Source organism: Brevibacillus choshinensis, from assembly GCF_001420695.1.
Lineage (GTDB): Bacteria > Bacillota > Bacilli > Brevibacillales > Brevibacillaceae > Brevibacillus > Brevibacillus choshinensis.
Genome location: NZ_LJJB01000015.1, coordinates 1 through 220,000, shown reverse-complemented (window position 1 = coordinate 220,000; position 220,000 = coordinate 1). Strand labels below are relative to the sequence as shown.

The 220,000-nt window shown below is 49.7% G+C and carries 217 protein-coding genes, 1 rRNA gene, 1 pseudogene and 4 riboswitches (1 of these 223 cut by a window edge); of the genes and pseudogenes, 163 read left to right on the top strand and 56 right to left on the bottom strand.

What is annotated here, in order from left to right:
* The 10 genes from AN963_RS29450 to AN963_RS29405 form a co-directional block, all read left to right on the top strand.
* Positions 1-218: ribosomal RNA gene (locus AN963_RS29450) — 23S ribosomal RNA — on the top strand; it begins 2,710 nt to the left of the window's first position.
* 380 nt (positions 219-598) lie between these two features.
* Entirely contained in the window at positions 599-2,023 is a 1,425-nt protein-coding gene (locus tag AN963_RS29445) for an efflux RND transporter periplasmic adaptor subunit (protein ID WP_055748114.1), read from the top strand.
* 9 nt (positions 2,024-2,032) lie between these two features.
* Positions 2,033-5,179, top strand: a complete 3,147-nt coding sequence (locus AN963_RS29440) for an efflux RND transporter permease subunit (RefSeq protein WP_055748113.1) — start codon at positions 2,033-2,035, stop codon at positions 5,177-5,179.
* Between the two features lie 81 nt (positions 5,180-5,260).
* Entirely contained in the window at positions 5,261-5,935 is a 675-nt protein-coding gene (locus AN963_RS29435) for a response regulator transcription factor (RefSeq protein WP_055748112.1), read from the top strand.
* A complete protein-coding gene (locus tag AN963_RS29430; RefSeq protein WP_055748111.1) occupies positions 5,935-7,227 on the top strand; it encodes a sensor histidine kinase in 1,293 nt (430 codons plus the stop codon). The genes AN963_RS29435 and AN963_RS29430 overlap by 1 nt, the downstream gene beginning before the upstream one ends.
* A 158-nt stretch (positions 7,228-7,385) precedes the next feature.
* Complete coding sequence (locus AN963_RS29425; protein WP_055748110.1) at positions 7,386-7,673, top strand: HesB/YadR/YfhF family protein; 288 nt, start codon at positions 7,386-7,388, stop codon at positions 7,671-7,673.
* Between the two features lie 122 nt (positions 7,674-7,795).
* On the top strand, positions 7,796-8,608 hold the full coding sequence (locus AN963_RS29420) for a TrmB family transcriptional regulator (protein ID WP_055748109.1): 813 nt from the start codon (positions 7,796-7,798) through the stop codon (positions 8,606-8,608).
* Between the two features lie 14 nt (positions 8,609-8,622).
* Positions 8,623-9,357, top strand: a complete 735-nt coding sequence (locus AN963_RS29415) for an AzlC family ABC transporter permease (RefSeq protein ID WP_055748108.1) — start codon at positions 8,623-8,625, stop codon at positions 9,355-9,357.
* Positions 9,348-9,677, top strand: coding sequence for an AzlD domain-containing protein (locus tag AN963_RS29410; protein WP_055748107.1), 330 nt, complete (start codon positions 9,348-9,350; stop codon positions 9,675-9,677). The genes AN963_RS29415 and AN963_RS29410 overlap by 10 nt, the downstream gene beginning before the upstream one ends.
* 124 nt (positions 9,678-9,801) lie before the next feature.
* Complete coding sequence (locus AN963_RS29405) at positions 9,802-10,710, top strand: hypothetical protein (RefSeq protein ID WP_055748106.1); 909 nt, start codon at positions 9,802-9,804, stop codon at positions 10,708-10,710.
* A gap of 905 nt (positions 10,711-11,615) precedes the next feature.
* Here the strand turns inward: AN963_RS29405 and AN963_RS29400 are convergent.
* The 5 genes from AN963_RS29400 to AN963_RS29380 all read right to left on the bottom strand — a co-directional run bounded on the left by AN963_RS29400 (position 11,616) and on the right by AN963_RS29380 (position 18,724).
* Positions 11,616-12,452, bottom strand: coding sequence for a transporter substrate-binding domain-containing protein (locus AN963_RS29400; protein ID WP_055748105.1), 837 nt, complete (start codon positions 12,450-12,452; stop codon positions 11,616-11,618).
* A gap of 267 nt (positions 12,453-12,719) precedes the next feature.
* A complete protein-coding gene (gene menC, locus AN963_RS29395) occupies positions 12,720-13,868 on the bottom strand; it encodes an o-succinylbenzoate synthase (RefSeq protein ID WP_055748104.1) in 1,149 nt (382 codons plus the stop codon).
* Positions 13,869-13,870: 2 nt separating this feature from the next.
* On the bottom strand, positions 13,871-15,022 hold the full coding sequence (locus tag AN963_RS29390) for a M20 peptidase aminoacylase family protein (RefSeq protein ID WP_055748103.1): 1,152 nt from the start codon (positions 15,020-15,022) through the stop codon (positions 13,871-13,873).
* Between the two features lie 52 nt (positions 15,023-15,074).
* Entirely contained in the window at positions 15,075-16,508 is a 1,434-nt protein-coding gene (locus AN963_RS29385) for a YfcC family protein (RefSeq protein ID WP_055748102.1), read from the bottom strand.
* A gap of 188 nt (positions 16,509-16,696) precedes the next feature.
* Positions 16,697-18,724, bottom strand: coding sequence for a sigma-54 interaction domain-containing protein (locus AN963_RS29380; protein WP_055748101.1), 2,028 nt, complete (start codon positions 18,722-18,724; stop codon positions 16,697-16,699).
* Between the two features lie 143 nt (positions 18,725-18,867).
* Here AN963_RS29380 and AN963_RS29375 point away from each other — a divergent pair, with 143 nt between their 5' ends.
* Both AN963_RS29375 and AN963_RS29370 read left to right on the top strand, forming a co-directional pair.
* A complete protein-coding gene (locus AN963_RS29375; RefSeq protein WP_055748100.1) occupies positions 18,868-19,539 on the top strand; it encodes a LytTR family DNA-binding domain-containing protein in 672 nt (223 codons plus the stop codon).
* A gap of 149 nt (positions 19,540-19,688) precedes the next feature.
* Positions 19,689-21,203, top strand: coding sequence for an acetyl-CoA hydrolase/transferase family protein (locus tag AN963_RS29370; protein WP_055748099.1), 1,515 nt, complete (start codon positions 19,689-19,691; stop codon positions 21,201-21,203).
* Between the two features lie 49 nt (positions 21,204-21,252).
* On the opposite strand, the gene AN963_RS29365 is transcribed toward AN963_RS29370, so the two are convergent.
* Positions 21,253-22,038 carry a gamma-glutamyl-gamma-aminobutyrate hydrolase family protein gene (locus AN963_RS29365; RefSeq protein ID WP_055748098.1) on the bottom strand — a complete coding sequence of 262 codons (786 nt, stop codon included), beginning with the start codon at positions 22,036-22,038 and terminating at the stop codon, positions 21,253-21,255.
* Positions 22,039-22,150: 112 nt separating this feature from the next.
* The gene (locus tag AN963_RS29360; RefSeq protein WP_236708144.1) at positions 22,151-23,626 is read right to left on the bottom strand and encodes an alanine/glycine:cation symporter family protein; all 1,476 of its coding nucleotides are present in this window, start codon (positions 23,624-23,626) and stop codon (positions 22,151-22,153) included.
* A gap of 140 nt (positions 23,627-23,766) precedes the next feature.
* On the opposite strand from AN963_RS29360, the gene AN963_RS29355 reads away from it, so the two are divergent.
* The 5 genes from AN963_RS29355 (at position 23,767) to AN963_RS29335 (ending at position 27,749) form a co-directional block, all read left to right on the top strand.
* Positions 23,767-24,540: a transporter substrate-binding domain-containing protein gene (locus AN963_RS29355; RefSeq protein WP_055748097.1), complete on the top strand. Its 774-nt coding sequence runs from the start codon at positions 23,767-23,769 to the stop codon at positions 24,538-24,540.
* Positions 24,541-24,602: 62 nt separating this feature from the next.
* Positions 24,603-25,259 (top strand): amino acid ABC transporter permease, encoded by a 657-nt coding sequence (locus AN963_RS29350; RefSeq protein ID WP_055748096.1) that lies wholly within the window; start codon positions 24,603-24,605, stop codon positions 25,257-25,259.
* Complete coding sequence (locus tag AN963_RS29345; RefSeq protein ID WP_055748095.1) at positions 25,256-25,978, top strand: amino acid ABC transporter ATP-binding protein; 723 nt, start codon at positions 25,256-25,258, stop codon at positions 25,976-25,978. The genes AN963_RS29350 and AN963_RS29345 overlap by 4 nt, the downstream gene beginning before the upstream one ends.
* Positions 25,979-26,079: 101 nt before the next feature.
* On the top strand, positions 26,080-26,754 hold the full coding sequence (locus AN963_RS29340; protein WP_055748094.1) for a response regulator transcription factor: 675 nt from the start codon (positions 26,080-26,082) through the stop codon (positions 26,752-26,754).
* Positions 26,754-27,749, top strand: a complete 996-nt coding sequence (locus tag AN963_RS29335; protein ID WP_055748093.1) for a HAMP domain-containing sensor histidine kinase — start codon at positions 26,754-26,756, stop codon at positions 27,747-27,749. Before AN963_RS29340 ends, AN963_RS29335 begins: the two co-directional genes overlap by 1 nt.
* Before the next feature lie 172 nt (positions 27,750-27,921).
* On the opposite strand, the gene AN963_RS29330 is transcribed toward AN963_RS29335, so the two are convergent.
* The 7 genes from AN963_RS29330 to AN963_RS31305 all read right to left on the bottom strand — a co-directional run bounded on the left by AN963_RS29330 (position 27,922) and on the right by AN963_RS31305 (position 33,453).
* Positions 27,922-28,950, bottom strand: a complete 1,029-nt coding sequence (locus AN963_RS29330) for a cytochrome d ubiquinol oxidase subunit II (protein WP_055748092.1) — start codon at positions 28,948-28,950, stop codon at positions 27,922-27,924.
* Positions 28,951-28,975: 25 nt separating this feature from the next.
* Complete coding sequence (locus AN963_RS29325) at positions 28,976-30,307, bottom strand: cytochrome ubiquinol oxidase subunit I (RefSeq protein ID WP_055748195.1); 1,332 nt, start codon at positions 30,305-30,307, stop codon at positions 28,976-28,978.
* A 175-nt stretch (positions 30,308-30,482) separates the two neighbouring features.
* Entirely contained in the window at positions 30,483-31,259 is a 777-nt protein-coding gene (locus AN963_RS29320; RefSeq protein ID WP_055748091.1) for a pirin family protein, read from the bottom strand.
* Positions 31,260-31,320: 61 nt separating this feature from the next.
* A complete protein-coding gene (locus tag AN963_RS29315; RefSeq protein WP_055748090.1) occupies positions 31,321-31,707 on the bottom strand; it encodes a DoxX family protein in 387 nt (128 codons plus the stop codon).
* Positions 31,708-31,811: 104 nt separating this feature from the next.
* On the bottom strand, positions 31,812-32,438 hold the full coding sequence (locus tag AN963_RS29310) for an FMN-dependent NADH-azoreductase (protein WP_055748089.1): 627 nt from the start codon (positions 32,436-32,438) through the stop codon (positions 31,812-31,814).
* 271 nt (positions 32,439-32,709) lie between these two features.
* Positions 32,710-33,156, bottom strand: coding sequence for a MarR family winged helix-turn-helix transcriptional regulator (locus tag AN963_RS29305; RefSeq protein ID WP_055748088.1), 447 nt, complete (start codon positions 33,154-33,156; stop codon positions 32,710-32,712).
* Between the two features lie 135 nt (positions 33,157-33,291).
* Positions 33,292-33,453: a hypothetical protein gene (locus AN963_RS31305; protein WP_161827316.1), complete on the bottom strand. Its 162-nt coding sequence runs from the start codon at positions 33,451-33,453 to the stop codon at positions 33,292-33,294.
* 128 nt (positions 33,454-33,581) lie between these two features.
* Here AN963_RS31305 and AN963_RS29300 point away from each other — a divergent pair, with 128 nt between their 5' ends.
* The 14 genes and pseudogenes from AN963_RS29300 to AN963_RS29240 all read left to right on the top strand — a co-directional run bounded on the left by AN963_RS29300 (position 33,582) and on the right by AN963_RS29240 (position 48,643).
* Positions 33,582-34,535 carry a DMT family transporter gene (locus tag AN963_RS29300; protein ID WP_055748087.1) on the top strand — a complete coding sequence of 318 codons (954 nt, stop codon included), beginning with the start codon at positions 33,582-33,584 and terminating at the stop codon, positions 34,533-34,535.
* A gap of 91 nt (positions 34,536-34,626) precedes the next feature.
* A complete protein-coding gene (locus AN963_RS31300; protein WP_161827315.1) occupies positions 34,627-34,773 on the top strand; it encodes a hypothetical protein in 147 nt (48 codons plus the stop codon).
* A gap of 195 nt (positions 34,774-34,968) precedes the next feature.
* Positions 34,969-35,726: pseudogene (locus tag AN963_RS29295) on the top strand (SDR family NAD(P)-dependent oxidoreductase).
* A gap of 144 nt (positions 35,727-35,870) precedes the next feature.
* Entirely contained in the window at positions 35,871-36,971 is a 1,101-nt protein-coding gene (locus tag AN963_RS29290; RefSeq protein ID WP_055748086.1) for a carbohydrate kinase, read from the top strand.
* 3 nt (positions 36,972-36,974) lie between these two features.
* The gene (locus AN963_RS29285; RefSeq protein ID WP_055748085.1) at positions 36,975-37,901 is read left to right on the top strand and encodes a pseudouridine-5'-phosphate glycosidase; all 927 of its coding nucleotides are present in this window, start codon (positions 36,975-36,977) and stop codon (positions 37,899-37,901) included.
* A 175-nt stretch (positions 37,902-38,076) separates the two neighbouring features.
* Positions 38,077-40,494 (top strand): heavy metal translocating P-type ATPase, encoded by a 2,418-nt coding sequence (locus tag AN963_RS29280; protein WP_055748084.1) that lies wholly within the window; start codon positions 38,077-38,079, stop codon positions 40,492-40,494.
* Between the two features lie 81 nt (positions 40,495-40,575).
* Positions 40,576-40,776, top strand: coding sequence for a copper ion binding protein (locus tag AN963_RS29275; RefSeq protein ID WP_055748083.1), 201 nt, complete (start codon positions 40,576-40,578; stop codon positions 40,774-40,776).
* 371 nt (positions 40,777-41,147) lie between these two features.
* Positions 41,148-41,828, top strand: coding sequence for a GntR family transcriptional regulator (locus AN963_RS29270; RefSeq protein ID WP_236708143.1), 681 nt, complete (start codon positions 41,148-41,150; stop codon positions 41,826-41,828).
* 190 nt (positions 41,829-42,018) lie between these two features.
* On the top strand, positions 42,019-43,053 hold the full coding sequence (locus AN963_RS29265; protein WP_055748082.1) for a tripartite tricarboxylate transporter substrate binding protein: 1,035 nt from the start codon (positions 42,019-42,021) through the stop codon (positions 43,051-43,053).
* A 129-nt stretch (positions 43,054-43,182) separates the two neighbouring features.
* A complete protein-coding gene (locus tag AN963_RS29260; RefSeq protein WP_055748081.1) occupies positions 43,183-43,635 on the top strand; it encodes a tripartite tricarboxylate transporter TctB family protein in 453 nt (150 codons plus the stop codon).
* A gap of 12 nt (positions 43,636-43,647) precedes the next feature.
* Complete coding sequence (locus tag AN963_RS29255) at positions 43,648-45,153, top strand: tripartite tricarboxylate transporter permease (protein WP_055748080.1); 1,506 nt, start codon at positions 43,648-43,650, stop codon at positions 45,151-45,153.
* 123 nt (positions 45,154-45,276) lie between these two features.
* Positions 45,277-46,317: a uroporphyrinogen decarboxylase family protein gene (locus AN963_RS29250; protein ID WP_055748079.1), complete on the top strand. Its 1,041-nt coding sequence runs from the start codon at positions 45,277-45,279 to the stop codon at positions 46,315-46,317.
* A gap of 54 nt (positions 46,318-46,371) precedes the next feature.
* A complete protein-coding gene (locus AN963_RS29245) occupies positions 46,372-47,412 on the top strand; it encodes an NAD/NADP-dependent octopine/nopaline dehydrogenase family protein (protein ID WP_055748078.1) in 1,041 nt (346 codons plus the stop codon).
* Between the two features lie 31 nt (positions 47,413-47,443).
* The gene (locus AN963_RS29240; protein ID WP_055748193.1) at positions 47,444-48,643 is read left to right on the top strand and encodes a trans-sulfuration enzyme family protein; all 1,200 of its coding nucleotides are present in this window, start codon (positions 47,444-47,446) and stop codon (positions 48,641-48,643) included.
* 96 nt (positions 48,644-48,739) lie between these two features.
* On the opposite strand, the gene AN963_RS29235 is transcribed toward AN963_RS29240, so the two are convergent.
* The gene (locus tag AN963_RS29235) at positions 48,740-49,108 is read right to left on the bottom strand and encodes a DUF2294 domain-containing protein (RefSeq protein WP_055748077.1); all 369 of its coding nucleotides are present in this window, start codon (positions 49,106-49,108) and stop codon (positions 48,740-48,742) included.
* 262 nt (positions 49,109-49,370) lie between these two features.
* A riboswitch (cyclic di-AMP (ydaO/yuaA leader) is annotated at positions 49,371-49,516 on the top strand.
* 14 nt (positions 49,517-49,530) lie between these two features.
* Here AN963_RS29235 and AN963_RS29230 point away from each other — a divergent pair.
* The 13 genes from AN963_RS29230 (at position 49,531) to AN963_RS29170 (ending at position 65,749) form a co-directional block, all read left to right on the top strand.
* Positions 49,531-49,791, top strand: coding sequence for a hypothetical protein (locus tag AN963_RS29230; RefSeq protein ID WP_055748076.1), 261 nt, complete (start codon positions 49,531-49,533; stop codon positions 49,789-49,791).
* A 471-nt stretch (positions 49,792-50,262) separates the two neighbouring features.
* Positions 50,263-50,340, top strand: a complete 78-nt coding sequence (gene kdpF / locus AN963_RS32625) for a K(+)-transporting ATPase subunit F (RefSeq protein WP_152985753.1) — start codon at positions 50,263-50,265, stop codon at positions 50,338-50,340.
* A 43-nt stretch (positions 50,341-50,383) separates the two neighbouring features.
* Positions 50,384-52,057, top strand: a complete 1,674-nt coding sequence (kdpA, locus tag AN963_RS29225; protein WP_055748075.1) for a potassium-transporting ATPase subunit KdpA — start codon at positions 50,384-50,386, stop codon at positions 52,055-52,057.
* A 42-nt stretch (positions 52,058-52,099) separates the two neighbouring features.
* Positions 52,100-54,139, top strand: coding sequence for a potassium-transporting ATPase subunit KdpB (kdpB, locus tag AN963_RS29220; protein ID WP_055748074.1), 2,040 nt, complete (start codon positions 52,100-52,102; stop codon positions 54,137-54,139).
* 36 nt (positions 54,140-54,175) lie between these two features.
* The gene (gene kdpC, locus AN963_RS29215; RefSeq protein ID WP_055748073.1) at positions 54,176-54,736 is read left to right on the top strand and encodes a potassium-transporting ATPase subunit KdpC; all 561 of its coding nucleotides are present in this window, start codon (positions 54,176-54,178) and stop codon (positions 54,734-54,736) included.
* Between the two features lie 21 nt (positions 54,737-54,757).
* Positions 54,758-57,085 (top strand): universal stress protein, encoded by a 2,328-nt coding sequence (locus tag AN963_RS29210; RefSeq protein WP_055748072.1) that lies wholly within the window; start codon positions 54,758-54,760, stop codon positions 57,083-57,085.
* A 12-nt stretch (positions 57,086-57,097) separates the two neighbouring features.
* Entirely contained in the window at positions 57,098-57,853 is a 756-nt protein-coding gene (locus AN963_RS29205) for a hypothetical protein (RefSeq protein WP_055748071.1), read from the top strand.
* A gap of 38 nt (positions 57,854-57,891) precedes the next feature.
* Positions 57,892-58,782 (top strand): arginase family protein, encoded by an 891-nt coding sequence (locus tag AN963_RS29200; RefSeq protein ID WP_236708142.1) that lies wholly within the window; start codon positions 57,892-57,894, stop codon positions 58,780-58,782.
* A gap of 33 nt (positions 58,783-58,815) precedes the next feature.
* Positions 58,816-59,781: a sporulation protein gene (locus AN963_RS29195; protein WP_055748069.1), complete on the top strand. Its 966-nt coding sequence runs from the start codon at positions 58,816-58,818 to the stop codon at positions 59,779-59,781.
* Positions 59,782-60,338: 557 nt separating this feature from the next.
* Positions 60,339-61,016 carry a sporulation membrane protein YtaF gene (gene ytaF, locus AN963_RS29185; RefSeq protein ID WP_055748067.1) on the top strand — a complete coding sequence of 226 codons (678 nt, stop codon included), beginning with the start codon at positions 60,339-60,341 and terminating at the stop codon, positions 61,014-61,016.
* Between the two features lie 104 nt (positions 61,017-61,120).
* Positions 61,121-63,931, top strand: a complete 2,811-nt coding sequence (locus AN963_RS29180) for a calcium-translocating P-type ATPase, SERCA-type (protein WP_055748066.1) — start codon at positions 61,121-61,123, stop codon at positions 63,929-63,931.
* Positions 63,932-63,973: 42 nt separating this feature from the next.
* The gene (yunB, locus tag AN963_RS29175) at positions 63,974-64,678 is read left to right on the top strand and encodes a sporulation protein YunB (protein ID WP_055748065.1); all 705 of its coding nucleotides are present in this window, start codon (positions 63,974-63,976) and stop codon (positions 64,676-64,678) included.
* 87 nt (positions 64,679-64,765) lie between these two features.
* Complete coding sequence (locus AN963_RS29170) at positions 64,766-65,749, top strand: copper amine oxidase N-terminal domain-containing protein (RefSeq protein ID WP_055748064.1); 984 nt, start codon at positions 64,766-64,768, stop codon at positions 65,747-65,749.
* Positions 65,750-65,753: 4 nt separating this feature from the next.
* On the opposite strand, the gene AN963_RS29165 is transcribed toward AN963_RS29170, so the two are convergent.
* Together AN963_RS29165 and AN963_RS29160 are read right to left on the bottom strand one after the other, a co-directional pair.
* Complete coding sequence (locus AN963_RS29165) at positions 65,754-66,932, bottom strand: MFS transporter (RefSeq protein ID WP_055748063.1); 1,179 nt, start codon at positions 66,930-66,932, stop codon at positions 65,754-65,756.
* A gap of 79 nt (positions 66,933-67,011) precedes the next feature.
* Entirely contained in the window at positions 67,012-67,533 is a 522-nt protein-coding gene (locus tag AN963_RS29160) for a GNAT family N-acetyltransferase (RefSeq protein WP_055748062.1), read from the bottom strand.
* Between the two features lie 183 nt (positions 67,534-67,716).
* Between AN963_RS29160 and AN963_RS29155 the strand changes: the two genes are divergently transcribed.
* The 8 genes from AN963_RS29155 (at position 67,717) to AN963_RS29120 (ending at position 74,337) form a co-directional block, all read left to right on the top strand.
* A complete protein-coding gene (locus tag AN963_RS29155; protein ID WP_055748061.1) occupies positions 67,717-68,808 on the top strand; it encodes a sensor histidine kinase in 1,092 nt (363 codons plus the stop codon).
* The gene (locus AN963_RS29150; protein WP_055748060.1) at positions 68,783-69,439 is read left to right on the top strand and encodes a response regulator; all 657 of its coding nucleotides are present in this window, start codon (positions 68,783-68,785) and stop codon (positions 69,437-69,439) included. Before AN963_RS29155 ends, AN963_RS29150 begins: the two co-directional genes overlap by 26 nt.
* A gap of 132 nt (positions 69,440-69,571) precedes the next feature.
* Complete coding sequence (locus AN963_RS29145; RefSeq protein ID WP_055748059.1) at positions 69,572-70,207, top strand: hypothetical protein; 636 nt, start codon at positions 69,572-69,574, stop codon at positions 70,205-70,207.
* Between the two features lie 34 nt (positions 70,208-70,241).
* Positions 70,242-71,225 carry an FAD:protein FMN transferase gene (locus AN963_RS29140; RefSeq protein ID WP_055748058.1) on the top strand — a complete coding sequence of 328 codons (984 nt, stop codon included), beginning with the start codon at positions 70,242-70,244 and terminating at the stop codon, positions 71,223-71,225.
* A gap of 20 nt (positions 71,226-71,245) precedes the next feature.
* A complete protein-coding gene (locus AN963_RS29135; RefSeq protein WP_236708141.1) occupies positions 71,246-71,812 on the top strand; it encodes a ferric reductase in 567 nt (188 codons plus the stop codon).
* Positions 71,787-72,482 (top strand): response regulator transcription factor, encoded by a 696-nt coding sequence (locus AN963_RS29130; protein ID WP_055748057.1) that lies wholly within the window; start codon positions 71,787-71,789, stop codon positions 72,480-72,482. The genes AN963_RS29135 and AN963_RS29130 overlap by 26 nt, the downstream gene beginning before the upstream one ends.
* The gene (locus AN963_RS29125; RefSeq protein WP_055748056.1) at positions 72,475-73,800 is read left to right on the top strand and encodes a sensor histidine kinase; all 1,326 of its coding nucleotides are present in this window, start codon (positions 72,475-72,477) and stop codon (positions 73,798-73,800) included. Before AN963_RS29130 ends, AN963_RS29125 begins: the two co-directional genes overlap by 8 nt.
* A gap of 279 nt (positions 73,801-74,079) precedes the next feature.
* Positions 74,080-74,337, top strand: a complete 258-nt coding sequence (locus AN963_RS29120) for a hypothetical protein (RefSeq protein WP_055748055.1) — start codon at positions 74,080-74,082, stop codon at positions 74,335-74,337.
* A gap of 49 nt (positions 74,338-74,386) precedes the next feature.
* On the opposite strand, the gene AN963_RS29115 is transcribed toward AN963_RS29120, so the two are convergent.
* From AN963_RS29115 to AN963_RS32200, 3 genes are all read right to left on the bottom strand, one after another.
* Positions 74,387-74,872 (bottom strand): hypothetical protein, encoded by a 486-nt coding sequence (locus AN963_RS29115; protein WP_055748054.1) that lies wholly within the window; start codon positions 74,870-74,872, stop codon positions 74,387-74,389.
* Between the two features lie 225 nt (positions 74,873-75,097).
* Positions 75,098-75,367 carry a LytTR family DNA-binding domain-containing protein gene (locus AN963_RS32205; protein ID WP_236708140.1) on the bottom strand — a complete coding sequence of 90 codons (270 nt, stop codon included), beginning with the start codon at positions 75,365-75,367 and terminating at the stop codon, positions 75,098-75,100.
* Positions 75,364-75,783: a LytR/AlgR family response regulator transcription factor gene (locus AN963_RS32200; RefSeq protein ID WP_236708139.1), complete on the bottom strand. Its 420-nt coding sequence runs from the start codon at positions 75,781-75,783 to the stop codon at positions 75,364-75,366. The genes AN963_RS32205 and AN963_RS32200 overlap by 4 nt, the downstream gene beginning before the upstream one ends.
* A 284-nt stretch (positions 75,784-76,067) precedes the next feature.
* Here AN963_RS32200 and AN963_RS29105 point away from each other — a divergent pair, with 284 nt between their 5' ends.
* Genes AN963_RS29105 through AN963_RS29095 form a run of 3 tightly spaced genes read left to right on the top strand, consistent with a single transcriptional unit; the run spans position 76,068 to position 78,416 of the window.
* Entirely contained in the window at positions 76,068-76,235 is a 168-nt protein-coding gene (locus tag AN963_RS29105) for a cytochrome c oxidase subunit 2A (RefSeq protein ID WP_055748053.1), read from the top strand.
* A 24-nt stretch (positions 76,236-76,259) separates the two neighbouring features.
* The gene (locus tag AN963_RS29100; RefSeq protein WP_055748052.1) at positions 76,260-76,727 is read left to right on the top strand and encodes a cytochrome c oxidase subunit II; all 468 of its coding nucleotides are present in this window, start codon (positions 76,260-76,262) and stop codon (positions 76,725-76,727) included.
* Positions 76,728-76,742: 15 nt separating this feature from the next.
* A complete protein-coding gene (locus AN963_RS29095) occupies positions 76,743-78,416 on the top strand; it encodes a b(o/a)3-type cytochrome-c oxidase subunit 1 (protein WP_055748051.1) in 1,674 nt (557 codons plus the stop codon).
* 245 nt (positions 78,417-78,661) lie between these two features.
* On the opposite strand, the gene AN963_RS29090 is transcribed toward AN963_RS29095, so the two are convergent.
* Positions 78,662-79,417 carry an SDR family NAD(P)-dependent oxidoreductase gene (locus AN963_RS29090; protein WP_055748050.1) on the bottom strand — a complete coding sequence of 252 codons (756 nt, stop codon included), beginning with the start codon at positions 79,415-79,417 and terminating at the stop codon, positions 78,662-78,664.
* Between the two features lie 155 nt (positions 79,418-79,572).
* Here AN963_RS29090 and AN963_RS29085 point away from each other — a divergent pair, with 155 nt between their 5' ends.
* The 3 genes from AN963_RS29085 to AN963_RS29075 all read left to right on the top strand — a co-directional run bounded on the left by AN963_RS29085 (position 79,573) and on the right by AN963_RS29075 (position 82,359).
* The gene (locus tag AN963_RS29085) at positions 79,573-80,205 is read left to right on the top strand and encodes a nitroreductase family protein (RefSeq protein WP_055748049.1); all 633 of its coding nucleotides are present in this window, start codon (positions 79,573-79,575) and stop codon (positions 80,203-80,205) included.
* Between the two features lie 224 nt (positions 80,206-80,429).
* Positions 80,430-81,011, top strand: a complete 582-nt coding sequence (locus tag AN963_RS29080; RefSeq protein ID WP_055748048.1) for a TetR/AcrR family transcriptional regulator — start codon at positions 80,430-80,432, stop codon at positions 81,009-81,011.
* Positions 81,012-81,153: 142 nt separating this feature from the next.
* Positions 81,154-82,359 carry an MFS transporter gene (locus AN963_RS29075; protein WP_055748047.1) on the top strand — a complete coding sequence of 402 codons (1,206 nt, stop codon included), beginning with the start codon at positions 81,154-81,156 and terminating at the stop codon, positions 82,357-82,359.
* A gap of 119 nt (positions 82,360-82,478) precedes the next feature.
* Here the strand turns inward: AN963_RS29075 and AN963_RS29070 are convergent, their stop codons facing one another.
* The 3 genes from AN963_RS29070 to AN963_RS29060 are packed head-to-tail and all read right to left on the bottom strand — an operon-like array spanning position 82,479 to position 85,994.
* Positions 82,479-83,891, bottom strand: coding sequence for a sensor histidine kinase (locus AN963_RS29070; RefSeq protein WP_055748191.1), 1,413 nt, complete (start codon positions 83,889-83,891; stop codon positions 82,479-82,481).
* Positions 83,878-84,585: a response regulator transcription factor gene (locus AN963_RS29065; RefSeq protein ID WP_055748046.1), complete on the bottom strand. Its 708-nt coding sequence runs from the start codon at positions 84,583-84,585 to the stop codon at positions 83,878-83,880. The genes AN963_RS29070 and AN963_RS29065 overlap by 14 nt, the downstream gene beginning before the upstream one ends.
* A 44-nt stretch (positions 84,586-84,629) precedes the next feature.
* Positions 84,630-85,994: a hypothetical protein gene (locus AN963_RS29060; protein WP_055748045.1), complete on the bottom strand. Its 1,365-nt coding sequence runs from the start codon at positions 85,992-85,994 to the stop codon at positions 84,630-84,632.
* Between the two features lie 219 nt (positions 85,995-86,213).
* On the opposite strand from AN963_RS29060, the gene AN963_RS29055 reads away from it, so the two are divergent.
* From AN963_RS29055 to rpmG, 3 genes are all read left to right on the top strand, one after another.
* Positions 86,214-87,164 carry a hypothetical protein gene (locus tag AN963_RS29055; RefSeq protein ID WP_055748044.1) on the top strand — a complete coding sequence of 317 codons (951 nt, stop codon included), beginning with the start codon at positions 86,214-86,216 and terminating at the stop codon, positions 87,162-87,164.
* A 537-nt stretch (positions 87,165-87,701) separates the two neighbouring features.
* Positions 87,702-88,913 (top strand): GTP-binding protein, encoded by a 1,212-nt coding sequence (locus AN963_RS29050; RefSeq protein ID WP_055748043.1) that lies wholly within the window; start codon positions 87,702-87,704, stop codon positions 88,911-88,913.
* Between the two features lie 16 nt (positions 88,914-88,929).
* A complete protein-coding gene (rpmG, locus tag AN963_RS29045) occupies positions 88,930-89,079 on the top strand; it encodes a 50S ribosomal protein L33 (protein ID WP_055748042.1) in 150 nt (49 codons plus the stop codon).
* An 87-nt stretch (positions 89,080-89,166) separates the two neighbouring features.
* Here the strand turns inward: rpmG and AN963_RS29040 are convergent, their stop codons facing one another.
* Complete coding sequence (locus tag AN963_RS29040; RefSeq protein ID WP_055748041.1) at positions 89,167-90,303, bottom strand: glycerate kinase; 1,137 nt, start codon at positions 90,301-90,303, stop codon at positions 89,167-89,169.
* Between the two features lie 159 nt (positions 90,304-90,462).
* The gene (locus AN963_RS29035) at positions 90,463-91,629 is read right to left on the bottom strand and encodes a cation:proton antiporter (protein WP_055748040.1); all 1,167 of its coding nucleotides are present in this window, start codon (positions 91,627-91,629) and stop codon (positions 90,463-90,465) included.
* Positions 91,630-91,870: 241 nt separating this feature from the next.
* On the opposite strand from AN963_RS29035, the gene AN963_RS29030 reads away from it, so the two are divergent.
* Entirely contained in the window at positions 91,871-92,218 is a 348-nt protein-coding gene (locus tag AN963_RS29030; RefSeq protein WP_055748190.1) for a cupin domain-containing protein, read from the top strand.
* Between the two features lie 64 nt (positions 92,219-92,282).
* Here the strand turns inward: AN963_RS29030 and AN963_RS32330 are convergent, their stop codons facing one another.
* The 3 genes from AN963_RS32330 to AN963_RS29020 all read right to left on the bottom strand — a co-directional run bounded on the left by AN963_RS32330 (position 92,283) and on the right by AN963_RS29020 (position 93,275).
* Entirely contained in the window at positions 92,283-92,417 is a 135-nt protein-coding gene (locus AN963_RS32330) for a hypothetical protein (RefSeq protein ID WP_269084421.1), read from the bottom strand.
* 35 nt (positions 92,418-92,452) lie between these two features.
* Complete coding sequence (locus AN963_RS29025) at positions 92,453-92,734, bottom strand: hypothetical protein (RefSeq protein ID WP_055748039.1); 282 nt, start codon at positions 92,732-92,734, stop codon at positions 92,453-92,455.
* A 127-nt stretch (positions 92,735-92,861) separates the two neighbouring features.
* Positions 92,862-93,275, bottom strand: coding sequence for an Lrp/AsnC family transcriptional regulator (locus AN963_RS29020; protein ID WP_055748038.1), 414 nt, complete (start codon positions 93,273-93,275; stop codon positions 92,862-92,864).
* A 117-nt stretch (positions 93,276-93,392) separates the two neighbouring features.
* On the opposite strand from AN963_RS29020, the gene AN963_RS29015 reads away from it, so the two are divergent.
* The 6 genes from AN963_RS29015 to AN963_RS28990 all read left to right on the top strand — a co-directional run bounded on the left by AN963_RS29015 (position 93,393) and on the right by AN963_RS28990 (position 98,730).
* A complete protein-coding gene (locus AN963_RS29015) occupies positions 93,393-94,160 on the top strand; it encodes an MBL fold metallo-hydrolase (RefSeq protein ID WP_055748037.1) in 768 nt (255 codons plus the stop codon).
* 140 nt (positions 94,161-94,300) lie between these two features.
* Positions 94,301-94,894: a winged helix-turn-helix domain-containing protein gene (locus tag AN963_RS29010; protein WP_055748036.1), complete on the top strand. Its 594-nt coding sequence runs from the start codon at positions 94,301-94,303 to the stop codon at positions 94,892-94,894.
* The gene (locus tag AN963_RS29005; RefSeq protein ID WP_055748035.1) at positions 94,891-95,154 is read left to right on the top strand and encodes a hypothetical protein; all 264 of its coding nucleotides are present in this window, start codon (positions 94,891-94,893) and stop codon (positions 95,152-95,154) included. Before AN963_RS29010 ends, AN963_RS29005 begins: the two co-directional genes overlap by 4 nt.
* Before the next feature lie 36 nt (positions 95,155-95,190).
* On the top strand, positions 95,191-95,772 hold the full coding sequence (gene clpP / locus AN963_RS29000) for an ATP-dependent Clp endopeptidase proteolytic subunit ClpP (protein WP_055748034.1): 582 nt from the start codon (positions 95,191-95,193) through the stop codon (positions 95,770-95,772).
* Positions 95,773-95,789: 17 nt separating this feature from the next.
* Entirely contained in the window at positions 95,790-96,806 is a 1,017-nt protein-coding gene (locus tag AN963_RS28995) for an NAD-dependent epimerase/dehydratase family protein (protein WP_055748033.1), read from the top strand.
* Between the two features lie 235 nt (positions 96,807-97,041).
* Entirely contained in the window at positions 97,042-98,730 is a 1,689-nt protein-coding gene (locus AN963_RS28990) for a methyl-accepting chemotaxis protein (RefSeq protein WP_055748032.1), read from the top strand.
* A gap of 715 nt (positions 98,731-99,445) precedes the next feature.
* Here AN963_RS28990 and AN963_RS28985 read toward each other — a convergent pair.
* Positions 99,446-100,690, bottom strand: a complete 1,245-nt coding sequence (locus tag AN963_RS28985) for an MFS transporter (RefSeq protein WP_055748031.1) — start codon at positions 100,688-100,690, stop codon at positions 99,446-99,448.
* 115 nt (positions 100,691-100,805) lie between these two features.
* Between AN963_RS28985 and AN963_RS28980 the strand changes: the two genes are divergently transcribed.
* The 4 genes from AN963_RS28980 (at position 100,806) to AN963_RS28965 (ending at position 104,582) form a co-directional block, all read left to right on the top strand.
* A complete protein-coding gene (locus AN963_RS28980) occupies positions 100,806-102,620 on the top strand; it encodes an SgrR family transcriptional regulator (RefSeq protein WP_055748030.1) in 1,815 nt (604 codons plus the stop codon).
* Positions 102,621-102,763: 143 nt separating this feature from the next.
* Positions 102,764-103,120: a cupin gene (locus tag AN963_RS28975; protein ID WP_055748029.1), complete on the top strand. Its 357-nt coding sequence runs from the start codon at positions 102,764-102,766 to the stop codon at positions 103,118-103,120.
* Between the two features lie 88 nt (positions 103,121-103,208).
* Positions 103,209-103,673 (top strand): metal-dependent hydrolase, encoded by a 465-nt coding sequence (locus AN963_RS28970; protein ID WP_055748028.1) that lies wholly within the window; start codon positions 103,209-103,211, stop codon positions 103,671-103,673.
* 24 nt (positions 103,674-103,697) lie between these two features.
* Positions 103,698-104,582, top strand: a complete 885-nt coding sequence (locus AN963_RS28965) for a proline iminopeptidase-family hydrolase (RefSeq protein ID WP_055748027.1) — start codon at positions 103,698-103,700, stop codon at positions 104,580-104,582.
* A gap of 52 nt (positions 104,583-104,634) precedes the next feature.
* Here the strand turns inward: AN963_RS28965 and AN963_RS28960 are convergent, their stop codons facing one another.
* Positions 104,635-106,287, bottom strand: a complete 1,653-nt coding sequence (locus AN963_RS28960; RefSeq protein ID WP_055748026.1) for a DUF6583 family protein — start codon at positions 106,285-106,287, stop codon at positions 104,635-104,637.
* Positions 106,288-106,432: 145 nt separating this feature from the next.
* Between AN963_RS28960 and AN963_RS28955 the strand changes: the two genes are divergently transcribed.
* Entirely contained in the window at positions 106,433-107,350 is a 918-nt protein-coding gene (locus tag AN963_RS28955) for a LysR family transcriptional regulator (RefSeq protein WP_055748025.1), read from the top strand.
* Here AN963_RS28955 and AN963_RS28950 read toward each other — a convergent pair.
* Complete coding sequence (locus tag AN963_RS28950) at positions 107,262-108,200, bottom strand: DMT family transporter (RefSeq protein ID WP_055748024.1); 939 nt, start codon at positions 108,198-108,200, stop codon at positions 107,262-107,264. The genes AN963_RS28955 and AN963_RS28950 overlap by 89 nt on opposite strands.
* A gap of 104 nt (positions 108,201-108,304) precedes the next feature.
* Between AN963_RS28950 and AN963_RS28945 the strand changes: the two genes are divergently transcribed.
* Positions 108,305-109,219 carry a LysR family transcriptional regulator gene (locus AN963_RS28945; protein ID WP_055748023.1) on the top strand — a complete coding sequence of 305 codons (915 nt, stop codon included), beginning with the start codon at positions 108,305-108,307 and terminating at the stop codon, positions 109,217-109,219.
* Positions 109,220-109,340: 121 nt separating this feature from the next.
* A complete protein-coding gene (locus AN963_RS28940; protein WP_055748022.1) occupies positions 109,341-110,444 on the top strand; it encodes a citrate synthase/methylcitrate synthase in 1,104 nt (367 codons plus the stop codon).
* 95 nt (positions 110,445-110,539) lie between these two features.
* Here AN963_RS28940 and AN963_RS28935 read toward each other — a convergent pair whose 3' ends face one another.
* Positions 110,540-111,193 carry an MBL fold metallo-hydrolase gene (locus tag AN963_RS28935; RefSeq protein ID WP_055748021.1) on the bottom strand — a complete coding sequence of 218 codons (654 nt, stop codon included), beginning with the start codon at positions 111,191-111,193 and terminating at the stop codon, positions 110,540-110,542.
* A gap of 200 nt (positions 111,194-111,393) precedes the next feature.
* Between AN963_RS28935 and AN963_RS28930 the strand changes: the two genes are divergently transcribed.
* Positions 111,394-112,422, top strand: coding sequence for an NADH:flavin oxidoreductase/NADH oxidase (locus tag AN963_RS28930; RefSeq protein ID WP_055748020.1), 1,029 nt, complete (start codon positions 111,394-111,396; stop codon positions 112,420-112,422).
* Positions 112,423-112,683: 261 nt separating this feature from the next.
* Here AN963_RS28930 and AN963_RS28925 read toward each other — a convergent pair whose 3' ends face one another.
* The 9 genes from AN963_RS28925 to AN963_RS28885 form a co-directional block, all read right to left on the bottom strand.
* Positions 112,684-113,499, bottom strand: a complete 816-nt coding sequence (locus AN963_RS28925) for an ABC transporter permease (RefSeq protein WP_055748019.1) — start codon at positions 113,497-113,499, stop codon at positions 112,684-112,686.
* A complete protein-coding gene (locus AN963_RS28920; RefSeq protein WP_055748018.1) occupies positions 113,496-114,482 on the bottom strand; it encodes an ABC transporter ATP-binding protein in 987 nt (328 codons plus the stop codon). Before AN963_RS28920 ends, AN963_RS28925 begins: the two co-directional genes overlap by 4 nt.
* A 15-nt stretch (positions 114,483-114,497) precedes the next feature.
* A complete protein-coding gene (locus AN963_RS28915; RefSeq protein WP_055748017.1) occupies positions 114,498-115,307 on the bottom strand; it encodes an ABC transporter permease in 810 nt (269 codons plus the stop codon).
* 1 nt (position 115,308) lies between these two features.
* A complete protein-coding gene (locus tag AN963_RS28910) occupies positions 115,309-116,397 on the bottom strand; it encodes an ArsR/SmtB family transcription factor (protein ID WP_055748016.1) in 1,089 nt (362 codons plus the stop codon).
* Between the two features lie 148 nt (positions 116,398-116,545).
* Positions 116,546-117,868 carry a DUF4129 domain-containing protein gene (locus AN963_RS28905; RefSeq protein ID WP_055748015.1) on the bottom strand — a complete coding sequence of 441 codons (1,323 nt, stop codon included), beginning with the start codon at positions 117,866-117,868 and terminating at the stop codon, positions 116,546-116,548.
* Positions 117,865-119,055, bottom strand: coding sequence for a DUF58 domain-containing protein (locus tag AN963_RS28900; protein ID WP_055748014.1), 1,191 nt, complete (start codon positions 119,053-119,055; stop codon positions 117,865-117,867). The genes AN963_RS28905 and AN963_RS28900 overlap by 4 nt, the downstream gene beginning before the upstream one ends.
* A gap of 2 nt (positions 119,056-119,057) precedes the next feature.
* Positions 119,058-119,996, bottom strand: coding sequence for an AAA family ATPase (locus AN963_RS28895; protein ID WP_055748013.1), 939 nt, complete (start codon positions 119,994-119,996; stop codon positions 119,058-119,060).
* Between the two features lie 66 nt (positions 119,997-120,062).
* Positions 120,063-121,271, bottom strand: a complete 1,209-nt coding sequence (locus AN963_RS28890) for an MFS transporter (protein ID WP_152985749.1) — start codon at positions 121,269-121,271, stop codon at positions 120,063-120,065.
* Positions 121,258-122,316: an ArsR/SmtB family transcription factor gene (locus tag AN963_RS28885; RefSeq protein ID WP_055748012.1), complete on the bottom strand. Its 1,059-nt coding sequence runs from the start codon at positions 122,314-122,316 to the stop codon at positions 121,258-121,260. The genes AN963_RS28890 and AN963_RS28885 overlap by 14 nt, the downstream gene beginning before the upstream one ends.
* 259 nt (positions 122,317-122,575) lie before the next feature.
* On the opposite strand from AN963_RS28885, the gene AN963_RS28880 reads away from it, so the two are divergent.
* From AN963_RS28880 to AN963_RS28820, 13 genes are all read left to right on the top strand, one after another.
* Positions 122,576-124,129 (top strand): sensor histidine kinase, encoded by a 1,554-nt coding sequence (locus tag AN963_RS28880; RefSeq protein ID WP_055748011.1) that lies wholly within the window; start codon positions 122,576-122,578, stop codon positions 124,127-124,129.
* Positions 124,122-124,745, top strand: a complete 624-nt coding sequence (locus AN963_RS28875; RefSeq protein WP_055748010.1) for a response regulator transcription factor — start codon at positions 124,122-124,124, stop codon at positions 124,743-124,745. The genes AN963_RS28880 and AN963_RS28875 overlap by 8 nt, the downstream gene beginning before the upstream one ends.
* A 41-nt stretch (positions 124,746-124,786) precedes the next feature.
* Entirely contained in the window at positions 124,787-125,941 is a 1,155-nt protein-coding gene (locus tag AN963_RS28870) for an HD-GYP domain-containing protein (RefSeq protein ID WP_055748009.1), read from the top strand.
* Positions 125,942-126,036: 95 nt separating this feature from the next.
* Positions 126,037-126,246, top strand: a complete 210-nt coding sequence (locus tag AN963_RS28865; protein WP_055748008.1) for a hypothetical protein — start codon at positions 126,037-126,039, stop codon at positions 126,244-126,246.
* A gap of 166 nt (positions 126,247-126,412) precedes the next feature.
* Positions 126,413-126,970 carry a signal peptidase I gene (locus tag AN963_RS28860; RefSeq protein WP_161827314.1) on the top strand — a complete coding sequence of 186 codons (558 nt, stop codon included), beginning with the start codon at positions 126,413-126,415 and terminating at the stop codon, positions 126,968-126,970.
* Entirely contained in the window at positions 126,967-128,286 is a 1,320-nt protein-coding gene (locus AN963_RS28855) for a SipW-dependent-type signal peptide-containing protein (RefSeq protein WP_055748006.1), read from the top strand. Before AN963_RS28860 ends, AN963_RS28855 begins: the two co-directional genes overlap by 4 nt.
* Positions 128,276-128,947, top strand: a complete 672-nt coding sequence (locus AN963_RS28850) for a hypothetical protein (protein WP_055748005.1) — start codon at positions 128,276-128,278, stop codon at positions 128,945-128,947. The genes AN963_RS28855 and AN963_RS28850 overlap by 11 nt, the downstream gene beginning before the upstream one ends.
* An 11-nt stretch (positions 128,948-128,958) precedes the next feature.
* A complete protein-coding gene (locus AN963_RS28845; RefSeq protein WP_055748004.1) occupies positions 128,959-129,765 on the top strand; it encodes a hypothetical protein in 807 nt (268 codons plus the stop codon).
* Positions 129,766-130,055: 290 nt separating this feature from the next.
* Positions 130,056-130,592: a signal peptidase I gene (locus tag AN963_RS28840; protein WP_236708148.1), complete on the top strand. Its 537-nt coding sequence runs from the start codon at positions 130,056-130,058 to the stop codon at positions 130,590-130,592.
* 7 nt (positions 130,593-130,599) lie between these two features.
* On the top strand, positions 130,600-131,139 hold the full coding sequence (gene sipW / locus AN963_RS28835; protein WP_055748002.1) for a signal peptidase I SipW: 540 nt from the start codon (positions 130,600-130,602) through the stop codon (positions 131,137-131,139).
* Positions 131,140-131,245: 106 nt separating this feature from the next.
* Complete coding sequence (locus AN963_RS28830) at positions 131,246-131,977, top strand: TasA family protein (RefSeq protein ID WP_055748001.1); 732 nt, start codon at positions 131,246-131,248, stop codon at positions 131,975-131,977.
* Positions 131,978-132,083: 106 nt separating this feature from the next.
* A complete protein-coding gene (locus AN963_RS28825) occupies positions 132,084-132,821 on the top strand; it encodes a TasA family protein (RefSeq protein WP_055748000.1) in 738 nt (245 codons plus the stop codon).
* 228 nt (positions 132,822-133,049) lie between these two features.
* Positions 133,050-133,207: riboswitch (cyclic di-AMP (ydaO/yuaA leader) on the top strand.
* Positions 133,208-133,209: 2 nt separating this feature from the next.
* Positions 133,210-133,794, top strand: coding sequence for a 3D domain-containing protein (locus AN963_RS28820; protein ID WP_055747999.1), 585 nt, complete (start codon positions 133,210-133,212; stop codon positions 133,792-133,794).
* Between the two features lie 91 nt (positions 133,795-133,885).
* Here AN963_RS28820 and AN963_RS28815 read toward each other — a convergent pair whose 3' ends face one another.
* Positions 133,886-135,187 carry a homocysteine synthase gene (locus tag AN963_RS28815; protein WP_055747998.1) on the bottom strand — a complete coding sequence of 434 codons (1,302 nt, stop codon included), beginning with the start codon at positions 135,185-135,187 and terminating at the stop codon, positions 133,886-133,888.
* A gap of 91 nt (positions 135,188-135,278) precedes the next feature.
* Positions 135,279-135,386: riboswitch (SAM riboswitch) on the bottom strand.
* Positions 135,387-135,469: 83 nt separating this feature from the next.
* On the opposite strand from AN963_RS28815, the gene AN963_RS28810 reads away from it, so the two are divergent.
* From AN963_RS28810 to AN963_RS28800, 3 genes are all read left to right on the top strand, one after another.
* Entirely contained in the window at positions 135,470-135,721 is a 252-nt protein-coding gene (locus AN963_RS28810) for a hypothetical protein (protein ID WP_055747997.1), read from the top strand.
* A gap of 487 nt (positions 135,722-136,208) precedes the next feature.
* Positions 136,209-136,520, top strand: coding sequence for a rhodanese-like domain-containing protein (locus AN963_RS28805; RefSeq protein WP_055747996.1), 312 nt, complete (start codon positions 136,209-136,211; stop codon positions 136,518-136,520).
* A 26-nt stretch (positions 136,521-136,546) separates the two neighbouring features.
* Positions 136,547-137,173 (top strand): SCO family protein, encoded by a 627-nt coding sequence (locus tag AN963_RS28800; RefSeq protein WP_055747995.1) that lies wholly within the window; start codon positions 136,547-136,549, stop codon positions 137,171-137,173.
* Position 137,174: 1 nt separating this feature from the next.
* On the opposite strand, the gene AN963_RS28795 is transcribed toward AN963_RS28800, so the two are convergent.
* Positions 137,175-137,495 (bottom strand): DUF3889 domain-containing protein, encoded by a 321-nt coding sequence (locus AN963_RS28795; RefSeq protein WP_055747994.1) that lies wholly within the window; start codon positions 137,493-137,495, stop codon positions 137,175-137,177.
* A gap of 260 nt (positions 137,496-137,755) precedes the next feature.
* On the opposite strand from AN963_RS28795, the gene rnjA reads away from it, so the two are divergent.
* The 3 genes from rnjA to AN963_RS28780 all read left to right on the top strand — a co-directional run bounded on the left by rnjA (position 137,756) and on the right by AN963_RS28780 (position 140,901).
* Positions 137,756-139,426, top strand: a complete 1,671-nt coding sequence (gene rnjA, locus AN963_RS28790) for a ribonuclease J1 (RefSeq protein ID WP_055748189.1) — start codon at positions 137,756-137,758, stop codon at positions 139,424-139,426.
* Between the two features lie 89 nt (positions 139,427-139,515).
* Positions 139,516-139,947 (top strand): BrxA/BrxB family bacilliredoxin, encoded by a 432-nt coding sequence (locus AN963_RS28785; RefSeq protein ID WP_055747993.1) that lies wholly within the window; start codon positions 139,516-139,518, stop codon positions 139,945-139,947.
* A gap of 69 nt (positions 139,948-140,016) precedes the next feature.
* The gene (locus AN963_RS28780; RefSeq protein WP_055747992.1) at positions 140,017-140,901 is read left to right on the top strand and encodes an aldo/keto reductase; all 885 of its coding nucleotides are present in this window, start codon (positions 140,017-140,019) and stop codon (positions 140,899-140,901) included.
* Positions 140,902-141,046: 145 nt separating this feature from the next.
* Here AN963_RS28780 and AN963_RS28775 read toward each other — a convergent pair whose 3' ends face one another.
* Complete coding sequence (locus AN963_RS28775) at positions 141,047-142,279, bottom strand: MFS transporter (RefSeq protein ID WP_055747991.1); 1,233 nt, start codon at positions 142,277-142,279, stop codon at positions 141,047-141,049.
* A gap of 193 nt (positions 142,280-142,472) precedes the next feature.
* On the opposite strand from AN963_RS28775, the gene AN963_RS28770 reads away from it, so the two are divergent.
* The 7 genes from AN963_RS28770 to AN963_RS28745 all read left to right on the top strand — a co-directional run bounded on the left by AN963_RS28770 (position 142,473) and on the right by AN963_RS28745 (position 149,471).
* A complete protein-coding gene (locus tag AN963_RS28770; protein ID WP_055747990.1) occupies positions 142,473-143,468 on the top strand; it encodes an LCP family protein in 996 nt (331 codons plus the stop codon).
* Between the two features lie 92 nt (positions 143,469-143,560).
* On the top strand, positions 143,561-143,653 hold the full coding sequence (locus tag AN963_RS32195; protein ID WP_236708138.1) for a Ger(x)C family spore germination C-terminal domain-containing protein: 93 nt from the start codon (positions 143,561-143,563) through the stop codon (positions 143,651-143,653).
* Between the two features lie 139 nt (positions 143,654-143,792).
* Positions 143,793-143,912: riboswitch (SAM riboswitch) on the top strand.
* A 198-nt stretch (positions 143,913-144,110) separates the two neighbouring features.
* Positions 144,111-145,124, top strand: a complete 1,014-nt coding sequence (locus AN963_RS28765) for a methionine ABC transporter ATP-binding protein (protein ID WP_055747989.1) — start codon at positions 144,111-144,113, stop codon at positions 145,122-145,124.
* On the top strand, positions 145,125-145,790 hold the full coding sequence (locus tag AN963_RS28760; RefSeq protein ID WP_055747988.1) for a methionine ABC transporter permease: 666 nt from the start codon (positions 145,125-145,127) through the stop codon (positions 145,788-145,790).
* A 55-nt stretch (positions 145,791-145,845) separates the two neighbouring features.
* Positions 145,846-146,691 carry a MetQ/NlpA family ABC transporter substrate-binding protein gene (locus AN963_RS28755; protein WP_055747987.1) on the top strand — a complete coding sequence of 282 codons (846 nt, stop codon included), beginning with the start codon at positions 145,846-145,848 and terminating at the stop codon, positions 146,689-146,691.
* A gap of 190 nt (positions 146,692-146,881) precedes the next feature.
* A complete protein-coding gene (locus AN963_RS28750; RefSeq protein ID WP_055747986.1) occupies positions 146,882-148,531 on the top strand; it encodes a peptide ABC transporter substrate-binding protein in 1,650 nt (549 codons plus the stop codon).
* Positions 148,532-148,673: 142 nt separating this feature from the next.
* On the top strand, positions 148,674-149,471 hold the full coding sequence (locus AN963_RS28745; protein WP_055747985.1) for a helix-turn-helix transcriptional regulator: 798 nt from the start codon (positions 148,674-148,676) through the stop codon (positions 149,469-149,471).
* Between the two features lie 74 nt (positions 149,472-149,545).
* Here AN963_RS28745 and AN963_RS28740 read toward each other — a convergent pair whose 3' ends face one another.
* Positions 149,546-149,791, bottom strand: coding sequence for a hypothetical protein (locus AN963_RS28740; RefSeq protein ID WP_055747984.1), 246 nt, complete (start codon positions 149,789-149,791; stop codon positions 149,546-149,548).
* Positions 149,788-150,798 carry a nucleotide-binding protein gene (locus AN963_RS28735; protein WP_055747983.1) on the bottom strand — a complete coding sequence of 337 codons (1,011 nt, stop codon included), beginning with the start codon at positions 150,796-150,798 and terminating at the stop codon, positions 149,788-149,790. The genes AN963_RS28740 and AN963_RS28735 overlap by 4 nt, the downstream gene beginning before the upstream one ends.
* A gap of 354 nt (positions 150,799-151,152) precedes the next feature.
* Here AN963_RS28735 and AN963_RS28730 point away from each other — a divergent pair, with 354 nt between their 5' ends.
* The 6 genes from AN963_RS28730 to AN963_RS28700 all read left to right on the top strand — a co-directional run bounded on the left by AN963_RS28730 (position 151,153) and on the right by AN963_RS28700 (position 159,007).
* Positions 151,153-152,781, top strand: coding sequence for a peptide ABC transporter substrate-binding protein (locus AN963_RS28730; RefSeq protein ID WP_055747982.1), 1,629 nt, complete (start codon positions 151,153-151,155; stop codon positions 152,779-152,781).
* Between the two features lie 123 nt (positions 152,782-152,904).
* Positions 152,905-154,524, top strand: coding sequence for a peptide ABC transporter substrate-binding protein (locus AN963_RS28725; RefSeq protein WP_055747981.1), 1,620 nt, complete (start codon positions 152,905-152,907; stop codon positions 154,522-154,524).
* 387 nt (positions 154,525-154,911) lie between these two features.
* Positions 154,912-156,561 (top strand): peptide ABC transporter substrate-binding protein, encoded by a 1,650-nt coding sequence (locus AN963_RS28715; RefSeq protein WP_055747979.1) that lies wholly within the window; start codon positions 154,912-154,914, stop codon positions 156,559-156,561.
* Between the two features lie 142 nt (positions 156,562-156,703).
* Positions 156,704-156,961 carry a hypothetical protein gene (locus AN963_RS28710; protein WP_055747978.1) on the top strand — a complete coding sequence of 86 codons (258 nt, stop codon included), beginning with the start codon at positions 156,704-156,706 and terminating at the stop codon, positions 156,959-156,961.
* A gap of 95 nt (positions 156,962-157,056) precedes the next feature.
* Positions 157,057-157,479: a hypothetical protein gene (locus AN963_RS28705; protein WP_055747977.1), complete on the top strand. Its 423-nt coding sequence runs from the start codon at positions 157,057-157,059 to the stop codon at positions 157,477-157,479.
* A gap of 157 nt (positions 157,480-157,636) precedes the next feature.
* Positions 157,637-159,007: a M28 family peptidase gene (locus AN963_RS28700; RefSeq protein ID WP_055747976.1), complete on the top strand. Its 1,371-nt coding sequence runs from the start codon at positions 157,637-157,639 to the stop codon at positions 159,005-159,007.
* A 43-nt stretch (positions 159,008-159,050) separates the two neighbouring features.
* Here the strand turns inward: AN963_RS28700 and AN963_RS31295 are convergent, their stop codons facing one another.
* Positions 159,051-159,284 (bottom strand): hypothetical protein, encoded by a 234-nt coding sequence (locus AN963_RS31295; RefSeq protein WP_161827313.1) that lies wholly within the window; start codon positions 159,282-159,284, stop codon positions 159,051-159,053.
* A gap of 97 nt (positions 159,285-159,381) precedes the next feature.
* The gene (locus tag AN963_RS28690) at positions 159,382-160,719 is read right to left on the bottom strand and encodes an amidohydrolase (RefSeq protein WP_055747974.1); all 1,338 of its coding nucleotides are present in this window, start codon (positions 160,717-160,719) and stop codon (positions 159,382-159,384) included.
* Positions 160,720-161,067: 348 nt separating this feature from the next.
* Here AN963_RS28690 and AN963_RS28685 point away from each other — a divergent pair, with 348 nt between their 5' ends.
* Together AN963_RS28685 and AN963_RS28680 are read left to right on the top strand one after the other, a co-directional pair.
* Positions 161,068-162,765, top strand: coding sequence for an N-acetylmuramoyl-L-alanine amidase (locus AN963_RS28685; protein ID WP_055747973.1), 1,698 nt, complete (start codon positions 161,068-161,070; stop codon positions 162,763-162,765).
* A gap of 12 nt (positions 162,766-162,777) precedes the next feature.
* Complete coding sequence (locus AN963_RS28680; protein WP_055747972.1) at positions 162,778-163,326, top strand: GerMN domain-containing protein; 549 nt, start codon at positions 162,778-162,780, stop codon at positions 163,324-163,326.
* Positions 163,327-163,385: 59 nt separating this feature from the next.
* Here AN963_RS28680 and AN963_RS28675 read toward each other — a convergent pair whose 3' ends face one another.
* A complete protein-coding gene (locus AN963_RS28675; RefSeq protein ID WP_055747971.1) occupies positions 163,386-163,583 on the bottom strand; it encodes a DUF378 domain-containing protein in 198 nt (65 codons plus the stop codon).
* A 186-nt stretch (positions 163,584-163,769) separates the two neighbouring features.
* On the opposite strand from AN963_RS28675, the gene AN963_RS28670 reads away from it, so the two are divergent.
* From AN963_RS28670 to pstB (AN963_RS28655), 4 genes are all read left to right on the top strand, one after another.
* Positions 163,770-164,717 carry a phosphate ABC transporter substrate-binding protein PstS family protein gene (locus AN963_RS28670; protein ID WP_055747970.1) on the top strand — a complete coding sequence of 316 codons (948 nt, stop codon included), beginning with the start codon at positions 163,770-163,772 and terminating at the stop codon, positions 164,715-164,717.
* A gap of 266 nt (positions 164,718-164,983) precedes the next feature.
* On the top strand, positions 164,984-165,874 hold the full coding sequence (gene pstC, locus AN963_RS28665) for a phosphate ABC transporter permease subunit PstC (protein ID WP_055748188.1): 891 nt from the start codon (positions 164,984-164,986) through the stop codon (positions 165,872-165,874).
* Position 165,875: 1 nt separating this feature from the next.
* Positions 165,876-166,766 carry a phosphate ABC transporter permease PstA gene (gene pstA / locus AN963_RS28660; RefSeq protein WP_055747969.1) on the top strand — a complete coding sequence of 297 codons (891 nt, stop codon included), beginning with the start codon at positions 165,876-165,878 and terminating at the stop codon, positions 166,764-166,766.
* A gap of 13 nt (positions 166,767-166,779) precedes the next feature.
* Positions 166,780-167,553, top strand: a complete 774-nt coding sequence (gene pstB, locus AN963_RS28655) for a phosphate ABC transporter ATP-binding protein PstB (RefSeq protein WP_055747968.1) — start codon at positions 166,780-166,782, stop codon at positions 167,551-167,553.
* A gap of 76 nt (positions 167,554-167,629) precedes the next feature.
* Here pstB (AN963_RS28655) and AN963_RS28650 read toward each other — a convergent pair whose 3' ends face one another.
* Positions 167,630-169,654, bottom strand: coding sequence for a methyl-accepting chemotaxis protein (locus AN963_RS28650; protein ID WP_055747967.1), 2,025 nt, complete (start codon positions 169,652-169,654; stop codon positions 167,630-167,632).
* A gap of 209 nt (positions 169,655-169,863) precedes the next feature.
* On the opposite strand from AN963_RS28650, the gene pstB (AN963_RS28645) reads away from it, so the two are divergent.
* From pstB (AN963_RS28645) to AN963_RS28620, 6 genes are all read left to right on the top strand, one after another.
* Positions 169,864-170,616: a phosphate ABC transporter ATP-binding protein PstB gene (gene pstB, locus AN963_RS28645; protein WP_055747966.1), complete on the top strand. Its 753-nt coding sequence runs from the start codon at positions 169,864-169,866 to the stop codon at positions 170,614-170,616.
* Positions 170,617-170,732: 116 nt separating this feature from the next.
* Positions 170,733-172,025, top strand: a complete 1,293-nt coding sequence (locus AN963_RS28640) for an arsenic transporter (protein WP_055747965.1) — start codon at positions 170,733-170,735, stop codon at positions 172,023-172,025.
* A 177-nt stretch (positions 172,026-172,202) separates the two neighbouring features.
* Positions 172,203-172,595, top strand: coding sequence for a hypothetical protein (locus AN963_RS28635; RefSeq protein WP_055747964.1), 393 nt, complete (start codon positions 172,203-172,205; stop codon positions 172,593-172,595).
* Positions 172,596-172,602: 7 nt separating this feature from the next.
* A complete protein-coding gene (locus tag AN963_RS28630; protein WP_055747963.1) occupies positions 172,603-173,202 on the top strand; it encodes a gluconate 2-dehydrogenase subunit 3 family protein in 600 nt (199 codons plus the stop codon).
* Between the two features lie 52 nt (positions 173,203-173,254).
* Positions 173,255-174,829, top strand: a complete 1,575-nt coding sequence (locus AN963_RS28625) for a GMC family oxidoreductase (protein WP_201783804.1) — start codon at positions 173,255-173,257, stop codon at positions 174,827-174,829.
* Positions 174,830-174,924: 95 nt separating this feature from the next.
* The gene (locus AN963_RS28620) at positions 174,925-175,260 is read left to right on the top strand and encodes an ArsR/SmtB family transcription factor (RefSeq protein WP_055747962.1); all 336 of its coding nucleotides are present in this window, start codon (positions 174,925-174,927) and stop codon (positions 175,258-175,260) included.
* 22 nt (positions 175,261-175,282) lie between these two features.
* On the opposite strand, the gene AN963_RS28615 is transcribed toward AN963_RS28620, so the two are convergent.
* Positions 175,283-175,534 (bottom strand): glutaredoxin family protein, encoded by a 252-nt coding sequence (locus AN963_RS28615; protein ID WP_055747961.1) that lies wholly within the window; start codon positions 175,532-175,534, stop codon positions 175,283-175,285.
* Between the two features lie 230 nt (positions 175,535-175,764).
* Here AN963_RS28615 and AN963_RS28610 point away from each other — a divergent pair, with 230 nt between their 5' ends.
* The 24 genes from AN963_RS28610 to AN963_RS28490 all read left to right on the top strand — a co-directional run bounded on the left by AN963_RS28610 (position 175,765) and on the right by AN963_RS28490 (position 198,591).
* Positions 175,765-175,956 carry a gamma-type small acid-soluble spore protein gene (locus AN963_RS28610; RefSeq protein WP_055747960.1) on the top strand — a complete coding sequence of 64 codons (192 nt, stop codon included), beginning with the start codon at positions 175,765-175,767 and terminating at the stop codon, positions 175,954-175,956.
* Between the two features lie 118 nt (positions 175,957-176,074).
* A complete protein-coding gene (gene acpS / locus AN963_RS28605) occupies positions 176,075-176,461 on the top strand; it encodes a holo-ACP synthase (RefSeq protein ID WP_055747959.1) in 387 nt (128 codons plus the stop codon).
* Between the two features lie 246 nt (positions 176,462-176,707).
* On the top strand, positions 176,708-177,745 hold the full coding sequence (locus AN963_RS28600; RefSeq protein ID WP_055747958.1) for an outer membrane lipoprotein-sorting protein: 1,038 nt from the start codon (positions 176,708-176,710) through the stop codon (positions 177,743-177,745).
* A 173-nt stretch (positions 177,746-177,918) separates the two neighbouring features.
* On the top strand, positions 177,919-179,322 hold the full coding sequence (locus AN963_RS28595; protein WP_055747957.1) for a coiled-coil domain-containing protein: 1,404 nt from the start codon (positions 177,919-177,921) through the stop codon (positions 179,320-179,322).
* Between the two features lie 266 nt (positions 179,323-179,588).
* On the top strand, positions 179,589-180,959 hold the full coding sequence (locus AN963_RS28585; RefSeq protein ID WP_055747955.1) for a sigma-54 interaction domain-containing protein: 1,371 nt from the start codon (positions 179,589-179,591) through the stop codon (positions 180,957-180,959).
* 293 nt (positions 180,960-181,252) lie between these two features.
* A complete protein-coding gene (locus tag AN963_RS28580) occupies positions 181,253-182,377 on the top strand; it encodes an ABC transporter substrate-binding protein (RefSeq protein ID WP_055747954.1) in 1,125 nt (374 codons plus the stop codon).
* 134 nt (positions 182,378-182,511) lie between these two features.
* Positions 182,512-183,213, top strand: coding sequence for an ABC transporter ATP-binding protein (locus tag AN963_RS28575; protein ID WP_083497120.1), 702 nt, complete (start codon positions 182,512-182,514; stop codon positions 183,211-183,213).
* A gap of 11 nt (positions 183,214-183,224) precedes the next feature.
* On the top strand, positions 183,225-183,935 hold the full coding sequence (locus AN963_RS28570) for an ABC transporter ATP-binding protein (RefSeq protein ID WP_055747952.1): 711 nt from the start codon (positions 183,225-183,227) through the stop codon (positions 183,933-183,935).
* A 16-nt stretch (positions 183,936-183,951) separates the two neighbouring features.
* Positions 183,952-184,842, top strand: a complete 891-nt coding sequence (locus AN963_RS28565) for a branched-chain amino acid ABC transporter permease (protein WP_055747951.1) — start codon at positions 183,952-183,954, stop codon at positions 184,840-184,842.
* Positions 184,830-185,789: a branched-chain amino acid ABC transporter permease gene (locus AN963_RS28560; RefSeq protein WP_083497119.1), complete on the top strand. Its 960-nt coding sequence runs from the start codon at positions 184,830-184,832 to the stop codon at positions 185,787-185,789. The genes AN963_RS28565 and AN963_RS28560 overlap by 13 nt, the downstream gene beginning before the upstream one ends.
* Before the next feature lies 1 nt (position 185,790).
* The gene (locus AN963_RS28555; protein WP_055747950.1) at positions 185,791-186,693 is read left to right on the top strand and encodes an acetamidase/formamidase family protein; all 903 of its coding nucleotides are present in this window, start codon (positions 185,791-185,793) and stop codon (positions 186,691-186,693) included.
* A gap of 13 nt (positions 186,694-186,706) precedes the next feature.
* The gene (locus AN963_RS28550; RefSeq protein ID WP_055747949.1) at positions 186,707-187,570 is read left to right on the top strand and encodes an aminotransferase class IV; all 864 of its coding nucleotides are present in this window, start codon (positions 186,707-186,709) and stop codon (positions 187,568-187,570) included.
* Positions 187,571-187,705: 135 nt separating this feature from the next.
* Positions 187,706-188,500 (top strand): nitrilase-related carbon-nitrogen hydrolase, encoded by a 795-nt coding sequence (locus tag AN963_RS28545; protein ID WP_055747948.1) that lies wholly within the window; start codon positions 187,706-187,708, stop codon positions 188,498-188,500.
* 122 nt (positions 188,501-188,622) lie between these two features.
* Positions 188,623-190,401, top strand: coding sequence for an adenine deaminase (ade, locus tag AN963_RS28540; RefSeq protein WP_055747947.1), 1,779 nt, complete (start codon positions 188,623-188,625; stop codon positions 190,399-190,401).
* Between the two features lie 64 nt (positions 190,402-190,465).
* Positions 190,466-190,906: a hypothetical protein gene (locus AN963_RS28535; protein WP_055747946.1), complete on the top strand. Its 441-nt coding sequence runs from the start codon at positions 190,466-190,468 to the stop codon at positions 190,904-190,906.
* A gap of 2 nt (positions 190,907-190,908) precedes the next feature.
* Positions 190,909-192,114, top strand: a complete 1,206-nt coding sequence (gene alr, locus AN963_RS28530) for an alanine racemase (RefSeq protein ID WP_055747945.1) — start codon at positions 190,909-190,911, stop codon at positions 192,112-192,114.
* A 276-nt stretch (positions 192,115-192,390) separates the two neighbouring features.
* On the top strand, positions 192,391-192,690 hold the full coding sequence (locus tag AN963_RS28525; protein ID WP_025845698.1) for a CopG family ribbon-helix-helix protein: 300 nt from the start codon (positions 192,391-192,393) through the stop codon (positions 192,688-192,690).
* 3 nt (positions 192,691-192,693) lie between these two features.
* The gene (locus AN963_RS28520) at positions 192,694-193,044 is read left to right on the top strand and encodes a type II toxin-antitoxin system PemK/MazF family toxin (RefSeq protein ID WP_005830205.1); all 351 of its coding nucleotides are present in this window, start codon (positions 192,694-192,696) and stop codon (positions 193,042-193,044) included.
* Between the two features lie 301 nt (positions 193,045-193,345).
* Positions 193,346-193,675 (top strand): anti-sigma regulatory factor, encoded by a 330-nt coding sequence (locus AN963_RS28515; RefSeq protein WP_407922573.1) that lies wholly within the window; start codon positions 193,346-193,348, stop codon positions 193,673-193,675.
* Positions 193,676-193,695: 20 nt separating this feature from the next.
* Entirely contained in the window at positions 193,696-194,697 is a 1,002-nt protein-coding gene (locus tag AN963_RS28510; protein WP_055747943.1) for a PP2C family protein-serine/threonine phosphatase, read from the top strand.
* A 23-nt stretch (positions 194,698-194,720) separates the two neighbouring features.
* Positions 194,721-195,047 carry an anti-sigma factor antagonist gene (locus AN963_RS28505; protein ID WP_055747942.1) on the top strand — a complete coding sequence of 109 codons (327 nt, stop codon included), beginning with the start codon at positions 194,721-194,723 and terminating at the stop codon, positions 195,045-195,047.
* The gene (gene rsbW / locus AN963_RS28500) at positions 195,047-195,541 is read left to right on the top strand and encodes an anti-sigma B factor RsbW (RefSeq protein ID WP_055747941.1); all 495 of its coding nucleotides are present in this window, start codon (positions 195,047-195,049) and stop codon (positions 195,539-195,541) included. Before AN963_RS28505 ends, rsbW begins: the two co-directional genes overlap by 1 nt.
* Positions 195,510-196,298, top strand: coding sequence for an RNA polymerase sigma factor SigB (gene sigB, locus AN963_RS28495; RefSeq protein ID WP_055747940.1), 789 nt, complete (start codon positions 195,510-195,512; stop codon positions 196,296-196,298). Before rsbW ends, sigB begins: the two co-directional genes overlap by 32 nt.
* A 130-nt stretch (positions 196,299-196,428) precedes the next feature.
* Complete coding sequence (locus tag AN963_RS28490) at positions 196,429-198,591, top strand: Tex family protein (RefSeq protein ID WP_055747939.1); 2,163 nt, start codon at positions 196,429-196,431, stop codon at positions 198,589-198,591.
* A 25-nt stretch (positions 198,592-198,616) separates the two neighbouring features.
* Here the strand turns inward: AN963_RS28490 and cmpA are convergent, their stop codons facing one another.
* Positions 198,617-198,739: a cortex morphogenetic protein CmpA gene (gene cmpA, locus AN963_RS31050; protein ID WP_152985748.1), complete on the bottom strand. Its 123-nt coding sequence runs from the start codon at positions 198,737-198,739 to the stop codon at positions 198,617-198,619.
* Positions 198,740-198,819: 80 nt separating this feature from the next.
* Positions 198,820-199,155 (bottom strand): hypothetical protein, encoded by a 336-nt coding sequence (locus AN963_RS28485; RefSeq protein ID WP_055747938.1) that lies wholly within the window; start codon positions 199,153-199,155, stop codon positions 198,820-198,822.
* A 109-nt stretch (positions 199,156-199,264) separates the two neighbouring features.
* Here AN963_RS28485 and AN963_RS28480 point away from each other — a divergent pair, with 109 nt between their 5' ends.
* The 7 genes from AN963_RS28480 (at position 199,265) to AN963_RS28450 (ending at position 206,042) form a co-directional block, all read left to right on the top strand.
* Entirely contained in the window at positions 199,265-199,738 is a 474-nt protein-coding gene (locus AN963_RS28480) for a SprT family protein (protein WP_055747937.1), read from the top strand.
* An 85-nt stretch (positions 199,739-199,823) separates the two neighbouring features.
* Entirely contained in the window at positions 199,824-200,843 is a 1,020-nt protein-coding gene (gene thiL / locus AN963_RS28475; RefSeq protein WP_055747936.1) for a thiamine-phosphate kinase, read from the top strand.
* Positions 200,844-200,858: 15 nt separating this feature from the next.
* On the top strand, positions 200,859-201,329 hold the full coding sequence (tsaE, locus tag AN963_RS28470) for a tRNA (adenosine(37)-N6)-threonylcarbamoyltransferase complex ATPase subunit type 1 TsaE (RefSeq protein WP_055747935.1): 471 nt from the start codon (positions 200,859-200,861) through the stop codon (positions 201,327-201,329).
* Positions 201,310-202,032 carry a tRNA (adenosine(37)-N6)-threonylcarbamoyltransferase complex dimerization subunit type 1 TsaB gene (gene tsaB / locus AN963_RS28465; protein WP_055747934.1) on the top strand — a complete coding sequence of 241 codons (723 nt, stop codon included), beginning with the start codon at positions 201,310-201,312 and terminating at the stop codon, positions 202,030-202,032. Before tsaE ends, tsaB begins: the two co-directional genes overlap by 20 nt.
* A 5-nt stretch (positions 202,033-202,037) precedes the next feature.
* Positions 202,038-202,493: a ribosomal protein S18-alanine N-acetyltransferase gene (rimI, locus tag AN963_RS28460; protein WP_055747933.1), complete on the top strand. Its 456-nt coding sequence runs from the start codon at positions 202,038-202,040 to the stop codon at positions 202,491-202,493.
* The gene (tsaD, locus tag AN963_RS28455; RefSeq protein ID WP_055747932.1) at positions 202,493-203,575 is read left to right on the top strand and encodes a tRNA (adenosine(37)-N6)-threonylcarbamoyltransferase complex transferase subunit TsaD; all 1,083 of its coding nucleotides are present in this window, start codon (positions 202,493-202,495) and stop codon (positions 203,573-203,575) included. Before rimI ends, tsaD begins: the two co-directional genes overlap by 1 nt.
* A 250-nt stretch (positions 203,576-203,825) precedes the next feature.
* A complete protein-coding gene (locus AN963_RS28450) occupies positions 203,826-206,042 on the top strand; it encodes a hypothetical protein (protein WP_055747931.1) in 2,217 nt (738 codons plus the stop codon).
* 25 nt (positions 206,043-206,067) lie between these two features.
* Here the strand turns inward: AN963_RS28450 and AN963_RS28445 are convergent, their stop codons facing one another.
* The gene (locus AN963_RS28445) at positions 206,068-207,996 is read right to left on the bottom strand and encodes an ABC-F family ATP-binding cassette domain-containing protein (RefSeq protein ID WP_055747930.1); all 1,929 of its coding nucleotides are present in this window, start codon (positions 207,994-207,996) and stop codon (positions 206,068-206,070) included.
* Between the two features lie 105 nt (positions 207,997-208,101).
* Between AN963_RS28445 and AN963_RS28440 the strand changes: the two genes are divergently transcribed.
* From AN963_RS28440 to AN963_RS28415, 6 genes are all read left to right on the top strand, one after another.
* Positions 208,102-208,680: a 5-formyltetrahydrofolate cyclo-ligase gene (locus AN963_RS28440; protein ID WP_055748186.1), complete on the top strand. Its 579-nt coding sequence runs from the start codon at positions 208,102-208,104 to the stop codon at positions 208,678-208,680.
* Positions 208,681-208,778: 98 nt separating this feature from the next.
* Positions 208,779-209,294: a MogA/MoaB family molybdenum cofactor biosynthesis protein gene (locus tag AN963_RS28435; protein ID WP_055747929.1), complete on the top strand. Its 516-nt coding sequence runs from the start codon at positions 208,779-208,781 to the stop codon at positions 209,292-209,294.
* Positions 209,288-210,289, top strand: a complete 1,002-nt coding sequence (locus tag AN963_RS28430) for a molybdopterin-binding protein (RefSeq protein WP_055747928.1) — start codon at positions 209,288-209,290, stop codon at positions 210,287-210,289. The genes AN963_RS28435 and AN963_RS28430 overlap by 7 nt, the downstream gene beginning before the upstream one ends.
* Before the next feature lie 42 nt (positions 210,290-210,331).
* The gene (tatA, locus tag AN963_RS28425) at positions 210,332-210,691 is read left to right on the top strand and encodes a twin-arginine translocase TatA/TatE family subunit (RefSeq protein WP_055747927.1); all 360 of its coding nucleotides are present in this window, start codon (positions 210,332-210,334) and stop codon (positions 210,689-210,691) included.
* Between the two features lie 18 nt (positions 210,692-210,709).
* The gene (gene tatC / locus AN963_RS28420; protein ID WP_055747926.1) at positions 210,710-211,483 is read left to right on the top strand and encodes a twin-arginine translocase subunit TatC; all 774 of its coding nucleotides are present in this window, start codon (positions 210,710-210,712) and stop codon (positions 211,481-211,483) included.
* A 103-nt stretch (positions 211,484-211,586) separates the two neighbouring features.
* Positions 211,587-212,006, top strand: a complete 420-nt coding sequence (locus AN963_RS28415; RefSeq protein ID WP_055747925.1) for a hypothetical protein — start codon at positions 211,587-211,589, stop codon at positions 212,004-212,006.
* Between the two features lie 26 nt (positions 212,007-212,032).
* Here AN963_RS28415 and AN963_RS28410 read toward each other — a convergent pair whose 3' ends face one another.
* Complete coding sequence (locus AN963_RS28410) at positions 212,033-213,355, bottom strand: CAP domain-containing protein (protein ID WP_055747924.1); 1,323 nt, start codon at positions 213,353-213,355, stop codon at positions 212,033-212,035.
* Positions 213,356-213,618: 263 nt separating this feature from the next.
* On the opposite strand from AN963_RS28410, the gene groES reads away from it, so the two are divergent.
* From groES to AN963_RS28380, 6 genes are all read left to right on the top strand, one after another.
* The gene (gene groES, locus AN963_RS28405) at positions 213,619-213,903 is read left to right on the top strand and encodes a co-chaperone GroES (protein ID WP_055747923.1); all 285 of its coding nucleotides are present in this window, start codon (positions 213,619-213,621) and stop codon (positions 213,901-213,903) included.
* A gap of 49 nt (positions 213,904-213,952) precedes the next feature.
* Complete coding sequence (gene groL, locus AN963_RS28400) at positions 213,953-215,584, top strand: chaperonin GroEL (RefSeq protein WP_055747922.1); 1,632 nt, start codon at positions 213,953-213,955, stop codon at positions 215,582-215,584.
* Positions 215,585-215,784: 200 nt separating this feature from the next.
* Entirely contained in the window at positions 215,785-217,095 is a 1,311-nt protein-coding gene (locus AN963_RS28395; protein ID WP_055747921.1) for an ABC transporter substrate-binding protein, read from the top strand.
* Positions 217,096-217,179: 84 nt separating this feature from the next.
* The gene (locus AN963_RS28390; protein ID WP_083497118.1) at positions 217,180-218,139 is read left to right on the top strand and encodes a carbohydrate ABC transporter permease; all 960 of its coding nucleotides are present in this window, start codon (positions 217,180-217,182) and stop codon (positions 218,137-218,139) included.
* Between the two features lie 16 nt (positions 218,140-218,155).
* Positions 218,156-218,977, top strand: coding sequence for a carbohydrate ABC transporter permease (locus AN963_RS28385; RefSeq protein ID WP_236708137.1), 822 nt, complete (start codon positions 218,156-218,158; stop codon positions 218,975-218,977).
* Complete coding sequence (locus AN963_RS28380) at positions 218,974-219,747, top strand: HAD family hydrolase (RefSeq protein ID WP_055747920.1); 774 nt, start codon at positions 218,974-218,976, stop codon at positions 219,745-219,747. The genes AN963_RS28385 and AN963_RS28380 overlap by 4 nt, the downstream gene beginning before the upstream one ends.
* The last annotated feature ends 253 nt before the right edge of the window (positions 219,748-220,000 follow it).

The window sequence follows — 220,000 nt, the reverse complement described above, 5'->3', positions numbered from 1 at the left end:
GCTGGTGCACCAGTTGTCACGCCAGTGGCACAGCTGGGTAGCTATGTGCGGACGGGATAAGCGCTGAAAGCATCTAAGCGTGAAGCCCCCTCCAAGATGAGACTTCCCACAGCACAAGCTGGTAAGACCCCTCATAGACGATGAGGTTGATAGGTTCGGTGTGGAAGCGTGGCAACACGTGGAGCTGACGAATACTAATCGGTCGAGGACTTATCCACACTCTTAGCAAACATGCAGATCCAGTTTTGAAGGCGCGAAAATGGAAAAGCTGTATTCTCGATTACTTGAAAAAGTAATGGAGAATACAGCTTTTTTTGTTTTACCATCGGAAAATATAAAAATTCCAAGGATGATAGTATAAGCGCAACATAGCGAGACTTCGAACGAAGAAAGAAAGCGAGACTTGTGCCCTTTGGGTACTAAGCCTTCGCCTGCCCAAAGGCTTGGCAAAGCCAAGTTTTCTAATATCCGGGGGGAAAACGGTATCTTTTGTTTTTTCAAATCTTATTCAAAAAAATCCATGCTCTAATGAAATTATCTATACATATGCCTGTCTTTTGGCCCAAGCCAGATGGCGGACGAAACGGAGGAGAGCAAGGTGAATCGAACGATTCGTAACATCACCATGGGCCTATTGGTTCTGGCTGTGGTGAGTGGGTGCTCAAGTAATCCTGAAAATTCGAACAGGAGAAATAGCCAGGCTGCCAGAGCTGTACCTGTTGAAGTGAAAAAAGCAGTGCAAGAGGAATTTGCGGTACAAATGTCGCTCTCGGGACGACTGGAAGCGATCCAACAGGTGGAGGTACCTTCGAAGGCAACTGGACGCGTGCAGCAGCTGCTCGTAAAAGTAGGTGACCAAGTAAAGAGTGGACAACCTCTGGTAGTCTTGGACGGCGAAGAGCTGCGAATCCAAATGCAAAAGGCCCAAGCCTCCATGATGTCAGCCAAGGCAAGATATACGGAAGCGACCGAGGGAACAGAGGCAGAGGTACTGGCTCAGACTGCCAACTCCTTAGCTGATCTCCAAAATAAGGCGAACGCAGCAAAAGTAGATTTAGATCGTGCGCAAAAATTATTTAATGAAGGAGCTATTTCTACAGCAGAAGTGGAGAAAGCTCGCTTGGCTTTGGCTTCTGCTCAGACGAACTTGGAGAACCAAAAGCAAAAGGCACAACAAGAGAAAAAGGGGCCGACACAGGCGTCCCTGGATTCAGCTACCGCGACTTTGAAGCAGTCTGAAGCAGATTATGCGCTGTCTCAATTGAACGTATCAAACCTGACGATCAAGTCCCCTATTGATGGTGTCATCGGCGCACTCACAGCCACCGTAGGGGAAAATGTATCAAACAACGCAGTCATCGCTCAAGTCATTAACATTTCTACGATGAAAGTAACAGCCAAGGCGAGTGAAGGTCAGGTCGGCCAATTTGAGCCGGGACAAAGCGTCTCGGTAAAGATTCCATCGGCGAATATGACTGTGAATGGAAAAATTACGTCCGTGAGTCCGATGGCAGATACAAGCAAATCGTATCCTATCGAAATCGAGGTTGCGAATACGGATCTGCGCGTAAAAGCAGGTATGGTTGCCTCTGTAGAAGTCAAAGGAAATCCGCATAAAGTGATCATCGTGCCACGCGAAGCTGTCATCACGAAGGCGCAGAGCTCGTACGTTTTCGTAGTCGAAGGTGATAAGGCAAAGCAAGTGACTGTCACTACGGGTGAATCTGATGGAACGAAGATCGAGATTCTAACCGGATTGCAAGGTGGGGAGTCTGTCGTTGTGCAAGGGCAAAATACGTTGACTGCCAATGCCACGGTAGCCGTAATTGATCCGAATCAGGCAAAAAATGCAGCGGGCAAAAAGTCTGGAAATCACGGACAAGGCAATGGCGCCGGTTGGCAAGGCGGCCAGGGTGGCCAAGGTAGTAAAGGCGGACAAGCCACCCCAGGTGGCCAATCCAATCCAGCAGGACAACCAAACAGTACAGGGAACCCCGAGCCTTCGGCAGCCCCAAAAGGATAGGTGAGCCCCATGCATATATCGGAACGCGCCATTCGTCGTCCCGTCACAGTAATGATGGGAGTCCTCATCGTGATTATTTTGGGAATCATGTCATTGAGCCGGATTCCTATCGACCTGTATCCAAAGATTGAAATACCGACCATTGCGGTCATTACCAGCTATTCGGGGGTAGGTCCCGAAGAGATGGAGAATCTCGTCACGAAGCCGGTGGAGCAAGCCGTCTCCTCAGTAGCTGGTATCAAGTCAGTGACGTCCACGTCCAGGGAAGGCTCCTCGATGGTCATTGTTGAGTTTTCCTACGGTACCGACCTAGATAAGGCGGTTACGGAGGTTACCCAAAAGGTCGAGCGTGCGAAGCGCTCCCTTCCGGATGATGTAGATTCCCCAACCGTTGCTCGTATGGACCCGAATAGCACAGCGGTGCTGACGTTGGCTGTTTCGGCAGACATGGGAGCCGACCAATTGAAAAGCTTTGTACAAGACCAGATGGCACCATCGCTCGAACGGATCAATGGTGTCGCATCTGTATCCGTTTCCGGTGGTTTGGACAGGGAAATCAAGATCGTGGTCGACCAGAGCAAGCTAGAACAGTACGGTATTTCGCTCTCGGATATCAGTCAGCAGTTGAAGAGTCAGAACCTCGACTCGTCCGGGGGAAATATCACGGAAGGCGGCGTATCTTACACCGTCCGTTCCTTGGGAAAATTCAAGTCGGTGGATGACATTCGCAAGGTTTCTATTCCTATGAAGGACGGAAGCCGGATTTTCCTCGAAGATTTGGCACTCATCCAGGATGGCTTTAAAGAAGTATCGATTGAGAACACCATGAACAACCAGACAACTGTCACGATGTCGATCATGAAGCAGTCCGGTACCAACACGGTTGCTGTCGTCGATGATCTGTATGCGGAGCTGGACAGACAAAGGGCAAGTATGCCGCAGTCGATGTCCGTCATGGCACTCTCCGATCAGTCCTCGTTCATTCGAGCGTCGATCGATACACTCGTGCATGACACCCTCATTGGTGGGGCGCTCGCGATTCTGATCATTCTGCTCTTCCTGAAGAGCGCGAGCAACACGGTCATTATCGCGACGGCGATACCGATCTCTGTCATTTCCACGTTTACGCTCATGTTCTTCGCCGACATGTCGATTAACATCATGAGCTTGGGTGGACTGACGCTGGGGATCGGGATGATCGTCGATGACGCGATTGTCGTATTGGAGAATATCCACCGTCATCGCGAGACAGGTTTGTCCATTAAAGAGTCGGCAGTCAAAGGGACAAAGGAAGTGGCGATGCCGGTTATTGCCGCTACCTTGACGACAGTCGCTGTTTTCTTCCCGATTGTATTCGTGGAAGGTGTCACGGCTCAGCTGTTCAGGGACTTGGGCGTCACGGTATCCTTCTCCCTGCTCGCATCGCTGATCGTTTCGTTGACGGTTACACCGATGCTGACTTCCAAATGGACGATGTCACACAAAAAAGCAGCGTTGAAAGCCGCCGAGCACGCAGAGAAGCGAAATGACTCGCGAGGTTTGGCTTTTTACAGACGCATTCTCAACTGGTCCCTGCATCACCGCAAATCGGTCCTGGCGATTGGACTAGCCTCGCTGGTAGCAGGTGTAGGTCTGATTCCGTTTATTGGTTCTGAGTTTATGCCGACATCCGACCAGGGCCAAATCAACGTTTCCATTTCCATGCCGAACGGGACCGAGCTGGAAAAAACGAAAGAAGCAGTCACGCAGGCAGAGGCCATTTTGGCTACGATTCCAGAAGTGAAGACCATCTTTACAGCGTTGGGTTCCACCAATGCGACGCGCGGCAACTCTGCCTCCACTTCAGCCGGATCGTTCTTGTTGATTCTTTCTGACAAGTCAGAGCGCCATCGTACAACGGCAGAAGTTACTGACGAGATCAGGCAAAAGCTGAACCGCTTCCCGGGAGCAAGGCTTCGGGTAAGTGAAGCCGGTGGCGCGACATTGCCAGGTATGGGTGGTGGCGGCGGACAATTCGGTGGATCTGCACCGATTTCCTACGCGATTCGCGGAAATGATGAAGATACATTGAAGGAAGTAGCGGAAAGCCTGACAGCAGCAATTGGCGAGGTTCAAGGTGTCCGTGAAGCGGACAACAACCTCGAGGAGTCCCGCCCGGAAATTCAGGTCAAACTGGATCGTGTACGTGCGGCTGATTTGGGCGTAACACAAAGCCTCATTTCCAGCACGATTCAGACGGCATTGAAGGATCAAGTAGCGACCAAATACGAAACAGCAGGGACGGAAGTGGACGTTACGCTCAGCCTTAGTGATGGGCAAGTGAGCAGCATGCAGGAAATCGGGAATCTGTTGTTGACGACACCAAAAGGTGAGCTGATTCAGATCAAGGATGTAGCCGATGTCGTGATGGCAAATGGCCCACAAGCGATCCAACGCTACAATCAGACTCGAGTAGTCAACGTCACGGCATCGACGGCTCCTGGTCAAGACCTGGGTACCGTCACAACCGCGATTGATCAAGTCCTGGCGACCTATCCGATACCGCCGGGGTATACCATTGAAAAGCAAGGGCAAAATCAGCAAATGGATGAATCGACCAAGAGTATGCTGATTGCCTTTGGACTGGCGATTGTACTCGTCTACATCATCCTGGCAGCACAATTTGAGTCGATGGTGTATCCGCTCTCGATCATGCTGTCCGTTCCTTTGTCCATCTTTGGGGCGACATTTAGCCTCTGGGTAACGGGAAGGCCAGTCAGTGTTCCTGCCTTTATTGGACTCATCCTGTTGGCTGGACTGGTTGTGCGTAATGCGATCGTACTGATCGACTTTACCAATATTTTGCGAAGAGAAGGTATGGATCGTACGGAGGCTCTGCTCACCGCAGGTCCAGTACGTCTACGTCCGATTTTAATGACGACATTTTGTACCGTATTGGCGTTGCTGCCATTAGCCTTGGGCTTGGGTGAAGGTGCAGAAAGCCAAGCACCTATGGCGACTGTGGTTATTGGTGGATTGCTCTTTTCGACCATGCTGACGCTCGTTGTGATTCCAGTCGTTTATGCTATGCTGGATGATATCACGATCCGATTGAAAAAAGTGGTACGCATCACATTGCCATTTCGTAAGCCAAAAACGGTAGGCATCGAAAAATAAAAACCTCTATCGAGGCTTATTCATTTTTACACGATAAAGAAGCTTTTCCTAGCGGCTTTTTCAGATGAAAGAGGGATACGTATGCTGATTCTTGCAGTGGAGGATGAACAAGCTCTGCTTCAGACGATCGCTGGAGTCTTGACGGATGAAGGCTATCAAGTGGACATTGCTGAGCGTGGAGACGACGGACTTTTGCTGGCGCAACGGGGAATCTACGACTTACTGGTGCTCGATATCATGATGCCAGGCATGGATGGACTGACACTGGTCAAAACACTTCGCGCCAAAGGAATTACGACGCCCGTGTTGTTTTTGACGGCAAAGGACAGTGTGAAGTCACGCGTGGAAGGCTTGGATGCCGGTGCGGACGACTACTTGGTCAAACCATTTGCTGCAGAAGAGCTGACAGCCCGAGCACGAGCCCTATTACGCCGTAACGGAAAGACAGGAACAGAGGGGGAGATGTCATACGGCCCTCTCTCTCTGAAAGTAAATGAATACGACGGCTTCATCGACGACGAACCTATGAAGCTGACCACAAAGGAATACGAGCTGCTCAAATACTTTCTGCAAAACCGAGAACAGATCCTGACCCGCCAACAAATTTTTGATCGGGTGTGGGGGATCGATTCAGACGCCAATTACGGGGTAGTCGATCTGTACGTTCACTATTTGAGGAAGAAACTGGGTCCCTATGAGAGCTTTATCCGCACGATCCGCAACGTGGGCTACATTTTGAAAAGGGAAGAGCGATAATGTTTCAAAAAACCCGGATTCGCCTGGTGACCTTGAACGTCATCGTCGTATTCTTACTGCTGAACGGTCTGGGTAGCGCGGTTTACTTTACCATGAAGTATCGACTGTATTCCCAAGTGGACCGTGAGCTGACAAAAGTAGCGCAGCGATTGACGATTGATCCTCTGCCACGTCTTCAGCGGATCAATGAGGACCCTTTTCCATACAACCGCAGTGAGCGCAAGAAATTTAACGAACTGGACCGCAGATATGCCCTGATCGCCTGGGATGGACTCGGGCAAGTCATTGGTACGGTATTTGGAGACCGACTGGAGCCGGAGGATTTGTCCAAGTTCCGGCATATCAACAAGCCGGATGGGATCGATACCATGTCGATTGACGGTCAAGTCTATCGGGTGCAGACCGTCACTATGCCGAAAAAGGTGGTCATCGGTGATCATATCCAGATCGCCATGCAATATCAAGTCGTATACAATTTGGCGCCTGAGCAGAACATGCTGAGCAGCTTACTGTATGTTGTAGCGATTGGGGATGCCGTCAGTATCGTCATTGCGGTGGTGGCAGGCCTCTTTCTCGCCAGAAGGGCACTCGTCCCGATCCAGGTCTCCTGGGAAAAACAGCAGCAATTCATTGCGGATGCGTCCCATGAGCTGCGTACGCCTCTGACAGCTATTCTAGTGAATCTCGAGCGCTTGTTTCGCTATCCCGATCATACGATTGAACGGGAGAGCGAAAAAATCATGATCGGGATGCAGGAGGCGCGCCGTCTGAGCAAGCTGGTGTCCGATTTGCTGACACTGGCACGCAGCGATTCGAATGAACTCCAAATCATGAATCAAAGGCTTCGGCTAGACGAGCTGGTACTCAAATGCACCCAGGTGTTTTCACAGATGGCAATCGTCAAGGAAGTCAGCCTGGAGACAAACATTGAGCAGCCGCTGGAAATCATCGGTGATGAAGAACGTCTACACCAGCTGTTGGTCATCCTGCTGGACAATGCGTTGAAATACACAAATGAAGGCGGCAAGATCTTTGTATCATGCAAGCGCGAGGGACAACGAGTGGCGGTCATGATCAGGGACACCGGGATCGGCATTCCCAAAGAGGACATTCCCTTTTTGTTCGATCGCTTCTTCCGCGTAGACAAGATGAGGTCAAGGCAAACAGAAGGGACAGGCTTGGGATTGTCCATCGCCAAATGGATCGTGGATGCACATCATGGCAAGATCCAGGTGAGCAGTGAAGAAGGAGTGGGGACGAGTTTTTTACTCAACCTGCCATTAAAGCAATAGAGCAGCAAAACAAAGAGCCGATTTCCATGAAGAGGAGATCGGTTTTTTTGTGGGTATATTAGTATACTTTTTTACTGTACATATTTAGAAAGTAAGGTAAACTACAGAAGAGAGGAATACTATCTAAGAGAGCTTTCTAATGAAGGAGTGTGGAATAGATGAATCTGACAGTGACTTCTGCTGCAGTCGATTGGTTTCGTCAAGAGTGGGGCTGCGTTCCGGGAGACAGTATTCGTTTCTTTGTCCGCTATGGCGGAGTGAGCACCGTGCAGGACTCCTTTTCCATGGGAATTGCCAAGGAACAGCCAAATGAAATAGGGATCTCTACCGTGGTGGATGGCATCACTTTTTATATGGAGAAGGATGAGCTGTGGTACATGAACGGACAAGGATTGACCGTTGATTACTTGGCAGCGACGGACGAGGTCGATTTTAAACTGACCTAAATAGATATGGATAAACGGGTAGAAGACAGAGGGCGTGATCCTCTGTCTTTTTCTATTCAGATTGACATCTTCAAAGGGTAGATATTATAGTGAGTATAATACTAACTACTAAAGGGGCGGCTATGGAAGAAATCTATAGAGAGCTGCAGAAGCTGGGTTTTTCTCAATACGAGTGCAAAGCATATATAGGACTTCTAAAGAATCATCCGATCACGGGTTATGAAATCAGCAAGAGATCGGGAGTGCCGCGTTCGATGATTTATGAGGTAGTCGGGAAGCTAGTCGATAAGGGGGCCGTTTATACGGTACCGTCCGAACCTGTGACATATGCGCCGTTGCCGGCCAAAGAGCTAATTTCCCGGCAACGCAAGCAGTTTGAACAATCGTTTGATTATCTGGAGCAAGAGCTCTCAGCGCTAGAAAGTGAGCGCGAAGTCGATGTCATCCGACGAATTGACGGGGATGAGCTCGTGATTGCTGAAATGGTGGAGATGATCGGGAAAGCAAGATCAGAGCTCTGGTTGTCCATCTGGGAACCCCAGGTACCTTTTATTCAAAATGGAATCGATGCTCGCATCAAAGAAGGGATCGATGTTTTTTCTGTCCTTTTCGGCGAGGAAAAAACACAAATAGGAATCACCTTTCATCACGATTACATGTCTCCGGAAGTAGCTCAGGAGCGCATGGGCGGCCGACTGACGATTGTGGCTCGTGATCAGGAAGAAGTGCTGATCGCAAACTTTGGTCCTGGCACGAGTACGTGGGCTGTGAAAACACAGGATCCTGCTCTGGTATTGGTGGCGATTGAATATATCAGGCACGACATTATGTTTGCGGAAGTGACCAAAGAGCTAGGCCCTGAGAAAGTGGAAGCCCTTTGGAGAAATAAAGCGGATCTTTTTCATGTGGTAACGGGCAAACGATTCAAGGGATAGGAGGAAGAGATAAAGTGAGGGAGCAAGACATACGTCTGAAGGCAGATGCGGCAATCGAGAGAGAAGATACCTTTCTCCAGGGAGTAAAGGACTGCATTCCGACATTATTGGGGTATTTGAGCATTGGATTGGCTGCAGGGGTCGTGGAAAAGACAGCGGGCCTCAGCGTGGCTGAAATCGCGCTGATGTCGATTTGTTTATATGCGGGCTCTGCCCAATTCATTGCGGCTGGCATGATGGCTGCAAATGGATCGGCATCTGCGATCATCATCACGATTTTCTTCGTCAACCTGAGACATATCCTGCTCAGTGCGGCTTTATCGCCTTACTTTCGGCATCTGACGCCTGTACGAAACATGCTGATCGGATCGTTACTGACAGATGAGACATTCGGTGTCGCCATCAACGAAGCGGCGAAGCGCAAGCGCATTAGTGAAAGATGGATGCACGGTTTGAATATTACGGCTTACCTCAATTGGATTCTCGCGAACATTGCTGGGGCGTATTTTGGACAGTGGATTGTGGATCCGGAGAAGTTCGGTCTGGACTTTGCGTTGCCTGCCATGTTTATTGGGTTGCTGGTACTCTCCATGGTTAGCCGAAAGAAATGGCGGCTGGATGTGGTAGTAGGGATCAGCGCAGTCGTGATTGCTGTAGGAGCCTCACTCGTCCTTGGCGGAAATGTCGGGGTCATCGCGGCGACTGTGATTGCCTCAACGATAGGGATGGTGATAGAAAAATGGAAGTAAGATGGGACGTCATGTTGATTATACTAGGTACAGCTGTCGTGACATTCCTCCCAAGAGTGCTGCCCCTGATGCTGCTTAGCCGAATGGCCCTACCAGAATGGGGAGTACGCTGGTTGAGTCATGTCCCGATCTCCGTAATGGCTGCGTTGGTCGGGCAGGAGCTGTTTTTGCACGAAGGAAAATGGGCTCCCTTGGCAACGAACGTAGAATTGTTGGCTGCCATCCCGACATTCCTGGTAGCAATCAAGACGCGCAGCTTATTGGGGACGGTAGTGGCTGGCATGGTCACGATCATGCTATTGCGTTATTGGGTTGCGTAGCAGTCCTATTGTGTAAGCTCCGAAATAAACGGAGCTTTTTTATTTTTCTTATTTTTATACTTAACAAATAAAAATGTTTGTTATATTATGGATGCATAGCACATGGAAAAAGGAGGAATGGCAAATGCATCGGTTGGTGGATTCTTATTTGGAGCTTGGGGTAGTGGGGATGGCACGTGCGGCATCATCGGGATGGTTCGGAGGGCATTACGGAGCGGCGTTGTTGGCTGGCTATTACATGACGCGCGAGCATGATTTGCCTGAACATGTGATCGATGGGATCGAACGGACTTGTGAGTCGTACCGCGAGCTAAAGCCAGATTGGTTCTTGCCTTTGGAGGATAATGAGGAGGCAGATCCTGCGCTTTTGCAAAAGGTTTTGGCGGGCTTGGAGGAAAACGTGAAGCAGCTGCGCACTTCGGGTCATGGACTGGCGCTTGGTGTACTCGCTTTGAAAGCGCTGCGCGAGCGTCCTGATCTGATCCGTCCGACAGTGGTAGAAGGGCTGGTCACTCTATTGAAAAAGACAACAGAAGACAGGAAGGATCGATATTGGGGGATTGCTGATTACTTTGAAGTGACGGCAGCAGATATCCGTGACATACCAGCGTACCATACGACGTTGGAAATGGCGGAAAGGACGTTTGGCGAATTGCCCCCGGTCGTTCAAGGGCGTGTCATCGAGGGGGTCATCTACCATTTTTCCGGAGAGGTCGACCACAGTATTACGCATGCGCAGGCTTTAACCGATCTGGAGCGTTTCGGGTACGGGGAGTTGACAGCCAAAGGCATGGTCAATCATCGCGTACAGCTCTACCTTGATCGCCAAATGCCCGACTTTGTTTTAGCGGATGAAGTAAAGGAGCCGGCGTTTGATCGCATTACATCTCCTGACTATTGGGCTAAGACGTACAAAGACCCTCATGCACTCAAAGTGCCTTACGCAGCGCTGGATTTGCTGAAGCGCCTTCCAAAAGAGGAGCGGGAAAAAGCGGAGCGGGACGTATGTAAGCTTTTGACGCTCATGGATTAAGTCAGGAAGAAACTATGCCACGTACAGCAATCAAAGCGGTCTGTATGATGACATCCTGGAGTATTTGAAAAACAGTTGATTTGTGACTGGTCACTCGTAGACAGAAACACTCGTCTGTCCAAATTAAATCGTGAAAAATCCCCCTATGGGAAAAGGGGGATTTCCTATGTTTTACTATCAGAAAGTATAAGTTTTGGGCAAGGTTAAGCTCCTATTTCTTTTTTTTCGATCAAAAGGACTTTCTAAAAGTTATGGTGGTACCAACATAGCGGAGGTTAGGAGAAGCAGGTTTCCGATCTGCGCTCCAGCCTACACCCTGCAAAGGAGATTAGACTGTCCGCTCCACAACGATTCACGGGGAAGCGGTAAAGGAGAAGCCGCTCCGAAGCGAACACAGAGGTACCGCTTCTGGTTCCCGTGAATTCGTTGTTCCGCTAAGTAGGGTTCCGGAGTCGCTCCGCCTGGAAACCTGCTTCTCCTGCGAGCTGTTGTGGTTTCTGCCACCAGGTATTAAGAGGTTCTAGGGGAAAAAAGCTTAGTTTCCCAATCGTCGCGCTTCGAAGGACATGGGTAAATCAAGAGAAGAACGAGTCGTCAAATATGTCTGTTCGACGTGTCACGGGTCGATTGAATACGCAGAACGAAGCTTTCGTTCTTCTTAGGCATTGTCCCATGTAGGGTTTTTCTCAAAAAACTTCTTGGAAAGCTACCAAGAAAAGGTAAGTAGGAAAGCCAAAGCTGGCCGAGGAAAAAGGAGTGGGTGTATTTCCCTCGTTTTACTTAACTGAATCAGAAAGTATAAAATTTCTTGGACAATCCGCCTGATTCAGCATGAATAACTTTCCGCTTAGCGCGGTCGTCCCCCTATGAACAAGCCACGATAGAGGTTTTTTTACTTTTCCTTGTTAATCCATCCACTTATTCGTTATTTTCTCCAAATCCCCTTTGAGGGTCATTTCTTCCATCCACACATTGACCCAATTGCCGAAGACAAAGTCCCCGCGAGGCATTAAAAATCCCATTTGGCTCTTTGTAAACGTCTGGTCGGTCAGCGGGGCGTAGAGCCGTTGGTCCTCTTTCGCATACGATTTCGCTTCGATACTGTCGGTGATCATTACATCAACTTCTCCAGAGGCCACTTTTCCGGGAATCTCCAGATTCTTCTCGAATACGATAATCTGCGCGTTTTTCAAGTTTGCTCTGACAAATTTTTCGTTTGTACCTCCTGGATTGACTCCAATTTTCACGTTTGGCTGGTCGATATCTGCCAAGCTTTTATATTTGTCCTTGTCAGCCATTCGAATCAGTGGAGATTTTCCAAAATTGATATACGGATGGGAGAGCTGAGCTTTTTTTGCGCGCTCAAGGGTACGAGTGATGCCTCCCATGGCAATGTCATACTTGTCGGCCAGCAGATCATCCATCAGTGTTGGCCATGTCGTCTTGACAAAGACCACTTTGACACCCAGATCGTCCGCCAGTTTTTTCGCCAAATCGATATCGTGTCCTTCATACTCGCCTGTTGTCGGATTTAAGTATGAAAAAGGTTTGTAATCTCCCGTCGTCCCTACACGGATGTAGCCATTTTTCATAATCGCATCGAGTCGGGATTCAACTTGCCCATACACTTCCGGACCTTTCTTTGGTTCCGCAGACATGGCAGCAGTGCCGGAAACGAGCAAGCCGACAAGCAGGATGAAAGACAGCACAAAGGTTAACCAATTATTATCAGTTCGTTTCATGATACCAACCCCTTAATATTTCCTTATTTTTTTAACATTCAGATAAATTCTCTTCTTTTTCTGTAATTCCTTCACAAGAAAACCCGGAGCATAGCTCCGGGCCAGGCCGCCTCGTTCACAATGACTAACAAGTATCGATAGCTTAACATTCCAAACATAAAGGCAGCCATTAACAACCGGCTGCCTTTTCTACGGGTTCGATAGCTTAGCAAATACATCAGATGCTGCGCCTGCAGACCGCTATGGATCTCCCTTTTCCTATACACCTTACCAGTTCGGAATGACAGTCGTCGTCGACTCGCGGTTGGCAAAATAGCTTTTATGTTCCACGAGGGCATCGCGGACAACATCTTCATTGATGACCATCCCGATACCTGGAGCGGTCGGCACGTCCAGGACACCCGGTGCAGCGAAGTCGATCATCGGGCTGACTACATCCGCCGCAAAGTAACGGTGAGAAGGAGAGGTGTCGCCAGGTATGGTGAAGTTGGAAAGTGATGCGATCGCGATGTTGTGAGCGCGTCCGATTCCTACCTCCTGCATGCCTCCACACCAGACAGGGACGTTGTGCGACTGGCACAGGTCGTGAACCTTTTTCGCCTCGGTCAGACCGCCTACGCGCCCAATTTTGATATTGATGATCCGGCAGCTTCCCAGCTCGATGGCTTTGCGCGCATCCTCGACGGTGTGAATGCTTTCGTCGAGGCAGATCGGCGTTTTCAGTTCTCGCTGCAAGGTCGCATGGTCGATAATATCGTCGTGGGCCAGAGGCTGTTCGATCATAATGAGACCAAATTCATCGAGCTCTTTGAGCAAGTCGATGTCTTTTAGCGTGTACGCGGAGTTGGCATCTGCCATAAGCGGAACATCTGGACCGAACTTTTGGCGGATCGCACGCATCGGCTCCACATCAGCGCCGGGCTTGATTTTGACTTTGATTTTCTTGTAGCCATCGCGGATAAAGCCGTCTACTCGTTCCAAAAGCTTTTCAATGGTCGGCTCGATACCGATACTGACGCCGACATCGATCGTCGTGCGTGTGCCACCCAATGCCTGAGAGAGGGAGATGCCGTTCATCTTCGCATACAGATCCCAGATGGCACCTTCCAGCGCTGATTTAGCCATATTGTTGCGGCGCATCCATGAAAAAAGGTGAGACACATCGTCGGGATGTTCGATCTCGCGAGTGAAAAGCTGCGGGATCAAATATTTCTCCAGCATGTACCAGACCGTATCGACGTCCTCCTCGTTGTAGACAGGGACATCCATCGCGACGCTTTCTCCAAAGCCAACGTACGGGCCGCTGTACGCACGGACGAGTACGCATTCTTTGTGCGTCTCGAGCCCCATGCTCGTTACAAACGGGGCAGTTAACGGGATTTTGATACGTTGCAGGTCAACGCGTTCGATTTTCATGATTATCTCTCCTCAACATTAGGATAGCGTTCAAAGGTAGCCATTACAGTCCGTGTCAAAATCTCGATTCCATCGAGTAAGGCTTCCCGATCAAAGGTCATATGCGGGTGATGCAAGCCGGGAGTGAGACCGCAGCCAAGTCCGAGCATGGTGGCACGTAAATGCGGACGTTCCTTGGTGTAATAATGAAAGTCCTCAGCGCCAGGAGTGGAAATCGGAGCTTCCAGTTTATCTGGACCCAGCGTCTGCATGATTGCATTTGCCATGATCTGTCGGGCTTCTTCGTTTACTTCAGCCGCATACACGCGCTCCGTGATGTCGTAATGCACAGGTACTTCGTACAACTGGGCGATATGCTGCAGGATGTGTTCTACCTTGTTGAACAGAGCATCGATGGCTTCGTTCGTCTGGGCCCGCAAATCCAGATGGAAGTGGGCAGACCCCGGAATGATGTTGGTGCTCTTCCCGCCAGCAGATAACTGCGTCATTTTCACGGAATACGGGATGAGTGGGTCCAGATGGATGCCTTTGAGCTGTTCTACAATCGCGGCGGCCACCTCAATAGCATTGACCCCAAGATGGGGACGCGCTCCGTGCGCATCACTGCTCTGGATGTGACCGGAGATTGTTCCTGCCGCACCGTGCAGAATGGCAGAAGCAGCCGTTCCATTCGGTATCTCCTGGATCGGGCGCAAATGAACGCCGTACAAATAATCAATCTCGTCCACCACTTGTTTGTTTACGAGGGTGAGTGCGCCATTTCCGGTCTCTTCGGCTGGTTGAAAGATGAGACGTAATCGACCAGGAAGCTGGATGTTCTGTGCTTGCAGAACCATGAGAACACCCATCGCCATGGTCATATGAGCATCGTGACCGCAGGAGTGATTGGCGCGAAAGACACCGTCTACTTCTTGCCACAAGGCGTCCATATCGGCGCGCACTCCTACGGTAATAGAGTCGGGAGTAGCATGGCCATAGTCTCCCACGACCCCGGTCACATCCTCAAAGGTGGTGACTTGGCAGCCGTGCTTGCGCAAAAAATCAGCGACAAACGAGGTAGTCTGATCCTCCTGCCAACTCACTTCCGGATGCTGATGCAAGTGATCGAATAGAGAAAAGATGGCAGTCCGTAATTGTTCGATAGTAGTACGCATGGTTCCTCCCTATGATATTGGACCAACTGGAAAGCTGGAATACATGATGGATTTAGGTAATGCCCAGGAATACGGCAGTGATCAGCGCGATGCAGGCAATCAGCGCCCAACCCAACAGTAGCTTCCAGATGAATTTGACCCATTTTTCATAAGGGATACCGGCTACCGCCAAATAACCCATCAAAGCAGAAGAAGTCGGGATGATCGAGTTGGTAACTGAATCGCCGTATTGGAAAGCGAGAACGGCTACTTGACGCTGGATGCCCAGCAGGTCTGCAATCGGAACCATGATCGGCATCGTGGTCGCAGCTTGTCCGCTACCAGAAGAAATGAATAGGTTGAGAACTGCCTGGATCAGGAACATAGCAATGACGTTAATCGCGTCAGGCAAATGACCGATGGCGGAGGTCAGACCGTAAATCATTGTATCGATGGTTTTACCGTCTTCGAGTACGACCGTAATAGCACGGGCAAAGCCGACGATCAAAGCACCAAAGGTAACCGCCTTGGCGCCTGCCACAAACGAATCAAACAAATTGTTGACGGAGAGCCCACCAACGAGACCAGCGACCAGACCCATGATCAGGAACGAAGCGGTGAGCTCAGTCAGGAACCATTCGTATTTAAAGACACCGTATACGTTGCAGGCAAGACCAATGACCATGACCAGAAACACCAGCTTGTGGCGGGTATTCAGCTCTGGAATATCCATTTCTACCTTTTCTGAAACCGCTTGCTTTTCTAAATCGTAAATGACACTCTTGGTCGGGTCAGCCTTTACCTTGTAGGCATAGCGCATGACATACCAGATGGCAAAGCCAAGAACGATGACGTAGATAACGGCGCGGAACGCCAGTCCGGAAAAGAGTGGGAGCTGCGCGAGTGATTGGGCGACCCCTACTGTAAATGGATTGAGCATGCCGCCCATGAAGCCGCTGGCAGCACCCATGGTGATCATCGCGGTACCGGTGACAGCGTCAAAGCCCATAGCCCGAGCAAGCGCGATGCCGATTGGAACGAAAATAATACTTTCTTCTGCCATCCCCATGGTGAATCCACCGATGGAAAAGAGGAACATGGAGGCAGGGATTAGCAGCTTTTCTCGACCTTCTAGATGGCGTACTCCTTTGTGTATCCCTGATTCGATGGCACCCGTAGAACGAATGATGCCAAAGACTCCACTGACGATAAAAATGTAAAAAATAATTTGGGCGCCTTTTTGCATCCCGTCAGGAATTGCTTTGAACATGTCAAAGAATCCGACAGGGCTGCTTTCGACTGCATGGTAGCTGTCATTCACGACAATGGTTTTGCCGGAGGTAGCGTCCTTGATGCGCTCAAATTCCCCTGTAGGTAGCACATAGGATGCCAAGGCTGCCAATACGATCATGATAAAAAGAATGGCGTAGGTATGAGGCACGGAAAAACGTTTTTTGGCTGGCGTTTTGTCAGACGCGGAAGCCGGAGAATGATGTTGTGTAGCCATGAGGTCACCTCGCTTGTAATTGTTACAACTCAGTGAATAAGCAAGGGGCGTGCCAAGATTCGACATAGTTCGAAAAAAGGCGATATCTCCGGTTTTGCGTCGTGATCAATCAAGATCGCTCGAGCTCTTTAGGAATATTTATTAGGATTAATCACACCTAATAACGCCTAATAAAATACGTAAGAGGCTTAAATCCGTGCGAGGCTTCGCAGCATGTCGATGCCATCTAGTGTAATGGTCGTGCCTTGCCGTGTCGTTCCCGATCGTACCAGACCTCTCTCTTCCAGTTGCTTGAGCTTGTTGCGCAAAGCGCTTTCTGTCCATCCGTTGGAACGAAGGGCGGGAGAATGAGCGAGCTGGTAGCGCCCAACCGGTTTGTTGGTGACATAGTATTGGTACAAGCACAATAACAAATCCACGTCTCTCTCGTCGGTTGCACGGAAAGCGGAAGACGCAGCGATCGATTTTTCCGTGAAGCGATCCGTTAAACGCTTTGGCAGATCGTTGATGGTGATCACCGACTTTTCACAAACGGCAGTCGCATAATCCACGACATTTTTCAATTCGCGGATATTCCCGCGCCAGTCATGGCTGAGTAACAGCTCCATGACGTCAGGAGACCATGTTTTACGAATGCCTTGGCCGTTCAGATGGTCCTCGATCAGCAGGGGAATATCACTGATCCTCTCACGCAGCGATGGAATCTCGATAGGCAGAACAGCCAGACGGTAAAACAAGTCTTCACGAAATTGTCCTTGCACCACGGCTGCCTCTAGGTCACGGTTTGTTGCGGCAATCACGCGGCTATCCACGGAAAGAACGCCTGTACCACCGACGCGAATCACTTGTTTTTCCTGCAGAACGCGCAGCAGCTTTACTTGAATGGCTGAAGAAATGTCTCCGATCTCGTCGAGAAAGATCGTCCCTCCATCCGCTTGCTCAAACAGACCCGGCTTGCCCCCTTTGCGCGCACCCGTAAAAGCTCCGTCCTCGTAGCCGAAGAGCTCACTTTCGAGCAAGTTTTCCGGTAAGGATGCGCAGTTGATCGCGACAAAAGGACCGTTCTTACGTAAGGAATGCTGGTGAATGGCATGAGCGAATAGCTCTTTTCCGGTCCCGTTTTCCCCGAGCAAAAGGATGGTCTGATTGTTTTTCGCCATCTTTTTACTGACTTCCATCGCCTTTTGGATGGGCTCGCTCTTTCCTTTGATATCCGCGAAAGTGTAAGTAGCGGTATGACCTCGTTGTATGAGCTGTGTCCGCAGACGCTGGATCTCGGTCACATCTTTTAGCGTGCAGACAAAACCGAGACGCTCATGGCGACGGCGGATGCTTTGACTGCTGACGATAAACTGCTTATGTGCGAGAGTGACCAACGTATCTTCCTGACCCTCCTGCTCAAAAAACGGCTCGAGGAAGCTGTGCTCTGCAAGTACGGCATACGGCTGTCCGACGACATCAGGCTCATGAGGGCAGAACATTTCCACGGCCACGTCGTTGATAAATGTGATCTGGCCTTGCTGATTGCAGGCGATTACAGGATCGCGGACGGCCTGAAAGGTGGACTGGAGCTGACTGTTCAGCTTTTGCACCTCTGCATACGAGGTACCTAACAGCTTGGAGAGCTCGGACATTTCGGCAATAAAAGCGGAAAGGTACTCACGCTCCCATTCGACCGGGACTCCTACCTTGCGCCCAATATCAATCAGATCATGAATGTGGATCTTGCGGAATCCTAGGTCAATCAGCTCCAGATGGGGAGGAGGAGGGACATCCGGGATGCTCATGATGACGGCATATTGAATGGTCGGGTCGTCAAACGAGCAGCCCGGATGAAAAGGAATGTAGTTGAGATGATCCACGTTTGCTTCCATCAAGTTTTGAATGACCTCTTGAGCCGTGACAGGCGAATTGTTCATGACGGGAACCGTCGTGCCTGGCGGAATTTGCATCAGAGCTTTGAGTTTTCGCAGCTCAAAGAAACGGTTCAGGACCGTAATGGGAACTTCATCCGCCACCGCCTGCCGAGCGATCGTGTATAGCTCGGGTGACTTGGTCGTAAGAAAAACATGGGAAGCCTGTCGCAGATCTGGGATGTACTGTTGACTGGCATAGCCGACAACGCGACAGTATGGCTCAAAGTACGCTTTTAGTTCTTTTAGCAAAAAATCAAGGGTATCCGTGCCTTTGGCAATCAAAACAATGGTGTGATCCATGCTGCACCACCTTTTATAAAGCAATTGCTTCCATGATAGCATAATGGGTCAATCCAGATGGAAAGACAAGGTTCGCTCGAAGGCACGAAAAATGTGGTTTAATATAAGGAAAGACTAAGTCAGGATGGGCAGGGGGAATCATAATGGATAACACGTTGGTGCCAGAAGTGCTGCAAATGATCGGTGAAGTCGTGCCAGATGGTGTGTCCATCGCAATATCTGATGGTTCGCAGTACCTGTACTATCAGCCTAGCGCTATCATTGATCTGAAAATCACGCCAGGCGATGCGGTACCGATTGGATCTGCTACCTATCAAGCGCTGCAAGAAATGGGAAAAGTAGGCCACTATGTGGAAAGTCGCGTATTTGGCGTGCCTTACTACGGACTGTCACTTCCGTTGGTCAGTCATGGACAAGTCATGGGGTGTATAACGGCCATTTATGCTCCGCAAGCTTTGCCAATGGCTGCTCCGGAGCCTCGCGTATCCTTTTTGATCGGAAAAGATGAAAATGGCTGGTTGCCGTTATCTCTGAACGACATTGTGTACATCAGCTCCAATGAAGGAAAGACCTTTTTGCATACAGCCAGTGCCTCTTATGCCAATAAGTTTTCCATGTCCGAGCTCGAAGGGATGCTACCACAAAGACAGTTTGTCCGTTGTCATCGTTCTTACTTTGTGAACGTGGAATCGATTGGATTCATTCATCCGCACTTTCACTCTACTTTTTTGCTGGAAATGAAGGACAAGCAAAAAACACGGGTACCGGTAAGTCAAACGTACTCCAGTTCGTTTCGGCAATTGCTGGGTTTTTGACGCTGTATAATTGAGAATCGTTCGCGGCTTAATTTTCTGGCTTTCCCTCCGGTTATTCTGCTTTGCGTGAAATCGAGTGCCCGCTCAGATGTCCTATGCTAGTGTAGATACAACTAAAGGAACCATCAACATTTCGGGGGGTCACTATCATGTGGGAGCGCTTACGCGATAAACGAATGGCTGAAAAAGTCGTGACAGCTGAGGAAGCTGCCAGCTGGATCGAGAATGGCATGACGATCGGGCTAAGTGGCTTTACGAGAGCGGGAGATTCCAAAGTCGTGCCAGTAACCTTGGCAGAACGGGCGAAAAATGAAAACAAACCTTTCGGGGTCAACGTATATACGGGTGCTTCTATGGGAGCAGATGTGGATTCGGTAATGGCGGAAGCTGGGATTGTTCTCAAGCGTCTACCATTCCAAGCCGATTCGACCATGCGCAAAAAAATCAATGACGGCAGCATTATGTTTGTTGACCAGCATTTGTCTCATACAGCTGAGCTGATTCGTGGCGGTGCTCTGGCCCCGATTGATTATGCGATTGTGGAAGCGGTTGCAATCACAGAGGATGGGATGCTTATCCCATCTACATCCGTGGGCAACTCCAATATTTTCGTGGAGCAAGCGAAGCACGTCATCATCGAGCTGAATCTGGCACAGACTGCCGAGCTCGAAGGCATTCATGATATTTACACGCCAGCCAAACAAGGGGAACGGGAACCGATTCCACTCGTCTCGGTCGATCAACGGATTGGAACATTGGGTATTCCTGTGGACCCTGAAAAGGTGAGAGGAATTGTCGTAACCAATATTTCCGATTCACCTTCCTCCATCGTCCAACCAGATGAGGAAACGGCTCAAATCGCAGCGCACCTGATCGAGTTTTTGCGTCAGGAAGTCAAGGTAGGGCGTTTGCCACAAAGCCTCGCACCGTTACAATCCGGAATCGGGTCTGTAGCGAATGCGGTGTTCAACGGCTTTTTGGACTCGGAGTTTACCGATCTGACCGTATATTCGGAAGTGCTTCAGGATGCGGTGTTTGACTTGCTGGATGCAGGGAAAATCGCTTTTGCCTCTGGCTGTTCCATCACGCTGACGGATGAGAAGATGAAACATGTGGCGGAAAACTTTTCGAAATATCGTGACAAGCTGATGCTTCGTCCTCAGGAGATCACCAACCATCCGGAAATCATCCGTCGCCTGGGTCTGATCTCCATCAATACCGCGATCGAAGCAGACATATACGGAAACGTAAACTCCACCAACGTATCCGGTACGAAAATGATGAACGGTATTGGTGGATCTGGCGATTTTGCCCGCAATGCGCGTCTGGGTATTTTCGTTACCAAGTCCATCGCGAAGGGCGGCAGCGTCTCCAGCATTGTTCCGTTCGCTTCCCATGTGGATCATACCGAGCATGATGTGGACATCATCGTCACCGAGCAAGGACTGGCAGACCTGCGTGGCCTGGCCCCTCGCGAACGTGCGCTGAAAATCATCGATAATTGTGCGCATCCAATGTACCGTGATCAACTGCGTGCCTACTACGAGGAAGCACTCACACGTGGGGGTCATACACCACATGTGTTGGAAAAAGCATTCTCTTGGCATGTACGTTTTGCGCAAGAAGGAACGATGCTGGAAAAGGAACCGGCTCTGACTCGTTAATTGTCAAAAAAAGCGATGCCCTATATTTAGGGGCATCGCTTTTTTTATGTTAGCTATTCACATAGTCACAGAGCTGTTGTGATTGGGTTTTTCGATTATTTATAAAATCTACAAACATTTCAAAGAGCTTCAGTTGTTCCTGATCAATTTGAAACATCATTTCAGGATGCCATTGTACGGCGAGAAGAAAAGGGTACGAAGGGTGCACGATCGCCTCGATGATTCCATCCTCTGCCACTGCCGCTACTTCCAGACCGTCTCCAAGCTTGTCTATCACCTGATGATGGAAACTGTTCACAGCCAACTCTTCTTTGCCGAAGCATGTATAGAGAGCTTGATCTTTTAGGAGCTTTACGTTGTGGGCTGTACTCCATTTGGGTGCCATATACCCTGCATGGTTGATCTCAGTAGGATGGTAACGCTCGAGATCTTGTATCAGGGTTCCGCCGAAATAGACATTGATCAGCTGCAAGCCTCGACAAATCCCAAAGATGGGCATGTTTTTTCGAACGGCTTTATCGAGCAGCTTCATCTCGAAATTGTCCCTGACCGGATCCATATGTCCCAGCCCTTTTTTGTACGGTTGTCCATAGTATCTCGGGCTCACATCACTGCCCCCGATGAGCATGAGGCCATCGAGCCTGTCCAAGACCGAATCGATATAACCTTCATCATCGATAAGCGGGATGGGCATAGGGATACCACCAGCTTGTTGGATGCTGAGAGGATCGTCAATCGCTGAGGTGAAGTGGTCCTGGGCAACGGCAAACCTGTGCTTGTTTTCCTCAAAGGCACTGACAAAGTAAGTGGTGCAACCGATAAGAGGTTTTATCACATTCCATTTCTCCTTCATAGGTTTCTCATGTGAACGATTTTAGGAGACAAATACCGAAGAAAAATCAAAAGATTGTGTGATCGAGTAAGAATTTGATTTGATAGAGGTTTTCTTAACGTTCACCCAATTCCCTTTCCTGCAACTCAACCTTTTTGTCTTCGTAGAACAGAAGCATTTCCTCGTCAATTTTACCGATTTTCAAATACCTCGCTTTATAATCCAGCACGAGCTTTTTGAACTGATGGCTCAAAATCAACAGGAGAAACATGTTGATAAAAGTGGGAACGGCCGTCATGATCCCTGTCATCAGCCACACGTCCTTGTCAGGAAAATGAAACGTGACGACATAGACGACGAAAAGAAATTCAGGAAAAGCACAAAATACTTTGACGTACCTCAGCACGTGCCTTTTTAGCTTCGGATTCTTTTGGCACAAATGCTTCACCATAATCTCCCTGTTCGCGTACCAGCCGCTTGCCGTGGTGAGAGCGAACAAGAAGAGAATAATCGTAACCAAGTACTTTCCTGTTGTCCCCAACGTCAGTTCAAAGGAATGTAGAGCAAGGTCGATGCCCGTACGCCCGGAAACCCAATCGCCTGACAAAATGACCACAAAAGCTGTAATCCCGCAAATCACAACGCTGGTCAAGAACACCTCGAATCCGCCCCATAGTCCTTGCTTTACCGGGTGGTCGACATCTGCCGTTGAATGAATCACGGGTGTGGTTCCCCAGCCAAATTCGCTGGTGTAAACAGCCTGCGATACGCCCATCGTGATGACCTGAGACAAGGTCGCTCCGGCAAAGCCACCGAGGGCTGCCGATCCTAAAAAGGCATGCTGCATGATTAATTCGAGGGCAGGAATGACCTTTTCCAGATTCATCACGATAATCAAGCAACCCAAAAATAGATAAGACAGAATCATGAGGGGAATAACGATTTTAAATACCTTTCTCAAAAATGGAAGTCCACGCATGATGATCCCGTAGACCATCACCGCAAATAGCAGTGACACCCAAATGATATTCAGATTGAAAGTAGAGCTGATCGCAGTGGATGCTACGTAATTTTGAATGGAGATGAAAACGGGTGCGAGCATTCCCGCTACAAACAATACAACGAGAATCTTCCAGCTGCGCACATTCATCTCTTCGCCAATGCCTTTTTCGATGTACACTGTCGGTCCGCCAATTCTATTTCCTTCCTCATCTCTCGTTCGGTAATAGACGGACAACGTTACCTCAGCCATTTTGATAATCATGCCGACAAAGGCAGCGACCCACATCCAGAACACGGCACCCGGACCGCCGATGGATATGGCTGTGGCGACACCGCCAATACACCCCACTCCAACCAAACAGCCGATGGCAATATTTCCAGCGTGAAAGGAAGATAATGCTCCGTCTGTGCGGATGCCTTCTGATTTGCTGCGTATGGAAACCAGAACTTGTTGAAAGAACTGTCTCAGATGGTGCAGCTGAAAAAATCTGTTTTCCATCGTAAAGTAAAATCCCGCAAATAGAATGGCAAAAGGCATGGGAACATCCCACAAAACTTTTACGACGGAATTGACTATTTTCTCTAGCAAGGGAGCCCAACCTTTCCTTGAAATGTGAAGCAGTCGACAAGGTTCACGAATTTTCACATATTTCCTCGAAATTTATTTTACATTATTTTTTTACGATATAGGCAGATAGATAATACATTTTTCATCGAGGAGGGTTTATCATGATTCGTCGGAAATTTTGGTTGTCGCTGGTGGCGGCATGTTTGACTACGATTGGCCTGGCTGGATGTGGATCACAGGAGACGGGTGGAAGCACAAGCAGCTCTCTCATTTTTGCTGTCGCTCCAGATGGAGGCGCTTTCAGTTCCAGAGACAGCGCTGGAAAACTCACGGGATTTGATATCGAGCTCGTCGAAACGCTTGCAGCTAAGGAAAACCTCAAGGTTGAGTGGAAAGAAATGAAATTTAACGGAATCATTCCTGCCCTCCAGGCAAAGCAGGTGGATGGTGCGGCTGCTTCGATCACGATTCGGGATGATCGCAAGCAAGTAACCAATTTTACAGATCCGTATTTCGATTCCGGCCTGGTCATGGTCGTAAAAAAGGATAGCCCAATCAGTTCAGTGAATGACCTGAAGGACAAGACGATCGTAGCCAAGCAAGGCACATCCGGTCTGGAAAAGGCGAATGAGCTGGCCAAGGAACACGGTGCAAAAGTGAAGATTCTGGAGGATGAAGCGACGCTTTATATGGATGTAGAAGCGGGCGGTTCCGATGTGTTGATCAACGACTTTCCATTTGTCGCCTCTAAGATCAAATCAGGAACGGCAGCGAACCTAAAGATCATCGGTGACAAATTGACGGGTGAAGAATACGGCATCGCAATTACCAAAGGAAAAGAAGACGTATTGGAAAAATTCAACAAGCATCTGAAAGAAATGAAAGAGAACGGTGAGTACCAAAAACTATACGACAAATACTTCGGCTCGAACTAATGGGTGCGGTTTCGCACCTGTTCCTCCATATACCCTAATTTCTTCAGGAAAGGAAGCGAAGAATGGAAACTGTAAGCCTGATTGCAGATGCGGCTCCACTCCTCATGAAGGGGCTTGAAAACACCGTAAAGGTGGCGTTTTTATCTCTGTTATTTGCGACCATTCTTGGGTTGTCTTTTGGCCTGCTGCGCGTATCGAAACGACCGTTTCTACAGATGATTGCGAAGGTATACGTCAGCATCATTCGCGGGACTCCTCTCTACGTGCAGGTCATTTTCTTTTACTTCGGCTTGTTTCCACTTGTTTTCGGACGTGCCACCGATGCAGTATCTGCCGGAATCTTTGTCCTCAGCCTCAATGCGGGAGCGTATCTCGTAGAAATATTCCGGGCGGGCATCGAATCGATTGACAAAGGTCAGATGGAAGCGGGCAGGGCCATCGGCTTTTCCCATGGACAAACCATGACGTATATTATCATGCCGCAAGCGATCAAGCGGATGATTCCTGCGATCGTCAATCAGTTTATTATCAGCATCAAGGATACTTCCCTGCTAGCAACGATCGGGATTGCAGAGCTGACATTTTCGGCACAGACGATCTACGCAGTCAATTTTAAGGCATTCGAATTCTTGGGCGCAGTCGGCATCATGTATTGGATACTCATTAATGTGCTCACCTGGTTCTCGCATTGGCTAGAGAGGAGGCTGGCGACAGGATGATTCAAGTCCGGCAATTGACAAAATCATTCGGTAATCTGCACGTGCTGAAAAAAATCGATGCCCAGATCAAGCGACAAGAGGTTGTGTGCATCATCGGTCCCTCAGGCTCTGGCAAGTCTACTTTTCTCCGGTGCTTGAACCTGCTGGAAGAACCATCCTCAGGCGAGGTCTTGATCGGCGGAGCTAACATCATGGACAGGCAAACCAACATCAATGCCATCCGTCAAAAGGTGGGAATGGTTTTTCAGCAGTTTAACCTCTTTCCTCACAAAACGTCGTTGGAAAATATCACGATGGGTTTGATCAAGCTCAAAAAGTGCAGCAAGGCAGAAGCGGAAGAAAAGGGAAGGAAGCTGCTTGAAAAGGTAGGCTTGTCCGAAAAAGCGGATGTATACCCCAGAAATCTTTCCGGCGGTCAGCAGCAAAGGGTGGCGATCGCTAGGGCATTAGCGATGGAGCCGGAGATCATGCTTTTCGATGAACCCACATCTGCTCTTGACCCGGAGATGGTGGGGGAGGTTTTACAGGTAATGAAAAACCTGGCTCAGGACGGAATGACGATGATTATCGTCACGCATGAGATGGGCTTTGCCAGGGAAGCTGCCGATCGGATCTTGTTCATGGACCAGGGGACGATTCTGGAGGAAGGTACACCGGAAGAATTGTTCAACCACTCCAAACAAGAAAGAACGCGGGAGTTTTTAAGGAAAATCTTATAGATCCCGCTACTCATTTAGGCCTCTGGATTCAACTGAATTCAGGGGTTTGCGCTATTTATGTATAATGAGGGAGGGGGCACATAAATAAAGGGGGGACGAGCATGTCACATACGGTATTTTTGGTGGAAGACAATCAGGATTTAAACTCCATCTTGCAAAAATATCTGGAAAACGCGGGTTTTACCGTGGAAGCGTTTCTTGACGGACTGACCGCTCAGCAAAAGATCCATGCGAATCCAGATTTATGGATCCTGGACATCATGCTTCCGGATACAACCGGATATACCTTGTTCAAGGAGATAAAAGACGTGAGTCCACAGACTCCTGTAATCTTCATTTCCGCGAAGAATCAGGATATTGACCGGGTTGTCGGTCTTGAGCTTGGCTGTGACGACTACATTTCCAAACCATTTCTCCCCAGGGAATTGATTATAAAAACGCAAAAACTGCTCGGACATAAAAATGGTCCCGCGCCTACCTATATTTCCAGCGTCAAAGTCAACGGGTATGTCATCAATCGGGAAAATCACACCATTCATCATGAGGGTGTCAGCCTGTCTTTGACTAGCAAGGAATTCGAACTGCTGCTTTTTTTTATCGATCATCCCAATCGCGTATTCACCCGAGAACAAATTTTGGACCGATTGTGGGAAGAAAATTATTTTGGGTCTGATCGAGTTGTCGACGACACGATTCGCCGCATCCGCAAAAAAATGCCCCATCTGCCCATCGAGACGATATACGGTTACGGATACAGGTACAGGCTGGTGAAGTAATGAGAGACAAGCCGTTTGGACTGCAGATCTGGGTCATCATGACTGCCTTTCTAATTTTTATTACCGGAATCATAACAGTGGTGCTCGTTTCGTATGTGTCGGTGGACGTACTGATCAACCTCATAAGATTGCTCGTCATCCTCTCGATCGTGAATATCTGTATTGCCAAGTTTATCTCCACCAAGATTACCGAACCTTTGCGTTATTTGGAGAAGAAGGTTCGGAAAATCGCAAGCAAGGAGTGGGAGGACCCGATTTTCCTGGATCGTGGCGATGAATTCGGAAAATTGGCGTCTTCCATCAATATGATGCAGGAATCCTTGAAAAAAATGGAGATGGAAGAGGAGGTATTTTTACAGAGTGTTTCCCATGATCTGAAAACACCAATCATGGTCATTCACAGCTACTCTCAGGCACTGGCGGATAAAGTGTACTTAAACGATTCCTTTGAGGAAACGGTTGCCGTTATCATAAAGGAAGCAAAAAGCCTCGAGAAAAAAGTGGAGAAGCTGTTGTACTTGAATAGTCTTGATTACATTCTGGAAAGAACCAGCGAGTTTAAACAAATGAACATCAAGACGGTTCTGGAAAACCTCGTCGAAAGATTTTCCATGGTCCACGGCCGGGTGACGATTCAGCCCGACTTGGTAGACCTGTATGTGTGGGGAAACGAAGAAGAGCTTACCGTTGCTTTGGAAAATATTTTGGAAAACAACATGCGTTATGCCGCTACGACGATTTGGATCACAGCAAGCGTGGTTTGGGAGCATGCAAAGGAGCGCGTGGAGATTTTGCTGGAAAACGATGGCCCTCCCATTGAAGCGGGGAGTTTTGATCAGCTGTTCAATCATTTCTACAAAGGGAAGAACGGAAAGTTTGGACTTGGCTTGTTTATCACGAAGAAAATTATTCAATTTCACGAGGGAGAAGTGAATGCCGAAAATAAGGGATCGCGTGTGGCATTCAAAATCTCTCTTCCCCAGGCTGCGAAATAAGGACTTCCAGGAGCCTCACCCGTTTTGTACCGCTTTTGCAGATGTCGTGCTTTTTTCTTGAGCGAATGACAGCCAAGCAAATCCAAGCCCAATGAGCACCAGAGCGCCCCCGGCCCAGCCAAGATGCAGGATGCCGTTCTTTGAGCGGCGAATTGTTTGCGCAACGGAATGGTTATTTTTCCCGGACGTATTGCTCGTCTTTCATAAAGAGCCTCCAGAAGTAGATGAATCCGGGGATCAAGATAGCAAAGCCGACCAGATAGCAAATAAACAGGGCGTGGAACGTATCAGGATGGGTAAAGCTCGACTCAATCGTCACGTGCGGGTAGACAATATACGGGAGACGGGCTGCACCATAGGCATAGCTGGCCAGCAAGTACTGGATCGTGATTGCAACGACGGCGACACGCGGTAGATGTAAGATCAGACGCCGATGTGGGGGTAGCAGCAGAGCGATATAGCCGACAAAGAAAAAGAACACGGATGCGATGAGCCACGGCAAATAGGCGAGAATGCGGTCGTACAGCCACGCCGCTTCTATGTTCATCGTTACCACCGTCAACACGGCCATGAGCAGTGTGATTGGCCCCAACAAGGTCGCATCTCTCCGATAGACGGAAAATGCCTGTTGCGCGCCCGCTACGTAGGAGTAGTCGGCAAGCAGGAGAGAAGAGAGAAACAGCGTGCTGCTCACAGCAAGACCGATGTACGCGTAGACGTGTGGACTGGTAAAAAAGAGAGGCCAGTCCAAGTGCTCGACGCCGTTGGTGACTTGAATAAAACCACCCTGGGTCACAGGCAGTACGCTAATTAGTAATGCGGGTACCAAGATTCCAGTTATGCCTGAGACGATACTGAGCGTTTTATCGTACTTGTGAATCAGGTGCGAGAAAACCATGAACGCACTGCGGATCAGCATCAGCAATAGGACAAGACTGCCGGGGATCAGCAACACCGACCCGAGCGTATAGGTGGCTCCGGGAAAAAAGGTGACCAGTGCGACGACGATCAGCACGATGAAGACGTTGACGACTTCCCAGGAAGGGGACAGGTAGCGGTTGGCGATGGATGTGGCTTTGGTCTTTTCGCGATTCAGATAGATCATGGACCAAAAGCCCGCCCCAAAGTCAAAGGATGCGGCAACCGAATAGATCACGACGAAAATCCACAGCAGGGTAATAGCAATGATAGTATCGGTCATATCGCAAGCCTCCGTGGTCAGATGATTACTCAGCCGTACGCTCTCTTTGCTGCTCGTGAGGATCTAGCTCGAGAGGATGGCGTCCGAAATAGCTGCGAAAGACAAGCAGCGTGACAATCGCCAGAAACAGATAGACCGCCAGGAAGATCCAGAAAAACGTCGAGACTCCAGCGGCCTTAGTAGCGGCATCGGCTGTTTTCATGACGCGGTAGATAACCCACGGCTGACGACCGGTGCAAGCAAATATCCAGCCAAACTCAATCCCCATCAGGGCGAGCGGAGCACTCGCCACAAATACCCAGAGCACCCAGCGAGGGAACTGGGAGCGTCGCAGCAGCTTTTTCCAGGCAAAGCCGAGAAAGCCGACGACAATCAACAGACTCCCGATTCCGACCATTCCGTTGAAAAGCGTATGGATGTAGAGAGGAGGCCAAAGCTCTTCGGGATAGTCGTCCAAGCCCACAACGACCTCATCAAACCGATTCGCAGCCAAAAAGCTTAATGCCCAAGGAATCTCGATTCCGTATTTGACTTCCTTTGTCTCGCGATCGGTAAATCCGCCTACCGTTAACGGGGCATAGGCCTGTGTCTCGAACAAGCCTTCTGCTGCGGCTAGCTTCTCAGGTTGGTACTCGTGCAAAAGCTGTGCGGATTCGTGCCCGTTCAGCGCTGTCAGCAACGAGAACGAACCACCGATGATTAATCCGAGCAACAGAGCCTTTTGATGGTACTGATAGACACGGCCCCCTTTTTCTGAGCGCAGCATCTTCCATGCGGCTACACCTGCAATAGCAAATGCCCCGGTCATATAAGCCGAGACAGTGACATGACCAGCGGTGACGAAGAAGCTCGGATTGAAGAAGGCTGCCCATGGATCGACATCCACGATTTCTCCATTGGTGATGCGAAAGCCGGCGGGTGTTCCTTCAAACGCGTGGACATTGGTAATCAAAATGGCAGAGGCAGTAGCTCCCACCAGCACCATGAAAACACTAAGAAGCCGCATAGCTGGGGAGAGGCGATGGGCTGCGTAGACGTAAATAGACATGAACAAGGCTTCGAGGAAAAAGGCAAAGATCTCAATTTGAAAGGGCAGTGAGATGACTTTCCCCACGACTTCCATAAACCCGGGCCATAGAAGGGAGAGCTGTACGCCAGAGATGGTACCCGAGGGAATGGCGACACCGAGGAGGATCGCCTGGGCTTTGGTCCAGCGCTTGGCCATGATCTCGTAGTCCCGGTCTTTGGTTCGCCAAAAGAGTAATTCTACGAGCAGGATCATCAGCGGAAGTCCCACGCCGAGAGTAGCAAAAATAATATGAAAAGCCATGGTTGTCCCAAAGGCGGCTCTGGTCATGACGATGTCTTCCACGGGGCAGCTTCCTTTCTAGTTCACTCCTGATTTGTTAGGGATTCCCTGATAATGTCCCTAGAGGGTGGAGTGATTATGCAAACAAAAAAGGATACCTTGCGAGTAGAATGACTACTCTGGGTATCCCTTCCGTTACACTATGCATTGCAATGAAGATAGATCATGATTTCCGGTACAGCGGATAATCTACGTCTTTTGGTACCTGAATGAGTACGATACGGAGTGGTGCAGCCTCGGTGGCTTGATAGATGGTATTCCCTTCGACTTCAGCGGATGCGACGACGAAATCTCCTGTTTTCATGGATTGTGCTTCCGTCAGATGGTCTGGATTACTTCCGACAAGTCCATTGCCTTCCACGACAACCACTGCATGAGCGTATCCGGCTGGAAGGCTCACCGAGTAAGAATGTCCTGCAGGGATCGTGATGTCGTTCATAAGTGAGTCTGTAACGAGCTGGATCAGCGTATCCGGTCCGATAATGCGTTTGACTTGCACACCTTCTACGACTTCAGCAGGAAATTCTTCATGATCGTACTGATTGTAGGTCGGAGGTCGTTTGACGGCAGTAGCCAGATGCGGCTCAAACCAGATTTGGAACAACTCAGAATCCTGGCTCAGTTCTTCTGCGTGATGGGCACCCGACCCGGTCTGCATAATTTGGACACCACCTGTTGTCACTCTTTGAACATTGCCCAATGTGTCGCGGTGGCCGACTGTACCGTCAAGAACGTAGGACAAGATTTCAAAGCCGGAATGCGGATGCAGAGGAATCTCAAACGTTTTCAATGATTTTGCCCAAGCCCAGTAAAAGAGGGGACCTACTCGAGTGACGACAGACCCTTCACGTGGGAAGCCAATCGGTTTGTTTTCTACAATTTCACCGTCGCCAAAATGTCCTTTTGCTTGTTCGTCTCGTGTGTAGATGCGAATGTCCATGTGTAATGCCTCCTTTAGTCAAGTAATTGGCGCCAAAGTGACCGAGCTTGCTGTCACAGCATTAAAACAAAACGTATGCGCCTGGTCCGATCAGGGCAACCCCGATTGCTACTGCGATCAAAGTCAGGTTGTATTCATAGCCGTTCTGTGTAGCCCAATATCCATTTTGACCGTGAACTTTTACAATCGCAATCAGCATGGTAAAAGCAATCAAAAGAGCACCAACCCAAGTTCCGACACCAGCGGCAAACAACAGTCCGCCTACAAGCTCACCCAAACCAGCGAGAAGGGCCATCATGACACCCGGTTTGACTCCGATCGAATCGAGCCAACCGCCCGTTCCTTTCAGACCATAGCCACCAAACCAACCAAACAGCTTTTGAGTACCGTGTGCGGCAAACGACAAACCGATGACCAAACGAATAATGAGCAAACCAAGATCCAACATTTTTTATCACTCCTAAATTAGTTTAAATTATAGTATTTTAAATTTGAGATATTGTGACTAGAGAAAGCCTCCAATCGAGGCTTTCTTTACAAGACTGGCAATCCTTAGAATGTTTCTGCCAGTTTCGCTGCTTTTGTTACGCCTTCTTCAACAATTGATTCTGCTTTGTCAGCGAATTGATTGTGACCTTCCACAATAACTTCCGTGATGTTGGAGATTCCCCAGAAGCCGAGCAGTGTGCGAACATATTTGTTAGCCATTTCTACAGCTGCCATAGGGCCTTCGGAGTAAACGCCACCGCGAGCGCTCAGCAGTGCTACTTTTTTGTCACCCATCAGACCTACAGGGCCTTCAGCAGTGTATTTGAACGTTGTACCTGCTTGAGACAGGTAATCCATGTAAGTGTGCAGAACAGCTGGTACTGTGAAGTTCCACATTGGGAAAGCGATAACCACTTTTTCTGCTTCAGCGAATTGGTTCAGGTATTTCTTTACCAGGTCAGCGCCTTTTTGCTCTTCTGCGCCGAGCTCCATACCGCGTCCTGCTTTAAACATAGCAGTCAGCAGATCGTTTCCGTAGTAAGGGAGGTTTTCTGCGAACAGGTCCAGCTCCACTACTTCATCGTTTTGATGAGTTTCTTTATAAGTTTGAGCAAAAGCTTCGTAAAGCTTTACGCTCACTGCTTGATCTACTGGTCGATCGTTAGCTTTAATTAAGAGTACTTTACTCATGGGATATTTATTCCCCTTTCGTTTAGTTAGTCACTTACTTTTGTTTGTAAATCTTGATTTTAAGATTATTATGCATTGAAGGTTTTGTCAAGGGCTTTTTGAACGTATAAGAATTTATAAGCGAGCACGCTTATGAATTCTGGAACGCATGACGAAGCACCTCAGCGTTTGCTTCTGGCATTACTTCGGTAAAACTTTCCGCTTGAACGCGGTCGCTCATCCATGAGCATGCTTCGATAGAGGTTTACTTAAGCCAGTCGCACTGCTCAAGCTAGAAGCTTTCTTGAGCAGCACGACCCAGTTTTTTAAGCAATTGAGTAGCTTGCCGTTGTTCTTCTGGTGTGAGGCCACTGACTGCTTTTTCAATTGCTTCCTTGTGCGAAGGAAAGATGTCAGCCAAAAATTGATTGCCCTTTTCAGTAAGCTCCGCATAAATCACCCGGCGATCCTCTAAACAAGGCTTGCGAATCAGCAGTTGCTTCTTCTCTAGTTTGTCCACCACATAGGTGATGTTTCCGCTTGAGATCAGGATCTTTTCACCAATCTGCTGCAACGGTTGAGGGCCTTTATGATAAAGAACCTCCAGTACACCAAACTCGGTAGGATTGAGGCCGTGTTGGCGAATATCACGATTCGTATGGGCCATGACCCAGTTGTACGATCTCGACAGTACGACCATCAGATCGAGGGAATCATCTCGAACCAGTTTGTCCGACATCAAGCCCGCTCCTTTCTGAATATATTTATCATGAATTTGCGATATCTTTAATTTGAGATAATGATACATGATCAATCGTTAGCTTGTCAAACAAAACCCTGACCTAGGAAGCGTCAGGGTTTTGTGTCAGGTTTATCAGTATTCGATCTTTGTTACTTCTTCCAATGGAGAGAGGGGATCTTCTTCTGCTTCTTGGAGTTCATGCTGCAGCAACCGTTCGTGTCCATCATCTGAAAGGTTAAAATAAAAGTATTCCGGTGGTTCTTTTTGCTTTTGCTGCGGACGCTTATCTGCCATGATATTCCTCCTTTTTTCTTTATTGTTCTCAAATCGGATCTGTTCATCCACGCATGCGATTTTGGATGTATACTACAGAAAAAGAACGGCGAAATTTGACTGCCATAGAGAGTAGAGGAGAAACAAGTATGGAAGTATCATCGCGTGCACGTGGGTTTGCAATGGTTCTCGTCGCATCCTTATTGTGGGGAGTGTCAGGGACTGTTGCCCAGTCCTTATTGCAGCATCATTCATTTACGACAGAGTGGCTAGTGGCAGCGCGCTTGCTACTGTCAGGTACGTTGCTCTTACTGCTGTCGTTATTCGGGAACGATCGTCAGAATGTTTGGCGTATTATGAGCTCGGGTGCGGATGTAGGCAGACTTTTTCTATTTGGGATCTTAGGACTGTTAGGGGTACAGTATACGTATTTTGCTTCTATTGAAATGGGTAACGCAGCCACGGCGACCTTGCTGCAGTATTTGGGTCCCGTTTTTCTAACCGTGTATGTCGTTGTACGTCATCGACAGCTTCCCAGTTCAGCTCAAATGATTGCACTCGTGCTGGCTTTGATCGGGACCTTTTTGTTGATTACCAATGGCAGGCCGGACAAGCTCTCCATTTCTGCAGGGGCAGTGGTGTGGGGTCTCGCATCCGCGTTGGCACTAGCTTTTTATACGCTTTATCCTAAAAGCCTGTTGCAGAGGTGGGGATCGACAATCGTCTTGGGGTGGGCGATGCTGATCGGAGGTATCGGCTTGTGCATCCTGACGCGTCCCTGGCAGGCAATCGCCATTGATTGGGAGATCACATCGGTATTGGGAGTTGCGTTTCTCGTCCTGTTTGGCACCCTAATTGCTTTTTATTTGTACGTGGATAGTCTGCGCTTTATCAAACCTGCGGAAACGAGTCTCCTGGCGAGTGCCGAGCCACTGTCAGCCGTTGTGGCTACCGTCATCTGGTTGCATGTTCCGTTTGGATGGTTTGAATGGCTTGGGGCTTTTTGTATTATCGGGACCGTGTTTGCTTTGGCGCAAAAGGAGGAAACCAAAAAGAAGCAAGCGACGGTGGAATCCGCAATCGAACAACGAGTATCATCGTGAACGAACAGCTTGATCTTTTCGTGAGAATGAATTATTGTTAAGGGTGTTAAGTAATTTGTCTTATTTGGAAGGAAGAAAGGAGGTAAAAGCGATGATGTACACTGTTTTCGCAATGGTAGAGGCATTGGTAAAAGCACCCAGACTGCTTGGAGATTTGCATGTAACGGGATCAGTCTGCCCATTTTTTGGCATGCAAATTTCATATCGAAAACAGGTACCGGAAGCTTTTGCCTTATGATGTAGCTAGCGCTCTGTTTGCAAGCTGACTTCTTGTCGATTGCGAATGTAGATAACGACAGCATAAATGATGACGCCGGTATTCTTTCGGCGTCTTTTTTGCGTTCTCGAAAGGAGGTGAGGCAGGCAAAATCGGCAGGCTTTGAATGAACCAAACACAAAACGAAACCAAATAACGAAAGGGAGAGTAAATCGAATGTCTCACGAAAAACAAGTAGCGGTAGTAACAGGAGCAGCAAGCGGAATTGGCCGAGCAACCAGCATCAAGTTTGCGGAAAATGGATACCGGGTCGTTCTCGTAGACTTTAATGAAGAATTGGGCAATGAAACGTTGACATGATCCGAAGCAATGGGGGAGAAGGCATTTTTGTAAAAGCGGATGTCTCCAAGCCGGAGGATGTAGAAAACTATGTAAAACAGACAATGGAAATGTACGGACAAATGGACGTCTTGTTCAACAACGCAGGGGTTATTCAAAAGTTCGCTCCGTTTACGGAAGTGGAAATCGAGGAGTACGAACGTATCATGTCCATTAATGTGAAGAGCATATTCCTAGGTATGAAAAATGTCCTTCCCATCATGGAGCAGCAAGGAAAGGGCGCGATTATCAATACAGCGTCTTCCGCAGGGATTCGCCCCGAGCACAGCATCGCCGTATACTCTGCCAGCAAGCATGCGGTCATTGGTTTGACGAAAGGGGCATCGATTGAATACGCGAAAAAGGGAGTCCGGATCAATGCGGTTTGCCCTGGCGGAATTGAAACCGCCATTTTCAAAAGCGTGGCTGACACTTTCGCGAATGGGGGATATGTACCCGAAGAGCTCTCTCCCATGCGGATGGGGCGTCATGGTCAACCGAATGAGATCGCTGAGGTGGTTCTGTTCCTGGCATCTGACAAAGCGAGCTTCATGACGGGTTCTGTCGTTGCCGTGGACGGTAGTTTGACTGTGTAAAAGGGAAAGATCATTGGAGGCTGTCGATCGAGATAATCGACAGCCTCTTTTCTTTGCAAATAGTTTGCGAAACTTTTGTTTATGTGATAGACTTTTGTTTGTGGACGAAGCTGTGAATGCTACTTTGACGAAAGGAGGATGACCGTGGACAAAGAAATGCAGATTTTGCAGCATATCCGGCACAATCCTTTTATCAGTCAGCAGGAATTGGCAGACTTGATGGGAATCTCCCGTTCCGCTGTTGCGGGCTACATCGCCCAGTTGACCAAGCGCGGAGAGATAAAAGGACGTGCGTATGTCTTGCGCGACGAGGGTTCGATTGCCTGCATTGGTGGAGCGAATCTGGACCGCAAAGCGCGTGGGAAACAGCAAGTACGACTGCATTCCTCCAATCCCGTCACGATTATGGAATCATGTGGAGGGGTAGCGCGCAATATTGCCGAGAACTTGGGCAGACTGGGCTGCAAAACTTCCCTGTTCACCAGCATCGGTGAGGATAAGGAAGGGGAATGGATCCTGCAAGAGACCCGAAAGCACGGTGTCGATATCAGCCAGGTTTGGCGATTGCCGACTCAGCGGACAGGCACGTATACGGCTCTTCTGGATATTGATGGAGAAATGGTTGTCTCACTGGCCAATATGGATATATACGATGCGCTGACACCGGAGATGTATGCGGACAAGTGGTCGCACATTGCCGCTGCTCAAGCGATTTTCCTCGATACAAACGTACCGGCCGATTGCTTGGCGTACATCATCGAGCGCTGCCGGGAAGAGAACATCCCACTCTTCGTGGACCCGGTCTCTTCTGCAAAGGCGAAAAAGTTGCCACAGCGATTGGACGGAGTAGAAGCCATTTTGCCCAATCGGGAAGAGGCTGAGCTGTTGGCGGAAATGAGTATCGGTTCGATCGAAGAATGCGCCGAGGCTTGCCGCAAAATCAGGGAGCGTGGCGTCAAGCATGTCATCGTGACCATGGGTGAGCAAGGCGTTTATTATCAGTCAGAGGATGTGTCCAAGCACTTCACACCGTATCCTACTGACGTCGTGGATGTGACAGGTGCTGGAGATGCCTTTGCTTCGGGATTACTGTACGGGTTCGTCAATGGCGAATCATTTGAACGAGCTTGCCAATTGGGATTGGCTGCGTCAGCACTGACCTTGAAAACAGAGCAGTCCGTATCCCCGTTGTTAAAACCGGAACAACTCGAACTGACTGTAGACCAATACGAAGAGGAGCGATAAATCATGAAACAATACCTGACCTTTACAGAAGAAGTACGTCACGCCCTAGACAACAATCTGCCAGTAGTGGCTCTGGAAACCACCATTATTTCGCACGGTATGCCATATCCACAAAACATCGAGATGGCAAAAGAAGTCGAGCAGATCATCCGCGACAACGGAGCCGTACCAGCGACGATCGGGATCATGAACGGAAAAATCAAGATCGGCCTCAATGAGAGTGAGCTGGAAGAGTTCGCGACCAACAAGTCCGTAGAAAAAGTAAGTCGCCGTGACTTCCCATACATCCTCGCGAGTGGAAAAATCGGTGCCACTACGGTAGCAGCTACGATGATCGCAGCAGAGCTGGCTGGCATTCACATGTTTGCTACAGGCGGCATCGGCGGTGTGCATCGCGATGGAGAAATCACGTGGGACGTTTCCGCTGACTTGACAGAGCTGGCTCAAACAAACGTGGCAGTCGTTTGCGCAGGTGCCAAATCGATCCTGGATATCGGCCGCACGCTCGAATACCTGGAAACGCAAGGCGTACCAGTCGTTGGCTACCGTACCTCCGAGTTCCCTTCTTTCTTTGCACGTGAGAGCGGCTTTGGCGTAGACTTCCGTCTGGATACCCCAGAAGAAGTGGGAACGTTGATGGATACTAAATGGAAGCTGGGCCTCAAAGGCGGTATGATTATCGCAAACCCGGTACCGGAAGCAGATGCTCTGGATCATCAGAAGATCGAAGGTGTCATCTTGCAAGCGCTGAAAGAAGCGAAAGACAACAACATCGCCGGTAAAAAAGTAACGCCGTTCTTGCTCGATAAAGTGAAACAGCTGACAGAAGGCAAGAGCTTGCAAACAAATATCGCACTGGTGAGACATAATGCAGAGGTAGCAGCGAAAATCGCGGTTGCGTACCAGGCAGCTGTCAACCAAGGCAAGTAAATCGAGTAATGGAAGAGAAGCTCCTGAGAAGTCAGGGGCTTTTCTTTTTTTCGAAAACCTCTTGATATACCATGAGGGGGTATTGTATAGTAAGGGTGTAAATAACAAGACAGCATTGGGGGAACAATACTCTGAAATATACCCCTAAAGGGTATCTGTAACGGGGGAGTTAACCATGAGTGCCAAATCAGCAGAAGCGACGATTCCGATCACCGGGATGACATGCGCGGCGTGTGCTCTGCGCATCGAAAAGGGCCTGAAAAAGCTGGATGGCGTGGAAACAGCCAATGTGAACCTCGCGTTGGAAAAATCGACAGTCGTCTACGATCCAGCGATCACGGATCTGGACCATATCCGCGGGAAAATTGAGGCGCTCGGCTACGGCGTCGTGTCAGATAAAATCGAATTGAACATAACCGGAATGACGTGCGCAGCGTGTGCGACCCGAATCGAAAAAGGATTGAACAAACTACCTGGCGTCTTAAAGGCGAATGTCAATCTGGCCTTGGAAACTGCTGTGGTCGAGTACGACTCGGGGCAGGTCGGCGTAGCGGATCTGATTCGTCAGGTCGATAAGCTGGGCTATGGCGCAGAACGCAAGGAAGATGGGAATGCGCAGGAGCAGGTAGACCGCAGACAGATGGAAATCAGACGGCAGACGGTAAAGTTCTGGGTGTCCTTGCTCTTCTCGCTCCCGCTTTTGTGGGCGATGGTGAGTCACTTCTCTTTCACCTCGTTTATTTGGTTGCCTGATGCCTTGATGAATCCATGGGTCCAGCTGGCCTTGGCTACACCCGTACAGTTCATCATTGGCGCACAGTTTTACGTCGGAGCTTACAAAGCGCTGCGAAACAAGAGCGCGAATATGGATGTGCTGGTCGCCCTCGGGACTTCGGCCGCCTATTTCTACAGTCTGTATGTGGCGGTTTCCTCCATCGGTACCCATGCGCACATGCTTGAGCTATACTTCGAGACCAGCGCGGTATTGATCACGTTGATCTTGCTGGGCAAACTGTTCGAGGCAAAAGCAAAAGGCCGATCCTCTGAAGCGATCCGCAAGCTGATGGGACTGCAAGCCAAGACAGCCGTCGTCGTCCGGGATGGTGTGGAGATGACTATTCAAGTAGAAGACGTGCGAATGGGAGATATCGTCCATGTGAAACCAGGGGAGAAGGTACCCGTCGATGGACTGGTGCTGGAAGGTCAGTCCGCTGTAGATGAAGCGATGCTGACGGGTGAGAGCATTCCTGTAGACAAAGCGGCTGGCGACTCGGTCATTGGTGCCACGTTGAACAAAAACGGCTTCCTGAAAATCCGGGCGACCAAGGTAGGCAAGGAAACAGCGCTGGCGCAAATCATCAAGGTCGTGGAGGAAGCCCAAGGCACGAAAGCACCCATTCAGCGACTGGCTGACAGCATTTCTGGGGTGTTTGTCCCCATCGTCGTAGGGATTGCCGTTTTGACCTTTGTCGTTTGGTATTTCTGGGTCATCCCCGGCAATTTTGCTGAGGCGTTGGAAAAAGCCATTGCCGTGCTCGTGATCGCTTGCCCTTGCGCACTCGGTTTGGCCACACCGACGTCCATCATGGCTGGCTCTGGCCGCGCTGCAGAGCTAGGCATTCTATTCAAAGGCGGCGAGCATTTGGAGACGGCTCATCGTCTGGACACGATCATTCTCGATAAAACAGGAACCGTAACCAAAGGTGAGCCAGAGCTGACGGATGTCATCGCTTTTGAGATCGATGAAAAACAACTGCTGGCGCTGGTGGGCGCAGCTGAGAAAAATTCGGAGCATCCACTGGCACAGGCGATTGTGAAGGGGATCAGCGAGAGAAGAATTGCTCTTTCGGATACCACCTCTTTTGAGGCCATTCCTGGTTATGGGATACGGGCTGTCGTGGAGGGGCAGGAAGTCCTCGTGGGGACTCGTCGTCTTTTGGAGCGCGATCATATTTCGTTTGAACACGCAGCTGAGACGATGCTTACCCTCGAGAAGTCGGGGAAAACAGCGATGCTGGCTGTGGTTAATGGGAAACTGGCTGGGCTGATTGCCGTAGCGGATACCATCAAACCTACTTCGAAAATAGCGGTAGAACGACTGAAAGCGATGGGGCTGACCGTCATCATGATGACCGGTGACAACCGCCAAACGGCCGAAGCGATTGCTCGTGAGGCAGGAATCGGTCACGTCATCGCAGAAGTTTTGCCCGAGGGCAAGGCTGCCGAAGTGAAAAAGCTGCAAGAACAGGGAAAAAAAGTTGCCATGGTCGGTGACGGAATCAACGATGCACCCGCGCTTGCTACCGCCGATATCGGAATGGCGATAGGCACGGGTACAGATGTGGCGATGGAAGCAGCGGATATCACCTTAATGCGCGGAGAGCTCACGAGTGTAGCGGATGCTATCGAGATGAGCAAGCGAACGATTCGCAACATCAAGCAAAACCTGTTCTGGGCTTTTGCTTACAACACGGTGGGTATTCCTTTTGCAGCACTGGGTTTTCTCGCTCCGTGGCTCGCGGGAGCAGCAATGGCCTTCAGTTCCGTGTCGGTCGTGCTCAATGCTCTGCGATTGCAGCGGGTGAAGCTGTAACGGCTGTCATCGAACGAAAAAACAGGCAAGTAGCGGCTTGTTCCGCATAACCATATTGGATAAACCAAAGGAGAGATTATGATGCAAACCATTACCCTGAATGTAGAAGGAATGTCCTGCAATCACTGCGTGAATACCATTGAAAAAACGTTGAGCGGCCTGGGCGCGACAGGTAAAGTAAATCTGGCAGCGAAAACAGTCGAGGTCTCCTATGATGAGAGCGGCTTGTCTGTGGCAGCGATCAAGGAAGCGATTGAAGACCAAGGCTACGACGTCGTGTAAGGACGATAAATTGGGCTTAGCAGCATGACTGCGTGATTGTGAATGTGAGGAAGAACTATTTCACGAGACTCGCACAGACAGCACCAGCCGAAACGGATCATCGTTAGCTGGTGCTGTTTTCATTTTCATAGATCAATCCATTTTATTTTATAAAACTCAGAGGAATAATCGCTTGACAGGAAGAAAGCGTTTGCGTATATTAATTATAAATTTCAAAAAAGTGTATACAATTATACAATGATTCCGTCGGGCTTTCGTTTTTTATATAATTGTATACAATTATACAACAATACAACGATACAAACATTTTGTTTTCTATCACCTTATCGTATACTAGAGTGAAACGATCATAAAGAAGGAGGGGGCATGAGGTGGCAACTCAAACGAAACGGAAGAGAATTGTTTCCAAGGATTATGCCTTCATGGAGATCAAGCAGAGAATCATAAGCGGTGAATTAGCCCCGGGACAACCGTTGGTCGAAGAAAACCTGACAAACGAATTGGAAATCAGCCGCACACCTTTACGAGAAGCATTGCAGCGTTTGGAGATGGAAGAGCTGGTAGTCAGGCAGCCAAATGGGCGCTTGCGAGTTGCATCCATCTCAAAAAAGGAAGTCGAAGAAATCTTTGTGGCCCGAAGTATCCTAGAGGGTATCATTGCAGGTCAGGTTGCAAAGATAGCGTCAGAACAGGATATACAGAACCTGACGGATATTCTCCGAATGATAAAAGCAGGCTATGAAAATAGCGATTATGAGGAAATTATTTACTACGGGTCTGAATTCCATTCTTGCCTCTATGAAATCAGTGGGAACAAGACAATTGTAAAAATACTTAGTATGCTAAATGATCACATTCAGCGGTATCGTCAATTGTTTCAACGCGGTGGTCAAGAAAGAACGGCACAAGCAGTCATCGAGCATACGGAAATTCTAGAAAAGATCATAGCCAAAGATTCCGTGGCTGCAGAAATGGCTATGCGAAATCACATTCAATGCAGTCTCGAAACCTTGCTTGCTAACATAGATAACCTGCAGAATGACGAACAGTAACTATCATTTTTGTGGGGATGAAGTCTATCTCCACTATATTTAAATGATTATATCCTATTTAACATATAGGGATAATTATATATAAAAATGTCGAATACAGGGGGTAGTAACGAGAGGATAAGAAAAAAAGAGCCGTTAAAATGTATCGCGCGTTCGACCCAAAACACATCTGAAGGAGGCTGTATGTAGAATGAACAAAAAACGCTTTTTCGCAGTGAATTCAGCTCTTGTCCTTTCGTTACTGATGCTTGCCGGCTGTGGTTCCGAGCCAAAGCAAGCACAGCAAACTGCACCAACTAAAGCGGCGGCAACAGCTGGTGCATCAGCAAAGCCTGCCGACTATCCTACCCGCCCAATTGAAACAATCGTAGCGTTTAACCCAGGTGGTGGGACGGATACGGCTGCTCGTACGGTTCTCAAATACGCGGAGAAATATGCCGGGACAAGCTTTCCGGTCGTAAACAAGCCAGGAGCAGGCGGTGCAATTGGTTTTACCGCGATTGCCAAATCTCCAACTGACGGCTACACGATTGGCATGATTAATCCTCCTTCATTCCTCGTTTATCCTATCAAGATGGGCGATCAAGTCAAATACAAGTTAGATGACTTTGTGCCGATTGCAAACCTGGTAAGCGATCCGGGAGCATTTTTAGTGAGAGCTGACAGTCCGTTCCAAACGTTGGAGCAAGTAATTGAGGAACTGAAGAAAAATCCAGGAAAGCTAAAAATCGCTTTTAGTGGCCCAGGTTCCACTGAGGCACTCGCTCTGCGGCAATTGGAAGAGATGAAAGGTGCAAAGTTCAGTAAGGTGCCTTTTGAAGGAACGGCTCCAGGCATGACAGCTCTGCTGGGCGGTCATGTCGATATCCAGATCGCTAACGCATCCGAAGTGTACTCGCAATACAAGGAAAAATCGATCCGCGTTATTGCGGTTGGTGCTGATTCCAAAATCAAAATGATGCCAGAAGTTCCTACATATAAGGAGTCTGGTTTTGATGCAACCCAAATCGCAATGCGTGGCCTAGCCGGTCCGAAGGGTATGGATCCGAAACAGGTTGAATATTTAGCGGATGTACTGAAGAAAACTTTGGAGGATCCAGAATTTAAGCAGAAGGCTGAGGAATTGGCGCTGCCATTAGACTTCATGGGACCGAAAGAATATTCAGAATCATTGAAAAAGACAGAAGAAGAAATGAAGAAAGAATTTGAAAAGAGTCCTTGGTAAGTTAGCCGGGTATAACATTCCTGGTAATTTAACAGAAAATAGGGCAGGGGCAAGAGGAGGATTGATCTCGAGAGTAGCTCCTGCCCCCAAAAAAACAGACTTTTCCTTGTGAAAGGGGTGAACAGTAGCATGAGAAAATTGAATGCGAACGCATGGGCAGGAGTTTTTCTACTGCTCGTGGCGATTGTGTTTCTGATAAAGTCCTTTAGTTATGCTTATTCGAGTGAGGTAGGACCGGGACCGGGCTTCTTTCCTATATGGCTATCTGGAGCATTACTGGTTCTTGCTGTTATTTATATCATATCTTCCATGCGTTCAGAATCTTCCGATAAGGTAACGTTTCCTTCCGGAAAAAGCTTAAAAAGTGTTTTGTTTCTGCTCTGTAGCATGATTTTGTTTGTAGCGCTGCTTCCTTACCTAGGCTTTATCGCGTGCAGTACACTCTTTTTATTCGCGCTGCTGTACAAGGCTTACAAATGGTACATCAATCTCCTCACGTCTGCTGGCGTATCTGTCCTCCTGTACGTAGTGTTTGCAATCGTACTGGAAGTTCAACTCCCAGTAAGTGCGCTGGGTTGGTAGGAGGAGGGTCATATGGATTTGTTTGGTTCGCTTATGGGCGGGTTTGAGACCGCATTTACCCTGTCGAATCTGCTTTATTGTTTGATTGGTGTCTCCATCGGGATGTTTGTAGGGGTTTTGCCAGGATTGGGGCCAGTTGCTGGTACAGCCATTCTGATTCCGATTACCTTTGGGATGGAGCCGGTAACTGCGATCATCATGCTTTCGGGTATTTTCTATGGTGCCATGTACGGTGGTACGATTACATCCGTTCTGATTAATACACCGGGAGAATCGGCATCCGTTATCACCTGTATTGACGGTTATCAAATGGCCAAGCAAGGACGAGCGGGTGCTGCATTGGGTGTTGCTGCGATCGGGTCCTTCATTGGAGGGGTTGTCGCCATTCTTTCTCTGGCGTTGGTAGGCCCGATGCTGGCAAAATATGCCCTAAAGTTCGGGCCGCCGGAATTCTTTTCTCTTATGCTGTTCGGTTTACTACTGCTGGTTGCGCTGATGGGTAAGTCGGTCGTTAAAGGCCTGATATCCGCCGTAGTCGGTTTGCTTTTATCGCTAGTGGGGATGGATCCTGGTTCGGGGGCAGAACGTTTTCTGTTTGGCCAGATCGAGCTGATTGAAGGGATTGAATTCGTTGTATTGGCAATGGGGTTGTTCGGGATTTCTGAAATCCTTTTGAATGCTGGTGACGACATGAAGTTGGACAAGCCAGCCAAAATTAACGGACTGTTCCCGGCTCGGCACGAATGGAAACCAACCCTTAAATCGATTGGTCGGGGAACCGTGATCGGGATGTTGGTTGGTCTGATTCCGGGAGCGAGCGCATCGATTTCCTCCTTGATGTCGTACTCCATGGAGAAAAAGCTGGCGAAAGACCCTGATCGCTTTGGCAAAGGTGCCATCGAGGGCGTAGCAGGTCCGGAAACAGCAAATAACGCATACAGTGGTGCGGCATTGATTCCTTTGTTTACGCTGGGGATTCCCAGTTCACCGACCGTCGCGGTTATTTTGGGTGCATTTATCATGCATGGCTTGACGCCAGGTCCTACCTTGTTCCAGACAAACCCGGATTTTGTCTGGGCTGTCATTGCTAGCATGTTTATTGGCAACGCCATTTTGCTGTTCATGAATTTGCCGATGGCAGGGCTTTGGGCTAAGGTTGCTCTCGTTCCTTACAAGTTGTTGTTTCCGTTAATTCTGATTGTTTCGCTGGTCGGGGTATACAGTGTTAACCGCAGTCTCTGGGATGTCGGCCTGATGATCTTCTTCGGTGTCGTCGGCTATTTTATGAAGAAATTCGAATTTCCCAGCGCCGCGCTGATCCTCTCCTTTATCCTTGGTTCCCAGATTGAGTTCTCGTTGATTCAATCTCTCGCTTCTTCTGATAATGGCCTGATGATTTTCTTTGAGCGTCCGATTTCGGGAACCTTGATGGGTATGTGTGGTTTGGTTCTAGTACTAAGCATCGTCAGTGCGGTGAAAAAGAAGCGATCTGTTCTCGCAGAAGATGCAGAGATGTAAGACAATATCAGGGCATTCCAAAGTCTGGCGTGCCCTCAGATTTTTTATCCTATATGAATAGTAAGGCTGGCTGAGTCAGGTTTACTAAATATCCATGTATACATAACATAACGAGGGATGTACATGACGCTAACAGCGACAGAGCGAATTCGGATGGTATTGCGGGGAGAGCAGGCAGACCGAATCCCCTTTAGTTTTTGGACACATTTGCCCCATGTAGATCTAGATCCGCTAAAGCTGGCGGAGGAAACCTATGAATTTTATCGTAGATTTCGATTGGACTTCATCAAAAATATGCCGAACGGGATGTTTTTTGTGGAGGATTATGGATGTCAGTGTGATTTCAGTGAGATTCCAAACGGAGGTGTCGCTAAAATCACGAAGTTCGCGGTGGAAAAGCCAGAGGATTGGTTGGTATTGACAGAACCTGATGTCAAGAAAGGTGCCCTTGGCAGAGAATTGCTTTCCATAGCACATCTGCTGGGGAAAACAAAAGAAGAGGTTCCAGTGCTTCTCACCATTTTTTCACCATTAACCATTGCCCACAAGCTGTGCGGGTCACTCATGCTGGAGCATTTACGAAATCACCCGGATAAGTTGAAAGCAGGGCTGGATCGGATTGCGAGGACAACTGCGGCTTTTGCTCAGGAGGCGTTACGAAAGGGCTGTGCAGGTGTATTTTTTGCCAACCAGATGGCGACAAGTGAGATGGTGACGGAAGCGGAATATAAGGAATTTGGGGTTCCGTATGATTTGCAAGTACTCGAGGCCATCCAACCCTATTCCTGGTTTAATGTGGTCCATATTCATGGAACGAACATCTATCATCATTTGATGGTTGATTATCCAGTACAGGCGATAAACTGGCATATCTGGGAAACCGAGCCGAAGCTTCAGGATTTTGTGCAAGCTGCCCCTGACAAAATCATCGTCGGTGGAATACAAAGATCGAATATCACAAATGGTTCGATAGATGAGATTATCAAGGAGATTCAAGAGGTATCCAGGGTGACAGTCGGGAACCGGATTATTCTCACGCCAGGGTGTGTGATTCGATATCCCGTGGAGGAGACAGTATTACAGCAGGTGAGTAATGAAATTATTCAGCATTCAAAAGTAGTTTTCCGACAATCAAATACAAATAGCCAAATGACGCAGCAATAAATGTATACAATTATACAATTATAACTGTATTTGTTCTGTGGAGGTTGATTTTTTATGAAGTTTGCTGTCATCGGCGGTGGGAATACGGGGCAGACGTTTGCCGCGTTTCTCACTTTGCAGGGACAAGAGGTCACGTTGTTTGACCGTAACGAATTAAAGGTAAAAAATCTTGAGGCAAGTGGAATTCGTCTGCAAAACAGGCTAGTGGGGCATGTACATGTGCCGGTGACCACAAGCATCGAGGAGGCCATCCGTGGTGCGTCTGTCATTCTTGTGACTACCACAGCTGGTGGACATAAAGAGGTATGTCAAAGAATGAAGTGTCATTTACAGGATGGCCAAACGATTATTATTATGCCGGGATATTGGGGTGCTCTTGAATTTTCCTCTATTCTCGGAGATGTATGGACGCAGAAACGAATTGTTCTTGCGGAGACCGACACAATGATGCTGGTTTGTCGCTCCCTTGAGTCAGGCGTTATTGACGTGAAGGCGATCAAAAGCAAGATCACAGTAGGGGCGATTCCGGCTGATCAGGCTACCGGTGTTGTACAGCAGTTGAAACACTTGTTTCCGCAATGGGAAGCGGTCTCTTCGGTATTGGAAACATCGCTCAACAATACAAATGTGACGGTTCATCCACCCGTTATGCTATTTAACGCGGGTCGGGTCGATGCCGTGGAGCCCTTCAAGTTTTATTATCAGGGTGCTACAAAGCGGACAACCGATTATATTGAGCAGATCGATCAGGAGAGATTGCGAATAGCGGTGAAACTGGGTGTGGGAGCGGTTAGTCTATTAACGCTGTTAAATACCTTCTATCAAAGAGATTTTGATGATTTATACGATGCGTTACGTACGATTTTCTCTACCTCCATAGCGCCACTTACCTTTTCTCATCGGTATATAACCGAGGATATCCCCTATGGCTTGGTGCCCATTTCAGAGTTAGGCCGAAAGTTAGGCGTAAAAACACCCTACACAGATAGATTGATTGAGATTGCTTCGTTGTATTTAAGCAAGGACTTTCGAGCGGAGGGCGTGCGACTTGACCTGGATTTATTAGAGAGGAACCAACAAAGTGGGGCTCAATAAACAATCCAAAAAGGAAGGGAGTAAAAGAAATATGAGTAACCCAGCATGGGGCATGAACACACGAATGATTCATTCAGCCTTGAATCTTGATTCTCAATCGGGGGCAATTTCGCAATCCGTCATTCCGGCAGTAGCTTATGCTTTCCCGGATGTGGAAACAGCGGCTGCGGTGGTTTCCGGTGAAAAGCCTGGCATTTATTACGGACGATACGGAAATCCGACAGTACGCATACTGGAACAAAAAATCGCAGAAATGGAGGGAGGAGAAGATAGTGTGGGGCTAAGCAGCGGTATGGCGGCGATCTCCTCTGCTCTGCTGGCTGTCCTGCAGCAAGGGGACCATGTTGTGGTGACGAAGGACGTTTATGGTGGAACCTACAGCTTTTTAACCTCGCTCGCGCCTCGTTTCGGGATCTCGTTTGATTTCGTGGATTGCACCAATCTTCATGCAATCAAAGCAGCGATCCAACCAAACACGAAAGCGATTTATATCGAGACTCCGTCTAATCCGCGTCTGACCGTACTGGACATCCAAGCGATCTCGAAGATTTCGCAGGCGTATTCCATTCCGCTGATCGTGGATAACACGTTTATGTCACCGTGTCTCCAAAATCCGTTGCTGCTTGGCGCCGATCTGGTAGTCCACAGTGCAACCAAGTACCTGAACGGCCATGGCGATGTGTTGGCTGGGTTTGTTGTAGGCAACAAAACGTATACTCAGTTTATCCGCAAGAAAATCGCAGGCGATCTGGGGCAGAATCTGAATGCTTGGGAAGCCTACCTGATCCTGCGCGGCTTGAAGACGATGGGTTTGCGCGTTCAGCAGCATTGCAACAGTGCACAACTTGTGGCTGAATATCTGGAAAGCCATCCAGCAATTGAAAACGTGTTTTACCCTGGACTTCAATCACATCCACAGCATCTGCTTGCAAAGGAACAGATGAGAGGCATGGGAGGAATTGTATCCTTTGAAGTAGCTGGTGGAATCGAGGAGGGCAAGCGATTTATTAATAAGTTGAAACTGGCTATGATTTCATTTAGCCTAGGAGATCCAGAAACACTGGTCCAGCACCCTGCTACCATGACGCACGCAGCCATTCTACCGGAGGAGCGATTAAAATTCGGCATCACGGACGGATTGATCCGCCTTTCCGTCGGTTTGGAGGACCCGCAAGATATTATCGCAGATCTTAAGCAAGCATTGCTTGTGGAAGCACGTATTCATGTTTGATTAAGAAAGCAGAGCACTTACCAGCAGAATAGCTACAATTAGTAGCTCTGCTGGTTTTGTTAGTTGGCAAGAGTTTTTATGGAATGTTCTTATCTCTTAGGACATCATTTTTTCGAGGTCCTTGTCCAATACGTACACCTCGATACGTTCGCCCATCTTGGTACTAATATCACTGTGGCTGGAAAGTACCTTGCAACCGGTATGCTTCTCCACGATCGCTTCCGATTCCTCACTGTACATCTCACGCAAGACCTCGCGCATTTCCTTTACGATGCGGCGTCCCTTGTCATGACTGGACAAATGTCGTTCCTCTACAGTCAGTACACCCTTGAAGCGGCAGATCACCATGTCTCCTACGATGTACGTCTTTGCCTCCTGAGGACCTCGTCCGATCAAGTCGCGCTGGAATTTTATAAAAGCTTCGCTGATCTCGGCTTCCAGCTTTTTTTTGTTCGAGATGGCCAAACGCCATACCTCCCATAATTTATCATTGTGCCTTATATTACTCAGGGGTCCGAGGGCTGTCAACCTGAACCTCTGACCAAGGGTAGAGCACTGCAAATTGGATGAAAACGCAAGAGAAACCATGAAATATCATGATCGGATGAGATCGGAAGGGATTAATCCGTTTACATCGATAAAGAATCCACAAATCGTGCAAAACAGCCAGAAACAGGACATTAACAACCGGTTATGCCGGACGTATAATGAGACTCGTAACCAACAATTGCAAATCTGGCCAAATCCCGAGGCACTCGGGAACGGAGGACCCAATCAGTAGGGGTTAATCCCACGAATTGTCGTGGGAGGGATGAGAAACTCTTTCGCCATCCTACCCGTCAGCTAACTTCGTCGGCTAAAGCGAGGGAGGTCTAAGGACCGCCTATGTGAACGTGCCAGAAAGGATAAGCGTGATGCTTATGAATTCTGGAGCGCCAGAAAAACTTCCGCCTAAAGAAGTTTTTCTCAGGAGGCCTTTTTTGTTGCCCGTCATTTGGCAAGAAAAGGTCACGTTCAAAACATTCTGCAGGTCTTTTTGTTTTGCTCTTAGAAAACTTGGCTTTGCCAAGACTTTCAGCGAAGCCTTAGTTGCACTTTATACTATCAACCTTAGAGTTTTTATTGTCTCAGATAGTGCAAAAAAATAAGCTGTTTTCGGAAGAAGGAAACGGGAGACAAGACGCAAAGATGGCAAACCACTGTCAGCTGGGCGTTCGGTAGACCAATGAGTACTTTTTCTCCGATGAAAAATCGTTATGGCTAAGGGTTGCAGACGACTGCGTTCGTTTGTTCAGCTTGCCCATTCTATGGCGATCTACGGGGAAATGGTGAGCATTGGTCTATTTTTTATCCCATGGGCAGGCTTTTTCCCGAGAGAGGGCCTGTACAGGATAAGCGAAAGAGGCGACCTGGTCTGACTGTTTCATAAGAAAGTGCACGGTGGTGCGGAGGTGGACAAAAGAAGGACGTAGCGCGTAGGGATCGGGAGAAAAGACAGGAGAAGGAGGGAAAGACATGGACGCAGTTTCCATACTGCTCTTGGCGCTTTCATTTGGTGCATTTTTCGCTTTTATCAAATTTTGTGACGCCGTGGTGAGAGAACAGGGAGGGAAAGAAAAATGATCTTGTTACTGATCATCATGGCAGCACTCGCACTGTATTTGTGTCATGCCTTGATCTATCCGGAAAAATATTGAGTTCGACCGTTTGATTTCATACAGGGAGTTAGGAGGAACTGTCGTGGACTTTCTACAAATATCGTTGGTCTTGGTCGTACTGCTCGTGCTGGCCATACCGATGGGACGATATCTGGCTAGCGCATTTTCGCTCGAGAAAACCGGATTGGATCGCTTTTTTGGCGGGTTTGAACAACTGATTTACAAGGTGTCTGGCATTCGCGTAGCTGACATGAGCTGGAAGCAGTACGCAGTAGCTGTCTTGGTGAGCAACATCGTGATGGTAGCGATCTCGTATTTGTTGCTTCGCCTGCAAGGGGTACTGCCTGCAAATCCAAGTGGGATCGCAGCGATGGACCCACTGCTGTCGTTCAACACAGCTGTCAGTTTTTTGACCAATACCAACCTGCAGCACTACAGCGGTGAGAGTGGATTGTCTTATCTCTCGCAAATGATGGTCATTATCTTTCTGATGTTTACTACACCGGCGACAGGCATCGCCGTCGTCATGGCATTCATGCGCGGGCTAACAGGAAAGCGCAGTATCGGGAACTACTACGTGGACTTGATTCGTGCCCACACCCGGGTATTGATTCCCCTGGCGATCGTAGTCACGCTGCTGCTCGTAGCCCAAGGGGTTCCACAAACAATGGAACCGACTGTGACAGCAACAACCATTACTGGGGCGGAGCAGAAAATCGCACGGGGGCCCGTAGCTTCACTCGTTTCGATCAAGCATTTGGGTACGAACGGTGGGGGATTCTTCGGGGTCAACTCTTCGCATCCTTTTGAAAACCCGACGCCTTTCTCCAACGTATTGGAAATTATTTCGATGTTTCTGATTCCGGCTTCGCTACCGATTACCTTTGGATTCATGGCGAAAAGCCGCAAGCAAGGCTGGATTATTTTCGGAGCGATGGGCGTCATGTTTCTGTGCTTCCTGCTCCTCGCCTATTTCAATGAAGGGAACGGCAACCCGGCATTGGAGCGTGCGGGATTGGCCCAGACCATGGGTAGCATGGAAGGGAAAGAGGTACGCTTCGGGATCGCGCAGAGCGCCTTGTTTACGGCGGTTACGACAGCAGCGACGACAGGTACGGTTAACAACATGCACGATACATTGACACCTCTCGGAGGACTCGTGCCACTGGGTGAAATGATGCTCAATTGCGTTTTTGGCGGAGACGGTGTAGGTACGGTCAACATTTTGATGTACGCGATTTTGGCCGTGTTTATCGCGGGACTGATGGTAGGGCGTACACCGGAGTTTTTAGGCCGCAAGATTGAGGGCAAAGAAATGAAGCTGATCGCGATTGCGATTCTCGTGCACCCGTTGATCATTTTGGCGCCTACAGCTATCGCATTGGCGACGGATATGGGTACAGCCGGGATCTCAAACCCAGGCTTCCATGGAATTTCGCAAGTCTTGTATGAATTTACTTCATCGGCAGCCAACAACGGCTCTGGATTTGAAGGACTCGGAGACAACACGCCGTTCTGGAACATTTCAACCGGTCTGGTCATGCTGTTTGGCCGTTACGTGTCTATCATTGCCATGCTAGCAGTTGCCGGTTCGCTGATCGTCAAAACACCGGTACCTGAGACCATGGGTACATTGCGCACCGATAACAAGGTATTTCTGGTGATTTTGCTGGCAACTGTGATTATCGTGGGTGCGCTGACTTTCTTGCCCGTGCTAGTTCTGGGGCCGATTGCCGAGTGGCTGACCCTGCGATAGACAGACGGATCGAAAATAATAGAGGCAAAGGAGATTTTTACGATGAGCAGAACGCGCACGGTTGCGCTTCCCAAAGACTTGTACCGGAGGGCGTTTGTCGAGTCTTTCAAAAAACTGGACCCGCGCGTCATGATGAAAAATCCGGTGATGTTCGTAGTGGAGGTAGGCTTTGTCATCACCTTGCTCCTCACATTCATCCCCAATTTGTTTGGGGGAGCATCAGAACCGGCCTATAACGCTGTAGTCAGCATCATCCTCTTCGTGACGATTCTGTTTGCCAACTTCGCTGAGGCGTTGGCAGAAGGTCGCGGGAAAGCTCAGGCGGAGAGCTTGAAAAAAACCAAGCAGGATACCAAAGCGCGACGACTCGCCAAAGACGGCTCTACACAAATCGTCAGTTCCACCGAGCTGAGAAAAGGCGATGTCGTCATCGTAGAAACCGGTGAGCTGATCCCGAGCGATGGTGAGATCATTGAAGGGGTAGCATCTGTAGATGAATCAGCGATTACGGGTGAATCGGCTCCTGTTATCAAAGAGGCTGGCGGTGATTTCAGCTCCGTTACGGGAGGCACTCGGGTCGTCAGTGACCAGATTCGGGTACGAGTCACGACTGATCCAGGTGAATCCTTCCTCGATCGCATGATATCGCTGGTAGAAGGGGCGAAACGTCAAAAGACTCCGAATGAGATTGCGCTCAACACCTTGTTGGTCAGTTTGACCTTGATATTCCTGATCGTCTGCACGACGCTGTTGCCGATTGCCGGCTATGTGAACGCAGCGATCCCGGTTGCGACGCTGATTGCCTTGCTCGTCTGCCTGATTCCGACCACGATTGGCGGGTTATTATCTGCTATCGGGATCGCTGGGATGGACCGGGTCACGCAATTCAACGTGATCGCCATGTCGGGGAAAGCGGTAGAAGCATCCGGTGACATCAACACGATCATTTTGGATAAGACGGGAACGATCACGCACGGAAACCGGATGGCATCGGAGTTTGTGACAGTAGGGAGGGCCAAACCGGACGTACTGAATAAAGTAGCAGCACAAAGCTCCATTTTTGATGAGACGCCTGAAGGGCGGTCTGTAATTGAGCTGGCGAAAAAACAGGGGCTGGCTGGCACGGAGCTCGAGCTCCCCGGCTCGGAAGGCATCGAGTTCCGCGCTGAGACTCGCATGAGCGGTACGAATTTGGCGGAGGGTACTCTCATACGCAAAGGGGCAGTGGATGCGATCAAAAAATACATCAGCGAGCAGGGCGGCAGCATTCCCGCTGATTTGGATACAAAAGCGAACGCCATCGCGATAGCAGGAGGAACGCCACTGGCAGTAGCGGAAGGCAAGACCATCCTGGGATTGATTTATTTGAAAGATACGGTGAAATCGGGGATGCGCGAACGTTTTGAAGAATTGCGCCGCATGGGGATTCGCACGGTGATGTGTACAGGCGATAACCCGTTGACGGCAGCGACGATTGCAAAAGAAGCCGGCGTAGACGACTTCGTGGCAGAAGCAAAGCCCGAAGACAAAATCGCGTTGATCCGTAAAGAACAAGCAGCAGGCAAGCTGGTCGCGATGACCGGTGACGGGACGAACGACGCACCTGCGCTCGCTCAGGCAGATGTAGGCTTGGCGATGAACACAGGGACAGTAGCGGCGAAAGAAGCTGCGAACATGGTCGATCTGGACTCCGACCCGACCAAAATTATCGAGGTAGTGGCGATCGGCAAGCAGCTACTCATGACGCGTGGTGCGCTGACGACCTTTAGTATCGCAAACGACGTGGCGAAATACTTCGCGATCATCCCGGCGATGTTCATGCTGGCGATCCCGCAAATGAGCGCACTGAACATCATGAATCTGGCGACACCGCAAAGTGCAATTTTGTCCGCGTTGATCTTTAATGCGATCATTATCCCGATCCTGATTCCGCTGGCGATGAAAGGTGTCAAATACACACCCATGAGTGCAACCAAACTGCTGAGCCGCAATCTCGTTATCTACGGACTGGGTGGTATTCTCGTACCGTTTGTCGGTATCAAGCTGATTGACTTGATTCTGGTCACACTCGGCTTGGTGTAACCATCATTTACGCAAAGAAAGCAAAGGTGAATTTATATGTGGCTTACCAATCTGCGTCTCAGTTTCGTTCTGTTGTTGATTTGCGGTCTGGCTTACCCGTTGGCGATGACGGGAATCGCGCAAGTCGTCATGCCTGCCCAGGCGAGCGGCAGTCTGATCGTCGATGAATCGGGCAAGGTCATCGGCTCTGAACTGATTGGCCAAAATTTCACGGAGCCGAAGTACTTTTCCGGTCGTGTTTCTTCTATAGAAAATAACGCAGCTGGTTCGGGTTCCAACAACTATGCACCGTCCAATCCTGCGCTCATCGAACGCACGCAAAAGGATTTGGCCGCCTTTTTGGAAGCGAACCCGGGTGTCAAACAGAAGGATATTCCAGCCGATCTGTTGACCAACTCCGGTTCGGGTCTCGACCCTCACATTTCCCCACAGGCAGCGAATGTACAGGTAGAGCGAATTGCCAAGGCTCGTAATCTGGATCCCGCCAAGCTGCGGGTCCTGATCGAGGAACAAACGGAAGGCAGAAGCCTCGGTGTATTCGGAGAACCACGGGTAAATGTATTGAAGCTGAATCTGGCACTGGATCACCTGAAATAGAGGGAAAAGGAGAGCGGGAGCATGGGAGAGCAGTTTCGGAGAAAGTCCCCTGAAGAAATCTTGCAGTCCATTTCCAAAATGCATCGAGGGCGGTTAAAAATCATCCTCGGGGCAGTGAGCGGTTCGGGAAAAACCTATCATTTGCTGATGGAAGGACAGAGCTTGAAGAAAAAGGGGATCGATGTGGTGGTCGGCATCCTCGGGGTCGCCACTCGTCCGAAGCTGGCCGAGCAGCTCGAGGGTCTGGAGAAAATTCCGGCGATTTGCTGGAACGCGCAGGGAGAAGAGAGATATGACCTGAACGTAGCAGCCATCGTAGATCGCGATCCGGAGGTCGTACTCGTCGATGGGCTGGCTCATCGGAATCGCACGGAGGCTCCTCGGCTTACTCGCTTGGATGACGTGCTTTACCTTCTGGGTCACAATATTAGCGTCATTGCCACCGTCAATATATACGAGCTGGCTGGAATGAAGGAGCTCGCGGAGCGATTGACCAAGGCAGAAGTCCGGATTGAACAGTGTGTGCCAGAAGATACGCTCGCCTTGGCGGACGAGGTGAAGCTCTTGGACGTGACTCCCGAATCCATGCTAAAGCGGCTTGCGGAAGGCAACATCGAGGTGTCTCAAACACCAAACCCTTTGTTCCGACGTGACAATCTGCAGGTACTGCGAGAGCTGACCCTGCGTTTTGTCGCCAATGGTGTCAACGAGGATCTGGAGGACTACCGGGAAAAACACGGCATGGTCGGAGCGTCGGGCGCGACGGAACGTGTGCTGGTGTCCGCGCAGTATCACTGGAACGGGTCGATTCTGGTCAGGAGAGGCCAGCAGGTAGCCAAGCGGCTCGGCGGAGAGCTCTTGGTCGTCTGTTTCCGGTCCCCGGTGAAAAAGCTGACAAAGGAAGAAGCGACCTTTCGACGATCGATCGGCAAGCTGGTCGACAAGGTAGGAGGAGTTTTTGAAGAACGTCCGTTGCATCGGGATACGGACGTGGCAAACGAGCTGGTCGTTTATGCCATGGACAACAACGTGACTCGGATCGTCATGGGGCAGTCCAAGCGAACGCGCTGGGAAGAAATTTGGTATGGCTCAGTCGTCCACAAGATCCTGCGAAAGACGAGGAACATAGATATTTTGATCGTGGCGGACCGATCCGAGCGGGATGGTGAGCGAGTGTTGCCGACGAAAAGAAGCGCCCCGCAGACAAATCCGTATCGCCGCTTGTCCGAGGAAGAGGTACAGCAGGAGATCGGGAAAATACGGCGCGGCACGCTCAAGGTATACGTGGGAGCGGCTCCTGGCGTCGGCAAGACCTACACGATGCTCCGCGAAGGAAACGAGCTGGCGAAAAAGGGGATTGACGTTGTCGTAGGTCTGCTGGAGACGCATGGCCGCAAAGAAACGATCGAACAGGTAGGCCATCTCCCGGTTATCCCAAGAAAACGCATTCCGTACAAAAACGTGATCCTCGAGGAGATGGATACGGACGAAATCATTCGCCGTAATCCAGAAGTGGTTCTGGTCGATGAGCTGGCTCATACCAATGTGCCAGGTAGTGTATACGAAAAGCGCTATCTGGATGTGGAAAAAATTTTAGCGGCGGGAATTTCCGTGATTTCCACGATGAATATTCAACACTTGGAGAGCCTCAACGACAGCGTCGAACAGATCACAGGCATTCGCGTGCGGGAAACGGTCCCAGATCATATCCTCCATCAGGCGGACGAGGTCGAGCTGATCGATATTTCCCCAAAAGCACTTCGGCAGCGGATGCGTGAGGGAAACATTTACGCCATGGAAAAGGTGGAGCAATCGCTGAACCACTTTTTTAAAACCGGGAATCTGATCGCCCTGCGTGAGCTTGCTTTGCGGGAAGTGGCGGACGACGTAGATGAACGCCTGGAGGCTTGGGAGCGACGGACGCTGCGGGGGCCGTGGCGGCAGCAGGAAGTGATCTTTGTCTGTGTCAATTTGCGTGCAGATAGTGAAAGACTGATACGCCGTGGCTTTCGCATCGCCTACCGGCTAAAGGCACGCTGGCATGTCGCTTACGTGCAAGACCACCTGCCTTTGACTGCCGAGGAACAGCAACAGCTGGAAAAGCTGAAAAAGCTGACGGAACGGCTCGGAGGCGTCTTTGAACAAGGGAAGGCAGCGAGCGGGCGCAGGGTATTTACCGAACTGGTTCATCTGATGAACGAGAGACAAACAACCCAAGCCGTGATTGGGCAATCGGCGAGAACGAGATGGAAGGAAATTCGGGAAGGATCCGTGATATTACGGCTGCTGCGGGAAGTTCGACACATGGATGTGCTGGTCGTGGCTGATCATACACCCGACACAATATAAGGGAGGATAACGATGGGTGGAGTGAAGGAAGAGCGATGGGAGCAAAGCATGGCGGACGCCTATAGACAGCTGGAGTCTCTTGTAGCCAAACGTGAGAGTCAGGGAGAAGAACAAGGTGAGCCATGTACGGAAAAGCAGTTGTTTGCCTTGTTGACGCAAGTCTATTTGAATGAGGAAGAAGTGCGTGTGAGGCAAAAGCTGAAACGAAAATCCTCGCAGCGCATCTCTCGTGTCATGCATGAAAAAGTGGGGAATTTCCTCGCGCAGAGGCTGACAGACTATGAGTTTTTGGCCATGGAAGGGTTACTTTTTGCCAAAAAGGATGGGAAAGTCGTAGCGGTGCTCAAATGCATTCCCGATCTGGGTAGCTACGATACTCACTCCTGGAATGCGACGATTGCTCGCTTTGCCAAGCAGTATCAAAAGCGGTATCAATTGGCGACAGAGCAGCTGCTGTTTGTCATCTGCTCGCTCTCCAAGAGTCTCGATGCCGCCCATGCCAAGGCACTGACAGGGATTGAGGTGTGGAGCGGTACGGCGTTAACTGCCCCAGCTTATCGGGAAGCGCTGCAGGCATATGTATGCAAATGTGTGGAGACGATGGAGGCCCTCCCGGCACCTGCTCAGCAAATCTATTTTTTGAGTGCGGATATCCACCCGAATGCATTAGCTTGCCAACTGATTCAAGGGGAAGCGACATCTTTGCCCGATCGCTGGTTGCGTCCATCTGTGAGTGAGTTGATCCAATATCTGGATTCTAGGCTGTGATATACTGAGGACAGATTTACAGGTGGATTCAGGAGGGATTGGCGATAAAAGTTAATGTGGTTGGCATACCTCATTTTGCAGGGGCGTACGTCTCTGGGACGGAGCTCGCTCCCGATGCTTTACGAAAGGCTGGCTTGATCGGATATTTGCAACAGATGGGGTTGGATGTGCGCGACGTAGGAAATCTGACGCTTCCGGATGAGATGCCAAGGCACAATGTTCCGCCAGTTCGCAATTGGCCCGCGCCTCGGATGCTGTGGGACTTGCTGCGGGAAGAAGCGCGCAACTGGCTGGGCGGCGAACATTTCTCGCTTATGCTCGGGGGAGATTGCAGCCTGATCGTAGGGACTGCGGCAGCACATCAGGCGTTGTACGGAGAACAGGCGTATTTGTTGGTGATAGATGGTCACTTTGATGCCATGCAGCCAATCGCGACTCGCTGCGTAGGGGCAGCGGGAATGGGACTCTGGTTTTTGCTACAGGACAATGGAATGTGGGCAGAAGATACAGGGTGGACAGCCGAGCGGATCAACGTACTGGGGTGTCAGCAGCAACCGGGTGAGAATTATGGAGTAGACGTGATTACGCTGGCTCAGCTACAGACAGGTGAGCTGGAGCAATGGGTCCAGTCAGTTTTGGAGAAAATTCCGGCAGATGCGAAACTGCTCATCCATTTTGACGTAGATGTTATGGATGAAGAAGCGATGGCTGCCGCGTACTCCCCAAGCAAAACGGGCTTGTCTCTGACAGAGGCTGAGCGTTTACTAGCTGCAGTCCTGCGAGATCACCGGGTCATGGGCATGGAAGTGACGGAGTTTTCCGCTTTGCGAGATACAACGGGAGAATGTGCCGGACGTTTGGTTCGATTGCTCGGAAATGCATTGGCTACTCGCGCAACGGATGCTTCTTCTGATACACTAGCCATATAAGTAATCACTTATGAGTGGAGGAGGAGAGGCTTTATGCTAAAAAAGCTGATGGCCAAATTAGGTGTGGGCGCAGCCAAGGTTGACCTGCAATTGGATCGTTCCGGGTACCGCCTCGGCGAAACGATGACAGGTGTCGTCCGTATCGAGGGCGGCAATGTCGAACAACGGATTTCCGATTTGAGTGCTATTTTCATGATGAAGGCGTACGTGAAGGGACAAGAAGTCACGAAGCCGGTGCAGCTGTTCCCGGTAAGAAGCAACTTCACGGTGCAGCCAAAGCCATCTGTGTTGGAAATTCCTTTTGCTTTTGAATTGCCAGAAGGTTTGGCCATGTCCACACCGTCTATTCAATATTACCTGCATACCAAGCTAGATGTAGAGATGGCTCTGGACCCGACGGATATGGACTATATTCAGGTGCTTCCACCTGTAGCGGTAGAACGTGTCATACATGCCTTGGATCGTCTAGATCTGAGACAAAAATCGGATTCCGGCAAACTGACGCCGTACGGTCAGGAGTTTTCCTTTTTCCCAGCTACGAATCTGGGGATTCCGCTGAAGGAGCTAGAGGTCATCTTCTTCGCAGCGCCAGGCGAGCTCAAGCTGCTGGTTGAGCTGGATCTGGCTACGGGTTTCCTGAGACGCGAGGTGGAGTATAAAGCAGAGATCGTGATTCCACAGGAACTGCTGGAAGCAGGGCAGGAGGAAGAGCTCTCTCGCTTTCTGTTGGAGACGATCCGCGAATACGCAAACAACCCGAGCTCTATCCCGTACGTATCGATGGCCGCATATCGTCAAGGACAGTACGGTACTCATTCGCACCGCGGGGGCGGAATGGGCGGCATGATTGGCGGTATGGCAGCAGGATTCCTAGGCGGAATGCTGCTGAACGAAATAATGTTCGGCGATGAGGAAGTCGCTTCGGACGAAATGGGCGGAGACGAAGGCGAAGACGGCGGTATGGACTTTGACTTCGGTGGATTTGACGAAGAGCTGTAAGCAATGAGCGAAAAGGATGCCATCGCTTGCCGGAAACGGCGGGAGGTGGCTTTTTTGTGTTTTGTTAGGTCTATTTCCACAAAGGAAATCATTAGGTTCTATCAGTCATTATATTTTGTTTAGGTGGCCCCCAGAAATTCCTTTCAAAAAACGCCGCCAAGGAAAACGGAGAAAAAAGCGAAGGTCTTTGGGACACAGCCGAGGCGCAATGGAAAAAACGGGACACGCATTTAGCGTCCAACTTGAGAAACCTCCCCCGACACGGCTCCTTTTGGACGCGGTTCCGTTTTTGGAAAGGAGCTGTGCAGGAATGACCTCTGCGCAAGTGGCCCTATGAACCTGTAGCCTTTTTTCTCTGTTTTCCGCTCCTTTTGGACGCGGTTCCGTTTTTGGAAAGGAGCCGTGCAGGAATGATCTCTGCGCTAGTGGCCCTATGAACCTGTAGCCTTTTTTCTCCGTTTTCTGCTCTCCGTTTTCCGCCTGCCACATTTCTGACATGCACATGGGAAGAGCTCCGCGCGTATACCTAGTAGGCAACGAGAAAGAGGTGACCACATATGAGCGGATGGCTCTCGCTCCTGCTCGTTTCCCTGGCCATCAGTATGGACAGTGTCAGCGTAGGATTGACGTATGGGCTGCGTAACATGAGAATGCCATTCTTGTCGCTTGTCGTCGTGTCTGGATGTTCGTTTGTCGTCGTATATGGTGTCATGATGATTGGTTCGTCTCTGACCTATTGGCTAACGCCGGAAATCGGGAAGCAGATCGGGGCAGCAGTCCTAATCCTGATGGGACTATTCACGCTGTGGCGGCTCGTTTCGCCGCGCGCAGCCGCCGAAGAAGAGCAGAGCCCCCGAGAAATCGTGCTGGTTGAGAAGCAGGGAGAGCCAGAGTTGACTGTGCTCTCGCAATTTCGCATGTTTGGATTGATGATTCAGATTCTTCGCGATCCCGCTCGGGCAGATACGGACCGTTCGGGGCATATCATGGGCTGGGAAGCCGTTATGCTCGGATTGGCCCTGTCACTCGATGCGTTTGGTGCTGGGATCAGTCTTACATTTCTCGGCTATTCACCACTGGTAGTCGCTCTCTGCATCGCCGTAATGAGCGCTTTGCTGTTGGCGATCGGGCTGTCACTGGGGCGACGTGCAGGTCAGAGTAAGTGGATTGCCAAGCTGACCTGGCTGCCGCCTATCTTGTTGATTTGCATCGGAGTCGCGAAAAGCTTTAAATAACCGAAATCCATCCGCCCGTCCGAGGTAAAGGGACGGGTTGTTTTATTTTGTGGCTCGTCTGCATACATATCAGAATGAGTGAGAAGTGGATGGAGGAGATGTAGGTGGATACACAGCCAATTCGAAAATGGTACACGCTGGCAGCGACCGACGTGACCGAAGCCCTTCATAGCGATGCGGCGCAGGGATTGACTCAGCAGGAGGCGGAGCGGCGACTGGCAAAACAAGGTGCCAACCAGTTGGCTGAAAACAAACGGAAGCCTCTCTTTACGGTCTTTCTCGATCAATTCAAGGATTTTATGGTACTCATCCTGTTCATTGCTACCTTGATTTCCTACTTCCTCGGAGAGTACCTGGATGCCATCACGATTATCGCGATCATCATCATTAACGGGATTCTCGGGTTCATTCAGGAGGCCAAGGCAGAGCGATCCTTGCAAGCACTAAAGGAGCTGGCATCCCCGATGGCGCGGGTCATGAGGGATGGGAAACTTTCGATGATGCCTGCCTCCCGATTGGTACCGGGAGATTTGGTATGGCTGGAAGCGGGAGATCGGGTCCCAGCAGATATGCGCCTGGTTTCTGCCAATCGCCTGGAAGTCGAAGAATCGGCACTGACGGGAGAATCGCTGCCCGTTAGTAAATCGATCAAAAGGCTAGAGGTAGCCTCCGTCGCACAAGTACCGCTGGGAGACCAGAAAAACCTCGCCTTTATGGGAACCATGGTCACCGGAGGAACGGGGAACGGCATCGTGGTCGCCACCGGGATGGGGACAGAGATCGGCAAGATTGCGCATCTGATGAACACCGCCGAAGAAGTCGAGACCCCTTTACAAGTGCGTCTGGAGCAGATGGGCAAAATTCTCGTTGTCGTCGCCGTTCTTCTCACCATCGTGGTGATCGCCGCAGGGGTATGGCATGGACATGAGCTGTTTACGATGTTCCTCGCAGGGGTCAGCTTGGCCGTAGCAGCGATTCCTGAAGGTTTGCCGGCAATCGTCACCGTAGCGCTTGCCCTCGGTGTACAGCGGATGATTCGGCGCAATGCGATCGTGCGCAAGCTGCCTTCAGTAGAGACGCTCGGCTGCGCCTCAGTCATTTGTTCGGACAAAACTGGGACGCTCACCCAGAACAAAATGACCGTCACGCAGGTATGGCATAGTAATACGCTCTATGATGTGAGCGGCAGCGGGTACGCACCTGAGGGGGCGTTTCTCCTCCAAGGAAAAATGGTATCTCCGGGGCGGGATGGCGCTCTCAATCAAATATTGCGTATCGCGGAGCGCTGCAATAACGCTCGCTTGACCTGCGAGGAGCAGAGCACGCGCAATCTGTTGGGGATGGGCAAAACGAGTCGCTACTGGCATGTCGTGGGAGACCCAACAGAAGGAGCGCTCAAGGTACTGGCGGCAAAAGGACAAAATGGCACTGTCGATCGGGGGAAATTGGGTCATCAGTCCGTCCGGGTCGAGGAGCTTCCGTTTGATTCCGACCGAAAAATGATGTCCGTCGTGGAAAAAGGCTCAGACGGTGTACATTCTCTCTTGACCAAAGGAGCAGTTGAAGCGGTATTGGCGCGTTCTACTCACATTCTCTGGAAAGGGGAGCTGCAGCCGCTCTCTGCTACGATTCGTCATCAGGTGCTGGAGCAAACCGAAGCCATGGCAGGCAAAGCACTGCGTGTCTTGGCCTTTGCTTACAAGACTCTGCAAGGCTATCGCCCTGGTCAACCGATCGGCTCCGTCGAAAACAATCTTGTCTTTGTCGGAGTGGCAGGCATGATCGACCCGCCTCGGGAAGAAGTGCGCCCAGCGATCAACTTGTGCCACCAGGCAGGAATCAAGACCGTCATGATTACAGGTGACCACAAGGTGACGGCCGAAGCGATTGCCCGACAAATTGGTCTGGTGCGCGGGTATGGCGAAGTATTGGAAGGGCGCGACCTGGATAACTTGTCCGATACCCAACTGGGAGAGTACGTAGAGAGGGTATCGGTCTACGCTCGTGTCTCTCCTGAACACAAGCTGCGCATTGTACGTGCCTTGCAGAGCAAAGGGCATGTCGTAGCGATGACGGGGGATGGAGTGAACGACGCTCCGGCTATCAAAACGTCGGATATCGGAATTGCCATGGGCATCACAGGTACCGACGTGACCAAGGAAGCTGCTGATCTGGTGCTTCGTGATGACAATTTCGCTACGATCGTCTCTGCCGTGGAGGAAGGGCGGAATATCTACGACAACATCCGCAAATTCATCCGCTATCTGTTGGCTTCCAACGTAGGGGAAATTCTCGTCATGTTTTTTGCGATGCTGCTTGGCTTGCCACTGCCTATGGTTCCGATCCAGATCCTGTGGGTCAACCTGGTGACAGACGGATTGCCCGCCATGGCATTAGGGGTGGATCAGGCGGAAGCGGACACGATGTATCAGCATCCTCGAAACAAGGCGGAAAATATATTCAGCAGGGGACTGGGCTGGAAAATCATCAGCCGCGGTTTTCTGATCGGGGCGATGACACTCCTCGCTTTCTGGCTGACGTTGCACGAAAATCCAAACGACCTGGTGCACGCGCAGACCGTCGCCTTCGTCACCTTGGTCATGGCACAGCTGATTCACGTCTTTGATTGCCGCAGTCAGTACAGTGTCTTTCACCGCAATGTCTTTGAAAACAAATACCTGGTCTGGGCTGTGATTTCGTCACTTGTACTCGTTCTCGGTGTCGTCTACATCGATGCCCTGCAGCCGATCTTCAAGACGACCGACCTGTCCTTCCGCGATTGGGCGTTGATTCTAGTGACTTCCGGAGTACCTACATTTGTAGCAGGAATCGGCGGGGTATTGACCAGCGGCCGTCCAAAGGCAAACAAGCAAAAGCAAAAGCGCCCGTCCATGCGTACCGTGCGTCCTGACTAACACTGCGGTGTCACGCCGCGGGGCAAGAGAGAGGGATGGATCGTGCGTCGGAGAATAGGTGGATGGCAAAGACGGGGCAGGAGAGCCTTGGCGATAACCTTGTTCATGATCATCGGGTTGTTTGCTCTGTTCCTCATCGCGGAAAAACGAATTGAACCAACGCTGATGTTGATTGCTCAGGCAAAAGTGGATCAAATAGCGAAGCTAGCCATTACGGATGCCGTCACCAAGCGTCTTAGCCAGCAGGGGGTTGATTTCAATGAAGTCGTCCTCATGGAAAAGGATCAGGAAGGCAGCATCAAGGCGGTTAACTTTAATTTTCGTGAGTACTCCCGGATCGTTGGAGAGACAACGGCGCGGATTCAAAATCGCCTGAAGGAATTTGAGCAAGAAAACGTCAAAACGACTGTTCCGCTCGGGCTGGCAACGAAAAACGTCTTTTTGGAGCACTTGGGGCCTGACATTCCGATTTCTTTTGTTCCCATCGGCGCCGTCAAAACGAGGCTAGAAACAGGGCTGAAGCAAGCGGGAATCAACATGGTGCTGGTCACCGTCTACATTTACGTCGAAGTAGACTTACGGGTGATTATCCCGTTTGCCACCCAACAGCAGACGGTCACGACACAGATTCCGATCACGGAAGCCCTAATTGTCGGCAAGGTTCCGACCTATCTTTACAACAACCCGTCAGGCAAGCCGGACGTACCGATGCCACGCAGCGGTCAGATCATCAATCAGCAGCCCTGAAAAATTTATTTGAAACGTTTGTTGAATGCTGTCGTCCAAGTTATAGAGACACTACACAATAGAAATAACATTGGAGGCTGAAACAGCATGAAAACAATACGTACAGGCATGATGACTTTGGCGGCACTGGCCGTTTTGGGAACAAACGTGGTATCGGCGACCTCCGAACCAGTAAAAGAACTTTCCGTAAACGTAAACGGACAGCATATCGAGCAACAGGCGATTTTCGATAAAGGTCAACAAACCGTTTTGGTTCCACTCCGTGACGTTGCTGAATCCCTCGGTTTCCAAGTGAAGTGGAACGCTGAGCTGAAAGCAGCAGAAGTAAACAAAGGAGCTATCTTCAGCTACGCGAAAGTCGGAGAAGATCGCTACCCATTTGCGAAAATGTACAAAACCTTGGGCGCAGAACCAAGACTGCTGAATGGTAACACCTACGTGCCAGTGGCATTCGTAGACGAAATCCTGCAAGCAGAAGTAAACGTCACAGACGATGCCGTAACAGTCGTAGACGAAGAGTCTGATGCAGCTCCTGTACGTACCGGCACCATCACCACCATCCATAAAAGCGAGGATGGCAAAGTATCCTTCCAGTTGAACGGGTACGAGACTGGAATCATTCTGCACGTAAATGAAGATACCAAAATCACGACAGCAGACGGAAAAGAGCTGAAGCCACAAGACCTGAAGCTGGGTATGGAAGTCGAAGCGACACACCAAAAAATGATGGCGATGAGCATGCCGCCACAATCCGGTGCGGTCAGCATCGTAGTGAAAAGCAGCCTGGAAACACCTGAGGTAGTAGGTACAGCAGGTAACGTGGTAAGCATCGAGAAAGACCAGGAAGGCACCTGCAAAATGCTGGTAGAAGGACAGGGACTGACTGAGAATGCACCTGAAAAAGTAGCGCTGATCATCAACAAAGATACCAAAATCGTGAGCGCGAAAGATAACAAAACACTTACGCCAGAGGATCTGAAAGCAGACATGAAAGTATTTGCTTACTACGGTCCAAAATTGACTCGCAGCCTGCCACCAATCGGTGTAGCTGAGAAAATCGTAGTAGAATAATGGATTAGAAGCGGAACGGCAGAGGCTGTTCCGCTTCTTTTTGTCTGGGAGCAGGGCGCAGGCTACACAGACCTGCGACGAGCGCAACGGCGGCGCACAGACAAGCGAGCACCGTAAAGCCCCAGGCCTGATACACAGGTCCGCCCACATAAGAACCGATCGTCATTCCGATGTACATGCCCGTGATGTTCCACGCCATGATTCTTCCGAGGGAATCGGGATATTCTCGTGCAAGTCGAGATTGATAAGAAGGGACAAAGGCATAGCCTACAAACGCCCATATAAACAAAACCCCAAATAGCCAGATCCCCTGCTGATAAAATAACCCTACACAACCAAGACAAGCGACCAAGGCTAGCAGACTGGTAGAAGAAATGGTTTTCGCCCCCCATTTATCTGCCAATCCTCCACCGTTCAAGCTGCCGAGCATGGCTCCGACCCCATACGCAATCAGGGAAGCTGCGACCTGAGAGGGGAGAAAGCCGATATCTTCTGCCAGAGCGGTCCCCAGATAGGTGTACACCCCGTACATGGCAGCGGCCCAATACACCGTGACGAGAACGGAGCGAAACATCAATGCGACAGACGGAGCTGGTCCATGCGTCGACGGACGTGACTGGCTTCCCTTTGGCCAAATGGCGAGGTTGATCCATGACAACAAAAAGCTGAGTGCGGCGATGAGCCAAAACGTAAAGCGCCATCCGTACTGGTCAGCGATCAAGGTGCCGAGCGGAGTGCCTGCCCACAATCCGGTCAAATTCCCCGACACGACGACGGACAACCAGGCTGCTCTGCGACGAGCGGGAGCAAGATCACTGACAAAGGCGTAAACGCATGGTGCAATGGCGGCGAGCGCAAGTCCAGCCACTGCTCGACTAGCCAGGAGTGCGCCAAAGGATGAGGAAAAGCCGGTCCACAGATTAGCGAGACAAAATAGGGTCAGACCACCCCACAAAATGAGACGGCGTCGATCTGAGAAACGGTCGAACAAAGCCCCCATCACCGGTGAACCACAAGCGTACATGATGGCCATGGCAGTCACGAGCCAACCAGCTACGGCAGGCGTCAGCGAAAACTCCGCTGCGATGGATGGCAGCAAGGGGGAGACGACAAAGACATCTGTTCCTACGATGAACAATGTAAAAGCACCTGTGATCAACCAAACGGCAGCGTTCCCCGTCACGTCGATTCCTCCAGTCTGATCCGTACAAAATAGTTGCTCCTATCAGATATATGGAGAGAACGGGAGGGGGTGCCTACACCTACGGGCGGGGATGAATCGGATAAGCCATGCAAATAACGCGCCCCAGCGTCTCAGTGACACGTTCTTCATAGGTGGCAAAACCATAGGCCTCGTAAAAAGGCACGACAGCCTGATTCTTCTCCAACACGGCGAGATGAAGAGAGTTGTAGCCGTTTTCCCGATACCAATCGATCAGACCATCAAGAAATTCCTTGGCATAACCATTTCCCTGTGCCCGACTGTCGATCATAATCAGACCGAGCCATGGGTGTCCGTCACGCGGGTTGTTCAAAATAAACTGGGCGATGCCAATTAGGGAATGACTGGATGACTCGCGCAAGCAATAGCTGTACGAGTCGGCAAATGCCATGTTATCCGCATGGTCTTGCTCGACAATTTCTACGGTGACAAAGCGTTGTCCGTACGAGTATTCCATGAAATCAGGGTTGGAGTTGTACACGTGGAGAAGCTCGGCAAAATCAGACTCGAGAACAGGTGAGTAGACGAGACGACTGCTTGAGGCAGGAAACGGTGTTGGCATAAATAGGACTCCTTTCGAACAGAGAATAATATTAGCCATTCATCTAATTAGATAATATACGAATTAGAAAACGTGTCAATAGTCTCCCTCATCACTACCGAGGTTCAGGGAATTCCCCGATACACTTTCTTGCCCGCAAACTCTACAATAGCGATAAGAAGATTGTCTTACGAGGAGGAGCGCATGAGTACGTGGAGAGAAGAGCTGGCGACGTCCAGTGAAATGATTTCGCTGATGCAGTCGATCTTTGCCAACGTCAGTGATGCCATCCTGGTGGTAGACCGCGACGGGTTGATCGTAAAGGTCAATGCCGCACTGGAGCAAATGACGGGCTGGACCGAGAAAGAAATGGTCGGGATCAAACATATTTGTGAGCTATGTCTGGGGATGGCGACTTGTATGGAGGAGACGACCTGTGCTGATTGCTTTTTCAAGCAGGTGCAGATGCCGTCCTTCGAGATGCGTCTTAGAACCAAGGACGGTAGGGAACATCCAGTAGCAGCGAGTTCAACGAGACTACCGGATGATTCCAGCGGAGAGCTGGTGATGGTCATCCGTGACATGTCTGCCCAGCAGCGGGCTGAAAAGGAGCGCTACCAGCACAAGCTGACCAACTACGTGATTCAAGCGCAGGAAGAAGAGCGCAAGCGGATTGCACGTGAGCTGCATGATGGAGTCGGTCAGGCACTGTACAGCATTCTAGTCGGGCTCAATGTGGTGGGGCAGAGTCAATTAAGCGACCCGATCCGCCAGCATGTAACCGATCTGTTGCAGATGACGGCAAAGGCCATGGAAGAGGTAAAGCGCATGGCTCTGGAGCTGCGGCCATCGGCATTGGATGATCTGGGGCTCTTGCCTGCTCTGCGTTCTTTGATGAAGCGGGTGGAAAAAAGCTTTGATATTCAAGTCGAGCTGCACGTGCAGGGAGAGCGGCGTCGGTATTCAGCAGCGATGGAGACGGCTCTCTACCGCATCGTTCAGGAGGCGATGACCAATACGGCCAAGTACGCTCAGGCCAGTCAGTTGGGTATCGTGTTCGAAGCCAGGGAAAAAGAAGTGGTGGTGACGATCGTGGATGACGGCGTCGGCTTTGATGTAGAAAAGACCTTGCATAAGGGCAAGGGTCTGGGTGTGTTTGGAATGAAGGAACGGGCGCAGCTCTTGGGAGGTACGGTAGACATCCGCTCCGCTCCTGACGAAGGTACGACCGTCATCGTCCGCATCCCGGTTCCAAAGGAGGAGACAGAGAATGGCCATTCGCGTGCTGATCGCTGACGACCACGCCATTGTACGCTCAGGGCTGGGAATGCTGATCAATGCCCAGGAGGATATGGAAGTCGTCGGATATGCTGCTGACGGAAAAGAAGCGTGTGAAAAAGCATGGGACATCCATCCTGATGTCGTTCTGATGGATTTGAGCATGCCTCCGGGTGAAAATGGTTTGACGGCTACAGCCAGGCTCAAGGAAACGGCTCCAGATATTCAGGTGCTCGTTTTGACCATGCACGATGACGAGGAGTATTTGTTTCGCGTATTACAGGCTGGTGCGGCGGGGTATATCCTCAAAAGTGCCCCAGATCTGGACCTCATCGCAGCGATCCGCTCCGTGCACAAAGGAATGGCGTACCTGTATCCGTCCGCGACCAAATCGTTGATCGAGGAATTTCTGCAGATGGTAAAGAACGGCGAAGAGCAAGCGAAATACGAGATTCTCACCGAGCGGGAAAAGGAAGTGCTCGTACTGATCGCCAAAGGCTTTAGCAACAAGGAAATCGCGGAACAACTGACCGTCTCCGTCAAAACGGTAGAATCGCACAAGGCGCACATCATGGAAAAGCTACACCTGCGTACGCGACCCGATCTGGTGCGGTATGCGATTAAAAAGGGTTGGCTGGATTTTGAATAGGAAGTGAGCAGATGAAGGACAAGGCCCAGGAAAATCTTCCTGGGCTTTTTCGTGTGCGAATTTCAGGATTTTTTCAGGATACGGTCGTTATGATGAGGGGGAAGAAGCGGAGGGAAGGACGGTAGCAAGAACATGGCGAAGCAGTCGAAATGGCTCAAATGGAAAATAGGAGGCGGCCTGATCGTCTCGTTGGCAGTCGTATTTCAAGTGGCAAAAGCAGACCCAGCGTTCGGAAAAGCAGTTCAAGCCGCCCAGGATAACGATGATTCATTTGATCCCGAGGAGGATGCGCTAGCAGATCAGGATCAGTCACAAGCAGAGGAAAAGCCTGCGGAAGAATGGGAACACAAAGTGTCGCAAGCCTCAGTCGAAACGGTACTTTCGCCAGCCGCAACTACACCGGTAAAAAATGCGGTCACCCCAAAAAAACAGCCCGTCAAGCATTCCGTACCGAAAGCTGTGGCGAGTTCCAAACCATCGAAAAGTGAGGGGAAGCAAGTCGTCTCTCCGAAAGCAGAGACTGCCCCAGCTCCGGTACAAAAACAGCCGGCATCCGTAAAATCACCAGCCGTAGAGCAGCCAACGGAGGTGCCACCAGCGGCACCACCAGCTGATATTCCGGTCGCGCCTCCAGCTGAAAGCACTACCGTGGCACCTGCTGACAGCAACAGTGGAGCAGCGGTGCAAGCAGAAGACAGTACTGCCACGCAAGCGGAAACAAAACCGAGCAAAAAGAAAAAATCTCATTCCAAGAGCCATCACTCGTAGCCGTTAATCGAAGGACGGAGCAGGAGGAAATCGGATGCAACAGGATCTGCATGTCCATCGCTGTCGTGCCATGAACACCGAGATGGAAACCATCTTGCTAAGTCAGTCCGAGCAGATGAGTCGAGCTCTAGAACAAATCGTGAACAAGTGGTTCTACGCTGTCGAGCACCGTTTTAGCCGCTTTTTGCCTGAGAGTGAGCTGTCCTATCTCAATAGCCATAGTGGTAGACTCACACTCGTCTCAGGGGCAATGGCAGAGGTGCTGGCGTTGGCAGAAGCCTATCGCATACAGACACAAGGCATCTTTACTCCCTTTGTCTACGATGCGCTCCATGCTGCTGGATACGACCAATCCTTTGAAAAGCTGGATAGGGAGAAGGCAACTACCTCGGATGAGTTTTCTTTCAGCCTAGCATCCATGACGCTCCACTCGGCTATGAAAGCAGTGCAGCTGCGAACAGGCTCCCATCTCGATCTAGGGGGAATCGCCAAGGGTTGGTCAGCTGAGAAATTGGCTGGACGGCTGCAGCGCAAGCACGGAGTCAAGCGAGGGTTGGTCAACGCAGGGGGAGATGTTCAGGTCTGGGGAGGCAGCAGTGCCGATGAGCCATGGTATATAGGCATCTCCAGCCCGTGGAATCGGGACGAGGAGCTGGCGATCGCCACGTTGAGGGAAGGGTCAGTGGCGACTTCCAGCGTATGGGGCCGCAGATGGAAGGATAGTCAGCACAAAGAACAGCATCATCTCATAGATCCTCGCACGATGAAGCCAGGGAACAGTGATGTCGCCCAGTGCAGCATCGTAGGAGACAGTGTAATCGCATGCGAAATCTGGGCGAAGGTCGTCTGCATTTTGGGGCTGAAAAGCGGAGAGGCCTTGCTGCGAAAACATTGCCCGCGCTTGGAAGCTTTGATAGTTTCCGATATGGGAGACATTCATTTATTCGCCCATCCTCACCATGAAAAGGAAAGATGGGAGATCAATCGAATCGATTTTTTTCACGATATCACGATGTAGAAGAAAGGAAAGCGTATGCTATGACAGAATGGGTGTTACACTTCCCTACTTGGGAGCTGATTCGATTCTTCGGACTGCTGTCCTATTTCATGCTCTTTACAGGAGTTGGCCTGGGTATATGCTACAGTATGCCGGGTTGGGCTCCGAAAACAAAGGGAAGACTTTACAAAATACATTCGGCAGCCTCTGTTTCTGGGATGTTCCTAGGGGTTTTTCATGCTATGCTGCTCGTGATTGACACGTATATGCCTTTTTCTTGGGGCGAATTGTTATTTCCGTTTACGGCTTCTCATTCTCCGCTCCTGAATGGATTGGGTACGATCACCGCTTACGGCATGGTTGCCATTATTTTGACTACCGATCTGCGAAACAAATTGAACAAGAAAGTATGGAGAGCCGTCCATCTCTGCTCTTACCCCACTTTTGTGATGGCTCTCATTCACGGGATGGGCGTAGGTACTGACACCAGGGAGGGGTGGATCATTCTCTTCTATGTTTTCACTTTTACCGCGGTGACGATTCTCTTGATCGCCAGAGCCTTTTTAGGAGGGAAACGCAATCTTGCACATTCTACTGGTAGAAGATGACCCCAAGCTGGGGCCGTTGATTCAATACAAATTAAATCAGGGGTATCATACGGTGGAATGGGTAGCAGACCCAGAGCTTGTGATGGATTATTTGCAACAAGCCCACTATGATCTGTACATTCTGGATTGGATGATGCCAAAGAAAAGCGGATTGATGCTTTGTGAGGAAATACGGGCAAGCAACGATCAGACCCCCATCCTGATGCTGACCGCCCGAGATGCCATCGATGATCGGGTGACTGGACTGACCAGAGGGGCAGATGATTACTTAATCAAACCGTTTGCTTTTGAAGAGCTGTTCGCCAGAATTCACGCATTGACCAGGCGAATTCCTGTTGCCATCAATCAGGAAAAGACCTGCGAATATGCGGGAATTACGCTTGATCGGCAGACTCATGAGGTATATCGAGAAGGGCAACTACTCACGTTGACCAAAAAAGAGTTTCAGTTGCTGGAGTTTTTTCTACGTAATGCGGAGAAGGTACTCACACGCGAGCAAATTCTCAACTATGTATGGGGTCTGGATGCGACGATCACGCCGAATGCAGTGGATGCGGCGATCAAGCTGTTGCGTAAAAAAGTGGATGACGGTTTTCCTAACAAGCTGATTCACAACGTCAGGGGCATCGGCTACCGTCTCTTTTTGTCAGAGGAGAATGAAAGTGTTTGAGAAAACGAGGAAGAAACTGACCCTCATGTACAGCGGGATGTTGGCGTTGATTCTAGTGGTAGTGTTTGTCGGCTTTTATTGGACGCTCGCTGCTGTCATCGGTCGAAATGAGCAGATGCAGTTGGAATCGATTGCGGAAAAAGCCATACACGAGTGGAAGGAATCCCAGGAAAGGAAGCTGTCCGGACGATCTGGAGAGGCAGACCCTAATTTCGTGGGAAGAATGGATCTCGATTTTTTGCAGCAAAACCAGATTTTCATGCTGGTGTCAAACGAGCAGATGCTGGTAAAGATGAGTCCCGAGCATGACGGTAAGTTCGCGTCTTCTTTTCAACAGGCGATCAGGGAACATGCACCGGAAGAGGGTAGAACGACTCGTATTTTTTTGCATGCCGAGGGGGAAAAGAAAATATTTGCTGTCTACCGTCCTGTCGTCGCAGGGGAGGATGTTCAAATATACCTGGCGGAAGATGTGTCCCGGATGGAGCAGCTGTTGCAGCAAATGAAGTGGACCTTGACGGTAATTGCTATCCTTTTGCTAGGATTGGCCGCCCTGATCGGATATTGGTTTTCAGGACGTGCGATGGTACCCATTGATCGGTCCTATAAAAGGCAAAAGGATTTTACTACGGATGCTTCTCACGAATTGCGTACGCCTTTGAGCGTCATTTTGTCTTCGGCAGAAATCCTGCAGGAAAAGAAGGAATCCCTGCCTGCCTTTCACCAAACAGTACTGCAAAGCATGGTGGACGAGATTCACCGGATGAGCAGGCTGATCGATGATCTACTTACATTGGCGAGAAGTGATGTGGAAACAAACCAAAAGTTGTCTTTCCAGCCGATTGATCTTCGCAGTCTGATCGCTGAAGTAGCCGATCGGATGCAAATCAAGGCTGTCGATAAAGAGGTAACGGTGGTCAACCAAGTCGAGCTTGATTCGGTCCATTTGTTGGGACACAGCGATTCGATTCGACAGCTGTTCTATATTTTGCTCGATAACGCGGTGAAGTACAGTGAACAGGGAGGGAAAGTGGAAATAGACGCGGTCAAGGAAGGGACAAACAAGGTCGCGTATTCTGTCCGTGACTACGGAAACGGAATCCCTGAAGAAGATTTGCCCTATGTTTTCGAGCGGTTTTATCGTGCGGACAAGGCACGATCTCGTGATGTAGAAGGAACGGGCCTGGGTCTTGCCATCGCGGCTCAAATTGTCAAAATGCACAAAGGGCAAATCAGCGTAAAAAGCTCCAAGGAACAAGGAACACAATTCACTGTTGTATTTCCCGTGATTCAGCCACGAGGTGATATTCGACCATGACAAATAGAGATAAGCAACAATGGGATCACAAACAAGACGGAGAGGATTTGGGTATACAGTGCCCTCGTGCTTGCTGTTGTTATAGTAGCGTGGGGAAGCTGGCAGCTGTACCAGTACCCATCTTCCAACTTTCATACGAGGGATTTCAAATCTACTTTTAAAAATGAAGGCTCTCTGGCGAGACTAGCGCTATTTATTGTTCTTGCACATTACGCCATCCTTTTTCTTTTCCAGAAGGGGATGGTTGATCGATGGAATGGTGTGAAAAGGTGGATGATTGTGGCTTCGCGTCTGGCACGAAGATGGCATACTCCTGCTGCTGTAGTGGCGCTTGCTCTCATTGTCCTTCATGTCTTTGGAGCGTTCTTATACGGGATCGAGCTGGATTTTTCAAACGTGAGTGGTCTGCTGGCTCTCTGTGTCTTGCTCCCCGTGCCGATCTCTGGATTGCTGCGGTATCGGAAGCTGGACAAGAAGTGGCATTTGCGCACAGGGTTAGCTTTTGCGGTTCTTTTCCTGCTGCATGCTTTTTTATAAACAGGAGCAAGGAAAGGCCTGGGACAGAGATCCCAGGTCAGGCATTGCATCAAGCTGTCTTGAGAGTTTGATTGCATCGAAAGAACTTTTTGAATAAAAACCGAACGAGAGGGCCCATGACAACTAATTGCAGAGGAAATGCAAACACAATATTTTTGATGAAGATGTAAAAGTAACTTTTTACATAGGATTCGGTGGTTACGCCTAGATAGACGTATGATGTTATCAGACTATAAAGCGACATAAGGAACACCATTCCTAGCACCATGCAAGTTGACATAGCGATGATGACGAGAGGCATCTTGGACTTATCGAACGGTAGCATAGAGACGATTTTCTTTGCGATCGGACCCACAATAAATGATTCAACTATGACGGCAACCAGGAATGTGATGAAAAACTGAATGATTCCTGCCTTGAGAGTGATGACGCTAAACAAATCATTGATGAACAAGTTATAAAAAGTCATAACGATAACCATCCCAAAGCACATCATGAAACCAAAATAGATACCTTCTTTTTTCGTGGTAGGCAATTCGCTTCATTCCTTTTGTTTGATGTCTTGTTAGTATAGATAAACGAAAATTTCTTCATAAGTGAACAATTTGTGAACAATCTTACCTGGGACTGAAGTATCCGGGTGTTTCCCCCTCGCTTCATTGATCGCCAAGGGGTGGCACATCGCGACACATGTCTGACAAAAAACGGAGCGCAAGAGGCATGCAAGCCGATCTTACGCTCCGTTTGTCATTCTTTGAAATTACAGGTTCATCATGCAGCGAAACGCTTTTATTTTCCCTCTGCTTACGGGAATATCTGTCTGGTTGTCGTCGTTCATCTTGATCAAGTACGTGTTGTTAAACCAAGGGATGATTTCTTTGATCTGTCTCACGTTCAAAATATAGTTTCGATGGCTTCTAAAGAAATAACCCGATCGGTTCAAAATCGCTTCCAGCTCATTCAGGGACAAGTCGCACTTTTCGATACTCTCTTTTGTAGCAATATATAAATCTCTCTCCCGCAGGCTCACATTGATCGGAATAATCTTGTTGTTTTTGCGGATACAGATGCTCGTCTAGCATCGGGACAGTCGCTGCACGGTCCGGGACAGTCGCTGCACGATGATTCTAGGATATGTTTGGTCAGATAACCAACAGCAGGAGTCGAAAAAGCTTCCAGAGCGTGTTCATGAAAAGCAGTCGAAAAAATGATCAGTGGAGGCTTGGACAGCTGGTTTAATTTCTTAGCAAATTCAAGGCCGCTCATCCCGAGCATGTGAATATCGAGAAAAAGCAAATCAGGCTCAGAATCGATGATGTGGGGCAGTGCTTCCATCGGATTGTAATGGATCGAAATCACTTCGATATCAATATATTTTTTCAGCAAGTATTCCAATTCGGAACAAATGGCCGGCTCGTCATCAATAATGATGGTTTTCAAGAACACGTGGATTCACATCCTTTCAAGAATCGGATAACGGGGCTGCTAAAGATACGATCGTTCCGGCACCAAGCTTGCTTTGGATCTGCAGGCCGTACTCTTTTCCATAGATGGATTGCAGCCGCTGATGGACTTGCTGTGTCGAACCTGTGACAGAAACTGGATAAGATCAGGGTGTTTTCTCCTGATTTTAGGGGATTTCCCCGAATTACTTCGACCTGTACCACGGGATAGAATGAAGGCGTGAAAGAACGACGCCATGAAAGGCACAAAGAAAGGAGGAGAGCGCGATGGAGACGCAGACAAACAGCGCGAAAAAGAACCAGGGGCAAAAGCAAACCAACCCACAGACCGAATCAGAAAATCTCCAGGGAACGTTTGCTGCTGTGCTGATCGTCGGAGGGATCATTCTCCTCAGTTGGTTTGGTGTATTTGGCCTTTTCCTGGAACGTGCATAAGAGGGAAAGCGAAGGAGGGTACGTATGCATTTGCATAGGTTTGAGAAAATTTGGTTGATGCTTGGCGCTGGCGGGTTGGCCTTGTTTATCCTGCTGCTGTGTGTCAATGCGTTTGCGATGGGGATGGCACCTCCCAGCAATATGGAAATGATTGATCCAGCCAAGGTCTTGGAGACGCCGCCTTTTGATAAACCAGGCTTGAAACAGGTAGGGGATCAGGAATACGACGCCTACATGACGGCCTTTGCATTTGGCTTCTCACCGACCAAGATGGAAGTGCCGGTCGGTTCCACGGTGAATTTTCACGTCACGAGTCCGGATGTCATCCACGGCTTCCAGATTCCCGGTACAAACGTCAATTTTATGGTGTTGCCCGGACATATAAACTCCGCCACGTATACGTTTGACCAACCTGGCGAGTATTTGATTATTTGTAATGAATACTGCGGCGCTGGTCATCAGGTGATGGCGACCACGATTATCGTGAAATAGAGTGAGGTGATTCATATGGTAATCGCACGAAAGGTTGATACAGATCGGCTACCTGCTGCTGTCACGCGTCCGGCTGCCCTCCTCGGGTTGTCCTTCATTTGGGTGGCGTACATCGCATTTGGATTGGCGGCATTGGCAGGAATGTTACAAGGTATGGTGCGTGGCGGAATCATAGAGCTACCCAGTTGGACGAATTACTATCAGATTTTGACTGCCCACGGTGTGCTGATGGCACTTATTTTTACCACGTTTTTCATCGTTGGCTTTCTCCTGACTGGTGTAGCGCGCACGACAGGGGGATCACTGCATAGCACTGCTCTCGGATGGGGGTGGGCTGGCTGGATCCTGATGGTCGTGGGTACCTTGATGGCAATCGTCACTATTTTGATGAATGAAGCTTCGGTGCTATACACGTTTTATGCTCCGTTGAAGGCATCCCCATACTTTTATATCGGGGCTGCGCTCCTCGTAGTCGGCAGCTGGTTCGCAGGCTTTGCGGTCTTTGCCAGCTATCATAAATGGAAAAAGGAGAACAAAGGCAAAGTATCGCCGCTTTTTGTTTTCATGTCGGTCACGACGTTTGTGATGTGGATCATTGCGACACTCCCAGTGGCAGTCGAGGTCATTTTTCAGCTGATTCCTTGGTCACTCGGAATATCGCCGACGATCAACATCATGCTGAGCCGTACCTTGTTCTGGTTCTTTGGGCATCCACTAGTCTACTTCTGGCTGATGCCAGCTTACATCGCCTGGTATGTATGTGTACCGCGGATTATCGGCGGGCATGTTTTCAGTGACTCGCTCAGCCGCCTCGCGTTTATTTGCCTGCTGTTGTTCTCGATTCCAGTAGGTTTTCACCATCAGCTGATGGAGCCAGGGATCTCGGCGGGCTGGAAAATGATTCACGTGACACTGACGCTCATCGTCGTCATTCCGTCGCTCATGACAGCCTTCTCTATGTTTGCGATCTTCGAAACCACAGGACGCAAAAAGGGAGGTATCGGTCTCTTCGGCTGGCTGAAAAAAATGCCATGGACGGACGTGCGCTTTTTCGCTCCGTTTGTCGGGATGCTCTTCTTCATCCCTGGGGGAGCTGGCGGTATTATCAATGCAAGTAACCAGATCAATGCGGTCATTCACAATACGATTTGGGTCACGGGTCACTTCCACATTACAGTGGGGGCGGCAGTTGCACTTACGTTCTTTGGAGTCAGCTTCTGGCTGATCCCGGTATTGACCGGACGCACTCTCACTCGTACAGCTAATCGGATGGGGATGGTGCAGACAGTATTTTGGGCAGTAGGGATGTTCCTGATGTCGTTTGCGATGCACACGATGGGCTTGCAGGGAGCACCTCGTCGGACCGATTTCACGACCTATATGGATCATCCGACAGCATTGGGCTGGATGGATTACCAACGGATGATGGCGTTTGGTGGCGGTCTGTTGTTCGTATCGGCCGTCCTGCTGATCCTCATTCTTTTGTACTTAACCTTCTACGCGCCAAAGGGGTACATGGAGTATCCGATTGGGGAGACAGAGAAGGAGCAGCATGTTCCACGCTTTCTGGAACGCTGGCCTGTGTGGATAGGGCTCGTCGCTTTTCTGATCGTAATGGCGTATGGCTATCCGATCATGGAGCAGATCCAGCATCAGGCGCCTGGTTCACCGCCGTTTAAAACCTGGTGATCATGGAAGTTTACAGAAAAACCACCCGTCATATCATTCGACGAGTGGTTTTTTCGTGTATGGTGCCTGGCCATTTGTTTTTCGTTAATAGAGGGCAGCAAATTCTGTTATGGCAAGAATCAGATACCCGATGGCAAGTAGCCATAGCGCGAGCAGTCTGAGGTCTTCCTCTTCAAATGGCATAGAACTCCTCCTTTGTCTCTAGGTACTACCAAGGTATTCAAAAGGAGGGGCATTGGTTTAGCTTATGGCTCGTAAATCATCTTTCGCGTCATTCCGCCATCGATGACCAGCTCAGTACCGGTAATAAAATCATTGTCCTTTTGGGTCAAAAACAGGCAGGCGCGGGCAATATCATCCGGCACTCCGACGCGTCCGGCTGGGTGCTGCGCATGGTCTTCAGGGCGAAGGGCCGAATAGTCTCCATTTTCGATCCATCCCGGTGAAATGGCATTGACGCGGATGCCGTCCGTGCCCAATGAAACCGCCAAAGCGTGAGTCAAGGCCAGAATTACCCCTTTGGAAGCGGCATATGCTTCGGAATTTGGTTCCGACATGTGCGCGCGGGACGAGGACAGGTTGACGATGGAGCCGCCACCGTGTTTGCGCATGACCTTGGCTGCCTCACGTGAACCGAGAAAGACGCTGCGCAGATTGGTGTTGAGGATGTGATCCCACGCTTCCACTGTCAGGTCATAAGGAGACTCCCACGTGGAAAGGCCGGCGTTGTTAATCAATACATCCAAACGACCCCAACGCTCATCGACCATCTGCATCAGCTGCACGATATGATCGGGTTGACTGACGTCGACTTGCTGGAAAGTAGCGGTTCCTGTGGTGATCTCTGATGCGTTGATCGAGTGGGCGGCAGACTCACCCGCCTCGCGGTTTTGCTCAGCAATGACCACATAAGCACCCTGTGTAGCGTACAGCGTCGCCACGGCACGACCAATTCCATTTCCAGCACCAGTGACGATGACAATGTTATCCTTGAATTTCATGAAGATCTCCTCCAAACAATAAAAAGTGAAACGACAATGGTGTCTTGTGAAAAAACTGTAAAAATGTAAAAAACATAGTTGCAAATTGTATCTAACTATAATAAAGTGAGTATCATATTTCTGAGATTTTACTGAAAATGAAGGAGGTCTTCTTTATGCAAACGGAAATGAAATTAACAGCCGAACAGGCGATGGAAGCAAGACATAGTGTACGTAAATACGATCCGAGCGCGGTAATTCCTCAAGGTGAGCTGAACGAAATTTTGCGTCTGGCAGCTAGCGCGCCATCCTCATGGAATCTGCAGCACTGGCGTTTTCTGGTGGTAACTGATCCGGCTATCAAGCAAAAGCTCCTGCCGATCGCTTACAATCAACAACAAGTCGTTGACGCTTACGCTACTATCATCATACTGGGAGATCTGGAAGCAGACAAGGCGGCGACTGTTGTGTACGACCATGCTCTTGCTAAAGGAATCGTGTCGCAGCAAGTACGTGACACGATGATTGCTCAAGTCGAGGGTGCTTACAAAAACAATCCAGAAATTGCGCGTGACGAGGCAATCCGCAATTCTTCCTATGCTGCAATGCAGCTAATGCTCGCTGCAAAAGCAAAAGGGTATGACACATGCCCAATGGGAGGCTACGACAGAAATAAGCTGATCGAAGCCCTGAACATCCCATCCCGATACATTCCGACTCTGATGCTCACACTGGGCAAAGCGAGCGTGCAAGCACATCCAACCGATCGCTTGGGTCTGGATCAACTGGTTATTGAGAATAGCTTCTAAACACAACATGGGAAAAGGGAACGCTACGGTAGCGTTCCCTTTTTTTACGTATAAGAATTTATTAGCGCTAACGCTTATGAATTCTGGAGCGCCGAGGATGTTTTAACAAAGTTAACTGGAAAGAATGATATTTGACTGATCGTTACAAAATATCTATAATGGAACTCATTCCCATCGATAAAAGGATTTAACGAACATCCGAGTCCATGAAAGGAGCTGACGATATGAGCGCCAGACCTCGAGAATTTAAAGATACAACTGTGATTGACGCTGCCATGGAAGTGTTTTGGGAGCATGGCTTCGAGGGTAGTTCCACAGAAAAATTATGCGAGCGGACGGGTCTTGGCCGGGGAAGCTTATACAACGCGTTCGGCAGCAAGCACGCGCTTTACGAGAAGGCATTGGAACGATATCAAGAGCTGGGCATCGAAATACAGGTAGAAGTATTGGAACAGCCGGGACCTGTAAAAGACAGACTGCGTGCTCTGATGGAGTGGGGGATCGATCAGGATTTTCACGGAGAAGAGCGACGGGGGTGTCTCGCAATCAATGCTGCGATTGAGCGAGGCGCAAAGGATTCGGCGGTTGCACGTTTGGTTGGTGGTCATGTTGGGCGCCTCGAACAGGCGTTGTGCCACGTCATCGCGATAGGTCAACGATCAGGGGAAATTACCTCCAAACGCCCTGCACTCGAGCTGGCTCGGTCATTTCTGAGCAGCTTTTACGGTCTGCGTGTACTGGGCAAGGTCGTAGAGGACCGCAGTGTACTGGAGGATGTAGTGGAAGGGACGTTAGCAGCCTTATAACAAATGCGTTTGTCGTAGCAACGTGTGCCTTTTCAGTGCTGGCAGTTTGTTTGCAAGTTGCACCCATGGGCAATTTGCGCCTAATTTTGTACTGGTTGTTACAAAACAAAAAAAGAACATGAGGGATAGGAGAGAAGGAATCTTGCCATTTGCAATCTATGCGTTGGGTCTCATGATCTTTTCCATGACTACCTCTGAGTTTATGGTGGCTGGAATGATGGCTTCACTTTCAGCTGAGTTTGGGGTATCCGTCGCTGCCATTGGCTACCTCATTTCTTCCTACGCGGCGGGGATGATTGTTGGCGGTCCGCTGCTGACGGTTGGATTATTGAAGGTGCCGCGAAAACAGGCTTTTCTGGCGCTTGCCGTCGTCTTTCTTGCTGGGCAGACTTTGGGAGCGTTAGCCACCAGCTATGAAATGATGATGGTTGCACGGGTGATCACAGGCATCTCCTCAGCCGCGACCTTTGGTGTTTCCTTAGCAATCGGCTTTACTCTTGTTCGTCCTGAGGCTCTGGGGCGGGCTGCTTCCGTCGTCCTCGGTGGGTTAATGGTCGCTACCGCAATCGGATTGCCCGCGGCAATGGTGTTTGACCAGTACTTCGGATGGCGCGCCAGTTTCTGGGCGGTCGTTGTATTGGTTCTTCTATCGGGAGTATTAGGACAGTTTGCTATTCCGTCATCACCCAAACCGGAGTCCGTCAGTATCCGTGGAGAACTGGCAGCTTTCCGTAATGGGAACCTCTGGGCGGCCTACGCCACGAGCATGTTGATTATTGGAGCTACCTTTGCAGCATTCAGTTACTTTTCTCCGATCCTGACTGACCTCACTGGCTTTGGCACGTCGATGGTTCCCCTGCTTTTGGGGATTTACGGCGTGGCGACGGTTATCGGAAATATCGTTACGGGTAGGCTCGCCGATCAGTACATGATGCCAATTCTGGCCATCGGGCTTGTCACACTTACTGGAGCATTGGTTTTCTTCGGTCTGTTTGCCCACAGTACGATTGTCGCTATGATCGCCGTCATTGTGGTCGGTCTGGCAGGAGTCCCCATGAATCCTGCGATGACGACCCGGATCACACGAGTTGCCAATACCGGATCGCTGGTAACGACTGTGCACGGCTCTGTGATCAGTCTCGGCGTGGTGGTAGGTTCATCAATGGGAGGACTCACCATCGACGCTGGATACGGCCTCGTGTCACCTCTATGGGTGGGTGCGCTCTTGGCGACTCTAGGTCTGCTATCTTTATTTCCTTTTTCTCAGGGAATGGGGAAAGGGCAGCGTGCTAAAGGGGAGCATGCTGGAATCTGCGAAAATAAAGTGGTAGATTGTGCAGAACAATAAGGGAGTAGGTTGACACAACGGCCACAGGCTTCGAGGCGCGCGCCGGGTATCGTGCGCCGCATCCAGGGAAAGGTTTGATTGCCGCAAAAAGAAAGGGTAGGAGAGTCTACAAGCTCTTCCTACCCTTTTTCTATCGATGTGATGGCTTCGGCTACAGGCAAATCGACGGTGATGGTCGTGCCTTGTCCGAGGATACTGTTTATAAACAAACATCCTCCGTGGAACTCTACGATTTCTTTGCAGATCGCCAGCCCCAGGCCGCTGCCGGATTGCTTGGACCGTCCTTTGTAAAACTTCCCGGTGACATGTGGCAAGTCTCCTGCGTCGATGCCTTCCCCCGTATCGGTCACGGAAATGATCAGCCTGCCGCCAGATTCAGCAGCTGCCACGCTGATCGAACCTCCACGCGGCGTAAATTTGAAGGCGTTGTCCAACAGATTCACGAAAACCTGCTTGAGGCGGTTAAAATCGCCCATGACCGCTAGGGGAGCAGAAGGAATCTCCAACTGGAGATCCACCTTTTTGTCTTGAGAGCGAATGGCAAATTGCAGATGCAGGTCGTCCAGCACCTCACGCAAATCCATACGCTCCAAGGACAGCTTCATCTCCCCGGACTGAAACTTGGAAAAGTCGAGCAGCTCCTCCACCAAGCCGATCAGCCGGTCTGTCTCCTTGGAGATGACCTCCAGCCCGAGCATCGTCTCCTCCGGCTCATCGAGTCCTCCCGAGATGAGCGTCTCTCCCCAGCCTTTGATCGAGGTCAGCGGTGTACGCAGCTCGTGCGAAACAGAGGAAATAAAATCGTTCTTCAGCTTCTCATTTTTCCCGATTTCAGCAGCCATGTAGTTAAACGCCTCGGCCAATGTCCCCACTTCATCGTCATAGCGCTTGACGGCGCGAGCGGAAAAGTTGCCGGTGGCCATTTGGGTAGCGGCTTTGGTCAGGTCTTCGATCGGATCCACGATGCGCTTGGCGATGATTAGACTGAGCGCAAAGGCAAAAATCACGACGCCAGCCCCAACGCCAGCCCCGTACAAGGCAATCTGATTGACGGCGTGGTAGAGCGGCTCGGCTGAGATCGTATAGCGCAGGACCCCCGCATATTCGAAATCAAAGGTAAGTGGAGTAGAAACTGCGATGACTCGCTCGCGTGTCATCGGGCTTTTCCCCACATGGATTCCCGTCAATCCCTTCAAAGCGTCTGACACATCAGGCGTATTGATCACTTCCCCGGTCTGAAAACCGTACGAGTTCAGAATGACTTTGCCACTGGTATCCAAAACCTCAATTTTGGCGTACTCCTCGCTTGAGGCATTTTCCAAAATGTAGCGTGCCTTGTCCTTGAGGCGATAGCCAGTCGCGTATTTGTTAATAAAGTTGGTATATGTCGTGGAACGAGTCACTAGCGCTTCGGTCGCTGTACCGAAGTAGTAGGTGTGCACCGCCCAGTAAAACAACCCTTCCAGCACGAGGACGATCAAGAGCAGGATCAGGCCGAAATAGACAATCAGCCGGGTCCTAATTCCCTTCATCAGTAACGTCCTTTCGCCATAAATACCCATAGCCCCAGACCGTCTCCAGGAAGGCGGGGTGGGCAGGATCGTGTTCGATCTTTTGACGGATGCGACGGATGTTAACGTCAACAATTTTTAGGTCGCCTACAAAAAATTGCCCCCAGACGGCAGTCAAAATTTCGTCGCGACTGATGGCTTTGTTCGCATTCTCCGCCAACAGCTTGATGATCGCGAACTCTTTGGGGGTCAGGACGATTTCCTGATCTTTTTTGATCAGCTTCCGTTCGTCCAGCAAGAGGGTAAACGGATGAATGTCGATCTCGTTTTTCTCAACCGGTGAATCGAGTGGGGTGAGGCGTCGGTGCAGCGCTTTTACACGGGCCAACAGCTCTGCCGGACTAAACGGCTTCCCCACGTAGTCGTCGGCCCCGAACTCCAGTCCCATCACCTTGTCCAGCTCCTGGCTTTTGGCCGTGAGCATGATAATCCCGAGGCGGGGGTACTTTTTTCGCAGAAGCCCGCACACCTCGAAGCCGTCGATGCCGGGCAGCATGACATCCAGAATCGCGATCTCGATATCTTGTTGACTGTCCGCCAGCTCCAGCGCTTCTTCTCCAGTCGTTGCTTCCACGACCTCGCAGCCTTCCCGTTTCAGGTTGATGCGGACAAAATCACGGATCGATTTTTCGTCTTCCAGTAGCAGTACTTTCATCATGAGGGCTCCTTTCCTGTTTTGTTTCAGGGAATGTCTTGTGATTAAAAGGGTGAACGCATCTGACGGTACAGCTGACGAATCTCGTCTGGTGTCAAGAGCATCGTTTTGTATTCCTGCAAAGCGGATGGATTCAGCTCAGGTGACCCTTGCGGCTGAATCGCTACGTTCACCTGCTTGCCTTCTTCTTTCAATAAGACGTACGGGACACGCTTTTGCTTGAGATCATTTTCAAATTGGCTCCAGGACTTTTGCGGAACGATCTGTATCGTGAGCAGCTCCGCTTTTTTCTTGGTCTTCTCATCGAAATAGAGGAAGCGAATCGGAGGAATTTCCGGCTCCTGACCCATTTCGATCGTATACTTTCCGTCCCATTTTTGCGGAATATGAAAATCGATTCCGTACGAGTAGTTTTGATAATGGTCTTCCACGTGAGTCAATCCGGTCGCCCCGTCCCAGCGGAAGTAGGAAGAAATCCATGGGATGGCAGCCATAGGCAAATCGTCGGTCCCAAGCGGTTGGGTGCTGACACCGATCTCGATGATGCCATCGTCGTTGATATCCTCACTGTAGAGCGGATAAGGCTTGAAGGTCAGGTCCATTTGACCATCGATTCTGGCCAGAGGATTGCGCAGCTGACCATTTTCCCACACTAATAAATCGGTGGAGGCCGAGTGTGCCCCGAGGCCAGCCTCTATGAACAGTCCATTCTGATGGGTGGAAGCTTTTCCGATGATCGCTTGTTCATAACCGTTTACCGAGCCATCTAGATCGAGTTCTGTTAGCTTGACCAGTTTTTCTTGGGTCGCTCCATAAATTTGTGCCTTGGAGGTTAAGTTATTGTGATCGTGTAAGACCAAGGCCAATTCGGGAAGATTGTCGCCATTCAAATCGCCCACTGCCACGACGGAATACGTCTGCTTCAACAGCTCTTGCAAGCTTCCTTGTGAAAGCGAGTAAACGGAAAGCTCCTTGTTCAGATCGTTGCCTCCACCAAAACCAATCAGCATTTCAGGTATATGATCGCCCGTCATATCCGAGAATCGGACGTAGTCCAGTTCACTGCCGATGCCTGTAAAAGACGCGAGCTTGGCCCAGCTTCCCTGTTTTTGCGAGAGGATCAGCACGCCGATCTCGTAATCCGTTTTTTCGGTTTTGTAGAAAGCCGTGACTTCTGGGGAACCATCGCCGTTCAGATCCTGTAGGGAAACAGCACTTGACTCGTCAGGATGTAGGGGAACGGTCAATTGGGACCCTGGTGGCAAAAATTGCATGACAGCCTGATTAATCGATTGCTGGTCGCTATCTGCGGAAGGTGCGCGCATTAATTCGTTGGGCGTATCTGTAAGTCCGCATCCACTGATCAGCGTCATGCAGATTGCGGCAGAGTATAGCCAAGCCTTTTTCATGAGGAAGATTCCTTTCTGCTTCTAGGTCGATTGACTCTATTTTAGCCTGTCAGACACGTGAAGTTGTTGCAAACCGGTAAAAAAACAGAAAAGGGGCAGGGAAATATTACTTGCAACATTTGTCGCAGTTCTTTCGTTATAAATACGACAGGGAAGGGTATACATGGGTGTAATCATTTGGAAATAGAGAAGAACCCCATCAAAAAGGAGGACGATAGTATGAAAGCATGGCATAAATCTTTGGTGGCTGTCGCTTGCAGCGGCGCGATTCTATTAGGCGCAGGTCTAGGAGCCGATCCGGTTCAAGCGAAAGCACTCAACACACAATCATTTGCTTCCGTTGTCCTATTGCAACCTCAGAATAACATTCCGTTTACGATTCAATTTGTAGATGGCTTCAAAGTGAATGTCACAAACGGCGTGACAAAAGCAGTTAGTACCTTTGATGTGTCTGCCAATAAAGCGACCTATGTACGACAAGGAGTTTACCAAGGAAACGGCAAACTGGCAAAGAATATGAGTGGCTTTTCGCAAAAGCTGGTGCAGCTGATCCCGTATTATGATGCCAATGGCAACCTGCGTTGGAAAGGCATGCAAATGATCTGGGGTGTAAACGGAGAAGATCGTATCGCCGTCGCAACCAGTGTGTGGAACATCGTCAACCAAAAGCCGCAGCTGCTCAGCGTCTCGGTACAAAAAGGCGATTGGGACAACATGCCGTCTACTGAGGTAGATGTCAACAGCGGGTTCAGCATGGGGAAAGACATTACATACGTGCTGGATACCAAGTATGCAGATGTGACGGGTGACGGCGTAGAGGACCACATCTTTTTGGTCGGAGACAAAATGGGTAGTGCGATGAATCTGCGAGCAGACAATCTGCGTGTCGTCGTACGAGAAGGAAAGTCCAATCAACAAACCTTCATTTCCGTAGGACAAAGAGACAGTGGACACATGCCAAAACTCGCGATCACTCATGGGAATCCAGATGGAATCAAAGACATTTTGGTAACGATGCCGAATGCTACGGGCGATACCTACAGCCTTTTGACCTGGAAGGACAATCGACCTGAGGCTATCGTCGATCAGGCGCTATTGAACGTACGAAGCGTTTACCAGTCAGTCATTGGGACCTATGGGGAAGCTGTATCGATGAACAAGCTGAAATAAATATGGGAAAAATGCTCGAAAAGTAGCGGTTGTGGGGAGAAGCCTGTTTCCACTCTGCGCTCCGGGCTACGTCCTGCTAGGGAGTGAAGACTGTCCGCTCCGCCTGGAAACATGCTTCTCCTGCAAGCTGATCCTTACTCATCGAGCTTTTCTAAAACCCTTTCGATGCACTCTTAGGTTTCTCTGAAACTCCTTTTTCACAATGTGAAGAAGGAGTTTTTTTCGTTTAGGGTTCAATATTCCAAGATGCTTTCAAAGAAGCTCTTAACTAATAGCTGTCCAGGAAAAAGGAGAAAAGAGCGAAGGTATTAGGGGAACAGCCGTGCAGAGATGACCCCAAGCAAGTGACCCTACTAACCTGGAGCGTTTTCTCCTTTTTCCGCTCCTCCACTACAGCCTCTCACGAACCGAGATTTTCTTATCGCTATTAAATCGTAACAATTACGTTTTATCTTGACAAAGGCACCTTGTGGTGTGTAGGATAGATTTTAAATCGTAATAATTACGTTTTATTAACCTTCAAGGAGCGATTTCTGAATGGAAGATAACCGGATACCCGTGACGGTGTTGAGTGGCTATTTGGGAGCAGGCAAGACGACCTTGCTCAATCATGTGTTGAACAATCGGGACGGACTGCGTGTAGCCGTCATCGTTAATGACTTGAGTGAAGTAAATGTGGACGGTGCACTCGTATCTCAAGGTGGGGGAATTTCTCGCGTGGAGGAAAAGGTCGTAGAGATGTCCAATGGCTGCATCTGCTGCACCTTACGGGAGGATTTGCTCACAGAAGTAGAGCGTCTAGCTTTGGAAGGTCGCTATGACTACATATTGATCGAATCGACGGGCATCGGTGAGCCAGTTCCTGTCGCGCAGACCTTTACGTACATGGACGAAGAAAACGGGATTAATCTCTCTGCGCACTGCCGTCTGGACACGATGGTAACAGTCGTGGATGCGTACCGGTTTTGGCACGATTTTTCCTCGGGGGAGAGCCTGTTGGACCGGGAGCAGGCAGTTGGTGCTGATGATACCCGCGAGGTTGTCGATCTGCTGATCAGCCAAATCGAGTTTTGCGATGTCCTCATCCTGAACAAATGTGACATGGTTGACCCGGACGATCTGATGCAGCTGGAGGGAGTCCTGCGCAAGCTGCAGCCAAATGCGCGGCTGATCCGTTCCAAGCGAGGTCAGGTAGATCCTCACGAGATTTTGAATACAGGCTTGTTTGACTTTGAACGGGCCAGTCAATCTGCAGGCTGGATTGCCGAGCTGGAAAAGGAAGAACACACCCCAGAGACGGACGAATACGGGATCTCGTCCTTTGTCTATCGGGCCAGACGCCCGTTGCATCCCGAAAGATTTGGAAAATGGCTGAGCCAATGGCCAGAGGAAGTGGTGCGTGCAAAAGGGTTCTTTTGGCTCGCGACCCGCAATGATATAGCGATGACGCTGAGTCAGGCAGGACCTTCGATTGAAGTAGGGATGGCCGGGTTCTGGACGGCAGCATTGCCTGAGGAAGAGCGAAGCATTTTGTTGGCAGAAGATCCGGAGTGGGCGAATACGTGGGATCCTGTGCACGGCGACCGGATCACCGAGCTGGTGTTTATCGGCATCGACTTGGAACGCGAGCGGATCGAGAGCGAATTAAATACTTGTCTGCTGACGGATGAAGAGTACAGCTCAGACTGGACGAAGCTGCCAGACCCGTTGCCGACAGCAGATACCGTCGTCGAGACGATGATTTCTTAATCAGGAGGAGAAAGACATGCGTGTAAACATTACCTTGCAATGCACGGAGTCGGGAGATCGCAACTACATCACGACGAAAAACAAACGCAACCATCCCGAACGACTGGAGCTGAAAAAGTACTCCCCGCGCTTGAAGCGTTACACTCTGCACCGTGAAACGAAATAAGTAGTGCCGAAAAGCAAAGAGCTCTCCACCCCGTCAGTTTGTGGCGGGGGAGGAGAGCTTTGTTCTGCATCGAGATGTGCGGCTCATTTACAGCCGATGAGAAGCAAAGATACGCACAACCTGTTCGGCGGATTGTTCCAGTAGCTTGGCCGTCTGCAGCATAGACTGTTCAAGCGACATGGGTTTATTGGTAATACTCAGTATGGCAGTGACGCCCTCTGGGTAAAGCGAGTCGATCCCTTCTCCGACTGAACCAGCCAGTACGATGACAGGAATGCCGTATTGTCTGGCCAGCTGTGCGACGCCACAAGGGGTTTTTCCTTGGGCGGTCTGAAAATCTACCTGGCCCTCACCGGTCAATACGAGGTCTGCCCCTGCCATAGCTTCTGCCAGTTTGGTAGTCTCCCTCACGATCTTGATACCAGATTGCAAGTGGCCGTGCAAAAAGGCGAGCAGAGCGCCAGCTACACCACCTGCGGCTCCTGTTCCAGGCAAATCGTGAATGGCAATGCCTTCTGTAGAGTGGATCAGATCGGCAAAGTGACGTAGATTGTCATCGAGTCGAGAAATCATGTCAGTGGTTGCCCCTTTTTGCGGACCAAAAACATAGGAGGCACCATTCGGACCGACGAACGGATTGGTGACATCACAGGCAATAATGAATTGGCAATCTTCAAGTCTGGCGTCTGCATGACTACGGTCAATTCGTCTCAGCTTTGATAGCTCACCACCTCCATAAGAAAGCGGCTGGTCATCTTGATCGAGCAATTGAAAGCCGAGTGCCTGCAGCATGCCGGCGCCACCGTCATTGGTAGCGCTGCCTCCGATACCGAGAATGAAGCGACGACAGCCAAGATCGAGCCCGGCGAGGATCAATTGTCCGAATCCGTAGGTAGTGGTGAAGAGGGGATTTCTCTCCTCTGCTTCAATCAGATAGAGACCAGATGCGGCTGCCATCTCAATGACACACGTCACCCCATCGCCGAGAATGCCAAATTCAGCGGTAATGTCTCGACCTAACGGATTTTTGACGGTTGCCTGCAACAGTTTGCCATCCGTTGCGTCCACCAGACATTGCAAGGTTCCTTCACCACCGTCCGCCATCGGCTTGATGACGATCTCGCTATTTGGCAGTGCTTTGAGAACACCAGCACGGATGGCCACTGCTACTTGCTTGGCGGTGAGGCTACCTTTGAAGGAATCAGGGGCAATGACGATTTTCATGACGCTGTACCTCCTCGAATTGCTGATGTCGCCATGATGCTAAAAATATCCATTTATATTATACCGAAATGCTAAAGGGGGACGCAGGAATTCTGGATAGGAAGGAGGGAGTGATTTTCTATTAAAAAAGCCCTCCAGCAGAGGGCTTACGTGATTGGGTTACGCATTTTTCTTCAGCGCTACGGACTCTCCTTTATTCCCTTTATCGGAGAAGAATACTTTCATCATCGGTGGTGTCACGATGGTGGTTACCAGTACGACCACGATCAATATGGCAAACATGTCTTCTGTGAGAAGTTGGCTCTCCTGACCGATAGCGGCGATAATCAAGGCGACTTCACCACGCGAGACCATCGCAGAGCCGATCGCCATGGAATTTCTCCACGGAAAGCCGGTCATTTTTGCACCGAGTGCTCCTCCCAGTAGCTTGGATACGATCGCCAGAACGCTCAGCAGGACGATAATCCACAGGTTTTCCAATATTCCGGCAAACTGGGCAGTTACCCCAACAGAAGTGAAGAAGACCGGGACGAATATCGAATAGCTGATGGTTTCCACTTTGTGCGTGATTTCTTCTCTGTAGTTGGTCAGGCTGATGGCGACACCGGCAAAGTACGCACCGATGATGGCGGCCACACCAGTATATTCGGCAAAGTACGCAAACAGAAAGCAGATGATCAAACCCGCGGATATTACAGATTCAGTCACTTGGAGAGGGGCAAATTTTTTCAATACCCACGGTACCACTTTCCAGGAGACCAGAATGATGATGGCAAAGAACGCAACTTTTTTCAGGATCACCATGCCGAGATTCACATCGCCGCCAGCAAAGCTCATCAGGAAGGCCAAGGCGATAATGACCAGGACGTCGTCGATGACGGCAGCACCCATGATAGTCGCGCCTTCTTTCGACTTTAGTTTGCCCAATTCCTTTAGCGTTTGTACAGAGATACTTACGCTTGTGGCTGAGAGCAGAAGGCCGAGGAAGACAGACTCAATGGAGGAGAGTCCCAAGACGAGTCCAGCCGCATATCCCAATGCCAATGGCGCGATAATCCCCATCACCCCGACAGAAGTAGAGGCTTTGCCAGTTCGTTTGAATTCATCAATATCGGTTTCCAGACCGGCAATAAACATCAGGAGAATAACACCAATTTGACTGATTTCCTGAAGGATTTCTGTGTTTGTAACGATACCGAGCACACTTGGTCCAAGTACAATCCCGACCAACAGCTTTCCGAGTACAGAAGGCTGCCCAAGTCGCACACTGATGTCTCCCGCTATCTTGGATGCGATCAGGATCGCGGCTAATTGGAAAATGAGCATGAACGTTCCCCCTTTAGGTGTAATAAAAATGCAAAAGGAGCCTGTAATCACAGGCCCCTTTTTGTCAGTCGATCGAAAAAAAGACAAAAAGAACCCTATGATGACAGGCTCCTCCATTGATGCAATCGTTATTCATTTCTTGTATAAGTTACATTTTAGCATGGGGTATGGTAAAAGTAAATCCATAGAGCGTAAACGCCAATTGGTAAAAGTATCAATTGAAACAGAATGGGTGAGGGAAATGACTTCAAAAGTTAGCAAGGAAAATGCTGAGCACTATGTGTGGGGAGAGGTTTGCGATGGCTGGCACTTGGTCAAAGGCCAGGAGCTGAGCGTCATTCATGAGCGGATGCCGGGAAATACAGCAGAGGTACGACATTACCACGAGCGATCGCGCCAATTTTTCTTTGTGTTATCTGGGCAGGCTGTTCTGGAGGTAGAGGGTGTCCGTCACACCATCGGGAGTCAGGAAGGTGTAGAAGTCCCTTCAGGGGCTGCGCACCAGATGAAGAATGAGGGCGAGGATGCGATGGAATTTCTAGTCATTTCCCAGCCGACGACCCGTGGGGACCGCATCAACGAGGAGTAGACGGCAGAGGAAGCGGCACAAAAAAAGCCTGATCGTCGAAAGAGACGGTCAGGCTTTTGCTCTTTTATTTCCAGTTTACGAAATCGGACATTTGCACAAACGCGTCTGCCAGAGCGTGAAGGCTCTCTGCCGTTTGGAAGGCAAAGATGGGCAGACTAACAGCAAACAATAAAGCTTCTCCGATGTATTTGGCGATCATAAGATCTACCTCCTTTTGGTTTTTCCAAAGTGGATTTATCCAAAAATCAGGTTATCGTATGTATCTGATTCGCCATCTGCATGCCGCATGCGCCGGAACAATCGGGTGCGCAACGGTTGCCTTGCCGCCATCGGATAAGTCTCAACCATACGAGGATTAATGCTGGGTTGATAAGCATCACTCAGGTGCCATTGAATAGCCAGATTTCGTGGGGAAACACTTCGTCTCAAATAGAAAATCGAAGTAAAGCATCCCACAAACAGGGCGAGCAAGGCGAAGAAATCCTCCAATGAAAGCAGGAACAAAAAGTCTTCCATGGCGATTCTCCTCCTTTCTTGTGGCAACGCAAGAACCTGCGTTCTTGGTACCCATCATTCTACTCCTGTTCACATAATCAGGCAACCCTAAATGCTGCGGAAATTGCTTGCAGTCGGAATCGTTACCTTATTTGATCTTGCCGATGGAGAGACTAATGCGGTAATTTCCAAAAGGAAGCAGCTCATCCAACAACGCATTGAGAGCAGTCTGATCTGTGACGCTCACGATGAGAGAATAGCAGCCTTCTCCTGTGGTCCGATGTGCCTCAATGACCTCAGGGTGGTTCGAAATAAAGCGAATGAATGCCTGGTGATCGTTTGATTTCATGAACATCGAGATGATCGCAGTCAGCACAGGTCCGACCTTGGAGGTATCGATGATGGTCGTATAGCCTTGAATGATGCCTTGTTCTTCCATCCGTCTGATTCGGTTCCCTACGGCTTGGCCGCTCAGGTGAACTTGTTCCCCGATGTCCTTCCACTGCAGACGGCTATTTTCACGCAGCAGAGCGAGGATGTGCAGATCCGTTTGATCGAGCATGACGATCTCCTTTCACGGTGAAAGTGAACCTACGCCGCTTCTTTCGCGGCAACTGCCAAGTCCGGCGTACAATAGGGCTAGTGATACTTATTATAACGGGCAAAGGGGAGATCGAACATGCACATTCAGCTCGTGCGACATGCAACGTTGCGAGTAGGATACAACGGACACATCCTATTGGTGGATCCGATGCTGAGTCAAGCAGGAGAGATGCCTGCAACCGTCAACACGCCAAATCAAAGGCCAAATCCTGGCGTGGAGCTGCCGATGTCTGTAGAGGAAGTATTGGATGGTGTGAACGCTATCCTGATTACCCACACGCACATGGATCATTTGGACGAAGCAGCAGTCAGACAACTCCCCAAACATGTGCCGCTTTTCTGTCAGCCGCCGGATCGAGAGAAGCTGAAGAACCACGGCTTTGAACAAGTCATCGTGGTTGAGGATGATTACGAATGGGAAGGCATCCACTTTGATCGGACCGGGGGACGCCATGGAACGGGAGAAATTGGAGAGAAGATGGGACCGGTCTCGGGGTTTGTGCTAAAAGCAAGGGATGGTAATGAGCCGACACTGTACCTGACGGGTGATACCATCTGGTGTGAAGAAGTGGAGCATGCCCTGAAATCCCATCAACCTGACGTGGTGGTCCCATTTGCTGGAGCCGCGCAGTTCTTGGTGGGAGATCCTATTACGATGACGAAAGAAGACATCGTCCAGTTAGCACAAGCCGCTGGAAACAGTCAAATTTTCGTCGCGCATATGGAAGTGTGGAATCATTGCTTGCTCAGCCGCAGTGAGCTGGTCGAGTACGTAAGGGCAAACGATTTGTCTGATCGGATACAAATACCACAAAATGGCGAAAAAATCGAATATCAGCGATAAATTCCCATCCCAAGCTGTTATCGCACCAAAAAGCTCCGCTGGACAAGCGGGGCATTTTTAGGTACGTCCAGCATTTGACAAACGAAAAGCTACGTAATAAACTATTTTTACGTAAATGATTAATGTCATGAGGTGTTTTTGTGGCGCATGAACAGCTGGAAACCTATGTAGTCGAAGCTCCTGAGCAGGCGATGGCATTGCTCAACCCACTACGGGCAGAAATATTGAGCCGATTGGCAGAGCCAGCCTCAGCAGCAGAAGTGGCGCGTGGAATCAACGAAATTCCCCAACGCGTGAACTACCATTTGAAGGCGCTTGAAAAGGTGGGCTTGGTACGCAAGGTCGGAAGTCGTCAGGTGCGCAATCTGGTCGAGGTGCTCTATTTGGCTATCGCACGGACATATGTTTTATCCGATGCGTTGAACTTTGCAAACGAGACGGTTCAGCAGATGAAGGATCAAGGGGCGCTGTCGCATCTAGTCAATACAGCTGAACGGATCAAACGTGATGCACTTGCGCTGATGGAGCGCTCCGATCGGGAGGAAGAAATCCCGAGCGCCACGTTGGATACCAGTATTCGACTGGCAAGCGCCGAGCAACGGGGTGCGTTTGTGGAGGAGTATGTGCAGTTGGTCAACCAGCTGGTGAAAAAGTATCAATCCCCAGTAGATGGTCAGGAAACGTATCAAGTCATTCTCGCTGTGTACCCCAAAGAAGGAGGAGAAGAGGCATGAGAACAGAGTCCACCTCACCAGCTAAATCCAGACCGGTAGTCGTGTGGGAGAGTCGCCCCGAGCGACAGGGAGGAAACGTCATACCGCTGCCTTCCCGATCAGGGAATCAAAGAGTCGTGGAGCAAGAGGCATCCGTCAAGACGTGGACAGTCGGACCTGCTGAAAGCCCAGCTGTCATTACAGAAGTTTCGTCCGGATTTCATCGAAAAAGTATACCGGCTTCGACGCCACAAACGACTCGCATGAGCTTGGCGGCGTAAACCAACTTACCTTCACTTTTAAAGGAGGCGTTAGGCATGAATCTCATTCCTGTAGTTGTGGAGCAAACCAGTTACGGCGAGCGTTCGTATGATATCTACTCTCGTTTGCTAAAGGATCGTATCATTTTTCTGGGTAGCGCCATCGATGATCAAGTCGCCAATGCTGTTGTGGCTCAGCTGCTGTTCCTCGCGGCGGAAGATCCGAAAAAAGACATTCATCTGTACATCAACTCGCCGGGTGGATCGGTAACGGCAGGTATGGCCATCATTGATACGATGAATTTCGTGCAACCGGAGGTGTCCACCATTTGCACGGGTATGGCGGCATCCATGGGAGCCATGCTGCTAGTGGCTGGAGCCCAGGGCAAACGGTACGCACTGCCGAATGCCGAAGTGATGCTTCACCAACCTTGGGGAGGCAGCCAAGGGCAGGCAAGCGATATCAAGATCGCGGCTGACCGGATTCTGCGGCATCGTCACATGCTATACTCGATTATTGCCCAGCGCACGGGCAAGACAGTCGAGCAGATCGAAAAGGATGCGGATCGAGACTATTTCCTCTCGGCAACGGAAGCGTTGGAGTACGGTCTAATCGACAAAGTCATCGAAAAGCTGTAGGAGGCGGGGGTGTCGGGATGAAGGTCTTGTTTTTAGGGGGAACACGGTTTATCGGTCCACATGCGGTCAAACGAATGGCTGATCTGGGGCATGAGATCGCGGTCTATAACCGCGGGCAATCTCCCGGCGGGAATTCTCTCCCCTCAGGAGTTACCCAGTTCACAGGTGACCGGGCGAGACTAGATGAGTCCCGCAACGCTTTTCGCGAATTTGCCCCAGACGTGGTCGTAGATTTGTTCCCTTATTCAGAAGCAGATGCCACTCAACTCATGGAGACTTTTACTGGAATTTCGGGCCGTGTAGTTGCGATCAGCAGCTGCGATGTGTATCAGGCTTTTGGTCGGGTAAACCGGATCGAATCGGGTCCAGTGGAAGAAGGTCCGTTGACAGAGCAGTCGCCTTTATGCGAGACACGGTATCCGTTTCAAGGGGCACGAGCTGACCGGAGTGATTATGACAAAGTGCTGGTGGAGCAAGTGGTAATGGGGCATGAGAGCCTGCCGGGCACGATCCTTCGTCTGCCGATGGTTTACGGCCCAGGTGATTATCAGCATCGTCTCTACCCTTATTTACAGCAAATGCGTGACGGTCGTTCCGTGATTCTCATGGATGAAAGATTTGCTTCGTGGCGCTGGTCACGCGGTTATGTCGAGGATATAGCGGAGGCCATCAGTCTGACCGTGTTGAATGATCGGGCAGCAGGTCAAATCTATCACGTCGGGGAAGAAACAGGCTTGCCTATGGCGGAGTGGGTCGAACGCATCGCAGCTGGAGTGGGATGGAAAGGCAAAATCATACCTGTACCAGCTGCAGACCTGCCACCCCATCTGGTCATGGATATCGAGACACGACAACACATCCAGCTGGATACGAGCAAAATCAGACACGAACTGGGGTATAGGGAACGGTTTTCTCCGGAGGAAGCCATGAGCAGGACGATCGAGTGGGAGAGTGCGAATCCGCCAGAGAATATAGCGGGAATGATTCATTATACAGCCGAGGATGAATGGGTAGCTCGGTTAGGTGTGAAGTAGAATAGGAAAAAGGATGGCTCCCTCGCGCGGTTGTGCGGGGGTTTTTGTTTCACAGATAGGAATTTATAAGATTCCTATCCAGTATAAGTGCAACTAAGGCTCCGCCAGAAGCTTGGCGTAGCCAAGTTTTCAAATGAAACGACGTTTGAAGGCAATGAGGACGGGGAACAGGTAGTGTGGGGGTTCGACTGTATTCGACATTCATCCCTGCGTCAAATAAAAAAGGAGGCTCCCCATGAAAATCAGAACGAAATTCATCATTGCGTTTGGTGTGATCCTAGCGATCATGCTGAGTTCCGGGACTTATATGTACGTTCAAACCAAAATGCTGACAGCCTCCTACACCGAGATGGTTGACGAAGGAGAACTGCTCACGACTCTTCGCGAAATGCAATTTATCATGACAGGGCGAAACAACGACGAGCGTGGGTACTTTTTGACTGGAGATGCCACGTATACGCAGGAGATGCAAGAAAAGGTCGAAAGAATCGGAGTACTGGCTGAACAAATAAATAAGAACCAGCATGCTATTTTGCATTATGGGCAAGATTTGGGACCATTAAAGGGACTTTTCACCGCCTATAAGGAAGCAAGCAAAAAGGTTTTAGATGACTACGGCAAAGGCAATCGGGACGAAGCCCTCCGACTCCACTTTGGCGAAGAGCGAGAGGCGCGTAAACAATTGGACGCGCTCATCGATGAACTGGCAGTAAAGGTTCAAACGGAAAAGGAAGCGGAGAAAGCCAGAATGGCGGCCAATCGAGTGACCTCGGAAATCATTCAAACGGCTTTTAGTGTAGTAGGTGTTCTGTTTGCCGTGTTGATTGGTGCGCTTCTCGTACGTGCCATTGTTCTTCCGCTCTATCGCGTCAATTCGCAGCTGAGAGCGATTGCGGATGGTGAAGGGGATCTGACGCAGGAGTTGACGGTCAAATCCAAGGATGAGATCGGAATGCTGGCAGCGTCGTTTAACCTAATGCTGCGTAATCTGCGGGAGCTGATCCTGCAAGTGCGTAGCCATGCCGAACAGGTAGCCGCGTCGGCAGAACAGCTGACTGCGAGCTCCGAGCAAACGAGCAAGGCAACCGAACAGATTGCCGAGACCGTACAGGAGATGGCTGCCGGCAGCGAGCATCAGGCGCAAAATGTGGAAGCGAGTCACATCGAGGTAGAAGGGATGGCGACGGGCATCGGGCAGATCGCGGCGCGTGCCGAAAATGTATCCGCGACTGCGATTCGCACTTCGGACCTGGCAACGGATGGCAATCAGGCGATCCAGCTAGTCGTCACGCAGATGGATGGCATGGGCGAAGCCATGGAAAGCCTATCTCGCAGGGTGAGCGGTTTGGGAGAACGCTCGGAGGAGATCGGTCAGATTGTGGACGTGATTACTGGCATTGCAGCGCAAACCAACCTGCTTGCTTTGAATGCTGCGATTGAAGCAGCTCGTGCAGGTGAGCATGGCAGAGGATTTGCTGTCGTGGCTGATGAGGTGAGGAAGCTGGCAGAGCAGGCTTCGAATTCGGCTGGGAGAATCACGCAATTGATCGAGGTCATCCAGAACGAGACGCAGGAAGCCATCGTTTCCGTAGAAAAGAGCTCGCAACAAACTGCGTTGTGCATGGATGGTGTCGCACAGGCAGGGGATGCCTTCGCTCATATTCGAGATGCGGTTGTTCGTGTCGCCGCAGAGGTACAAGACGTCTCAGCAGCTTCCCGCACGCTCACTGACAGTACAGAGAAGGTAGCAGAATCCATGCGCGTGATTGCTAGTGTGACCCAGCAGGGCGTAGCGCGCACATTGGATGTTTCGGCTGCAACCGAAGAACAGCTGGCTTCGATGGAGGAAATCCACACGTCTGCTGCATCTTTGGCTCATTTAGCTGAAGAGCTGGAGAAGCTGATGGGAAGATTCAAGGCGTAAAGCTCTGAGCAGAAAAGAAGGAAGAGAAGCCACAGGCAGAACGGTACGCTGCTTGTGGCTTTTTTGGCGGAGTTTTTTTGCTGTGGTAGTGGGGAGAAGCAGGTTTCCGATCTACGCTCCAGCCTACACCCTGCATCGAAGATTAGACTGTCCGCTCCACAACGATTCACGGGGTAGCGGTAAAGTAGAATCTGCTCCGTAGAAAATACAGAGGTACCGCTTCTGGATCCCGTGAATTCGTTGTTCCGCTAATATGGGTTCTGGAGTCGCTTCGCCTGGAAACCTGCTTCTCCTTCGAGCTATTGAGGTTTCTAGTTAACAGATATTACAAGGTTTCAAGGTAGAAAAAACTTATTCTGTCTATCGCTTGATTTTTCTCAAAAAACTCCTAGGAAAGCCCCCAGAATAAGACACGTAGTATAACCAAAGCTGGCTGAGGAAGGAGGGGAAATAAGCGGAAGATCTTAGGAACACCAGCCGAGGCGTAATGGAAAAAACGAAACACGTTTTTAAGCGTCCACCTCTGAAAAGCTCCCTGAGACGGCTACTTTGGACGCGGTTTCGGTTTTTATATGGAGCCGGACAGGGATGACCCCCAGTAGGTGTTCCTATGAAGCTGTAGCGTTTTCCCCTTTTTCCTATCCTCCACTACAGTCTGACCAAGTGGAAAAAACGAAGCGGGTATATTTCCCGCATTTTTCTTACCTTTCTCGACCTATGCGAGACGCCAGAGGGATAGCCTGCGATACACGAGAAAGATCAATAGATTGCCGATTGCCGCTGCCAGAAAAGCTGCCCAAGGACCTTGCCACACCGTCACCCAGCCCGAGCCGTAAATGGAGAACACCATCCCCAGCTTGAAAACGGAGCCGGTGATTCCGCTGATTCGCCCAATCATGTGTGCGGGAGTGGATTCCTGCCGAAACGTCCAAATACAGACGTTTTCAATCGTCCCGATCATCCCAGACAGAAACAGCGATAGACAGAGCATCCAGGTGCTTTGTGCCATAGCCATGAGCAAGTAAGAGACTCCTAGCAGCAGAATGGTCGTACCCATGATGCGTCCGGTGGGAAACCGTTTACGGAGCCGTGATACCAAGGTGCTTCCAATCAACCCGCCTGCCCCAGCCACAGAGAGCACGAGTCCCAGCTGGGAATTGTCCAGCTTCAAATGATCCTTGGCAAAAAAGATGATCATGGCGTCATAGATTCCAGATGTGGCATTGAGGAAGATGACGAGGATCGTAATCATCCACAGGGGGCGATTGGATAGCAGTTCTCGCCATCCTGCCAGGAAATCCTGCCAGAACGAGCCCTGGGGTGTGGCAGCTCCCGGTGCTTTTTCTTTTTCTAAAAACGAAACAGCGATCAGCGCGATGAGATAAGCGATTCCCGTAATCAGCAAACCATTGTGAAGACTGGAGAGCAGCAAAATGAACCCGGAGATGGCTGGCCCCATGATGTCGATCAAGGTGTAGAGAAAGGAGAATCGGGCATTTGCTGAAGTAAGCAGTGGTTTGGGTACGACCTGCTTGATGATACTGACCCTAGCATTGCCGTATCCGTAGTTAAAGGCCATCAATAGAAAGCCTGCCACATAAAAGTGAGCAACCTCGGCTCGCCCTGACTCGACCAATGCATAAAGGAGAAACAGGAGAACCATCTGTCCAAAGACCATCCATTGGGACCAGCGCTTTTTGGAGAAACGGTCAACGAATACGCCGATGAACATGGCCAACAGCAGATTCGGTAAGAACTCGATGCTTCTCATCGTTGTCATGGTGAGCGGAGAGTGTGTCATATCGTACAAGATGAGTGGCAAGGCTAGTTCGTAAACCTTTGCGCCGCACGTGACAAATGCGGAGGTCAAAAACAGAATGAGAAATGGCCGGTTGCGCCAGATGGATGTGGATGCAGAAGCTTCTGGAGTGGCAGCAACCTGTCTTTCAGGTGACGACATAGGAACAACCTCCTTCTTCTTTATTTATTGTAGCTTGGAAAAGGGGAAGAAAAAGGGTAAAGTAAGATGCAATGAGCTTCCCCTTTTGAGTGAGGGACCAAAGAGGTGCGTAGCGATGCAAATTGCCTATCATTACTTGCGACTCCGCCAACATTTTTCCCACGTGGCAGAGGGGGTGGGCCAGGAGGTTACGCTTCCTGAGCTTGCCGATATTTTTTGCTGTACCGTTCGCAATGCAAAAATGGTCGTCAAGCAGCTAGTCGAGCAGCAATGGCTAGATTGGATTCCAGGCAGAGGCAGGGGGCATACCTCCCGGTTGGTTTTCTTGCGCACCAAGGAGCAGATCGTTCTTCCGATTTCACAGGCGTATGTACAACAGGGTGATTTGGAAAAAGCAATGATGCTGTTGAACGAATGGCGGGTATCAGGCAAAGCCAGAGAACGGTTTTTTGATTGGCTTTCCGGACAATTCGGATTCCGGACCGAACAAGGGGAAATGAGGACCAGGGATACGCTGCGCATGTCCTTTTACCGCACCATACCTGCACTCGACCCGGCTTTCGTCGGACGGGTGACAGAATCTCACATGGTCAAACAGATTTTTGATACCTTACTTCGCTACGACGAAAAGAAGGGCACCTTTTTACCTCACCTCGCGCATCACTGGGAGACGAACGAGGAGGGAACCGAGTGGACGTTTTATTTGCGAAAAGGAGTGTTATTCCACCATGGTCGCGAACTGACAGCAGATGATGTCGTCTGGACGATCCAGCGAATCGCTGACCCGCGGACAGGATCGCCTTACCATTGGATGCTGGAGGATGTCGAAGAGCTGATCGCCGTTCGAGACACGATCATGAGAATCAGACTGAAACGCTCCAATCGCATGCTGCTCTCTATCCTTGCCTCCGATCGCTTGTCCATCCTGCCCAGAGAAGTGGTGCAGGAAAGGGGAAACCAGTTTGCCCGTGAGCCAGTAGGCAGTGGCCCGTTTTGTCTGGTGGAAAACAGCGAACAGATGTTTATTCTGGACGCATTTCCCTCTTACTTTTTGGGGAGGGCCCATCTGGATCGGGTAGAGATATGGATTGTGCCGGAAAGCAGACAGAAGCAGGAAGCAATCCCTTCCATTGCAGGCGAAGTGCATGTTCTGCAGCCCATGCTGGACAAAAGAGGATACAGAGACACATGGCAAGAGCTTCAGCAGATGGAGAAGGGCTGCAAGTTTTTGGCGTTTAATCTAAATCGGAGTGGTCCCCAACAGAATCCATCGTTTCGTGACGCCATCGATCGCTTGCTGGATCGAGAGAAAATGATTCGGGAAGTGGGAGGAAGAAGGTACGTACCAGCAAACGGATTTATTCTGGATTGGCATCAGAATGGATATGTTCAGCCCTCCGTCTCCGTGCATGAGGCGAGTGAAAGGCTGGCGGAGAGCGGTTACCAGGGAGAGACGCTGAAGCTTTATACGTATAAGGGAGCGGGAAACGAGCAGGATGCCACCTGGCTCCAGCAATATTTTCGCGAGTTAGGGATGTCAGTGGAGCTCGTTATCGTCCCCATCGAAGAGCTAAACAAGCCGGCTACACTGCTCAAGGCTGATATGATCTTAGCGGGAGAAGTATTTGATGATCAATTGCTGCTAGGGATGCTAGAGATGTACAAATCAGACCGTGGGTTAATACGCTTACTGTGGGATGGAAAGCTGCGGGAGGATATCGATCAGGAGCTGGACAAGCTCATGCTTGAAAGTGAGCCGCAACGACAAAAGATGTGCTTGATACGGGTAGAGGAATTGCTGAAAGAGAGCTCGGCTGTGCTGTTCTTGTTCCATTCTCTTCAGCAGTCAGCCTATCATTCGGCACTCGCAGGAGTCTCTCTAAACGCATTGGGATTCGTCGATTACAAAGACATTTGGTTCAAGCCTTGAGTTGAAGAAAATAAAAAAAGAAGGCGTACTGGCTCGCCCTCATAGTCCTATTATACCATAAAATCTGTATTTGCAGGAGTCTGTTCCCCTTCTACTAAATGGACTACCATAAGAGTCAGCTTGTAGCGAGGGAGGATACAGAGATGAAACTGTTCCGGTTTGATCAGCAGGTAGGGCGCAGGGTAGATCGGTTTGATTCGGTCGAGGCGACGATATCTCGGATAGTGCGAACCCCTGAGTCTGTCCACATTGGTTGCATGCATATCGGCGCGGAAGGTGTCGTAGGCTATCATCCTGCTGTGGTCGACCAACTTTTCGTGGTCGTCTCAGGGGAAGGGTGGGTCCGTGGCGAAGGAAACGAACAGGTTCCTATCGCTGCCGGTCAGGCTGCTTTCTGGATCGCAGGAGAAGGGCATGAATCGGGGACAAAAACGGGGATGGTAGCCCTCGTGATCGAAGGCGAGGGGCTGGAACCTGAGCGCTTTATGCCTCTGCTGTAGGCATGTTTGTTTGATAGGAAAACGACTTGTCTGAACACTCACGATACACAAGATTCCTTACTAACAATGAAAGTCGGTGTGAAAGGCAATGACGTGGAAGACGCATTTGGTGCTTGGAGCCATGGCAGGCTATTACGCGTATCCTTCGTGGAAAGGGATCGCGATTGGAGGGGCTATGGCTCTGTTGCCTGACATCGATCAGGCAAGAAGCAAGATTGGATACAGGCTGAGACCGTTGTCTTCAGCGTTGCAAAAAGGAATTGGTCACCGGACATTGACGCATTCCTGGGTCATGCTGCTGCTGCCAGCTATGCTGTTTAGCGATATGCTTCTGGCGCAAGCGGCTCTGTATGGGCTTTTGTCCCATCTCATTAGTGATGCCATGGTTGGGCGCATCCAGTTTTTATGGCCGATCAAGCAAGGCTGGGTGGGCGTCAGACTGACCAAGTCCATGTATCGAGCGGTGGATCGCCTTGTGTTCTGCGTGGCGGTGGTCTATCTTCTGTATTGGGGATACAGTGGAGGGATCGAACAGCTAGTGCGTACCCTGTAAGATAGAAGTATGGGAGGAAAGAGCATGGAACGAAAGGAAGGCTATATTGAAGTAACAGGTGGAAAGGTCTGGTATAACCTGGTGGGGGAAGGAAACAAGGAGAAAACTCCTCTCATCGTGCTGCATGGTGGTCCAGGCAATACACATGATCCGCTGCAGGCGGCACTGCACGTTTTGGCAGACGAAAGACATGTCATTTTTTATGATCAGCTGGGATCAGGGAATTCAGATCGACCGACGGATGACTCGCTCTGGAAAACAGAACGGTTTGTAGAAGAGCTGATGAATATCAGAGAAGCGCTCGATTTGGATGAAGTACATATTTTGGGTCATTCCTGGGGGACGATGCTTGCGGCTGCGTATCTTATTGATCGCAAGCCTGCAGGGGTAAAGAGCGTGATTTTCTCCAGTCCATGCTTGAGTGCTGAGCGCTGGAAGCAGGATGCCGACCAATTCCTGGCCCAATTGCCTGAGGACGTACAGCAAACGATCGCGCGGCACGAGGAACAGGGAACAACCGATTCAAAAGAGTATCAAGATGCCATGAAGGAATACTACAGCAGACATGTGTGCCGAATCGAGCCGTTGCCAGCTGTCATGGTAGAAAGCCGCCCCAAAGGAAACAAGGATATATACATGAAGATGTGGGGGCCTTCCGAGTTTTGCCCGACAGGAAACCTCAAGACCTTTGATTACACACCGAAGCTGCACGAGATCAACATTCCTTCGCTTTTCGTCTGTGGACGATATGACGAAGCGGCACCGGAGTCTACACAGTATTATCAATCGCTCGTACCTGATTCCGAATTTCATGTGTTTGAAAAAAGCTCCCATGTGAGCTATCTAGAAGAGACTGAAGCGTATGTAGAGATAGTCAGAGTCTTTTTGCGCAAGGCTGACACCAAATAAAAAAACGCGGGACGTGTTGAACTGCTCCCGCGTTTTCTTTATTTTTCACGTACTATGGCATCATGAATTGTTGCACCAGTTCAGCATTTTCTTCCATGAATTTTTGTGCGGCGATGCCTACTTCCTGTTGAATGCCCATCATTTGCTCGTCAGTAACCGTAGCGAAATTGATGGAGTTATCAGCACTCATCGCAGGAATTTCCAGCGGTTTTCCGAATTCCGCTTTCGATTTCAGCTTGAAGCTCAATCCTTTTGGCATATCCGGTGTCGGGTTGTTAAAAGTGAGCTTAACTGTGCCTTCGGAATCGACACTGCTATCCGTTTTGGTCTCGGATACAGCTACGCTACCGGAGAGAGAAACCGGTTGTGGCTCAAATTCGTCTTGGAAAGAGAGGGTGAAATTGTACGTGCCGCTTTCTTTCTTGTCTTCTTTGGTTGTCTCGAAGTTCGTTTTGAAGTCCAGCGTGTTCTTTGCCTCTTCTTTGATCACGACGCCGACGTTTCCTGTGGTCTTGCCGCTCTTCTCAGAAGCTTTGTAGGTCACGGACAATTCACTGTTTTTCGCATCTTCCGGATTCAGCATGGAGTAGCGATAGTAGGAATCTCCACCGTTTGTATAGGCGACGTTGTTCCAGAAGACTTGTTCCTCGTTGCCTTTCTCGCCTGTAAACAGTAGCTTACGAGACAGGATTTGGTGATCGTTGTCGATAAGCAAGACCATTTTCAGCTGTTCTTTGCTCGTAGAGGTATTTTCCTTCAGGTCTGCGAGCATGTCGTCAAAGCCTTTATCGTAGTTTTTCTTGAACTCTTCCTTGGAAAGCTCCTCTTCGACTTCATAGCCGCTGTCTTTCATCAAGGTAGAAACGTTGTGGTAACGAGTGTAGATGAAGTCAAACAGCTTTTGATCGGCTTTGGCTTTTTCCGCGAGCTGCGTAGCCAAGGTACGTGCTTCTTCTTCGGTGAAGCTCACAGTCACTTCGCGGCCACTTGCTTGGAAGCCTTCCTCGGAGAATGATGCGTCCTTGTTGATCGTCACTTGACTGTCTTTCAAACTGTTTGCGTATAGCAGTGCATAAGGGGTGAGGATGCTTTTCACTTCATCTTGCTTGATGGAAACGGCGTTGTACAAGTCGTTATATGTCAGGAAACGTTTTGGCAGCTCCTGACCCAGCTTTTGCTGCAAAGCTTCGCGGTCTTTCAGATCAACATAGCCGTATTTCGAATAGAATTCAGGGAGTCGAAAGCCGACGAGTGAATCATTCATAAAGTACTCGAGAGTTGCCAGCTTTTTGTCCTTGAGGTGTACTTCCACGTTTCCGGACTGTTGATGCTTTTGCTCATCCATGTTGCTTTGCATGACCAATTTGGCGTTTTTCAGCAGTTCCAGTACTTTTTGCGCCTGAGGGTCAGGGATGGTCGCATCCAGGTTGATATCGCTAAGCTCAGTAGTGGAGTGGACAGGCTTCTCCAGATACGGCTTCATATAGTCTTCGTATTTTCCGTACGCCTGCGAGATGTTATCAGAGAACTTCAGCATGCTTTCTGTTTCTGATTGCAGGTAAATGGTTTTGGCGCTTTTGAATAAGTCCAGCTTTGCGTATGCAGTTCCCAGTCCACCCAGGACAACGACTGCCGCCACACCAACAATCAGCAAAGGCTTCTTGTAGCTTTTGCGTGGCGTGGTCATGTTTGTTGCGGTTTCCATGAGGTTCCTCCCTTGTTTTTCTCTCTCTAATCGTAGTGCGATTTGTGAAAAGGTTTTTCGCACTCGATTTTGTATTGTACCATAAGGGAGAACGATGAACGCGTTCATTAGTAAATTATTTCTAAAAACAGGAAATAAGTCCCAAATGAAAGGGGCGGATCTCGTCGTGAAAATCAGGTTGGAGCAGCTCGCCTATTTTGTGAAAACGATTGAAAAAGGGAGCATAAATAAGGCGGCGAAAGAATTGTTCATTTCCCAACCGGCGTTGAGCAAACAGCTGGCTCTGTTGGAAAACGAACTGGGGAGTCAACTGCTCTATCGAAAGCGGACGGGGATTGAGCTGACAGAGCCTGGACGTTTTTTGTACGAACGCGCTTGTCTGATACTGGCGCAGATGGACGAGACGCTCAAAGGGATGGAGCGATTCAGACAGAACCTGCCTGTTCGTGTGGGCTCGCTGCCGAGCTTGGCTCATACGTTTCTTCCGAGTCTGATGGCTGCGGCCGGCTTTGGCAAAAACAATGAAGTGTCTGTCGTTGTACAAGATACAAGCGCTCAGCTGGCCGAAATGCTGAGGCTCAACAGGCTGGATATCGCCTTCGTCCAAGAGGAGAGTGTCACGAGGGAATTCTCCACATGGTCAGTCTTTCAGGAGCCTTATCTGGCTGTATTGCCGTCTGACCACCCCTTGGCAAAGGAACCTGCCATCGATTTTGATTCCTTTTGCCAGGAGGACTTGCTCATTCATCGGGATCCATGCGATATTCGCAAAGATTTTCGCAAACATTGTCAGCTACGGGCCATTCAGCCGAAGCATATGATGGAATTCGATTTTAACGATTCACTCGTGGCATTCACAGCCAAAGGGCACGGGGTGAGCATCGTCCCTCAATTAGTCGTGGAGGCATTTCTTCATCCATCGCTCGTTGTGAAGCCATTTTCCGAGGAGTCATCGTTTTCCCGTACGATCTATCTCATCTCTCGTCCTGAAGCCCAGGAGATTGCGTTGCATTGGTACGAAGCTGCCGCAGCTTTGCCCAGCCTTCTCCATTCAGTAGAATGACACCGAGTAAAACAGCGAAACTGCCGATCAGATGAGAGACGGTTAGTGCCTCACCGAGAAAGAGATAGCCGATCGCCGTCGCGATAACGGGAGCGACATACGTCCAAGTGGTAGGGAAAGCGGCATTGGTTTCCTGTACCAGCCAATAATAGAGAGTAGAGGCTACGATCGAGACGAGGATGACCAGATAAAACAGGGACGATGCTAGAGTAAGAGTAAAGGTAGTCTCGGCGTACGGTTCGGTCAGGAAAGAGAGAAGTAGCAGACCAAAGCTCGCGAACAGCATTTGATAGCCGTTGAAGACAAAGGGTGTCAAGCGGGTTACCCACTCTCGGGAGCGTACAGCTCCATAGGAAAAGAACAATTCAGATAGGATAATCGCGAGCTTTCCGAAGAATGCTTCCAGCTGGTGTGCACTGCCATCGTGAGACCAGCCTATCAATAGGAAGGTACCGAGCATACTGATAACCAAGCCGGCCGGAACAAACCAGCGAAAGGTCATCTGTTTGCGGTACAAGCTGATTAGAGTCGTAAAGATCGGAGCAGTGGCGACTAGTAGCGCCGCTGTACCGGACGAAATGTACTGCTCTGCCCAGAACAGCGCCGCAAACGGGATCGTAGTCATCAGAATGCCGAGGAATCCCAGCTCGAGATAGACCTTCAAGTGGAGTCGACCGAGGCGTCTACGCACCAACAGGATGAGTAACACGAGCAGGCTCGCAAACAAAAAGCGAAGTCCCGCATAGAGGAATGGTGTGATTCCCTCCTCCAAGCCCAGTTTAATCGCAAAATAAGAAGTGCCAAAGATCAAGCACATCGTGACGTAAGCGAGAAGCATGGTTGCATTCACCCTTTCTTTTTCCTCATGATAGAAGAGAAAGAGGAGAGGGAGGTACTTCCGATTCGATAGATCATTATAACCGATAGTTATTATATATTAAGGAGGGAAAGCAAGTGGATTTTCGCGTGCTGCAAACGTTTATGGTAGCGGCTACGACGGAAAATTTTCATCAGACGGCCGAAGCACTATTTATCGCTCAGCCAACCGTCAGTCAGCATATCCGGCAATTGGAAAAGGAATTGGGGATCGAGTTGTTCGAGCGAGTAGGGAAACGAGTGCGCCTGACAGCCGCGGGGAAACGCTATTTGCCGCATGCGAAAGCACTCTTGGAGCAATGGCATCACGGGATCGAGGATTTGCAGGCATGGAGGCAGGGTTATCGGGAAAAGCTGCACCTGGCCGTCTCGCCGATTATCGCTCGTGCTCGTCTGTCTCATTTGTTGCACCGTTACACCAAGATGTATCCGGACGTTGATCTATCCATTAAAATAGCAGATTCGGTGGAGATCGGCCCATTGGTGCAGAGTGGACAAGCAGATATCGGTTTGACCAGAATGTTGCCCGGAGAATTTCAACTGGCTACGTATCTGCTCTATGAAGATCCGGTCGTGTTTGCCGTCCCGTCCAATGGGGGAGATATGGAAGCACCGCTGCCTGATTGGGAGGTAGAGCTACAGTCCAAACGGCTATTGACCCACAATCACCCTGGATACTGGGATGACTTGTTGCTTCTGTTGCGCCAGCGAGGACTTTCCCTGCGTACGATGGCGGTCTCGCAGGTGGACATCACCAAGCGATTCATTGAGGAAGGGCTAGGGGTTTCCTTTTTGCCACGTACGGCTGTCAGTCGGGATTTATTTGAAAACCGTTTCATCGAGCTGCCGACGCCTGGTCTTGCTTTACCCAAAGTGGCTTCCTATCTCGTGATGCCAAAGGGAGGGGTCAGCGATACCGCTCAAAATTTCGTCGACATTCTGTACTCGTTGTACGCGCCTATGCCACCTGTTGTGATCTCGGGTCGATCCTAACATGCGTTGTGGATATATCGATTATGAAATGTGATCAAAATCGCATTTTAGTTCTATTTCATTTACGAATCGCAATCGGATATACTAAAAGAAATAGAGACGGTAAAAAGGAGTGGGATCAATGAGTAAACAACATACGTTGGCAATTGGTCTGGATGGCATCGCTGTAGCAGAAACGGATCTGAGCCTGGTCGATGGCATTAATGGCTTGCTCGTGTATCGCGGGCATTGGGCTCGTGATTTGGCCATTCACCACACATTTGAGGAAGTAGCCCACTTGCTCTGGTACGGTCATTTGCCTAGTGCAGAAGAACTCGCTGACCTGAGCAGTAAATTGAAAGCAAATCGTGAACTGCCTGAACATGTAAAAGGCATTCTGAAGCTCATACCCGCTGACGTCGATATGATGAGCGTATTGCGTACAGGTGTTTCTGCGCTTGGCAGCTCTGCTCAGGGTTGGCCTCCAACCATCGACGAAGTGATTTCGTTGGCTGCCAAAATGCCGACAATTGTCGCTTATCGCTTTGCCTGTCTGGAAGGTCGTGAACCACTCGCACCAAACGCCGAGCTGGATCACACCGCCAACTACCTGTACATGCTCAAAGGCGAGAAGCCAAATCCTGCTCATGTACGGGCCTTGGATGCGTACTTGATTTTGACGCAGGAGCACGGTATGAATGCCTCGACTTTCGCTGGACGGGTTGTCAGCTCGACAGAATCGGATCTGGTGTCCTCCATCACGGCAGCGATCGGTACGCTGAAAGGACCGCTGCACGGAGGCGCTCCGTCTGAAGTAACCGAAATGATCGAAGCGATCGGAACCAAGGAAAATGCAGAACCGTGGCTCCGCAACAAGCTGGAGAACGGTGGGCGACTGATGGGCTTTGGGCACCGCGTATACAAAACCATCGACCCTCGTGCGACTGCCCTGCGAGTAGTAGCTTCTGAGCTGTCTGCCAACGATCCGTGGTTTGATCTGGCGACACATGTAGAAAAAGTCGGCTTGAAGCTTCTGGATGAATACAAGCCAGGACGTAAGCTGAATACAAACGTGGAGTTCTTTGCCGCAGCTGTTATGCGCGCTGTAGGTCTGGACGATGACCTGTTCACGCCGACCTTTGCAGTCAGCCGCGTCGTTGGCTGGAGTGCACATGTGCTGGAGCAGGCTGGCAAGAACCGCATCATCCGCCCGCAATCCAACTACATCGGCACCATGCCGGAGTAAATTTATCGCTTGAATAGACAACACCCCCTCTGGTAGAAAGCTTCCTTTCACCGAAGGGGGTTTTTGTGTTTGCTGGGGGAGGTACGTACCCCGACTTAAAGGTCGCGAAGCTGTTGCTTGATGTTTTGGGTGCTGACGCCTCCGTGATAACAAATGACAGAGGTGATGTCGAACTCGGCATATTTCTTCAAAGAGAGCTGGGCAGACTTTAGGTCTAAGGTGGTTGGACCATGAACGCCCATCAGCTTTCCGTCCACGCTGTACATCGAATCGCCTGCGATGAGCGTTTTGCTCTCCCGTAAATAAAGGCTGATATGCCCCTCGGTATGTCCAGGTGTATGGATCACCCGAATCCCTCCGCAAAAAGGTAGCTCTTGACCATCTACGAGCAGGTCGGTCACTTTCCCCTTCGGTGGATTGTCGAGATGCCCATCCTTTATGAGTGGCAGTTCGCCCTGGATATAAGGGCGGTCCTGTTCATGTGCGTATACGCTGATGCTTCCCCCGGTTTTTTGCCAAATCTCTGGCAGGTTCCCGATATGATCCAGATCCTGATGAGTCAAGATGACTGCCTTTAGTTGGTTGAACGAAATGCCTGCCTGTTCAATGGCTGTCTGCAGCTCGCCGAACTGACCGGGGAATCCGGTGTCGATCAGCACCGCCATCTCTTGATCGATGAGGAGAGTGGGATGAATGACCATACCGTGAAAGGGAAGATGAAGCATGTGTACGCCTTTGGAGAGTTCCATTTGGTATAGCTCCTTTCGGAAAAGAATTCACGCTTTTTCATACATAAAAAAATAATTTTACGTAATGTTATAATATTATGTAGCGAATTTTCCGTCCATTCTTTTTTGTGCACTTCGTTTTCTTGCAAAGTGCGGCGAGGCATTGCACAACAAACCTACTTTTGGCATGATGGTGAAAAAAAGTAAGAGGAGTGGAACAAATGGCACTGTTGTCTTCCCCGTTTCAAGTAAAGGGCCTTACATTGAAAAACCGCATTGTCATGCCACCGATGTGCCAATACTCGGTCGATGCTCATGACGGTACTCCGACAGACTGGCACTTTGTTCACTACGTATCCCGTGCGATCGGGGGAACCGGTCTGATTATCGTGGAAATGACAGATGTAGAGCCAGACGGACGCATCTCCAACGGCGACCTCGGCTTGTGGTCAGATGAACAAATTGCTGCATATTCGCGGATTGTCTCCGAAGTACACAAGTACGGTGCAAAGATCGGGATACAGATCGGTCATGCCGGACGCAAAGCGGAAGATGCGGAAGTTCCTGTGTCTTCATCAGCTATCGCTTTTCCTGGCTCCCGGTACAAAACACCTCGTGCGTTGACCACGGAAGAAGTGCAGGAAATGGTCGTCAAGTTTGCCGAATCGGCGAGACGTGCTGTCGAGGCGGGCATGGATACCATCGAGATTCATGGTGCGCACGGATATTTGATTCACCAATTCCATTCTCCACTGACGAATAAGCGAGATGACCAATACGGCAAGGATCCTGCCCTGTTCGGAGTTGAAGTGATTCAGGCGATCAAGAAGGTCGTTCCGGCAGACATGCCGCTGATCATGCGTGTCTCCGCTGTAGAATATGTGGATGGCGGGTACGGATTGGAGTACAGCACCGAGCTTTGCCGCCGATACAAGGAAGCAGGTGTGGACATTTTCCATTTGTCCAGTGGTGGGGAAGGTCCGATCGGCTCAGCAGGACGTCCTGGCGTTCATCCTGGCTACCAGGTACCTCTGGCACGCGTTATCAAGCAAGCGCTGGATGTGCCTGTGATCGCTGTCGGGAATCTAGACGATGCCAAGCTGGCAGAGGCTTCGTTAGGAAATGGCGACACGGATCTCGTGGCAGTCGGTCGTGGAATGCTGCGTGACCCTTACTGGGCATTGCACGCGATTCGTGCGCTCTCTCCCGAAGAGCTCCAGCCGCCGAAACAGTATGGACGTGCCTTTTAATAGGATGAGTTGAGGCAAATATAAAAAGCAGTCTCTTGTCGAGCAATTACGCTGGCATGAGGCTGCTTTTTTGATAGGGAATCCACAGAACGAATAAGGTTTTACCTTCTATATAACAAAAGACAGACGCAGGCATGTTGGCGAGCGTCCGTCTTATTAGTTGCGCAGAGCAATGTTTGCCAAGAAATTTCAAATAACTCTGTTAAACGATTGATTAATTCAGTCGTATTCGTCTCATTTACCCGGAAAATGTTGCCTCCTTTAGTACATCACCATATTTCCGGTCTCTTTCATATGCGTTTCTGCGCGCTTGAGTAACAAGACAGTAGCTGTCACGAGTGCGAGCAAGACGCAGCCAAGACTGCCCATGTTCGCCGCGAGCGCGCTAAGTGGAGCTCCATCCATGAGTAAGCCTCGCACCAGCTGTAGAGCGTACGTGAGGGGAAAGCAAAACGAGATCAGCTTTGCCCAAAAAGGGAAGGCCATCGGGGGAAGGCGGACGCCGGAAAAAATCAGCATCGGCTCATCCAGCACCGTATACAGGAAGCTGGAGTCACGTGAGAACAAGAAGAGGACGCTTAAAAATCCGCCCCAGACAACAGCAGAGAGCAGCAAAATCAAAAAGGCAAGCGGGACTGCCCACCAGCTGCTGGCATGAATCCCACCGATGAGCATGAGAGCGAGCAGCACAAAGCAAAAGAACAGCCATACACCTTCCACGAGCGAGGAGAGGGAACGACCGTAGAGAAACGCCATCCGATTCACCGGACTGATAAAGATCATCTCCATGGTCCCGGCTTGCCGTTCAAAGCTCATTTGCCATGCGGATTGAACGAGGCACCAGTAAAAGATATAGCCCAAGTAGCCTGTCAAAAGAAACAGTGGCAGCTGCTCAGGGGAAACGTACCGGGCGAGCGGTGAGCCTGATCCCATATGAAAGGGAGCGAACGAATAGTAGGCAGTTACGAACATGATAACCGGCCAGACGAGTAGGCTGAAATAGACCATTTTACTGTGAAAGGAGTGACGATGCTCTTTTTTGACTTCTGCCCAGAGCAGGGCGCACAGCTGGCTCATGCTCCCCTCCGTTCTGCCATTTGCAGGATGACATCCTCCAGTGTCGGCCGTTCGGTGTGCAGACGCAGTACCGGTGACTGATGGGCAGCCAGGAGGGACAGTAGCGGCGTAGTCATATCGCTCTCGCTGCGCAAGGTCACTTCCCACGTCTGCTCGTCTGTCTGCGCGTATTCCCACGTCCCGCCATGTCGTAGCGCAAGCTGTCGCAGGTCGTGGTCCAACTGATCCGAGCGAGTAGGAATGACGACGTGCAAAGCCGTCTTCTTGCAGATGGACTTCGTCAAGTGCTCAGGCGTATCGTGGGCGACCAGCTTTCCTTTGTCGATGATGTATACCTCGTCGCATAGCTCCTCGACTTCGTGAATGTAGTGGCTGGTCAGCAAGATGGCCTTTTCATGCTCACGAGCCAGCTTCTTGACATGCGCGCGCAAGTGGCGTGCGATCGGTGCGTCCAGCCCTAGTGTCGGCTCATCCAGAAACAAATAGCGTGGGTCGTTGATCAGACCACGAGCGATTTGCAGGCGCTGCTTCATCCCTTTGGAGTAGCGCTCGACAGGGGTATTTGCTGCATCGACTAGCCCTACTTGATGGAGCAGACCGTCGATACGTTCTTGCAGTCGCACACCAGCCAATCCGTACAGGCTGCCAAAGTACTGCAAATTTTCACGACCGGTCAGGCGCCAGTACAGCATGCGTTCCCCACCGGCAATCATATTGACCTTAGATTTGACTAGTCGATCGTGGCGCATCACGTCATACCCATCCACGGTGATCGAGCCGCTGGTAGGAGTGAGCAACGTCGAGCACATCTTGATTGTGGTTGTTTTACCAGCTCCGTTGATTCCCAACAGGCCGATGATTTTCCCCGGCTCCATCTGAAAAGACAAATCGGATACCGCTTCGACCTCTGTCCATTTACGCAAGAGCCAGCCAGTCTTTTCCTTGACTCGATATACTTTTCGCACGTTTTCCACGATAAGCATTTGTTTTCTACTCCTTTATCCGAAAATGGATTCCATGACCCGTTTTTCCATCCGTCGCATTCCCCAGACCCCAATGATGAGATACACAAGCGAGAGAGCCCCCAAATGGAGAAGCTGCGGTAGGCAGTCAATCAGGGGTGCACCTAAAATGACGCACTTCCGAAACGCATCCAGAGCAGGCGCGAGCGGCATGAACTGACTGAGCGGCAACAGCCATGCTGGCAAATAGGCGCTGGGGAAAGTCACGCCGGAGACGAACGCCATGATGACGAACAACGTATTTTGGGTGATGTACGTGTCGCGAAAGCGCAGCATCAGACTGCCGAGCACCAGTGCCTGACAGAAGAATGCCCCTGTAGACATGACCCAAATAGCGATGGCCCCCCAGATATTTGCACCGCCCAGTGTGAGCCCGAAGAAAGCTCCGACGATCAAAATGACGGCAAATTCGAATACGGTTCGCATCACTTGCTGCAGGACGTTTCCCAGAAAGTATCCCCGTCGCGGGGAAGGCGTTAGAAGCACGGCTTCGAGCGTTCCTTCGCGCAATTCGGTAATCAATGAGCGACTCACATTCATCAGCGTCGAGACGGAGAATGCGTAGAAGGCGCCGCCCAGGATGGCGTAGGATAAGTAGTCCGATGACCCTGAGTAACGAGCAAACCGTTCGTCCAGCTGTCCGCCGAAGACGTAGTGATAAGCAAAGTAGGCAAATAGAACGGTGTACACACCGGAGAGAATATGCCCGATCACAAACGACCACGGATAGGCGCGGATCATGACCAGCGTATTTCGAACAAAGGTAGCTTTGGCGACTTGAAGCACGTTATTTCCTCCGTTCCTTATGAGGGGGATGGATAGAGAGACCGGGAGCCGGCATGTCGATAAATTCATGCAGGTCGACAGAAAGCTGCTCCAGCTGAACCGGCAGCCCGCGGTAAAACACGTAACGCCCTCGACGTTCATTCCAGACAAAGCCGGCATCGCTCAATAGCTTCAAGTGCTTGGTGACCGCAGGCTCCGTAATACCGTGCAACTCTGCCAGCTGTTGCGTGCAGTACGGATGGCCCAGCAACGATTTGAGAATCGCTGCACGGGTCGGATCGCCAAACACTTTCATCTTGGCAATAAAATCGGCAGGAATGGTTGCCTTTGCAGCGGTACCCGGCACGTCTACAGATAGCCCGATCGTTATGTGTTCCGGATAGATCCCGAGCAGCAGATGGGGAGAGACGAAGGTGGTGGCGCACAAATAGACATGGGAGAGGTCGCTGTAGGCAAACGTATAAGTCTTTGCCTTGTGGAAAAGCAAGAAGTCTTCATGTACATGCAAGCGGGTATGCACCTGTGATAAAAAGGTGACCGGATCCGCTGCTGCTTGCTCCTCAGCCTCCATGACGGCGCGGACCAGCCACGGCTCAATGCGGCGCTGCTCGGCCTGAAAGATTGGGAGGTAGGCGTAGCAAAATTCCAGAAACCTCCGTTTGGTAGCCAGCGGATGGCGCAGCATTTGCCGATGGACTGGCTTTAGCAGTTCAAACGCCTCATCCGCGCGCCCTGCGATCCACTCTTGTACTTGCCGTCGGTGGTAGACACGCCCCAGCATGATTTCCGCAAATTCTTCAGCGCTAAGTCCACTGATCTGTTCCAATCCTGCCTCTACGGAATGCTGGTACGATTCTTCCCATGGGGAGAGAATGTCCATGATGTCCAAAAAGCCGTTCGAGAGCTCAGCGAAATGGGGCAAATCTCTGAATAGCGGACGCGGTAGGGCAGCGAGTGCCTCTTGTGCCCACCCCAAGCGGGAGGTGTGGTGCTCCGGATTCGATAATACGTGCAGGCTGAGAAAAAATTCGTAGCTCGGTTGATAAATGATCGTGAGGTGCTTTCGCAGCCACTGTGGGAGGTCGTGCATGAGGGACTCCTTTCTTTTGGATTAACTATTTGGTAAATCGAATAAAAGAGTGGGCAAAATTGAGGAAATTATGCAAGAAGCACGGGGCAGTGTCAAGGAAAAACAAAAAACCACGCACAAGAAAGCGTGGTGGTGAAGAAAATCAAGATCATGTCGCTGCCGTCTCTCGCAATGATTTCACCGCTTGCTTCATGGCTGCCAGCTCTTCGGGGGCGAGGGATTGCTCGCGATAGCGATACTTTTCGTATGAATCGGTAATTTTTGCAGCCAACTGGAGGGAAGCTGGATCTTGCCATTGCCGCTGCAGGCGAAGCAGATACTCCTGACTGGTCTCGAAGCGATAGATGGGCATCCCTCGTGAAGCGGTGTGCTTCAAAAATTGATAGTAAGCATAACGCACCGGATCGTCGGCAGGACCGGGAGTCTTTTTAAACCAGTGGCGTACGTCCCGCAGGGGGCTTCCGTCTTTGTCATCAGACTCAGAGAGCGGAGTCCAGGCTGAGGCATCATGAGTCGGAGGAGTTTGTTCAGGTACGCCTTCTTTATGGTAGCGGCGTTTCCAAATATATCTGGTCAGTACAATCAGAATCAGTAAAGAGGCTCCCGCTATCAAATAGGGCTCCAAAAGGTTGATAAGAGGTTCTCCCTGATCGAGGGGAAGATAGGATTGATCTGCGCCCTGTCCCTGATTGTCCAGCACATCATTGACACGGCCATCTCTCTCCAAAACACCTGACAGTCCCTCTGCCCAATCAGCCAGCTTCTTCAGAATAGGCTCTATCAACCAGTACAGCCCACTCCCGAGAGGGCCCTTCACCCATGACCACAGTAGAGCGAGTGCTCCTAGGACGGCAGAGGCGATTAGTAGATAGCCGATGGTGACAAGTGAATGCGCAGCCAATACTTGTCCACCAAGCTTGACGTGAATAGAGGCAGGGAGGAGAGTCGGGATGGTGTGCTCCCGTGTGACGTATTCGAGCAAGCTGAGCAACAGATAGCTTCCGAGTGTCAGTCCCAGCATCCAGTAGTACGTAGTAGCTTGAAAGTCTTCGGAGTGGACGGCAGACCCGTACAACCCTCCGATCACCAGCTGGATGAGGCAGACCATTAGGACAAGCACGAATCGTCGCTGCAGATTGGCATGGCTGATGCCATCGGAGGCAACAGCTTGGATTCTCCAGAAATACAGGGCTGCTACGATCAAAGCGATCATCCAGGAATCAAATGTCAGGTAGCTGAGCACTCCCACTCCGGCGACGATGACGTAAAGAAGCATTAGGAACAGTGGATTTCGACTGCCTTCGTGGAAAATCAGGCCACCAATGACGAATAGCAGAGAGGTGATGATTCCGAATAGCAGGAATGGACCGAAGCCGGCTGACAGATAGCCGAACAGCATAAAGCAACCTGCAAGAAGCAAGGCTTCGAGCCAAAAGGCTAGTGTCCAGCGTCCGATTGTGGTCACGATCATCGTGCGATCAACCTCCCGATTGGAGCTCGTGACGATTCGTAGCGGCGAAGCACGGCCTGGTCATCGGATACATCCAGCACAGCTACTTTGTGGCCGCGGCGGAGGAGTCGATCGATTGCCTGTTCCATGGCCTCATCCAGTCGTGGCGTGATCAACAGGATCGTTTCTTTGGAAGGATTCTCTTCCAGACGGCGGAGGATCGGGGGGAGTGGCGTCGTGACATAATGATGCATCTGAGCCAGTTGGGTCATCACGTGTAGATGATGGCTTTTGCCACTTCCAGCAGGCAGATGATAGTGATCACAACCACGTTGCTTCACACTCAAGTACAACTCGTACCCCAATGAACGCTTTCGGCAAAAGACGGACAATGCAGCTAGACAGGAGATCGTTCGCTCGTTGACCGTATCGTTATGTCGTTGCTGCAAAGGCTCGTACGACGGCAGGATATGGCCGACAATCCGCCAGTCTGGACGTGCTGTATGCTCAAATACGCGAGTCGCAAGCGATCCTGTTTTGGCGGTCGCCTTCCAGTTGATATGCTTGAAGCGGTCGCCTGGAATGTACGGACGCACGCCGCGTTGGAACGTGACATCATCCTGCTGACGTTGACGGGAGAGCCTGCTGCCGTCCGGCTCGGTATCCTCGATAGAAATGGACGGCAAAGGTAATGGCAACGGATAGACCAGCATGGTAAAGGAAACCCGAAGCGGGATCGCACTCATTTCATCAGCGAACAAGGGGAGTGTTTCTGATTGCACCTCAGTGAGCCAGACGACCCCACGCTTATGTGGCGTGAGGATCAGGATGCGCTTAGCGCTGTGCCGCATGGGAAGATCCATTCGTAGTCGCACGACTGTCCGCTGATTGCTCACACGCACCTCGTCAGCACCTTCGACCGTGACATGATCGGGCAGGGTCAATCGCAGCCAGGTGGCAGGTAGCGGAAGCCATGATCGATTGTGCAGCCGGACTGTGACCTGTACAGGCGTACCTGGCATGACGCGAGTCTGATCCGCGATCCATTCGAGCTTTACCCAACGGCTCATGTTGGCGATCCACCAGCTGTGCGCGGCTGGCATGAAAAAGAACAGACCACCAAACAGCCACAGAAACCAGCTCCCGGAAAACAGAGCGAAAAGTAGGAGGAGAAAACCAATTACGTGAAAGGTTTGCTTCGTGTTCATTGCTACACGCTTTCCTCGACGGGAGTCGGTACACTTTTCAAAATTTGCTCCACGATCTCAGACTCTGTCACATGCAGCTCTGCTTCCATCGACAGGCGAATCCGATGAGTGGCGAGGCTAGGAAACACTCGTTTTACATCGTCTGGCAGCACAAAGGAACGACCTGCGAGGAACGCTGCGGCCTGTGCTGAGCGCAGCAGGGCGAGCATAGCGCGCGGACTGATGCCTACATCCACCGAGCGATGCGTGCGGGTCGCCTCTGTCAGGTCGATGACGTATTCTTCTACAGCTTGGCTCACGTGAACCAAGGTCACTTCGCGTTGCAGAGCGGCAATTTCTTCGACGCTGATGACGGCTTTTATCTCATCTAGAGGAGACTCACTGCGAAAACGTCTGAGGATCTCCCTGGAATCTTCCCGCGTCCCGTAGCCGAGAGACAGCTTGAACAAAAAGCGGTCCAACTGCGCCTCGGGAAGGGGATAAGTACCTTCCGATTCGATAGGATTCTGCGTCGCAATGACGAGCATCGCAGGAGGTAAGGGCATTGTAATTCCTTCAATTGTCACCTGCCGCTCCTCCATGCCCTCTAATAGGCCGGATTGCGTGCGGGGCGTAGCGCGGTTGATCTCATCGGCGAGCAAAACGTCTGCAAACACAGGCCCTTTGCGCAATTCAAATTCCTGTGTGCGCTGATTGTATACATGCAGTCCGATGACATCTGATGGCAAGAGATCTGCGGTAAATTGCAAGCGATTGTAGGTACCTCCGATCGCATGGGCCAAAGTCTTCGCGAGCACGGTTTTTCCCATGCCGGGTAAATCCTCGAGTAGCACATGCCCACGCGCGAGCAGAGCAATCACGAGTAGACGAATTTGTTCGTCTTTTCCGACAATCACGCGGTTCATGCTAGCTAACAGGTTATCCAAGGTAGGGTGAGCCATGGAAAGTCTCCTTTATGTACGTGGATTGAGGGGCAAAGCCCGAGTATTCATTATACAAGCGATATCCTATTTTTGCCAAATCTTCGAAAAGAATAGACCGGGTAGTGCACAGACCACGACCAACGTCCCAATCGCCATAAAAAGAAGTCGAACCCCCACTGTTTCTCCAATCGTACCCCCTAGCCAGACACCAAGAGGCATGGTTACACGGATAATAAGCAGCCTGACAGACAGGACACGTCCCATGAGTGTCTGGGGAACCGAGAGCTGGTACAGACTCAGGCAATGGATCTGAAAAAAGGGAGCGGCAAGACCTGCGAATATTTCAATCGCCACAGCGAGGGAAAAGCTGTGAACGAATCCCAAAGCGAGAAACGATGCACCACCGATGACAAGAGAACCAAACATGACCATCTGCTTGTGATGGATCAGGAAGTGAGGAACCAGTAGCGAACCAAACAGGTAGCCCAGCGGATAACCAGCCAGGAAGATCCCTACGTGCAGGGAAGTACCTAATAGCTCATCCACGACAAAGGGCAGATTGAGAACGAGGGTAACGCCTACTGCAAATTGAACGATAGCTGCGTACATACTCAACCATATCAAGGCCGGCTTTTCTGCAAAAACACGTAATCCGGCACGGAACATGACGACCCAGCGCTGTGATGCCTCTCGGTGTAAGGGTGGAGTGTAGGGGCACAACATCAAGAGCGTACCACTCAAGGCATAGCTCACAGCGATGATCGCCAAAACTGGGGCACCACCGACAGTGGCAACGATCGCCCCACCAAGAGGAGGACCCATAATCATCACGACGCGAAGAACGCTGTCCAAATAGGAGTTGGCTTGTAGGAGCTGCTCTTTAGGAACGATCCGCGGCAATAACGACTGGCTTGAAGGAACGTAGAGCGGCTGGATCAGCCCGTTCAGCAGCGATGCAACATACACCGGCCAGAGCTGTTCCGGATGCACTGTAAGAAAAAGAAAGGAAAAACAGAAGGCGGCACTTCGCATCCATTGTGAAAATACGATGACCCGCTTATTGTCCAAGCGATCCAGATAGGGGCCAGCCAGAAGTTGGACAGCGAGCGAGGGCAAAAAATAGAGTAACCACATTTCTCCTACAGCCACCTGAGAGCCCGTCGCTTGATAGAGCAGCCAACTGTTTGCCATTGTTCCTAGCGCTGCTCCCAGTTCAGAGATGAGCTGCCCTAGCAGAATGAAAAGATAGGGGCGATGGCTCAATAAAGGAGTTCTACGCTCAATGGCGTGCATCCAACGAACCTCCGAGGAACTGCTCCCAGTGTAGGGGTAGCTTATCCAGAACCGTTCGCTTTAAGCGGTACTTTCCGTTTACGGTTTCTACCAAATGAGCAGAGCGCAGCATGGATAAGTGGTGATGAACGGTAGATTTTGCTCCTCCCAATGTTTCGGTCATTTCTTGCAGGCTCAGATCTTGTTCAGATAGCATTTTTACCAAGCGAAGCCGTTGCTCGTCTCCGAGTGCCTTTAGCGCTTGGACCAGGGGGAGCGGAGGACGATATGGGTCCGCATCCCTGTGCAAATGTTCATCGTCGACTGGATAGTAAAAAATCTTCGTGCCCTCAGCATCCGCTTGAATGGTCCATGGACGATAAATGGCATGGGGAATGAGCAAGACACGGGTAACAGTCGGTTCAGGCGGGTAGCTGCCATTCGTTGCCCACTCTACCAGTGCCTCTGCTGAAAGCTTTGCCTGCATCACCTGTTTCTGGGAGCAGTCTCGCTTCAAGGTGCGGACGATGGTTTCTTCATGGGGTTTGATATGCGTGAGAAACCATCCTTCCATGAGACAAAGTAAATGGCGGCGCAGGTCATCTGGTTCGGTTGTATAGATATGAGCGATATAGGCAGGGAAAAAGAGATGATCGCGACAGGAAGTCTGCAAATGAATCATCGCTTCCTTACTGCCTTCCGCGGCCTGACGACGCGCATCTTGGCATTCTTCGCCCAGATAGGGTAGAGAGTAATAGCGCAAGTCAAAGGGAGAGAGCTTTTTCAGGTAACGCAAAAAAGACTCTAGATCGGGAAACGAGCGTTGATGTAACAAGTGAAGGAGTGTTTTCCACGTGTTGTGCTGTTTGGCGTACACAAGCTCTTTCTCAACTTCAAGAGGGAGCTCTGACTGGAGCTGCTTCCAGTACGAGGGAGGAAGCTCCAGAGTGGGGTGTATCTGATCATAGGTGGCAGCAGCAATGCCTAAAGCAGCTTCAAACAGAGGTGAATAAGCAAGCTCTACTCGATAGGTCATGCGCTGACATCCAATATTTAATAGGCTCAAGGCGAGTCATCTCCCGTGAGGATGATAGGTACAAGTGAATTCTAAAATATTCGAATAAACAGTTCAATATTTTTCGTATACGCAATTCGATATTTTCGAATCAATTTTTGTCGAACATATGTAACTTCGAACAAAGGAAGCTCATCCTATCAGCGTTCGACATTTTTCATATATTGTCAATGTTTGACATGATCAAGTACGATAGAGATGTCTTAATTTTCCGTCGTTTGTTAGGATAGGAGAAACGGAGCTCTGCCTCATGGATTGGTTGCTAAAGGAATTCCGTCTGGTCGTGTATTTTTTTCAATGGGTGCTCCTCCTAGCTTTCTGTTTTTTTTATATGGATGCCCCTGATTCAAATTCTCAATCGTTTATCGCTTTCTTGCTGATTGTTTTGGCGTACGTAAGCATTCTTTTTTACGCACTCCCACGAAAGCGATGGTTTTTACTCGGACTGGTCGATATGGGCTTGGCCTTGTTTTTTATCATCCAGACGGGAAAATGGAGCAGTCCATTTATGCTCTATGCGTACACAACTCTGTTATGGCTGATGGTAGTATTGCGTCTCGAACAGGTACTGCTGATTGTCGTTCTGTTTATATTATCTGCTTCACTGCTACAGGAATGGATGCCTTTCACCATGATTCCGGCTGAAATGAATTTCAACCAGCTTCGCTTGCTCCTCGATATTACGTTGTGGGTCAGCATGGCATTTTGCTTTTTTGCTTTGCTGCGTTCGATTAAAAACATGTATTCGCGATGCTACCAGCTGTTTCTGTTTATGAAAAAGGTAACTTCCAGTCCTACGATGAACCTCTGCGCGACTACTGAGCAGATGGTGCGGCGTGTCTTTCGCTCAGAACAGGCATATTTATGTCTCTATCAGAATCGGGAAGCAGAGGGGGAATGGAAGAGAGAGTATTTCCTGAATACCTTGCTGGATGCAGGAGCCGAGGAATGGGAGAGAGTAACCGTCGAGCTCTTGGACGATTACTCTGGGCAAAAGGATACATACGTATGCATGCCGCTGCGATTGGAAGGGGAAGCGTGGGGATGTCTCATCTTTTCCATTCCGCCAAAACGGGTGATCAACCGCGGAGAACGTCTCATGTTGCGAATGATTTCTCTTATCATCTGCCAACAGGGAAAACAGACGAGGGCGAGGTATGAAATGGCCAAGTCCCTGCACGAGGAGATGCGTCGAAATCTGGCGCAGGACATGCACGACGGCTTGGCCCAGCAATTGTTTTTCTTGTCCGCTCAGATGTTCCAGCTAAAGCGCTCACTCCCACAAGAAGTCAAAAATAGCGCAGCGCAACGCCTGGAGCAGATCGAGGAGCGCATCAAGTGGTGTCATGGAGAGGTCCGGCATACCATTACGCATCTGAGGGAATTTAGGGAGTCCGAGCAGTTAGCAGAGGCAATCGAACAACTGCTGAAACGGATGACTGTCGGGACGGACTTGCAAGTTCGTTTTACTTCAAAGGGGCGGGTGCTAGAAGAAGAATTGCCGGTACTCAACGCGATTTATCGGATGGTGGAAGAGGCGACAGCTAATGCAGTCAAGCATGCGCGGGCACGTAATCTGACGGTCAGTGTGGAAGCGTCGTCTGTACAAGTAAAAGTCCGGGTGAATGACGACGGTATTGGCTTTGTTGCAGAAGAGAAAACAAGAGAAAGTACGTATGGGGTCGTAGGAATGCAAGAGCGAATCGCTCAGGTGGGCGGTACCTTGCATATCCGTTCCAAGCCCAGCGAGGGTACGGAAATACTGGCGATCATACCGAGAAAGGGAGTGGAAATGTATGGATAGCGTAAGGCTTCTATTGGCGGACGATCATCGTATCGTTCGTGAGGGGCTGAAAATGATATTGGAGAGCTCCCCGCGCTATACGGTTGTGGAAGAAGCCAGTGATGGTGATGAGCTTTTGTCCAAGGCGTTGGCTGTAAAACCTGACCTGATTGTCTCCGACTTGAAGATGCCAGGTATCTCTATCATAGATGGCTGCAAACTGCTCAAGGATCAGCTGCCAGAGATCAAAGTGCTGATTCTGACGGCGTTTGACGAGAGTGAAGATGTGTTCCGGGCACTGGAGTCCAATGTGGACGGGTATATCATGAAGGATACGGTCCCTGAGCAGATCTTGCATACGATGGACATGGTGATGATGGGGTATTCCTGCTTCCAGTCAAAGCTGCAGCGCAAACGAAAGGAAGAGCCGGATGTTTCTTTCACGGAACGGGAACAGGAAGTCTTTCAGTTGATCGTCGAAAACTTGAGCAATCAGGAAATCGCTCAACGACTCTATATCTCAGAAGCTACGGTGAAGACGCATGTCAGCAGCATTTTGCGTAAAACAGGGCAACCCAATCGCTCACAAGCGGTTTTGTACGCATTGAAAAAGGGCTTGGTCAAAGTAGCGCCTTAAGGGTCGTCCGTCTTAAGGAAAAACTGTAAAGAGGGTACCCCATGAAGCAGAGGAAAAGAAACAAAAACCACACTAGTTACCTAGCTGATGCCATGTTTTACTGGATATCAATTTTGGTCAGTGTCGATGCGGCAATGGCTGTCCTCTTGCAAGCACTTGAGATCATTTCAAACCAATGGACAGCGATAGTTGGCTTGGTCGTATGCGCGGCTGTCAGTTGGACGGTCTACGTTCTGCACAAGCGTTACGTGCTCCCTGAGGCTTATTCGCTCCACGCTTCTGCTTTTTTATGCACATCGCTGCTTCTGTTTTTTTGCTTGTACAATCCCCAGCACTTTACTGGGTTATGGACCGTTTTTATCCTTTTTCCGATCTATCTCAGTTTCTTTTACGATCGCTCACTTATCCTTGTGTGGAGTACGATAAGCTATTTGCTTTATGCATTGAGCCTGGGAGTGGGACAGAACGAAGCGTTCAGCATGGATATCTTTTTTCATCTGACGCTAGCAGCGGCGAGCGCCATATGCACCTGGATCGGTTTTACTACGCTCCAAAAAAGGATGGGCGAGGCGAAGTCAGCTACAGAGGAGCATAATCGGGAATATGCCATCACACTCTTAAATACACTGGTTCCCATCGTTGAGCGAAAAACACAGACGAGTAGCAGGGAAATCGAGCAAATGAGCCGACTGATTAAACGAATGCTGCGTGAGTTCCCCAATGAACGGGTGAATGATTGGGAAATCAATCTCCTTTCCTTGCTGCATTACGTCAGTCGGATCAAATTCCCTGATTACGTGTTTGAAACGAATGAAAAGCTGACGACGTTTGAATTCCAGATCATTCAGGAGCATAGTCAGTTTGGCTATGAAATGTTTCGGGATGAGCCGTCCTTTGCTCGAGTCGTGCGTGCGCTGCAGGATCATCACGAGCGATTAGACGGCACTGGGTATCCGAAGAAGCTGAAAGGAGATGATATTGTTCTCCTCGCTCAAATTCTGGGGATCGTCGAGAGCTTTCTGGCAATGACCACGACGCGGAATTATCGCCAAACCTCTACGATCGAAGAGGCTTTTGAGGAAATATGCACGATGGCAGGGACAAAGTATGATGACAAAGTAGTCAAGGCGTTTGTCAAATCGGTACAGATTCATTCACCTACGAAAGTCTCCAACGTCCCCCCGATGGTTGGCTAGTCCTCATCCTGATGGATAGAGCCAATCAGACTGCTTACGGATAGGATTTCACCCAAAGCCTTGATAGAGTGAGGGGAAAGAGGGGGGGAAGGCTCATGATGCAAAAATGGTGTGCGCGCTGCAAAAACCACTCGTTTAGCAGCGGGGATTGGTACAGATGGATTTGTCCATACTGTAGCAAGGATCTCACCATGCAAAAGGCTTCTCCTGCCGTGATCCGCTTCGTACTGATACGTCCTTTTGCTTCCTATCGATTTGCTTTTCCTGACCGTCAACTGAATCAACTGGACGAGAATACTGCCTGAATCAGGGCAGTATTTTTTTGTACCCTCCTCCTGCCTCATCCTTCAGTATGAGAGGGGCTCAACCTGTCTGCTAAAAATCTTCCTCCTTCCAAGCAACCGGAGTCCCTCCGACGGTGGAAGATAGAGGCAGTCGAACCTCGTACAATGAGAAAAAGGGGTGGTCGGAGTGGGAGTGGTTTGGACTAAGCGTATAGGGCTTGTGTTGCTTGCCCTTTTTTTCATCCTCAATCTCTTCCTGTACGCTAGTAGCCAATGGAACTCTGATCGGATACCCGGACTGGGCAACTGGAGAGTCTTATCCGTCTTGACAGGAAGCATGGCCCCTACGATTGATGCAGGTGACATGGTGATTGTGACTCGCTACACAGGAAAAGTACCCCAGACAGGCGACATCGTCACGTATTGGAAGGATGATCAGTCTCGCTCACTCATTACGCACCGCGTTGTTTCGCGACTGGAGAACGGTTATCTGCAGACCAAGGGCGACGCCAATCATGAGGCAGATGGCGGGTGGACAGACCCAAACCGTTTGGTAGGACAGGTCGTTTATACGATTCCGTTTGCAGCATCCCTTCAGCAGCTTCTCAAGGAGCCGTTGACGATGTTTTTCATACTCATCGGATTTTTGCTTTTTGTCGTATATACACAGCGTCGATCTGGCACCAAAAAGGACTTGAAACAAGCTTCGGCCGAGAACGAGACGATTGAGGGGGAACTAACATGAAGTGGGAACAGGTGAAAAACTGGCCGTGGAAGCGGATCATCATAGGTTCGGCTGTCATCTCTTCCATCGCAGCGAGCACCAGCTTTGGGACGTACGCGTATTTTACGAGCCAGGTAGAGGACTCTACGACATTTGCTGCTGGGAAATTGGAAATCAGTCTGGGTGAGAACAAAGCGAAATTCCAGGCAGAAGCAGACCAGCCATTCCTGCCAGGGATTCGAGTAGAAAAGACACTGAGCGTAGAAAACAGCAGTGATGTACCTGTGAAATACGCTTTGCTGGCGGAAAAGGCGGATGGAGATGACATCGTCTACGACCAATTGGTGGCGGAGATTCGCCGCACCAGCGACGATGAGCTGCTCTATCACGGACGCATCAGCACCTTGACTCAAGCAAACGTAGTCATCCCTGAGCTGGATAAGGGCGAGCGGGATCAGCTTCATTTTACCGTCTATCTGCCTGAGAGCACTGGGAACGAGGTGCAGGAAAAATCAGCGGAGGTCAATTTCGGCTTTCTCGCTACCCAACAGGAGAACGGCGATTACTTTGCGCAGGGTGGACCTGTCATGACCTTCACCCCGCAGGACCTGAGCGGGAAGCAGCTGCTAGACACGATGAAGCTGGCCAACCGCGTGGGAGATGAAGAAAGCTCCAAGCAAAAGGACGGCACGGCAGCCAAAGGAATGACCTTCGTGCTGGCAGCTGGATCTTATGATTTGAGCGGAATGGAGCTCCCGAAGCACATTACCTGGAAGGCAGCACCGGGTCAGGAAGGCAAAGTTATTATCCGTGCAGACGAGCTTGAGGTGCACGATGCGTCCTTTGAAGGAATCCGATTTGAAGGTCGGGGAACTGGTTTGTTGGTCGGCTCCAATGTAAGCTTCCGCAATTGCACATTTAGCAGTGGATTTGACGAAGCGATCCGAACAGCCGGGGCAGTGGACGTTGCTACAGAGGTAGGCTCTGAAGGCGGGAAATTCCTCGAAGGTCTGACTGTAAAGGATAGCGTCTTCGAAGGTGCTGATCAGGCCATTGTCCTCAATCAAACCATCAAAGCTGCACTGATCGCCAATAACACATTCAGCGGTGGCAAGCACGCGGTTGTGATCGCCAATGATAAAGAAACGCAGGTCCAGATTGTCGACAACGATTTCACCAAAGTCAACCAATACGCGGTGGAAAGCGGCGGAGTGCGGGTAGGTGATGGCATTGACGGATTTAAGGAGATCGAGGGAGAAGTCGTTGGTACGAAGAAGCTGGCTCTCCATTTGTACAAAGCAGATGTGTACTTGGAAAACAACAAGTATGCGCGATGAGCAGAGCGGGCGATCCAGAACGCGCTCGAGGTCAAGAACGAGAGCACGTTTTGTCCCTCTCCGGGATCAGATCATCGGCAGCGTCTTCTTAGTGGGTGTCGCGCTGTCACTGTGGGGCCAGCCTGCTACGACTTACAGTTGGATGTGGCAGGAAGTCAAGGATACCGGGCATGAGTTTGCTGTCGGACTCCTCGATATTTCTTCCACCAGCTTTGGCAGCGAGTGGCAAGTCATGCAGGGGGGCAATCAGGTAGTCGATTTGGCGAAAATGATACCGGGAGATGCCCGCCAGATCAAAGCGACCCTTTCCAAAGGTGCAAGCGACCTGGACTTCCACTACAAAATCGTAGCGCGGGTAAAAGATACGGGTACTTCAGGTGCGGCACAAAAGCTGGAGGAAGTGCTTCGTGTACGGATTACCGAAGGCGGCCAGGAAGTATACGACGGCTTGGTGAGGGAATTGCACCAAGAACAGCCGGGAATCATCCGGTCGAATGGAACCGAGGGAGAGTTTTCAGCGAATGAAGGAGATAAACCCTTTTTGATAACGGTGTATTTGCCAGCAGAAGGCGTCGATCATTCCTATCAGTCCCTAAATGGGGAGCTGGAGCTACGCTTTCTAGCAAAACAAGCCACAGCGATTGCGATTTTTGCAGAGTAGGGGGGAGCCACTTGAAGAGACTGGCGATGGGGTTGATGGCAGCTACGCTCGTGCTGAACATCGTACCTCTGGATGGAACGCTCTCATTTTTGACCAGTGAAAAGAAGCAGGTATCCCCCGTTTCAACTGGTACCAATGAAGACGTCTTTGTGACGGAAACGGAAGAGATTGTATTGAAAACGAAAGTGGAAAAACGCATCAAGATCACGCGTACCGTGAATGCCGATGGATCTTCGTCTGAATCCAAAGACAGCAAGCTCGCCGTGATGGAAGGCTCACAAGTCATTTCATTTACGCCTCAGCGTTCGCATTTGGATCTGGACGTGGAAAATATCACGCTGACGGGTGAAGCGGCGAGTGAAGTAATCGTGGAACGCGTTGAAGCGGAAAAAGGAATTGCCTTTCGTATTACGCATAGCCGCAAGAGTGCGTGGGACAAGAGAAAGAGCGAGACCGAGAAAGGAGAGCTGCGAGTAACGGCATTGGGAGGGTTCTACGCCTTGACCATTCCGCTTACGATCAGTACTTCTTATCGGGAATCCACGGATGTGACGGAGGAAGCTGCACCGAATCCGCCGAGCACTCCAACTACGCCAGATACACCTGCACCGGGGGGAAACACGACGGAACCTGCACAGCCGCCGTCTACCGGTTCTGAGACACCGACGACTCCCTCTACGGATCCCAGCGGCCCGGCACCTCCATCTCCGCAAGACCCAGGGACCGATTCCCCCGTGACGAATCCGCAGGAGGGTACGCCATCCGGTTCCCCAAGTACCCAAGTTGATCCTCCCGCGAGCGACACAGCGCGTCTGTGAGGATGGAATGACGTAAGCCGCACAAAATACCCCATACTTGCCCAGCGAGGATTTCCTTGCTGGGTCTTTTTATAGTGTTGCTCTCAAAAAGGGGGAGATAGGCATCCTCCTTTAGGATGAGGAGGGGTCATCGCCGCAGAGAGTGACCTTCATCCCGAAAGGAAAAAGTTATCATCCCGGTATCTCGTGCAAGATCACCCTGACGCTGGAAGATGACAAATTAGTTAACAAGTAAGATAGGAAATGTAAGGAAGACACCACAGAAAGAGAGGGCTTACGATGTGACCATCATGAAGAAGACCTTTTCGCTCATGATCACCATCCTCTTTGTTCTCGTGGTCGCCTTGAATGGTTTGCTTTTGTACGGGAAGGTGACGCAAGGAAAGACAAGCCTGCTCGGGTATGAGTTGCGGGTCGTGCTCAGTGGTTCGATGTCTCCCGAGTTTGATACCGGTAGCATTGTAGCCGTAAAGCCAGCCCCTTTCACGGAAATCCGAACAGGTGACATCATTACCTACGCTCACCCGGATGGTTATACCGTCACCCATCGCGTGGTCGAAATTCAGGAAGGCAAGCTGATTACGAAAGGCGATGCCAACAACGTAGCCGACCAAACGCCAGTCCCCCCCGAAAAAGTGATGGGGAAAGTGCATTACTGGCTGCCGTACATGGGATACGTCGTGACGTTTGTTCAGTCTAAAGTCGGAATATTCTTGCTTTCGGCTATCCCTGGCTGCTATCTCGTCATTAGCTCGCTGCGGAAAGTCAATCGACTGGCTGGAGAAGAAGAAGTAAAGAGTCGAGATCAACACGCAAAGGTAAGGTGAAAAGAGAATGAAAAAATGGATCAGCAGAATCGTGACGTGGATCTTCGCAGCGATCCTGATCGTGATGGCGTCAGCGGTTGTCGTTTCAAAGGCTTCTGATGGCGAACCGAAATTCTTCGGCTTTCAAATGAAGGGCGTCTTATCAGGCTCTATGGAACCGACCTTCATGACTGGCTCTGTGATTGTGATCAAACCAGGTGGTGACATGAATCGTTTTCAAAAAGGGGATGTCATTACGTTCCGAGTAGCTGACGACAAGCTCGTCACGCACAGAGTGGTGGATGTACTGAAAAATGGCCAGAACGTATCGTATGTGACCAAAGGCGACAACAACCAGAAGGCTGATCCAGAGCCTGTTCGTGCAGAAAACATCGTAGGTCAATACATGGGCATCACGGTTCCCAACCTCAGCTATCTGCTAGATTTCGTAAGATCCAAAACAGGAGCAGTCATCCTGATGATTACCCCAGGGGTGTTCCTGCTAGGCTACTCGATCCTGAGCATTCGTAAAGCAATCAACCAATTGGAGAGCAAGGCGGCCAATTAAACGAAGTACCTTCCCTTGTTTGCAACTCCTTATGACAGCCATAAGGGTTCAAAAAATAAAAAATCAAATAAGCCCGAGTACGGGCAAAAAAATGGAGGAATTTATCATGAGTCTTAAAAAAGCATTGGGCATGGGCGTAGCATCGGCAGCACTCGGTATTTCCTTGATCGGTGGCGGAACTTTCGCGGCATTCTCTGACACTGAAACAGCAGAAAATAGCTACGCAGCAGGTACGTTGAACCTCGAACTGAAAAAATTGAACGGAAGCGCTCTGGGTTCTGGCGTATTTGAATCCAAACTGGCTAACCTGAAACCAGGAGACAGCGTAACGAAAAAATTCTTGCTGACCAATGCTGGTACCCTGTCGATCAAAGACGTATTCTTCCAAGCTACTTATGAAAACGGCGATTACAAAGATGGTAACGATTCTAGCAACCCACTCCGCGCTAAGATTGACTCCAAATACTTGGGATCTGCTTTCACAAACAGTGCTGACGATTTTGCTGATCAAATCAAAGTTGAAGTTTATGGTGGAGACCCAGTCGCAAACCCTACTCATTCCAACCGCGTATGGGAAGGTACATTGAAAGAACTGAAAACCAAATGGACTCCAGACATCACTTCCGAGACTAGCAACCATAGCTTGCCTGCTCTGCCAGTAGACACAGATGGCGTAACCATCAAGTTTACCTTCAACAAAGAGGCTGGAAACAAATTCCAAGGCGACACGCTGAGCAAAATCAAATTCCAATTCAACGCAGTACAATTCAGTGGCAAAGAGTTCAACGATGGTACAAACATCGAGAACGAAAACGCTAGCCAAACAGAAAGCCATTAATTCCAGAATGAATAAACGAGAAGCTGCCGGGAATCCCCGGCAGTTCTCACTTAACTAGTGATCATCCATCTCCCCTGCCATTGGGGTAAAAAGGAGGACTTTCAAGATGAGTGTTAAGACAAAAGTAATGATGGCCGTTCTTTCCGCAGCCGCGGGTCTCTCTTTGGTTGGGGGAGGTACATACGCTTCTTTCTCCGACGTGGAAACGGCACAAGGTTCGTACGCAGCTGGTACGTTGAATCTGGAATTGAAAAAGCTGAATGACAGAGAGATTGGGACCAATCTGTTTGAATCCAAGCTCGGGAATCTGAAGCCGGGTGACAGCGTAGAAAAAGTATTCAAGCTCGTGAATGGCGGTACGTTATCCATCCGAGATGTCTTCATGAAAGCAACCTACGACAATGCGGATTATGTTGATGGAGCAAATCCGGCATCGGCTACTTACTCCAAAATTGACAACAAGCATAAGATTGTTAACAGCGTGGACGATTTTGCTGATCAGATTCAGATTGAAGTATTCAGCGGCGAAGTCCTTCCTCTCAAGCAAGTATGGAAAGGAACCCTCAAGGAGCTCAATCAAAGCTCTGTAACAACTGGTGATTTGACCGATAACTTCTACAATTACGCCTTACCAGCTCTACCGCTTGCAGATGCGGATCCAGTTCGTGTAAGACTGACTTTTAAAGGCACAGCGGATAACAAATTCCAAGGCGATGCTTTGAAAAAGGTCAACTTCCAATTCTTTGCAGTCCAGCATCAGGGAACGAACTTCGATGATGGGGAAGACATTGAATGGTACAACGGCGCTCAGCATGATGCTCCAAAACCACCAACTCGCCCATAAAAGGACAAACAAACCCCAAGGCCATAACGAGCCTTGGGGTTTGTTTGTTTCATTTACACTACCGATTGAGCAACAGCAGCCGCCAAGTTTGTTCTTCAATGCCAATAAGAAACGGCGAGCCAATCAATTAGAGATCGGGATGTCGAAGCTTCGTTCCTTGACGCAACACAATGAGTTTTCCGGTGTTTCCAATATTTTCTCATTTACCCCTGTGAAAAAGATGTGGTAATTTTTTGGAAGCCAAAACTTCACACGAGTGAGGTGCGGGGGACGATTTTCTTCGCAAGGTCGTAAGATCTGCGATTTGGGGTGAAGCGCGAATGCGTAGGGTTGACTCCTCAACCCGAATCCGACAACTAACCTCGCAGGCAGTTGAAAGGAGAAAAAAATGAAAAAACAGTTCATAACAAAATCTTTTGTAACGATGGCGTTAGGTTTGTGCTTGGCAGCGATCGCAACACCAGCATTCGCTGCTTCCTCTACCTACCAGATTAAAGCAGGCGACACCTTCTACCAGATTTCCAAACAGTACAACGTGCCTTTGGAATCGGTACAGAAGGCAAATCCGGGGGTAGACCCACAGAACCTGCAACTGGGGCAGACCATCCAGTTGCCCGTCGCAAATCATGTAAAGACAACTGCCGGTCAAGCTCGTCCTTACAGTAAAGTGATCAAAGCTGTGGCGACCGCCTATACCGGATCAGCAGAGGAAAACGGCGGATGGGCAGGGGTGGATTACTTCGGAAATCCGCTCAAAGTGGGTACGATCGCTGTCGACCCGGACGTGATTCCGCTTGGCTCTACTGTATACATCACCGGGTACAAACATGGCTCGCTTCCTGGGAACGGCATGATCGCCAAAGCAACCGACATCGGTGGAGCGATCAAAGATGCGCGGGTGGACATTTACGTGCCTGGTAAGGACGCAAGCGGCTTTGGTATGCAAAATGTAAAAATTTATGTGTTGAAGTAGTTTGGTTTGAGCTGCTACAACCTGGAAAATGGAAAAAAGGGCCTACTGCAGAGATGCAGTAGGCCTGTCTTTTTCATTTATTCTGTTTGTATTATGCGGTGACTTGCTTTACCGCCGTCTTCAACGCCTGCTCCAAATCACCAATAATATCCGCGATAGACTCCGTTCCGATAGAGAGACGGATCATGCCTGGAGTAACGCCAGCAGCAGCTTGTTCTTCTTCCGACATTTGCTGGTGGGTGGTGCTCGCAGGATGAATGACGAGCGACTTGGAATCTCCCACGTTTGCCAAGTGAGAGAAAAGCTTTACAGATTCGATCAGTTTCTTTCCTTCATTTACACCGCCACGGATGCCGAAGGTGAGGATAGCACCTGCGCCTTGAGGCAAGTATTTTTGCGCTAGTGCGTGATTCGCGTCGCCCTCCAGACCTGGGTAGCTGACCCATTCCACGGCAGGGTGGGAAGCGAGGTATTGAGCAACTGCCTGTGCGTTTTGGCTATGGCGCTCCATGCGTAGATGCAGCGTCTCGAGCCCTTGGAGGAATAAGAAGGAGTTGAAAGGAGCGACAGCTGCTCCGATGTCACGCTGCAGCTGGACACGCGCTTTGATGATGTACGCCAGAGGTCCGACTGCATCCGCGTAAACGACTCCGTGATAGCTAGGATCTGGAGTAGTCAGTCCTGGGAATTTGCCATTGTTCCAATCAAATTTGCCTGAGTCTACGATAATTCCGCCGATGGCTGTTCCGTGGCCGCCGATGAATTTAGTAGTAGAGTGGACGATGATGTCTGCGCCGTGTTCAAAAGGACGGCACAAGATCGGAGTCGCAAACGTATTGTCTACGATCAGTGGAACGCCATTTTCATGAGCGATGTCCGCGATTGCTTGCAGATCGGCTACGTCCATGCGAGGGTTTCCGATCGTTTCGCAGAAAAACGCTTTGGTATTTTCATTGATGTATGCCCGGAAGTTTTCCGGATTGGATTGATCTACGAAATGTACTTTGATGCCAAGGCGTGGCAGGGTATGAGCGAAGAGATTGTATGTGCCACCGTAAAGGCTGCTGGATGCGATCACTTCATCTCCAGCTTGCGCGATATTGAGGATGGAGAAGGTAATGGCTGCCTGACCGGAAGCGGTCGCCAACGCGCCGACGCCACCTTCGAGCAGAGCAACGCGCTTCTCAAATACATCCTGTGTCGGGTTCATGATACGTGTATAGATGTTGCCCATTTCCTTCAGCGCAAACAAATCTGCCGCATGATCCGTATCGCGGAACACATAGGAGCTCGTTTGATAGATAGGGACGGCACGGGAACCTGTCACGGGGTCTGGCTCCTGTCCTCCATGGACTGCAATTGTTTCCGGTTTCCATTGTTGTTGATTTGACATGATCATCTCTCCTTTTTTTCTGTGGTATGATAAACCAATAAAAAACGGAGCATTCTCCTGAGAAGAAGAAGGCTCCGGTCATACACGGAATAGCTCATCTCTCAGAATCTATGGATTCTGCAGGAATTGGCACCTCACATGTTTCCATGCAGGTTGCCGGGCTTCGTCGGGCCTGTCCCTCCACCACTCTTGATGAAATACGTAAATAGGTTGTTGTCATAATTGTATGAAAAAGTATACTTTGCTGTCAATATTCAATAATCAGTTATCAGGGAGGTTTAAATGGATATTTCAAACGATCAAAAACAGTCGAAAGGGAAAAAAAGCACGGCGTTGCGAGCAGCGTGGATCATTCCCAATGTGTTGTGCTACTTCCTTCTTATTTATATTGGATATTTTGTAGGAAAGAATGCGGAGGGGCTAGAGGAGACAAATATGCTGGGAATCTGGCTGTTTATGCTGATTGCGATGCTATTGGTGTCGTTGTTCGGCTCCTATCGTATCGTGTACTGGATCAAGAAGGGCAAGCTGTAAGTCGGAAATACGAAAAAAGAAGCACGGATCGTGCTTCTTTTCCTGTACAGAAGAATTAGTCTTTTTTTAACGTGGAAGAATTTATAAGCGTTACGCTTATGAATTCTAGAGCGCATGGCGAAGTGCCTCAGCGTCCGCTTCTGGCATCACTTCGGTAAAATCTTCCGCTAAAACGCGGTCGTTCATCCTTGGGTTGGCATCGATTATGGTTTACTTATTGTTGCGTGTGTACCGTCGCAATTTCCTTCTGCATTCTTGGTTTGACCGCATCTACAGGTTCCCATTCGTATCGCCTCCTTTACGTGTTATGAAACTAATTATATATAAGTAGCTAATTTTATTCAACTTAATTACTATTCGTAATAAAGTGATGTTCTTTGTTGCCCATTCGAGGTCTTCGCGTTAGAAAACAGAAGGCCGCTATGATATGATGGGAATTGGTAGGTACGGAACTATTTTCAGGTACATAGTAGGAGGATAACCGACGATGAGTAATAGCGTAAAAGAAATAACTCCAGAAGAATTGCTGGCAAAGCTGGAAGCCAATGAGGAGCTGCAAGTAATCGACGTACGCGAGGTTGACGAGTGGAATGCGGGTCACATCAAACAAGCCAAGCTGATTCCCCTTGGATTTTTGCCGCATCGCATCGACGAGCTGGACAAAGACGTTCCGATCGTCATGGTTTGCCGCAGCGGTGCGCGTAGCAATATGGCAACAGAGTACTTGACCGCACAAGGCTACGATGTAGCAAATATGGTGGGCGGAATGCTGGCATGGCCAGGAGAGAAAGAACTGTAGAGATAGGCAAGGGGAGGAAGTAAATCGTGAGTATAGGTACGCAAAAGCAGCAGGGAACGGCTCTGCAGCGTCATTGGTTTACGGTACTGGCAGGTGTACTCATTTTGGCTATTGTCGGCGTGTTCGGATACAAATACATGACCAAAGTAGACATTCCTGTCATGAAGGCCTTGAACGACTTCTCATTAGATAACATCAATGGCTCGAAGTACACCTTCTCAGAAGGCAAGGGGAAGGTAAGGCTGGTCGAATTTATGTTTACCAATTGCCCAGATATTTGTCCTGCTACGACATACAATATGTCCAAGCTGCAGGATCAGTTGAAGGAAAAAGGATTGTTCGGGGATAAGGTAGAGTTCGTGAGCATTACCTTTGATCCTGATTTTGACACACCTGAAGTCCTGCAAGAATACGCCAAGAAATTCAAGGCTGATCAGAGTGGTTGGCAGTTCTTGCGAGGGGATACCCAAGCTGTGGAAAAGGTGACGAAAGACTTCGGAATCGCTGTGATGAAGCAGCCGGATGGTTCTTTTGCCCATACGGCGCGCATGTTCCTCGTGGATGAAGACGGCAACATGCGCCGCGCATACGGAATGGCTGCCGAAATGGACATGGAGCAAATGATGACGGAGATGGAGCAGCTGGCAGACTAGCTTAGCTCGTCTCCTCAAAGCTGACCTTCAGCACCTTCTCGGATTTCGTCTCAAATTCAATATGAACCAGTAACGCCCACATGCGATTGTTCTCCTGGAGCAAGAGCTTGAACGTCTCTTCTGACGTTGTGGGCGTTTTGTTTTTTCGACCTACGTGCAAATAATCCACAACTTTTGCTTTGGGGTACGTTTTCATCGTTTGTTGCATGGCGATTTTGCCCCATTTTGCATAGGGAGGCTGAGCATCGGCGACTGGACTTGTCCAGGCTAGCGACAGGCCCAACAGCAGGGCAACGAGGATGGCTTTTCCTTTTGATTTCATCGGTCACGACTCCCTTTTGATATGATGTGAGGCTCCAATGTGCGGTAGTCTGCCCATTTGTTTTGCAGGAAAGCCGGGTTTCTTGCTTTCTACCCCTCTGATTTTGTACAATTTTCCAATAGACTAGGAGATTTCGCGTAGGAATGCGACGGATGGCCCTTTCTGTTGGTGGAATGAAAGACTGGATGAAACGAACGCCTCGCGTTGTGTTACAATAAGAATGGCATGCTTGGTTCGGGTTTCCAAAATCATGCACGATGATGTTAGGAGGAAAGATATTGAGCGACGTTAAGATTTTCGCGATGGGCGGCCTCGGCGAGATCGGAAAAAATATGTACTGCGTCGAGTATGAGGATGAGATTATCATGATTGACTGCGGGGTGAAATTCCCCGAGAACGAGATGTTCGGGATCGATCTGGTCATTCCCGATGTTTCTTATCTGGTACAAAACCAGCATAAAATTAAAGCACTTTTATTAACGCACGGGCATGAAGATCACATCGGGGCTATTCCCTATGTTTTACGGCAAATAAAGGTGCCTATTTACGGTGGACGCCTGACCCTGGGCTTGGTCAAGGCAAAGCTGGAAGAGCACCGCATGCAAAACGATGTCAAACTGATTCCGATCTCGGAAGATACGGAAATTCCCTTCGACCGGTTGAAGGCTACGTTTTTCCGTACAAACCACAGTATCCCAGATTCGTTTGGGGTCGTGCTTCATACTCCAGAAGGAGCGGTTATCCATACGGGCGACTTCAAGTTTGACATGACACCTGTCGGACAAACGACCGAGTACGGGAAAATTGCCCGCATTGGTGCGAGCGGAGATGTACTGGCTTTGCTGTCGGACAGTACAAACAGTGAGCGGTACGGCTTTACTATGTCGGAGCGTACGGTAGGCGAAGGCATTCTCGATGTGGTTCGCAAAGCGCGCGGTCGCATCATTCTCGCGACTTTTGCCTCCAACGTGCACCGTCTGCAGCAAGTCGTGGATGCTGCCGAGCAATGCAACCGCAAAGTCGCGGTCATTGGCCGTAGCATGGAAAAGGTATTTTTAATTGGACAAGAACTGGGCTACATCCAGATGCCAGAGGGTATGTTGATCGACATCAAGCACATCGACAACTACGCAGACAATCAGGTGTTGATCATTTGTACAGGTAGCCAGGGCGAGCCTATGGCGGCTCTGACTCGGATCGCTTCGGGTTCTCACCGGACGGTTTCGATCTATCCGGAAGACACAGTCATCATTTCGGCTTCACCGATCCCAGGCAACACGATCAACGTGAGCCGGACGATCGACAAGCTGTACCGAGCTGGTGCCAATGTCGTGCTCAACCAAGACTTTGACATCCATGCCTCCGGTCACGGAAGCAGCGAAGAGCTAAAGCTCATGCTGAACTTCATCCGTCCCAAGTTCTTTATCCCGATCCACGGGGAGTACCGGATGCTGAAGACTCACTCCAAGTTGGCACAGCAAGTGGGGATTGAGGATAGCAACATCTTTATCATGGACAACGGCGATGTGCTGAACTGCAATCGTGAAAAAGCATGGCTGACCAAGGTTCATGCAGGTATCGTCCTGATCGATGGTAGTGGTGTAGGGGATGTAGGAAACATCGTCCTGCGCGACCGCAAGCATTTGGCAGAGGACGGATTGATGGTCGTTGTCGTGAGCTTGGATATGAAGAACTTCAAGATCTTGACGGGACCTGATATCGTGAGCCGTGGCTTCGTATACGTGCGTGGTTCCGAGTCGCTCATTCAGGAAGCGACGATGCTCGTTCGTCAACGTCTGCAGGAAGCATTGGAAAAGAAAATCAAAGAGTGGTCTGAGCTGAAGGCCCAAATCAATGAAGTGATCAAGCCGTTCATCTACGAAAAAACAGGCCGCAACCCGATGATTCTTACCATTTTGATGGAAGTGTAGTTAATAAGCACTTCCTGATTCTCCAATGGTCATGAACCGGGTATAATAAACGTAATGGATAACGTGATAGAAAAAGGAGAGGTTGCCCCATGATGTCTTATGAAGCATATATGAGCCAAGTAATCCAACCAATGCGTGAAGAGTTGACTCGCAATGGTTTTCAAGAGCTCCGCACTGCTGATGAAGTAGAACAAACTTTGCCAAGTGCGAAAGGTCTGACACTGGTAGTCGTGAACTCCGTTTGTGGTTGTGCAGCAGGATTGGCTCGCCCAGCGGTTGTATATTCCCTGAACCATACCACGAAGCCAGACAACATCTTCACCGTATTTGCTGGACAAGACAAGGAAGCGACTGCAAAAGCTCGCGAGTATTTCGAAGGCTATGCACCATCTTCCCCGTCTTTTGCCATCATGAAAGACGGCAAAATTATGACGATGATCGAACGTCATCAGATCGAAAACAACGATCTGCAAACCATTGCCAATCTGCTGACCAACGCTTACGAAACATACAGCAACTAATGACAGATAACGTTCTCAAGGCGCTCGATTTCGGGCGTCTTGTTTTCTAATGAAAGGGGAATTTCTTGGATGCAGACCCGTTCGTTTGGACGAGACCCACACCAGGTTTCTTTGCTAGGTTTTGGTGCGCAACGCATTGTGGATGAGCACGACTGCACGGAAGAAGAAGCGATTGCGATCATTCGCCGCGCAGTAGAGGCGGGGGTCAATTATTTTGATACGGCCCCGAGCTATAGTGATGGACAGTCGGAGACACGCGTCGGTCTGGGATTGAAAGGTCTGCGCGACAAGGTGTGGATCGCGACCAAGACAGGCGGTCGTACCCGAGACCTCGCCCTGAAGGATTTGGAAGGCAGTCTGAAGCGACTCCAGACCGATTATGTCAATGAGTGGCGTATGCACAATATCATGCAGCCACATGATCTGGACGCGATCTTTGCCAAAGGCGGCGCGCTCGAAGCCTTGATCGAAGCGAAAGAACAGGGCCTGATCCGTAAAATCAGCATTAGCGGTCATACGGACCCTCGTCTGCTGGCGGAAGCCATTCGCCGTTATCCTTTTGATAGTGCACTGGTTGCGCTGTCCGCACTGGATCATTTTATTTACAGCTTCGCGCATGATTTTGTCCCGCAAGCCGTAGAAAAAGGTGTAGCGGTTATCGGGATGAAGGTTATGGGGCTAGGAAAGCTGGCTCCGTGGACCGAACAAGCGCTGCGCTATACATGGAGCTTGCCTGTTGCTACGTCGATTTTGGGTGTGAGCAAAATGGAGGAGCTGGAGGCCGATCTCGAAGCAGCCAATCGCTTCGTCCCGATGACAGACATCGAACGTGTGGACCTGTTCCAAGAAATCATGCCACTGGTTCGTCCGGACGTCATTCGTTGGAAGGCGCGCGAATGGATGGCAGGCGAATGGTATCAGTTACCTGAATTAGCTTATCCGAAACAATCCTAGCGTAGTGAAGGGTCCCTCTATTGAGAAGAGGGGCTTTTTTATTGCGGTAAGTGAATGTAAGAGGCAAAAAACCGCTCGTTTCTTCAAGAAAAGAAACGAACGGTTTTTATTTGCGTCAAACGTATTTGTACAGGGTAAAATGCGATTAATTGGAGCGGGTCGAGGCACCGATTCGGTTGCGGTGGAAGGATGCGTGCATCAGGCAAAGGAGGACAGCCGTTGAGGAGACAGCTGTTGCCAGCAGCAAAGTTGGCTCAATTCCGCCATGATCGTACATGTATCCCATTGCCAGTGGGCCCAGTAAGCGTCCAACCGCAGTAATAGCGCCTACCATACCGAGGTAAAAAGGTGCAGCATCACTCGTTTTTTCCGTGATAAAAGTAGGGATGGTGGGAGAAATGAGCATCTCTCCAAAAGTGGTGATGATCATTCCCAGGATAAATGCCAGGTAACTGCTGTGGAATAGCAGCATAAACCCAAAGCCTGCACCATAAGCTACAGCACTCGCTACCAATTGGGCTGACAAGCTTTGTCGTAACAAGCGTTTGATCCAGCTCGTGACTGGCTGACCAGCAAAAATAATAATCCCGTTGATGGTCCATAGCCAGCTGTAGTTGGATAGTGGCATGCCCAAACCCGTCAGATGGGGAGCGACTCCGGTATTCCAGACCGTGGTAGAAAAGAAAATAAAGCCAGCGCCCATCGCCATGAACAGGTACAGCTGATATTTGTACAGCAGCTGCAGTGTCTCTTTACCCGTACGTTTTTGTGCGTGTACAGCAGAGTCACCGACTAATTCTTGATGAGTGATATGCTTCATAAAGATAAAAAAGAAGAGCGCAAAGAGCAGGGTGCTGGCACTATTCAATAAGAAGGTAAACTGAAACGAAATGGCAGCTACAATACCCGCCAGAGAAGTGCCGATGGCCATTCCTAGGTTATTGCTCACGTACACAATATTGAACAATTCACGTCGCTGCTCCTTCCAGCGAAAACCGATAAACGCCTGAATCGCAGGAGAAGAGAGGTTGAAAGTAAACCCAAGTCCGATCATCAGGGCAAGGTAGAGATTCCAGCTGCTTGTAAACGGGATAGCTAGCTGGATACAGCCTTGCAAAAACAGGGAACCCACGATAAGGCGCTTGGCTCCGAGCCGATGAAACAGGGAACCACCGACAAATTGACCGATGATTCCGGCAAGAGACTGCAGCATGAGGGCAAAGCCCGCCTCAGTCATAGAGCGTTGCAGAACCGTATGTACGTACAAAGTGGTTAGTGGCCACATGAAAGCGCTTCCGGAAGCGTTGATAAAACTGGCTACCAAAAACAATAAAGCTTCTCGCGGATAGCGTTGCAAAAGAGAGGCTGGTGAGATCATAGGACTCATCCTTTGTGATAAGATATGGAACAGTATAGCTTCTTTTATATACTTTGTAAATTAAAATGTTTAGTAAATAACCCTGCTTCTCAACCCAAATAAAGGCTGCTCCACTTTCCGCAGTTTCGAGTATACTAAACAAAGCGGAGAGTCGATTTAACCGATACAGAGACTAAAGGTGGAGTCATTCTATATGCGAATATGGAAACGAATGTTGTTGATTGTACTTGTAGTAGTGGCCGCTACGGCAGGTTACTACGGGTATTCCTTTTATCAGTTTGCTCAAGATATTCAAGAGCCCAATGTAATCTCCCCACTGCCTGATGGTGGAGCAGCGACAAAGGCTGCTGAAATACCTCAGTGGGACGGGAAGGATCGCGTCAATATCCTGTTGATGGGTGTGGATCGCAGGGGCATGAAAAATAACGGATTGCCACGATCTGATTCCATGATGCTCGTGAGCATTGACCCGGTCAGCAAGCGATACGATCTGTTTTCGATCTTACGGGACACGTATGTAGATGTTCCGGGTAACGGCAGTTCGCGCATCAATGCGGCGATTGTCGATGGCGGGCCCGATTTGGCGATGAAGACCGTCAGTCAGTTCACTGGCTTGCCTGTTGATCGCTATGTCATTACCGATTTTGAAGGCTTCAAGGCATTGATTGACTCCGTAGGCGGTGTCGAGCTGGATGTGGAGAAAAATATGTACTACCACGACCCTACGGATAAAGGCGTTTACGACATTAATTTGAAAAAGGGTGTCCAGCAGCTGGACGGAAATAAAGCATTGCAATACGTGCGATTCCGTCATGATGCCACCTCCGATTATACGCGTACGGAGCGTCAGCGTAAATTGTTGGCCGCAGTAGCTGATCAGATGAAAAAGGGTACGACCCTGATCCAATTACCTTCGATTTTGAAAGAAGTAACACCATACGTCCAAACAAACATCGGAACGATGGATATGATGAAGCTGTCCTCCTTAGGGTTGAATCTCAACACGCAAAATCCAGGGAAGTACCAGCTTCCACCGATGGGCATGTTCCATGAATCGCATCGAGCTGGCTCTGTGCTCGTCCCAGATGTTGATCAAGTTCAAGCTTTTATTCAGGAAGCGATTCAGCCAGCTACCAAACAAGCTAATACGACAGTCGAAGATCCATCTACGAGCAGCACGCCTCAATGAGCGTGCTGTTTTTTTTTGTACCAAATTGGTTTTTTGGGGAAGACTATCCATGATTTGCTTACCTATCCGTATAAGGAACAGGGGAACATCAGATGACGACCGGTGAATGGCGGAAGATGTTCAAGGAAGCCACGTTTCGGTTTCATGTGAAAGCGACCATCATCCGAAATGGCGTAATGGATTAACAATCAAAGAAATTGCATTGCAAAAAAACATTTTTTCCTTCTATTTCTATTGACGTTTGTTTTTCAAAAGGGATATAATCCGATTTGTATCATTGAATCATTGAATTTCGAAATATGAACATAATATACGTGGATATCTTTCTTATCAAGAGAGGCGGAGGGACAGGCCCTATGAAGCCCGGCAACCGGCCCATGTTTTTTTACATGGAAGTCGCGGTGCCAATTCCTACAAGATTGTTTGGATCTTGATAGATGAGAAGGGTGGATGCGAACGTGATATACGTTGCAGCCCCTTTTTCGTTTGTTGAAAAAGGGGCTCGTTGTTTATTAATCATAGAAGTTTCTTGTACTATCGGAAAGTATAAATCTTCTAAGGATGATAGTAAAAGCACAACTATGGCTTCGCCGGCGCCAAGGCTTAGCGTAGCCAAGTTTTCTAAAAAGGGAGGTGGACTCGTTGATTCAATTACGCAATCTGCAAAAAAGCTATCAAGTACAGGGAAAGACGATCCCAGCATTGCACGGGATTGATCTGACGATAGAAAAGGGAGAAATTTACGGGATTATCGGGCATTCCGGTGCGGGGAAGAGTACGCTCATCCGTTGTATCAATCTGCTGGAGCGTCCAACCTCTGGGCAAGTATTTGTCGATGGGGTTGAGCTGACCAAGCTGGACGATCATAAGCTGCAGGAGCAGCGTCGGCAGGTAGGAATGATCTTTCAGCATTTTAACCTGCTGTCCTCGGCAACGGTAGGAGACAATGTGGCGTTTCCCTTGAAGTTGGCGAAGCGTCCCAAGGCGGAGATCCGTCAAAAGGTGGACGAGCTGCTGAAGCTGGTCGGACTGGAAGCACATCGAGACAAGTACCCCTCCCAATTGTCGGGTGGGCAAAAGCAACGCGTGGGCATCGCCCGTGCGCTGGCGAACGATCCAAAGGTTCTGCTGTGCGACGAGGCTACGTCAGCATTGGATCCGCAGACAACCAATTCCATTCTGGCTCTGCTGCTGGATATCAACCGCAAGCTGGGCTTGACCATCGTACTGATTACCCATGAGATGCACGTCATTCGCTCGATTTGTGATCGCGTCGGTGTCATTGATGGAGGGCTCATTGTCGAGTCTGGCAAGGTGCTGGATGTCTTCCTGAAGCCACAGCATCCAACCACACAAGAATTCGTGGAGCAAGTGGCGGATTCGACAGAGCTGCGTGAAGCGGTAGCTCAGGAAAAAGCGACAGGCAACCGAACCATCGCGAGGGTTACCTTCTTGGGAGAGCAGACATACCAGCCGATCTTATTTCAGACGATGCAAGAGACCGGTACCGTATTCAGCATCTTGCAAGGTACGATCTCGCGCATGAAGGATACACCGTATGGCCAGCTGGTCGTTGAGCTGGAAGGCGATGCCCAACAGAGTGAGCGTGCGATCCAGACGCTGCGGCAGCGCGGCCTTGAAGTGGAGGTGATTTAAATGGGATTGACACTAGAAAATGTGGACTGGGCTGAAATAGCGGAAGGCACAGGGGCTACACTAACGATGCTTGGCTTTTCTACACTGTTTGCTGTTTTGATCGGTTTGCCGGTAGGTGTGATCCTGTTCCTCACATCGAGAGGCCAGCTTTTGGAGAATCGCGCATTCTACTCAATCGCATCGATTGTGGTCAACATCTTGCGCTCAGTTCCTTTCATTATTCTCATGATCTTGTTGATTCCGGTCACGAAAGCGATTGTGGGAACTTCGCTGGGCGTGCTGGGTGCGATTCCGCCACTGGTGATCGGGGCAGCTCCTTTCTTCGCTAGGCTGGTAGAGACCTCATTGCGTGAAGTCGATCGAGGTGTGATCGAAGCAGCGCAGTCGATGGGTGCTTCCAACTGGCAGATCGTGTGGAGTGTCCTGCTACCCGAGGCACGTTCCGGTCTGATTGCGGCCATCACGATCACGACTGTCACGCTCGTATCTTACACTGCGATGTCTGGGGTAATCGGTGGAGGCGGACTGGGTGACCTGGCAATTCGCTACGGCTATCAGCGCTTCCAGACGGATGTCATGGTAGTAACCGTCATTATCTTGCTCGTGTTGGTGCAGATCTTGCAGTCCTTTGGGGATCGGTTGGTTTTGAAATTCAGCCGTAAGTAAGGTCTTTCCATATATAGTTCTAAAAGATGCATAGACGAAAAAGGGGGATTTTTCCGTGAAGAAATTAGTGGTATCTGTACTGTCGACTGTATTGGCATTCTCTCTTGCAGCTTGCGGCAGCAAACCAGAAGCGACTCCAGCACCAGCTGAGGGTGGCGCACAAGGCTCCAAAGGTACAGAAGCGGTGACTTTGAATATTGGAGCAACTCCAGTTCCACACGCTGAAATCTTGAAATACATTCAGCCAAAACTGAAGGACCAAGGCGTGAACCTGGAAATCAAGGAATTCACGGATTACGTTCAACCAAACGTACAAGTAAACGAAAAACAACTCGACGCAAACTTCTTCCAGCACAAACCTTACCTGGAACAGTTTAATAAAGACCAAAACATGGACTTGCAACCAGTGGTAGCGGTACACATCGAGCCATTTGGTGCTTATTCCAAAAAGATCAAGAAAATCGAAGAATTAGCTGATGGAGCAACAATCGCTCTGCCAAACGACCCAACTAACAACGGCCGCGCATTGGCTCTTCTGGAGAAAAACGGCGTGATCAAGCTGAAAGACGGCGTAGGCATCAGCGGTACCGTAAAAGACATCGTAGAAAACAAGAAAAACCTGAAGTTCAAAGAAGTAGAAGCAGCGATGCTGCCACGCGTACTGGAAGAAGTAGATCTGGCGCTGATCAACACAAACTACGCTCTGGAAGCAAAACTGGTTCCAACGACAGATGCTCTGCTTTTAGAAGACAAGGATTCTCCATATGCGAACTACCTGGTAGCTCGTCCTGACAACAAAGACTCAGAAGCGATGCAAAAACTTGTGAAAGAGCTGAACTCCCCGGAAGTGAAACAGTTCATCCAAGAGAAATACAAAGGTGCAATTGTTCCAGCATTCTAAGGAACGAAATAATTGATCAATAAACAAAAAACCCAACTGGTCCATGAGGCTGGTTGGGTTTATCTTTTTTAATAATAGTATAAATATTCATAAAATTAAATGAAATCTATGCAAACCCCATTCTCAAATGAGCTATCAGTCGAGTATATTTTGTTGGAAAAGGAATTTTTTGATAAGGGGGAACATTCAGATGAAAAAGAAAGTAAGTCTGTTTGCTGGCTTGCTCCTGGTAGTCGGTACAGTTTTGGCAGCCTGTTCCGGTGGGGCGCAACCGTCAGCATCTACACCACCCAAACAAGAGACGGGAGCACCTGCGGCACAAACAGCAGAGAAAAAGCCGCAAGTATTCCGTGCAAATCTGACGAGTGAGCCTTCTACGGCTGACCCTGGTTTGGCGAAGGATGCTACTTCAGGTGCTGTCGTGCGAGCGACATTTGATGGATTGACCCGTTTGGACAAAGATTCAAAACCAATGAATTCGATGGCATCCGATATCAAGGTATCTGATGACAATCGCGTCTACACGTTCACTCTGCGAGATGCGAAATGGAGCAATGGAGACCCGGTGACAGCGCAAGACTTTGAATTTGCCTGGAAGCGTGTACTCGATCCTAAGCTTGCTGCAGAATACGCCTACCAGCTGTACTACATCAAGAACGCGGAAAAAGTGCATACCGGAAAGGCGAAGCCTGAAGAATTGGGCGTCAAGGTACTGGATGACAAGAAGCTAGAAGTGACGCTAGAAAACCCGACGCCTTACTTCCTGGAACTGACCGCCTTCTATACCTATTATCCGGTTGATAAAAAAATTGTCGAAGCCAATCCGAAATGGGCAAACGAAGCAGCTACTCACGTGAGTAACGGTCCGTTCAAAATGAGGTCGTGGGAGCATAAGAGCAAGATTGTTCTGGAAAAGAACGAGAACTACTGGGATAAGGATGCTGTAAAGCTTGATCAGATTGATTTTGCCATGATCGAGGACGACAGCACTGCACTGTCTATGTTTGAAAATGGAGAGCTGGATTGGGCGGGACAACCGCTTGGAGGATTGCCTACAGATGCAATCCCGGCACTGAAAGAGTCTGGAAAACTGGTCGTGCATCCGAAAGCGACAATGTACTGGTATAAGCTGAACACAACCAAAGGGCCACTCAGCAATGCCAAGATACGTAAAGCGTTGTCCTACACGGTCGATCGTAAGAGCATCGTAGACAATATCACACAGGTAGGTCAGGTGCCGACCATGGGGATGCTGCCGCAATCGATGATCATTAAGTCAGAGGGCTACTTCAAGGATCATGATACGGAAACTGCCAAGCAATTGCTCCAAGAAGGATTGAAGGAACTGGGTCTCACTTCGCTTCCGCCAATCACCTTGTCATACAATACGACCGACAGGCACAAAAAGATTGCTGAGGCTGTGCAGGATCAATGGAAAAAAGCCCTTGGCATTGATGTGAAGCTGGCTAACAAGGAGTTCAAGGTGCATTTGGAAGATTTGCATTCTCTGAATTATGATATTGGCCGTCTCGGCTGGAACGCGGACTTTAACGATCCGATCAACTACTTGGAAATGTTCCGGGATGCAAAGACCGGAAACAACGATACGGGATGGGAGGACACGCGCTACAAAGAACTGCTTCAAAAGTCCGCCTTGGAGAGTGACCCCTCAAAACGTACACAGCTGTTTGCAGAGGCTGAACAGATATTTATGGATGCAATGCCTGTGATCCCGCTCTTTACGGATGTAGATATTTGGGTACAAAACGACAAGGTGAAGGGCGTACAAGTGGATGGTCTTGGATTCATCGATTTGAAGTGGGCAGAAATGGTGCAGTAGATTAGCTGAAATCTCACTCATGCTCCTCCTGTTTGCCCCCAAAACAGAAATGTGAATTGTATTCAACTCTGCCACCTACTATTCTTAGAATAGGAAATGGAAGGCAGGCTGTTTTGGAAATAGACGACAGGAGGAGCGCTCATTGAATAGAGCTGTTAATGGATTACCCAAAGGGGTCCTTCATCTGGCAGAGAACGATCAAAAATTTTCGCTCGTAAGGTACGCACCTTCTGTTGAGACACAATATTTTGTGCAGCATTACTGGATCGTCAGATGGGATTTACGTGGTCAGGAGCCGTACAAACAGACCGTGATCGCCCATCCAAACGTCAATCTAGTCGTTGAAGAGAACGGCACACGCATTTATGGCGTAGGACGATCCACCTCCGTACGTATTGTAAAGGATCATGGATGGGTGGTCGGCATCAAATTCAAGCCCGGTGGTTTTTACCCGTTTCTGGGTGCCCCGGTTTCTCACCTGACTGACAGCACTGCGACTATAGAAGAAGTTTTTGGTATTGAAAGTGGGCCGCTCGAGAGTTTCATTTTGTCCGCACCTGATGATCAGAGCATGGTGAGTCGGATAGAAGCTTTTTTGGCAGAAAGATTGCCGGAAAAGGATCCGAATGTTTCTCTCGTTCACGAGCTGGTCATGACCTTTCGAGACGACCGCAGAGTGATCAGGGTAGAGGATGCCGTACGTTTAACAGGAATGAATAAACGAACCATGCAACGCCTGTTCGACCGTTACGTCGGAGTTAGTCCGAAATCCGTCATCAAACGATATCGGATACACGAAGCTGCGATGCGCATTGATCAGGGGGAAGTGGCCGACTGGCTGGATCTCTCTACTGAACTGGGGTATTACGATCACTCTCACTTCATTCGCGATTTTAAATCAGTCGTAGGGATGTCGCCTGAAGAGTATAGACAAAAATAAAAAAAGCAGGGCTTTCCCTTTTTGGGTCGATGACCTCGGGAAAGCCCTGCTGTATTTTTATGGGTAAAAACGGATCAACCGATATAGCGAGGCCGTTTGAAGCCGGCTTCTTTGGTTGCGATGACGACAATTCCTTCCTCCGGGTCCAGCACGGAAGGCCCATTGTGATAGATCGCACCTTGGAGAGAAGGAATCTGGCCATAGACTTTTCTCGCGCGCTGCGCTAACAGCGAGCGCCATACTTGGCGTGAGACATGTCGGGAAACAGGTCTGACTTGGCCAGCGACGGTCATGTGAGCATGCGCTTTTCGAGGTGTCATGGTAACGTTCCCCTTTCCAGAATGGTTTCGAAGTAATAGAAGAGATCTTCATTAATTCGAATCAGTTCTTCGGCAATTTCAGGAAGTGCGAGTGTTGTTTCCTTTGCTAACAGATGAATGGTAAACACGAAAATTTTCGCGACCGTGAAGCTGAGAATCAGCTCTTTTTCATGTCCGTATTTTTTCCCTGTGTAGGAAATCACTTTTTGGTTGCTTAAGAACGAGTCTACTACATAACTCCGGTCTTGTGGGTTACTTCCATTGTATTCCAAAAGGTATGTTTTTGCATGGTCTTTTATTGCCCCGGAGCAACCAATTTGCGCGAGGGCTTTTCCGTCCTCAGTCAGTTGGAACAGCGTCGTTCCCTTTACGCGAAAATCAGCCAAGGGACAAAATTCATTATGGAGAGCCCCCAGTACGGAGTGAATGCGAGGGAGCATCCTCTCGCTCGATTCGATGGCCGAGAGCATAAAGCGAGCATGTGATTCCAATGTCAGTATGTACCGTTGGAGCTCTTTTTCTGACACGCCCTGCTGGATGGGACCGTATTTTTGGAGTTGGCGTCGAATGAGATGGCAGGCAGAACCGATTTTAGCCGGAAAAAACTTCGGGTCTGTGGTGTGGTCATAGGTCACGGGAGTAATCCCGAGCAGATCGGTAGGCAGGTGCATGCCGGGTACATGGCGAGGCGTCATGAAAAAAACACGTTCGATGCCCAGCTTGCCCGTAAACAATCCAAACTCAAACAGCACGTTGTCCCGCACAGTTTTCACTTCCTGGTTCCGGTAACGAGTCAGGTCATCCGGTGTAAAGGCAAAGATGGCGAAGTCCACTTGTCTGGTCATTCCGATGAGGTCGTGCAACGTGACGCTGCCAGGCTCGAATATTCCTTGCGGCCAAACGATACAATCGGCATCATGCTCTAGAGCGTTTTGAATTTCGTAGGCGACGGGGAGACCTTCTACAGAGGAACCGATGAAAATTTCCGGTTTTTGCCGATGGCCCATGCTGCCACTCCCTTCCTGGCAACCATTACTTTCCAGTTTGATTACTGTAAGTGTAGTGGAAGGAACACGGTTTGCATAGTTTTTTTGGTTCGAGGGATACTTTTTTTAAAGCACATACTGGAAGCTTTCTTATTAAAAATCAAAATTTATTTCCTTTTACATAATTTGATGTACGAATAAAACATAATTAAACTTACTTAAATTCTCTTTAATATGACTAAAAATGCTGTATATTGTGATGGAAGCTTTGTAACTGAATCATAACCATCCGCTAATACGCGGTCGCTCACCTTTGAGCATGCCTCAATAGAGGTTTTCTTCTGGTTTTAACGACAAATAGGGGGTCAAAAAACTATGAAAAAAAGTGTATTCGCAGCAATGAGCTCGATTCTCGTTTTGAGTGCGGCTCTGGCTGGTTGCGGCGGCGGAGATAATAAAGCTGGCGAACAAGGCGGACAAGCTGCTAACGAAGAAAATAAAGGACCAAAAGTACTGCGCATGAACTTGCACAGTGAACCGCCTACAGCGGACCCAGCACTTGCAGAGGATTCTACTTCCGGTGCCCTGCTGCGCGCGACTTTTGACGGACTGACTCGCATCGGTGAAGATGGCAAACCACACGAATCCGTTGCTGAAAAAATCGATGTATCCGAAGATGGCATGACCTACACCTTCCACCTGCGTGATTCCAAATGGAGCAATGGCGATCCTGTCACTGCAAAAGATTTTGAATTTGCATGGAAGCGAGCGCTCGATCCGAAAACGGCTTCCAACTATGCATACCAGCTGTACTACCTGAAAAACGCTGAGGAGTACAACCTAGGCAAAGCAAAAGTGGATGACGTCGGTGTTAAAGCGTTGGACGACAAAACGCTGGAAGTGAAGCTGAAAAACCCAACTCCATTCTTCCTGGAGCTGACTGCTTTCTACACGTACTTCCCAGTGAATCAAAAGGTAGTAGAAGCGGATCCGAAATGGGCTAGCGAAGCAAAAACTCACGTAGCGAACGGACCATTCAAAATGGAAACATGGGAGCACAAAAGCAAAGTGGTTCTCGTGAAAAACGACAACTACTGGGATAAAGACACTGTCAAACTGGACAAAATCGACTTCTCTATGGTTGAGGATGAAAACACCGAGCTGTCCATGTTCGACAACGGTGATCTGGACTGGGCAGGAGCTCCTATGAGTGCACTCCCTACGGATGCGATCCCGGCTCTGAAAGATTCCGGAAAAATGGAAACTCGCCCAATCGCGGGTACCTACATGTATAAGTTCAATACGGAAAAAGCGCCGTTCAACAACGCTAAAATCCGTAAAGCATTTGCTTATGCAATTAACCGTCAAACCATCATTGACAACGTAACTCAGGCTAACCAACAACCTGCAATGGGTCTGGTTCCGCCAACAATGGCAGTTACATCTACTCCTTACTTCAAGGACAATGATGTAGAGGCAGCGAAAAAACTGCTGGAAGAGGGTATGAAAGAAGAAGGCATCACCAAACTGCCTCCATTGACTCTTTCCTACAACACTTCCGAAGGCCACAAGAAAATTGCGGAAGCGATCCAAGACCAATGGAAAAAAGCATTCGGTGTTGAGATCAAGCTGGAAAACAAAGAGTGGAAAGTATTCCTGGACGACATGCACCAAGGTAACTTCCAAATCGCGCGTTCCAGCTGGACTGGTGACTTTAACGATCCAATCAACTTCCTGGAACTGTTCAAGTTCAAAAAAGGTGGCAACAACGACACCAACTGGGAAAATCCTAAGTACCAAGAGCTGTTGAACAAATCCGCTCTGGAGAAAGATCCAGAGAAACGCAAACAAATCCTGGCAGAAGCAGAGGCATTGTTCATGGACGAAATGCCAGCAGCGCCAATCTACTTCTATACACATTCCTATGTGAAGAATGACAAAGTAAAAGGTGTTGTTCTCGACGGTCTGGGCTTCGTAGACTGGAAATGGGCAGACATTCAATAAGAATAAGCGCATAGTGTCATCGGGAGAAGGGCTGAGAGGCCCTTCTCTTTTTTGTTTTCATTGAAAGTATTTGGAAAAATAAGTAATATGGAAAAGATTAGTAAATGGAGGGGGAGTTTCATAGTGAAGCGATTTATGAGCGTGGCCATGAACGGGCTGCTATGTGCGAGTATTGTGACAGTATCAGCCGGCACGGTTACTGCAGCGGATGCCCATCAAAAGAATGCGGGGCAGTCTGCGAAACAGGAGCTGCATCTGAACTTGCATTCCGAACCACCTACGCTGGACCCGGGATTGGGCGAGGATAACATTTCATTCGCGATTATCAGAGCGACCTTTGACGGGTTGACTCGCGCGGGAGCGGATGGCCAGATATATCCCTCAGCAGCAGAGAAAATAGACATTTCGGATGACTTGAAGACGTATACGTTCCACCTGCGTGAAGCCAAATGGAGCAACGGCGATCGGGTCACCGCTACCGATTTTGAATACGCATGGAAACGGGTGCTCGATCCGTTGACGGCATCCAATTATTCCTACCAGCTCTATGCCATCAAGAATGCGGAAAAAGTGAATAGGGGTGAAGCGAAAGTAGACGATGTGGGGGTCAAAGCCTTGGACGACAAAACACTTCAGGTGACCCTTGAAGCGCCAACTCCTTATTTCTTGCAGCTGACCGCCTTCCCGTCGTACTATCCTGTAAACAAGAGAGTCGTGGAGACAAACGAGAAGTGGGCGTATGAGGTCAGTACCCATGTCGGCAATGGACCATTCAAACTGGAGAGCTGGAACCACAAAGAGGAGCTCGTATTGGCAAAAAACCCTACCTATTGGGACAAGGACTCCGTGAAGTTGGACAAGATTCATTTCTCCATGGTCGAGGATGAGTATACGGAGTTCATGATGTTTGAAAATGGCGAGATTGATTGGGCGGGTGCACCGCTTAGCTACCTCCCATCTGAAGAAATTCCCGCTATCCGAACGGCCGGAGATCTCAAGACACAAGCGTTTGCGGGTACGTACTGGTACAAGTTCAACACGGAGCAGGCTCCATTCAATAACGCAAAAATTCGCAAAGCATTTGCTTACGCTGTCAATCGCCAAAGCTTGATTGATGACGTCCTGCAAACAGGGCAGCTTCCAGCTACAGCTGTGGTTCCGGCAACGATGTCGCTTAAGAAAGGCGGCTACTTTACAGACAATGATGTGGCGACGGCGAAGAAACTGTTGGCTGAAGGGATGAAAGAGCTAGGGATCACCAAGCTGCCGCCGATTACACTCTCTTTCAATCTGTCCGAGGGGCATAAAAAGATTGCGGAAGACATCCAACGCCAATGGAAGAAAAATCTCGGGGTAGATGTACAGCTGGTATCGAAAGAATGGAAGGTATACCTCGACGACTTGCACGAAGGAAATTATCAAATAGGGCGTATGGGCTGGCTAGCAGACTACAACGACCCGATCAACTACCTGGAACTGTATAAGGACAAAGACGGTGGCAACAACGATACCAATTGGGAAAATCCGAAGTACAAAGCACTACTGGATCAATCGAATACCGAAAAGGATCCAGTGAAGCGCAAAGCTATTTTGACAGAAGCCGAACAAATTCTCATGGATGAGATGCCGCTCATGCCGCTCTACTTCTATACCTATGCGTGGGTTCAGGATGAAAAGGTAAAAGGAGTCGTCATTGACGGTCTCGGTTACGTCGACTACAAATGGGCCGACTTTACAGAATGAAGGGCGATGTAAGCCCTTCTTTTTGTTTGTCATTTATTCGGTTATCTATGTAAAAAAGTAGAACGATAAATAATAAGTGAAAATTCATTAAATTATAAATAGTATATCTTTCACGCAATAATAGTTTGTTAGGTAATTTTAGAAGAGCATTTTTCATGTCCGCGAGTTTATTTGTATGCATTGAGAATCGCATGATATCAACGTTTTTAGCGGTTTCTGGCAAGTAGGAATCTTTTTCCGTATTATTTTATCGATAAATAAATTTTTATATTTGGTTAACTATCTTTATAAATAAATAAAAATTTATTAAATCAATCTAAAACATGTTTAAAAATAATATAAAAGGATGTATATTGATAAAAGATTTAGAAAAGGGGGATAAATGGCATGAAAAAGAATGTTTTCGTAGCAATGAGTTCCATCCTCGTACTTGGTGCAGCACTCGCAGGTTGCGGCGGCGGTAACAACGCAGCGAAACCAGCAGAAAACGCTACCCAAGGAAGCGCTCCTGCCGCAGAAACACCTGCAGCTGGACCAAAAGTATTGAAACTGAACCTGCACTCCGAGCCACCAACAGCTGACCCGGGTATTGCAGAAGATTCCACTTCCGGTACGATCGTTCGTGCGACCTTTGAAGGTCTGACTCGTGCAGGTGCTGACGGTAAAGTACATGAGGCTGCTGCGGAAAGCTACACCGTTTCCGAAGACGGCAAAACATACACATTCAAATTGCGTGATGCAAAATGGAGCAACGGAGATGCAGTAACTGCGAAAGACTTTGAATTCGCATGGAAACGCGCTCTGGATCCAAAAACAGCTTCCAACTACGCTTACCAACTGTACTACGTGAAGAATGGTGAAGCGTTCAACAAAGGGAAAGCGAAAATTGAAGATGTTGGCGTAAAAGCAGTTGACGACAAAACACTGGAAGTCACTCTGGAAAACCCAACTCCATTCTTCACTGAGCTGACTGCATTCTATACTTACTACCCAGTTAACCAAAAAGTCGTTGAAGGCAACGAAAAATGGGCTGCTGAGGCAAAAACTCACGTGGGTAACGGTCCTTTCAAACTGGAAGCTTGGGAGCACAAAAACAAGCTGACTTTGGCGAAAAACGACAACTATTGGGATAAAGACGCTGTCAAAGTGGACAAACTCGAATTCTCCATGGTAGAAGACGAGAACACCGAGCTGTCCATGTTTGATAACGGTGAGCTCGACTGGGCTGGATCACCAACTAGTTCTCTTCCAACTGACGCGATCCCAGCTTTGAAAGATTCCGGAAAAATGAAAACTCAACCGATTGCGGGTACTTACTGGTACAAATTCAATACAGAAAAAGCTCCGTTCAACAACGTGAAAATTCGTAAAGCGTTTACGTATGCAATTGACCGTCAAGCTTTGATCGACAACGTTCTGCAAACAGGTCAGATTCCAGCAACGGGTGCTGTTCCGCCATCTATGGCTCTGAACAAAGACGGTTACTTCAAAGATAAAGATCTGGAGACAGCGAAGAAGCTTTTGGAAGAGGGTATGAAAGAAGAAGGCCTCACCAAGATGCCTACCGTTACTTTGTCTTACAACACTTCCGAAGGTCACAAAAAGATCGCAGAAGCGATCCAAGACCAATGGAAAAAACAACTCGGCGTAGACGTGAAGATCGAAAACAAAGAGTGGAAAGTGTACCTGGAGGACCTGCACCAAGGCAACTTCCAAATCGGACGCATGGGATGGTTGGGTGACTTCAACGATCCAATCAACTTCCTGGAGTTGTACAAAGACAAAAAAGGTGGCAACAACGACACCAACTGGGAAAATCCGAAGTACAAAGAGCTCCTGAACCAATCCGCTCTGGAAAAAGATCCAGAGAAACGTAAAGCAATCCTGGCACAGGCTGAGCAAATCCTGATGGATGAAATGCCTATCATGCCTATCTACTTCTACACCGACTCTTGGGTACAAAATGACAAAGTTTCCGGTATTGTGATCGACGGCCTCGGCGCTGTTGACTACAAAAACGCTGATATTGCTCAATAATCACAGGAATGTGATGAAGGAAAGAGAGGCACCTAGTGTGCCTCTCTTCTTTTTTTGCTCACTTATGGACAAATGACCAAACCATCCAGTGACTCCTGACATAGAGTGAAAAGGAACAAACTGTCACTCGGGGGGATTCGCTATGGACATCGGGAAATTGCTCAGCATTGTGAAGTCGATTCCAAAGGATAAGCTCAAGACGGATGCGGGTATAAAAGAAGTGATTCGTGACTTGGGGAAAAAGACAGGCAAAAAATTTACTGAACAAGAATTAAACGCCTATGTCGCCCAGTTCCGTACCATGATGCGGACTGAAAATGTAGGTAGCCTAATGAACAAGCTGTCCAAGAAAGGCTTTGATGCAAACGACCTGAACAATATTAAAAAACGATTTAAATAGCTGCTTGAAAAAATGAGGAGGGAGGTGGGACTATCACAGTCAAGACGAAAAAAAGGCACAAGCTGGCCGTTTCCCATAACCAAGTGATTGAGACGATGAATAAGCTCGCTCGTGACCACACCGTCACAAATGAACAAGTGCTGCGCGAGATGAATCATGTGCGTCAGGACCTGCTGGAAATGAAGAATACGCTCGGGCGTATGAATACAAGACCAAGTGGTGGAAAGAGGCGTGGGAGCTTTTTATTTGGGGCACGCAGTCCGTTTTCAGCTCCAAGAGAGGTAGAAAAAGCGAAGCCAGCGTTTGCTTTGGAAGATCTGCTTCCTCTATTGCCGCACTTGAGTGGCGCGATCCCTCAATTAAAGAACCCCAAAGTAGCGGAATCCATCAAGGTCCTCTCCAATCCTGCCGTGATGTCGATAATCCAGCAGTTTGTGGCGAATGGTGGATTGAGTATGCTCACGAATAAGCAGGCGGAAACGGCCAGCAAAAGAGAGAGACGGGGCTTATTCAGGTAAGAAAGGAGGGGCGTTCATTTGGAAACGCCTCTTTTTTTTGATACGAATTCTGTCATTCGTTGTACGAAAATATCAGACAATTACGTCTATACAAAAAAATGGCATTCGCACATAATAATATACGAATAGGAAAATTCTTTTTACCAGGAGGACAAGCATGATAAAAAAATCAGTAATTCCTTTTTGTCTAATGGCATGCTTGACGTTCGGAATGACTGCTTACGCTGAACCCCATCCATCAGACAGTGCGTTTGACAACAAGATTGTAAAAAGAATCAAGGTGAACAACATTTATCAAACGATTGAGGATCTGTCGGCAGAACCGAGAGTGGCCGGCACATCTTCTGAGCGCAATGCTGTCAAATATATTGAGAAGAAGTTCCAATCGTATGGATATGAGACAGAACGGCAGTCTTTTGAGTTCTACAGCTATTCGGGACCGACAGACATCGCCTTTTCTGTTAGTGGATTTGACGATACGGATTGGGAACTCGGCACATTTACATACGGGGTGAACGGCAGTGTGACCGGTGAGCTGGTGTATGCGGAATTAGGTCGGGAAGGCGATCTAGACGATCTGGATTTGCATGGAAAAGTGGCGCTGATCAAGCGCGGCGAGATCTCCTTTGCGGATAAAGTGAAGAATGCAGCGGAGGCAGGCGCCGAAGCAGTCATCATCTTTAACAACGCCTCCGGTGTGATCAACGGGACGCTCGGTGGCCCAGACGACGGCTATGTTCCTGCCTTGGCACTAACCCGGGAACAAGGCCAGTTGCTCCTGGAGAAGCTTGAGTCGGACGAAGCGCTGACGGCCACCGTTGAGGTAGAGGGAGCAGAAACAAAAGAAAGCACTTCCTACAACGTCATTGCCACCAAAAAACCGGATAAGCACAAGGACAACGGACAAATCGTCATCGTCGGTGCCCATCACGATTCCGTGGAAGGAGCACCCGGGGCGAACGACGACGCATCTGGTACGGCAACAACGCTTGAACTGGCCAGAGTTATGGCAAATATGCCAACAGATACAGAAATTCGCTTCATAACATTCGGAGCGGAGGAGAATGGGCTTCTCGGATCATATGCATACGCAGAGTCCTTGTCCGAAGAGGAAATTGAAAATACAGTGAGCATGTTCCAGATGGATATGGTCGGTAGCCGGGATGCAGGGAAATTGATCATGTACACAGTAGACGGTGAGAAAAATGTCGTCACCGACCTGGGAGCCGCGGCAGGATCCAGGCTGTCCGAGACTGTCAACTACGGTCAGGAAGGTCGAAGCGACCACGTTCCCTTTGCGGAAATAGGAATTCCGGCAGCGCTATTTATCCATGCACCGGTTGAACCGTGGTATCATTCGCCCGAAGACACGATTGACAAGATCAGCAAGGACAAGCTGCAGGAAGTGGCTGAAATTGTAGGTGGTGCCGTTTATCAGATCGCTCGCCCAGACACTCCTGCCTTGGAAAACGCTCATGTCGCTCCGGGACCGGTTGATTATGATTTTGAGGAAAGAGAATTGGAATAGGAAACCTTGACCCTGTGAAAAGTGCCGAGAACCGGCACTTTTTTCATTTTGATATTTTTTGGTTCCAAAAGACTATAAACTTTACAGTGGATGAATTCACGATCGAGTGCAGGACAAAGGCGTGGCGGCTTTTTGTTTGGAGCGTGCCGTCCACTCCTAGCTCCGAAAGAGCCAGAGCCAGTAAAACCCGCATTTGGTTTGGAAAATCTGATTCCGTTGTTGCCGCACTTGAGTGGCGCATTCCCGCAATAAAGAACCCTAAGGTAGCGGAATCCATCAAGGTACACTCCAATCCTGCCGTGATCAAACTGAGGAAATAGGCTGATCAATATGATCAGCCTATTCTACCAGCTTCCAGCAAAATGAGATAACGCTTATTCTTTGTGGGAGTTCAGATAATCGATTGCCAGATTAGCCAGAACCCGGGTGCCGACGATCAGGCTGGCATCGTCTGCCTTAAAAAGGGGCGAGTGGTTGGGGGCCGCTTTGGCAGGATCTTCGTTCGCGGCTGTAACTCCAAAACTGACGGACATTCCAGGGATTTCATTGGAGAAAAAAGAAAAGTCCTCCGCAGCCGTGCCCTTTTTGCCTACGTTCGCATTTTTCTCGCCTACGACCCGCTTCAAGGTCGGTGCCATTTGTGCGACGAGATCGGGGTTATTGACTACGGTTGGGATGCCTTCTTCCACTGTCAGCTTTGCTTTGGCACCAGCGCTCTCAGCAATCATAGTGGCTGTTCGCTCCATACGTTTGAGAATGTCTTGCCGCATCCCTTCGTCATAGGTACGAAGCGTCCCTTCCATGTCTACCTCATCCGGAATGATGTTGTTTCGATTGCCGCCGTGAATGCTGCCGACAGACAGGACGGAAGGCTCCTTGATCACGTTTACTTGACGGCTCTCGATCGTTTGAAACGCCGTAATGATCTGCGAAGAGACGACTATGGGATCAACGCCTAGCCAGGGCATGGCACCGTGGGTCTGGCTTCCTTTGACATTTAATTTGAAGGCGTTGGCGCTTGCAGTAGAAGGCCCGGATACATAAGAGACCTGTCCGACATTCATGCCGGATGAAGTGTGAAGCATGAAGATGGCTTCTGGTTTGGGATTGTCCAGAGCGCCTTCCTTCATCATCAGCTTCGCACCGCCTTCTTCACCCGCAGGGGCACCTTCTTCCGCTGGTTGGAAGACGAAAACGACTGTTCCTGGCAGTTGATTCTTCATGCCCGTCAGAACTTCGGCCACGGCCATTAAAATGGCGGTGTGCGTGTCATGGCCGCAGGAATGAGCTACACCAACTTCCATTCCGTTGTATTCAGACTTGACCGTTGACTTGAAGGGGAAGTCGGTCTGTTCAACGACCGGCAATGCATCCATGTCGGCACGAAGAGCGACGACAGGTCCTGGCTGCTTCCCGCGAAGAACGCCGACCACACCGGTTTTTGCTACGTTTGTTCGCACTTCCAGCCCTAGACTTTTTAGATGGTCGGCTACTAGCTTGGACGTGCGAAATTCCCGATTGCCCAATTCGGGATTCTGGTGAATATCGTGCCGCCAGTTGATCAGCTTCTGCTCGATCGCTTTTGCTCGCTGGTCAATCATTGTGTAGGGTGAATCGGCCGAGTTGGCCAAGACCGCTCCACTGTTTGGTACGAGCAGGCAAGCAGTGGCACAAAGTGAAAGCAGTAGCTTGGTTCTCTTTTTTGAGATCATGGAAATCCTCCTTTAGCTGAGACTAATGAACATGTCCATTATTATATACCAAAAATTCAGAAAATTAAATAATCTACTAAAATGGAAGAAGGGGAATTTATCGTGAATGTTAGGCAAAGCCGCCGAAAAAGTGCCGTGAAACGACACCATTCTATTTTTGGTTCCAAAAGACTATAAACTTTACAGATCAATTAGCGTCTAATAGAATGGTGAACGTTGCACGATTGCTGAAGCCAACGAAACAAAACGGTCATGACCGTTTTGTTTGACCGCAAGCGGTCGCATTCACGTTTATGAAAAACGTCGAGACGTTTTTCACAGAAAACAGACATCACGGAGGAGGTCAGGATGAAAAGACGATTGTACCCTCTGCTGCTATCACTGCTGGTACTGCTGTTTATCCCCGGTTGGGCGGCGGCAAGCAGTGCCGAGGAGGAACCCGTCAACCTCATGATCGGTGGACAAGCTGTTTCCCCTGAGGTACCGCCTGAGATCAAAAATGGTCGGACCCTTGTTCCGGTCCGTGTCATAGCTGAAGGACTTGGTGCGGATGTAGATTGGAACGAAGCAGCTCGAACAGCTACCATCAAGAGGGGGAACCAGCAGCTAACCCTTACACTGGGCTCCACACAAGCAAAACTGAATGGCAAACAGGTGAAGCTGGATACGGCACCGGTCATATCCAAGCAGAGAATGCTCTTGCCATTGCGTTTTGTAGGTGAATCACTGGGTGTAACCGTTGGATGGGACAACAGTTCCCGTACGGTCATTGCCAATGAAACGCCAGAAGTCGAACTGAACGGCCGCAAACCAGCCCAAGCGATCGGTCTGTACCAGGTGAATGACACGATGTACGTGTCGGCACAAGCAGTAGCTGATCAACTGGGGCTAAAGGGTTTTCAATGGAGTCGTCCGGAACGCGGAAAGACCATTGATGACAAGCTCGCCCTCCCGGTAAGTCAGCTGGAAACAGAATTGGGTGGCTCCTTCACCTGGAACAAGAACAAGAATATGTTAGAAGTCGAACGTCGCAATCACCTGACCGATGTTTCGCAAGAAGGGGATCTGGTCCGGATACATACATCGATGTCCGTTCGAGCCGAATCCTTTGCATTGGAAGGACCCAATCGAATCGTTCTTGACCTGCCACAGACGGCACTGGATGACGATCTGCTGGAACTTAGTCGGCAGAGCAGTGACGGAATCGTCAGTGTAGGAGAAACAGAAGAGCGCGATCCGGATGCCTCTATAGATGAGGATACGGACGAGGATCAGGATGATGATCAAGATCAGGTCACTGAACCGTCGGACTCTTCTGAAGAGCAGGCTTCCCAAACGAACGAGCCTGAAGTGAAACCACTCATCGCCTCTCTGCGTTACAGCCAGTACAGCGCTTCCCCCAACACGGTTCGGGTCGTCATTGAGCTGAACCAGAAGAGTCAGTATAATGTAACGTATACGAATAACGGCATTGAGGTGAAGCTGACACCGAAGCCACAGAAGACAGGGTTCCTGATCGTAGTGGATGCCGGACATGGTGGTAAAGATCCAGGTACATTGGGTGCCGTGGGCAATCACGAGAAAGATTACAATCTCGCGGTATCAAACAAGGTCGTTGAGCTGCTCAAGCAATACAAGGAATTCCAAGTGGTTCCTGTCCGCACGACAGACGTCTTTTACGAGCTGTCCGAACGTGTAGCGATTGCGAATGAGCGGAACGCCGATCTGTTCCTTTCGATTCACGCCAATGCTTTCCCTAAGGCAACGGCTGGTGGTACGGAAACCTTCTACTATAATGCCAACAGCAAAACGTTTGCCCAAATCGTGCACAAGCATCTGCAAGGTGCAACGCAGTTTACGGACCGGGGATACAAGCCATCAGGCTACTATGTAATCAAGAACACAAAGATGCCTGCTGTTTTGACAGAGACAGGATTTCTCTCCAACCCGTCTGAGAATGCCAAGCTGACGGATCCTGCATTCCAGGACAAGATCGCCAAGGCACTCGTTGCAGCCATTCGCGAATACTATTTGTCTTACCAGTAAGGGAGGCTTTCGATGAAACGTCGTCAAATGATTTGGATGGCAGTTCTGGCTACGCTGCTCGTCGCCGGTTGCGGTCAAAAGGCGGAACCAGCGCCACAGCCAACTGCTCCAGCCGAACAGACCGCAGGCTCGAATCAACCACCTACGACAACCGAGCCGAAGCTGACCAAGCAAAGTATTTCCGTCTATTACTCCGACAATAATTTGATGGAATTGCAAAAGGAAGAGCAGGAGATTTCTTTTGCGGAAGACATCGAGAAGTATAAAAAGACACTCGAGGTTTTGGAGAAGCCCAAAAAGGCGGACGAGCACGTACCGCTCTGGACGGATTTCCACTATCACTCGGTTACCTTTGACAAAGGAACCTTGACGATTGACGCAGACAGCAAGAATCAGTACAACATGGGATCGAGCGGTGAAGCGATGGCACTGGATGCCCTGAAACAAACGCTGTTCCAATTCCCAGAGATTGAGCGTATCGTCATTTTGGAAGATGGGAAAAAGGTAGAATCGTTGATGGGTCACGTGGAAGTAGTGGAACCGTTGACAAGGGATAAATAAGGTTTACAAAGGAACGATAAAAGCGGCACAGCCTATTCAATCAGGCTGTGCCGCTTTTTTTATGAAGTCCGTTCCCGTTCACTCACAAAGAACTTGATGGAGTATATACCAGCAAGACCGACAAGCGTGTACACAATCCGACTGATGAGGGTACCAGCCCCTCCGAACAGAGTAGCAACCAAATCAAAATGAAAAAGTCCTATGAGTCCCCAGTTAAGGGCACCGATGATGACGAGCAGCAAGGCGAATTTATCCATGAATATCACCTCTATCCCAAGAATAAAGCCATTATTCCCAGATTCAGCCTAGTTTACTCCGCACATTTTTTCATCTTTAAAAAAGCTTAACAATGGCAACACAAAACTACAACATTCGACCTGTATAGTTTGTACTTGTAAGAGAGAAAAAAACAAACCGACCCTTTTAAGGAGGATTTTCATCAAATGAAAAAACTCAGCAAAATGTTTATGGCATTGACTTTTGTGGGTGCACTGCTCGCAGGCTGCGGAAGCAACAATGCTGCTCCAGCACCTGCTCAGCAACCGGCTGCGGAACAACCTTCGACACCAGCTCCGGGTGCCAACAACTCTGGTTCAACTACAACATCTCCCGGTGAGCCGGTAACTGCTGTCGGTTCTACCGCTTTGCAACCTTTGGTCGAGCAAACGGCTAAAGATTTCATGGCAAAAAATCAAGGCGTGCAAATTCAAGTGCAAGGTGGCGGTAGCGGTACTGGTCTGAGCCAAGTAGCTAGCGGTGCTGCAGCAATCGGTAACTCCGACATCTTTGCAGAAGAGAAAAAAGGAATTCCAGCAAATGAGCTGGTCGACCATAAAGTAGCGGTTGTCGGTATGGCAGCAGCTGTAAGCCCGAAAGTAAAAGTAGACAACCTGACGAAACAACAACTGATCGACATCTTCACGGGTAAAATCACCAACTGGAAAGAGGTTGGTGGGGATGACATGAAAATTACCCTCGTAAACCGTCCGAAGTCTTCCGGTACTCGTGCTACCTTCAACAAGTTTGCAATGGACGGAAAAGAAGAAGCAGAAGGTATCACCGAGGATTCTTCGGGGACTGTTCGTAAAATCATCGCAGAAACACCTGGTGCAATTGGTTACCTGGCGCTGTCCTACTTCAATGACACTGTAAAACCATTGAAACTCGATGGCGTAGAAGCTAATGCAGAAAGCATCACGACCAACAAATATCCAGTATGGGCTTATGAGCACATGTATACCAAAGGTGAAGCAGCTGGCAACGCAAAAGCGTTCCTCGAATTCATCCTGTCTGATGAAGTACAAAAGAAAACCGTTACAGATCTGGGCTTCCTGCCAATCACAGATATGAAAGTAGAACGTGATGCAGAAGGTAAAGTAACGCAAAAATAAGCAGGCAAAACGGTCATGACCGTTTTGTTGACCACAGGCGGTCACATCAATATTAATGAAAAACGTCGAGACGTTTTTCACAGAAAAAAAGCGAAATAGAGGGGTGGGGGGGCACTTACCCCTCATTTTGCTTGGTGGCGAAGGTTTTTCTAGGGAGGGAGATTATGAACCGTCGTAGTGAAGGGTCAACGATCATTGTAGATAAAAAGGTCGTGGGTGACAAAAAGAAGTCTGACAGCGAGCGTCAATCTCTGATTGCGAGAAAAATGTTGACGTACAACAAACGTCAATTCACTGAAAACATTACCGGTAGGACCGTGGCGTTGGTATGTGCGGCTTTGCTGGTCATTGTTGTCTTATCGATTACCTATTTTATTGCATCCAAGGGGCTTTCCACGTTTTTTGTGAATGGCGTGAGTATTAGTGAATTTTTAACACAGGTGAAATGGGATCCAGAGGGCGAACCGGCCATGTACGGCGTATTCCCGTTTATCCTGGGCTCGTTTCTGGTTACTGCGCTGGCGGCGATTATCGCAGCACCACTCGGTATCGGTGCCGCTATTTTTATGACGGAGATTTTTCCGGGCTTCGGGAAAAAGGTATTGAAGCCTGTCATCGAGCTGCTCGTTGGGATTCCGTCTGTCGTTTACGGTTATGTGGGTCTTAGCTTGCTCGTCCCGTTCATTCGGGAGCAGTTTGACGTACTTGGCTTTAGTCTTTTGGCTGGTGGACTTGTACTGGCATTGATGATTCTTCCTACGATCACTAGCGTTGCGACTGATGCGATTGAGGCCGTACCGCAAGACTTGCGGAATGCGTCTCTGGCTCTGGGTGCGACGCGCTGGCAGACGATTTGGAATGTCGTGTTGCACTCTTCGCTTCCAGGCTGTTTGACAGCCATTGTATTGGGCATGGCTCGTGCGTTTGGGGAAGCGCTGGCTGTACAGATGGTTATCGGAAACACCACAAAGCTTCCGGGCAGTCTGCTGGATCCAATCAGCACACTGACGAGTGGAATTACCTTGAACATGGGGAACACAATTCAAGGCACTCCTTATAACAATGCACTCTGGTCAATGGCTTTGCTGCTCTTGGCGATGTCCTTTATCTTCATCATGATCCTGCGCATTCTCGGCAGAAAAAGGGCGGTGAAATAAAATGAGAGCAAGAGTCATGGACCGTGCAGCAACGGTTATTCTGACCCTGATTGCCATTTTGATTATCGGTACGCTAGTGGGCTTGCTCGGTTTTATTTTGACCCAGGGCTGGCACAAGCTGAATTTAGACTTCCTCACATCTCCTCCTGACATTGTAAATGCAGGCGGCGGGATTGGACCGCAGTTGTTCAATTCCTTGTACTTGCTGGTATTGACGATGCTTATCGCATTGCCGATCGGTATCGGAGCAGGTATTTATATGGCTGAATACGCGCCGGATAACAAGTTTACCCAGTTTATCCGCATGAGTATAGAAGTATTGTCTTCGCTTCCGTCCATTGTCGTTGGTCTGTTTGGTTTGCTCGTCTTCGTAAATATGACCGGATGGGGGTACACCCTGTTTTCTGGTGCTTTGGCACTGACGGTGTTCAATTTGCCCCTGCTGGTTCGTGTGACCGAGGATGCTTTGCGTAACGTACCTCGCAGCCAAAAGGAAGCGAGCCTGGCTTTAGGGATTACCAAATGGCGCACGATTGTCTCTGTTATTTTACCTGCAGCACTCCCAGGAATTCTCACCGGGGCGATTCTCGCATCGGGTCGTGTGTTTGGGGAAGCGGCAGCGTTGCTCTTTACTGCGGGGATGTCTTCACCTAACTTGAATTTTACCGACTTTTCGTTGACTAGTCCTACTTCTCCGCTCAATCCGTTCCGTCCAGCCGAAACATTAGCTGTACACATCTGGAAGGTGAACAGTGAAGGATTGACGCCAGATGCTCGTGATGTTGCCGATGGTGCTTCTGCCGTACTGATTATTGCGGTGCTGCTCTTTAACGTATCTGCTCGTTGGTTCGGCACATGGGTATACAAAAAGATGACGTCGGGATCCAACTAAGGAGGGTGTAGTTATGTCCGTACTCACCACGCAAGACACGATTATTCAAACCCGCGACGTTTCGGTTTTTTATGGAGAAAAGCGTGCGGTCAATAATATTAACATGGATATTGAACGAAATTCAGTGACAGCTTTTATCGGTCCTTCTGGTTGCGGAAAGTCGACACTCTTGCGCAGCCTGAATCGGATGAACGATCTCGTGCCTTCTTGCCGTGTCACTGGCTCGATTGTCGTCGACGGGATCGATATCAACAGCGAACAGGTGAATATCGAGGGGTTGCGTCAAGTAGTCGGTATGGTATTCCAACGCGCCAATCCTTTCTTCAAATCCATTTTTGAAAACATCGCGTTTGCTCCTCGTTTCCACGGGATGCGAGACAAACGTGAGCTGGAAGAGCTAGTCGAAACCAGCCTGCGCAAAGCAGCGCTCTGGGATGAGGTCAAGGATCGCTTGAAGGATTCGGCACTCTCACTCTCCGGTGGTCAACAGCAGCGCCTGTGCATCGCTCGTGCGATCGCGATGCAGCCGACGATCTTGCTCCTGGATGAGCCAGCTTCTGCATTGGATCCGATTTCCACCATGAAGATCGAGGAATTGGTCATGCAGCTGAAGGAAGAGTACACAATTGTGATTGTGACTCATAACCTGCACCAGGCTGCTCGTATTTCCGAAAAGACCGCGTTTTTCTTGCTAGGGGAATTGGTGGAAATGAATGAGACGTCGAAAATCTTCACATCGCCTGAAAATGAAAAAACGGAAGCGTATATCAGCGGACGTTTTGGATGAGAAAAAGCCCTTCTATGCATGTCTGCCATGCAGGATGGGCTTTTGTACGGAAAGAAAAGAGAAAGAGAAAGCTCTCCTATGCGGAGAGCTTTTCTTCTGTTCGGAAGAAGCTAATTTCCTGTTCCAAATCTTCGATGATGGATGTGAGGCGCTCGGAATCATGCAGGAATTGTTCGGATAGAGACAGGCTTTCTTGTGTGGCGGCAACGGCTTGCTGTGTACCTGAGACGACTTCCTGTGCCGATAAGGAGAGGCTATCTACACGTTCCTGGATGGATTGGCTTTGTTGATGAATGGAAGCGGATAGCTGTCTGATCGTTTCAAACTGTGTGGTGATCGTTTCGCTGATTTGGACCGTTTGCCGGAAGATGTCCGTTGTCTGATGAAGGGTATGGATCCCGTTGATGGTTGCGTGATCAGTCAGTTCCAGACAATCCGAGACTCGTTCCATCCGTGTTTCGCCTGATTTGATGACCTGTTCGATGCGGGCTGTCGCTTCTTCTGTTTGCTCGGACAACTGACGGATTTCATCCGCTACGATACCGAAGCCTAACCCTGCCTGTCCTGCGCGAGATGCCTCAATCCTTGCGTTGAAGGATAGCAGCTTGGTCCGTTTTGAAATTTGTGAGATCAAGTCGAGGATGTCTCTGATATCCACCATGCTTTCTTTCATCGCTGACATGGCGTGCAGCGAGGATTTCATGTCTTCCGAAATCTTGTGCATATTGTCCTTTAACGTATCAATGGACGAAGCTGCCATGACACTTTGCTTGCGCGACTCCTCATTCTGCGTGACGGCTGTCTCCATTGATTCCGTAATTCGGGACATTTCTTGTGTGATGCCGGCCATGATGGTATGGATATCATCGATTTGCACTTGCTGATGGTCCATTTCCTGTGAAAGTCGTTCGGTTACGGTGACGACTTCGGTTTGCATCGCGTGTGAGTGGCGGGAACCGTTACCCACATGATGCGCGACCTGTTTGACATCCACGATCACATGCTGAATCTTTCCGATGATGAAACGAATCTGGTTGCTCATGCTATTAAAACTGTCAGCGAGCTGACGGATTTCGTCATTGGTCTGGACCTGCATCGTTTGAAACAGATCCCCTTCACTGAAGGACGTCATTTTTTGCTGGACTTCTTTCACTGGTTTGATAATTTTGCGGACGAACAAATATAAGAGAGCGGCGAGCGCTCCGAGACCGACGACAGAGACTGCGAGAATCGTCAGCTGCAGCGTATGGACTTCCCGTTTTACCTCTGCTACGGACTGGACGACGATCATGCCCCATTTGAGCGAGCTGTCGTACTGATAGGCACTAAAGTATTCGGAGCCATTCAGTGTTACCTGCTTGAACCCGGATTGACCTGCGATCACGTCTTGAACGATGTTTAGCTGATCCATCGAGGGCCGTTTGAGCGCGTAGGTTTTATCAGGATGGGCCACCAGCTTTCCTAACCGGTCGACGATCATGGCATATCCTGTATCACCCACCTTAATCTGCCCGATGAACTCGCTAAGCTTGGGGACAGAGACGAAGGCGACAATCACGCCGACAGTTTCCTCGTCCTCGTCTAGCAAGGGGAGGGAGACCGCGATCTTGGGGAATTCCGTCTGGGAAAACTGGAAAACGTCCGAGACAAAAGTCTTTTTCTGTTCGAGTGCCCCTGCAAACCAGTCTGTCTTTCGAGGGTCGTAGTCGGCAGTGAGAGGCGAGCTAGGAAAGGTCAAGTATCGCCCATCTGTGGTCGCTACTTGGATTTCAGAAATCGTTGGGTTGCCATTTACGATATCAGACAAGATCCCGAACGTCTGACCATTTGAAAGCTTGCTGTTTTTGTACGTGGAGCCGAATGATTGCAAGGCGGTTTCAATGGTCTGAACACGACTGCTTGCTTTCTGCATGGCGGAGGTGGCAGCATCCTTCAACTGCTGGTTGGTTTTCTCATTGAGCATGGCTTCGGATTGATAACTGATAAAGAATGCCGCTATGGCCATCATGCCAACGACCATCGCCAAAATTCCGAAGAACAGCCGGGTGAAGATGGAACGATAATGAATAGACGCATTGCCCTTACGTTTTTTTCTCAGCATCAAATGCTCTCCCCTTATATGACAAAACGTTCAGCTTTATTGTAGAATTTGCCAAGTGGAGCGTATATGGTTTGACAGTAACATTTACCAGATCTTTACCTTGGTTGAAATCTTTATGGAAACTTAATAAAGATCATACAGAGTCCTAACATTGGCAAGCTATAGTGAATGGGAAAGAATGACGCCATTTACGAAGGAGCGAAGACCGTATGAGTGTGATTGCAGTCCGGGAGTTAAACCTCTTCTACGGTAATAAGCAGGCCCTCTATGATATAAATCTCGATGTGGAATCCCATTCGATCACAGCCTTGATCGGACCGTCTGGATGCGGGAAATCCACCTTTTTGCGGACACTAAACCGGATGAATGATTCGGTTGCTAATACAAAGATCACGGGAACCGTGAAAGTGTTTGACGAAGACATTTACAGCTCGAGTGTCGAGGTGGAACGCCTGCGCAAAAATATCGGGATGGTGTTCCAACACCCGAACCCGTTTCCCAAAAGCATTTACGACAATATCACGTACGGTCCCAAGCTGCATGGATTGACGGATCGCAACAAGCTGGACGAAATCGTGGAGAACAGCTTGAAGGCATCGGCGCTGTGGGATGAGGTCAAGGATGTGCTGAAAAAGCCAGCCACAGGATTGTCCGGCGGTCAGCAGCAACGTCTGTGCATCGCGCGTGCTCTCGCTGTTCAGCCCAAAATTTTGTTGATGGACGAACCAACATCAGCACTCGACCCAATCTCGACGGCCAAAATCGAAGAACTGCTGGAAGAACTCAAGAGCATCTACACGATTGTCATTGTGACGCACAATATGCAGCAAGCGGCACGTATCTCTGACAAGACGGCTTTTTTCCTCAATGGTGAATTGGTAGAGTTCGACGTTACTCCGGCCATCTTCCAAAATCCGCGTGATAAACGAACAGAAGATTACATTACCGGACGTTTCGGATAATAGTGAATTGTAGTAAGGTATAAAGGGTGGGCTCATGGAGTCTGCTCTTTTTCTGTTGTAGAATAGACCAAGCCAAAGACACAAAATGAACTTGGTCAAAAGAGGGGAAATACTAGGTGGTCTGGATCTCATTACTCATTTTTATTGCTACGTTGACCTTGGTTATTTGGCAACCGCGTGGATTGTCCATTGGCTACCCAGCAGTAGGAGGAGCGCTCCTGGCACTTGCTACCGGAGTCGTATCATTCGCCGATGTGGCAGAAGTCACTTCGATTGTCTGGAACGCTACATTTGCGCTGGTTGGAATTATCATCATTTCACTTGTTTTGGATGAAATTGGTTTTTTTGAATGGGCTGCTTTACACATGGCCAGGATGGCAAAGGGAAATGGGCGCTTGATGTTCGCTTACGTCATTTTGCTGGGGACGGTCGTCTCTGCCCTGTTTACCAATGATGGTACAGCATTGATCTTGACGCCGATTGTACTTGCGCAGGTGAGGGCACTACAGCTCGAACCGAAGATGGTGTTAGCCTTCGTGATGGCAAGCGGGTTTATCGCAGATACGAGCTCGCTTCCCTTTGTAGTCAGTAATCTGGTTAACATCGTCTCAGCGGATTATTTCGGGATCGGTTTTGCCAAGTACGCTGCGCGCATGGTGCTACCCACATTCTTTTCCGTGGGGGCGAGTCTTGCTGTCCTGTTCTTCTATTTTCGCAGCAGCATTCCCAAAGAGGTGGATTTGACGCAGCTGAAAAGTCCTCAGGAAGCCATTCGAGACCAGAGGCTCTTCCTTCTGGCTTGGCCGATTCTCGCGGTGCTGCTGGTCGGCTTTTTTATGAGTGAGTCCTTCCACGTCCCCGTCTCTTTTATCGTCACGGGAGCTGCACTCATCTTCTGCTTGGCTGCCAAAAGCAGTCCGGTTATCCAGATGCGTCGCATTCTGAAAGAAGCTCCGTGGGTTGTCGTCATTTTTTCGATTGGGATGTATGTCGTGGTTTGGGGCTTGCACAATGCGAAATTGACGGATCTGGTGAGAGCGATGCTGAATACGCTGATGGATGACGGCTTGCTGGCCATGACGATCGGAGCCGGCTTTATTTCCGCCATCCTTTCGTCCCTGATGAACAACCTGCCGACCGTGATATTTAACGCCCTTGCCATCGACTCTACGGGGGCAGACGGAATCATGCGCGAAGCCATGATCTACGCCAACGTCATCGGCAGCGACCTGGGGCCCAAAATCACCCCGATCGGCTCTCTGGCAACGCTGCTCTGGCTGCATGTCCTCGGCAGGAAAGATGTCAAGATCACATGGGGGCAATATTTCAAGACAGGCATTGTGCTTACGGTGCCGACCTTGCTGATCACGCTGTTTGGCTTATATTTGACGTTGATATGGTTCGGTTGAAAGATTTGCCCGCTGGGAGAAAGTGACCAGCGGGCTTTTTGTTTGCAATAAAACGAAATCACCGTCAACGAAGATGCCTCCCTGTGAACTCCCCAATAAGAAACAGCCTCTTTCCCAAGAATAGGAAAGAAAGCATCAGGAAAAAATAGGCACAACACAAGAAAGGAGGAAGTTTCCATGTGGCATGGCTGGCCGATTGAACGTGTCCTTATTTTGTTTACAGGACTTGCTTTTGCAATGATAGCAGTTCAGGTCACACTGTTTCACTCTAGACAAAACTTCCGTCACTGGGCCATGTGGTTGCCGGTCATAGAGCTCCCGATATTTGCGGTTACCGCCATAGTTCTCTCGTTCCTGGACGCAGGGTGGCTTCGATGGGTGTTTGCATTCATGATGGTGGTTGGGATGGCAGGAGGAGTGTACGGTGCCTATTTGCATACGGTAGGGGTAGGACAACGCGTCGGTGGTTTTTCCCAAGGACAAAATTTTATGGTCGGACCGCCGATTATCCTTCCGTTACTCATGACAGCTGTAGCAGCTTTGGGGCTTATCGCCCTGTTTTGGGGGTGACAAGCAAATGACAGAAGAAAGTCGTTACCCGGGATATGACGTGTGGGAACAGCATACAGAGTGGGATGGTCACACCAAAAAAATCGTGGGCTCCCGTCGAACGCCACAAGTCGCCCATCAGTTTTTTACCCAGCCAGAGGTGTTGCTCCTGCAAACGATCGTTAGTGTGCTCGTGAATGATCATCGGCTGGAGGTATTGACCTTCGTGACACAAAATCTGGATGAATCGGCGGCGAGCCCGATTGGCGAAGCACAGCGAAAAGTCGGGGTCCCACCGAAAAAGGAACTGTATCGTCTAGGGCTGGCAGGGGTAGATGCCGAGAGTCATGCGAAGTACGGAGCAGGGTTCATTGCAGCGAAGCCAGAGCAGCAGCAGGCGATCTTGCAAGCCGTTTCCCAAGGGCAAACAAAAGACGGGCAAGCGTGGGCGGGAGTCGCTCCGGCAGACTTTTTCAAACAAATTCTCCACGATACAGTGTCGGCGTATTATTCACATCCGCTGGTCTGGTCCGACATCGGTTACGGGGGCCCTGCTTATCCACGGGGGTATGTCCGGGTGGAGAAAGGCTTGACTGATCCGTGGGAGGCGAAAGCAAATGGCAAGTGATGACCGGGTCATGCACCATAGCGACCACTATGATGGATATCGTTCTCGGGGAATGGATAAGCGAAAGTACGCGGACGATGCCGATGTGTGCATTGTCGGAGCAGGAGCGGCAGGGGGAGTGCTCGCCTATGAACTGGCAAAAGCGGGACTGCGTGTTGTTGTCATTGAAGCTGGACCATTCTGGGATCCGCAGAGTGATTTTGCCAGTGATGAGCTCTCCATGCGCAGATTGGCCTGGCAAGAGACTCGACTCGTGGCGGGAAAGGATCCGCTGCGTTTGGGTCACAACAATTCGGGGCGGGGTGTAGGAGGGGGAACCGTCCATTTTACGGGCGTATTCCTCCGATTTCATGAGAGTGATTTCAGGACCAAGACATTGGATGGGGTAGGCGAAGACTGGCCGATTACGTATCAAGACCTTGCTCCGTACTACGATAAGATCGAACGGGAAATTGCCGTCTCTGGACCCTCGCATTTTCCGTGGGGCGCTTTTCGCGGCCCTTATCCGTACCCGGTACGTGAGCCGATCAGCGCCAATTCGCAGCTGTTTCGAGAGGCGTGTGAGAAGCTGGGCTACGACAGTGTCGTTGCTCCTCTCGCGATCTTGTCAGCACCCTTCGACGGACGGCCCCCTTGCATCAACCGTGGCTTTTGCAATCAAGGCTGTATGCCAAATGCCAAGTACAGTGGGTTGATTCACCACATTCCCAAAGCCATTGCAGAAGGAGCGGAAGTGTTGTCCGACTGCATGGTCACGGAAATATTGACTGCAGGGGATCGAGTGAGCGGCGTCCTTTTCACACACGACGGTCTGACACATCGACAAATGGCACGGGTCGTCATTTTGGCGGGATTTGTGATCGAAACGCCAAGGCTGCTCCTGAACTCCGCGAACTCCCGTTTTCCTGACGGCCTCGCCAATTCGAGCGGGTGGGTGGGCAAAGCAATCATGCCCCATTCCAGCCACGATGTATATGGGCGTCTACCAGAGGAGGTTCGGTTGTACAAGGGGACGCCTGTCCTTTCACTCACGCAGCACTTTTACGAAACGGACCGGGATCGAGGGTTTGCCCGGGGGTATACGCTGAATGCACACGGAGCGAGGCCGGTCGCGATGGCAGGGGCTATCGCCGCTGAGCGGGAGGACGGATCGTTTCTATGGGGAAAACAGCTTCGGGAGACGATGCTTGACTACAATATGTACAATAGGGTGACTCTGGTGGGGGAAGTGCTACCCCATCCGGATAATGCCATTACGCTGAGCGGGGAAAAGGACGAATACGGAATGCCGATTCCCAAGGTCACTTTTAGCTACCAGGACAATGACCGCCAGCTATACCAGCACGCCATCGGGACCATGCAGCAGATTGTGGAAGCGATGGGAGGAATCTCAGAACATGTCGTCTCGGATACGGCTCATTTGATGGGAGGTTGTCGAATGGGACATGACCCATCGAGCTCGGTAGTCAACGAATTTGGGCAGTCGCACGATATTTCCAACCTTTTCATAACAGGTGCTTCTACCTTTGTTACATCCAGTGCCAGCAATCCGACAAATACAGTAATGGCGCTGGCTGCGCGTACCGCGGACAAGCTGATTGAGGCGATGAAACAGCAAGATTTGTAGGGAGCATTCACGGAACTTTTACGTTCATATCTTCCCCACCCAACAAAACATATTGTATACTGAGAAACAGATAAGCAAGGCAAAGGTGGGTTAGTATGGAAATGGATTTAATGCAGGTACTGTTTTTGTCCGAGGTTTATAAGCTGCTTGGTGACAAGACGCGACTGACGATCATGGCTCTCCTGCAAGTGCAGTCCTTATGTGTCCGTGATCTCGTGGAGATTCTGCAAACTTCCCAACCCTCTGTATCCCAGCACTTAGCGAAGTTAAAGACACATGGTTTGGTAAAAGAGCGCAGAAAGGGACCATGGGTTTTCTACTCAGTCAATACGGAGTGTGCTCCTGCAGTTCAGCAGATTTTGTCTCACTTACCGGATATGTCGCCTGTCATCAAACAAAAATCAGCCGAGAATGAACCTTCTTTCGGCTGATCAGTCTTTCGAAAGCGTTAGATCAATTTAGATCTAATGCTTTTTTTATTTCTTCCTTGTCGAAACCGTGAATGACGATTTCCTCGCCATTTTCTTTTTTAATATGAGTGACAGGGGTCATGCTGGCACCCAGGCTAATGGCTTCCTGAAAGTACGTGTCGTTTTTGCGAATATCACGGTCTTCAAATGCAACCTGCTGGCTGGTGAGCCACATTTTTTCCTCTTGGCACGGTCCGCAAGTAGTTTGCGTGTAAATAATGACGGTATTAGCCATGTGATGGCGCTCCTTTCAAGCTACAGAAGTTAAGAAACATTTCTTTCGCCTTTTTAAGAGTAATTCCTTCTTGGTTTTGCACTTCTAGAAAGCCTTGTACATAGCCTTGTACATAGCTTGTACGTACCGCTATGATTTCTAACCAGGTGGATTTGGTAAAAACAGGATGGATACCTCGGCAGGGTGCTGTACAAATTATATTCAGTGACGTCGAGGAGGTGAATGGAACGATGCCTAAACAAAACAATCAAGCTGGAATGAACCAAGCGAAAAATGCACAAAATGCGGCTAACGCACAAAATGCAGCTAACGCGCAAAATACCGCTACTGAATTCGCTAGCGAGACTAACGTGTCTGAGGTTCGTCGTCAGAACCAACAATCCGCTGCTTCTTCTCAGCAATCTGGCCAAGCTACTGAGTAGTAGCTACGGCAAACAACCCTCGCAACTTGCGGGGGTTGTTTTCATTTCATCTTGCCAACACTGAAGGGGAGTGATACGTTGACAGCAGAACTATGCAGGACAGGGGCGTAATGGATTCATGATTGTAGGAATTGGAGTAGATATGATTGAAATCGAACGGATCGAAAAAATACTGAAAAGACAGCCAAAAGCACTTCAACGTTTTCTAACCCAAGAGGAACAAAAGCTACTTGCAGGAAAGTCTGAGACGAGACAGTCCGAATTTGTAGCGGGACGCTATGCTGCCAAAGAAGCAGGGGCAAAAGCGCTGGGGACGGGGATCGGAGAGGTCTTGAGCTTTCTGGACATGGAAATATTACCGACTGGCACTGGCAAGCCAGAGCTGACTTTTCATCCAGAGGTCTATCGCAGACTTGGACTGGACCCTGCCCGTGTGCGGATACACTTGAGCATTTCACATAGCCAATCTCATGCGATTGCACAGGTTGTTGTGGAAGAGCAATAAACTTGTCTGCATATTGGGACGAGGATGGACATACATTTATATCGCGTAGATCAGGAGGGACTACCTGCTCTTACACAGGAAGGGTAAGTCTTCTGCCGATCAAGCGATATCGCGTCCTCCCCTAGGTAAAGGTACAGACTATTGACACGATGTGCGCTGCAAGAGGCGAAAGACTGACAGATTTCCCAGGAAATAGACAGGGATGCCCTTCTTTGTCGAAAATTTTGACAAGGAGGAGTTCATTGAATGAAACGGGCAGCTTTACCACTGGTGTTATTGTTGGTCTTTACCCTGCTGCTCGGCGGCTGCTTTGGTCAAAAAACACCCGAAGATGTGGTGAGTGACTTGAGCGGTACGCTGGACAAAATGGCTGGCTACAAGTCTCAAGCAGTGCTGACCATGCAAACTGGTTCTACTCCCATGGAGTACGATGTGCAGGTATGGTACGAGAAACCGACCAATTATCGGGTAGCACTGACCTCCAAGCAGCGTGGCATCACCCAGATCATCCTGCGGAATAGCGAAGGAGTTTTTGTTCTTACGCCACACTTGAACAAGAGCTTCCGCTTCCAGAGTGGTTGGCCTGAAAATAATGGGCCACTTTACCTGTACGAAACGCTCATTCGTAGCATCATCGATGACGCAGAGCGTCAAATGAAGATGGATGACAAGCAGTATGTGTTTGAAGTCAAAGCAAACTACAGTGGCAATCGCTCATTGACCAAGCAAAAAATTTGGCTGACGGAAGATTTCAAACCGACGCACGCAGAAATCATGGATTCGAGCATGAATCCACTTGTGAAGATTGACTTTTCGGAATTCGTGTTCAATCCGTCCTTCGACAAGGATGCTTTTGACAAGGATCGCAATATGACGACCAGCTCGTTGCCTTCTATCCCGACTTTGGCGAAGCCAAATGGAAAAGTGGCCCAACTGCCGTCCAGTCAGTTTGGTGTCATCGTTCCGACCTATGTACCACAAGGTGTGCAGCAAGGGGATATTGAGCCTGTGACAAGGGATGGAGTGCGTACAGTCGTTCTTAGCTACAAAGGCTCCTACAACTACAAGCTGACGGAGGCGCGTCCGACAGAAGCATCTGTTTCCTACGAGCAGGGAATGCCAATCGATTTAGGCTTCACGATCGGTGTCCTGGCGCAGACGACAGACAATCGCCGCTATCTCACATGGGAGCTGGATGGCGTGGAGTTTATGATGGCAGGGGACTTGCCAGAAGAAGAAATGGTAAAGGTCGCTCAGTCGACGTACGGCATCGGCGGCAAATAATAGTGGGAGAGGGGACGGTTAACGCCGTCCTCTTTATTTTTTGGTTTTACACGTCTTTCCCTTCAGTTTTCCACTTTTCTCAAACGGGAATCTAAAAAAGCCCATGTAAACTTAGTCTTGTACCGAAAGAGGTACTGGATACAAACCAAGCGATGAAAGGATGGAATGACAATATGTTTAGCAAAGCAAAAATGGGAATGCTTATGGGAGCAATGGCAGCAGTGTTGAGTATCGGAAGTCTAGGAAGCGCACTGGCAGCTGACACGACACAAACACAAACTCAAAATTTGAATAAACCGACAGAAGTGAAATTCGGAGGCAAAATGGAACACCACGGCGGCTTCGGAATCTCATTCAAAGAAAACAAGGAGCTCCTGTCTCTCTTGAAGCTGGATGCGGACAAACTCCAGGAAGAGCTGAAAGCAGGGAAGACGCTGGCTGCGGTAGCAGAAGCACAAGGCGTGGATGAGGATGACGTCATTGCTCTCTTGGTGAAACAACAGGAAGAAAAGCTGGCAGAAGCCGTGAAAGCAGGCAAGCTGACCCAAGAACAAGCGGACAAAATGAATGAAAACGCAGCGGACCGAGTGAAAGCGCAGTTGGAAAATACGCACGAGGGCAAAGGCCTAGGTGGTTTCGGATTTGGCTTTGGCTATGACAAGAATGAAGAGCTGCTTTCCTTGCTGAAGCTGGATGCGACCAAATTGCAAGAAGAGCTGAAAGCAGGAAAAACGCTGGCAGCGGTAGCAGAAGCGCAAGGCGTGGACGAAGACGATGTGATCGCCCTTTTGGTGAAACAACAAGAAGAAAAGCTGTTGGAAGCCGTGAAGGCGGGCAAGCTGACCCAAGAACAAGCGGACAAAATGAATGAAAACGCAGCGGACCGCGTAAAAGCGCAGCTGGAAAACACTCATCAAGGTAGAGGTCCAGGCGGTTTCGGGTTTGACTATGATAAAAATGAAGAGCTCCTGTCCCTGCTGAAGCTGGATGCAGCGAAACTCCAGGAAGAGCTAAAAGCGGACAAATCATTGGCAGCGGTAGCGAAAGTGCAAGGCGTGGATGAAGCTGATGTGATCGCTCTTCTGGTGAAACAACAGGAGGAAAAACTCGCAGAAGCCGTAAAAGCAGGCAAGCTCACGCAAGAGCAAGTCGATAAAATGAATGAGAATGCAACCGACCGTGTCAAAGCCATGGTGGAAAGCACACATCAAGATCGTGGTCACGGAAAAGGAATGGCATTTGGATTTGGAGTCGGGAAAAACGAAGACCTCCTCGCGCTCTTGAAACTGGACGAAGCCAAACTGAAAGAAGAACTGACAGCAGGCAAATCGCTGGCACAAATTGCTGAGGCGCAAGGTGTGGATGAAGACGATGTGATCGCCCTCTTGGTGAAACAGCAAGAAGAAAGACTGGCCGAAGCAGTAACAGCCGGTAAGCTCACACAAGAAGAAGCGGACAAACGCAGCGAGGAATTCGAAGCCGTAACTAAAAAAGTAGTGGAAGGAACTTTTGAAAAAGTAGTCTTCCCTAGAAAAGATAAAGATTCCGCTGAGCAAGCTACAACCGAACAAGAATAAAAGGAGAAAAGCTAAGGGTGTCCCCAGAGTAGGCAAACTACTGAAGGGGGCACCCTTTTGTATTCTAATTTGCTGGCTGGATTTGGCGAGGTGCTTTTTTCATGTCTTGAAAGAAAACGAAGGAGACGTTATTCTAGCGAAAATATGGTCATCACTTCGATACGGGGGAATCTATCTGGAATGATGTTGTTCGTGAAAAATTTCATCTTGGGAGAAAACATAAGAGCTACTCCGGGCTTTTTACTCATTAGGAGGTGGAATCAATCATGACCAATATTGATTTGGAAGCGATGCTGAATTCTTTGTACGATATCGTTCACGTCACCGATGCCGAAGGGAAAACGATCTATTGTACAGAAACGTATGAACAATTTATTGGGGTATCACGTAACGAGATGCTTGGTAGGAACATTGAAGATTTTTATAATCTTGGGTATTTCAAGCCGACGATTACAATGAGGGTGATTCGAGAGAGGAAAAAAGTGCACACGATTCAGACCACTTTTCAAAATCGGAAGTTGTTTGTAGTGGGTACGCCTATATTTGATAAGGCTGGCAATTTCTTAGGCGTGGTCAACATTTCAACCGATATCACGCATCAAGAAAAGTTACAGAGTGAATTAAACGAAGTGAAACACCTCAGCTCGATATACTTCGAAGAAATGGACAAATACTCCAATGAAAACAAAGAAGATGCTTCTTTCATCTATCGAAGCAGTAGCATGGAGCACATCGTGGAAATGGCAAAACGGTTGGCGCAGGTAGACTCCACCGTCATTTTGCTCGGGGAATCAGGGGTCGGCAAAGGCGTCCTAGCCAAGTACATTCATAAAAACAGTGCACGTAAGGATAAACATTTCGTCCAGATTAATTGCGGCGCGATTCCCGATACCCTGTTGGAATCGGAGTTGTTCGGTTACGAAAAGGGAGCTTTTACGGGGGCAGGCAAAGAAGGCAAAATGGGTCTATTTGAAAAAGCAAACGGCGGAACTCTGTTCTTGGATGAGATTGGTGAATTGCCGCTCAGGCTGCAAGTGAAGCTGTTAACCACTCTGCAGGAAAAAACGATTACGCGCCTGGGAGGTTCCACTCCGAAGAAAATTGATATCAAATTGATTACAGCAACCAACAAAAACCTAAAGAGAATGGTGGAAAACGGTGAATTTCGTGAAGACCTCTACTACCGGATTCACGTGATCCCCATGGAAATCCCACCACTCAGAGAGAGACCAGAGGAGATTCCTTTACTCACCCGTTATTTTCTCGATTATTACTCACGTAAATACAATTTGAATAAACAGCTGAGCGACAAGTGTTATCATATCTTGGAGAAATACGAGTGGCCGGGGAATGTACGTGAACTGGAAAATCTAATTGAAAGACTGGTAGTCACCTCAAAGGGAGACATTATTACGAGCGAACAGATCCCCAGCAGTATCACCAATATGGTAGCAAGCGGAAAGAACGGAATCAAAGTCTTTGATCTACTCCCGATAACGGAAGCGGTTGAGGAAGTGGAGAGACAGCTGTTACAACGAGCTTTTGATCTGTACAAAACCACGACGAAGATGGCAGAGGCACTAGGAATCAGCCAGCCGAGTGTAAGCAGAAAGCTGAAGAAGTACAATATTCAATAATGCATAGTGCCTACTCAAAAATAAATAGTTGAAAAAGACCGAATTTTTATAATTTTAATACTTCCGTTATGCGCCGGTGAATAATTTCTTTGAAATTTCACCGGTTTTTCTATTGGCATCTTTTTTGCAATTTTAGAGAGATGTCTAAAAAAATAGGTAGAGGGGGTTATCCTTTGCGAAAAGTAGGGATTTTGTCATTGGCTTTATCGTTAACACTTTTCTCGTTGGCAGGTTGTTCTTCAAACACAACGCAAACCAACAGCACATCAAATTCGTCTGGGAGTGGAACCGATGTGATCAAGATCGGCGGTATCGGACCGTTAACTCCGCCGGGCAGTCCTGTTCTGGGCGAAGAAATTCAGAAAGCCATGCAGCTAGCAGTGGATGACGTCAATCAAAAGGGTGTGTTGGGTAAGAAGCTACAGTTGTTTTATGAGGATAGCGCCGGTTCTCCTGAGAAGGGTCAATCTGCGATGGAAAAGTTGATTAAAAAGGAACAGGTAGTCGCTATCGCAGGGGAGGGGCACAGTTCTGCTGCATTAGCAGAGATAGAAGTGGCGAAGAGAGACAATGTTCCTTTTATCGTAGCGGAAGCGTGGTCGGACGCCATTACGGAAAAGGGCTATGAAAATATCTTTCGCGTAGCACCGAACAATTCGATGTTTTCCAAGCGTGTCGTCGAGTATGTAGAATTCGCCGGATTTAAAAATGTAGCCATCCTCGCCGAAGATAGCGACTGGGGGATTGGAAACGTCGATTTGTTGAAAAAGCAACTGACGGATAAAGGAATTCCTTTTAAAAGTATCGTCGTTGATCGAAACACCAAGGATTTTGTGCCGCAGTTACTCGACCTGACGAAAGATTTTCAGCCGGACATTATTTTAAATATTATGACGGGTGTCGGGTGCTACTTGGTAGTGAAGCAAGCGCATGAATTAGGAATTGCCCCGTCCGCAAAAACGGCCATGCTGATGGGCGGAGCCGACGCAGCCTACCCGGAAATTTGGGAGACGACAGGGGAAGCCGCAAAATATCTGATCTGGCAAGCGCCGTATCACCCGAAGGCGAAATTCACCGATTTGACGCAGCCAGTGGTGAAAGCGTATGAGGAGAAAAACGGCAGGAAGCCTACCTATGCAGCCCTTCATGCTTACGACACGGTGCTGTTGTTGGCAGATGCGATTACCCGCGCTGGCTCGACTGAATCTGCCAAGGTCATCAAGGCTCTAGAGGAAGCCAAGCTAGAGGGAACACGAGGAACCATTACATTCCCAGCGGAAAAGGGGGTCGATTACCATAACTGGCTGCCATCGCTGTTGTTTATGCAGTACACACAAATCAATCAAAGTCCGGATGATGCAGAGATCCTTTTCCCTAAGGATGTCTCTACCGCACAGTACGTAAAGCCGGAAAAATAAACAGGATGATGGGAGGTGAAAGCTCCTGCAAATGACAGCGCATCCAGATCAGGGACCTCACCTCTCTATTTGTCTTACAGGTAGCTTTGCTCGCGGATTGATGGATCATCTTTACAAAGGAGGGAAGTGTACACGTGCTAAAGGTAACCAACTTGACGAAACGCTTTGGTGGCACCATTGCAGTCAACCAAGTGAACTTGCAGATCAACAAAGGAGAAATCGTCGGTATCATCGGCCCCAATGGATCAGGTAAATCTACATTGCTGCATACGATCACCGGAGTGTATCAGCCGGATGAAGGGACAATCGAGTATCGGAACAAGGAAATTACCAAGGCGCCCTTGGAAGAAAAAGCACGAATGGGTATCGGCCGTACCTTCCAAAATCTGCGTCTGTTCAAACACCTCACCGTTTGGGAAAACCTGATGATTCCGGCCATTCAGCTGAAGAAAAACAAAAAGGAGGCAGAAGAGGAAGCAAAGGAATTGTTGGAGCTGGTGAGGCTGCATAATCACATAGACGAGCAGGCGCAAAATCTATCTGTCGGGCAGCAGAGATTGCTGGAGTTTATCCGGACGGTGATGCTGAATTCGGAGTTGATTTTCCTCGACGAACCGACTGCGGGGTTTCACCCGAATATGATCCAAAACTTTCTCGATACGTTGCTGAAGCTTCATGCGCGTGGCAAGTCCTTTGTGATGATTGAGCACAATATTCCGGCCATCATGGAGGTAAGCACGCGATTGATTGCGGTAGCAGCGGGCGAGGTAATCGCAGATGGCGACCCAAAGGTGGTCCATTCCAATCCGCAAGTGGTCGAGGCCTATCTGGGCTAAGGAGGAGTCTCATGCTGGAAGTGTCCAATGTTGAAGCAGGGTACGGTAAAATCCAAATTTTAAATGATCTGTCGTTAACGGCGAAAGAGAACAAGCTGACTCTCTTGATCGGACCAAACGGTGCCGGGAAATCGACGCTGTTGAAAACTATCTTTGGATTCGTTACACCGAGTAGAGGTTCGATTCGCTTTCAGGGGGAAGAGATCAGTGGCCATCCTTCCCATCAGTTGGCCAGCCTGGGGATCGGCTTTCTATTGCAGCGGGTCAGTGTATTGCCGGACTTGACGATTGAAGAAAATCTAAAGCTGGGTGCTTGGTCATTTAAGAAGGAGTCAGCGAGAGTGGCCCAGCGTATCGAATATATGTATGAAAAGTTCCCGATCCTCAAGCAGAAACGAAGGGAGTCGGCTGGCTTAATGAGTGGCGGGCAGAAACGGATGCTGGAAATCGCCCGAACGCTGATGCCAGGTCCAAAACTCATTCTGGTCGATGAACCGTCAGCCGGGCTGTCACCCAAAATAGCTAAAGAAGTATACCGTGTTCTCCATGAGCTCAAAGACGAGGGCATCACTCTATTGATGGTGGATCAAAACATTCGGGAGTCCATCGCTTACTCCGATTACGTGTATGTTTTGGAACGTGGTCAGGTCTCTTCGGAGAGTGCGGCAGAGGACATCGAGAAGAATTTAAAACAGGTGGTTGAATCATGGCTCAAGTTCTGACGGAAGGAGACTTACTATGAACGAACTCTCACCGATGCTTGCGCAACTAGTAAACGGGCTGATCATTGGCTCCATCTATGGCTTAATGGCTCTTGGACTGACGATCATTTTTGGCGTTTTGAAAATTGTTAACTTCTCGCATGGCGAGTTCTACATGCTGGGAGCGTACGTTTCTTACTTTGTGAGTCAGACTATGGGACTGCATCCCATTTTAGGAATATTCGTGGCTATTCTTGCTACGTTTATCATCGGGATGTTGATAGAAAAGGCATTGCTGACGCCTCTCTTTGAAAACAAGGTAGAGCGGAAAGATGAATATGCGTTGCTTATTACCTTTGGTCTCTCGCTCTTTTTAATTAATATGGCCTTGGCCGTATTTGGCCCGTTTCAAAAAAGCGCTCCTGCTCTCACAAGTGGCGTTATCAACTTAGGCGTGATTACGCTGAGCTCTGGAAAGGTACTAGCTGCCGTCATAGCGATTGGGGTCCTGCTTTGCACGCTGTTTATCATCAATAAAACGTGGCTGGGAACGGCACTGAGGGCGATCTCCCAGGATCGGGATGCCAGCGCCATTATGGGGATTAATGCGAAGCGGCTAGGCAGTATCGCTTTTGGACTGGGAGCATGTATGGCCGGTGCGGCGGGGGCGTTGCTGGGTCCGGTCTTTCTCGTATATCCCATCATGGGGACTGTGCCCGCTATCAAGTCATTCGTCATCATTGTCTTAGGATCGATGGGATCGATAAAAGGGGCCATTTACGGTTCATTGTTGGTCGGTATTGTCGAGAGCATGGGCGTCTTTCTGTTGTCCCCTGCCTATCGGGATGTTTACAGCTTCCTGATTTTGATCCTCATTTTGCTCTTTAAACCGAAAGGGCTGTTTGGAGGGGCGCAATGGAACAATTAGAGAAGAAAATGGTGTTGGGCTTACTGCTGGTGGCTTTGGTGCTGCCTTTGTTCGCTAACGAATATACCCTGCATATTGTCATTCTGGCTTGCTTCTACGTCATATTATCCTCTAGCTGGAATCTGCTTGCCGGCTATTCGGGACAGGTATCCTTTGCCCACATGGCGTTGGCTTCGTTAGGGGCGTACACATCCGGATTATTGTCGCTGAAGCTGGGAATTCACCCGGTTATTTCCATGCTGTGCGGGTCCCTTGTCACTGGTCTTGTTGGAATGCTGATTGGTATTTTGACGCTTCGCATGAGCGGGAGCTACCTCGCGTTAACAACGATCGCGTTCTCGGAGATCTACCGGATCGTCATTAGTTTGGAGTATGAAATTACCAATGGGCAAGTCGGGTTGAGCGTACCTGGGTTGTTTGGTGAGTCAGGCAGCAAAGTGACTTACTACTACACGGCGATCGCTCTTGTCGTTATGATTGTGTTAATTGGCATTCAAAAGCTGGTCAAATCTGACTTTGGATTGACCATCCGTGCCATCCGCGAAGATGAGACGGCTGCAGCAGCAATGGGTACCAAGGTAGTTCGTCACAAAGTAATCGTCTTTGCCATATCGTCTGCCATCGCAGGATTGGCCGGCGCATTTTTGGCCCACTATACATTGCTGGTCAGTCCAGAAATGGCGACGATTACAGAGATGGGCATTGTTATTTCCATGTCTGTCATTGGTGGTTTGGGTACATTCATCGGCCCGTTATTGGGCGGAGTTTCCCTGAGTCTTATCTCCGAATATGTGAAAGAGTTTGGCAATTATCACCTGATGGTATTTGGCCTGATTCTCGTCCTTGTCATGCGTTTCTCTCCAATGGGGATAGCAGGGGTATTGGCATCATTCGGAACTAGGAAGCGCAAGGAAACGTCCGTGCAGCAGATAAAGAAGGAGGTTTGACATGAAGTTTGTTGCCAAAACCAATCATATTTATTCCTTTTCACCCGACCTCCAACCTGTCAAGACTGTCGACTCTGGGTCTGAGATCGTATTCGAGACCTTTGATTGCTATCGCGAGCAATTAACAGCCCCCTCCAAAAACCAGTTGTTTGCCTTGCAGGGGATGAATCCGGCGACAGGCCCTGTTGCCATTAACGATGCAAAGCCGGGAGATACGCTAAAGATCACAGTGATTTCCATCGATCTGGATGAGGTAGGAACGATGTATCTGAGGCCTGGTGCCGGAGTGTTGCATAAGTATGTGACAGAAGCTGAAGTGAAAAAATTTCGCATTGTGGATGGGATGGTTCATTTTCACGAACAGCTTGCTCTTCCAGTGAAACCGATGATTGGCGTGATTGGCGTTTCACCAGAGAGCAGTGATATTTCTACGTACTCCCCAGGCACGCACGGCGGCAATATGGATACGAAGGAAATAACAGCAGGCGCGATTGTCTACCTGCCGGTTTCTGTTGACGGAGCCAATTTGGCGATCGGGGATCTACATGCACTGATGGGCGATGGAGAGGTGCCGATTTGCGGAGTAGAGATCGGCGGTCGTGTCCGAGTAAAGGTAGAGGTACTGAAAGGAAAACAGTTTCCCACACCGGTTGTAGAGGACTCCGAACATTTCTACGTGGTTGCCTCCTCTACAACGATGGACGAGGCATGCCAGTCGGCGTCAGAGTACATGTTTGAATTTTTACGTGAGCGTCTTCTTGGCTACGAGACGAACGAGATTGTGTGCCTGATGGGGATCAGTGGCGATTTACGAGTGTCGCAAATGGTAAACCCCTTGAAAACGGCGAAATACGTGCTCCCAAAAACGGCATTTGACATAGCATTTGAGAAAAGCGGGAAATAAGGAGAGATTCTTCTTGAGCAAAAATCTTGCCTATTTTAACGAGCGTTATGTCCGCCTGGACGAACCCGTGTTGCCAGTTGAGGAAAGAGGTTTGCAGTTCGGTGACGGTGTGTACGAAATGATTCGTCTGTATCGAGGAGTTCCCTTTACCCTCAAAGAGCACTTGGTCAGACTTGAGCAATCCGCCCAAAGCGTGATGCTTGTCCTCCCGAAAACGGTAGAAGAAATTGCTGCAGTAGTGTTAGCGGGTATTGAGAAAACAGGCATTGGCGAGGGGACCGTCTACATTCAGGTCACACGCGGTACGGCACCGCGAAATCATTTGTTTCCAGAGGGGGTACCATCCAACTTGTACATCATCTGGAAAGAGGGAGTACCCGTTTTGGAGAAGGAGCGTACAGAAGGCGTGAGGGTGTTCACGTTTCCTGATGAACGCTGGAATAATTGCTATATCAAGTCTATCTGCCTGTTGCCGAATATTTTGGCAAAAGAAAAAGCCCGCCAAAAGGGTGGACACGAAGCCATCTTTATCCGTGACAACGAAGTAAAAGAAGGCACCTCCACGAATCTTTTTATCGTGAAGGATGGTGTCTTTAAGACCCCAATTACGGATCAATCGATATTAAACGGCATTACTCGCCAAAAAATCATTCAGATCCTTAAGGGACATGATATCCCGGTGCTGGAAACACGGCTAACGATGGAGGATATCGAGGTAGCTGACGAGGTGATGATAACGAGCACGACGCAGGAGGTTGTTCCCGTCGTAAAGGTGAATGACTGGGTGGTGGGATCAGGAAAGCCAGGGGCATACTTCCTGAAACTTATGGCGTGGTTTCAAATGGAAGTGGACCTCGCCAGCTTAGGTCGATCCTAGGAATGATAGTAAGCGTTTGACTGATATGACCGGAAAATCATCCGGTCTCTTTTTTTTCATTTGCATAAAGTGATCATCCGAAAACAACAAATTGTGGGAGAGTGTACTCCCTGCCGAGATGCGAGGTGGAAAGCATTGCATAAAGTTGCAGCGATTCAGATGAAACCTGACTCTGGAAAGGTAGAGGCAAATCAACAGCAAGCAATTCAAATGGGAGAGCAGGCCGCGCGGGATGGAGCCCATTTGATTGTTTTTCCTGAATTATGGAAGACTGGTTACCATCTGACGAAAGAACAATTTCTAGAACTCGCAGAGACACCTGCCGGGAAGACTGTTAGCCTCTTTCGGGAGTTGGCGAAAAAGTGGAGGACGGTCATTGTGCTGCCGTTTGCTGAGAAGGAAGAGGATCGTCTCTACATTTCGCTAGCCGTTATTGAGAATACGGGTGAGCTTTTGGCTACGTACCGAAAGTCGTTTGTCTGGGGGAAGGAAAAGGCTAGCTTTACCGATGGGGAAAGAGTCTATCGTACGATACACACATCTGTAGGGAATATCGGTGTTCTCATCTGTTACGATATTGAATTTCCCGAGCCTGCCCGTTTGCTTGCCCTTCAAGGAGCTGAGCTCCTTATCGTTCCCTCCGTGTGGAGCTTTCCTGCCGAATCCAGATGGGATATACAGCTGCCTGCTCGTGCTTTGGACAATACCGTGTTCCTCCTGGGTGTAAATACAGTGGGGGAAGGGAGCTGCGGGAAGAGCAAGCTGGTCGCACCTGATGGTCACGTGCTGTGTGAAGCACCGCGAGAGGAGACGTGTATCCTATTACATGAGATCGATCCTTCACTCATTGGAGTGACTCGTGCATCTATACCATATCTGGCTGACTATGACCAAACCTTACTACCAGGCGGGCCATCTCGGGAAAAATGAAAAGGAATGATCCGTTTGGTCGCAAGATGTTGAAAAGATGCTGCACGTCTTCCTTCATGGGGCGATGAAATGTAAAATGGAATTCATTAAAAAATATTTAGCGAGGAAGAGGTGTAGCATCTGTGACCGTCTCCAAAGAAGTCTTGCGAAAACAAATTGCTGTAGCGGCTGGCAGGGAAAAAGCCGATACCGTCATCAAGAACGGAACCATCATCGATGTTTTCAATGGGGAGCTCTTGCAAGGCGATGTGGCGATTGCAGATGGAGTATTTGTCGGCATCGGGCAATATGAGGGGCATACCGTGATCGATGCGGAAGGAAAATACATCTCCCCCGCTTTTATTGACGGACATGTGCATATCGAGTCCTCGATGGTCGTTCCTTCCGAGTTTGCACGTGTTCTTTTACCGCACGGAGTCACGACCGTCATTACGGATCCGCACGAAATCGCCAATGTCGCAGGTGTACGCGGCATCGAGTTTATGCTGGCAGAATCGGAGGGTCTTCCCTTTGATGTAAAAGTGATGTTGCCCTCCTGCGTCCCGGCGACCTCCTTTGAGCACTCAGGTGCTGTTTTGGAGCAGGAAGATCTCGATCCATTCCTCTCCCATCCGCGAGTACTGGGCTTGGCTGAGGTCATGGATTATCCGGCCGTCATGAATGCCACAGAAGGCATGCTGGACAAGCTGACTGCGACGCTTGCACAAAGCAAACAGATCGATGGGCACGCAGCAGGACTCGATACTCAAGCCATCAATGTGTACCGCACCGCACAGATCAAGACAGATCATGAGTGCGTGAATGTGCAGGAGGCCAAGGAACGACTGCAGCGGGGCATGTATCTGATGATTCGTCAGGGAACGGCAGCCAAGGATCTGGAGGCACTGCTTCCCGTCGTGAACGAACGCAACGCGCGCAGATGTCTGTTCGTGACGGACGACAAGCATTTGGATGAGCTAATTCGTGAAGGAAGTATCGATCACCACGTCCGTATGGTCATAGAGCGTGGCATTCCGGCAATAACGGCTATCCAGATGGCATCGCTCAACGCGGCAGAATGCTTCCAGCTGCAAGACAAAGGGGCGATTGCTCCAAGATATACGGCTGATTTCCTTCTGTTGGACAACCTCGAGGAAGTCGTTATTCATCAGGTATACAAAAACGGCAAGCTGGTAGCAGAACAAGGCACCGTGGTGGAAGGGATTTTCCCGCATCGATCCGCAAAAGTAGAAAAAATGGGGGAGGCGTTGACCGATAGCGTGCAAATCAAGCCACTGGTCACCGAGCAATTAGCGATTCCGGTTTCGAGCGGGAAGGCACACGTCATCGGGATCATCCCAAACAAGATCGTCACCGAACATCTCGTCGTAGATGTACCGACAGAGCAGGGCATCTTTGTGCCTTCTGTTGAACAGGATCTGCTGAAAATGGCAGTGATTGAACGTCATCACCTGACAGGAAATGTGGGCCTTGGAATCCTCAAAGGATTGGGATTGCAAAGAGGGGCGATTGCGTCGACCGTTGCCCATGACTCGCACAATCTCATCGTCGCAGGAACGAACGACGCGGACATGCTGTTCGCAGTGGAAGCCATCAAGGAGATGCAGGGTGGTTTGGTCGTGGTAGATAAAGGGAAGGTATTGGCATCACTCCGCTTGCCGATTGCGGGGCTGATCTCCAATCAAAGAGCGGAGGATGTATGCCGTGGGCTGGACGAGCTTGAGCATGCTTTGCGTGAATTAGGCGCTCCGACTTCCTTCCAGCTATTCCTTACACTTTCCTTTTTAGCCTTACCTGTTATTCCGTCGCTCAAATTGACGGACCAGGGGCTGTTCGATGTAAACCAGTTCATTCATATAAATGTGGAAGACAGTGGCAGCAATCGTCATTCCCTGAATTGACACACAGCAGGCAAACGCGATACATTCAGAGTAACTTCTATCGTAATGAGGTGGCATGCATTTCATGAAAAAACCGTCTACGGATGTCTTGTACCAGGAAGAATCCTCGTACAAGGACATGCTCCTGCGCAAAAGCGTACGAATGCGCGTGATGGAGACAGTTGCATTTGTCCTGGGGATGCTGATCCTCGCTCAAATTCTTCCCAGTAACAACACGGCATTCAAAGTACTCGCCTTTGCGATTGCGATTGGGGTCGTAGGTCTGGCCCCCTTCCTTTACAAATCCATGCTTCGTCCTGTGTACAAGCTGACGAAAACTCACCTGATCATCACCATGTCAGGCAAGGAAACCAGCTATCCACTCTCCGAAGTTGAACAGATTTATGAAGGCCGTCATATCTACAGAGTGGGAGGAAAGCGGGAGTCGCTGATGGTTTCCCGTGAATTTCTCAAACACTTGAACGAGCGTTTGTTTTACTATAACAAAGCGAACAAGAGGAGATAAGAATGAAACCGTTTTGTCGTGACACTTGGGTTGAGGTAAATCTGGATGCCATTTCGGCCAACGTGAAAACGTTTAGGAACCATGTCCCTGCTGAAACTGGCATCATGGCAGTGGTAAAAGCTGATGGCTACGGCCACGGGTCTGTCGAAGTGGGAAGACAAGCATTGGAGAGTGGAGCGAATTCACTGGCAGTTGCCATGCTGGATGAAGCGATCGTTTTGCGAGAAGCAGGGATTACTGCTCCGATTTTAGTGCTTGGCTATACACCGGCTACGGCCGTAGAGCCTGCCAGCCGATTGCAGATCGAGCTTACTGCTTACAATGCTGACTGGGTTGCCGAAGCGAACCTCGTTTTACACCAGGCAGGACTTGCACCTGTAGGAATCCATATCAAGACAGATACAGGTATGGGCCGTTTGGGCGTTCGTACAGCCGAAGAACTGCTGCGTGTGGTAAACGCGCTCGAGGAAAGTCACAAACTCGCTTGGACAGGTATTTTTACCCACTTTGCATGCGCCGATGAACCGGACACCACCCATGTGCGACGACAACACGAAACGTTTCAAAGCTTATTGCAATCGTTACGCTCCGCAGGCAAGAATCTACCCATGATCCACTGCTGCAATACAGCGGCTGCTATTGCTTTTCCTGAATGGGGGTATGATACGATCCGTTTAGGCATAGGTTTATACGGATTATATCCTTCACCCTATATGAAAGACCGTGCGGATGTTGCACTTGTCCCGGCACTCTCGTTGAAGACCAAAATCGCCCACGTGAAAACGGCGACAAACGAATCGTTTACTGTCAGTTATGGTGCGACGTATACCGCTCAGCCAGGCGAACAGATCGCAACACTTCCCATCGGATATGCAGATGGATATTCTCGCCTGTTGTCCAATCGTGGAGAAGTTTTGTACAATGGAACGCGTGCGTCTATTGTTGGCCGGGTTTGCATGGATCAGATCATGGTGAGGATTGAGCAGTGTACGGCAGAGGTCGACGACGAGATTGTGTTGTATGGCAAGCAGGGGGAGGACGAGATTTCGCTGGATGAGGTGGCCGCGCTGATCGGCACCATCAACTACGAAGTACCTTGCATGCTGAATTACCGCATTCCTCGCGTCTACTATCGGAATGGGAAAGAGACCGGAGTGTTTCACCCCATCACCATGAAACAGGCTCCAAAAGAAAGTGTAAATAACTAGCAAACAAAAATCGGCAGGAGTTTCGCTTTGAAGCGCGAATACTAGGTAAGCGCAAAAAGCTGGTTTATTTGCACTATCAGAATGTATAAGGGAATTCTAAGGTTGATAGTACAAGGGCAACTAAGGCTTCGCCAGAGCTTACTTCTTGGCGAAACCAAGTTTTCTAGCCTGCAAAGCGTACGGATAGGTATATTTTTGCAATGGTTTCGACATAATGGTATTGTTCATACTGACACATATGCAGGAGAACATGCTTAGCGGATGAAAGTTACGGTCATGGTTGGAGGTGGATTTGTCTTGTCGAAGTCAAACACGAAACGCATCATGATCAGTTTGCCACAACACTTGCTTCAAGAGGTTGATGGCGTGATTCAGAAGGAAAAATCCAATCGCAGCGAGTTCATTCGTCAGGCGATGCATCTGTATCTAAAGGAGCGCAAAAAGCGCACAATCCGCGAAACGATGCAAAAAGGGTATATGGAGATGGCGAAAATCAATCTGAAAATGGCATCGGAGGCTTTTGGCGCTGAAGAAGAGGCTGACCATACTCTTGTCCGCTTAGTTAGCGGGGTGTGACCAGTGATTGTCAAACGTGGCGATGTATTTTTCGCGGACCTGTCACCGGTCGTTGGCTCTGAGCAAGGAGGCGTGCGGCCTGTTTTAGTCATTCAAAACGACATTGGAAATCGATTTAGTCCGACGGTCATCGTCGCAGCCATCACGGCACAGATTCAAAAGGCCAAGTTGCCTACGCACGTTGAGATTGACGCAAAAACATATGGATTTGATCGTGACTCCGTCATTCTGTTGGAACAAATTCGGACCATTGACAAACAACGGCTGACCGATAAGATTACACATCTCGATGATGAGATGATGGATCGTGTCAACGAATCCCTACAGATCAGCCTGGGACTCATTGATTTTTAAAAACAAGGATCAGACCTTTGGAGAGGAAAAGCCACTTGAGTGAAGCAAGTGGTTTTTTTGCTTTGGGGGCAGGGATTTGATGTACGTGTAGCGAATGTGTTGGTAGTTAATAGTAGACAAAATGTGACACGTTTTGCTGTTTATTCTGAGAGTGAAGAACAGACTTCGCTTCGCATTCATTTCATTTCTACCTGCAAGTGAGGGCGGAAGGGGTTAATTGATTGTGGCAGAGCTGTACCCTGAGACAATCAAAATAGAGACAGAGTCGGACATCGTTTCTGCGAGGCAAGTAGGTCGAATTATGTCGCGACTACTAGGGTTTGGCACCATAATGCAGTCCCGAATGGCCACCTCCATTTCGGAGCTGGCTCGAAATATTTACTTGTACGCAGGTAAAGGAACCATTACGATATCGCCGATTGAGCGCGAAGGGGCAATCGGCTTGCAAATTACGGCGGTTGACGCTGGACCCGGAATACCCGACATTCGCAAGGCGTTAGAAGACGGCTATACTACTTCAGGTGCGTTAGGGGCGGGGTTGCCTGGTGTCAGGCGCATGATGGATGAATTCGATATTCAGAGCGCTTCAGGCGAAGGGACGCGTGTCATCATCGTGAAATGGCGTGATTGAACAAAGGAAGGTGGAGCGAGATGCCGACCCGGGGTATAGAGAAAGAGTACGTGCAAATTCTCCGGGAATACTTGACAGGTCAAGGTGAAGACCAGCTCTATGACGCTCAGCAGCTGGGGAAATGGTTGCTTTTACGAGATATTTCACCGGAAGAAATGATTGATCTGCATGAGCGTGCATTGAAGCAACTGGGGGAAGTGCCCGAATTCGTGCGTGCCTCCTTTTCCATTTTGACGGAAGTGATGATCGAATACGGAAATGAGCATCGGTCTGTGACCAGCCTGAGGAGCAAGCATAAGCAGCTGCAATCTGAGATCGCGGTAGCTTCTGCGATGCAGAGATCCTTGCTGCCGCAAGAGCTCCCTGTGTATCCGGATGTGGACATCGGGTTAGTGAGCGTCGCAGCCAAACAGATATCGGGTGATTATTACAATATCATTGCGCGCGACGACGGGCGGATGTGTTTGACGATTGCCGACATCACGGGCAAAGGGATCTCGGCCGCCATGTGTATGTCGATGTTGAAATACGCGATGGAAAGCTTAGGAGAAATGATAGGTGGACCTGATGAAATGCTGGGTCATCTCAATCGGGTCGTGGAACGAAATATCGATCCCAGCATGTTTGTCACGATGTTATTTGGCTGCTACGATACGCGGAGGCATTGTTTTCGGTATGCAGTAGCCGGACATGAGCCGGGATTCGTGTATCGTGCACGGGACGGCCGTTTTTACGATATGGAGGGGCAAGGTGCGGCGCTAGGACTTTGCTCGGATAGCCACTACCAAGAGCGGGAAGTACACCTGGACGTGGGTGATGTTCTGATTCTTCTGACTGATGGTGTAACAGAACGTAAAATTGACCGATATTACTTACAAAGGGAAGAGTTGGTATCATACCTGAAGGCTGAAGTAGGCGCATCCGCCCAAGCGATGGCAGATGGCCTTTACAGTAAGCTCTTGTTGCTCTCCCAGTTTGAACTGCCAGATGATTACACCATGATTGTACTGCGAAGAACATGAGCGACACCTGGAGGGAGATGCGGATGGACCTGACTATCAAGATCACCAGCAATGAGACGGAGCATCAAGTAAACCTTTGTGGGGATATCGATGCGTTTACTGGGCCGAAAGTAAAAGAAGCGATTATGACATTGGTGCAGACACCAAATGCGGCCGTGATTGCCGTTGATTTGGCACAAGTAGAGTATATGGACAGTACAGGAATCGGAATCTTTATTGCCGTCATGAAAGCATGCAAACAGACAGACTGCGCCTTTGTCGTTCAAAATCTGTCTCCACGAGTGGAAAGGCTGTTTCGCATTACTGGCTTGTACGATCTAATTGCCGTCCGCAAAGGAGAGAGCGAGTAATGATTGAAAATAGACCTGAGGGAGACGTGATTCAGTTGAAGCTGCCCAGCCTGCCAGATTATCTGGGGGTTGCGCGCCTGACCGTTTCTGGAGTGGCCAACCGCATGGGATTTTCCTACGAAGAAATTGAGGATATCAAGCTGGCGGTGGGAGAGGCATGCAGTAATGCAGTGAAGCACGCTTACCGGGATGACGATAAAAAAGGCGCCATTCAGTTGGATTGCGTGGTGTATTCAAATCGCTTGCAGATCGTGGTAACCGACGAAGGAAAAGGGTTGAACAGCGCCCCTGTTGCGGATCAACTCACTCCCATTTACGCAGGGAGAGACATAGAAGAGGTGGAAGAAGGGGGATTGGGTCTTTATTTGATCCATACTCTCATGGATGAAGTGGAAATTCGCTCAGACAACGGCGTTTCGGTCTCCATGACCAAGTATGTTCGGCGGGATGGGGTGGCTGGCTATGACCGGACAATCTCGGAAAAAGAAGTATAATCCCGAAGAATTGAGGATGTTCATTCACCAATACGGGGAAACGGGTGATCCGGATCTGCAGGAACTGTTGGTGAGAGCGTATACGCCTCTGGTAGAGACGTTGTCAAAGAAGTTTGTCCGCGGCCAGATTATGCATGAAGATTTGGTTCAGGTAGGGATGATCGGTCTCTTGGCGTCGTTACGTCGATTTGATCCGTCGTTTGATCGGACGTTCGAGAGCTTCGCCATCCCTACGATCGTAGGTGAAATCAAACGGTACATACGGGACAAGACTTGGAGTGTTCATGTCCCGCGCAGGGTAAAAGAGCTAAGCCCGAAAATCAAGCGAGTCGTCGATGAACTCACGATACAACTGCAGCGTTCTCCTCAAATTGCGGATATCGCGCGTTATCTGTGCGTATCAGAAGAGGCAGTGCTAGAGACGCTGGAGATGGGGAGAAGCTATCATTCCCTCTCCATGGACAGCGAGCTGGAAGCAGACAGTGACGGCAATACCATTACGCTGTTGGACCTGATCGGATCCCAGGAATCAGGCTATGGTCAGGTAGAGCAGAACTTAATGCTGGATCGAGCCTTGAACGTTTTGGACAAGCGGGAAAAAGAAATCATACAATTAACTTACTATCAAAACTTGAGCCAAAAACAGGCCGGTGATGTGATGGGCATGTCCCAGATGCACATATCGCGGTTGCAGCGCAGGGCATTGGGGAAACTGCGAGAGGCCCTAAAGGTAGATCAGCATGAAACTGTCATGTGAAAAATAAGCTAGGAGGTGTCTGCGGGCACCTCTTTTTTTCGTAGAGATCAACTTTTCTCATCTGGTTTTCCAGACCTTAACAGCAAATATGGTACAATAAACGGCGAAGAACGAGCGCAGGAGGACATGTATGGAACTTACATTGATGATCCAGACAATCGCCCAGGATACTGGCGTCAAACCTCATCAGGCAGAGCGCACCATTGCCCTATTGGATGAAGGAAACACAGTCCCGTTTATTGCCCGTTACCGCAAAGAGATGACCGGGCAATTGGACGAAACACAAATTCGAGCCATTGAAGAACGCGTTCGTTATTTGCGCAATTTGTCTGTACGAAAAGAAGAAGTCATTCGACTGATCGAGGAACAAGGCAAGCTGACGGATGAGCTGAAAGCGGCCATCGAACAGTCAGCAAAGCTGCAGGAAGTAGAAGACCTGTATCGACCGTACCGTCAGAAACGGCGCACGCGGGCGACGATGGCCAAGGAAAAAGGCCTGGAGCCATTGGCTAACTACTTGTTGAGCCTGCCAAAAACAGGCGATCCGAATGCAGAGGCCGCTCAGTATATCAACCCGGAAAAAGGTGTGGAAACCATCGAGGCTGCTTTGCAAGGGGCGATGGACATCGTAGCTGAGCATATCTCAGATGATCCGGACATTCGTCAATGGACCCGCCAGCGCACCTTGCAAAAAGGGCTGTTGCTGTCGGAGCAAAAAGCGGATGAAGCCGATGAGAAAAATGTCTATCAAATGTACTATGCGTACAGTGAACCATTGAAAAAGGTCGTGCCGCACCGTGTGCTGGCGATGAATCGCGGAGAGAGCGAAGGAATTTTGAAAGTGACGGTGGAGGCTCCTGTAGCGGAGATCCTGCCATGGATACAAAGGCGTGTAATCCCGCGCGAGACAGTCGTACGATCGTTGCTAGAACTGACGGTTGAAGACGCCTACAAACGGTTGATCGCACCTTCTATCGAGCGTGAAGTGCGCTCCGAGTTGACCGAGACAGCAGAAGAGCGTGCCATCCACATATTTGCGGAAAACCTGCGCAATCTGTTGCTCCAGCCGCCTGTCAAAGGCAAAGTTGTGCTGGGAGTTGACCCGGCGTTTCGGACAGGCTGCAAGCTGGCCGTCGTCGACGAAACGGGCAAGCTGCTTGAGGTAGCCGTCGTGTATCCTACACCGCCGGTCAATAAGGTAGCAGAGGCTGCGGCAAAGGTCAAACAACTGATTACGACGTATCAGGTCACGGTCGTAGCGATCGGCAACGGAACCGCATCGCGGGAAACCGAGCAGTTCATCGCCAATGTGCTCAAGGAACTTGGGAAAGACGTGATGTACATCATCGTCAACGAGGCAGGGGCTTCCGTTTACTCGGCTTCTGCACTGGCAAAGGAAGAGTTTCCTGAGCTAGACGTAGCTGAGCGGAGCGCCGCATCGATTGCGCGTCGGCTACAAGACCCGCTGGCTGAATTGGTCAAGATCGATCCGAAATCGGTTGGGGTCGGGCAGTATCAGCATGACGTATCTCAATCCCGCCTGGCAGACAGTCTGCAATTTGTCGTTGAATCCGCAGTAAACCACGTAGGAGTAGACGTCAATACGGCTTCGTCCTCCCTTTTGCAATATGTATCTGGCATCAGCAAACAAGTGGCGGGCAATATTGTGAAAAAACGGGACGAGGTCGGCATGTTTGCCTCGCGCGCTCAGTTGAAGGATGTGCCACGTCTTGGCGCTAAAACGTACGAGCAATGCATCGGCTTTTTGCGCGTGATGGAGGGAAGTAATCCATTAGACAAGACCCCTATTCACCCTGAGTCCTACGATGCGACCCACAAGCTTCTGCAGATAATCGGGGTTGCATCAGAGGAGATCGGGAGTGACCGTTGCAAGGAACGACTGCAGTCACTAAACGTATCAGAGATAGCACGGGATCTAGGGATTGGTGAGCCGACGTTAGCAGATATCGTGGAAAGTCTGTTGCGTCCAGGACGTGATCCGCGCGACGAACTGCCTAAGCCACTGCTGCGCAGCGATGTTCTCCAGCTATCAGATCTCGGAGTGGGCATGAAGCTTCAAGGAACGGTTCGAAACGTCGTTGACTTCGGAGCATTCGTGGACATCGGCCTGAAAAATGATGGCCTGGTGCACATTTCGCGCTTGAAAAAAGGCTTTGTAAAGCATCCGCTTGAAGTGGTGACGGTGGGGGATATCGTGGACGTTTGGGTCGTGGAAATCGATGAAAAACGTCAGCGCGTCGGACTGACCCTGATCGCACCATCAGAGGGGTAAGAGTAAACAAAAAGGCGGTGTCCTGTTACTCGGGACGACCGCCATGCTTTTCCCAATATAAGAACCAACAACTGTTCAGCAAACGAATCTGCCGAACATCCTTTCCGCTGAAGGCACGCTGCAACTGCCTACGCATCCATTGTGGCATGAAGGTACCTCCTGGAGTTCATCGTCTACTGGCAAGTGTATGCAGTGGACGAACCGGAGGTACCTATTTTTTACTTTCCCTTACTCTTCTTCGTGCAAATACTCCAGCTGCGCTTGCAGTGCACGTATTTCCGTCAAAAGTGAAATCAACGGATACTCGCTTTCCTGCAAAGAAGCGAAGCGGGCTTCCAGTTGACTGACATAGTCCAGGCCATCCACGATCGTATAAACATTGCTCAGCAATTCCAGGTTGGCGCATTCCGCGACGACATGAGGGAGATCTGGTCGATCTGCGATAGTTAGTTTGTCGATTTCTTTGTGCAGCCGCTTCAAAAGAGCGACCAGTTGATACATGTGCGATTCCGGCAGCGCGACGAATTGTAGTCCGGTACCTTCCTGCAACAGCAAATAGCGCATAAGCTCCTCCACCATTCTACTTTTCTACCAACCAGTGTAGCCTATCTGTCTGGCACTTTTCAACCGGAACTGCTATCGTGAAAAGAAAGAGAGGAACGGAGGAGAAGAGATGACCGATCAGGAATTGCAGAAATTGGTGGAGGACATATCCGCCCAATTTTTTGCCGTGCCCTTTCGTCATCAGGCTCGCTTTAACAGCAGGCTGCGTACGACAGGGGGACGATATTTGCTGCGCTCCCATGATATCGAGATGAATCCGAAGCACTTGGAGGAGCATGGAATGGAAGAACTCGTGGCCATAATCAAGCATGAGCTGTGCCACTACCATCTACACCTGGCCAAGCGGGGCTATCGTCACGCGGATCGTGATTTTCAAGTCCTCCTCAAACAGGTAGGAGGAAGCAGATACTGCCAACAGGTAGGTAACGGGCGTACGAGACTGCCTTATCGCTATGAACTGGTCTGTCAGGCGTGTGGCATGAGCTACAAGCGAAAGCGAAAAATGAATCCGTCCCGTTTCCGCTGCGGACGCTGCAGTGGAAAGCTGATCTTGCGCGAGCTGAAAGAACCTGCCTCTTCATGAAGCACTCGGACGCGCGGGGCTTCCTTGCACGCCTTTGGACAGCAGCGTTATAATGGACTGACTATGCCGTAAAGGAGCGTTCCAGGTGGCACACGATGAATTTTCCCTGATCCGGCAATGGACGAGACGTTCGGACGGACAGGAAGGAGACGGCTTGACCGTCGGAATCGGGGATGATGCCGCTGTCTTTACTCCGACGCCTGCCATGGAAGTGGTGGCTTGCTGTGATGCGATGGTCGAAACCGTTCATTTTTTAAAAGAAACGATGCACCCGAGCGACATTGGATACAAGGCGGTCATCAGTAATATAAGTGATGTCGCTGCCATGGGCGGGCTTGCCCGATATGCATTGGTCAGTATCGCGGTTTCTCCCAACTGGTCGGCAACACAGACCAGTCAAATCTACGACGGCATCTATGAGGCTTGCGAAACGTACGATGTGCGGCTGATTGGTGGAGATACGGTATCAGCTCCAGACGCTCTGCATCTTTCCGTAACTGTGCTGGGTGAGGTGGAAAAGGGACGAGCGATACGCCGTTCCCAAGCCCAGGTTGGTCAGGCAGTGTTTGTGACCGGGTACGTGGGGAGCTCTGCCGCCGGATTACACCTGCTGTTGCAGCAAAAGAATACAGGTGAAGGAATACCAAACCAGTTTCAACAACTGATACAGGCGCATCAGCGCCCTACCGCACAGGTGACAGCTGGGAGATTATTGCTGACTTCACAGGCATGTGGAGCATTAAATGACGTCAGCGACGGTCTAGCCTCGGAATTATGGGAAATTGCCGAAGCGAGTCGGGTGGAGCTTTGTGTTGACGCCAGCTTGATTCCGATCAGCGAGGAGCTCTCATCCTATGCCGAGCAAGTAGGGAAAGACCCGTTGGATTGGGCCTTTTACGGTGGTGAGGACTACCAGCTCGTAGGAACGGTAGACGCAGGCTACGTGGATACGTTGAGGGAGCAATTCGCAGCAGCAGGTATTCCATTTTCGGTCATAGGCCGCGTGGAATCGAGTGCTGCCGAAGCATCTGTCACATGCAAAAGAGAGGGCAGGCAGATGCCATTGCCCAAAGCCGGATTCAATCATTTTGGGCAGCGCGAATAAAAGGGGATGACAAGAATGGCTTACAAGTGGACGCTCTCGGGGGTCGAGGAGACTCATCGCTTCGCGGAGAGACTCGCTACCTTTTTACAGCCTGGAGACTTCATGGCGCTGGAGGGAGATCTGGGAGCGGGGAAAACGACGTTCACCCAAGGACTGGGCAGAGGTCTCGGTGTTCGACAAGTGGTGAACAGTCCGACGTTTACGATCATAAAAGAGTATCAGGGGCGCTTGCCGTTATATCATATGGATGTTTACCGGGTGGGCGATGATGCAGACTCACTCGGGCTTGACGATTACTTTTTTGGAGAAGGAGTCTGTGTGGTAGAGTGGGCTTCCTTAATTGAGGAAGTGCTCCCGGCAGACCGGTTAACGGTCTTGCTTGGTAGAGAAGGAGAGGACGTACGTCTGATTGAGCTGGTACCGCAGGGTGTGCGTTACGTGAATTTGTGTGAGGAGTTTGATTTTGATGCGCGTACTGGCAATTGACACGTCCAATCTGGTGTTAAGTGTAGCCATTGTTGAGGAAGAACGGGTTTTGGCAGAGATGACGACCAATCAACAAAAGAACCATTCGATCCGTCTCATGGACTGTATCTCTGAGCTGCTGGATGCAACGGGGACACTGCCTGAGCAATTGAGCGGACTGGGCGTAGCAAAAGGTCCCGGATCATACACAGGAGTGCGCATCGGCGTAGCAACAGCCAAAAGTATGGCCTGGTCCCTGAACTTGCCCGTGATTGGTATCTCAAGCTTGCAGGTAGTCGCTATGAACGCAGTTGGTTTTCCCGGCCTGATCGTGCCGTTGTTCGATGCGCGTAGAGGCCAGGTTTACTCGGGGTGCTACCGGACGGAAGGAATGGAGTCCGTCCTTTTGCAGGAGAACGAAAAAATCATCCTCTTGCAGGAATGGCTACCGCTTCTTCGGGAACGGGCTCAAGGAGATCCGATCCTGTTTCTTGGCGAAGATGTTCGCCTGCATCGGGAAGCCATTGTCCAAGGGTTGGGTGAGCAAGCGCGCTTCGCAACACCGGCGCAGCATCATCCTCGTGCCGCCCATATCGGATACTTGGCGATGCGTCGACTGCAGGACGGTGGGAATGCGCATGAGCTGGTCCCTGAGTACCTTCAATTGGCGGAAGCAGAAGCAAAATGGCTGGCCCAAAAGCAGGAGGGTTCCGCAAAGGAGTAATCTCAATGATTCAACAAAACGAACTGGAATACCGTTTTATGACAATGCAGGACGTCGGTGCAGTTGCGGATCTGGAGCGGTTGGCGTTTACCACACCTTGGCCGCAGGATGCTTTCGTCAATGAACTGACGAGAAACCCAAACGCTCGGTACGTCGTGGTCGTACATCAAAATCGGATTGTGGCCTACTGCGGGATGTGGATCATTATCGATGAGGCGCATATTACCAACGTGGCGGTACATCCTTTGTACCGAGGGAAAAAGATTGGCCTCAGTCTCATGATCAAGATGATGAACGTGGCGAGAATGTTCCACGCGAAGAGCATGACCTTGGAAGTGCGGCCGTCCAATACGGTAGCACGCAATATGTACACCAAGCTGGGCTTCAAGGAGCACGGGGTACGCAAACGATACTATTCCGATAATAACGAGGACGCAATTATTATGTGGGTGACTTTGTAATGAACAGGACATATACGTCGCGCTACGATATGCGCGTGCAGCAGGCCTATCAGACACACAAACAGTCGGGTGAACCGATTTATATTCTTGGGATCGAGACCAGTTGCGATGAGACATCAGCATCTGTCGTACGCGACGGAAGAGAAGTACTCTCCAATGTCATTGCCTCACAGGCAGATATTCACAAGCGCTTTGGCGGTGTTGTTCCAGAGGTGGCTTCTCGTCGCCATGTGGAAAACATAACGCTGACGATTGAAGAGGCATTGGAGGAAGCCGGCAAGACCTTGGATGATATCCAGGCGATCGCCGTGACGTACGGACCAGGATTGGTTGGTGCGCTCTTGGTCGGAGTAGCAGCTGCCAAAGCGATCTCGCTGGCAAGAGGAATTCCACTCATCGGCGTCCACCATATTGCCGGGCATATTTATGCAAACCGTCTGGTGGAAGAAATGGATTTTCCACTAATCGCACTGGTCGTTTCGGGCGGGCATACCGAGCTTGTCTGGATGAAAGAGCACGGCCAGTTTGAAATTTTGGGAGAAACACGTGACGATGCGGCAGGCGAAGCGTACGACAAAGTCGCTCGCGCACTACAGATGCCGTATCCAGGTGGTCCGCACATCGACCGTCTCGCGCATGAAGGAGTACCCAATGTTCCGTTGCCGCGTTCGTGGCTGGAACCGGGTTCGTATGACTTCAGCTTCAGTGGTTTGAAATCGGCTGTACTCAATACACTGCACAATGCGGCGCAGCGAGGAGAGACCATCGAGCCAGCCAATTTGGCAGCCAGCTTCCAGGATTCGGTCACGGAAGTGCTGGTAGAGAAGACGTTGCGTGCGGTCCGCGAATACGGAGCCAAGCAAGTGCTTCTGGCGGGCGGTGTAGCAGCCAACCGCGGACTGCGTGATCGACTGCAGAACCGTTGTCAGGCAGAAGGGATTCCACTAGTGATCCCGCCGTTTTCTCTGTGTACGGACAATGCCGCGATGATCGCTGCTGCCGGCTTCATTCGTTATGAAAAAGGGCAGTTTGCCGAGCTTGATCTGAATGGGGTACCTAGCTTGTCGCTTTCCGAACACTGACACAACGATCATTCCAAGGAAAAGCATCTCTCGTCCATCATAGCCGTTCAAAAGGCTGGTAGGACTGGGGATGTTTTTTTGTATTTTTACGTTATCCACAGCTTAAGGATAACTTTTTGGATTGTTCCTTCCCCCTCCTGTGAATACTGGTGATAACACGAAAAATGACCGGGAAAATCACCCTCAGGTTGTGGATTGTTTTGTGGAATATGTGGATAAGAGTGGTGCGGTTATCAACAGGAGGGCTTCGATGAAGAAGAGCATCATGCTGATTGTTCTGTCATTCCTACTTTTGTTTGCAGGTGCAAATAACGCAAGTACAGGACAGGCAAAGGAAAAGCCGCAAGTGATCGTTCTGTTCGTAGAAGGAATGTCTTTTTTCGATCTGGAGCAGCTCCAAAAGTATCCCCATGTGGATAAGTGGATCAGACAAGCAGGTGCAGGGGCAGTGTCCATCCGTTCGCCAGGAGCACGGAATGCGCCAAACGGTTATTTATTGATGGGAAGCGGTGCGCAAGCGGTGTATACCGAGCGAAGCGGGACGGGCTATCACCCGTGGGAGGCCGTATCTGCCTATGAGACAGCGGGCGAACGGGCGCAGGAGCTGAGTGCTGTGGATGAAGAGCAAAAGCTAGCGCGTTCTTCCATCGTGTTTCCCGGTATTTTCCGCCTGCTTGCGGACAATCAGGACAAACCCTACTCCCCGCAAATCGGAATGCTCGGAAAGACACTGACGGCACATCACATCCCAGTGGCGGTCTACGGCACTGGAGACTATGAAGATATCCGTCAGCGCCATAGTGTTCTGTTTGCTATGGATGAGCAAGGACGTGTATCAAAGGGTGACTTGTCAAAGAATACGGTACTTACCAAACGCGGGTCTCCCTACGGAATTCAGACCAACTATGAATTTTTGCTCCAACAAGTACGAGAAGATAGTGGATCGGGGTTGATCACCGTCCAGCTCTCAGATTTGTCCCGACTCTACCAGATGGCTGATGAAATGGATCCCATCCAGTTCGAGCGGCAGTATCATCAGGTTTTATCTATGATTGGTGCGTTTCTGGATAAGCTGCTCGACGGCCGTGGAGAGGACCAGCAGGTCATGCTCCTTTCGCCAGCTGTCAACGTCAGGGCAGCCAAAGAAAAAGCGTTACTGCCTCCGGTGCTCGTATGGGGGGGAAACGAAACAGGTTTGGTTACTTCCGCTACGACAAGGCAGTCTGGCCTGATAAGTGGTCTAGATATTTTGCCGACGATTCTCGCATGGTTGGATGTCCCAACACCAAAAGGATTGACCGGTCATGCAGTGCGCATTGATTCGGAGAAAAATGAGGCGCAGCTCGTACAGCAAATTCGCCAGATCCACCATACATACGCGACGAGGTCCTCTGTCTTGTATTCATTCGTCATGCTGCAGATCATCACGTTGGCATGTGCAGCGATTCTGTGGATGGTTGGCAAACGGGTAAACGGGGTGGGAAATCTCGAACGGTTGCGACGAGGAGTGAGACTGGCACTCCTGTCCATGCTCTGTTTCCCAGTGCTTTTGCTTCTGGAAGGATTTCTAGAATGGGAGGCTTCCGGTCCTGTCGTTCTCGGAGTCTTGATTGTGGTAGCCCTGCTCGCGGCTTTTTGGTTGGAACAGCGTACCCTAGCGCAGACTACAGCGATCGTTTGTGGGGTCACAGTCCTCTGTTTACTGGTGGACGGATGGACAGGCGCGACCTTGATGCGCCGCTCCTATTTGGGGTATGACCCGGTGATCGGGGCGAGGTTTTATGGGTTGGGCAATGAGTACGAGGGGGTGATGATTGGCAGTGCGATCATGTTTGTAGCATCGTGGTACCAGATGGTCTGGCAAAGAATGCGTCCCTTTCTCGCTGCGATGGTCTTTGCAATCGTACTGTATTACATGGTGGCGCCTGGCTTGGGAACGGATGCGGGTGGTTTCCTGGCAGGGCTAGTAGGATTTTTCGTTGCTTTTTCTCGCTTGCAAGGGTGGACGATCGGAAAAAAAGGCCTCCTGCTTTTGACAGGGGGCCTCATGATTGGCATCGTCACGCTGATAGTGGGGAGTCTTCTGACCGATCAGCCGTTAACGCATATAGGGCGGGTCTCTCAGCAGATCGTGACTGGTCAGTGGGACGAAGTAGGGAGAATGGTCGAGAGAAAGATCGCGATGAACGTGCGATTAATCCGTGTCTCCATCTGGAGCAAGGTGTTCGTCGTCTCCCTCATCGTACTTGGACTATTGGCCTTGTGGAATGATCGCTTCCTTCGTCACCTGGCTATGGATACACCGTTTTTAGTGAAAGGCTTTTCCGGTGTGATTGCCGGGTCTTTGGCTGGTCTTGTGCTCAATGACTCCGGCATCGTTACAGCGGCGACGTGCATTATCTTCCTCGTCGTGCCAGCACTCTACGCGGCATTGGGCGAGCCAAAGGATGAACAGTGCTCGACCTAACCGGCTTAAGCGGGAGCCCAGGTGGCTATTCCTCGGAGAGAGAGCTCCATTCGTCGTACAGCTGCTCCAGCTCTTTACGGGCTGCATGGATCAGGTCGTTGCGCTCCTTGGCCTGAACATGATCGCTGTAGATTTCGGGAAGACACAGCTCTTCCTCCCATTTGACAATATCTGCTTCCTGCTTTTGAATGGTTGCTTCGATTTCCTCCAGACGGCGCATACGCTGACGCTCTCGTCGTTTGGCTTCCTTATCCAACTCGTAGGAGGTCTTTTCTGGCTGAACGACAGCTCCTTGCTTTTTCGTGGGCTGTGCGGCGAGCTCGGCTGCCAGCTCGGCCAACTCCTGTTTTTTCTCCACGTAGTAATCGTAATTCCCTAGATAGTTCGCTACGCCGTCCGGGGACAGCTCCAGGACGCGACTGGCAATCTTGTTTAAGAAGTAACGGTCATGGGACACGAACAAAATGGTGCCAGGGTAATCGTACAAAGCATTCTCGAGTACTTCCTTGCTGTAAATGTCCAAGTGGTTGGTCGGCTCGTCAAAGATCAGAAAATTTGCTTGCTTGAGCATCAGTTTGGCGAGAGATACGCGGGCACGTTCTCCACCTGACAGGTCGGATACGCGCTTTTGCACATCGTCTCCGCTGAACAGGAAGTTACCGAGCAGCGTCCGCACATCTTTCTCCAGCATCTGTGGGTATTCATCCCAGATTTCGCCCAGAACCGTGTTGTTCAGATTCAGATTGCGGTGCTCCTGATCGTAGTAGCCGATGGTGACGTTACTACCGAACTGGACATCGCCTTTGAGAGCGTTCAGCTGACCGACGATCGTTTTGAGCAGAGTGGATTTGCCGATTCCGTTCGGTCCGACCAGAGCGACCCTCTCTTCCCGCTCGATTTCAAAAGTCAGCCCGTGGGAGAGGACGGCATCCGGATAACCGATTGCCACATTCGCTGCTTTCATGACGATGTTTCCACTCATTTTGGACACTTCGAAAGAAAAGTGGACAGACTTGTTGTGCATGATTGGCTTGTCCAAGCGGTCGATTTTCTCCAATGTTTTGCGTCGGCTCTGGGCACGCTTTGTCGTCGTGGCACGTGCGATATTGCGTGCAATGAAATCTTCCAGCTTGGCGATCTCTTCTTGTTGTTTGTCAAAGCGTTTGAGTTCTTGCTCTAGACGGGATGCTTTCTGATCGAGAAAGCGGCTGTAGTTGCCGACGTATCGGGTGGCACGATGTCGCTCAATTTCGTAGACAATGGTTACTAGCTTGTCCAGGAAGTAGCGGTCATGGGAAACGACCAGGATGGCACCTTGATAGTTTTGCAGATACGTTTCCAACCAGGTGAGAGTCTCGATGTCCAAGTAGTTGGTTGGCTCGTCCAGCAGGAGGATCGTCGGTGACTGCAACAGCAGCTTCGCCAGTGCCAGACGGGTCTTTTGACCGCCGCTCAAGGTGCGAATTGGGGTCTGATAATCCATGTCCGCAAAGCGCAAGCCGTGCAGCACGCCGCGAATGGAGCCTTCGTAGCTGTAACCGCCTTTTTCCTTGAACGCCTCCGAGCGGTGGGAGTAGTTCTCCAAAATCTGCTGGTAGCGTTTGTCATCCGCGATGACAGCCGGGTCACCCATTTTCGCCTCGAGCTCACGCAGCTCCTTTTCCTCCTGTTGCAGATGGGTAAATACACTGAGCATTTCATCCCAGATGCTGCGCTCGGATTCCAGTCCGCCATTTTGGGCTAAATAGCCGAGGGAGACTTCCTTTGGAATGCGGATCGTCCCGCTATCGTAGCTCAGGTCACCGGCGAGGATTTTCATCAAGGTCGATTTCCCTGCGCCATTGACGCCGACGAGACCGACCCTTTCTCCCGTTTGAATTTGCAAGGAGATGTCTTGTAAAATGGTCTCGATGCCGTAGGTTTTTTCTATATGTTCAGCTTGCAGCAAAATCATCAGTTTCACCTCTTTATATACTAATGCCAGTGTAGCCTAGAGAGTGTGTCAGGGACAAGCCTTGGGGCATGTTACCTGTATGACGGGAGAGAGAAAGACGTGGACATGAATCTAAAATCGGTGAAGCAGCAACTTCGGAGTCGAATCATGGATGAGCGAAAAGCATTGCCAGCAGCGGAGCGCAGTGAGTATTCGGCCCAGGTGTGCCGTCTTTTGGCGGAGAATGAGCAGCTGGCACGTGCAAGAGCGATCATGGCCTTTCACCCGTTTGGAGCGGAATTGGATATTTTTCCATTCGTCGAAGAGGCTCGGACCAGAGGACAGGAAATCTGGTTGCCACTCACCCTTCCCTCCGATCGACGACTCATTCCCTATCGATACGAAGGGAAGCACATGCTCAAACAGGGAGTGTACGGTATTTGGGAGCCAGATCCAGCTATGGCGCAAGAAGCGGATTTGTCCAAGCTCGATGCCGTGTTGGTTCCCGGTGTAGCTTTTGATCGGCAGGGAGGAAGAATGGGGTATGGGGGAGGCTACTACGACAGGTTTCTTGCCACGCTTGGCTCGCGTCCTTTTTTAGTAGGGATTGCTTTCTCGATGCAGGTGATCGATAAGGTACCGAGAGAGCCCCATGATATTTGTCTGGATGGCCTTGTCACAGAGAGTGGTTTCTTCCAAACGTGAATCTTTTGTGTCAGGAGCTTTCTTTTCGTCGGGCACTATCTACAGCACGACCAAAAAAGTGTACAATACAATCGAATGAAAAAACGGAGGAATGAGCTGTGAGCAAATGGAAGGTAGGCGTAATTTCGGCAAGCGATTCCATCGCCAGAGGCGAACGTGCGGATGATCGCATCCCGATTATTCGTCAATTGACAACAGAATGGTTACGTGTAGATGTGGCTGTCTATCGAGCAGTCGCCGATGATATGGAAGATCTGAAAGAACATATGATTGAACTCGTAGACCGGGAAAAATGCGATCTTTTGATTGTTACGGGCGGAACGGGACTTAGTCCGCGAGATGTTACTCCAGAAGTAACGGCATGGGTCACGGACAGACCTGTCCCTGGACTGGCTGAGGAAATGCGTCGTGCCGGATTGCAGCAGTCTCGCCGCGCTATGCTGACGAGAGCGGTAGCAGGTACGAGAGGGAATTCTCTCATTATAAACCTTCCGGGCAATCCAACAGGCGTAGAGATCTGCTACAACGCCATTGGTGATATGCTTGGTGATGCCTTGCACATCTTGCAGGGAACGGGAGAGGCCAATGAAGATTGGGGTGGTTTAGGATGGTAGACAAGCCACAGATGCGGGAAGTGCCAGTGCGAGAAGCGATTGGCATGATGCTTCCACACGACATGACGCAGATCTTGCCTGGTGAATTTAAAGGGCGTCTTTTCAAAAAGGGGCATGTGGTTACGGAAGCCGATATTGAGCCATTGCTGTCGATCGGCAAAGAACACATCTACGTGTTGGAAATGCCAGAAGGCTTTATTCACGAGGAAGAAGCGGGAATCCGGATCGCCAAGGCTGTATCAGGAGGAGGCTTGACCTTGACCGAACCATACGAAGGCAAGGTTTCCATGAAGGCATCGCGTACCGGTTTGGCGAAAATTAACGAAGAAGCTGTCCACGCGCTGAACGCATTGGATGGCATCGCTTTTTCCACGATGTACGGAGATCAGGTGGTCCATCCAGGCCATACGCTCGCTGCGACGCGCATCATTCCGCTGATTATGGAAGAAAAACGGATCATCGAGCTAGAAGAGCTGGCCAAGCAATTCGATGGACCGATCGTCCAAGTAAAGCTGTTCCAGGAAAAACGGATCGGCCTTGTCACTACAGGAGGAGAAGTCTTCTCCGGTCGGATTGCGGACAAATTTGGTCCTGCTATTCGCAACAAGGTGGAGGCGCTAGGCTCGGAAGTGGTAGAGCAGCGTTTTGCCCCTGATGACAAAGAGATGATTGAAAAGGAAATTAACGCATTCCTCGAGCAAGGCGTTGATATGATTCTGGTTACAGGTGGCATGTCTGTCGATCCGGATGATCGTACTCCAGGCGCAATCGCAGGAGTAGGAGCAGAAGTTGTGCGTTATGGCACACCTATGCTGCCAGGTTCGATGTTGATGGTTGCATACAAGGGCGATATCCCGATTCTCGGGTTGCCTGGGGCTGTTATGCACGAGAAATTTACTTCATTTGATGTGTTTTTACCGCGCATTTTGGCAGGCGAACGAATTGAGGCTGCTGACATGACTCGCTTGGGATATGGTGGTTTACGGAAGGGCTAGTTGGTTAGACTGGAAACTAACAGGAAAAAGGAGTGAAAGCGCATGAGCACAATTGGGATTCCTGGACTGATTTTGATTTTGATCTTGGCATTGGTATTATTCGGACCGAAGAAGCTTCCAGAACTGGGGCGTGCAGTCGGACATACTCTTAAGGAATTTAAAAATGCCACTCGCAGCTTGACGAGTGATGACGATGATGAGGATGAGACAAAGCGCAAAGAGCAAGCCAAGGATGCGACTGTTGCCAAAACGGCTGTCATCACAGAAAAGGATGCGTTTGATCGTGAAAAGATCGAACGCGAAATTCGCGAACGTCTGGAACGGGAGCGCATTGAAAAAGAGATTCGTGAAAAGATGGAAGTAGAACGTTCCCAAATGGAAAAGGAACAACAAAAGGCATAGGTGGGCAAGGTGGTTGCCATGAAAGATCAAGAAATGACAGTGGTCGAACACTTGACAGAACTGCGAAAACGCATTATGTGGGTGCTGGCCGTATTTATTGTCGCATTGATTGCCGGCTTCTTTTTAGCTGGTCCACTCATTGAGTATCTCAAGCAAGAACCCATTACAGATGGTGTGCCGATTATTTCCCTGCATCCGTCAGATGCGCTTCGTGTATATATGCAGTTTGCGTTTCTGATAGGGATTGTGGTGACTTTACCGGTAGCCTTGTACCATTTATGGAGGTTTGTCTCTCCGGGATTGGCCGTGAGTGAAAAGCGAGGTTCCCTCTATTTCATTCCGGCTGCGTGCTTTCTGTTTCTGATAGGGATTGTGTTCGGGTACTACGTCGTCTTTCCGATGATTATGCAGTTCATGACCAAAATGACGGCGAGCATTGGGGCAGACCCAAATTACGGGATCGCAGAGTACTTCGGGTTTTTGTTCAATATGGTGATTCCGTTCGGCGTGCTGTTCCAGCTCCCAATCATCGTGATGTTCCTGACCCGAATTCGTATCTTGAATCCGATGAGGCTTGCGAAAATGCGCCGGTTCGCTTATTTTGGTCTCGCGGTCGTCGGGATTACCTTGACACCGCCTGAGATTGTCAGCGATATCCTGGTTACGATTCCGTTGCTCCTTCTCTATGAAATGAGTATTTGGCTGTCGAGAATTGTCTACCGCAAACAGCTGAAGGAACAAGCAGAATGGGAAAGTGAGTACGGCTACGAGACGGATGAAGCGGTTCGCTAGCAATAAACAAACGAAAGTCTCCTGTTATGACGACAGGAGACTTTCGTATTTTCAAAAGGAAGTGGGCAATACTAGTACGGTTATGATAGGAGGTGCTCCTTTTATGTGGCTGCTACTATGTTTGGCACTGTTCTTCTCGTCAGGTGAAACGGCTATAGCAACGACAGCAGAGCAGATTGAGTTGTTTGACTCGGACCAGCAAAAGGTCGTAGCGACTTTCGACAATACAGCAGCTTTGCAAGCAGAGGCACAGCACATGCTGGATAGCGTGAGCGGGCGTGTTCTAGAATTTAATCCGTCTCTCGATCATGTGATGATTGTGAAAATCCCATTGATTCCTCCTAAACACCTGGCGCTACGGTCGGCAGGCATTGATGCCGATATCTCAGAAATGTTCGTCATTATGCCCAAGCAGGGCAGCAGACCGCCATGGCTCATTTTGCATACCAAGCAATACGAGACCGTCGTCGTAGAATTTTCAGGGAGTGTCAAAAAGCTGAGAGAGCAGGTCAAGCTTCCATAGATCTTTCGTTAGGTAGGACGTCGTCTTTACTGAGCGGGGGTGAGGAAGGTTTGTGTGTAGTAATCCGTGATGACCCCCACGCCGAGCTGGGTGAAGCCTTTTTCGAGCACGTTTTTCCGATGCCCGGGGCTGTTCATCCAGCTTTCGTGTGCCTCGATGGCATCAGGATAACCTGCGGCAATATTCTCTCCAGCCATGCGGTACGAGATGCTCGCTTGTTTTAATCGATCAAACGGGTCACTGCCAGTTGTAGCAGAGACGTGGTCAAAGAAGTCGTTGCTTTCCATATCGAGACTGTGCTTTCTTGCCACTTGGGCTGCCATCTCGTTCCATTGTAGGGGGGGCAGCTTGGAGCGGAAGCGCGAGACGTTTACCAGATCCAAGATTTGTCGTTCGTACGCGATGTTGACGGATTCCCGCTCTTTTACACTGAGGGCTGGTGGGTCAAAATCGGGAGCTTGTCCTTGATACGTCCATTTGGTTTCGTAAAATCCGCCGCGCAAAAGCATCTGTGTATCGATCAATCGTAGCGCCGTCACTTTGTCGTTGTTTTGCTTGTCCAAATAGTAAATGGAAGCGATTCCGTTTTCCATGACGAGCGGACGCTGCTGCTTCTGGTTGGTGATTTGGATGTTAGCTCCCAGATAGGTGAACGTGACGACATTTTGCAGAGGATGCTGTCGTTCCAGAGCCTGCAGAGCCGTTCCGACCCCGATGTCTCCCAGTTTTGCCTGCGGGGCGAGGGAGTACAGATCCACTACCTTTCCGTTTGCAATGCCTACTTGTACATATTGGGCTGGATCGCTGTTGTAGATCCACCACTGGTAGCCGAGACTGCTGGGATCCTTGTGTGCCGGGTTTCCCATTCGCTTGGTTACGTCTGCTGACGACATTCCGAGGGTGAGGCCAAAGAGGGAGTTTGGCTGGTCTGACTTGGTGGTCGTCTTTGCTGAGCTGTTTGTAGCAGTAGCGCTCGTATTTGCTAGTACATGGATGGGAGCCGAAGCGGGAACCACAACAGGTGTCGTATCTACTAAAGGTTGTTTCGCCACTACAGCAGGAGGTTGTCCCACCCAGGCAGAGTACGTAGTATCATCCCAGCCTACCGGTTTGTTCAACTGGCGGCCGATCATAGATAAAGGAACGTAGAGAGTGCCTTTGTACTCCAGGGTGGGAGGCAATTCCTGCATGGGGTTGGTTTTCTGGCTGGAAACGACTTCGCGACCATCCCAGTAAAGGGTGGAAGGGTAGAGGTTGACCCGGATTAGGGACGAGTGATCGGATGTGAAGAAACGGCTGATGCCTACAATAGAGAGGACGGTTAGTCCAATCAGCAGCCATTTACGCATATGCGGCTTCCTCCTTCGAGAGCTTGTCTGGATTCTCTATCTGATTTATATGAGCGGGACGGTTTGGTAGAACACATTTTGATAGAGGAGGAATCTGCGAGAATTGACTACCTATTGGGTGACAGATGGAAAAAAGTGAGGGAAACTACTTGCAAAGTAGATAGTGATTCATTATTATAGGAATTGGGTGTTAGCACTCATATCAGTCGAGTGCTAACAACAGAAAATCTGTTTACCTACATTTTTTGAGGAGGGTGTTTTTAGTGCTTAAGCCATTGGGTGACCGTGTGGTAATCGAAGCTATCTCCAAAGACGAAACGACTGTAAGCGGGATCGTTTTGCCTGATTCTGCAAAGGAAAAACCGCAAGAAGGCCGCGTAATCGCAGTCGGTTCTGGTCGTGTTGCTGACAACGGCGAGCGCATCGCGTTGGAAGTAAAAGACGGCGATAAAGTAATCTTCTCCAAATACGCTGGTACTGAAGTGAAGGTAGACAATAAAGAATACCTCGTGCTGCGCGAATCCGATATCCTGGCGATCATCGGTTAAGACATAGGAATTTGAACGAAACCAACACATAATAGGAGGTAGAGATTAGATGGCTAAACAAGTGAAGTTCTCTGAAGACGCTCGCCGCTCGATGCTCCGCGGTGTGGAAACATTGGCAAATGCAGTGAAAGTGACCCTCGGTCCAAAAGGCCGTAACGTGGTACTTGAGAAAAAATTCGGTTCTCCGCTCATCACCAATGACGGTGTAACCATCGCAAAAGAAATCGAACTGGAAGACGCTTACGAAAACATGGGCGCTCAACTGGTTAAAGAAGTTGCTACGAAAACCAACGACATCGCTGGTGACGGTACAACGACTGCAACCGTTCTGGCTGCTGCTATGATCCGTGAAGGTCTGAAAAACGTAACCGCTGGTGCTAACCCGATGGTAATCCGTCGCGGTATGGAAAAAGCAGTTCGTGCAGCTGTTGAAGAAATCAAATCCATTGCGAAACCAGTTGAAAACAAATCTTCGATCGCACAAGTAGCGGCTATTTCCGCTGACGATCCAGAAGTAGGTAACCTGATCGCAGAAGCAATGGAAAAAGTGGGCAAAGACGGCGTAATCACCGTTGAAGAATCCAAAGGCTTCGTAACGGAGCTGGAAGTAGTAGAAGGTATGCAATTTGACCGTGGCTACGCTTCCCCTTACATGATCACTGACACTGACAAGATGGAAGCGGTCCTGAACAACCCATTCATCTTGATCACCGATAAAAAAATCTCCAACATCCAAGAAGTTCTGCCTGTACTGGAGCAAGTGGTACAAAGCGGTAAACCTCTCTTGATCATCGCAGAAGATGTTGAAGGCGAAGCACTGGCTACTCTCGTAGTAAACAAACTGCGTGGTACCTTCACAGCTGTAGCGGTTAAAGCTCCTGGCTTTGGCGATCGCCGCAAAGCTATGCTGCAAGACCTCGCTGCTCTGACTGGTGGCGAAGTAATCACTGAAGAACTGGGTCTGGACCTGAAATCCACTAAGCTGGATCAATTGGGCCGCGCAGGTAAAATCGTGGTTACGAAAGAAAACACGACTGTTGTTGAAGGTGCTGGCGACAAAGCGAACATCGACAGCCGCGTAGCTCAAATCCGTCAACAAATCGAAGACACCACTTCCGATTTCGATCGTGAAAAACTGCAAGAGCGTCTGGCTAAACTGGCTGGTGGCGTAGCAGTTATCAAAGTTGGTGCAGCTACTGAAACCGAATTGAAAGAGAAAAAGCTCCGCATCGAGGACGCTCTGAACTCTACTCGCGCTGCAGTAGAAGAAGGTATCGTTCCTGGTGGTGGTACGACTCTTATCAACGCGATCAAAGCTGTTGAAGGCGTAAAAGTAGACGGCGAAGAGGCTGTAGGTGTACAAATCGTACTCCGTTCCCTGGAAGAGCCAGTTCGTCAAATCGCTGCGAACGCAGGCCTCGAAGGTTCTGTAATCGTAGAGCGTCTGAAAAGAGAACCAGTAGGTATCGGCTTCAACGCTGCTACTGAAGAATATGTAAATATGCTTGAAGCTGGTATCGTGGATGCTGCGAAAGTTACTCGCTCCGCACTGTCCAATGCTGCATCCGTAGCGGCTATGTTCCTGACTACTGAAGCAGTAATTGCTGACAAGCCAGAAGAAAACAAAGCTCCTATGGGTATGCCTGATATGGGCGGCATGGGTGGCATGGGCATGATGTAAGAAAGAAAAGCGGCTCGCCGTTTTTCGCAAAGAGAGGCAGACAATCGTCTGTCTCTTTTTTTGTGTGCTTTATTATTAGAAAATTGTAACTTTTTTAGAAAATTTGTTTCTGAAATTCGAGTTTGAATACTAAATATTACTACAAAGAGAGGAACACAAAGGAGACGTAACTCAAACATCTCGAATGGAGGAGATTGGCAATGAGACGTGTAGGAGTTTGGCTGTTTTGTGCAATTCTGATGCTGGTAGCGAGTGCGTGTAGCAGTAGTCCGCCTTCGTCAAATACGGGTGGGCAGGCTACTGGGTCAGCGCCAACACCTGCTGTAGAACCGGCTAAAGGGGAGCCGGTCGAGCTAGTGATGTACAGCTGGCGACCAGAGGACAAAGATGCGTACGCCAAGTTTATCGCAGAGTTTGAAAAGCAGCATGCCAACATCAAAGTGAAATTCAAGCCGTTCAAATCGACGGAGTACAACACGATCCTGAGCAATTCCTTGACAGCGGGAACTGGAGTCGACATCGTCCAATTGCGTCCGTATTCGGGTGCGACATCGATCGCGGATGCGGGCTACCTGCTGCCGATCGACGATGTAAAGGGAGTGCAGGATATTCCCAAACCGTATCTCGATTCAGCACGAGGGACCGACCAAAAAGTATATGGCGTACCACTTTCCATCAATTCAGCAGTGATTTTCTACAACAAAAAAATACTGGAGGACAATGGGGTGCAGCCGCCCCAGACCTGGGATGAGTTGATCCAAGTGTCTCAGGCTCTGAAGGCAAAAGGGATCATCCCTATCGCTCAAGCGGGTAAAGCCGCTTATTTATTATCGATTGCCCATAGCGTAATTGGAACGAGCGCGTATGGTGGCAACGACTACGTGGAAAAGATGCTCTCCGGAGAAGCCAATTTTAATGATGATGCCTTCAAGGAATCCATCAAACGCATGCAAGAACTAACGCCGTTTTTCCCTCCCGATTTTATCGGTATCGATGACAAGGACGCCCAGGCACTCTTTTACACTGGCAAGGCTGCGATGTACATCAATGGCAGCTATCGATTAGAAACGTTTGAAAAGCAAAGCCCTGACCTCCCGATCGACATCCTCCCTGGTCTTGCCAAGGAAAAGGGAGGAGAGGCACCGATGATTAACTGGGTAGACGGTTCATACGGTGTCGTAAAAGCGACCAAGCACCCGGAAGAAGCAAAAATCTTTATGGAATTCCTCGCATCCAAAGAGTTTGGTCAGATGTTCAGTGATGATTTGAGTCGTCTGAGTGCTATTGCCGGTGTAGTGCCAAAGCATCCATTGGTACAGAAAATGACTCAGCTTAGCGAGAAGAGCATGGCGCCTTTCCTGATGCTTGTTCACTTTGGGGAAGGGACACCGACAACCAAGACGACCTTTGAAGACTCGTTGCAGGGGATGTACATCAATAAACTCACAGTAGATAAAGTGGCGGAGGATACGCAGGCTTCGGCCGATAAGTGGTTCAAACCGAAAAAGTAGCGGCAGCTATCGAGTGAAGAAAAAGGAGGTACAGTTAGGTGGGGGTGCTTGACTGTACCCGTTTTCGAAGGAGGAGCTATGAGCATGCCTGTCATGGAAAAAACGAGTGCGGCAAAGCCGAAGACTACAAAAGTGCGGAGAACCAGCTGGAAAAAGCACCTGGTCCACCTGTTTTTGCTGCCGGCGCTCGTCTTTTATATTTGGTTTCAGATTTACCCGATCTTTTCGGCGTTCTTAAACAGCTTTTTCGCTTGGGATGGACTGAAGCGGGGAGCATTCATTGGTCTAGAAAACTTCGTGCGCCTGTTTACTGAATCTCCCTTCAAGGAGACCTTTTTCCGGGGGCTTGGACATAACGTCATCTTTTTCATCGGTATTGTCCTGACGAAGCTGGTTGTGGCGTTTCTACTCGCGTTATTCATCAATAGCAAGATCCGCGGTAAAGAGTTTTTTAAAATGGTGATTTTCATGCCAAAGCTGCTGTCTGTGATCGTGGTTGGATTCTTGTTTAGTCTGATTCTGAATCCTACCTATGGTGCGCTAAATACGTTTCTCAAGTTCATTGGCTTAGAAGAGTTGGCGAGGCCTTGGCTGGGAAGCCCGGATACAGCGCTTTACACGATCATTTTGGTCAATAGCTGGTACGGGCTGGGGTTTGCAGTGCTGATTTTCCTCGCTGGCTTGCAGGCGATCCCTACAGAAATTTACGACGCTGCCAAAATAGATGGCGCATTCGGTCTCACTATGCTGTGGAAAATGACAGTCCCGCTAGCAATGCCCTCGATTATGGTGATGACGATCTTGAGTTTCATCGGTGCGTTTGAAGCATTTGAACTGATCTTTGCCATGCAGGGCTCTCAAGCGGGACCTTATTTCTCGACGGATGTACTGGCGACCTACTTTTATCGCCTCGCTTTTGGTTCTGTTGCGGGAGGGGAGTCAATCGGGCTTGGCTCAGCATTGGCGGTGGTGCTTTTCTTGATGATTTCGAGTGCGACGGCTATCCTGCTCTTTTTCTTCCGACGTAAGGAATACGAACAATAGAAGGGAGGTCATAAACGTGACCGTACGACTGGGACAATACGCGAAGTATGCGATTCTTTTATTCTTTGCCTTTTTGGCTCTCTATCCCATTTTTCTTATGATTGTATCTTCGTTCAAGAGCAATATGGAAATTCTCACCTCGCCATTAGGGCTTCCGCATTCTTTATCGGTTGAGAATTACATAGAAGTATGGGATCGGGTGAACTTCGGTACGTATATATGGAATAGTATCTATGTTAGCGGTCTGTCGGTATTCTTAATCCTGTTTATCTCTTCGTTGGCTGCCTTTTACCTTTCCCGCTATCCGTTCCGGTGGAACCCGTACGTACTGTTTTTCTTTATGATTGGATTGATGCTCCCGATGAAGCTGGCTATTCTCCCGCTGTACATGATCATGCTTCAGTTGCAGCTGCTGGATACGCTGACGTCATTGGTCATCCTGTACGTGGCGGGTGGGATTCCGTTCGGCGTGTTTGTGTTTTACGGATTTTTCAAAACATTACCGACAGAGCTGGACCAATCTGCTAGGCTGGATGGATGCAACGGGTTTCAGGTTTACTATAAAATTATCCTGCCACTGATGAAGCCGGCGCTGGCCACGGTCGGGATTGTTCACTTGATCGGGGTGTGGAACGACTTTTTTTATCCGCTGATCTTTTTGAAAAGTGAGGAGTTAAGCACGATTCCATTGGGTGTGCTCACTTTATTCGGGGAGTATGATACGGAATGGAATCTGTTATTTGCCAGCTTGACGATCTCATCCATGCCCATGATCATCGCATTTTTATTTGCATCCAAACAGTTTATAGAAGGACTGACCTCGGGGGCGATCAAATGAACATCAAGCGCTGGATTACGTTTGATTTAGATGGCACACTCATGCAGAATCCTTTTGGGGCGTGGGTATTTCCGGAGATTACAGAAATGGTCTCTGGAATATTGGGACGTCCGCATGACGTTGTTTCCGAAATGGTGGTGGAGCATGAGGCGCGCATGAGAGGGGGACGCTATGTTGAGGCGTATGACTGGGATGATATTCTCCGAGAGAGATTTCGCGAGTGGGGCGTTCCTGATTCCATTGAAATAGAGCCATTAGTTCGCAAGCATTCCATCCCTCCTAAAGTCAAATTGCTGGAGAGCGGAATATTGGAGTTACTTTCCGATCTGAAAGCAAGAGGGTATTTCCTTGCTGCAGTGACGAATGGCTTTTACAAGTTTCAGGCACCTGTTATGGAAGCGTTGGGGCTGATTGATAAGTTTGATGAAGTGGTGACGCCGGAGCGAGCCGGGGCGGGAAAGCCAGATCCTGCTATTTTGCGAGGGCTAGGTGGTCAAATAATCGCTCATGTGGGTGATCGGCTAGACCATGATGTGCAATTAGCCAATCGATGTAACGTTGCTGCCATTCTGATTCATAAGAATCTTACAGCAGATTTGAAAAGCCTGAGTCCCCTTCTGAGGGTGAAGGAGCCAGCGGGGATTCAGCTCTGCATCGAGAAAGCGAGAAAAGAGACTAAAAATGCTTTGTGGAACGAATTGACAGTAGGGCTAGTACCTGCGGCTATCATTGACTCCCTGCACGAAATCCCTGTTATTTTGGATGCCTGAAAAGAAAGTTAAAAATCGCTGCTATTTCTGCTTGCCTTTTTAATTTCAACTTGATAAGATAAGTCTTGTCGCTTTTGAGGGTATTTTTAAAGAGAATGAAAAAAACATGAACTTCTAAAAAATAACCCTTGATTTTAGAGGCGAGACCTGATATAGTTTAAAAGGTCGGCGCCACGAGCGCCAGAAAAAATGCTCTTTGAAAACTGAACAGCGAAAGCGTTGATGAGTCTATCATTAAATGATTTGCCAGCTT

What these genes read in the sequence shown, in the direction of transcription:
- AN963_RS28565 (WP_055747951.1), top strand. Translation starts at nt 183,952, where the DNA reads ATGAACGAACTCTCACCGATGCTTGCGCAACTAGTAAACGGGCTGATC.
- AN963_RS29240 (WP_055748193.1), top strand. Translation starts at nt 47,444, where the DNA reads ATGAGTAACCCAGCATGGGGCATGAACACACGAATGATTCATTCAGCC.
- AN963_RS28485 (WP_055747938.1), bottom strand. Translation starts at nt 199,155, where the DNA reads ATGCGCTATTTGCTGTTGCAGGAAGGTACCGGACTACAATTCGTCGCG.
- AN963_RS29300 (WP_055748087.1), top strand. Translation starts at nt 33,582, where the DNA reads ATGGAAGTATCATCGCGTGCACGTGGGTTTGCAATGGTTCTCGTCGCA.
- tsaB (WP_055747934.1), top strand. Translation starts at nt 201,310, where the DNA reads ATGCGCGTACTGGCAATTGACACGTCCAATCTGGTGTTAAGTGTAGCC.
- AN963_RS28925 (WP_055748019.1), bottom strand. Translation starts at nt 113,499, where the DNA reads ATGAGCCAGCTGTGCGCCCTGCTCTGGGCAGAAGTCAAAAAAGAGCAT.
- AN963_RS28975 (WP_055748029.1), top strand. Translation starts at nt 102,764, where the DNA reads ATGAAACTGTTCCGGTTTGATCAGCAGGTAGGGCGCAGGGTAGATCGG.
- AN963_RS28560 (WP_083497119.1), top strand. Translation starts at nt 184,830, where the DNA reads ATGGAACAATTAGAGAAGAAAATGGTGTTGGGCTTACTGCTGGTGGCT.
- AN963_RS28510 (WP_055747943.1), top strand. Translation starts at nt 193,696, where the DNA reads ATGCCGACCCGGGGTATAGAGAAAGAGTACGTGCAAATTCTCCGGGAA.
- AN963_RS29265 (WP_055748082.1), top strand. Translation starts at nt 42,019, where the DNA reads ATGAACAAAAAACGCTTTTTCGCAGTGAATTCAGCTCTTGTCCTTTCG.
- AN963_RS28600 (WP_055747958.1), top strand. Translation starts at nt 176,708, where the DNA reads ATGAAACGGGCAGCTTTACCACTGGTGTTATTGTTGGTCTTTACCCTG.
- AN963_RS28535 (WP_055747946.1), top strand. Translation starts at nt 190,466, where the DNA reads ATGAAAAAACCGTCTACGGATGTCTTGTACCAGGAAGAATCCTCGTAC.
- AN963_RS29390 (WP_055748103.1), bottom strand. Translation starts at nt 15,022, where the DNA reads ATGCGTACTACTATCGAACAATTACGGACTGCCATCTTTTCTCTATTC.
- AN963_RS28505 (WP_055747942.1), top strand. Translation starts at nt 194,721, where the DNA reads ATGGACCTGACTATCAAGATCACCAGCAATGAGACGGAGCATCAAGTA.
- AN963_RS28395 (WP_055747921.1), top strand. Translation starts at nt 215,785, where the DNA reads ATGAGACGTGTAGGAGTTTGGCTGTTTTGTGCAATTCTGATGCTGGTA.
- AN963_RS29085 (WP_055748049.1), top strand. Translation starts at nt 79,573, where the DNA reads ATGCAAACGGAAATGAAATTAACAGCCGAACAGGCGATGGAAGCAAGA.
- AN963_RS28705 (WP_055747977.1), top strand. Translation starts at nt 157,057, where the DNA reads ATGAATAAGCTCGCTCGTGACCACACCGTCACAAATGAACAAGTGCTG.
- tsaD (WP_055747932.1), top strand. Translation starts at nt 202,493, where the DNA reads ATGAACAGGACATATACGTCGCGCTACGATATGCGCGTGCAGCAGGCC.
- AN963_RS32330 (WP_269084421.1), bottom strand. Translation starts at nt 92,417, where the DNA reads ATGATCGCCAAATACATCGGAGAAGCTTTATTGTTTGCTGTTAGTCTG.
- rsbW (WP_055747941.1), top strand. Translation starts at nt 195,047, where the DNA reads ATGATTGAAAATAGACCTGAGGGAGACGTGATTCAGTTGAAGCTGCCC.
- AN963_RS29285 (WP_055748085.1), top strand. Translation starts at nt 36,975, where the DNA reads ATGAAACAATACCTGACCTTTACAGAAGAAGTACGTCACGCCCTAGAC.
- AN963_RS29105 (WP_055748053.1), top strand. Translation starts at nt 76,068, where the DNA reads ATGGAGACGCAGACAAACAGCGCGAAAAAGAACCAGGGGCAAAAGCAA.
- AN963_RS28650 (WP_055747967.1), bottom strand. Translation starts at nt 169,654, where the DNA reads ATGCTGAGAAAAAAACGTAAGGGCAATGCGTCTATTCATTATCGTTCC.
- AN963_RS28625 (WP_201783804.1), top strand. Translation starts at nt 173,255, where the DNA reads ATGGATAAGCGAAAGTACGCGGACGATGCCGATGTGTGCATTGTCGGA.
- AN963_RS28585 (WP_055747955.1), top strand. Translation starts at nt 179,589, where the DNA reads ATGACCAATATTGATTTGGAAGCGATGCTGAATTCTTTGTACGATATC.
- AN963_RS29255 (WP_055748080.1), top strand. Translation starts at nt 43,648, where the DNA reads ATGGATTTGTTTGGTTCGCTTATGGGCGGGTTTGAGACCGCATTTACC.
- AN963_RS29405 (WP_055748106.1), top strand. Translation starts at nt 9,802, where the DNA reads ATGCATCGGTTGGTGGATTCTTATTTGGAGCTTGGGGTAGTGGGGATG.
- tatC (WP_055747926.1), top strand. Translation starts at nt 210,710, where the DNA reads ATGAAAGATCAAGAAATGACAGTGGTCGAACACTTGACAGAACTGCGA.
- AN963_RS28595 (WP_055747957.1), top strand. Translation starts at nt 177,919, where the DNA reads ATGTTTAGCAAAGCAAAAATGGGAATGCTTATGGGAGCAATGGCAGCA.
- AN963_RS29420 (WP_055748109.1), top strand. Translation starts at nt 7,796, where the DNA reads ATGGAAGAAATCTATAGAGAGCTGCAGAAGCTGGGTTTTTCTCAATAC.
- AN963_RS28620 (WP_055747962.1), top strand. Translation starts at nt 174,925, where the DNA reads ATGGAAATGGATTTAATGCAGGTACTGTTTTTGTCCGAGGTTTATAAG.
- AN963_RS28985 (WP_055748031.1), bottom strand. Translation starts at nt 100,690, where the DNA reads ATGTCGTCACCTGAAAGACAGGTTGCTGCCACTCCAGAAGCTTCTGCA.
- AN963_RS29155 (WP_055748061.1), top strand. Translation starts at nt 67,717, where the DNA reads ATGAGTACGTGGAGAGAAGAGCTGGCGACGTCCAGTGAAATGATTTCG.
- AN963_RS28990 (WP_055748032.1), top strand. Translation starts at nt 97,042, where the DNA reads ATGAAAATCAGAACGAAATTCATCATTGCGTTTGGTGTGATCCTAGCG.
- AN963_RS29330 (WP_055748092.1), bottom strand. Translation starts at nt 28,950, where the DNA reads ATGACCGATACTATCATTGCTATTACCCTGCTGTGGATTTTCGTCGTG.
- sigB (WP_055747940.1), top strand. Translation starts at nt 195,510, where the DNA reads ATGACCGGACAATCTCGGAAAAAGAAGTATAATCCCGAAGAATTGAGG.
- AN963_RS29280 (WP_055748084.1), top strand. Translation starts at nt 38,077, where the DNA reads ATGAGTGCCAAATCAGCAGAAGCGACGATTCCGATCACCGGGATGACA.
- AN963_RS31300 (WP_161827315.1), top strand. Translation starts at nt 34,627, where the DNA reads ATGATGTACACTGTTTTCGCAATGGTAGAGGCATTGGTAAAAGCACCC.
- AN963_RS29035 (WP_055748040.1), bottom strand. Translation starts at nt 91,629, where the DNA reads ATGCTCATTTTCCAATTAGCCGCGATCCTGATCGCATCCAAGATAGCG.
- AN963_RS29355 (WP_055748097.1), top strand. Translation starts at nt 23,767, where the DNA reads ATGATTCGTCGGAAATTTTGGTTGTCGCTGGTGGCGGCATGTTTGACT.
- AN963_RS28955 (WP_055748025.1), top strand. Translation starts at nt 106,433, where the DNA reads ATGAAAGGGGCGGATCTCGTCGTGAAAATCAGGTTGGAGCAGCTCGCC.
- AN963_RS28730 (WP_055747982.1), top strand. Translation starts at nt 151,153, where the DNA reads ATGAAAAAAAGTGTATTCGCAGCAATGAGCTCGATTCTCGTTTTGAGT.
- AN963_RS28415 (WP_055747925.1), top strand. Translation starts at nt 211,587, where the DNA reads ATGTGGCTGCTACTATGTTTGGCACTGTTCTTCTCGTCAGGTGAAACG.
- AN963_RS29435 (WP_055748112.1), top strand. Translation starts at nt 5,261, where the DNA reads ATGCTGATTCTTGCAGTGGAGGATGAACAAGCTCTGCTTCAGACGATC.
- AN963_RS28440 (WP_055748186.1), top strand. Translation starts at nt 208,102, where the DNA reads ATGAATCTAAAATCGGTGAAGCAGCAACTTCGGAGTCGAATCATGGAT.
- AN963_RS29145 (WP_055748059.1), top strand. Translation starts at nt 69,572, where the DNA reads ATGGCGAAGCAGTCGAAATGGCTCAAATGGAAAATAGGAGGCGGCCTG.
- AN963_RS28670 (WP_055747970.1), top strand. Translation starts at nt 163,770, where the DNA reads ATGAAAAAACTCAGCAAAATGTTTATGGCATTGACTTTTGTGGGTGCA.
- AN963_RS28635 (WP_055747964.1), top strand. Translation starts at nt 172,203, where the DNA reads ATGTGGCATGGCTGGCCGATTGAACGTGTCCTTATTTTGTTTACAGGA.
- kdpC (WP_055748073.1), top strand. Translation starts at nt 54,176, where the DNA reads ATGTGGCTTACCAATCTGCGTCTCAGTTTCGTTCTGTTGTTGATTTGC.
- AN963_RS28780 (WP_055747992.1), top strand. Translation starts at nt 140,017, where the DNA reads ATGCAGACCCGTTCGTTTGGACGAGACCCACACCAGGTTTCTTTGCTA.
- AN963_RS28615 (WP_055747961.1), bottom strand. Translation starts at nt 175,534, where the DNA reads ATGGCTAATACCGTCATTATTTACACGCAAACTACTTGCGGACCGTGC.
- AN963_RS29030 (WP_055748190.1), top strand. Translation starts at nt 91,871, where the DNA reads ATGACTTCAAAAGTTAGCAAGGAAAATGCTGAGCACTATGTGTGGGGA.
- AN963_RS28935 (WP_055748021.1), bottom strand. Translation starts at nt 111,193, where the DNA reads ATGGAACTCTCCAAAGGCGTACACATGCTTCATCTTCCCTTTCACGGT.
- AN963_RS29325 (WP_055748195.1), bottom strand. Translation starts at nt 30,307, where the DNA reads ATGACCAGAGCCGCCTTTGGGACAACCATGGCTTTTCATATTATTTTT.
- AN963_RS28760 (WP_055747988.1), top strand. Translation starts at nt 145,125, where the DNA reads ATGGGATTGACACTAGAAAATGTGGACTGGGCTGAAATAGCGGAAGGC.
- AN963_RS29005 (WP_055748035.1), top strand. Translation starts at nt 94,891, where the DNA reads ATGAGAACAGAGTCCACCTCACCAGCTAAATCCAGACCGGTAGTCGTG.
- AN963_RS29245 (WP_055748078.1), top strand. Translation starts at nt 46,372, where the DNA reads ATGAAGTTTGCTGTCATCGGCGGTGGGAATACGGGGCAGACGTTTGCC.
- AN963_RS28450 (WP_055747931.1), top strand. Translation starts at nt 203,826, where the DNA reads ATGAAGAAGAGCATCATGCTGATTGTTCTGTCATTCCTACTTTTGTTT.
- AN963_RS28490 (WP_055747939.1), top strand. Translation starts at nt 196,429, where the DNA reads ATGGAACTTACATTGATGATCCAGACAATCGCCCAGGATACTGGCGTC.
- AN963_RS29410 (WP_055748107.1), top strand. Translation starts at nt 9,348, where the DNA reads ATGGAAGTAAGATGGGACGTCATGTTGATTATACTAGGTACAGCTGTC.
- AN963_RS28715 (WP_055747979.1), top strand. Translation starts at nt 154,912, where the DNA reads ATGAAAAAGAATGTTTTCGTAGCAATGAGTTCCATCCTCGTACTTGGT.
- AN963_RS28610 (WP_055747960.1), top strand. Translation starts at nt 175,765, where the DNA reads ATGCCTAAACAAAACAATCAAGCTGGAATGAACCAAGCGAAAAATGCA.
- AN963_RS28895 (WP_055748013.1), bottom strand. Translation starts at nt 119,996, where the DNA reads ATGGCTCACCCTACCTTGGATAACCTGTTAGCTAGCATGAACCGCGTG.
- AN963_RS29135 (WP_236708141.1), top strand. Translation starts at nt 71,246, where the DNA reads ATGACAGAATGGGTGTTACACTTCCCTACTTGGGAGCTGATTCGATTC.
- AN963_RS28830 (WP_055748001.1), top strand. Translation starts at nt 131,246, where the DNA reads ATGAGTCTTAAAAAAGCATTGGGCATGGGCGTAGCATCGGCAGCACTC.
- AN963_RS29060 (WP_055748045.1), bottom strand. Translation starts at nt 85,994, where the DNA reads ATGAAAAAGGCTTGGCTATACTCTGCCGCAATCTGCATGACGCTGATC.
- rimI (WP_055747933.1), top strand. Translation starts at nt 202,038, where the DNA reads ATGATTCAACAAAACGAACTGGAATACCGTTTTATGACAATGCAGGAC.
- AN963_RS28960 (WP_055748026.1), bottom strand. Translation starts at nt 106,287, where the DNA reads ATGGAAACCGCAACAAACATGACCACGCCACGCAAAAGCTACAAGAAG.
- AN963_RS28900 (WP_055748014.1), bottom strand. Translation starts at nt 119,055, where the DNA reads ATGAACACGAAGCAAACCTTTCACGTAATTGGTTTTCTCCTCCTACTT.
- AN963_RS28865 (WP_055748008.1), top strand. Translation starts at nt 126,037, where the DNA reads ATGATGCAAAAATGGTGTGCGCGCTGCAAAAACCACTCGTTTAGCAGC.
- AN963_RS32195 (WP_236708138.1), top strand. Translation starts at nt 143,561, where the DNA reads ATGACGACCGGTGAATGGCGGAAGATGTTCAAGGAAGCCACGTTTCGG.
- AN963_RS28820 (WP_055747999.1), top strand. Translation starts at nt 133,210, where the DNA reads ATGAAAAAACAGTTCATAACAAAATCTTTTGTAACGATGGCGTTAGGT.
- AN963_RS28430 (WP_055747928.1), top strand. Translation starts at nt 209,288, where the DNA reads ATGGTAGACAAGCCACAGATGCGGGAAGTGCCAGTGCGAGAAGCGATT.
- AN963_RS28390 (WP_083497118.1), top strand. Translation starts at nt 217,180, where the DNA reads ATGCCTGTCATGGAAAAAACGAGTGCGGCAAAGCCGAAGACTACAAAA.
- AN963_RS28890 (WP_152985749.1), bottom strand. Translation starts at nt 121,271, where the DNA reads ATGCACGCCATTGAGCGTAGAACTCCTTTATTGAGCCATCGCCCCTAT.
- AN963_RS29070 (WP_055748191.1), bottom strand. Translation starts at nt 83,891, where the DNA reads ATGAAGGGAATTAGGACCCGGCTGATTGTCTATTTCGGCCTGATCCTG.
- AN963_RS28910 (WP_055748016.1), bottom strand. Translation starts at nt 116,397, where the DNA reads ATGCACGACCTCCCACAGTGGCTGCGAAAGCACCTCACGATCATTTAT.
- AN963_RS29080 (WP_055748048.1), top strand. Translation starts at nt 80,430, where the DNA reads ATGAGCGCCAGACCTCGAGAATTTAAAGATACAACTGTGATTGACGCT.
- AN963_RS29170 (WP_055748064.1), top strand. Translation starts at nt 64,766, where the DNA reads ATGAAAACAATACGTACAGGCATGATGACTTTGGCGGCACTGGCCGTT.
- AN963_RS28555 (WP_055747950.1), top strand. Translation starts at nt 185,791, where the DNA reads ATGAAGTTTGTTGCCAAAACCAATCATATTTATTCCTTTTCACCCGAC.
- groL (WP_055747922.1), top strand. Translation starts at nt 213,953, where the DNA reads ATGGCTAAACAAGTGAAGTTCTCTGAAGACGCTCGCCGCTCGATGCTC.
- AN963_RS29055 (WP_055748044.1), top strand. Translation starts at nt 86,214, where the DNA reads ATGAAAGCATGGCATAAATCTTTGGTGGCTGTCGCTTGCAGCGGCGCG.
- AN963_RS28775 (WP_055747991.1), bottom strand. Translation starts at nt 142,279, where the DNA reads ATGATCTCACCAGCCTCTCTTTTGCAACGCTATCCGCGAGAAGCTTTA.
- AN963_RS29160 (WP_055748062.1), bottom strand. Translation starts at nt 67,533, where the DNA reads ATGCCAACACCGTTTCCTGCCTCAAGCAGTCGTCTCGTCTACTCACCT.
- AN963_RS31295 (WP_161827313.1), bottom strand. Translation starts at nt 159,284, where the DNA reads ATGGATTCCGCTACCTTAGGGTTCTTTATTGCGGGAATGCGCCACTCA.
- AN963_RS31305 (WP_161827316.1), bottom strand. Translation starts at nt 33,453, where the DNA reads ATGGCAGATAAGCGTCCGCAGCAAAAGCAAAAAGAACCACCGGAATAC.
- AN963_RS29210 (WP_055748072.1), top strand. Translation starts at nt 54,758, where the DNA reads ATGGGAGAGCAGTTTCGGAGAAAGTCCCCTGAAGAAATCTTGCAGTCC.
- AN963_RS29385 (WP_055748102.1), bottom strand. Translation starts at nt 16,508, where the DNA reads ATGGCTACACAACATCATTCTCCGGCTTCCGCGTCTGACAAAACGCCA.
- AN963_RS28980 (WP_055748030.1), top strand. Translation starts at nt 100,806, where the DNA reads ATGCAAATTGCCTATCATTACTTGCGACTCCGCCAACATTTTTCCCAC.
- AN963_RS29375 (WP_055748100.1), top strand. Translation starts at nt 18,868, where the DNA reads ATGGATAACACGTTGGTGCCAGAAGTGCTGCAAATGATCGGTGAAGTC.
- tatA (WP_055747927.1), top strand. Translation starts at nt 210,332, where the DNA reads ATGAGCACAATTGGGATTCCTGGACTGATTTTGATTTTGATCTTGGCA.
- AN963_RS28825 (WP_055748000.1), top strand. Translation starts at nt 132,084, where the DNA reads ATGAGTGTTAAGACAAAAGTAATGATGGCCGTTCTTTCCGCAGCCGCG.
- AN963_RS28525 (WP_025845698.1), top strand. Translation starts at nt 192,391, where the DNA reads ATGGTTGGAGGTGGATTTGTCTTGTCGAAGTCAAACACGAAACGCATC.
- AN963_RS29260 (WP_055748081.1), top strand. Translation starts at nt 43,183, where the DNA reads ATGAGAAAATTGAATGCGAACGCATGGGCAGGAGTTTTTCTACTGCTC.
- AN963_RS29050 (WP_055748043.1), top strand. Translation starts at nt 87,702, where the DNA reads ATGGAAGATAACCGGATACCCGTGACGGTGTTGAGTGGCTATTTGGGA.
- AN963_RS29195 (WP_055748069.1), top strand. Translation starts at nt 58,816, where the DNA reads ATGCTAAAAAAGCTGATGGCCAAATTAGGTGTGGGCGCAGCCAAGGTT.
- AN963_RS29275 (WP_055748083.1), top strand. Translation starts at nt 40,576, where the DNA reads ATGCAAACCATTACCCTGAATGTAGAAGGAATGTCCTGCAATCACTGC.
- AN963_RS28875 (WP_055748010.1), top strand. Translation starts at nt 124,122, where the DNA reads ATGGATAGCGTAAGGCTTCTATTGGCGGACGATCATCGTATCGTTCGT.
- AN963_RS28700 (WP_055747976.1), top strand. Translation starts at nt 157,637, where the DNA reads ATGATAAAAAAATCAGTAATTCCTTTTTGTCTAATGGCATGCTTGACG.
- AN963_RS29025 (WP_055748039.1), bottom strand. Translation starts at nt 92,734, where the DNA reads ATGGAAGACTTTTTGTTCCTGCTTTCATTGGAGGATTTCTTCGCCTTG.
- AN963_RS28810 (WP_055747997.1), top strand. Translation starts at nt 135,470, where the DNA reads ATGGATATTTCAAACGATCAAAAACAGTCGAAAGGGAAAAAAAGCACG.
- AN963_RS29305 (WP_055748088.1), bottom strand. Translation starts at nt 33,156, where the DNA reads ATGTCGGACAAACTGGTTCGAGATGATTCCCTCGATCTGATGGTCGTA.
- AN963_RS29100 (WP_055748052.1), top strand. Translation starts at nt 76,260, where the DNA reads ATGCATTTGCATAGGTTTGAGAAAATTTGGTTGATGCTTGGCGCTGGC.
- AN963_RS29015 (WP_055748037.1), top strand. Translation starts at nt 93,393, where the DNA reads ATGCACATTCAGCTCGTGCGACATGCAACGTTGCGAGTAGGATACAAC.
- AN963_RS28690 (WP_055747974.1), bottom strand. Translation starts at nt 160,719, where the DNA reads ATGATCTCAAAAAAGAGAACCAAGCTACTGCTTTCACTTTGTGCCACT.
- AN963_RS29320 (WP_055748091.1), bottom strand. Translation starts at nt 31,259, where the DNA reads ATGGACATTCGCATCTACACACGAGACGAACAAGCAAAAGGACATTTT.
- menC (WP_055748104.1), bottom strand. Translation starts at nt 13,868, where the DNA reads ATGAAAATCGAACGCGTTGACCTGCAACGTATCAAAATCCCGTTAACT.
- AN963_RS28770 (WP_055747990.1), top strand. Translation starts at nt 142,473, where the DNA reads ATGCGAATATGGAAACGAATGTTGTTGATTGTACTTGTAGTAGTGGCC.
- AN963_RS28740 (WP_055747984.1), bottom strand. Translation starts at nt 149,791, where the DNA reads ATGACACCTCGAAAAGCGCATGCTCACATGACCGTCGCTGGCCAAGTC.
- cmpA (WP_152985748.1), bottom strand. Translation starts at nt 198,739, where the DNA reads ATGCCACAATGGATGCGTAGGCAGTTGCAGCGTGCCTTCAGCGGAAAG.
- AN963_RS28815 (WP_055747998.1), bottom strand. Translation starts at nt 135,187, where the DNA reads ATGTCAAATCAACAACAATGGAAACCGGAAACAATTGCAGTCCATGGA.
- AN963_RS29150 (WP_055748060.1), top strand. Translation starts at nt 68,783, where the DNA reads ATGGCCATTCGCGTGCTGATCGCTGACGACCACGCCATTGTACGCTCA.
- ytaF (WP_055748067.1), top strand. Translation starts at nt 60,339, where the DNA reads ATGAGCGGATGGCTCTCGCTCCTGCTCGTTTCCCTGGCCATCAGTATG.
- AN963_RS28710 (WP_055747978.1), top strand. Translation starts at nt 156,704, where the DNA reads ATGGACATCGGGAAATTGCTCAGCATTGTGAAGTCGATTCCAAAGGAT.
- kdpF (WP_152985753.1), top strand. Translation starts at nt 50,263, where the DNA reads ATGATCTTGTTACTGATCATCATGGCAGCACTCGCACTGTATTTGTGT.
- AN963_RS29040 (WP_055748041.1), bottom strand. Translation starts at nt 90,303, where the DNA reads ATGAAAATCGTCATTGCCCCTGATTCCTTCAAAGGTAGCCTCACCGCC.
- AN963_RS29430 (WP_055748111.1), top strand. Translation starts at nt 5,935, where the DNA reads ATGTTTCAAAAAACCCGGATTCGCCTGGTGACCTTGAACGTCATCGTC.
- pstC (WP_055748188.1), top strand. Translation starts at nt 164,984, where the DNA reads ATGTTGACGTACAACAAACGTCAATTCACTGAAAACATTACCGGTAGG.
- AN963_RS29380 (WP_055748101.1), bottom strand. Translation starts at nt 18,724, where the DNA reads ATGGATCACACCATTGTTTTGATTGCCAAAGGCACGGATACCCTTGAT.
- AN963_RS28380 (WP_055747920.1), top strand. Translation starts at nt 218,974, where the DNA reads ATGAACATCAAGCGCTGGATTACGTTTGATTTAGATGGCACACTCATG.
- AN963_RS28930 (WP_055748020.1), top strand. Translation starts at nt 111,394, where the DNA reads ATGGCACTGTTGTCTTCCCCGTTTCAAGTAAAGGGCCTTACATTGAAA.
- AN963_RS29335 (WP_055748093.1), top strand. Translation starts at nt 26,754, where the DNA reads ATGAGAGACAAGCCGTTTGGACTGCAGATCTGGGTCATCATGACTGCC.
- AN963_RS28880 (WP_055748011.1), top strand. Translation starts at nt 122,576, where the DNA reads ATGGATTGGTTGCTAAAGGAATTCCGTCTGGTCGTGTATTTTTTTCAA.
- clpP (WP_055748034.1), top strand. Translation starts at nt 95,191, where the DNA reads ATGAATCTCATTCCTGTAGTTGTGGAGCAAACCAGTTACGGCGAGCGT.
- AN963_RS28680 (WP_055747972.1), top strand. Translation starts at nt 162,778, where the DNA reads ATGAAACGTCGTCAAATGATTTGGATGGCAGTTCTGGCTACGCTGCTC.
- AN963_RS28855 (WP_055748006.1), top strand. Translation starts at nt 126,967, where the DNA reads ATGAAGTGGGAACAGGTGAAAAACTGGCCGTGGAAGCGGATCATCATA.
- AN963_RS28870 (WP_055748009.1), top strand. Translation starts at nt 124,787, where the DNA reads ATGAAGCAGAGGAAAAGAAACAAAAACCACACTAGTTACCTAGCTGAT.
- AN963_RS28995 (WP_055748033.1), top strand. Translation starts at nt 95,790, where the DNA reads ATGAAGGTCTTGTTTTTAGGGGGAACACGGTTTATCGGTCCACATGCG.
- AN963_RS29350 (WP_055748096.1), top strand. Translation starts at nt 24,603, where the DNA reads ATGGAAACTGTAAGCCTGATTGCAGATGCGGCTCCACTCCTCATGAAG.
- AN963_RS28920 (WP_055748018.1), bottom strand. Translation starts at nt 114,482, where the DNA reads ATGCTTATCGTGGAAAACGTGCGAAAAGTATATCGAGTCAAGGAAAAG.
- AN963_RS28970 (WP_055748028.1), top strand. Translation starts at nt 103,209, where the DNA reads ATGACGTGGAAGACGCATTTGGTGCTTGGAGCCATGGCAGGCTATTAC.
- AN963_RS28750 (WP_055747986.1), top strand. Translation starts at nt 146,882, where the DNA reads ATGAAAAAGAAAGTAAGTCTGTTTGCTGGCTTGCTCCTGGTAGTCGGT.
- AN963_RS29425 (WP_055748110.1), top strand. Translation starts at nt 7,386, where the DNA reads ATGAATCTGACAGTGACTTCTGCTGCAGTCGATTGGTTTCGTCAAGAG.
- AN963_RS29250 (WP_055748079.1), top strand. Translation starts at nt 45,277, where the DNA reads ATGACGCTAACAGCGACAGAGCGAATTCGGATGGTATTGCGGGGAGAG.
- AN963_RS29340 (WP_055748094.1), top strand. Translation starts at nt 26,080, where the DNA reads ATGTCACATACGGTATTTTTGGTGGAAGACAATCAGGATTTAAACTCC.
- AN963_RS29370 (WP_055748099.1), top strand. Translation starts at nt 19,689, where the DNA reads ATGTGGGAGCGCTTACGCGATAAACGAATGGCTGAAAAAGTCGTGACA.
- AN963_RS28630 (WP_055747963.1), top strand. Translation starts at nt 172,603, where the DNA reads ATGACAGAAGAAAGTCGTTACCCGGGATATGACGTGTGGGAACAGCAT.
- AN963_RS29315 (WP_055748090.1), bottom strand. Translation starts at nt 31,707, where the DNA reads ATGTTGGATCTTGGTTTGCTCATTATTCGTTTGGTCATCGGTTTGTCG.
- AN963_RS29020 (WP_055748038.1), bottom strand. Translation starts at nt 93,275, where the DNA reads ATGCTCGATCAAACGGATCTGCACATCCTCGCTCTGCTGCGTGAAAAT.
- AN963_RS29065 (WP_055748046.1), bottom strand. Translation starts at nt 84,585, where the DNA reads ATGAAAGTACTGCTACTGGAAGACGAAAAATCGATCCGTGATTTTGTC.
- AN963_RS28480 (WP_055747937.1), top strand. Translation starts at nt 199,265, where the DNA reads ATGACCGATCAGGAATTGCAGAAATTGGTGGAGGACATATCCGCCCAA.
- AN963_RS28515 (WP_407922573.1), top strand. Translation starts at nt 193,346, where the DNA reads ATGTCGCGACTACTAGGGTTTGGCACCATAATGCAGTCCCGAATGGCC.
- alr (WP_055747945.1), top strand. Translation starts at nt 190,909, where the DNA reads ATGAAACCGTTTTGTCGTGACACTTGGGTTGAGGTAAATCTGGATGCC.
- sipW (WP_055748002.1), top strand. Translation starts at nt 130,600, where the DNA reads ATGAAAAAATGGATCAGCAGAATCGTGACGTGGATCTTCGCAGCGATC.
- AN963_RS29205 (WP_055748071.1), top strand. Translation starts at nt 57,098, where the DNA reads ATGGGTGGAGTGAAGGAAGAGCGATGGGAGCAAAGCATGGCGGACGCC.
- AN963_RS28905 (WP_055748015.1), bottom strand. Translation starts at nt 117,868, where the DNA reads ATGATCGTGACCACAATCGGACGCTGGACACTAGCCTTTTGGCTCGAA.
- AN963_RS29440 (WP_055748113.1), top strand. Translation starts at nt 2,033, where the DNA reads ATGCATATATCGGAACGCGCCATTCGTCGTCCCGTCACAGTAATGATG.
- AN963_RS28785 (WP_055747993.1), top strand. Translation starts at nt 139,516, where the DNA reads ATGATGTCTTATGAAGCATATATGAGCCAAGTAATCCAACCAATGCGT.
- AN963_RS28940 (WP_055748022.1), top strand. Translation starts at nt 109,341, where the DNA reads ATGAGTAAACAACATACGTTGGCAATTGGTCTGGATGGCATCGCTGTA.
- AN963_RS28965 (WP_055748027.1), top strand. Translation starts at nt 103,698, where the DNA reads ATGGAACGAAAGGAAGGCTATATTGAAGTAACAGGTGGAAAGGTCTGG.
- tsaE (WP_055747935.1), top strand. Translation starts at nt 200,859, where the DNA reads ATGGCTTACAAGTGGACGCTCTCGGGGGTCGAGGAGACTCATCGCTTC.
- rpmG (WP_055748042.1), top strand. Translation starts at nt 88,930, where the DNA reads ATGCGTGTAAACATTACCTTGCAATGCACGGAGTCGGGAGATCGCAAC.
- AN963_RS28685 (WP_055747973.1), top strand. Translation starts at nt 161,068, where the DNA reads ATGAAAAGACGATTGTACCCTCTGCTGCTATCACTGCTGGTACTGCTG.
- AN963_RS28445 (WP_055747930.1), bottom strand. Translation starts at nt 207,996, where the DNA reads ATGATTTTGCTGCAAGCTGAACATATAGAAAAAACCTACGGCATCGAG.
- pstB (WP_055747968.1), top strand. Translation starts at nt 166,780, where the DNA reads ATGTCCGTACTCACCACGCAAGACACGATTATTCAAACCCGCGACGTT.
- kdpB (WP_055748074.1), top strand. Translation starts at nt 52,100, where the DNA reads ATGAGCAGAACGCGCACGGTTGCGCTTCCCAAAGACTTGTACCGGAGG.
- rnjA (WP_055748189.1), top strand. Translation starts at nt 137,756, where the DNA reads ATGTTAGGAGGAAAGATATTGAGCGACGTTAAGATTTTCGCGATGGGC.
- pstA (WP_055747969.1), top strand. Translation starts at nt 165,876, where the DNA reads ATGAGAGCAAGAGTCATGGACCGTGCAGCAACGGTTATTCTGACCCTG.
- AN963_RS28675 (WP_055747971.1), bottom strand. Translation starts at nt 163,583, where the DNA reads ATGGATAAATTCGCCTTGCTGCTCGTCATCATCGGTGCCCTTAACTGG.
- AN963_RS28795 (WP_055747994.1), bottom strand. Translation starts at nt 137,495, where the DNA reads ATGAAATCAAAAGGAAAAGCCATCCTCGTTGCCCTGCTGTTGGGCCTG.
- AN963_RS29345 (WP_055748095.1), top strand. Translation starts at nt 25,256, where the DNA reads ATGATTCAAGTCCGGCAATTGACAAAATCATTCGGTAATCTGCACGTG.
- AN963_RS28850 (WP_055748005.1), top strand. Translation starts at nt 128,276, where the DNA reads ATGCGCGATGAGCAGAGCGGGCGATCCAGAACGCGCTCGAGGTCAAGA.
- AN963_RS29140 (WP_055748058.1), top strand. Translation starts at nt 70,242, where the DNA reads ATGCAACAGGATCTGCATGTCCATCGCTGTCGTGCCATGAACACCGAG.
- AN963_RS28840 (WP_236708148.1), top strand. Translation starts at nt 130,056, where the DNA reads ATGAAGAAGACCTTTTCGCTCATGATCACCATCCTCTTTGTTCTCGTG.
- acpS (WP_055747959.1), top strand. Translation starts at nt 176,075, where the DNA reads ATGATTGTAGGAATTGGAGTAGATATGATTGAAATCGAACGGATCGAA.
- AN963_RS28805 (WP_055747996.1), top strand. Translation starts at nt 136,209, where the DNA reads ATGAGTAATAGCGTAAAAGAAATAACTCCAGAAGAATTGCTGGCAAAG.
- AN963_RS28410 (WP_055747924.1), bottom strand. Translation starts at nt 213,355, where the DNA reads ATGCGTAAATGGCTGCTGATTGGACTAACCGTCCTCTCTATTGTAGGC.
- AN963_RS29310 (WP_055748089.1), bottom strand. Translation starts at nt 32,438, where the DNA reads ATGAGTAAAGTACTCTTAATTAAAGCTAACGATCGACCAGTAGATCAA.
- AN963_RS29400 (WP_055748105.1), bottom strand. Translation starts at nt 12,452, where the DNA reads ATGAAACGAACTGATAATAATTGGTTAACCTTTGTGCTGTCTTTCATC.
- AN963_RS29090 (WP_055748050.1), bottom strand. Translation starts at nt 79,417, where the DNA reads ATGAAATTCAAGGATAACATTGTCATCGTCACTGGTGCTGGAAATGGA.
- AN963_RS29095 (WP_055748051.1), top strand. Translation starts at nt 76,743, where the DNA reads ATGGTAATCGCACGAAAGGTTGATACAGATCGGCTACCTGCTGCTGTC.
- AN963_RS28570 (WP_055747952.1), top strand. Translation starts at nt 183,225, where the DNA reads ATGCTGGAAGTGTCCAATGTTGAAGCAGGGTACGGTAAAATCCAAATT.
- AN963_RS28735 (WP_055747983.1), bottom strand. Translation starts at nt 150,798, where the DNA reads ATGGGCCATCGGCAAAAACCGGAAATTTTCATCGGTTCCTCTGTAGAA.
- pstB (WP_055747966.1), top strand. Translation starts at nt 169,864, where the DNA reads ATGAGTGTGATTGCAGTCCGGGAGTTAAACCTCTTCTACGGTAATAAG.